Origin of the sequence: Sneathiella sp. (assembly GCF_036844445.1) — a bacterium.
Taxonomy (GTDB): Bacteria; Pseudomonadota; Alphaproteobacteria; order Sneathiellales; family Sneathiellaceae; genus Sneathiella.
On the sequence record NZ_DAIUFV010000002.1, the window covers coordinates 111339 to 335790 of the forward strand.

Below are 224452 nucleotides of genomic sequence, written 5' to 3' on the forward strand. Positions count from 1 at the left end.
GCATCGGCGAGCGGCAGGACGCTGATCGCGTAGAACCAGCTCACCATCGAGAAAAAGCCGACGAAGCTGCGCAGGCAATAGGCGCCGATCCGCTTGGTTTTCAGAACGCCAAGGCCGTTGCGGAAGAACCACGGCAGGAAATAGAGCAGCCCCGCGAGGTTGCGCAGGAACACGATCTCGAAGGTATGCATTCCCGTATCGGCCATGAAGCGAATCAGCCCCGCCATGGCCGACAGCACAAGACAGGCGATGATCATCAGGATCGCGGCCTGCAACACCGTGGAAATCTTGTAAAAGGGGCTTATCAGGAAACGAATAAAAGCCATGGCACCAACAACAACTATCCGGCTATCGAAAGCGGGAAACTGATTAATGAAAAATGCCGGATGTCGGCCCCCGTATCAGAATTTCCTAAGCCATAGAAGATTGAGTCCGTTCAGCATTTTATAGACAGGCGCGAAACGGGCGCGAAAATTCGGCCAGCTCAAAGAGAATGCCGTCTGAATGTCGCGTAAACGGCGGGTCCCGTCAAGCTGCCTGACGAAATCGGCGCTGCCCTCGGGCACCGCGATCTCGATCGGCTGGCCGTCGAACGGCACGGTGAGCGTCTCCCGCCCGGCAAGCGCGGCCGCGAGCGGCGCGGGATTGCCATCGCGAAGGAAGGGGATCATGTCGGGATCAAACGCGGCCACCCCCGGCGCGGAGCCGCCTATCTTGCGGGTATAGAAGCTGTGCGTCTTGAGCGTGCCGGCGAGATTTTCGGCCAAAGCGGCCCGCGCCTCGGGCGAGAGATTGCGGGCGCGTTTGCGAAGTTCCGGCTCTTTCAGATAAAGCTCCGGCTCATAGCGGACCGGCTCGATAAAGCCGAGCAGCTCCATCTCGGCGGTCGCCAGCAGGTCGAACAACTCCCCGACCAGGTAGCTGCGATCGCGCGGATGCAGCAGCAGGTCATAGAGCGCGGCGTCATCGTCCAGTTTATGATCGCCGAGGACGGGATTGCGTTTCAGCCAGTGGCCGGGCGAAAGATCGCGCAAAAGATGCTTGGCGACCTTCACCTGCTCGCCCGTCGGCGCGTCCCCGGCAAGCATTTTCAGCGCCTCCTGCACCGGGTAGACGCCGGTCCGGCCAAGCGTCGCATAGACCATCAGCCCCATGCCGCCGCCATCCTGAAGCACCGCGGCGAGTGCCGCCAGCCCCGCCTCGGGCTCTTCCAGATGATGCAGCACGCCGCAGCAATCGATATAGTCAAACGGCCCGATGCCCATGCTCGGCAAATCAAGCAGCGAGCCGGACAGAAAGGTGATGTTTTTAAGGCCCCGCGCTTCGGCGCGCGCTTCGGCGATGCGCCGGCTCGCGGCCGAGAGATCGAGATAGGTGACCTGCCCCGCAAGGCCGCGATCGGCGAGCTGCTGCGCCAGCATGATGGCGGCATCGCCCGTGCCGCCGCCCGCAACGAGCGCGGAAAAGGGCGCGGAAAAATCCCGCGCCCCGGCGAAAATATAGTGGTTCAGCTCATCCAGATGGCTCGGGCTGCCGGTGATGAGACGCTTCTTCTCATCCAGGGGATTGCGCGGGGGATAGGGAAAATCCTCATACTGACGCTTGACCAGCCGGTCGCGCCCCCCGCGCCCTCCTTTCATTGCCGGTCAGTCCTTGACCGTGATGATGATCTTGCCCGTGCTCTTGCGCGAAAGCAGCGCCTTCATCGCGTCGGCGCCTTTCTCGAGCGGGAAATGCATCGAGACATGCGGCTTCAGCTTGCCGTCCTTCACCATATCCAGCATCGTCTTGAAGTTGGCGCGGTTCTTTTCGGGGAAGCGGCGGGCGAATTCACCCCAGAAGACGCCGATGACCGAACAGCCCTTGAGCAGCACGAGGTTGGTCTTGAGCTCGGCAATCCGTCCCGAGGCGAAGCCGATCACCAGCAGCCGGCCGTCCCAGTTGATGCAGCGCATCGACTGATCGAAGGCATCGCCGCCAACGGCGTCATAAATGACATCGGCGCCCTTGTCTCCGGTCAGCTCCTTCACGCGGTCGCGGATATTCTCGCGCGAATAGTTGATGACATGATCGGCGCCATATTTGCGCACGATGTCCATTTTCTCGTCCGAGCCGACCGTCCCGATGACGGTGGCGCCCAGCGCCTTGCCAAGCTCGACGGCATTCAGCCCGACCCCGCCCGCGGCGCCATGCACCAGCAGAACCTCGCCCGGCTGCAGCCGGCCGCGGTCGACCAGCGCGTGGTAGGTGGTGCCGTAGGTCACCGGGAAGCCCGCCGCCTCGTCATAGGGCATGTTGTCGGGGATCTTGTAGGTGCCGGCGGCCGGCGCGATGACATATTCGGCAAAACCGCCGACGCCATGGTTGGCCATGACCCGATCGCCAACGGCGAGACCGGTCACCCCTTCGCCGACCTCGGTGATGATGCCGGAACATTCCATGCCCGGCGAGAAGGGAAACGGCGGCTTGAACTGATATTTCCCGGCCACCATCAGCGTATCAGGAAAGTTGAGGCCGACCGAGTGGACCTCGATCTTCACCGTGCCTTTCGTCACCCGAGGCTCAGGCACATCCTCCATCACGAGAACATCCGGATCACCAAATTCTTTACATACCAGTGCTTTCATCATTTTTATCCTGTGATTATTCTTTTTATGCGGGGTGCGCCCGCCCCAACCTACCTTCGATCGAAAGCCGGGGTCAACTCTCCGTTCGCGGCGGCAGCACGGCGTGGAGCTCGCCAACCCGCATATTGTTGCGATTGCGAAGTTCCGGCTGCACAAAGCGATCGATCGCGTTGTGCATGTCCGCATCGAGCGCGCCAAATTCATCAAGGAGGGCGCCAAGCGCCACCTCGGCGGCCCGCGTCGTCCCGTCGAGCGCCTTCAAGGCAATGCCGATCCCGGCCTCCGGCAGCGCGGCGAGATAGACGGCCTCCGCCCCCACCTTGGCGATCACCCGCCCCTTTGCGGCGCGGTTGAGCGCGGTGCAGAGCCGCTCCGATCCGGCAATCATCTCAGGGTAGGCGGCAATCGCCTTTTGCAGGCGATGGCAGGCGGCGGCGCGCTCCGTCGGCAGTTTCGACGGATCGGCGAAGCGCGCGATCGCCGTCGCCGCGCGATCGAGCGGAATGGCAATGGTCGGGATCGAGCAGCCGTCGGTGCCGACAGGCGCTTTTGCAAGATCGAGCCCGGTGAAATCTTCCAACACGCGGACAATCCGCTGCTGCACCGGGTGATCGAGCCCGATATAGCCCTTTAACGGCTCCTTCATATGCCGGGCGGTGCAGAGAAAGCCCGTGTGCTTGCCCGAGCAGTTGTTATGTGCCGCCGTCGGCGTCTCGCCTCTCGCCGCGAGGGCCCGCGCGGCGACGTCATAGGATGGCCAGTGGCTGCCGCATTCGAGCGCCTCGATGCCAAGGCCGAGCCGATTGAGCCACTCTGTCACCGCCTCGACATGGATCGGCTCGCCCGTGTGGGAGGCACAGGCAAGCGAGAGTTCTTTTTCGGTGACGTTAAAGGCATCCGCCGCCCCCGTCTCGATCAGCGGCAGCGCCTGCAGCGGCTTGATGGCGGAGCGGAGATAGACGGGCGTATCGACGGGCCCGAAGGCGCGCAGCAGGCGGCCATCGGCGTCCGCGATGGCGGCGATAACCTGGTGCCTGCTTTCAACGATCGGCCCGCGCGTCACTTCGACCGTCAACGGAGACCTTGCGATATCGGGGCTGGATTGGCTATTCATAACACCGGATCAGTTCGCTGTTGAAACCATGAGGATTGTTTACCAGCAATCCGCCGAGGAGAGTAGAGCAAATGACAATTGCCCGTGGATATTTCGGCGTCGGCGTTGAAGCCATCAGCAAACCGATGAACGCCGGCAATCTTTTTCGCACCGCCCATGCATTCGGCGCGAGCTTCCTGTTCACGATCAATGCGGAGCCTGCCGTGCGCCGGGTCCGCTCCGACACATCCGCCGCATACAAGAATATTCCCTGGTACGAATTCGAGTCGGTCGGCGGCATGCTGCTGCCGAAGGACTGCCGAATCGTCGGTGTCGAGCTGCTCGACGAGGCGACGGACCTGCCGAGCTTCTACCATCCGCTGAACGCCGCCTATGTGCTCGGGCGCGAACGCGGCTCGCTGTCGCCCGAGATGCAGGAAAGGTGTGATTACTTCATCAAAATTCCGACAAAATTCTGTCTGAATGTTGCAACGGCAGGGGCAATCGTTATGTATGACAGGATCATCTCTCACGGTCGCTTTGCCCGCCGCCCGACGAGCGAACTCGGCGAGCCGATCCCGCTGAAACGTCACGTTCAGGGAGCACCCAAAAAGCGCCGGGCCGAGCGGGAAATGGAAGGTTAAGTCGCGTTACCAACAGCAGGCAGAGTAAATGTTCCCGATTAAACAAAATTTGAAGACGGCCGGGGTGGAAAAACCGCTCCGGCAAGGTTATGCTTTGTCCATGAGTAAAGTCGCATCCTTTTTTATTCTTATCTTTTCCCTCACCCTCGCGCTCGCAGGGCCGCTTCAGGCACAGCAGGCGGAGCCGCGCGCGCTCGGAAGTTTTGATGACTGGCTTGCCTACAGCTGGATCGAAAATGGCAACAAGGTCTGCTACATGCTGTCCCGGCCGCTGAAATCGACGCCGCAGAATGTCCGCCGGGGCGACATCTATGTGATGGTGACCTACCGGCCGAAATCCGTCTCGAAAGAAGAGGTGAGCCATGTTGCGGGCTACCCCTTCAAAGACCGCTCCACCGTGGAGGCGTCCATCGGCAGCAACAAATTTCTGCTGGCGACCAATGGCGAGGTTGCCTGGGTGCCGGAAGGGGAGAGCGATGCGAAGCTGATTGCCGCGATGCGCGGCGGCGCAACCATGGTCGTTCGCGGCACATCCAGCCGCGATACGCTGACCGTGGATACCTATTCGCTGAAGGGCTTCACGGCCGCCTATCAGCAGATTAGAAAAAGCTGTACTTGAGCGGCCATAGAAGAGTATAAGCCGCTTTTTAACCCGAAGTGAATGTCATGACCCCACTCATTCCCGATGTCGATGCCATCGACCGTCAGCCGGAGTTGCTGGCCATCCGCAAGAGCCTGATCGGTCTTGATCGGGAGGATATTGCCGCGGCGCTGACGGAGATCGGCGTCGAGGCGAAGGCCGCCCGCATGCGCGCCCGGCAGCTGTTTCACTGGCTCTATTATCGCGGCGCCAGCAGCTTTGACGACATGACATCCATCTCAAAGGAGATGCGCGCCCTGCTCGCCGAGCATTTCACTGCGGCGCGGCCGGAGATTTCGTCGCTTCTCACCTCCACCGACGGGACGCGCAAGTGGCTGGTGAAATTCCCCGACGGGCAGGAAGTCGAATCCGTGCATATCCCCGAAGAAGACCGCGGCGCGCTCTGCGTCTCCAGCCAGGTCGGCTGCACCCTGACCTGCAGCTTCTGCCATACCGGCACGATGAAGCTGGTGCGCAACCTGACGGCCGGCGAGATTATCGCGCAGATGCTGGTCGCGCGCGATACCATCAACGAATGGCCAAGCCCGAAGGGCGAGCGGATGATCTCCAACATCGTCATGATGGGCATGGGCGAGCCGCTGCTGAATTATGACAATGTGTCGAAGGCGCTCCGCATCATCATGGACGGGGAAGGCATTTCCCTCTCCAAGCGGCGGATCACCCTCTCGACCTCCGGAGTCGTGCCGAAGATCCGCCAGTGCGGCGAGGAGCTGGGCGTCAATCTCGCCATCTCGCTCCATGCGGTAACGGACGAGGTGCGCGATATTCTCGTGCCGATCAACAAGCGCTACCCCATCAAGGAGCTGCTGCAGGCCTGCCGGGAATATCCGGGCGCCAACAATGCGCGGCGCATCACCTTCGAATATGTCATGCTGGACGGCGTCAACGACAGCCCGGCGGAAGCGCGCGAACTGGTCCGGCTTTTGAAGGACATTCCGGCCAAGGTCAACCTCATCCCCTTCAACCCGTGGCCCGGCACGAATTACCAGTGCAGCAGCAACAATGCCATGCACCGCTTCGTCAAGATCATCAATGATGCGGGCTATTCCTCGCCCATCCGCGTGCCGCGCGGGCGCGACATCATGGCGGCCTGCGGCCAGCTTAAATCGGCGAGCACGAAGGCCCGCGCGTCCGAACGGCGCGCCGGCGCAGAAGGCGCAGGCGCCGCGCTTTAGGCCGCGCGCTTCAGAGATCGAGCGTCATAACGATGGCGGTCGGGCGCGTATAGCCTGCGTGGGTCGTCCGCCCCGTCTCGCGAAAGCCGTGGCGGCGAAAGAAATCATGCACCTCGGTAAGCTCGATGCGCGATTCAAGCTCGATCCGCCGCTTGCCCGCCTCGCGACAATAATCCACCGCCCGCTTGACAAGCGCCCGGCCCGCACCCGATCCCTGCACCGCGGGATCGACGGCGAGCTTGCCCATATACATCGCCTCCCCCATATCGCGGAGAAAGACGCAGCCGACCAGCTTCTCCCCGTCGCGGGCGAGCAGCAGCGTCTCGGCCTCCGCCTTCTCGGCGATCGACTGTTCGGTCAAAAGCCGCATTGAGGACGGCGGATCGATGCGCGGCGCCATATAGGCGAAGGCGCGACGGATCAGATCGAGAAGCGCCGGCCAGTCGGTAAAGTTTTCATCGCGGAGCGAAACCTCAAGCATTGCTCCCTCCCCTCACTTCGCGAGCGCGGGCGCGGGCCGCCGGCGCAGCAGATAGACGATCATGCCGATCACCAGCCCCCAGAAAGGCGCGCCGATGGAGAGCAGCGTCACGCCGGAGGCGGTGACGATAAAGGTGAAAATAGCGGCATCACGCTCGGCCTCGCTCCGAAGTGCCGTCTCAAGGCTGTTCGCAATGGTGGAGAGCAGCGCGAGCCCCGCAATGGCGAGGATGAGCGAGGTTGGAAAGGCGATGAAAAGCGCCGTCAGCGTCGCCCCGAAGAGGCCGGCAAGGCAGTAGAAAAGCGCCGCCCAGTAGACGGCAAAATGCCGCTTCTTCGGGTCGGGATGCACCTCCGGGCTCATGCAAAGCGCGGCGGTGATGGCCGCCAAATTGAAGGCGAAGCCGCCAAAAGGCGCGAGGATCAGCCCGGTGACGCCCGACCAGCCGATCAGCGGGGAGGCCGGCACGTCATAGCCGTGGGTGCGCAGCGCCGCGATCCCCGGCACATTCTGCGACGCCATGGTGACGATAAAAAGCGGAATGCCAACACCAATCAGCGTGGGCAGCGAAAAGCTCGGCATGGTGAAAACGGGCATCGTCAGGGCGAAATCCGCCGGGATGCTCCCCATCTCGCCCATGAGAAACGCGACCACAATGCCGGCGAGGAAGGTGAGCGGGATGACATAGCGCGGAGAATAGAGCTTCGCCGCGAGATAGACGGCGACCATCACGCCAACCAGCAGCACATTGTCCTCCATCGCCGCGAAGGCATCGAGCCCGAAGCGGAGCAGCACCGCCGCGAGCAGCGCCGCCGCCAGCGACTGCGGCACGAAATCCATGATCTTCTGAAACAGCCCCGTGACGCCCGCGAGCGTGAGAAGCGCCGAGCAGAAGAGAAAGGCGCCGATCGCCTCGCCCATCGGCACGCCCGGCAGGCTGGTCACAAGCAGCGCCGCGCCGGGCGTCGACCAGGCGATCAGGATGGGCTGCTTATAGCGGAGCGTGAGCAGGAAGCTGCTGACCCCCATGCCAAGGCCGAGCGCCCAGAGCCAGGAGCTGATCTCCGCCGGGCTCGCGCCCGCCGCATTCGCCGCCTGAAAGATGATCGCGCCCGCGCCCGCGTAGCCGACGAGCACCGCGACGAAGCCGGCCGAAATATAGCTGGGTGAGAAAAAACGTCGCATTGCCTTGCTCCTTCCGCCAAGATATACGTTATAACGCACATGGGTGGCGCAGCCTAGCAGATGTACGTTATAGCGCACAAGCGAAAACGGAGTGAAAATGCAGGACCGCAAGGATCATTTGGTCGAGACCCTGAAAGGCTTGCGCAAGGAGCGCGGCTGGAGCCTTGATGCCGCCGCCGCGGCAACCGGCGTCAGCAAGGCCATGCTCGGCCAGATCGAGCGCGGGGAATCAAGCCCCACCACCGCCGTCCTCTGGAAGCTGGCAACCGGTTTTCATGTCTCTGTCTCCGCGCTGATGGAGCCGCTGCCGGAGCTTGCGGCCGAAACCCTCATCCGCGATGCCGACGTGATCCGCTCGACGCCCGGCGATAGTGGCATGGCGGTCGCGCCCCTTTTCCCCTTCGAGGCGCGCTTCGGTTTTGACCTGATGGAGTTGACCTTCCTGCCGGGCTATGAGCGGCTTTCCGAGCCGCATGAGGCGGGCGTCATCGAACATGTAACGATTATCGAGGGCCGCATGGAAATCCTGACAGAGGGGAAATGGCACGCGCTCAAAGCCGGCCAGACCATCCGCTTTCGCGGCGACCGGCCGCATGGCTATCGCAACCGGACATCCGAAAAAGCCGTCACGCTGTCGGTCATTCATTATCCCTACCGGGCCTGAGCGCGCCGAAAAGGGCGCTTGCGAAGCGGCCGCATTTCGCCTAGTTTGCGCTGCAAATTCACCCGAACTACAGATTCCTTCATCGAGGTTGCCTGTCATGTCCCAACAAATCAAAAAAGTCGTGCTCGCCTATTCCGGCGGACTTGATACCTCCGTTATCCTGAAGTGGCTGCAGACCACCTATAATTGCGAGGTTGTGACCTTCACGGCCGATCTCGGGCAGGGGGAGGAGCTGGAGCCGGCCCGCGCCAAGGCCGAGATGCTGGGCATCAAAGAAATCTATATCGAGGATCTGCGCGAGGAATTCGTCCGCGACTTCGTCTTTCCGATGTTCCGCGCCAATGCGGTCTATGAGGGACAGTATCTGCTCGGCACCTCCATCGCCCGGCCGCTAATCGCCAAGCGCCAGATCGAGATTGCTCGCGAGGTTGGCGCCGATGCGGTGGCGCATGGCGCGACCGGCAAGGGCAATGACCAGGTCCGCTTCGAGCTGGGCTACTATGCGCTCAACCCCGATATCAAGGTGATTGCGCCGTGGCGCGAATGGGATCTCAACTCGCGCACCAAGCTGATCGAGTTTGCCGAGAAGAACCAGATCCCGATCCCGAAAGACAAGCGCGGCGAAGCTCCCTTCTCGGTCGATGCGAACCTTCTGCATATCTCGGCCGAGGGCAAGGCGCTCGAAGATCCGTGGCAGGAAGCGGGCGAATATGTCTATTCGCGCACCGTCGCGCCGGAGGATGCGCCCGACAAGCCGACCTATATCGAGATCGACTATGAGCGGGGCGATCCCGTCGCCATCAACGGCAAGCGGATGAGCCCGGCGGAGCTGCTGACCGCGCTCAACAAGGTTGCGGGCGAGAATGGCATTGGCCGGCTCGACCTCGTCGAAGGCCGCTTCGTCGGCATGAAGTCGCGCGGCATTTACGAGACGCCGGGCGGCACGATCATGCTGGAGGCACATCGCGGCATCGAGCAGATCACCCTCGATCGCGGCGCCATGCATCTCAAGGACGATCTGATGCCGCGCTATGCGGAGCTGATCTATAACGGCCTCTGGTTCTCGCCGGAGCGCGAGATGCTGCAGGCCCTCATCGACAAGAGCCAGGAGAAGGTGACCGGCACGGTCCGCCTCAAGCTCTACAAGGGCCGCGTCAGCGTCGTCGGGCGCAAGAGCCCCTATTCGCTCTATTCGATGGAGCATGTCACCTTTGAGGAAGACACCGTCTATGACCAGCGCGACGCCGAAGGCTTCATCAAGCTGAACGCGCTGCGCCTGCGTCTCCTGCACCGCCAGAAGAACTGATCGCGCTCAATGAAGACGATAGCCCGGCGGCGGGCCATCGTCATCATCGTCATCGAAGAAATCGTCGAAGCGGTCCTTCTCGAAATCGGGGACGTCCTCGACGTAGGGCACATAGCGGTCCTTGATGAAAAGGAACGCGGAGAACAGCGCGCCGGCAATCGCCCCGAAGGCGAGGATTGTCGGCGCGGTCGGCACCCAGGGAAGCGATATCCCCAAATCGAGCGCGGCGACAAGAAACAGCAGCCCGGCGAGCGGCAGGGCGAGAAAAATCACGCTGAAGACGATCCCGACGAGCGCGCCGATGACGACAAATTTTACAAATCGGGCGAGAAGATCGGGAGAAAAGCGCACGGGGCTTCGTTACACCTCCGGCACTTCAATCCCCATCTGACGGCAGGCCGCCGTCACGGTGTTGGCGAGCAGGCAGGCAACCGTCATCAGCCCGACGCCGCCCGGCACCGGCGTAATCGCGCCGGCAACCTCCACCGCCTCGGCAAAGCAGACATCACCGACGAGACGCGTCTTGCCATCCTCTTTCGGGATGCGGTTGATGCCGACGTCGATGACCGTCGCGCCCGGCTTGATCCAGTCACCGCGGATCATTTCCGGGCGACCAACGGCGGCAACGAGAATATCGGCGCCGCGGCAGACGGCCGGCAGGTCGCGGGTGCGCGAATGGGCGATGGTGACGGTGCAGTTCTCAGAGAGCAGCAGGCTCGCCATCGGCTTGCCGACGATGTTGGAGCGGCCGACGACAACGGCGTTAAGGCCCGAAAGATCGCCGAGCACCTCTTTCAGCATGATAATGCAGCCAAGCGGTGTGCAGGGCACCATGGCGGGCAGCCCGACCGCCTGACGCCCGGTGTTGATGACGTGAAAGCCGTCGACATCCTTGGCGGGGTCGATGGCATCCAGCACCGCCATCTCATTGACCTGCGGCGGCAGGGGGAGCTGCACCAGAATGCCGTGGATGGAGGGATCGGCATTGAGCCGGCGCACGACGGCAAGTACTTCCTCCTCGCTCGCCTCGGCGCTCAGGCGGATTTCCTCGGACTTCATGCCCGCTTCCGTCGTCGCCTTGCCCTTGTTGCGGACATAGACCTGGCTTGCCGGATCCTCGCCCACCAGCACCACCGCGAGCCCCGGCGTCAGCCCGTGCCGCGCCTTCAGCGCCGCGACCTGCCGTCCCGCATTCTCGCGGACACGCGCCGAAAATATCTTGCCATCAATGATTGTTGCGCTCATCCGGTCCCCTCTTCCGGCTTCTCTTTCATGATCGCGCGAAGCCAGCGCGTTAGTTCCAATTCCGTCTCCGCCGCATCGCCCTGCAGCAGGATGCTCTTGTTGCGATCGAGCTGACCTGCGACTACCTCAAAGCGCCCCTTGCCGCATTTCAGCGACTTGGCGAGCAGCTTCAGCAGCGCCGCATTCGCCTTGCCCTTTTCGGGGACTGTCGTGACCCTGATTTTCAGCCGCGGCCGGCCCTCGCCATCGATAAAAATCCCGTCGATCCGGTTCGCCGCCGCGCCGGGCGAAAGGCGGACATCAAGCAGGGCGCCCGCCGCGCTTTGTCGGAGAGGCAACCTCACATCATGCGCGGGGCGTATTCAAACATCAGGTTGCGCAGGAAAATCAGCACGAGGATCAGCACGACCGGCGAGATATCAAGCCCGCCCATGGTCGGGATCACCTTGCGGATCGGCCGAAGCGGCGGTTCCGTCACCCGGTAGAGGAAGGTTCCCACCGTGTTGACGAACTGGTTGCTCGTATTCACCACATTGAAGGCGACGAGCCAGCTCAGGATCGCATTGGCAATCAACAGCCAGATAAAAATTTCAATCAGAGTGCTGATCAGAATGAGAACGGATGCCATGTATATACCTGCTTGATTCAACCCCCTTACATTTAGGCTGCCCGCGAAAAAAAGGCAACTCTCGAGGAACGCCGCGGCGCGCAAATATTCCCCGCGCCGCCGCCTCAGAAGGAGAGAGCGGCCTTGGTCGCCTGATTGACCGTCTCGTTCAGCAGCGCGGCGACGAAATCCGCCTGGCTCATGCCCTCGCCGCCCGCCCCCATATCGCGCATCACGATATCCGGAACCGTGGTCGAGACTTTCGTGGAAAAGGGATAGAGCGTCGCGCTGAGACGCCCGCCGGTGATTGTCAGATCGTCAATGCGGAGCTTTTCCCCCTCATCGGCGCTGCTCGCGAGCGCATAGGCCGCCGCCGCGGCAAGGATAAGCGTGAGGTTGGAGCCCGACGCATTGGTCTCAAGATCGATGGCCGGACCCCTGATCTCGATCGATTTGATATGCAGCGGCCCGCCGAGGAGGCTCCACGGCACGATGGAGAGCGAGACGCTGTCGAGCACGAAGCTGTAAGGCGCCTTGCCCGCAGCGGAATTGGGAACCCGCAAATTCGTGAGCGTCCCCCGCCCGGAGAGAAGGCTGACCTCGAGGCCGTCCAGCGTGACTTTTTCGCCGGTCGCCGCGCTGCCGACGGTGACGATCGCGCTCGCCCCCGCCGAGTTGATATGGGATTCCGCCGCGCGGAAGGCGGCAATAGCGGCGATTGCGGCCGCGACAACCACACCGCCTGTGACAAAGAGAGTTGTAATCTTCATGCATTACCTCCGGTTTCCGAGAGTTAAATCAGAAACCGGAGATAATCATCAGTTGTATTTATTCAATCAGAAAAACACGTGATACGTGCATTTTCTGTAGCCGGATTACTTGAATTCCGGCTCTTCCCACCACGGGTAGAAATCCGGCATTTCCGTCGCCGGGCTCATGGTGAAGTTCGCCGGGCGCTTCTCGAGGAAGGACGAGACGCCTTCGGCAACGTCGCGCGTCTGCCCCATCGTGGCGATACCGCGGCTGTCGACGCGGTGCGCCTTCATCGGGTGATCCTCGCCGAGCATCCGCCACATCATCTGGCGGCAGAGCGCGACGGAGACGGGCGCCGATTCCGCGATCAGCTCCTGCGCGAGCGCGCGCGCCGCCGGAAGCAGCTCGTCGGCTGCATAGACTTCCTTCACCAGACCGCCGGACTTTGCTTCGTCGGCGCCGAAGATGCGGCCCGAATAGACCCATTCGGCGGCCTGCGAGATGCCGACGAGGCGCGGCAGGAACCAGCTGCTGCAGGCTTCCATGACGATCCCGCGGCGCGAAAAGACAAAACCGATCCGCGCCTTGTCGGAGGCAAGGCGGATATCCATCGGCAGCGTCATCGTCGCGCCGATACCGACGGCCGGGCCGTTGATCGCGCCAATGATCGGCTTCTTCGACTGATACATGCGCAGCGTCACCTGTCCGCCGCCGTCGCGGTGCAGCGCGCCGACTTCCTGCTCGCCCTTGGCGACATAGTTGAAGGTCTTGGCGCCGCCGCTGAGGTCGGCCCCGGCGCAGAAGGCGCGCCCTGCGCCCGTCACGATGATGGCGCGCACATTGTCATCGGCGTCGGCCTTGTCATAGGCATCGATCAGCTCTTCGCGCATGATGGACGTAAAGGCGTTGAGCTTGTCGGGGCGGTTCAGGGTGATGGTCAGGATCCGGTCGGAAACCTCGTAGAGTATATGCTGATAGGACACGTGCTACCTCTTGTTATTTATGTTTTTGTTGCCCCTGTCACAGGCGGTGACAAAGCGCTGTTATGGGCCTATCTTTACTGACATCACCCGATTATCGCCAGTTAATTTTGAGGGATGAGTGAGATGCCGGTAGAGGCAAAAGACACGATCAGGGGCTATCACGCCCACATATACTACCGCCCCGAGACGAAGGGCGCGGCCGCCGCCGTGCGCGAGCAGCTGGGCGCGCGCTTTCCTGTCCGGCTCGGGCGCTGGCATGACCAGCCCGTCGGGCCGCATCCCTCGTCAATGTATCAGGTGGTCTTTGAGGCGGCGACTTTCGCGGAGATTGTGCCCTGGCTGATGCTCAACCGCCAGGGGCTCGATATTCTCATCCATCCCGAGACGGGCGATGACCTCAAAGATCATCGCGACAATGCGCTCTGGCTCGGCGACAAGCTGCCGCTGAAATTCGAGATTTTTGAAGGCGGAGCGGCCTAGCTGCCGTCCTTGTTCTGATAGGCCATATTGCAGTGCTTCAGGCAATAGGGCTTGTTCGGCACCGCCTCATCGCCGCAGAAGTGGAAGTTCTCCTCCCCCGGGTGGCCGATCGGCCACTGGCAGGCGCGGTGCGCGGGGATGACTTTTTTCCGCGGCTTGGCGGCGGCCGGCGCCGATTTCGTCGACAGGCCGAGCCGGTTGGCCTTGCCGATCACCGCATTGCGGGTGACATCGCCAAGCTCGTCGGCAATTTCGGCGGCCGTCTTCCCCGATCCCCACAGTTTCTTGAGCTTTTCAATCCGTTCTTCGGTCCAACTCATGCCACGATCTCTTGTTGCGTCTGATATCGGTTAATGCTGCGTTTCTGTACGCGACAGCAAAAGCCGGGCGTAAAGCCCCTCTGATATATCCTTGCTCCGCCGCAGAGTCTATAGGCGATGCAGGCTGGCCCCGCTCCTACTCGCCGTAGGAGATGCGCCAGACCGTCTGGCTGACGGCATCGGCGATCAGCAGGCTGCCATCGGCGGCGACCGCAAGCCCGATCGGGCGGCCCCAGACATGCGCGGCGCCCGGCTGCCCCGTTTCAATGCGGAAACCCGTCGCGAAATTCTCATAATAGTCAAGCGGGCGGCCGTTTTCAAATGGCACCCGGACGATCTTGTAGCCGGTCGGCACCGACGCGTTCCACGATCCCTGGAAAGAGACGAAGGCATCGCCCCGATATTCTTCCGGGAACTGCGTGCCCGTATAGAAGGCAAGGCCGAGCGAGGCCGAATGCGACTGGAAGAGGACATCGGGCAGGATTGATTTCGCCACCATCTCGGGCGCCTCCGCGCCATAGTCGGGGTCCGGTATCTGCCCCGAATAGGCGTAAGGCCAGCCGTAGAAGCCGCCTTCCTTCACTTCGGTGAGATAGTCGGGCACCAGCCCGTCGCCATAGCCATCGCGCTCATTCACCACCGTGTAGAGCGCGCCGGTCTCGGGGTTGAAGTCCATCCCGACGGGGTTGCGAAGGCCGGAGGCGAAGGTCTCCATGCGGTTTTCACCCAGGTAATATTTCTGGATGGTCGCCCGCGGCAGCGCCTCGACGCCGATGTTGGACCGGCTGCCGATGGCGATATAGAGCACGTTTTCCGCCGGATCATGCAGCAGGATGCGCGTTGAATGCCCTGCTCCGTCGCCAAACGAGCCGATTTCCGTCACCTCCTCGACCTCGCCCGTCACCTCAAGATCGCCGACGCCGAAGGGCACGCGACTGAGCTGCATCCGCTCGCCGATATAGAGCCACTCGCCGATGATCGCCATGCCGTGCGGCGTATCAAGGCCGGTCACCAGCGCCCGCTCGGTCTCCGCCTCCCCGTCGCCGTCCGCATCGCGCAGCAGCGTGATCTTGCTCCCCCTCGGCTCGGCGAGCAACACATCGCCATTGGGAAGGGCATGGAGCCAGCGGGCATGGGTCAGGTCTTTGCGAAAGGCCTGCACGCGAAAGCCGGGCGGCAGGGTGAGCTCGCCCTCCTTATTCGTGCTGACACGGCGGGGGCTGAGCGCCTCAACCGGCGTCGCGTATGGCGCCGGCAGATCCTCGGCGCGGATGGTGATGCGGGCGCCGATCTCGTCGGTATCGGTGGCGGCAGCGGGAGAAACGGGCAGCAGCGCCAGCAGCAGGAGCAGGAGGCCACCCGGGAAAGCTTGATTGAGCCATCGCATATGCTTATCTGTCCATTGTAACAATTTGCCAATATTTCTCGTCTATTATCCGGATATGGTCTTGTCACCCGCACAAGGAAAGCTAAACTGTGCGCAGGAGCGGGCCAGTCGGGTAATCAGCTACGTCAAAATCGGAAAATGCCACAAAAAGTTCTTCTCGTCATGCATCAGCCCACCTCGGACCCGGGGCGCGTCGGCGAAGCGATCCGCACCCGCGGGTTTGATCTCGACATGCGGGTTCCCGCCATTGGCGATCCGCTGCCCGAGGTGATGGACGAACATGCCGCGGCGGTGATTTTCGGCGGCCCGATGAGCGTCAATGACGATCACCCGTTCCTCCGCGCGGAATTGAAACTGATTGAGCGGCTGCTGGACGCGGGGACGCCCTATCTCGGCATCTGTCTCGGCGCGCAACTGATGGCGCGCGCGCTGGGCACCCGGGTGTGTGAGCATCCCGAAGGATTGCGCGAGATCGGCTATTATAAAATCACCCCGGCGCAGGAGGACTGCCCGCTCTTCGCCGCCCCGATGATGGTCTATCAGTGGCACCGCGAGGGGTTTGACCTGCCGACCGGCTCGACGCTGCTCGCGACCGGCGATTATTTCGAGAACCAGGCCTTTCGCGTCGGCAAAAATGCCTATGGCATCCAGTTCCACCCCGAAGTGACGGAGGCGATGAACCGCCGCTGGACCCAGAAGGCGGCGCATATGCTATCGGATCCCGGCGCCCAGTCACGCGCCGAGCAGCTTGAAGGCCGCCGCCGCTATGACGACGGCCTGCGCGCCTGGCTCGATAATTTCCTCGATCACTGGCTGCCGGGCGGGGCCGTGGAGACCCGCGCCCCGGCCGCGCTCAGACAACCCGCTTTTTCCTGAGTTCCTCGATCTCCGCGGCGCTGTAGCCGAGGCTCTGCATCACCTCGTCGGTATGCTCGCCAAGCGTCGGGGCGCGGCGCTTCATGCGGGTATCGGTTTTTGACATCTTGATCGGCATCTCGACAACGGGCACCTCCTTGTCAAACCCCGGATAGCGCGTCATCGTCAGCATCTCCATCGCCGCGAAATGCGGATCCTCCAGCACCTGCTGCGGCGAAAGCACGGGGCCGCACGGCAGGCGGATGGCCTCCATTTCGGCAAGCGCCTCCTCGGTGGTCCGCTCGATGCACCATTTCGCCATCCGCTCCGAGAGAAGGTGGTTGTTGTCGCCGCGCAGCTGATCGGTCGCGAAGCGCGGATCGCTGAGCCAGTGGTCCTCGCCCATCAGTTCCGCCCAGCGTTCGAACAGCGGCCCGCCCAGCGCCTGCACCAGCACCCAGCCGTCCTTGGTCTGGAAGGTATCGCTCGGCCCCGCGTTCTGGCCGCGGTTGCCGGTGCCGACGCGGTTGATGCCGAGCATCGCCTGCTCGATCAGCGCGACCGCCGAAATCAGCAGCGAGGAGCCGAAGAGCGAGGTGGTGACAAGCTGCCCCTCGCCCGTCTGGTCGCGGTGACGGAGCGCCGCCATGGCGCCGAGCGCACTCAGCAGCGCCGTTGAATAATCGACCCACGGGCCGAACAGCTTTCGCGGGCCGTTCTCGTCGCCCGACAGATACATCGCCCCCGACATCGCCTGCCCGAGCCCGTCGAAGCCGACGCGGTTCTTGTAGGGTCCGACATCACCGAAGGCGGAACCGTGCACCAGAATGACATCCTGCTTCATCGCTTTCAGGCTGTCATAGTCGAGCCCCATCGCCTGCAGCGTCTCGACCGGCAGGTTGGCGACCACGATATCGGCGGTTTTCACCAGCCGTTCCACGACCTCGCGCCCTTCCGGCTTCATCGGGTTGAGGGTGATGCCCTTCTTGTTCTGGGACATCTGCATGAAGATGCCGCCGTCGCCCGACTGGTCTTCGGTGAGCGGCGTGATGAAGCGGTCCTCGCTGCCGTTCAGCTTTTCGATCCGGATCACTTCGGCGCCGAAATTCGCCAAAATCGTCGCCGCGTAAGGTCCGGCGATATAGCGGCCGAAATCTAGTACCCGAATTCCAGAAAGGATATTTGTCATTATTCCGTCTCCTGACGCATCTTCTTCTTTATTTTCTCAGGGTCCACCCGAAAGCAGGGCAAGAGTGCCCGCTATCGCCGGGAATGGCAAACGTTTTTAGGGAAGAAGCGGCAGGGAGCGGTCAGCTCGTCTCGGGCAGGAGCTCCAGCCCCTCGGCGGTTGGCCCCTTTTCATTATCAAGGACTTTCAACCGCACGCGCTGCCCCTCGCGGAGCGCGCCGAGCCCGGATTTTTCGAGCGCCTTCATATGCACGAACACATCGGCGCCGCCGTCATCGGGCGTTGCGAAGCCGAAGCCCTTGCGGTGGTTGAAAAACTTGACGGTGCCAAGAACGAAATGACAGGCCGCATTGTCATTCTCCAGCACCGGCGCAGGGCCGAGATTGACGATCCGCGTTACCTGAAGGCCGCGCTCACCGATATCGAGATCGCAGATAACCTCCGCCCCTTCGGGCAGGCCTTGCAGGTTATGCGGCATCAGCACGGAAATATGAACGAAAGCGTCCTCCCCGCTTCCGTACGGCGCCACGAAGCCGAAGCCTTTTGTCGTATTGAACCATTTGACCCGGCATTTCACGTCCTTTTGCGCTGCCGGGGCAAGCGCCTGCTTTCTATCCATACTATGCATCAAATACCTCCACCCGCGCCCAGTCTTTCCTCGCCGGAAGGCAATAGATCGCCTCTTCCATGCGACGAGGATTCGCCTTGAAGCCACCCATTATTCCGCGATCACTACGCCCCAACATTGATCTGCGTCAAATTTGTCCCGGAAAATGGAACTATTTTTTTCTAAAGAACGCCCGGGGTGCGATTTTGGGAAATTTTATGCCGCGGGGCCGGTAAATTTACTGAAGCCGGCGGCCAGGCGGGCTACTCGACGACGATATCGGTGACCTGCCAGATGGCGCGGGCATAGAATTTGCGATCGGCGAGTTCCTTATGCGCATCAAAGGGATAAATGACCCAGAACGGCGCGTAAACGCCCCGCTCCAGCCATTCGCCGTTCATCTTGTAGGCAAGGATCACGTCATATTTCTCGGCGTCCGCGACCGGGATCTCGACGGTAAAGCCGTCCGAGGCGGAGACTTTAAGCAGCTTGCCGCTCGCCCCGACGTCTTTCAGAATATCGCGCAGCAGCGCGCCGCGAAAGACCGTCTTTCCGGTGGTCCAGGGCGTTGAGGTGACGATTTCGGTCCCGGGCGTTGCCGCCATATCGCCGGCCGTATAGAAGATCGAGCCCGATTCCGACCTGATCTTGCCGCTGATGGTCAGCCATTTGAAGTCGGCCGCCTGCGCGGAAACGGCAAGTAACACCGCACCCGCCAGCATAAGCGGCAGCAGGAAGTGAACGGGCTTTCCCAAAATGCGCATCCGCTGCCCGGCAATCCTCGTCAAATTTCCGCCCTCCCGGAGCGTCTACTGGTTCATTCCCGCACCTTGCGCGCCGGATCGACGCATTAATGATGGAGGCCCGGGGAATAATCGTATATGTAGCCGATAGTGAGGTTTTCGTTCAAAGGTTTTTTCATGAAGCGGACGCTCTTCGTCGCCTCGAACCGGCTGGGGGATGCCGTGCTGACCACCGGCGTTCTGCATTATCTGCTGGAGACCGAGCCGGAGGCGGCCGTGACCGTCGTCTGCGGCACTATCCCGAAAAGCCTGTTTGAGGATATCCCGGGCGTCGAGCGGGTGATCGGCGTTGAAAAGCGCCGCTTCAGCCTGCACTGGCCGGAGGTGGCGCTTTCCCTTGGCCCGGTTTTCTGGCACCGCATCGTTGATTTTCGCGCCTCGCTCCTCGGCTATCTGCCGGCCCGCCACCGGCATATCTGGCGCGGCGGCCGCGATGATGTGCACAAGGCCGTTGCCAACGCCGCGCTGATCGGTGTCGACCGGCCGCTGCCGCCCCGCATCATCCCGAGTGCGGCGGCGCTTGGACGGACGGAAAACTGGCTGGCGGGGGCGAAGGCGGGCCGGCCGATCCTCGCCCTCGCGCCAACGGCTAATTTCTACCAGAAACAATGGCACCATGAGAATTATCTCGCCCTTGCGCGGCGGTTGACGAAGCCGGGCGGCATTTTGCCGGGCGCGCGCATCGCCGTTTTCGGCGCCCCCGGCGAGGAGGCGCAGGCGATGCCCGTGGTCGAGGGGCTGCCGGGCGCGGATGTTATCAATCTCGTCGGCCGGACGACGCCCATAGACGCAGCCGCCGTGCTCTCCCGCTGCGCGCTCTTCATTGGCAATGATTCCGGCCTGATGCATACGGCGGTTGCTGTCGGCATCCCGACGGTTGCTCTTTTCGGCATCGGCAAGCCCGCCGTCTATCGCCCGTGGGGGGAGAAATCGCTCTGTCTTGAAAGCGAGCCCAGGGGCGTTCCGATCATTCGCGGCGGCAATCCCGCCGACCCGGACGGGGATCCACTGCCGCTTGATCGTGTCGCGGCCGAGTGTGAGGCGTTCTATCGGCGGATCACCGCCGGCGACGCGTAACCGGCCTACGGCTTCACTTCCCGAAGCGGCGCAAAGCTGCCCTCAAGGGCGAACTGGTGGCGATTGAGATCGGCGTAAATGCCGTTCATGGCGAGCAGCTCCTCATGGGTGCCGGCTTCGATAATCTCGCCCGCGACCACGACATTGATCAGGTCGGCATCCAGAATGGTCGACAGCCGATGCGCAATGACGAGCGAGGTCCGCCCCTTCATGAGCTGATTGAGGGCGACCTGGATCTTGCGCTCCGACTCGGTATCGAGCGCCGAGGTCGCCTCATCGAGCAGCAGGATCGGCGCGTCTTTCAGCATCGCCCGCGCGATCGCGATGCGCTGTTTCTGCCCGCCAGAGAGGCGGACGCCGAAGCTGCCGACGATGGTGTCATAGCCATCCGGCAGGGTGACGACAAACTCATGCACGGCCGCGGATTCGGCGGCGGCGATGATCTCCGCATCCGTCGCATCCTCACGCCCGTAGGCGATGTTGGCGCGGATGGTGTCATCGAAAAGAAAGGTGTCCTGGCTGACCAGCGATATTTTCTGGCGGAGCGAGGCGAGCGTCACATCGCGGACATTCTGCCCGTCGACGAGGATTTCGCCTTCATCCACATCATAAAAGCGCGGGATCAGGTTGAGGATGGTCGATTTACCGCTCCCCGAAGGGCCGACCAGCGCGACGCGCTTGCCAGCCTGCATCTTCAGCGAGATGTTTTTCAGCACCGTCTCCTCCGCCTTGTAGGAAAAGGTGACAGCGCGGAACTCGACATCGCCGCGGCGGAATTCGAGCGGCTTGGCGTCCGGCTTGTCGACAATCTCATGCTCGAGATCGAGGAGATTGAAAATCCGCTGCGCGGCGGCGAGGCCCGTCTGCATGCGCGGAAACAGCTTCGCGACGCTCTTGATCGGCTGGTAGGCGAGCATGATCGCGGTGATGAAGGCGAAAAAGGTGCCGGGCGTTGTCGTCCCCTCGATCACGTTGCTCGCGCCGTAAAAAATCACGCCGGCAATCAGGAAGCCCGACAGCGTTTCGACAATCGGGCTGCTCGACGCCTCGATCCGCAGCGCCTTGAACTGCAGGCGGAAGCGATCCTCGATCACCTGCCCGGCATGTTCGACCGCCGTCTTCTCGCGATCATAGGCTTTCACCATGCGGATGCCCTGGAAATTCTCCTCAACGAAGGCACTGAGATCGGCGGTCTGTTCGAGGACGCGGTTCGAGGCCTTGCGCGATCGCTTGCCAAGCTGGCGGATGGCGAGGATCCCGGGCGGCAGCGCCACCAGCGTCACCAGCGCCATTTTCCAGTCGTAATAAAACAACGACGCAATCAGAAAAATCGCCGTCAGGCAATCCTTCGTCAGCACGACCAGCGTCTGCGTCGCGATGGTTTTCAGATAATTCGCATCGAAAACCACGCGCGAAATCAGATGGCCGGTCGAATGGTCGTGAAACCACGCAAGATCGGCATAGACGAGCTTGCGAAAGAGATCCTTCTGGATATCGGAAATCACCCGCGTCCCGACCCAGTCCATGACAATCGTCTGGCCATAGGTCGCAAAGCCGCGGGCGGCAAAAATCGCCACCACCGCCAGCGTCGTATAGATCACGAACGCCGGGTTCTGGTCAAAAAACACCTCATCCACGATCGGCTTCATCACGAACGCCGTCGCAGTGGCTGTCAGCGCGCTGATGATCATGAAAAAGATCGCCAGGAACAGACGCCATTTGTAACGCGAAACATACTCCCGCACGAGACGGCCATAAACCGCCATCGTCGCGGTATCCGCCACATTATCTGGATTGGAATAGGTCAATTTCTGTCCGGTACCCGTTCAAATTGACCAACTGGTATCATAGGGCCTTTCTGTGGAATAGGAAAAAAGCTCTCCGCTGGCGCCGATCCCGGCCCATTGAGGACAGAGATACAACAGTCATCGCCCGATCTCCTCCGGGGGCGGTCATTGGATATTTGCGGCATATGATGGAAATTAAGGGAAATATTATATAGCATCTGTGAATTTAATGCAATAGAATTCAACTGCGCCGCATGGGTCTGGCGGATCACGGCGCAGCAGCGCCCGCCTGCCGCGACAGGGGTGAGATATCTCCGATTTTTCGCGCCGGCGCAACTCCCGGGGAGAGAATTTCACTTCCACAGACTGTAAAACTACTGATATGATAACGTCATGAAAACGGGATCCGAAAAGGGGAAATACGACCGGAAAGAGGAACTTCCCTCTTCCGATTTCCGAATCATTAACTGGATCAGCACGATAAGCCAGCTCAGCGATACCACGATGCGGCAGATCCTCGATGGCACCGATGTCCCGCCGCCGCAGTTTTTCATTCTCAACCATTTCATCCATCAGCCGGACGCGCACAAGACCGTCTCCAGCGTCGCCTGGGCGATGCAGCAGCCGCAGCCGGGCATCACGAAAACCATCGCCAAGCTGCTCGCCAAGGGCTTTCTCCGCGCCGAGGACAATCCGGCCGATGGCCGCTCCAAATTCCTTTACGTCACCGAGAGCGGCATCAAGGCGCATGCCGAGGCGCGCGAGCGGCTGGAAGCGGCCTTCAACGCGACCTTCGAGGGGTGGCGGGAATGGGAGAAGAAGGACCTCTTCGCCTTCCTCGACCGGCTGAAGACCTATCTTGAGGAAAATCGCTAGGGCGTCTCGCTTCGCGACTTCGCCGGCGCGGGCGGTGCGCTCCGCAGGTTGATGATGGCGACGCCGAGCAGCGTGATCGTCCCGCCGATGATGAAGCGAAGCGTCAGCGGCTCCGAAAACAGCACCACCCCGAACACCACGCCGAACACCGGCGCGAGCAGGCCGAGCGGCGTCAGCACGGCGATCGGATAGCGCTGCAACAGGTAATACCAGCCGCCGTGGCCGATCACGGTGGTCGCCACGACGACGAAGGCGAGCGCGCCGAAGTCGATCGGCCCGGCGGTCTTCAGCGCCTCGATCTGGCCGCTTTCAAAGCTGAGCGAGAGAAGCAGCATCGGTGCCGCCGAAATCGCCCCGATCCACGCCTGCATCGACATCGTTGCGACATTCTTCACCTGCCGCATCAGGATCAGCCCGACCGACATGAAGAGCGCGGCGACAGTGACCAGCGCGACGCCCTCAAGCTGATCGAAGATGACCGGATCAAAACCGAGGAACATAACGCCGCCGAACGCCATGAGGATGCCAAGGCCGCGCCGCCAGCCGACTTTCTCCTTCAGCACGATCACCGCGAGCAGCACCGAGAAGGGCGCAATCAGCTGGCTGGTGATCGCAACGGCCGTGACCCCGCCCGCCGCATAGATGCCAAGATAGAGAAAGGAGAAGTGAAAGACGCCAACCGTGAGCGCGATCCACATCACCGTCCTCATCTGCCCCTTGACGATGCGGAGAAAGGGCGAGAGCAGCAGACCGACGAGCAGAAAGCGCAGCGCCGTGAAAAAGAGCGGCGGAAAATGATCGAGCCCGACTTTCGAAGCAACGAAGGAAAAGCCCCAGATGGCGCTGACGGCAAGGGCGATGAGAAGATGCGGCAGGGGCATTCAACAACCTTTTTCAAATCCTGCACACGGGATGCAAGCCACCGAAGGCGCAAATACGATGGACAAGAGCGGCCGCGACGTTATTTATGGTGTCTGGCATTCAGATGTCGCGACGGATGTGCAGGCGCCAATATTCCAGCTTCATCCGGACAATGCAATTGGAAGTTCGGCCGCGGGCGACGAATTCTCGCGGCGGGGTGCGCGGAGCAGTCGATGGATTCAGTCACACAATTTCTGTTGGGGGCGAGCATTTCGGGCGCGCTGCTCGGACCGCGCATTGGCGCGAAATCGCTCCTGATCGGCGGGCTGGTCGCGACGCTGCCCGATCTTGACGCCTTTATCCCCTATGACGATCCCATCGACCGGATGACGCATCATCGCGGTTTTTCCCATTCCCTGATTGTCCAGACAATGGTGACGCCCGTGATCACGCTGGCGGTTGCCAAAATCGTCCCGGCGGCGCGCGCGCATCTTAAAACCCTGCTCGCGACAATCTGGCTCGTGCTGGTCACGCACAGCCTGCTCGATGCCCTCACAACCTATGGAACGCAGCTTTTCTGGCCGTTGCAGGTCGGCCCGCCCGTCGCCTTCCCGGCCATCTTTATCATTGATCCGATCTACAGCCTGCTGCTGCTTGCGGGCGTGCTCACGATGCTTTTTGCACGCCGGAAACCGGGCGGCGGCCTTCGCGCAAACCGCCTCCTTTTAGGCATCGCGACGCTTTATCTTGCGCTTGGCGCGGGCGGCCATCTCCTGATCAAGGAGCGGGCGGCGGCGGATTCGCGCCTGCATGGCATGCGCCTCCATGTCCAGCCGGCGGCCTTCAACCTGCTGATCTGGCAGGTGACGGGCATTTCGGAGGAGCGGCTGGTCACCGGCATGATGAGCCTTGCGGGCGACTGTTCGCTTCGCCATGTGGTGACGGCGGAGCGCCACGCGCGCCCCGTCGGGCTCACTGAGGTCGGCCCCTCCGTCCGCCGCCTTGAATGGTTCACGGACGGGTTTTACAGCTATGGCATGACGGGCGGTGCGGCGACGATTACCGATCTGCGCATGGGGTTTTATCCCGATTACGCCTTTACCTTCAAAATCGGCGAGACTGCGGCGAACGGGACCTATGCCGCCATCGCGCCCGAGCGGCTCCGCCGCGGCTATGACGAGCGGGCGGGCGAGATGGTCGCGCTGATCCGGGATATGGCGCTCGACTGCGAGGCGGGCAGCGATGTTGCGAGCGCCCGCGCCGCGAAGTGAAATTAACGCTGGCGGCAACGCCGGCCCCGGACTAGGCTTGGGGAAAGAAGAAAAGACGGCAGGGGGCGACAATCGAACGCGTTGCAGCAAGGAGCGCCGGCAGAGGGCGACGAGGCGGGAGAGCGCGGGTTTCCGCGCCGGATATCGCATGAGCGCACCGCTTGACGGAGAGGCCGGCGGGCAACCGGCGGCGGTATCGCGGCTGAGGCTGCTTCTGCCGCATCTCTCCCTGCTCCTCTCGGTCGCGCTGCTCGGCTTCTCCTTTGTCGGCATCCGCACGATCATGAGCGGGCATGACGCGCCCGCCTCCCTCGGCTTCCTCCGCTATGGCCTCGCGACGCTCTTCCTCCTGCCGTTCGTGGCGCTGCGCCCCGTAAGGCTGCCGCCACCCGGCGTCCTGCTGACGGTGCTGCTGCTTGGCGCCATCCAGTTCGGTGTCTTTCACCTGCTCGTCAATACGGCGCTGCAAGACATTCCGGCCTCGCGCGGGGCGGTGATTTTCTCGCTGATCCCGATCCTGACGATGCTGATTGCAACGCTTTCGGGGCGCGATACGCTGAACGGGATCCGTCTCCTCGCGGCGCTGCTCTCGGTGCTCGGCGTCTCGCTCGCCATCGGGGAGAAGGCCTTTGCCGATGCGGCGGGCGGTGGCGGCTGGAGGGGAGAGCTGCTGTTCTTTATCGCCGTGTTCTGCGGCGCGACCTATAACGCCTTCTCCAGCCGGCTGATGCAGAACCGCTCGGTCGTGCTGCTCACCGTGATCGGGATGGGCGCGGGCACCCTTACCATTTTCCCCTTCGCCTATGCCGAGGGGCTGCCGGCAGTCACGGCGGGCTATTCGCTTGAGAACTGGCTCTGGATCCTCTTCCTTGCGATCCCGGCGGCCGCCGTCAGCCTGCTCCTCTTCAACTGGGGCCTCCAGCAGCTCTCCCCCTCGAAAGCAGCGATCTACGTGCCGATCGCGCCGATCATCGCGGCGGCCTCAGGCGCGCTCATTCTGGGCGAGCATCTCTCCAGCCTCTTCCTGATCGGCCTTGCCTGCGCGGTTCTCGGGCCGCTCCTCGTCAACTGGCGGCGCTGAGGCCGGCGCTCAGGCGTCCCCTGCGGCGAGCAGGCGCGTGTTGCCGCCCGATGCCGTCGTATCGATGCAGATCGCCCGCTCGGCCACAAACGGCTCCCACTCCCCGGCGCCCGTGATAAGCGGGACGATCGGCCCCTGCCGCGCCGCCAGCGCTTCGCGAAACGCCGCGAGGTCATACTGCCCGGGCGAGAGCGCCAGGGCGTCCAGATGCGGGGTCTGGCGGACGAGCTGCGGCGACATCGGGGCGCGGAGCAGCGCGAGCAGCCCGGCAAGATCCGCCTCATTTCGCATTGCCCGGGCGAGCGCATCGAGCGCGGGCGGCGCATCGAGCAGCAGCACGGCATTCCCCGTCAGCAGCGCGAGCGCGGCAATCTCCGCCGCCGCCTCTCCCGCCGCCAGCACAATCCCGCGGCCATGCAGGCTGAGGCGGTTGCTCTCCCCCGTCGGGCCGGCAAGATCCTGGGCGCGCGGGCTGTAGTCGGACGCGCGCTCAAGCGCGGCGCGAAAATCCGTGGCGACCTCCCCGTCGAGATCGTTGATCACCTTCTCCAGCAGCTCGCGGCGATCCTCCCGCCGGTCCCATTTTCCCTGCGCCGCGCGCGCTGCCGCCACCACGGCGGGCGGCACGGTGGTTTTCACGACCTCCGCCTCAGTCGCGCCGGCGGGCGATCCTTTTCGCCGATCCGCGCGCCGGCGCAGCGGTTTCGCCGTCATGAAGCGGCGGAGATAGAGCGGCCCGCCGGCCTTCGGCCCGGTGCCCGAGAGCCCCTCCCCGCCGAAGGGCTGCACGCCGACGACCGCGCCAATCTGGTTGCGGTTGACATAGAGATTGCCGACATGGGCAAGATCGCACACCTCCTGCACACGCGTATCGACGCGGGTATGCAGCCCCATGGTGAGGCCGTAACCGGTCGCGTTGATACGGCGGACGACCGCGCCAAGTTCCTCGGCGCGGAAGGTTGCGATATGCAGGATCGGGCCGAAGATTTCCTTCTCCAGCGCCTCGATCCCGTCAAGGTGGAAGGCGGCGGGCGCAACGAAACAGCCGTGGCGCGCAGCGGCAGGAAGGGCCAAGCGGCGGATCAGGCGGCCGTCGGCCTCGAGGCGTTCGACATGCGCCTCGATCGCCTCTTTCGCCTCCAGATCGATGACCGGCCCGACATCGACCGAGACATCCCACGGATTGCCAATTTTAAGCTCATGCATCGCGCCTTCAAGCATGCGGATCACTTTTTCGGCGACATCTTCCTGCACATAGAGCATGCGAAGGGCGGAGCAGCGCTGCCCGGCCGACTGGAAGGCGGAGGCGACGATATCGCGGACCGCCTGTTCGGGGAGCGCGCTCGAATCAACGATCATCGCATTGAGCCCGCCCGTCTCGGCAATGAGCGGCGCACCCGGATCGGCATTGGCCGCCATCGCCCGGTGGATCAGCTGCGCCGTCTCGGTCGAGCCGGTGAAGCAGACCCCGGCAATATCGGGATGGGAGGTGAGCGCGGCGCCGACGCTCGCCCCGTCGCCCGGGAGGAGATGCAGCACATCGCCTGGAATGCCCGCCGTATGCATCAGCGCGACGGCGCGCGCGGCGATGAGCGGCGTCTGCTCTGCGGGCTTGGCGATAACCGCATTGCCGCCCAGCAGCGCCGCCGCGATCTGCCCGGTGAAAATGGCGAGCGGGAAGTTCCAGGGCGAGATACAGATGAAAATGCCGCGCCCGTCGCGGTCCGCGAGCGCCGGATCGCTGCGCAGGCGATGCGCATAATAGCGGCAGAAATCGGCCGCCTCCCGCACCTCCGACATGCCGTCCAGCAGCGATTTCCCGGCTTCGCGCGCCAGCAGCGCCATCAGCTCGGCGCGGTTCTCCTCATAAAGGTCGGCGACGCGCTCCAGCAGCGCCGCGCGCGCATCGCGGGATTTCCGCCGCCATGACGCGGCGGCGCCTTGCGCGATCCGCATTGCCTCCGCCACCTCGTCCGGCCCCGCCTCAATCACATGGCCGACGACATCGCGCCGGTCGGCCGGGTTTCGCACCTCCCGCGCGCTGCCCGCCACCGTGCGCCCGCCAATCACGGGCGCGGCCTGCCAGACGGATTTGGCGAAGGGCGCCCGCGTTGTCTCGAACGCCTCCAGCACGGCCGGGTTCGGGAAGTTGAGGCCGGCGGAGTTGCGCCGGCTCTCGCCATAGAGATCGGCGGGGAGCGGGATGCGCGCATTGGCAATCGTCGGATAGCCGAGGATCGTCGCCACGGGATCGCGCACCACCTGCTCGGGCGGCACCTTTTCATCCAGCACCTGGTTGACGAAGGAGCTGTTGGCGCCGTTTTCCAGAAGCCGGCGGACGAGATAGGCGAGCAGATCCTCATGCACCCCGACGGGGGCGTAGATGCGGCAGCGGTTGCCGACCTTCGCCTTCACAAGGTCATGCAGCCCCTCCCCCATGCCGTGCAGCCGCTGGAACTCGAAATTGTCCTCACCCCCCGCCATATGCAGGACCGCGGCGATGGTATGGGCATTATGGGTCGCGAACTGCGGATAGATGTGATCGGTCATGGTGAGGAGTTTCCGCGCGCAGGCGAGATAGCTCACGTCGGTCGCCGCCTTTCGCGTGAAGACCGGATAGCCGTCATAGCCCATGACCTGCGCCAGCTTGATCTCTGTATCCCAATAGGCGCCCTTGACCAGCCGCACCATGATTTTCCGATCAAGCCGGCGGGCCAGCGCATAGAGCCAGTCGAGCACATATGGCGCGCGCGGGCCATAGGCCTGCACCACGACGCCGAAACCGTCCCAGCCCTTGAGATCGGGATTGGCGAGCACGGCCTCAACAAGATCGAGCGAGAGATCGAGCCGATCCGCCTCCTCGGCGTCGATGTTGAAGCCCATATTGGCATTTTTCGCCTGAAAGACGAGCGAGGAGAGACGCGGCACAAGCTCATCGAGAACGCGCTCGCGCTGGCTGTATTCATAGCGCGGATGCAGCGCCGACAGCTTGACGGAGATGCCGGGATTGGTCCGGACATCGCTGCCGTGGCTCCGCTCCGAGATGCGGGAAATGGCCTTCGAATAGGCCATGAAATAGCGCTTTGCATCAGCGCCGGTGCGCGCCGCTTCCCCCAGCATATCGTAGGAATAGCTGTAGCCCTTCGCCTCCATCCCGCGGGCGCGCTCCATCGCTTCATCGATATTGCGGCCGAGCACAAACTGGTGGCCGAGGATCTTCATGGCGCGGGCAACGGCCGTGCGGATCACCGGCTCGCCGACGCGCCGGACCAGCCGGCGCAGCTGCCCGACGACATCGAGCCCTTCATCGCCCAGCGGGTGGATCACCTTGCCCGTCAGCATCAGCCCCCAGGTCGAGGCGTTGACGAGGGGCGAGGCGGATTTGCCAAGATGCCGGCTCCAGTCCGCCGGCGCGATCTTGTCGCTGATCAGCGCGTCCACGGTGGTATCGTCGGGAACGCGAAGCAGCGCCTCGGCAAGGCACATCAGCGCGACGCCCTCATCGGTGGAGAGGCCGTATTCGCTGAGAAAGGTTTCCATGACGCCCGGGCTGTCGGCGCGGCGCAGCTCGCGGACAAGCCCTGCGGCGGTGGCGGAGATGTCCGCCCGCGCCTCGTCGGGAAGGTCGAGACTGTTGATGAGCCGCTTTACGGCGTCAGCCTCGTCGGTGATGTAATGGTGGCGGATTTCCTGGCGCAGACTGTGCAGCGATTTGACGGCCATGGCGGCGAATGTTCCCTGACTGAAGCAAGATGGACCTTGCCCATCTTACCCGCAATCAGGGAGACGTTGTGACTAAATTAGCATCTTCTTACGCGCCAAAGTCGCGCATCAGGCCGTATTTACAGTCCGGATGCGCTTTTCTGCCTGCGAACGGCAGGCGATGTGACCTGCGCTGCTTTATGGGCGGACGCCGAAGCGCGGCTCTCCCACCTCGCGGAGCGGCGCGGCCATATCCGCAAAGTCGCAGAGCAGGCGGCGCGTATCGCGCGGATCGATGATCTCCTCGACCATGAAACGCTCGGCTGTGCGGAAGGGGGAGCGAAGGCGGTTGAGCCGCGCCTCGATCTCCTCGAGCTTGGCCTTGGGATCCTCCGCGGCCTCGATCTCCGCCTTGTAGGCGGCTTCAAGGCCGCCGGCGATCGGCAGCGAGCCCCAGTCGCCCGACGGCCAGGCGTAGCGGACGTTGAAGCGGCCGGCATTCTGATGCGCCGCGCCGGCAACGCCGTAAATCTTGCGCATCACGATGGAGCACCACGGCACCGTCGCCTGCGCCACCGCCGCGAAGGCGCGCACGCCGTGGCGGATGGTCGCCTGCTCCTCCGCCTGCCGGCCGATGAGGAAGCCCGGCACATCGACAAGATGCACGACTGGCAGATGGAAAGTCTGGGCGAGATCGACGAAGCGGATAACTTTCTGCGCGGTATCCGCTGTCCAGGCGCCGCCGAACTGGTAGGGATCGCTCGCCATCAGGGCGACCGGCCAGCCATCCAGCCGGGCAAAGCCGGTGATGCAGGAGCGGCCCCATTTGCGGCCGATCTCGAAGAAGCTGTCCTTGTCGACGAGGGCATCGATGATCTTGCGGGTCTTGTAGACTTTGCGGGGATCGCGTGGGATCGCCTCGATCAGCCATTCGTCGCGGCGCGCCGGATCATCGCCGGTCGAGGCCCGCTCGGGCAGCTCATAGACCGACTGCGGCAGGTAGGAGAGGAAGCGCCGCGCCATCTCGAAGGCTTCTTCTTCCGAATTCGCCTCATCATCAACCGCGCCGTTGCGGGTGTGGATATGCGAGCCGCCGAGCTCGTTCTTGGAGAGGTCCTGCCCGGTGCGCGCAACCACGGGCGGGCCGGCGACAAACATCTGCGAGGTTTCCTTGACCATCACCGAATAGTGGCTGGCGGCAACGCGCGCCGCGCCGAGACCGGCCGTGGAGCCAAGCGCGAGGGCGACAACGGGAATGCGCGAGAGATTCTCGGTGACGAGATCCCAGCCGCGCACCGCCGGGATATAGGTGCGCCCGTCATCTTCGATATTCTTGACCGAACCGCCGCCGCCCGTGCCATCGACGAGGCGGATCATCGGCAGGCGGAGCGCATGGGCCATGCTTTCGACATGGACCAGCTTCTCGCGGATGCCCGCATCATTGGCGCCGCCGCGCACCGTGAAATCATCGCCCGCAATCACGACCCGGCGTCCGTTGACACGGCCGCGCCCGGTGACGAGGTTGGCGGGCTGCATGCTGACGATATTGCCGTCCGCGTCATATTCAACCTTGCCGGTGACCGAGCCGACTTCCTCGAACGTGCCGGCATCGAGCATCTTGTCGATCCGGTCGCGCACGGTCAGCTTGCCGGCGCCCACATGCCGGGCGACCTTCTCCGGCCCGCCCATTTCAAGGGCCAGCTGCTTGCGCTTTTTAAGTTCTTCGACTTCTTTTTCCCAACTCATAATCGGCCTCCTTGTTATTGTTGTTATCGGACGGCTGACGGATCACAACGCGGCATGGCGGCAACTGAACAGCCCGCGGATATCAAACCGCCCGATATGCGCGCTGTCAACTCTTTCGATGGGGATTCAATCCTGGCGATCAGCCGGGGAGCGGCACGAAGCTCTCCTCCCCCGGCACCCTGGGGAAGCGTTGCGCCTGCCAGTCCTCCTTCGCCTGTTCGATCCGCTCCCGCGTCGTGGAGACGAAGTTCCAGTACATATGGCGCCGCTCCGGCAGGGGGTCCCCGCCGAGCAGGGCGATCACCGACTCTTTACAGGCGGTCACGGTAACGGCGGGATTGCTTTCGAGGACGGCGAAGCTGCCCGCCTCAACGCGCTCCCCGTCGATCTCGATCTCTCCCTCGGCGACATAGATCGCGGCCTCCTCGTAATCGGGGGCGAACTGGATGCAGGCCCCCGTCTCGCAGCGGAGATCCGCGAAGAAATAGGGGCTCAATGTCCTGACGGGCGAGGTTGCGCCGAACAGCGATCCGGTAATCAGCCGCCCGGTCCAGCCGTCGCCGGAAAGCTCGGGCAGATCCGATTTCGCGGTATGGCTGAAGGTGGGGGCCATCTCCTCATGCTCTTTCGGAAGCGCGACCCAGAGCTGCAACCCGTTGAGGCGGCGGCGGGTCCGGCGGCTCTCCGCGCTGCTCCGCTCCGAATGGACGATGCCACGGCCTGCCGTCATCAGATTGACGTCACCGGGATAAATCTCCTGCACCGAGCCAAGGCTGTCGCGATGCAGGATGGAGCCTTCAAAGAGATAGGTCACGGTGGCGAGGCCGATATGCGGATGCGGCAGGACATCCAGCCCCTGCCCCGCCTCGAGGACGGCCGGGCCCATGTGATCGAGAAAGACGAAGGAGCCGACCGAGCGGCGCGCGGCAACGGGGATCAGCCGCCGGACGGTAAACCCGCCGATATCCTCCGTCCGGCCGACCAGCCGAAGCGCAATACTGCTTTGCTGCCCCATATCCACCTCACCTGCCCTGTTTCGATGTCAACTCTACTGCGCCGTCCAGCCGCCGTCGATGCTGTGCGTCGCGCCCGTGATATTTTCGGCCGCGTCGCTGCACAGGAACACCGCAAAGGCGGCAAGCTGCTCGATTGTCGTGAATTTCTTCGTCGCCGCGGTGGCCAGCATGATGTCGTTGATGACCTGCTCCTCGGTCATGTTGCGGGTCCGCGCGGTATCGGGGATCTGCCCCTCGACCAGCGTCGTCCAGACATAGCCCGGGCAGATCGCATTGACGGTGATATTGTCGCGCGCAACCTCGAGCGCGGCGGTCTTGGTGAGCCCGGCGATGCCGTGCTTGGCGGCAACATAGGCCGCCTTGTTCGGCGAGGCGACGAGTGCATGGGCGGAGGCGGTGTTGATGATCCGGCCCCAGCCGCGCGCCGTCATCAGCGGGATGGCATGGCGCATGGTGTGAAAGGCGGAGGAGAGATTGATGGCGATGATCGCATCCCATTTCTCGACGGGAAATTCGGCAATCGGCGCGACATGCTGGATCCCCGCATTATTGATGAGGATATCAAGGCCGCCGAACGCATCGACGGTCATTTTGAACATATCGGCGATCTCGTCCGGCTTCGTCATGTCGGCGGGGCTGTAGAGGCAGCGGATCGCATATTCAGTCTCGAGCGAGCGGCGCAGCATCTCGATTTCCTCCGCATCGCCAAAGCCGTTCAGCACGATGTTGCATTTCTCGCGGGCCAGCGCGCGCGCATAGCCCTCGCCGATGCCGGAGGTTGACCCGGTGATGACCGCCACCTTATCTGCTAACATATCGCGCCTTCCCTATATTGCGTTACGTGATGTCCGTCCCGGACGGCAACATGACTACAGCGGCCAGAAAAATAGAATGGCCGGAATGGAAACTGCAATGATGAGTATTTCCAGCGGCAGGCCCATTCGCCAGTAATCTCCGAATTTATAGCCGCCGGGCCCCATAATCAACGTGTTATTCTTATGTCCGATCGGCGTCAGAAAGGCGCAAGAGGCGGCCACGGCGACAATCATCAGAAAGGCATCCGGGTTGGCGTCGAGCCGATTGGCGATATCGACGGCGATCGGGGCGCTGACAACCGCCGTCGCCGTATTGTTCAGAACATCCGAAAGCGTCATGACGATAACCATAAGGACTGTCATCACGATCACAATCGGCAACCCCTCGGTCAGATCGACGATACTTCCGGCAATGAGGGCCGTTCCCCCTGTCGTCTCAAGGGCGGTGCCGAGCGGGATCATGGATCCCAGCAGAACGATAACCGGCCATTCGATATGGCTGTAGACTTCCTGTACCGGCACGATATCGAGCACAACATAGGCAATCACGACCGCCGCAAGCGCAACCGCCAGATAGAGCCAGCCAAAGCTGGCTATCGCAACGGCCGCGGCGAAGATACCGGCGGCCAGTCCGGCGCGGCGATACTGGGTCACCGACAGCCCGCGCTCGGCGAGCGGCAGGACACCGAGCCACTGCGCCACCTCCGGCACCCGGTCGACCGGGCCGAGCAGCAGCAGGATATCCCCCGCCTCGATAGTCAGCTTGCGGACACGGTCCCGGAATTTCTTCCCCTGGCGCGAGACCCCGAGAAGGGTTACGCCGTGACGGGTCATCAGGCGCAGCGACATGGCCGAGCGGCCTTCGATGCTGGCCAGGCGCGGCACGACGAACTCCATCAGAACCATACCGCCGGCGGCCGCTTTCTCATGCCGCTTCTCACCATCGAATTCCAGTTTCATGGCGCCGCGGAACTGATCAATGCCCTTCGCGCCAGCATCGACGACCAGCAGATCCCCCTCGCGGATTTCCACATTGCGCGCCATTCCGGCGAGCCGCGTGTTGTTCCGGACAAGACCAACGATCGTCGCATCGCTGTCATCGGCCGCCGGATCGAGCTCGCGCACCATCTTGCCGATGGCGGGCGACCCTTCGGGCACCAGAAGTTCGGCGAGATAGCCTTCCTGATCCAGCAGATCGACAGACGGCGCCGCGCTGTCTTGCGAGCCGGGGATCAGCCGCCAGCCGATGAACATTATAAAGAGAATGCCGACCACCGCACAGATGAGCCCGACGGGCGCAAAATCGAACATGCCGAAGGGCACACCAAGCGCATTTTCGCGGTAGGCGGCGATAATGATATTTGGCGGTGTCCCGATCAGGGTGATCAATCCGCCGAGGATCGTCGCGAAGGCGAGCGGCATCAGCGACAGCCGCGGCGAGCGCTTGGCTTTCGCGGCGGCGTGCAGATCCACCGGCATCAGCATGGCGAGCGCGGCCACATTGTTCATAAAGGCCGAGAAAACCGCGCCGAGGCCGCCCATCGTCGCGATATGCGAGGGCAGATTGAGGTCCATCGAGGTGAGCTTGCGAGTGATGAGGTCGACCGCGCCGGAATTCATGAGCCCGCGCGAAACGACCAGCACCAGCGCGACAATCACCGTTGCCGGATGGCCGAAACCGGAAAAGGCCTGCTCCGTCGGCACCAGACCGAGGATGAGCGCCACCACCAGCGCCGCAAACGCCACCATATCATAGCGCCAGCGCCCCCAGATCAGCAGAATGAACACAATGACAAACAGGCCGAACAGCAGAATTTGATCCGTGGTCATGTTTTCCCCTTCGCTACCAGTACGCTAACCGGGGCCGCTCCCTGTCAGCTTTGTTTCATCAGCATCGTCGCCATCTTCTGATGGACCATGTCGATCGCCTTCAAGGGGCGGATCATGACTTTAAAATCGGTAATCCGTCCCGTTTCGTCCCAACGAATGAGATCGACGCCGTTGATCTGGATGCCATCAAGCGTAGTCGTGAACTCGAGAACCGCATCTTGGTCGCCGACAATCTCGCGGACGTACGTAAAATTATCGCCGTTCAGCACCTTGAAGGCGGCCATCAGATACATCTGCGTAAGGTCGCGGCCCCGCTGCGGCGTATGGACCACGGGGCTGTGAAAGACCGCCTCCGGATGCAGCAGCGCGTGCAGCTTGCCCGCGTCCTTGGCCTGCAAACATTCGTGCCACGCGGCAATTGTATTCTCGATCATTCTCCCTCCCCTTCCTGTCAAAGGATGCCGTTCCCGGCGTTCAGGGTAATCTGCCTGCGGCAGAATTGATACAGCAATCCGTGAAATATCGCGCGCGCCCTGCGACACTAAAAAATTGATGCGCGACACCCTGCTATATGTGATAAGACTGTTTCAAAGAAAACAATAACCTCACGTAGCGGGAAAGGGCGAATTCTTGTCCGCGTTTCATTCTCCTGGCGACCCCCAATCATCCTATTTAGACAGTCGTTATTCGTGGTTCCGTCTCTTCATTTCCGTGCTGATCGGTATCGTCGGCAGCGCCGGCATGTGGTCGGTCGTGGTGGTTCTGCCGACCGTGCAGATCGATTTCGGTATCGCCCGCTCCGAAGCCTCCATTCCCTACACCGCGACGATGATCGGCTTTGCCCTTGGCAACCTTATTTACGGGCGGGTGATTGATCGACACGGGATCGTCTATCCGCTGCTTTCCGCCGCGATCCTCCAGACATCGGGCTTTGCGCTCGGGGCGATGACCGGCAACGTCTGGACGCTCGCCATCGTGCAGGGACTGCTGATCGGCGTCGGCGCAGCGATCTCCTTCGGGCCGCTGATCGCCGATGTATCGCACTGGTTCTCGCGCCACCGCGGCATCGCCGTCGGCGCGGCGGCGAGCGGCAACTATCTTGCCGGCGTCTTCTGGCCGCTGCTGCTGAAAGAGGTTATGGAGGTCGGCGACTGGCGCGACGCCTATCTCGTGGTTGCCGCAATCTCCCTCGTCACGCTGGTTCCGCTCGCTTTCCTGCTGAAGCGCCGCCTGCCGTCGCATGTGTTTGACGCGGCCTCAAGCGCCGGCGGCGGGTCGGGCCTTTTGCAGATTGATATCTCGCCGCGCCTGCTGCTGATCCTTCTCTCGATCGCCGGGGTGAGCTGCTGCGTCGCCATGTCGATGCCGCAGGTGCATATCGTCGCCTATTGCGCCGATCTCGGGTTTGGCGTCGCGACGGGGGCGGAGATGCTCGCGCTGATGGTCGGCGGCGGCGTTGTCAGCCGGCTGGCGTCGGGCTTTCTTGCCGATTATATCGGCGGCGTGCGCACGCTGCTGCTCGGCTCCTTTTTGCAGTGTCTCGCGCTCTTTCTCTATATCCCCTTCAACGGGCTTGCCTCGCTCTATATCGTCTCGCTGATCTTCGGCCTGTCGCAGGGCGGGATCGTGCCGGCTTACGCCATTATCATCCGCGAGTATCTGCCGGCGCGCGTCGCCGGCGAGCGGGTCGGGCTGGTCATTATGATGACGGTGATCGGCATGGCCCTCGGCGGCTGGATATCGGGGCTGATCTACGACCTGACCGGTTCCTACCAGGCGGCGTTCATCAACGGCATCGCGTGGAACATGCTCAATATCGGGATTATGGCGCTGGTTCTGTGGCGGACGAGGGAGCCGTCACGCCGGCCTGCGTGAGGCGGAATATTCGCGGAAAATGATCCGCGAATTTGCTCTTGCTAATTCTCGCTCCTGCTGTTTATAAGGCTGCGCCAAACGCGTTATCGTTTTGACAGCGCAGGGCTAAGCAATTAATCTTGCCAGTCCGAATCGCACTCGATCAAAGGGGGGGTATCGAGGTGAAACCACGTCTGACCGTCGCTGCCGTTCTGCTTGTCCTCGGAACGTGGGCCTGTCCTGCCGTTGCCGAGGACGCACCGCTTCTGACCCTCGAAGAAGCGCTGCATCTTGCGCGCGCGCAGAACTACCAGATGAAGAACGCCGGCCTGCAGATCGACGTGGTGGAGGAGCAGAAAAAGGCGGTCGCCGCGAAACGCTATCCGCAGCTCAGCGCCGAGATTCGCGGCGTTCGCAATTTCGTCGACAGCGAATACACCTTCGAGGAAGGCTCGCTCGGCACCGTCGCCGGCAGCCCCGTTCCCTCCAGCGATGTGTCGATCGACACGGCGAAGGGCTTCACCACGCATTATTCCCTGACCGCGACGCAGCCGCTCCTGCAGCTTTACGAGATTAATCTCAACGTCGACAAGCTGGAGACAGAGAAGGAAATCGCCCGCCAGCAGTCGCGCCAGACGGAGCAGTCCCTCGCCTTGCAGGTGAAGCAGCTTTACTATCACATCCTCAGCAGCGAAAGCGCCATCGAGGCGGCAAAAGCCTCCGTGCAGTTCAATGAGGAGCTGGTCAAGATCCTCCGCGACAATGTCGCCGCAAAGACCGAGCTTGAATATCAGCTTTTAAACGGCGAAGCGCAGCTCGCCTCGGCGCGCCACACGCTGATGTCGGACAGCAATGATCTTCTGACCGCCAAGCAGCAGCTTAACATCCTTCTCGGGCGCGATATCTCGACGCCGTTCCGCGTCTCCTCAACCGGGGCCGCACCGCAGCTTGTCTATGATCCGTCCGTCGCCGCCGATCTCGCCGTCGCCAACCGTCCCGAGACAGAGGCGGCGCGGCTGCAGGTCAAGGCGGCGGAAACGGATCTTGAAATTCAGAAAACCGGCTACCTGCCGGATGTCAACCTGGTCGCAAGCTACGGGCGCACGGAACAGACGCGGCTGATCCCCGATGAAAGCCTTTATGTCGGCATCTTTGCGAAGTGGGATTTCTTCACCTGGGGCGCCAATGAAAGCAAGGTGTCCGGCTCGCGCCTCGCGCTCTCGCAGGCGCAGAATTCGCTCCGCGGCAACGAGGATCAGGTGCGCGCCGAAGTCAGCCAGAATATTCGCAATCTCGAGCTTGCCCGCGCCCTTGTTCCGGTCACCGAAATGGCCAAGAAGGCGGCGGAGGAAGCGCTCCGCGTCAGCTTCAACCAGTATAAGGAGCGCGCCATCCTGCTCAGCGATCTGCTGAATGCGCAGGCCGAGCTGGAGGAAGCGAACGATAACTATCATCAGGCGCTCCTCGGCGTGTGGAACGCCAGCGCCGCCCTTGAACAAAGCCTTGGAGCAGAATGAACATGAACCGGTTTGCCGCCGCCGCGTGCACCCTGATTGCCCTTGCCGTCCTCGGGGCCTGCGATTCCGAGAGCGAGAAAGAGGCCGCGCCGCTACAGCCGGTCCGGGCTGAACCGCTGTCGGCCGACGCCGGCTTTACCGATATCCGTTACACCGCCAATATCGAGGCGAACACGCAGGTCAACGTTACCTTCAAAGTGACCGGCTATGTCACCTCGCTGTTGCAGGTGACGGAAGCCGGCGGCACTGCCCGCGCCGTGCAGGCGGGCGATCTGGTAGCACAGGGAGCGGTTCTTGCAACTGTCGACAACAAGGATGTCCGCAACAGCCTGACGCAGGCGCAGAGCCAGGTGTTTTCGGCGCGCGCCAATCTCACCAAGGCCAAGCAGGACTTCGACCGGGCGAAGTCGCTCTATAACTCCGGCAGCATGACGGCGCCGAATTATGACGCCGCGCGGCAGGAATATGAGAATGCCGAGGCGCAGCTTGAGAACGCCCTCGCCGCCGAAAAGACCGCCCGCAACAATATGGCCGACTTCGACCTCATCGCGCCGCTCGGCGGTGTCGTCCTGCAACGCAATGTCGATATCGGCACCCTCGCCTCGCCGCAGGCGGTCGCCTTCGTGATTGCCGATACCAGTACGGTCAAAGCGGTGTTCGGCGTACCCGACAGCACCGTGCAGTCGCTTAAAATCGGCGATCAGATCACGCTCACCACACAGTCGCTGCCGGATCAATCACTGCGCGGGCAGATTTCCGAGATCGCCCCCGCCGCCGATACCAGCAGCCGCGTCTTCAACGTCAAGGTGACGCTGGATAACAGCGACAATCTGCTGAAAGTCGGGATGATTGCCTCTCTTCGCCTGCCTAGAGACGCCGGGGCGGCGCGCGAGGGTCCGCTGATCCCGCTCTCCGCCGTCGTGCGCTCGGCAGGCAATCCGGACGGATATGCGGTATTCGTGCTGGAAAGCGAGGCGGAGACCACCACCGTCCGGCTCACCGACGTGCATCTTGGCGATGTCCATGGTAACCGGATTGCGGTGCTCGGCGGCCTTGATGAAAAGGCGCGCGTCGTCGTGAGCGGCGCCTCATTCCTCCGTGATGGCCAGCAGGTCGCAGTCATCCCCTGATCAACCCTAGACGTTTGAGGAAGAGGCCTGCCGGTGAAAGACATAACGGAAACCCATAACACGGCCCGCTATTTCACAGAGCACAGGAACATCGCCTGGGTGCTGCTGATTGCCGTCCTCTGCTGGGGGCTGTATGGCTATCTCGCCATGCCGAAGGCCAAGGATCCGGCGATCGAGGTGCGCGTCGCCTCCATCATCACGAGCTGGCCGGGCGCCGATGCGACGAAGATCGAGCAGCTCGTGACCCGTCCGATCGAGCGGCAGATCGCGCTCAGCTCGACCCTGCATCCGGTGACGCCAACGAAATTCGCCATCAAATCCATGACGCTGCCGAGCCTTTCCATCGTGCAGATCCAGCTCGATGAGGATATCAGCGACACCAAATCGGCCTTCAACGAGATCAACCTCAACCTGCAGGCGCTGCAGCTTCCGGCCGGCGCGGGGCCGATCCAGTTCAATGACGGCTTCGGCGATACCGCCGCCATCCTGCTGACCATCGCGAGCCCGACGGAGAGCCCGGTTGAAATCTCGCTCCGCGCCCGCGATATCGAGCGCGGGATCGAGGCGGCGCGGGCAAATAACGGCAACAACAACGCGGACCGGCGCTCGCTCGTTGTCGTGCTGCCGCGCGATATCGCCCTCTCCCCGCTGCTTCGCAATATGGATCTGTTCAAGAATTACCTGCTCGATGCCGAGGCGATTTCCGATCCTGTCAGCCTGAATGGCGCGGGCTTTATCGGCCTTGATTTCACGGCAAAGCAGACGGATGCGGAGATCCTCGCGCTGCTCGATCAGTTTCTGCGATCGAAACTCTCGCAGGTGAGTTTCCACGAGGACGCCTGGCCGGCGCTCATTATTGACAATCCCGCCCAGACCGAGGCGAACCTTCTCAAGTCGCCCGGCGGCAAATACAGCTATCGCGAACTGGATAACTTCAGCAACCTGATCATCCGCAACCTTCAGACGGTGCCGCTGGTGACCGTGATCAACACCTCCGGCACGGTCGATGAGCGGATTTATCTTGAATATTCGCAGGACCTGCTCGCCTCCTACGGCCTGACGCCGGGGGATGTGAATAACGCCATCGCGGCGCGCAATAGCGACATCTCCGGCGGCGAGATGCATGTCGGCGGCATTAACGTGCAAATCGAGCCGACCGGCAAATATGAAAGCTGGGAGGAGATCGGCGATACCACCTTCACGAAATCGCCGACCGGCGCGCCGGTCTATCTTCGCGATATCGGCGAGGTCGTGCCGGGATATGTGTCACCGCCGACCTTCCTCAACTATTACAACTGGCGGGATGAGGACGGCAACTGGCAGCGCGGCAAGGCCATCTCGCTTGCCATCCAGATGCGCGACGGCGGGCAGATCGGCAAGTTCGGCGAGGCGGTCGAGGCGGTGCTGAGCGAAGTCCGCCCGCACCTGCCCGATGATCTTGTGATCGAGCGGATCTCCGATCAGCCCTCGCAGGTGGCGGAGAATATCGACCTCTTCATGACCGCGCTGAACGAGGCGATCATCCTCGTCGTCGTGATTTCCTTCCTCGGCTTCTGGGAATGGCGCTCGGCGGTGCTGATGATGCTCTCGATCCCCATCACTCTCGCCATGACCTTCGGCATTATCGACGTGCTCGGGATCGAGTTGCAGCAGGTCTCCATTGCAACGCTGATCATCGCGCTCGGGCTGTTGGTCGATGATCCGGTGGTGGCGGGCGATGCGATAAAACGCGGCCTTGCCGAGGGACAGCCGCGCACGCTCGCCTCCTGGCTCGGCCCGACCAAGCTCGCCCACGCGATCATGTTCGCGACCATCACCAATGTCGTTGCCTATCTGCCCTTCCTGATGCTGTCGGGGAATACGGGGGAATTTCTCTACAGCCTGCCGATCGTCATGACGACGGCGCTGGTCAGCTCGCGGATTGTCTCGATGACCTTCCTGCCGATGCTCGGCTATTATCTCCTCCGCCCGCACAAGCGGGAGGAGCGGACGATCGAGGAGCGGCGGAGCCGCGGCTTCACCGGCTATTACTACAAGGTCGGCAGCTTCCTGATCAATCATCGCAAGAAGGCGCTGCTTGTCTCGCTGCTTTTCATCGCGCTCGCCATTCCGCTCGGCAAAACGCTGAAATCGTCCTTCTTCCCCGATGACGTGCAGTATATCTTCTATGCTGACGTCTCGCTCCGCAACAACGCGACGATCTATGAGACGCGCAAGGTGACCGAGCAGGCCGTCGCGATCGTGCAGGAGGTGGCGCGCGATTTCGGCGAACGGTTCAATGCCGAGCGCGGCGGCGATCCGCTGCAATCCATCGCCAGCTTCATCGGCGGCGGCGCGCCGCGCTTCTGGTTCTCCGTCACGCCGCAGCTGCATCAGCGCAACTATGCCCAGCTTGTCATGCAGGTGAATAACAAGGAAGTAACCGGCGAGATCATTCCGCATATCCAGCGCGCGCTGAGCCGCGGCATCCCGGACGCTATCATCGATGTGCGCCAGCTCCAGACCAACCCCGTCCCCTACCCCGTCGAGATCCGCCTCTCGGCGCGCTCGGCGGTGGAATCGGAGGGGCCGGAATCGGAGGCGGAGATCGCGACGCTTCGGCGCCTGTCGGCTGAACTCATCGAGCTGCTCGCCAAAAGTCCGCTCGCCGCGCGGCCGCGCGACGACTGGGGCGGGGAATCGCTCCGTCTCAAAATCGAGATCGATGCCGACCGGGCGTTTCTTGCCGGCGTCAGCAACCAGAATATCGCCGCCTCCTCCTCGGCCGGGATCAACGGCAATGAAGTGACGACCTTTCAGCGGGGCGACAAGAATATTCCGGTCGTCACCATCCTGACCCCGCGCGAGCGGGCGCAGCTTTCGGATCTCGATAATCTCTATGTCTTCCCCGCCGTCGGCACGACGATGGTTCCGCTCGGCCAGATCGCGACGGTGAAATATCAGCTGCATACCGAGCGGATCCTGCGCGAGGAGCATTTCCGCACCGCCAATATCCGCACCTTCCCGCTGGCGGGAGTTCTGCCGTCCGAGGTGATGAACGAGATAAGAAGCGATCTTGAGGCTTTTGCAAAGCGCCTGCCACCCGGATTTTCGCTGGAGATCACCGGCGAGGAAGCCAATGCGAAGAACGGCTTCCAGCAGCTTGTCATGGTGCTCGGCGTCTCGGTTGCGCTGATCTTCATCGCACTCGTGTTCCAGTTCAAGAGTACGGTGAAACCGTTCATCGTCCTTGCCGCGGTCCCGTATGGCGTGATCGGCGCGCTGATCGCGCTTGCGATAACCGGCAGTCCGTTTGGCTTTATGGCCTTCCTCGGAATTGTCGCGCTGATCGGCGTGATTGTGAGCCATATCATTGTCCTGTTCGACTTTATCGAGGAGATGCACCATAAGGGCGAGCCGCTCCGCGAGGCGCTGCTCGATGCCGGCATCGTGCGGCTTCGCCCCGTTCTGATCACGGTGGGAGCGACAATCTTCGGGCTGATCCCGCTCGCCGTGCATGGCGGCCCGCTTTGGCAGCCGCTCTGCTATGCGCAGATCGGCGGCCTCGCCATCGCCACCTTCACGACGCTGCTGCTGGTCCCCGTTATTTATTCGATCTTCGTGCTGGATCTTCGGATTGTGCGCTGGGAGGAAAATGAATCGGGCCTTGTGCAAGCGAACGCGTGACAAATCGGCAAAATTTTACGATAGTATTCAATAATAAACTTCCATCCACCTAAAGAAGCAGAGTAAAAACGCGACGTGTCATGGGAATATTCAAGCTGAAGTATTTGTCCGCCATTCTGCTTGCCCTCGCTTTCGCCTCCGTTAGTAACGCGACAGCCGTGACTCTCGGAGCGAAATCCATGCGCTGCAGCCATCAGCTGCCGCCCGATAATCATATCGCCAAGGTGATCGACCAGTGGGCCGCGGAAATCGAAATGCTCACCAACAATCGCATCGACGTGCAGATCAATGGCGCCAACAGCCTGGTCGATGCGCCGCGCAACGCGATGGCGGTGCGGGCCGGTGAAATCGAATGCGCCTTTTCCATCAACAGCCAGTGGGCGGACAGCCTGCCGCTGATGGCGGTGACGCTGGAGCCGTTCGCGCTGCATAATGTCGATACGCTGAAGCGCTGGGACGGATCGCCGGCGGCCGAGCTGCTCAATGACGAGATCGCCGAGCTTGGCATCACCAATCTGGTCTGGCTGTTCACCACCTGGCAGACGGCGATCACGTCGAAAGGCGACTTTCTGATCGCGCCCGAGGATTTCAAGGGCGTGCGGATCCAGGGCCTCGGACCGCATTCCAATGCGGCCTTCGAGGCGCTCGGCGCGATCCCGGTCGACATGAGCGACGCGGACGCCGTGAAAGCGCTGAAGGCGGGGGATCTGGACGCGGGACTGACCAACATCTCCTCGGCGCTCTCGTCGAACTTCTACGCGGTGCAGGATCACATCACCATTCTGCCGCTGTTCGCCGTCTATTATAACGGCTACATCAATTCGGAATGGCTGGCGACGCTGCCGAGCGAATATCAGAAGGCAATCGAGGAAGCGAGCCGGAAAGCGACGCTCTGGGCGATCGAGGCGAGTGAGATAGCCGCCGCCGCCGTCCCGCGGCTTCTCAAAGAGGAAGGGGTAAATATCCATCTTGCGACGGCAAAGGAGATTGCGGCGCTGCAGGATATCATGCGGCCCGCCTTCAACCAGGTGTTTCTCGACAGAACCGGCGACAAAGGCAAGACGCTGCTCCAGCTCATGAACGACTTGGAACTGGAGATGCCATAATATCGCCTTTTAGAAAAATTATCCCTGTTTTTGTAATTCCTTAACCTGCAACGGCGTAGCCTTTGCCGGATGAATTGACGCGATAAGCAGAACAGGAGAGACGGCATGCGCGAAGATATTTGGTCGTCCCTGGCCGAATATTACGAAAAGATCCGGAATGTCCCTCTTGTCGCGTTGTTTGAGCGCGATCCCCGCCGCTTCGACGATTTTTCCATCGCCCTCGATGACATGCTGCTGGATTATTCCAAGACCGCGCTTGACGTCGAGGCGCGGCGCCTTTTGGTCCGCCTTGCCGAGACGGCGGATGTCGCGGGCCGGCGCGATGCGATGCTCGGCGGCGAGATCGTCAACCGGACAGAGGGGCGCGCCGCCCTCCATACCGCGCTTCGCAACCGCTCGGGCAATCCCGTCATCGTCGCGGGCGAGGACGTCATGCCGGGAATCAACGCAACGCTTGACGCGATGCGGGATTTCGCCGACGGCATCCGCAGCGGCAGGATCACCGCGAGCGATGGCGGCGGGTTCACCGATGTGGTCAATATCGGCATTGGCGGCTCCGATCTTGGGCCCGCCATGGCGACCCGCGCCCTCGCGCCCTATCATGACGGCCCGCGGCTGCATTTCGTCTCCAATATCGACGGGGCGGAGATTGCCGATCTCTTGAAAACGCTCGAACCGGAGCGCACTCTTTTCATCATCGCCTCCAAGACCTTTACCACCATCGAGACCATGACCAATGCGGAAACGGCGAAGCGCTGGATGCAGCGCGCGCTCGGCGCCCGCGCGAGCGAGCATTTCGCAGCGGTCTCGACAGCGCGGGAGAAAACCGCGGCCTTCGGCATCGACCCTGCGCGCGTATTCGGCTTTGCCGACTGGGTGGGCGGGCGTTACTCCGTCTGGGGGCCGATCGGCCTGCCGCTGATGATCGCCATCGGGCCCGACCGCTTCATGGAGTTTCTTGGCGGCGCGCATGAGATGGATCGGCATTTCGCGGCGGCGCCGATCGAGCGAAACATGCCGTTCATGCTGGCGCTTGTCGGGATCTGGCACAATAATATCTGCGGTTATGCGAGCCGCGCGGTTCTTCCTTACGATCAGCGCCTTGCCCGCCTGCCGGCCTATCTCCAGCAGCTTGATATGGAAAGCAACGGCAAGCGGATCACCGACGCCGGTGAGGTGATCGCCCGCGACAGCGGCCCCATCGTCTGGGGCGAGGTCGGCACCAACGGCCAGCATGCCTTCTACCAGCTTCTGCATCAGGGCAGCCGCGTCGTGCCGTGCGAATTTCTGGTCGCCGCAGAGGGGCATGAAGCGGACCTTGCACATCATCACGCGCTGCTGCTCGCCAACTGCCTCGCCCAGTCCGAAGCGCTGATGACGGGGCGAAGCTATGAAGAGGCGGCGGCACGGCTGACGCCCGGGGAGATGGCAAGAGACGATCTTGACCTCGCAAGGCACAAGACTTTTCCCGGCAACCGCCCCTCCACAACGCTCCTCTATCGCAGGCTTGATCCGCGCAACCTCGGGCGCATTCTTGCCCTTTATGAGCACCGCGTCTTCGTGGAAGGCGCGATCTGGAACATCAACTGTTTCGACCAGTGGGGCGTCGAGCTTGGCAAGGAGCTCGCCGCAAGCCTGCAGCCGATGATCGGCAACGCCGGCGCGGCGCGAGACAAGGACGGCTCCACCCGCGGCCTGCTCGCGGCGATTGCGCGCCTTCGCTGCGGCTGACCCGGCGCGCACGCCGCTCCCCTTTTCAAGAAATTCCGTGTCACGGCTTGCGGGCGCAGGCGAGGCTGCTATTCTGGCCGCCGGAGACATCTCTTGTTTCCCTGATCTTTTTCCCGATATCTAGTATGCTTCCCGGACCGGACCTGGTCGCGCGGCGCGAAGAGCGGTGGCAGAAAGTAAGTAAGATGACAGAGGCTGATTTGGAAACCAGGATTGATCCTGTATGCGGAATGACCGTCAAGCTCGGCATTGGCAAGCCGACCCATGCGTATAACGGGGAAGACCATCATTTCTGCGGGCAGAAGTGCCACGACCGCTTCGCCGCCGATCCTTACTTTTATCTCAGCGGCAACCACAGGAAGCGGCAGAAATCGGCGCCGAAAGCGGCGCAATATACCTGCCCGATGCACCCCGAAGTCATTTCCGACACATTCGGCGACTGCCCCAAATGCGGCATGGCGCTCGAACCCGTCGGCGCGCCGACGGATGACGGTCCTAACCCGGAGCTGAAGGACTTCACCCGCCGCTTCTGGGTCAGCCTGCTACTCGCGGTGCCGCTGATGGTGATCAGCATGGGCGAGATGGTCGGCCTGCCGGTGCATCACTGGATGTCGCCACAAGCTTCAAACTGGCTGCAGTTTGCGCTCGCGACCCCGGTCGTACTTTGGGCGGCGCTTCCCTTCTTCCGGCGCGGCGTCGCGTCAATTGTCAATAGAAGTCCGAACATGTGGACGCTGATTATGCTGGGCGTCGCGGCGGCCTATGGCTTCAGCGTTGTTGCGACGCTGTTCCCGGATAGCTTCCCCGCCTCCTTCCATATGGTCCCGGGCGTCATGCCCGTCTATTTCGAGGCGGCGGCCGTGATCATCGCGCTTGTGTTCCTCGGGCAGGTGCTGGAGCTTCGCGCCCGCGAGCAGACCGGATCGGCGATCCGCGCGCTGCTCGGCCTTGCGCCCAAGACCGCGCGGCGGATCAATGCCGATGGCAGCGAATATGATGCGCCGCTTGAAAACATTCTTGTCGGCGACATGATCCGCGTCCGTCCCGGTGAAAGCATTCCCGTCGACGGGGTGGTGACCGACGGCTATTCGGCAGTCGATGAAAGCATGCTGACGGGCGAGCCGGTCGCGGTCGAAAAGATTGCCGGCGACAAGCTCACAGGGGGGACGCTCAATGGCACCGGCGCGCTCGTGATGCGGGCCGAACTGGTCGGCGCCGATACCATGCTGTCGAGAATTGTCGATATGGTGGCAAGCGCGCAGCGCTCCCGCGCGCCCATTCAGGGATTGGCGGACCGGGTTGCCGCGTGGTTCGTGCCGGCCGTTGTCCTCGTCGCGATTGTCGCCTTTGTCGTCTGGAGCCTTGTCGGGCCGGCGCCCGCGCTTATTCACGCGCTTGTCGCCGCTGTCTCCGTTCTTATCATCGCCTGCCCCTGCGCGCTTGGCCTTGCGACGCCGATGTCGATCATGACGGCGACCGGGCGCGGCGCGCGCGCCGGCGTGCTGATCCGCGATGCCGAGGCGCTTGAGCGCTTCGCGGGCGTCGATACGCTTGTCGTCGACAAGACCGGCACGCTGACCGAAGGGCGGCCGCGCCTCACCGATGTTGTCGCCGCCACAGCGGGCGGCGAGAGGGAGCTTCTCACCCTCGCCGCGGCCCTTGAAAAAGGATCGGAGCATCCGCTCGCCGAAGCGATTGTCGCCGGCGCGACGGAGCAGGGCCTTCGCCTCCCCGATGCGCGCGATTTCAACGCCGTTGTCGGCATGGGCGTCGAGGGACGCATCGACGGCCGGCAGGTCGCGCTCGGCAACAAGGCGATGATGGACCGGCTCAATATCCCGCTCGGTGACATGGAAGCAAAAGCGATCGCGCTGCAGCAGGAGGGCAAGACGGCAATGTATGTCGCGAGTGACACCGCAATCCTCGGCCTTGTCGCCGTCGCCGACCCGATCAAGGCAACGACGGAAGAGGCAATCCGCAAGCTGCATGACCTCGGCCTCACCATCATCATGGCGACCGGCGATAACGAACGCACGGCACGGGCGGTCGCGGCGCGGCTGAATATTGACGACGTCCGCGCCGATGTGCTGCCGGCGGGCAAGCAGGCGCTGATCAATGAGCTGCGGGCGAAGGGCGCACGGATCGCGATGGCAGGCGACGGCGTCAACGACGCCCCGGCGCTTGCCGCCGCCGATGTCGGCATCGCCATGGGCACCGGCGCCGATGTGGCGATGGAGAGCGCCGGCATCACACTGGTGAAGGGGGATCTGACGGGTATCGTCCGGGCGCGGAAACTCGCCATTTCAACGCTTCGCAATATCCGGCAGAATCTTTTCTTCGCATTCGTCTACAACGCCGCGGGTGTTCCGATTGCCGCCGGTATTCTTTATCCCGTCACCGGAATGCTGCTCTCGCCCATGATTGCGGCGGCGGCGATGAGCTTCTCGTCGGTGTCGGTGATCGCCAACGCGTTGCGGCTGCGCGGCATCAAACTGGACTGACGCGTATTTCTCGGAAATTTTTCGCTTCTTGTTTGCCCGCTTCCCGATTTATAATATGTGACACCATCGGTTATTCGGGGAGCGCGCCATGAGTGAAATTACTCCGCCCGGTCTGGACGATCTGAGACAGAAGATCGCCGCCGAACTGTCCAATCATTGGAAGCTGATCCTGTTTCAGGGCATCCTGCTTGCCATTCTCGGCATCGGGGCCATCCTGCTGCCGCAGATCGCGACGCTCGCGGTCAATATTTTCATCGGCTGGCTGCTTGTCATCGGCGGAATTTTCCGCGCCATCACCCTCTTTCAATCGCCGCGGCTTCCCGGTACCGGCTGGTCGATCCTCGCGACGCTTCTGGCCATCGTTGTCGGTGTCCTGCTTCTCGCCAAGCCGTTTGAAGGCATATTGACGCTGACCATGGTGATGATCGCCTTCTTCATCATTCAGGGCATTCTGTCGATCATGATGTCGCTGCATTATCGCAAAATCGTCCGCAGCTGGGGCTGGACACTGCTGAGCGGCATCGTCGATCTTATCCTTGCCTATCTGATCTGGCAGGGCTGGCCCGACACCGCGACCTGGGCGATCGGCCTTCTGTTCGGGATCAATATGCTGTTCGCCGGCGTGGCGCTGATCATGGCGGCCCTCGGCCTTCGCACGCACGCACAACTCTAGCGCCGCGCCCATCACGGACGGGCGCCGACGGCCTCGCCGGGCGCCCGTAATCGCGCGGAATTTTCGGGCCCGCCAATGGCGTCACGTCGCGAGGGCTTTACTCGCCTGCCCCTCCGCCCTTACACTCACATAAAACAATAAGGGGGGAGAAGATGGCGGATCTCGATTTTTCAGGGAAAACGGCGCTCGTTGTTGGCGGATCGAGCGGGATCGGCAACGGGATTGCGCAGGCGCTTCGCGCCCGAGGCGCGGCGGTGCATGTCTGGGGAACGCGCGCGAACGCCGCAGACTATGCCGGCGACGAAGGCTCCGATCTCGACGGGCTGCATTATGCGCAGATGGATGTCGCCGATTTCGATGCGATCGAGGCCTACAGCCCGCCCTTCAAATCGCTCGATATCCTCGTCCTCTCCCAGGGCACGGTCGTCTATAGCCGCGGCGAATTCAAAATGCCGGGCTGGCTCAAGGTCATGGATATCAATCTCAACAGCCTGATGGCCTGCGCCGCCCGCTTCGATGCGATGCTGGAAAAGGCGAAGGGATCGCTCATTATCATCAGTTCGACCGCCGGCTATCATGCGACCAAGGGCAACCCCGCATATAACGCCTCGAAAACCGGGGCGATCGGCCTTGTCCGCACGCTCGGGCAGGCCTGGGCGCCGCGCGGCATCCGCGTCAACGGCGTGGCGCCGGGGCTTGTCGATACGAAGCTCACCAAGGTGACCACCGGCAATCCGAAACGGCGCGAGGCGGCGATTGCCGGGATACCGCAAGGACGCCTCGGCACGCCCGAGGATATCGCGGGCGCAGTCCTCTATCTCGCCTCCCCGCTCGCCAGCTACGTCTGCGGGCAGACACTTGTGGTCGACGGCGGACTTATTCTGTAACCTGTTGAAAATAAAACCAATAAAAAGGAAACAACACCATGGCAAGACTTTCGAAACTGAGCCGGTCCATCGCGGGCAAGACAGCCCTGGTCACCGGCGCAGCGAGCGGTATGGGCCGCGCCACCGCCTATCTTTTCGCCGATGAAGGAGCCAATGTCGCGGTCACCGACGTCAATGCGGAGGGCGCCGAGAAAGTCGCGGCGGAAATCCGCGCCGCTGGCGGCAAGGCCGAGGCATGGGCGCTGAACGTCGCAAGCAAGGAAGATATCGAACGGGTGACGAACGCCGCCGCGGAAAAATTCGGCGGCCTCGATATCCTCATCAACAATGCGGGGTTTTCCGATCACATCATGGTCGAGGACGATGGCTTTGAAGAGAACTGGGCGCGGCATATTGGCGTGCTCCTGACCGGGCATGTCCGCATGGTCCGCGCCGCGCTGCCCTATCTTAAAAAATCGGACGGCGGGCGCATCGTCAATATCTCGTCAACCGAGGGGCTCGGCGCAACGCCCGGCATCGCGCCCTACACCTCGGCAAAGCATGGGGTGATCGGCCTCACCCGCTCGCTCGCCGTAGAGCTTGCGAAATACGGGATTACGGTCAACTGCATCTGCCCGGGCGCGGTCCATACCGGCATCACGTCACGCTACAAGGATGAGCATAAGGAGATTTATGCCCGCCGCCGCATCCCGCTGAAGCGCTACGGGGAGCCCGAGGAAGTGGCGCATGCGACGCTCAGCCTGGTCCTGCCCGCGGCGTCCTATATCAACGGCGTCGCGCTTCCCGTCGATGCCGGGATGACGATCAAAAACGCATGAGGAGAGGGCGCCCGGACGCGGGCACCCCTGATGCTCAACTGCCGTTCCGGCACTTTACGAGGCGGAGCGGCGTATATTCGATCACCGTCTGGCCACGCTGATTAACGATGCGGTTGCGGGTCCGAACAAGCCCGCGACCGCGCTTCGAGGTAAGACGCGCCTCAACCACCTCGCATTCCACATGAATGGTATCGCCGGCGATCACCGGCCCTGCGACATTCAGTTCCATGCCGAGAAAGGCGACGCCGGTATGCTGCAGGCTGGCCGATAGGACGAGACCTTCGGCGATGGAATAGACAAGCGCGCCCGGCGCGACGCGTCCGCCCTTGATATCGGAATGGTGGGCGAGATATTCGAGATCCGTGAACAGGACTTCCGTCATGCCGGTTGCGCCGACGAAGTTGACGATATCCGCCTCGGTTATCGTACGGGCAATGGTCCGAAAGCTCCGCCCGATCGGCAGATCCTCATAATGCAGTCCCAGTCCGAGTGTTTCCATAAAGCCTTTCCTTCACTTGTTATTGCTTGCTGCTGATATCGTGGTTTTATATCAGTTTACGAGTCTCTTTTGGGACTCGCGCTCATCAGCCAGAGGCCAGCCGCCGCGACGATGACCGCGCAGAGGCCATAGGCCTGCCAGTATTCGCCCGTCTCCCCGATGATGAAGCCGAATACGGTCGGCATGAGCAGGACGCCGAGCGCCATCACGCTCGCGCCGAGCGCGGTTGCCTCCGTCCGGTAGGCGCCGCCATGCTCGGCAAAGGCGGCATAGATCAGCCCGCTGAAGCCGCTCGCGGTGGCTCCTGCAACCGCAGCGACCGCAAAGAGGGCTGAAAGCGGCCAGCTTTCGGAAATCTGCCCGGCGGCCAGCGCCGAGACGGCGATCAGCAGCCCCATCATGCCGATCAGGCGAATGGAGGAGATGAATCTGTCCGCAATCCAGCCCCAGACCGGACGGGTGGCGACGCCGAGGATCTGATAGACGGCGAGCACCTGCCCCGCGGTGACGAGATCAAGCGCCGCGCGCTCGGTCAGCTGCAGGACGAGAAAGCCGATAAAGCAGAGCTGGATCCCGGCATAGAAGAAGCTGCTGAGCGACAGGCGCCGCATCAGCTTGTCATCGCGCAGCAGCAGGAACGGGCGCCAGAATTCGGTTTTAAAAAGCTGGTGGGCGGGCTTTCGCCCCTGATCCCAGTCCTTGCGATAGAACTGCAAAATCACCAGCACGACGAGAAGCGGCACGATCTGCAGCCAGAACGCCCCCCGCCAGCCGACATATTGGGACACCCACGGCAGGATCAGCGCGGCCAGCACGCCGCCAAGCGGGACGCCGATCTGGCGGATCGAGAAAACGAGATTGAGCGTCTTCGGATCGGTGCGCGGCATGAGAAGATGCGTCGAGGCCGGCGCGGCCGCACCATAGCCGCAGGCGATCACCACGGCGCAGATCGCCATCGCGAGGACACTGCCGAGCCCGCCAATCACCAGCATGAGAATGGCACAGACGAGAATGAACTGACCGACGCGCACGGCGCCGAATTTCTGAATGAAGTCGGGCGAGAATAGCGCGGAAAAAACGCTGAGCCCATAAAGGGTCGCAACAAAATAGCCGATCAGATGACCGTCGACGCCGAGATCGCGGGCGATATCGGGCGCGAGCGTCGGCGCGGAGAACGCCGCCATCGTGGCGAGCGTCTGCATCGCCATTGTCAGGATAAGCGGGGCGAGGGGAAATCGGCTCATCGGCGGTGAACTGCCGTCGCTGCCAGGCACAGGATTACTTTCGGACATCTGTCAGGATCCGTCTCTCCAGGATCCCTTCTCCCGCGCGAGATAGCGCCCCGTCGCCGGTTCCGCGATCAGCAGTTTCGCCCATTTCGCGCAGACTTTCGCGAGCCGCTCCGGCGCGATGCCGAGCTGCGCCATGGCAACGCCGCCATTGACGGATTCCCGGTAATCAGAAATCAGCCCGTCCCGCAGCTCAAAGCGGCTGATCCCGTCGATAACGACCCGTTTCCCCGCAAATTCGGGCACGGTCGATGTGAAGCTCGAAAGGGACGAGGCGTAGGCGAGATTACCCTTGCAGACGGGATCGAACATCTCCCATCGATAATCATCGCCCGCATCGCGGTGGAACAGCGCCGACATCATATGCGCAATATCGGCGCGGCCCTTGTGATCGCCATAGATATAGTCGTGATAGACCGCATCTTCGGTGAAGCAGGCGGCGAAGGCGTCTCCGTCGCCTGCTTCCGCCGCGGCGGAGAAGCGCGCGAGAAGCTGTCTGAACTCTTCCGTCTCCATGACGATCCTTTCAGGCGCACGTGTCAGGCGGCAACCATCTTTGCGAGACGCTTTGTGATGATCTCTTCCGCATCGCCCATGATACGGTCGATCAGCTCCTTGCAGGTCGGGATGTCGTGGATCAGGCCCGCGACCATGCCGCAGCTCCAGGCCCCGGCTTCAACGTCGCCCTGTTGCATGACGCGCGGGTAAACGCCGCCGACGAGATCGACGATATCCTCAATCCTGGTGTTGGCGCCCTTTTCGCGCTCGATCTCGATCACTTTCTCAACCGCGCTGTTGTTCAGCACGCGCTCGGTGTTGCGCAAGGGGCGCATGATAAGGCGGGTGTCAAGCTCGCTCGCGGCAACGATTGTTTCCTTCACATTCTGATGGATCGGCGCTTCCTTGGTGACCATGAAGCGCGTGCCCATATTGATGCCGTCCGCGCCGAGCGCGAGAGCCGCTGCAAGCTGCTGGCCATTGCCGATACCGCCCGAGGCAACGAAGGGCACTGTCAGCTCCTCAGCCGCGCGCGGCAGCAGGATCATGTTCGGAATGTCGTCTTCGCCCGGATGACCGCCGCATTCAAAACCATCGACGCTGACCGCGTCGCAACCGATCTTTTCGGCTTTCAGCGAATGGCGAACGGAGGTGCATTTGTGGATGACCTTGATGCCGGCATCTTTAAGCTGCGGCATGTAGGCTTCAGGGCTGCGGCCGGCCGTCTCAACGATCTTCACGCCGCCCTTGATGATGGCGTCGATATATTCCGGATAGGGCGGCGCCTTGAATGTCGGCAGGAAGGTGAGGTTGACGCCAAAGGGCTTGTCCGTCATATCCTTGCAACGCGCGATCTCGTTGGCGAGATCTTTCGGCGTCGGCTGCGTCAGTGCGGTCAGGATGCCGAGCCCACCGGCATTCGAGACGGCGGATGCCAGCTCCGCAAGCCCGACGAAATGCATTCCCCCTTGAATGATCGGATGTTCGATACCAAAAAGTTCGGTGATTCTAGTTTTCATGGATGTCTCCAATTGTTGTCGTTGTTGTTCTTTATAGAAAGGGATCACCCGTATCGCAATCTCCGTCGCAGGGGGAACCATCAGGATGTTATTTTTATTCAGAATGGTGGGCTGCTTTCGACTTGTCCTCCGCTGGCTGGTTACAGAGCCGCTCCCGCCCGGCTCAGAATAGTAGTGAAATCCGTGCCTTCGGCAAGTGTTCCGTACGCGCCGGACCAGTAATCGCCAAAGCGGGACGCGCAGAAGGCCTCCGCGACGGCATCCGGGGCATGCCGGACGAGCAGCGCCCCTTGCCAGGCGAGCGCCATCATTTCCGTAATGCGGCGCGCTGTCGTCTCAAGGCCGCCGCTGTCGCGGATCATGGCCTGCAGTCTTTGCAGATGGGCATCCAGAAGATGGTTTCCGCCGCGCGCCTTGTCGACTTCCGCAAGGAACGCGTCCAGCGCCCCGGCATCCTTATAGAGCGCGCGCAGCACATCGAGGCAGATCACATTGCCCGATCCCTCCCAAATGCTGTTGACCGGCGCCTCGCGGTAAAGCCGCGGCAGGATGCTCTCCTCGATATAGCCGGGGCCGCCGTGACACTCCATCGCCTCATAGACGAAGTTGGGGGTACGCTTGCAGATCCAGTATTTGCCGACCGCCGTGCCGATGCGGGCGAGCGCCGCCTCCGCCGGATCCTTCTCCGCCGCGCTGATGGCGCGGCCAAGGCGGAGAAAGAGCGTCGTCGCCGCCTCCGATTCCAGCGCAAGATCGGCCAGAACATTCTGCATCAGCGGCTGCTGGATCAGTTTCTTCTGGAAGGCCGAGCGATGCGAGGCATGATGCAGCGCCTGCGTCAGCGCCTGACGCATCAGCGAGGCCGAGCCAATGGCGCAATAGTAGCGGGTGCCCTGCACCATCTCGATGATGGTGCGCACGCCCCGCCCCTCCTCGCCGAGCATCACGCCCCAGCAATCGACGAATTCCGTCTCGGCGGAGGCGTTGGACTTGTTGCCGAGCTTGTCCTTCAGCCGCTGCAGATAAAGGCCGTTGCGTGTCCCGTCCGGGCGAAAGCGCGGCAGCAGGAAGCAGCTGAGGCCATTCTCCGTATAGGCGAGGGAGAGAAAAGCGTCCGACATGGGGGCGGAGCAGAAGAATTTATGTCCGGTCAGCAGATAAGGCGCCCCTTCCCCGGTAGCGGTGCCTTCCGGCCGCGCTTTCGTCGAGTTGGCGCGCACGTCCGAGCCGCCCTGCTTCTCGGTCATGAACATGCCCATGGTGATGCTTTTCTTCTCCGCCGCCGGGATATCGCGGGGATCATATTCCGTGCGCAGGAGACGGGGGATCCACTCATCAGCGATAGCGGGCGTCGCTTTCAGGGCCGGCACGACCGCATAGGTCATGGCCATCGGGCAGAGGACGCCGCCCTCGATCTGGTTGAGGAGATAGGAGAGCGCGCCATGCGCCACATGATTGCCGGGGCGCGGATTGTTCCACGCGAAAGTCGGCACGTCATTGCCGATGGCAAGCGCCATCAGGTTGTGGTAGGCGGGATGAAAAGTCACCTGATTGATGCGCCGCCCGTTTCGATCGAACGCCTTCAGCTCCGGCGGATAGCGGTTGGCCTGATTGGCCCATTCCAGCACCTCCTCCGTGCCGACCTTGGCGGCGAAGTCGCTGACCGTCGCCTCCGCCCAGGCCGCATCCTCGCGCCTCAACCCTTCCTGCAGCGGCCGGTCGATGCCGAAAAGATCCTGCCTCTCCAGCGGCGGCGGGACGTTCGTCACCTCATGCGTCGGCAGCTGCGTGATCGGGCTTCGGATAGTCATATCGCTCTCCCTGAGAATTGCGCGTCCCCTCTTATATACAGCCAGCCGCTCACCCCGGCCAGACGACTTCATGACGGAGCGTGTAGGAACCAAGCTTCTCGGCGATCAGGGGCGCAAGCGTCTCCCGCTCGCCGCCACGCACCGTCACCGTCGCAACGGTGCCATGGACGGGGTGATTATCCACCGTCACCGCAATATCGGTACCGTTCTGACAAAGCGGCGCAAGTTCGGAGGTGAACACTTTTACCGCGGCATCATAGCGGAGGCTCGGCTTGAAGATCTTACCGACGCCGGTAAGCGGCATGGCATCGAGGATGGTGAGATCGGCGGGATTGGCGGCCCGCTCCGGGATGCGCTCCCGGGCGAACTCGCGAAGTTCCTCCGCTGACACCTTGGCGCCGGGCTTCAGCTGCACATAGGCGACGGGCATTTCGCCGGCGTATGAATCGGGCCGGCCGACGGCGGCGGCAAGCTCGACCGCGGGATGCGCATGCAGCGCTTCTTCGATGATCAGCGGGTCGATATTGTGGCCGCTGCGAATAATGATGTCCTTCGCCCGGCCGGTCAGCCAGATATAGCCGTCCTTGTCAATACGGCCAAGGTCGCCCGAGCGAAGCCAGCCGTCCCGCGTGAAGGTCGAGCGATTATGCTCCGTCTGCACATAGGTAGTGACGATATAGACGCCCTTCATGATAATTTCGGCGATCTCATCCGCTTCCGCGAAGCGTTCGATATTGCCGTCAGCATCAATATGGGCGGAGGCAATCTCGACATAGGGAAAACGCACACCGACAGAGCCGAAGCGGGCCTCGCCATTCTGCGGCTGCATCGTAGTGAAGCATGTCGTCTCGGTCATGCCGTAACCTTCGAGGATCGGGGCTTTGGCGTAAGCGCTCAGCGCCTTCAGCACCTCGACGGGCGCGGCTGAGCCACCCGTCAGCCCGGCGCGGAGCGAACTGATATCGCAATCGCCGATAGGAACGCTGAGGAGCGCCGAGAGCATGGTCGGCACGCCGCCCAGCACCGTGATGCCGTATTTCTCCACCAGCCGCCAGTAATTGCCGACCACCAGCGGATCGCGAAACCCCTGCGGGCTTGCGATGACCAGCGTGATACCGTTCATGATGGGGACAATGCCGACAACGATGGAGCCGCTGATATGAAACATCGGCAGGCCGGCAAGCAGGCAATCCTTATCCGAATAGCCGAGCCCGAAACCGCTGACGGCGATCTGCGAGAGCTGCATGCGGTTGGTATGGGGGACGAGCTTCGGAACGCCTGTGGTCCCGCCCGTGTGGTAATAGCCGACGACATCGTCGGGATCGTCATTTGTCGGCCCGTTGATGCGGCGCGCATCCTGTTTGGCGATCATCTCATCGAAGGGGAAAATCTTCTTCCCGTCGCATTCCGAGCTGCCGCCGAGCACGTAAACCGCTTTGAGGTTCGGCATCTTCTCGATCACATAGGCGGCCTTGTTCCAAAGCTCCTCACTGAGCGCGCGCCCCGTCGCGATCAGGATCGTCGCGTTGGCGGCCTTGGCGATGCCGAGGATATGCTCAGGCTCGAGCAGCGGGTTGACGGCATTCACGGTGCCCACCGCTTCCGCGCCGAACATGGTGAAATAGGCCTGCGGACAAAGCGGGATGAGATAGGTCACCGTCTCGCCTTTTTTAAGGCCCGCCGAGAGGAAGAGATTGGCCGTCTGGTTGACCTTCTCAAGCAGCATGGAATAGCTGATGACCTTCGGCTCGCCGAGCGGATCTCCAAGCGGCAGCGCGATCAGCGACGGCTTGTCGCCATACTGTTCGACCACCTTGCAAAGCGCCTCATAGACGCTTCGATACGGCACCCATTCTTCGAGCGGCCGCTGCTCGAACGCCTCGACATCCTTGAGGCTGACGAAGGACGTATTGAATTTTGTGAAGGCTTGTGCCATCGCGTTTTCTCCCTGTTCCCTGGCGAAGATGGTTCACCATCTTTCGTTGATCATCATGATGCCAGATACGAGACGGGATACAACCGAAAATTATATAATCTTACCCGCATTGACGCGGGCGCCACGCCTCTGGCGCCCGCCGGATTGCCGCGGCGCTACTGCCGGGCCCTGAAAATCTGCGGGCTGAAGGAAAAGGCGTATCCGAGGAATGCCAGCATCCAGAAAACCGCCGAGCTGTAGAGCAGAATCGTATAAAATTCGGGGATAAACTCCGAGATGATGCGCGTCACCCCGGCGAGCACTACGCAGAGGAAAACGAGGCTGCCGCGCACGCCCGCAATAAGGGGAGAGCCGGAGTGGCCGAGCGTCGCCCGAACCATCACCGAGAGCGTCATAACGCCGATCGCGCCTACGCCGAGCGCGTGGATGCCGGCGAGCGCCGGGAAGCTGTAGGGGAAAAAGCCGGCAAGGGCGAGTAGCAGAAAGCCGACCGGAATGAACAGATAGCCGACATGCAGGACCAGCACCAGCGGATCACTGAACGTGCGCACGCCCTGCCAGCGCGCGAGCCGCAGGAACTGCAGCACGGCCGCCGGGAAAAACAGCGTTGCGGCGATCATTCCGGTGTCGAATATGATCCACATGATGAGCGCCAGAACCGAAATGCCGATCGCCATCCCGTCGAAGCGGTTGAAGGCGACGGGCAGCCGCCCCGGCGCCTGCCGCATGAGCCAGTTGCGGGTAAACGCCGGGATGATCCGCCCGCCGATCAGCATGATGAGGATGATCGCCGCCATCATCGCGAGCCGGCGGCTGTAATAGCTGCTTGCCTCGAAATGCGCCTCCAGATGGAAGCAGATGTTCGCCAGCAGCAGCAATGAAAAGGGCACGACGACCATCAGGTTGCGCCAGTTTTTCCCCGCAATGATCTCGTTGGTGATGATTGCCAGAATGGCGGCGAGAAACAAGAGATCGACCACCATGGTCGCCACCCAGCCGAGCGAAGCGGAAAAGACAATCGCAAGGCGGCCGGCGAACCACAGAAGCGCAAGCAGCAGGAGCGGCACCCCGCGCACCGGCGGACGCCCCGTCCAGTTCGGAATGGCCGTGAACAGAAATCCCGTCACGATCGCGGCGAGATAGCCGAAGTAGATCTCGTGAGTATGCCAGTCGGCCGGAGCGAAATCGGAATGGAGCGAGAGATGGCCGAAGAAGAGCGGCACCCAGACGAGGATCGACAGCCCCGCAAAGAGCGCGCCCAGGAAAAAGAATGTCCGATAGCCATAGCTCAGGAAGGCCGGCCCTGTGTATTCTCTTACTCGCGGAATTGCCATCGTCATGTCCTGTTTCTCCGGAAGCGGAAGAGTTAAATCGCCCGCCCTTCTCAAAGGTGAAGGGCCTGTCCGGCTCCGGCCATTGCGACCGTCGCGCGGTCGATCAATCCGATCCTACCGCCGAGACAGAGGGAGAGGCAACCAAAGACCCTGAAATAATGCTATCGGATGAACGCCGCGCGCTCTTTGTGATATAACAAACAGCATGAACAAATTTCACGCCCGCCTCGACCTCTCGCTGATCTCCGATCTGCCGCCGTTTCGTGACCTCGCGGGCAAGGATCTGGCCGCGCTCGTCGCCATGGCGATGCCGCGACACTATAGCGAAGGCGCATCGGTCTTCCGTCAGGGCGAGGCGGCGCATTCCTTCTTCCTGCTGCTCGACGGGGTTATCCGTGTCGTGAAAATCACGCCCGCCGGCGAGCAGGTCATCGCGCGCTATATCCCGAGCGGACAGCTTTTTGGCATCGCGCAGGCGCTTCGCCTTGACGCCTACCCCGCAAACGCCATTGCCGCGATCGACTGCCTCGCGCTTGCCTGGCCGGGATCGGCGTGGACGGCGATCGTCGAGCGCTTCCCGCCGTTCGCCGCCAGCACCTATCAGACGGTCGGCCTTCGCCTTCAGGAAACGCAGGATCAGCTTGTGGAGCTCGCGACCAAGCGGGTCGGACAGCGCGTCGCGGGTGCGCTTCTCCGGCTGGGTAACGATACTGGCAGACGCACCCCCGACGGCATTCAGATCACCGTCCCCCTCTCGCGCCAGGACGTCGCCGAAATGGCCGGCACGACGCTCCACACCGTCTCCCGCCTGCTGAGCCGATGGGAAGAGAACGGCATCGTCAGAAGCAGCCGGTTGAGCGTCGTGATTAAAGATGCGTCCGCGCTTGCAAAAATCGCCGACGCCGAGCGCGAAATCTAACTGCCGCGGGAAAATATTCTCAAGCTAAGAAGGGATGAGAGGGGATACCACTCATTCACTACGCTCCGCCCGCCAGGACTACCTTGAGCGTCTTGTCATCACGCGACCTTCGCCAGCTTTGGGGGCCACTGCAATTGCCATCCTTGACGATACCCCCGGCCTGACTGGAACTGTTGAATTCGTGATCGCGCGAAAAACGATACAAGCCCGGGTCAGCGTCCGGAACAAGAACACCCAGACGAACCAGACGGTCACGCTCCTCGCGGTCGCGCTTCACAAGAGGGGATCCTTCCCGCATCGCCGTCGAGCCTTCGCGGACAAGGAAGCCGCTCGCCACGGGGCGGCCATAGGCTCTGGCCTTCTGCGGACACATTTCAAACCACTCAGTCATGTATTTCCTCCCTCCGTACTTGCGACACCCGCACCCCGAGAAAATCACCTCGACAGAGCGCAACTTGATGAATAGCTTATAATGGTGGCGATTTCCAGCAAAGAGGTCAAATGTCTTTCTCCAAGGCTCAGTATCTGCTTCGTCGCGCCGGGACGGCCACTTCGCAGCGTAGAGGCAGCCTTGAGGGCATCTGCGCCAAGTTGCTTTGATGGAGTTGTCAGAGGGGGATTGGGAGTGAAGGATATTCTCGACCACACGGCGTTGAAAGCCAAGCAGCGCGCCATTCGCGGCGACTTTCCTGAAACCATGGGTTTGCGTGTGCATCGTGCCATCAGCTGGATTGGACGCGCCGAGAAGTGCTGCGACGATGATGACGCCCGCTTCATCTTTCTCTGGATCGCGTTCAATGCCGCCTACGCAGATGAGCGGGAGTTCCAGTCGCTGACGCCCAGTGAACGTGCCACTTTTCTCGGCTATTTCGACAGGCTGGTGGCGCGCGACGAAGGTCGCCGGATCTACAACGCGTTGTGGCAGCGCTTCTCGGGACCGGTGCGAATGCTGATGGATAATCGCTACGTCTTCAATCCGTTCTGGCAACACCATAACGGGATCGCGGGCTTCGAGGACTGGGAGGAGAAGCACAGGGCATCGTCACGGAGCTTCGCGCAGGCATTCCAGGCGGGCGACAGCGTCCGCGTTCTAAGTTTTGTTTTTGACAGGCTTTATGTGCTGCGCAACCAGATCGTCCACGGCGGGTCAACCTGGAACAGCGGGGTCAACCGGGCGCAGGTGCGCGACGGTGCTTCAATTTTGTCCGTCCTGATGCCGGTTTTCGTGGACTTGATGATGGACAATCCAACGGACGATTGGGGACGGCCGTTCTACCCGGTGATTGAGTAAGAGCAGCAGTCGATCTATGCCGCGCGTTATCTCCGCGGCAACGTCGCGCCGGTAGCGGAGTATGGTTGATGATATTGGATTTGGGGAAATGAGGTTCTGGCTGGGGTGGCAGGATTCGAACCTGCGCATGACGGGATCAAAACCCGTTGCCTTACCGCTTGGCGACACCCCAAAGAGGAGCCTCTTTCTATCGAAAGGGCCCGTCAATCTCAAGCCAAATTTTGTAAAAATGCCGCCGGCTGAAGGCGGGGTCACGCGCCGCCTTGAAGCCGTGTGGCCCGGGTCCACCAGCCGGGATGGCGGGCGGTGAGCGTCACGGCTGCATCGCGCGCCGCCCCGGCCGTCGCGAACAGGCCGAAAACAGTGGCGCCGCTGCCGCTCATCCGGGCAAGGCGACAGCCCGCGAGGGCGGAAACCGCCGCGATCGCATCGGCAATCATGGGCTCGATTTCCATTGCTGGCCGCTCGAGATCATTGCGCGTCGCACCGAGAAAAGCGGCAAGATCAACCCCGCCGGCCATGTCGCTGGAACGCACGGCAGGGCGGGCTTCGATGCGCGGGAGACGGCGAAACACCTCCGCCGTCGAAACCTTTATATTGCAATTAACCAGTATAATGTGATTTAATTCGAAACCCGGGATTTCCTCGAGTTGCTCGCCTATTCCCCGCATCATCGCGGGCTTGCCAAGCAGGCAAACCGGAACATCTGCGCCGACCGAGAGCCCGATTTCGGCGAGCCGCTCCGGCGCGAGTTTGAGGTTCCAGGCGCGGTTCAGCAGCTTCAGTGTCGTCGCCGCATCGGACGAGCCGCCGCCGATACCCGAAGCGACCGGCAGGTTTTTCACAAGATGAATATGCGCGCCGTGACGGACCCCCGCCGCGCGGCGAAGCTGCTCCGCCGCCTTCCAGACCAGATTATCGGGCCCGGTATCGGTCTCGGACGCGAAGGGGCCGGACATTTCGAGGGTAAGATTATCGGCAGGGGCGACGGAAATCCTGTCCCCGTAGGCCGCAAAGGCAACAAGGCTTTCAAGCAGATGATAGCCATCCGCACGTTTCCCCGTGACATGCAGGAAGAGATTGATTTTCGCGGGCGCGAGGGCGTCGATCATGCGCGGCCGACCCGGTTACTTCTCGGCCTTCGGCGCATCCCGCAGGCCATGTTTCAGCTTGTCCTCAATCACCGGGATCTGGTCTGCGGTCGGCTCAAGCCAGAGCGCCCGCTGCCACTGATAGCGCGCCTCCTCCCGCCGCCCGACGCGCCAGTAGGCATCGGCGAGATGATCGGTGATGGTCGGATCCGCCGCCTCGAGCGAGACCGCCTTCTCAAGCTGGATCACCGCATTGTCATATTCGCCAAGCCGGTAATAGAGCCAACCGAGGCTGTCGACAATATACCCGTCCCGTGGCCGCAGTGAGACGGCTTTGATCAGCATCTCCCGCGCCCGGTCGAGATTTTCATTCCTGTCAACCCACGAATAGGCGAGATAATTGAGAACCTGCGGATGATCGGGACGCAGTTCGAGCGAGCGGATCAGATCCTTCTCGGCGAGCGGCCACTGACGCGACTGTTCATAGGCGACGCCCCGCGCATAAAAGAGCGACCAGTGGCGCGGCTCGAGAACGTCGATACGGTCGATGGCCCGGCCGTATTCGTCGGCTGCCTGCGCCCAGGCCTTGCTGTCGCGGCTGACATCGGCAAGCACCACCAGCGCCTCAATATTATCGGGGTCGGCCGCGGCGACCGCCTCAAGACGCGCGCGCGCTTCCTCCTCGCGCCCGAGTTTGTAGGCGGCCCAGGCGGCGCGGATTTCCGCATTGCGGCCATAGGGCGACTCAGGGTGCACGCTGCTGTAGAGATCAAAGGCTTCCTGCCAGTTGCCGCGATCCTCCGCCGTCTCCGCGAGCAGCATCCGCGCCATCGGAAGGCCCGGCTCAAGCCGAAGAGCGAAATGAATATAGGTGGCGGCAACGCCGATTGCCCGCTCCTGCCCGATGATCGACGCGGCGCTGTAAAGCGCTTCGGCCGCGCCCGAGCGGGCATCAGTCACCACCGGATCGAGCGGCTGTCCGGCGGCAAGCTTGTCATGCTCGGCTTGGATGATCGGGCTCATGGGAGACTGATCGAGATAGGCATCAAAGAGCGGGCCAATCATGTCCCGCCGCCCGGTTCTGTCGAGAAAAGCGCCATAGGACTGGACGAGCCGCGCAGTCCGCCCCGACGGTCCGGCGAGCGCCTCGGAATATTTCTGATCGGCAAGCACTGTGTTTCCGGAGACGTCGGCCAGCAGCGCCGACTGATATTCCTTGAGCGCCTCGAAACCATTGTAGCGATCGAGCGCATCGAGCTCGTCAAAGGCGGCATCGGCGCCTTCAAGAGCGAGCCGCACCCAGGACATGAGCAGTGGTTTCAGAAGCACGTTGAAGCCGTTGTCCCCCGTCTGCGCAAGATAGTCACCGGCGACGGTGAAGTCATCCCGGGCAAGCGCATCAATCGCAAGGACAAGCGAGGCCGCAGAATTCTCCTCATTGCCGGCAAGGGCCTGCGGGGCAAGCGCGACCGCACGGTCGATATCGCCCTTGGCAAGCGCCGCCTGCAAGGCCATGCCGACCAGAACGGCATCGGTGCTGCCCTTTTCGAGCGCATCTTCGAAATAGTCGAGAGCGACGGATGCTTCCTGCTCGCGCAGCGCCTCGCGGCCGGCCAGATACTCACCGAACGTGGAGGATGGAAGGACGTCGACCTTGCCGCCTGCATCCTGGAAAATATCCGGCAGATTGCCCTGCCCGTTCGACGCGCCGTTCGCCGCGCAGGCGCCAAGCAGGACGGTCAAAATAACACCACTGACAACAGTTTTATACTTTTTCACGCCTGCACCCGTCATTCCTGCGCACTCATCCGCCCCATGGCCCACCCTAACGGTCGACCGGGGGACGCCCATCTCTCCAATGTAGGGCGGCCCCGGACGGCATGAAACAATTTATCTGCGCTTGGGAACGATTTTCTACATATTGGGATAATTCGGCCCGCCGCCGCCTTCGGGGACGACCCAGTTGATATTCTGCGTCGGGTCCTTGATATCGCATGTCTTGCAATGGACGCAGTTCTGGGCATTGATCTGCAGACGCGGGTTGGAGCCGTCATCATCGGTCAGGAACTCATAGACGCCGGCCGGGCAGAAGCGCTGCTCGGGCCCGGCATATTCATTATAGTTGACCGTCACGGGAACACTGTCGTTCTTCAGCGTCAGATGAACGGGCTGATCCTCTTCATGGTTGGTGTTGGAGAGGAAGACAGAGGACAGTTTATCGAACGTATAAACACCGTCATACTTCGGATATTCGATCTTCTTGCAATCCTTGGCCTTTTTCAGTTGGTCATGATCGGAGTGGTTCTTCAGTGTCCAGGGAGCCTTGCCGCGGAAGATCTTGAGATCGAGCCCGGTATAAAGCGTGCCGCCGAGCAGGCCCCAGCGGAAGGACGGACGGCTGTTGCGTACGCGGTAAAGCTCATCATAGACCCAGGAATTGCGGTAGCGCTCAGGATAGCCCTCCAGCACTTTCGCGGGCGCCTCGGCATTTTCTTTCAGCTGATCGATGATCGCTTCGGCGGCCATCATGCCCGATTTCATGGCGGTGTGGCTGCCTTTGATCTTCGGCACGTTCAGGAAACCGGCGGTACAGCCGATCAGCGCGCCGCCCGGGAAGACCAATTCCGGCACCGACTGGAAGCCGCCTTCGTTGATGGCGCGCGCGCCGTAGGAGATGCGCTTGCCGCCGGCCAGCATGTCCTTCATCATCGGATGCGTCTTGAAGCGCTGGAATTCATCATAGGGCGACAGATACGGGTTCTTGTAGTCAAGCGCGACGACGAAGCCGACATAGGCCTGGTTGTTCTCGATGTGATAGACGAAGGAGCCGCCATAGGTGTTGCTGTCGAGCGGCCAGCCGAAGCTGTGGAAGATCTGCCCTTCATGATGCTTTGCGGGATCGAGCTCCCACAGTTCCTTGATGCCGATACCGAACGTCTGCGGATCGCAATTTTCACGGAGGCCAAATTTTTCAAACAGGCCCTTGGTCAGCGAGCCGCGTACCCCTTCTGCGAAGAGCGTGTATTTTGCATGCAGTTCCATGCCCGGCTGGTAGGAACTTTTCTTCTCGCCGTCCCGGCCGACGCCCATGTCGCCGGTCGCAACGCCCTTAACGCTGCCGTCCTCGTTATAGAGGACTTCGGCACCCGCGAAGCCGGGATAGACCTCAACGCCGAGGGCCTCCGCCTGCTCGGCCAGCCAGCGGCAAAGGTTGCCAAGGCTGATGATGTAGTTGCCGTGGTTATGGAGCTGCTTGGGGAGCAGGAAATTCGGGAAGCGAAGCTCGTTCGATTCCGTCATGAAGAAGAATTTTTCCGTCTTCACCGGCACGTTGAGAGGAGCGCCCTTCTCTTTCCAGTCGGGGATCAGCTCATCGAGCGCCCGGGTCTCAAAGACGTTTCCGGAAAGGATGTGTGCGCCGATCTCGGAGCCTTTTTCAATGACGCAGACCGAGACATCGAGCCCCGCCTCTTCGCTGAGCTGGCGCAGTTTTATTGCTGCCGACAAGCCTGCGGGACCGCCGCCGACGATGACGACATCAAACTCCATAGATTCGCGTTCCATCACAACCTCTCTCACTCTTCCGGCCGATTTGTTGCCGTTGTTTATTCTGGACCGGCTATTCCGCGAACGCGGCGCCTGTCGTAATGTCCGGGTTTCTCAAGCTCTTTTATTGTGCATCATTTCCGATTGCAAAGGATTTTGCCCGATTTACGCCCTTCAGACAGTGGAAATGGCCATCCGAGACGACGGCATCGCATCAATTTCCGGTGAAACTAACATATCAGATTAGAAAAGTTCCAGAAATTCTCATCGCCGGACGCTTCTCGAAACGCAGATGATGCTGTTATGATACGGTATGAATATGGATATCGACAGAGAAAGCCTGCTCCGCTTCTACCTCGAAGCGGGGGTTGACGAAGCGATCGGCGATACACCGGTCAATCGCCTCGCGCCGCCCGCAGCGCCGGAAGCCACTAACGCACGCGCAGGTGAAACGCGGCACAAACCAGTGGCGCCTTCGCCCTTGCGCGCACCGCGCCGCGCGCCCGCCGATGCGGCTCGCCCGCTGCATATCCCGCCGCTGCTTGATGCGGTCGAGGCGGCGCGGAAAGCAGCAAGTGCCTGCACGACGCCCGAGGAGCTGCGCGCCGCGCTTGAGGCGTTCGACTATTGCGCGCTCAAAAAATCGGCGCATCACACGGTTTTCGCCAAAGGAGATCCCGCCGCGCCCGTGATGATTATCGATCGCCAGCCGTCGGATGCGGAGGACAGAAGCGGCATGCCCTTTGCCGGCGCGGCGGGAGAATTGCTCGAGAATATGCTCGCTGCCATAAATCTCGCGCCCACGGACGCGTATCTCGCGAGTGCGATTCCCTGGCGTCCCCCCGGAATGCGTGAACTGACGCATGAGGAAAAAGCGCTCTGCCTTCCCTTCATTCAGCGCCATATCGAGATCGTCAAGCCAAGGCATATCCTTGCCTGCGGCGAAGCGGCGGGCTATCTGCTTGGTGTCAGGACCGGCATCAACAAGTTGCGCGGGGAATGGAAAGATTTGCAAATCGGGGAAGTTCAGGCAAGAATACTGCCTGTGTTTCATCCTGCCTTTCTGATCACTCAGCCGGCGTTGAAGAAGTTTGCCTGGGCGGATCTGCTGAAATTGAAGGCGGCGCTGGAGGACGAGTAACCTGTTTTCATGCAGATTAGCCATCCTCGGCAATCTCTCATCTAACGTATGGCGTCCGGTAATGACTGACCGTTTCAGAATTTCCATCATTCTGGCGATCCTGGCCTCTGTTATGCTGGGTTCCTTGCAGCTCGCCATTGCGGACAGGATCCCCGCCGTCCTCTCGGCCGCCGATGTCGCGCGCTACCGGTCGATTTTTGATCATCAGTCGCGCGGCGAATGGGCAAGGGCCGACAAGCTGATCGCCGCTCTGCAGGACGATATTCTTCTCGGGCACGTCAAGTTCCAGCGCTATATGCATCCGACCGCCTACACCGCGCGATATGAAGAACTCCATCTCTGGATGAAGGCCTATGCCGACCATCCGGATGCCGAGCGTCTCTACAAGCTCGCCGAAAGCCGCCGCGAACGGGGCTGGAAACCTCTGCCAGAGCCGGTTCACGGGCAATATCTCGGCGGCAGCGGCTCGGGCCAGCCGGCCTATATCTCCCGCCCCTATAAGAGTGAGAGAAAGCGCAGCCCCAAGGAGAGTAACGACGTCGAGCATGTCAGGCGCGTCATCAACCGCTTTATCCAGAACGACCAGCCGACGAAGGCCGCCGAGTATCTCGCGCAAGACAAAATCGTCCGGCTTCTCGACCAGGTTGAAATTGACCAGCTTCGGGAAAAAATCGCCCAGAGCTACTTCCTGAATGCCCGCGATGACAAGGCCATCGAATTTGCCGAGGCGGCGCTTCGCAAATCGCGCGACTATGTTCCGCTCGCGGACTGGACGGCCGGGCTCGCTGCGTGGCGAAGCGGCGACATCGCACGGGCCGCGAGGCATTTCGTCGCGCTCAGCGAGGCGACGCCCCTTTCCGACTGGAATTTCACGGCCGCAAGCTGGTGGGCCTCACGCGCCTATCTCAAGCTCGGCGCGCCCGACAAGGCGCAATATTATCTCGAACGCACGGCGACCCATCCCCGGACATTCTACGGCCTGCTCGCCCTGCGCCAGCTTGGCATTGAAAATCCCTTCAATTGGGACCTGCCGGAGCTGAAAGCGACCGAAGTTGCTTTCCTGATGAAAATTCCGGCGGTCAAGCGGGCCGTCGCGCTTTCCGAGGTTGGCGAATATGATCTCGCCTCCACCGAGCTTCGCAGCATCTTCCTGAACGCTGATGAAGATCTCGCGCCGCAACTCGTCACGCTGTCGGAACGGATCGGCGCCCCGTCCGTCGCCATGCGGATGGGCCTGCATCTGTGGGACACCGAAGACGTCAAGCTGGACGCCGCAATCTATCCGGTGCCGAAATGGAAACCTGAGGAAGGCTTCAAGGTCGACCGGGCGCTGCTTTATGCCTTTATGCGCCAGGAATCGGGCTTCCTCGCGAACGCCCGCAGCGAGGCCGGCGCCTCCGGTCTCATGCAGATCATGCCGGTGACGGCGAGCTATATCTCGGGCGACAAGTCCCTCCGCAACGGCAGGAGCGACAAGCTGCTCGATCCCGCCTTCAACCTCGAGCTCGGCCAGCAATATCTCGCCTATCTGATGAACAACAAGGAAGTCGAGCGCAATCTGTTTCACCTCGCCGCAGCCTATAACGGCGGGCCGGGGAACTTGAAAAAGTGGAAGGCGGCAACGGAGTATGGCGACGACCCGCTTTTCTTTATCGAAGCCTTGCCAAGCCGGGAGACACGCATTTTTATCAAGCGCGTGCTGACGAACTTCTGGATTTACCGCCACCGCATGGAGCAGGATCTGCCGGGCCTCGACCAGATCGCGCGCGGCGAGTGGCCTGAATATCAACCCTTGGATCAACGCGAAAACGAGGTTGCAGACAATGCCGGGAATTGATGCCTCACGCCCCTTTATTCCTGTCCGGATCGCCGTCCTTACGGTCTCCGACACCCGCACGCTTGCCGAGGATACGTCCGGCCAGGCGCTGGTCAACCGGCTTGAAGCCGCCGGACACATCCTTGCCGCGCGCGAGATCGTGCAGGACAGCCTCAGCGCTATTCAGCAGATTGTCGCCGGCTGGCTGATCGATCCCGAAGTCGATGTCGTGATTGCGACGGGCGGCACCGGCGTCACGGGGCGCGATGTTACGCCCGAGGCGTTCGCCGGCCTTTACGAGAAGGAAATTCCGGGCTTCGGTGAGCTGTTCCGGATGCTGAGCTACCAGAAGATCGGCACCTCGACCATCCAGTCACGGGCGAGTGCCGGCGTTGCCCGCGGCACCTATCTTTTCGCCCTCCCCGGCTCCACCGGCGCGGTCAAGGATGCGTGGGATGATATCCTCGTCCATCAGCTCGACTATCGCTACATGCCCTGCAACTTTGTCGAGCTGTTCGACCGTCTCCAGGAACACCAGAGAAGAAGCAAGGGATGACCGGCCCGCGCCGCTCATCCCCCGCTACGTCGCAAGTCTGCCAAACCGCCGCCGCTAGATCGGAATCCAGTATCCGTGCGGATCGAGACAGGAAATCTCGACACGGCTTACCGTGCGGCCGGGCTCGCTCAGCGTCTGGCGATATTCCCGGCAGAGACTGCCGTAGGAGTTGACGCCCTCGCGCAGCACCACGACGCTGCCCGACATGGGCCCGTCATGCCAGCGGCTTACATGCCCGACTGAGGCATCCAACGCAATGTAGATCGCCTGATGGTGATGCTCGATCTGGCGCGCCGACAGGGGCAGCACGATGTTCACGTTAAGAAACGGCCAGTAAAATCCGCGGTAGAGATGCCGGCCCCAGTATCTCGGCGTATGAACATGCTTCACATAGACATATTTCGGCCCGTGATGACGATGGGCGTGCGGCTTCGGCTTCGGGTGATGCTTGTGCGCGCCCCATTTTACCGGCGGCGGCGCATAGCGGTCGCGCCGGTCATGCTTTCCGTGCCATTTATCGGGGGTCTTATGCCTGTTGTGATACACGTCCCGCCGATCGTGATGTTTTCCGTGCGCGTTGCTTTGCTTTCCATATTTAAGATGCTGCCCCACATTCGGGGCATCGCGCCGCCTGTCATCGGCGTTCCCGAGCGAGGGGCCGACGAGGAAGCAGCCAATAAGGGCGATCACAAACGCGAGCTGACCTGTTTTTCTCATTTTTCTTCTCCCCTTTCACATGGAGATATGTATTCAACGCCAAGCCCCGGCAAATCCGTCGATAAACAATCCCCTAAAATTTGTTCTTGATTTGTTCTTATTTTGTGATAGGCTCGCAAGATGCCCGATGATATCGTCCCCATCCGCAAAAATCAGCGTCGCGGCCGCGGAGCGACAAGGAACCCGGATGGGCGGTTCGAGCCGGCATCGAGAGAGCGCATCGACGACGGATGGCAGACGGAACCGGAAGACGGGGAACCTGGGCTTTCAACCACGGTCACCATCGAGCATCCGAAAAGCATCATAAGCCGGAATACCTCCCCCGACCTGCCGTTCGATCGCTCCATCAATCCCTATCGCGGCTGTGAACATGGCTGCATCTACTGCTATGCGCGCCCGACCCATGCCTATATGAATCTCTCGGCCGGACTCGACTTCGAGAGCAGGCTATTCGCCAAGCCGGACGCGGCGGCACTGCTGGAAAAGGAACTGGCGCGCCCCGGGTACCGCTGCGCGCCGATGGCGCTTGGCACCAATACCGATCCCTACCAGCCGATCGAGCGCCGCCTCAGGATTACGCGCGAGGTGATCGGACTGCTCGGCCGCGCCCGCCACCCGTTCACGATCACAACGAAGTCCGACCTTGTGCTGCGTGATATCGATATTCTCGCTCCGCTCGCGAAAGACAATCTCGTCGCCGTCGGCATTTCGGTAACCAGCCTTGACCGCCGCCTTGCCCGGCTGATGGAGCCTCGGGCAAGCGCCCCCTACAAACGTCTCGCCGCGATCGAGGCGCTCGCCGCGGCCGGGATCCGCACCTTCGTGCAGGCCTCTCCCATGATCCCCGGCCTCAATGATCCGGAGCTTGAGGATATTCTGGCCGCCGCGCGGCAGAAGGGGGCCGCGAGCGCGACCTGCATCATCCTTCGCCTGCCGGGCGACGTCGCGGAATTGTTCGAAAGCTGGCTTCACGAGAATTTTCCCGCCCGCGCAGCCAAGGTCATGAGCCTCGTGCGCTCGACGCGCGAGGGGAAAAATTATGATCCGAGGTTCGGCACGCGGATGACCGGAAACGGTCCGTATGCGGAACTCATCCGCAATCGCTTTCGCCTTGCCTGCCAGCGCCTCGGGTTCGAGCGCGAGGGGAAATATAACCTTCGCTCCGATCTTTTCACCCCGCCCCGGCAGTCGACGCGACAATTGGATTTATTTTAACGGCGGCACCTGCTAATCAGAGGGAATGAGTGACGTCATTCCCTTGCTGCCTGACCTTTCTTTTGAAGATGCGGAAACGGGCCTGATCGCGGGTGTCGATGAGGCCGGGCGCGGCCCGTTCGCTGGCCCGGTTGTCGCCGCCGCCGTCATCCTCGACCGGCGCAACATTCCCACCGGGATCGCGGACAGCAAGAAAATCCCGCGCGCGAAAAGGGAAATTCTGTTCACGCAGATTATCGAGACGTGCCATGTCGGCACCGGTGAAGCCTCTGTCGAGGAGATCGATCAGCTCAACATTCTGCAGGCGAGCCTGCTCGCCATGCGCCGCGCCGTCGACGCCCTGCCCGGCCGCCCCGATGTCGCGCTGATCGACGGCAATCGCGACCCGAAACTGGGCGTTGCGAGCCGCCTGATCGTCGGCGGGGACGCCCGCTGCCTCTCGATTGCCGCCGCCTCGATAGTTGCAAAAGTGACACGCGATCGGAAAATGTGCGAGCTCGCAGCCGAGTTTCCGCACTATGGATGGGATAAAAACGCTGGCTACGGAACGGCCGAGCACCGCAAGGGCTTGCGACTCTTCGGCGTCACACCACAACATAGACGAAGTTTCGCGCCGATCCGGGCGCTCCTCGATGCAGATCAGGAAGAAGTTCAGGAATCCTCCATAACTTACTGATTCAACAAATATATTGACGTAACGAATCGCGCGAATCACTATAACGGCCTTGGCTAACCAGTGTCGTTTGAGAGATGAAGAACCAGAAACTCCCGCTTGACCGGATCCTGAAAGGCGACTGCATCGAGCTGATGAATTCGCTGCCGGAAAAATCCGTCGATATGATTTTCGCCGACCCGCCCTACAATATGCAGCTCTCCGGAGAGCTGCGCCGCCCCGATGACAGCTTCGTCGACGCGGTCACCGATGACTGGGACCAGTTCGAAAGTTTCGAGGCCTATGATGAGTTTACGCGCAACTGGCTGAACGCTGCGCGTCGTGTCCTGAAGGATAACGGTACTCTCTGGGTTATCGGCTCCTATCACAATATTTTCCGTGTCGGCGCAACCTTGCAGGACCTCGGCTTCTGGATCCTGAACGACGTCATCTGGCGCAAGACGAACCCGATGCCAAACTTTCGCGGCACCCGTTTCACCAATGCGCATGAGACGCTGATCTGGTGCTCGAAAGGACCGGACGCCCGCAACATCACTTTTAACTATGATGCGCTCAAAGTCATGAATGACGATGTGCAAATGCGTTCCGACTGGCATCTGCCGATCTGCAGCGGCGGCGAGCGGCTGAAGGTGGAAGGCGAAAAGGCGCATACAACGCAGAAGCCCGAAGCGCTGCTCTATCGCATCTTGACGGCGGCATCCAACCCGGGCGATGTGGTGCTTGATCCCTTCTTCGGCACCGGGACCACGGGCGCGGTTGCGCGCAAACTCGGCCGCCATTTCATCGGTCTGGAGCGCGAAGAAAAATATATCGCCGTCGCCCTTGACCGGCTGCGTAAGGTTCGCCAGATGTCGGAAAAGGATCTGGAGATCACCCGCGGAAAGCGGCAGGAGCCGCGTATCCCCTTCGGTTCGGTTGTCGAACGCGGCCTTTTGTCGGCAGGTCAGGTGCTGTTTGATGCGCGCAAGCGCTACCGCGCACGGGTGCGGGCCGATGGCAGCCTCGTCGCCTCCGATGTCTCCGGCTCCATCCACAAGGTCGGCGCCCAGCTGCAGGGCGCCAGCAGCTGCAACGGCTGGACCTTCTGGCATTTCGATGTGGAGGGCAAGGCCGTCTCCATCGATGTGCTGCGCCAGCAGGTGCGCGCCGAAATGAACTAGGAGCCTGTCGCTCCGCCATTTGAAAAGGGGGATGTGATGAAGAAAATTATCATGATGCTACTCGCCGGCAGTGGTCTGATGCTCGCCGCGAGCCAGCCTGCCCACTCCTTCGCCGAGGGCCGCTTTCTCGGCATTGACCGCGACGCCGATAACCTCATTTCAATGGAGGAGCTGGTCGCCTACCGCGAACGGCTGTTCAAGGAGTATGACCAGAATGGCGACGGGCAGGTGGAGTTCGAGGAATATGTGCAGGCTCGGCAGCTTCGCTCCGTCACTGCGCCGCCCTATTCCAAGGTGGAAGTGCCCGACGAGTATCGCGAGATGGATGCGAATGGCGATACCATCCTGACGCTCGAAGAAGTCACTGCCGTCGGCGTCACGCGCTTTGAGAAGCTCGACACGAACGGCGATGGCAAAATCTCCAAGGACGAGTTTGTCAGCCCGGGTCTTTAAGGGGCGCCCGCCTCTCGCTCAAGTACGGCGCGCGCGACTTTCCGCATCAGCGTCGGCAACGCATAATCGGCGAATTCACCCGGATGGAGCCATACCCCTTCGCCGTCTGAAAGCGTCTGAGGCCACCGCCCGCCGTGCAGGATGATGGGCTGCAAGAGCAGGTGAAAATGCGTGAAGGTATGTCGCACCGGGGCGGCGAGCCTCAGTACGGGAGAAATATTCCCCTCATTGCCAAGAAAGCCGCGCACCGCCGCCTCCGGCGAAATCGCCGCCTCCTGCCAGTCGCTTGAGGGAAATTCCATCATCCCGCCGAGCAGTCCCGTCTCGGCCCGGCGGCGCAGGAAGACGCGCCCGTCCTCCCGCTGCATCCAGAACACCACCGCCTGACGCGTCGGTTTTTCCTTCCGCGGCGCCTTGACCGGGTAGGCCTCCATATCGCCCGCCCGATATGCGGCGCATAAATCCCGCACCGGGCAAAGGCAGCAGGCCGGATTGCGGGGGGTGCAGATCATCGCGCCGAGATCCATCAGGGCCTGCGCATAATCACCAGCTCGCCGCGTTGGCGTCAGAAAGCCGGCTTCGCGGGTAATTTCCTTTTTTGCGGCCGGCAGCGCCGTCGCGATGCGGAAAAGCCGGCTTATGACCCGCTCGATATTCCCATCGACCACCGTCTCGGGCCGATCGAAGGCAATCGCCGCGATCGCTGCGGCGGTGTATGGCCCGATGCCGGGAAGCGTGAGAAGCGTCGCGTGATCGTCGGGAAACCGGCCATCATGGCGCACGCTCACTTCAATCGCGCATTTATGCAGATTGCGCGCCCGGGCGTAATAGCCAAGCCCGGCCCAGTTGGTCAGAATGTCATCAAGCGGCGCGGCCGCCATATCCTGTACGCGCGGCCAGTTTTTCAGGAATTTCTGAAAATACGGTCCCACTGTCGCGACGGTCGTCTGCTGCAGCATGATCTCGCTCAGCCAGACATGATACGGGTCCGGCGTCACGCCCGGCGGGCTTCGCCACGGCAGCGTACGGGCATGGCGATCATACCAGGCGAGGATCAGGTCGGAAAAAGGCTTTCGATCGGGTAAAGTATTTATCATATTGACTGCCAGTTATGATCAATTACGGTCCATCGGGTCAATGAGAGTTTCACCAGCAGGGGATCACGATGAGACAGGCACGCACGCCGGGACCGAAAGCCATCGCCGCGCTGGTCGGGAAAGCCTCCCGCGCCGCCCTGGTAAAGCGCGGCTTCGCCGAGGCGGACATTCTCAATCACTGGCGCGCGATCGTCGGCCCCAATCTTGCCGACGCCTCGAGCCCGGAACGGCTCGGCTTCTTGCGCCAGAGCAACCGCGAGGCAACGCTTCGCATTCGCGTCGCCCCGGGCTGGGCGCCCGAGTTTCAGCATTTCGAGCCCTTGATCATCGAGCGGGTGAACAGCTACTTCGGCTACCGCGCGGTTGCGCGCCTTCAGCTTATCCAGGCGCCGATCAGCAAGAAGCCGCCGCGCAAGCGCCCGCCGCCTGCCCCGCTCAATACAGCGGAAAAGGAATGGCTTGATGCGAGCCTCGCCGATATTACGGATGCGGAGCTCCGGGCCCGCCTTGCGGCGGTGGGCACCGCTCTCCTGCAGGCAAAGCGGCCAGACAAAATCCCGTGAGAGCCATCGCTTCCCCTTTGTCTGCGGCGGGCAAATAGCGTATTTCCGGGTTGTCCCACCAGATGCAGGAATCATTTGAGGATTGACCAATGAGCGGTTATACTGACACCATATGTAGTATGAAAGATAAAGAATTGACTATTTCCAGGCGACATTTTGTAGCAGCAGGGAGCGCCCTGCCCATCGCAACCCTTGCCGGCGGCCTGCTGAGCCCGCGCACTGCCGCCGCGGCGAAACCGCAAATTCTGCAAAGCGATCATATCCTTGGCCTGCCAACGGCGCCGATAACCATTATTGAATATGCGTCGCTGACCTGCGGTCATTGCGGCAATTTTCACAAGCATACCTTCGGCGAACTGAAGAAGAATTACGTCGACACGGGCAGGGCGAAATTCGTGTATCGCCATTTTCCGCTCGACCGCTATGCGTTCATCGCGGCGATTCTCGCCGAATGCGCCGGCAAGAAGGACAATTTCTTCGGCATGATCGACAGTATTTTTCATCAGCAGGAAGTCTGGGCGCGTCAGCCCGATCCCGCTGTCGCGCTCGTCGAACTCGGCCAGCAGAACGGCGTGACGGTTGAAGAATTCGCGCACTGCCTGACCGATACGGAACTGGTCGACGCCATCGCCTCGGAAAGCCTGATCGGATCGTCACAATTTGACGTGACATCGACGCCGACGATTTTCATTCAGGGCGAAAAATACGAAGGTAACCGGAGCTTCGAGGTAATGGATGAGCTTCTGAAAACTCTCAATTAGCGTGCGTAGTATGGTGAGGCGGTGAAATTTTCCCATTTGCGACTGTCGGGCTTCAAGTCATTTGTTGAACCGACGGAACTGCTGATCAAGGACGGGCTGACGGGCATCGTCGGCCCCAACGGATGCGGCAAATCGAACCTTGTGGAAGCCCTCACCTGGGTCATGGGGGAAACTTCGGCCCGCAACATGCGCGGCGGCGCGATGGATGACGTGATCTTCGCCGGTACTGTCTCCCGCCCCGCCCGCAATGCCGCCGAAGTGACGCTCGGCCTTGATAACCGCAACCGAAAAGCCCCGCCCGCCTATAACGATTCGCCCGAACTCGACATTACGCGCCGGATCCGGCGCGACATCGGCTCCGATTACCGGATCAACGGCAAGGTCGTGCGCGCCCGCGATGTCCAGCTTCTCTTTGCCGATCTCGCCACCGGCGCGCATTCGACGGCCATCGTCAGCCAGGGCCGTGTCGGTGCGCTGATCAATGCAAAGCCGAAGGAGCGGCGCCATCTCCTCGAAGAAGCCGCCGGCATTTCCGGCCTGCATTCACGGCGCCATGAAGCGGAACTCCGGCTCAACTCCGCCGAAGCCAATCTTGAGCGCGTTGACGATGTTATAGAACAGCTTGAAGCGCAACTCGGCAACCTCAAGCGGCAGGCGAGGCAGGCCAATCGCTATCGCAATATCTCCGGCCATATCCGCAAGACCGAGGCGATGCTGCTCTATCGCAAATATGAGCAGGCGCAAGCCAAGGCCGCCGAGGCGCGCGAGAAATATGAGCAGGCTGTCCTCGCCGTCAATGAACTGACGCGTCAGACGGCGGCTGCGGAATCGGCGAGCCTTCGCGCCAATGAGGCCCTGAAGCCGCTTCGCGAGGCCGAGGCCGCCGCCGCGGCCGCAGCGCAGCGGCTGACGCTTGCCCGCGAAAATCTCGATGCTGAAGAAGAACGGGCCAAGCGCATCAAATCGCAGCTTGAAGATCGCCGCCGCCAGATTGCCGGCGACATGCTCCGCGAAAAGGATCTTGAGAAGGATGCTGCGGAGGCGATCGAACGGTTGGAGGCGGAAAAGACCGCCCTTGCCGAAGCGGAAGAGGCAGCCGGGCCGCGCGCCCTCGCCCTGCAAGGCGAGGTAAATGAGAAAGCCGCGGCGCTGAAAGAGCTACAGGCGGCCTTTGATTTGAAAACCGAAAGCGTTGCCACGGAAACCGCCGGGCGCAACAGCCTCACCCAGCAGATCGAGACGGCGACGCAGCAGCTCGACCGGCTGGCCGCGCGGCTTGCCGATGTGGAGCGGGAGAAGGCGGCGCTTGAGGAGAAAATTGGCACGGACGGATCGGAATCTGCCTCGGCCGAAGCGTTAAAGGCCGCCATTGCCGCCTTTGCCGCGCTCAACGCGGCCTGCGATGAAGCCGAGTTTCTCCGCCAGTCAGCCGACGGCGCGGAGCGGGAGGCGCGGGAAAAAGTAAAACTCGCCGAGCGGGATGTAACGGCCCTCGAGGCGGAAGCCCGGACATTGTCGAGCCTTCTCGCAAGCGCGAACCAGGGCGACTGGCCCGGCGTTATCGAGGAGTTGAAGGTCAAAAAAGGCTATGAAATCGCGCTTGGCGCGGCGCTCGGCGATGATCTGGAAGCCCCGGCGAATGAAAGCGCCCCCGCCTCATGGCCGGCAACGCCTGCGGCGATCCCTGCGCAAGGGTTCGCGGACGGGCTTGCAACGCTCGATCAGTTCGTCACCGGCCATGAGGCGCTTAAAGGCCGGCTCAGCCAGATCGCAATCGTCGATGTGACAGATGGCCCCCGGCTTCAGGCGAGCCTGAAACCCGGGCAGCGTCTTGTCAGCCGCACCGGCGATCTCTGGCGCTGGGACGGGTTTGTCTGCCGCGCGGGCGCCAAAACGGCCGCTGCAGCGCGACTTGAGAGCCGCAACCGGCTCGCCGAAGTGACGGCTGAACTCGCCACGAAGCAAAGCCGCCTCGCCAATGTCACGGAAGATCTGAAAGGCTGCTCAAAGCGTCTCACGGAGGCGACGGAAAAGCTGAAGGAGCTGCGCCGCCAGCAGCGCGAACAGGAGCAGGGTCTCAGCAAGCTGCGCGCGGCCAATGCGGAGGAGATCCGCGAGAATGCGGCGCGCCAGTCACGCCTCACCTCGCTCAGCGAGACGGCGGAGGAAATCCGGCGCGAGAGAAGCGAGCTTGCCGCCGAACATGCGGCAAAGCAGAAAATGCTCGCAGAAATGCCGGATCTCAGCGCGCGCCGTGCCGAAATTGACCTGCTGCGAGCAGAGCTGCAGGAAAAGCGGGACGAGCTGGCGGTGCTGCGAAGCGATTCGGACCGCCTGACGCGCGAGGCCGCGAGCCGCCGCGATCGCAAAGCCGCCATCGAGAAGGAAGTTGCCGGCTGGATCGAGCGTAGCCGGAACATGGCCGAGCATTTCGTCCAGCTTGAAATGCGCTTCAAGGATACCGCGGCGGAGCTTGCCGAGATCGACGGCAAGCCCGAGGAAATTGCCACCAGGCGCAACAACCTGATGGACGAGATCGCGCTTGCGGAAGGCCGGCGAAGCAACGCGCGGGACAGGCTTCTGGAGGCCGAATCGGTCCTTGCCGAATGCGACGCCGCGCTCAGGAAATGCCAGGATTCGCTCGCCATCTGCCGCGAGGAACGGGTGCGGCACCAGTCCGACGTCGAGCATATGACGGAAGTCCTGAAGGGGCTTGCCGAGCAGGTTCGCGAGAAGCTGCAATGCGCGCCCGAGCAGATCAAGTCGGCGGGCGGCATCGAGGAAGGCGAGGAAATCCCCTCCACGGAGGACAGCGAGCGGCGGCTAGAACGGCTGAAACGCGAACGCGACAGCATGGGCCCGGTAAACCTGCGCGCCGAAATCGAGGCGGAGGAAGTGCAGGAGCAGCTCACGACGCTGACCAATGAGCGCGAAGACCTGCAGGCGGCCATCGCCCGGTTGCGGCAGGGGATTTCTGCCCTCAACCGTGAGGGGCGGGAGCGCCTGCTGGCCGCTTTTACGAAGGTTGACTCGCATTTCCAGCAGCTCTTCCGCCAGATTTTCGGCGGCGGCCAGGCGCATCTCACCCTTACGGAATCTGACGATCCGCTGTCGGCAGGGCTGGAAATCATGGCAAGCCCGCCCGGCAAGCGGCTGCAACTGATGTCACTGCTGTCGGGCGGGGAGCAGGCGCTGACGGCGGTCGCGCTGTTGTTTGCGGTGTTCCTCACCAACCCCGCCCCCATCTGCGTGCTCGACGAAGTTGATGCGCCGCTCGATGACGTGAACGTCGAGCGCCTCTGCCATCTGCTCGACAGTATCGCCCGCAGCTCCGACACCCGCTTCCTTGTCATCACCCATCATCCGATCACCATGGCGCGCATGGATCGGCTGTTCGGCGTGACCATGGCGGAACGCGGTGTTTCGCAGCTTGTTTCGGTCGATCTCGCAAAAGCGAAAGAGATTACGGAGAGCGCCGCATAAACCCTATTTGCAGCGCAATAACGAATTGTGAACGGCAATATCAGATGTGGCGAAAAAGCGGCGCGTAAGGGCTTGACACCTAGGGGGGCAACCCGTATGTTTCCCGCGCTTTCAATGGGGTGAACAGGCAGGCACAATTTCTGTCGAAGGACGACAATGGGCGCATCTGAACCTCCCTCGAAAGAAGATTTCAAGGCTCGGCTTGAAAAAGCGCGGCAAAAGCAGGAGCAGGCCTCCTGGAGCCGCAGCGAATTGAAGCTTGAGCAATCCGGCGCAGCCGGCAAGGCATGGCGACTATCGGTTGAGATGGTGTCAGCTTTGGCTGTTTGCGGCGGATTTGGCTGGTTGCTCGACAAGTGGTTGGACACAAAGCCATGGTGGATGCTGGTGTTTTTGCTGATTGGCGGCGTCGTGGGCATATATAATGTGTTCAAAGTGGCCAAGCGCATGAACGACAGCGAGAGTGGGAACGGGCAATAGTCTTTGGATTTGTTGCCTGGCGCGGATTAGACAGGTAAAGACAGGAATAGCATCGTGGCGGCAGATCATAGCCCTCTTGCACAATTCGAAATCAAGCGTCTGGTTCCGATGGAAGTAGGCGGGCTTGATGTTTCTTTCACCAACTCTTCGCTGTTCATGGTGCTGGCAATTGCCGTTATCACCCTGTTCCTGACCTGGGCCATGCGGAGCCGGTCTCTGGTTCCGGGGCGGATGCAGTCGATCGCCGAGCTGAGCTACGAGTTCATCGCCGGCATGCTGAAAGACAACGTGGGATCGGAAGGGCGGAAATATTTCCCCTTTATCTTCTCGATCTTCATGTTCGTTCTGCTGTGCAACCTGCTGGGCATGATTCCCTACAGCTTCACCGTCACCAGCCATATCATCGTCACCTTTGCGCTTGCGCTGGTCGTTTTTGTAGCCGTTACCGTCATTGCATTCATTCGACACGGCTTCAAGTTTCTGGGATTTTTCGTGCCCACAGGCGTGCCTGCCATCCTGCTGGTCCTGCTGATCCCGATCGAAATTATCTCGTACTTCGTACGCCCCATCAGCCTCTCGGTCCGACTGTTCGCCAACATGCTCGCCGGTCATACGCTGATGAAAGTTTTTGGCGGGTTCGTGATTTCCCTCGGGATTTTCCTCGGCTGGGTACCGCTCGCCTTTATCGTCGCTCTGACGGGTCTTGAATTTCTGGTCGCATTCCTGCAGGCCTATGTCTTCGCGATCCTGTCGTGCCTCTACCTTAACGATGCAATTCACCTGCATCATTGAGTTGTAACCTCGACTTCAACATTGGTTGTTCTTGATTTAGAAGGAAGAATATTATGGAAGCAGAAGCCGCTAAGTACATCGGTGCAGGCCTTGCAACTATCGCTCTGACGGGTGTGGGTCTTGGTATCGGAAATATCTTCGGTTCCTACATTTCCGGTTCCCTGCGTAACCCGGCAGCCGCTCCGAAAGTTTTCGCAAACGTGCTGCTCGGCTTCGCGTTGACGGAAGCTGTTGCTCTGTTCGCACTGGTTATCGCTTTCCTGATCCTGTTCGGTTAATCAGAAATTTCTCGTTTCTGGGAAAACTGAATCTATAGGATCTAAGGAGCCGGTATGCCGCAATTAAATTTTGCAGACTTCCCGCCGCAGCTCGTATGGCTCGCGATTACTTTCGTCATCCTCTATTTTCTCATGGCGAAAGTCGTAGCACCCGGCATTTCAGAGGTTCTCGAAAGCCGGCAGAACCGTATTACGTCGGATCTGGAAGAGGCAAGGCGGCTGAGCGAGGAAGCGGAACAGGCAAAGGCCGACTATGAAGAGGCCCTTGCCAAAGCCCGCAACGAAGCCCATGGCATCGTTTCCGAACTGAAAGCCGAGGTGGCGAAGGAACAGGAAGCGAGCAAGGCGGAGCTTGATGCAGTTCTTGCGCAGAAAACCAAAGCCGCAGAATCCAGCATCCGCGAAGCCAAGGAAACCGCGCTCGGCCATGTACGCGAAATTGCGGCTGAGGCCGCGAAATCGGCTGTGGCCCGGCTCGTTCCTCTCGATGTCTCGGACAAGGATGTTGATGCGGCTGTCGCTGCCAGCATGAAAGGAGACGCCTGATGTTTCAGGACCCGACATTCTGGGTAGCCATCGCCTTCATCGGCTTTTTCGCGGTGCTCATCTACTACAAGGTCCCGCCGCTGATCGCGAAGCAGCTGGACGCCCGGGCGGAGAAGATCCGCGCCGAACTTGACGAAGCCAAGCGCCTGCGCGAGGAAGCTCAAGTCCTCTATGCCGATTTCCAGCGCCGTCAGCATGAAGCCATGCAAACGGCGGAGGATATTGTCGCCAAGGCCAAGGAAGATGCGGAAATCCTTCGCGCGCAAGGCGTCAAGGAGCTTGAGGCAACGCTGGCACGCCGTCAGGAGCTGGCCGAGCTCAAAATCAGGCAGGCCGAGGAAAAGGCGCTCGCTGAGGTTCAGGCCGTTGCTGTTGATGTGGCAGTTGCCGCTGCTGCGAAGTTGATGCAGGATGGGCTCAAGGGCGACAAGGCCAACGCGCTTATCGACCAGTCCATCGACGACCTGCGCAAGCATCTGAACTGACCTGCGCGTAAGAAAAAGAAAAGCCCCGGTTTCCGGGGCTTTTTTTATTACCCTCTCGCGGGCGGAAAAGAAAAACCCCGCCCGAAGGCGGGGGGGTTGGGTTTGATGATCGCGCGCTCCCGGCGCACTTCCCGTTCAGGACGCGGGGCTTTCCTCTGCTGCCTCCGGGGGCATGTAGCGGAGGATCGGGTTGCGGGCCGCGCCCGTCTCATCAAGACGCCGCCGCGGCGCGAAATAGGGCGCGCCCTGGAAATACTCGACATCTCCCGCTTGCGCCCGTTCCAGCAGGTGACGCATCGCCCCGATGAACTGATCGAGTGTCTCGCGGCTCTCGCTTTCCGTGGGCTCGATCAGCATTGCGCCATGAACGACCAGCGGGAAATACATGGTCATCGGATGATAGCCCTGATCGATCATCGCCTTGGCGAGATCGAGCGTCGTGACACCGGTGCCCTTCAGCGTCGTATCATCGAACAGGGCCTCGTGCATGCAGATACCGTCAAACGGCGCATGCAGCTTGTCGTTCAGCCCGACGCGGATGTAGTTGGCGTTCAGCACCGCATCCTCGGCGATCTGGCGCAGCCCGTCGGCGCCGTGGCTCTGCATATAGGCAAGCGCGCGGATGAACATGCCCATCTGGCCGTGGAAGCCCTTCATGCGGCCGAAACTTGCCGCTGCCAACCCCTCGCGGCTCTCCTGGAGCGCAAAGCCTGCTTCGCCGTGCACGACGTAAGGCACAGGCGCAAAGGGCGCGAGCGCCTCGGAAAGGACGACAGGCCCCGCCCCCGGACCGCCGCCGCCATGCGGCGTTGAGAAGGTCTTGTGCAGGTTGATATGCATCGCATCGACGCCGAGATCGCCAGGCCGCACCCGCCCCAGAATCGCGTTGAGGTTGGCGCCGTCGCAATAGAAATAGCCGCCGACCTCATGGATCATATCGGCAATCTTCTTCACGTCATTCTCAAAGAGACCGCAGGTGTTGGGGTTGGTCAGCATGACACCCGCAACGTCCGGGCCGAGCTTGGCGGCAAAGGCGTCCAGATCCATCCGCCCATCCTTTCGCGCCGGCACGGCATCAACCTTGTAGCCGCAGAGCGCCGCGGTCGCGGGGTTCGTCCCATGCGCCGATTCCGGCACCAGAATACGAAGCCGCGTCTCGCCGTTCGCCTCATGCGCCGCGCGGATCGCCATAACGCCGCAAAGCTCGCCATGCGCCCCTGCTGCCGGCGACATGGCAACCGCCGGCATGCCGGTGATCACCTTCAGCCAGTGCGCAAGGCTGTCGATAAGCTCAAGCGCGCCCTGCACGGTGCTCACAGGCTGCAGCGGATGCAGGTCGCCGAGGCCGGGGAGGCGCGCCACCTTCTCGTTGATGCGCGGATTGTGCTTCATCGTGCAGGAGCCGAGCGGATAGAAGCCGGCGTCAATCGAATAATTCTGCCGGCTGAGGCGCACGAAATGGCGCAGCACCTGCGGCTCGGATAGATCAGGAAGGCCGATCGCCCCGTCCCGCGCGACGTTGCCGAGCCGGCTCCTGACGGGCGCAGGGTCGGCAAGATCAACGCCGACGCGCCCCGGTACGCCCTGCTCGAAAATCAGCGGCGTTTCAAGCTCCAGCGCCCGGTTGCCGGTAAAGGTGTCGGTGACATTCGCCTCGTTATCGGCCGCGACGGGCTGCGTCGGGCGCCCCACTTTATTCAGCATCAGATCGCCTCCTTCAGGGCGTTCACAAAAGCATCCATATCCTCTTCGCTTGCCGTTTCGGTCGCGGCAACCAGCAGAAGATTGGCAAAGGCCGGGTCACCCGGGATCAGGCGCGAAACCGGAACACCGCCGAGGATCCGTTTCTCCGCCAGCGTTTCGACGACGCCCGCCGCGTCCGTCGGCAGGCGCAGCGTAAATTCATTGAAGAAGCTGTCATTGACGATGCTGACGCCCGAAATTCCGTCCAGCTTCTCGGCAAGCGTCACCGCCTTCGCGTGATTGAGCGCCGCGAGGCGGGTAAAGCCCGTTTCACCGAGCAGGCTCATATGAATGGTGAAGGCAAGCGAGCAGAGCCCGGCGTTGGTGCAAATGTTACTGGTCGCCTTCTCACGGCGGATATGCTGCTCGCGCGTCGACAGGGTCAGCACGAAGCCGCGCTTGCCATTCTGGTCAACCGTTTCGCCGCAGAGCCGACCCGGCATCTGCCGCACGTATTTCTGGCGCGTCGCCAAAAGCCCGACATAGGGCCCGCCGAATGAGAGCGGCACGCCGATCGACTGCCCCTCCCCGGCGACGATATCGGCGCCCATCTCCCCCGGAGACTTGACCGCACCAAGCGACACCACCTCATTGACAACGACGACGAGCAGCGCGCCCGCCGCATGGCACTTTTCAGCAAGCGCCGTGAAATCCTCAAGCCGACCGAAAAAGTCGGGATTTTGCACGACAACGCAGGCGACCTCCGGGCCGATATGCGCGGCAAGGTCTTCCGCCCCTGCGGGATTCGCCGGCAGTTCCTCGGCCGCGAATTCGGTGAACTGGAGCGTTGTGCGGGTCACATCGCGGTACTGCGGATGCAGGTTGCCGGAAAGGACCGCCTTTTTCCGCCGCGTCACCCGGCAGGCCATCAGCACGGCCTCCGCGCAGGAGGTTGCACCGTCATACATGGAGGCATTGGCCACCTCCATGCCCGTGATCAGCGCAACCTGCGTCTGAAACTCGAACAGCGCCTGCAGCGTACCCTGGCTGATTTCCGGCTGATAGGGGGTGTAGGAGGTGAGAAACTCCGAGCGCTGGATCAGATGATCGACGACTGCGGGGATATGGTGCTGATAGGCGCCTGCCCCCAGAAAACAGGGAACCTCGCCGGGCGACAGGTTCTTCGCGGCCAGCGCCCGGAAGTTCTTTTCAACCACCATCTCGCTGGCGTGCAGCGGAAGATCAAGCAGGCCGTCAAGGCGCGCTTCCAGAGGGATATCGGTAAACAGATCGTCCACGGAGCTGACGCCAATTTTCGCCAGCATCTCTTTCCGCTCGCCGGCGGTATGGGGCATATATCTCATTCGTCGAGACCTTCAACAAAACTCTTGTAGGCGGCCGCATCCATAAGTTCATCAACCTCCGTTGCGTCACTGATCCTGATTTTGACAAACCAACCGGCGTCCATGGCATCTTCATTGACGAGCGTGGGCGCGCCTTCGAGTTCATCATTGACCTCGATGATCTCGCCGGTGACCGGGGAATAGACTTCCGACGCTGCCTTCACGCTCTCGACCACCGCCAGTTCGTCGCCCTTGGTCACCGTCGTTCCCAGCGAAGGGAGTTCGACATAGACGACGTCACCGAGCTGCCCCTGGGCGTAATCGCTGATCCCGATCGTCGCGATATTGTCTTCCAACAGCACCCACTCATGCTCTTCTGAAAATTTATAGGACATTCACACCCTCCACTGCTGATTTAACCCCGATAATAGCGATGCTCGACAAAGGGCATCTTCGCGACGACCGCCGGCCGAGGCTTCCCCCTGACGAGAAGATTTATTTTCTTCTCGACTTCGGAAAATGCAAGCGGGACATAGCCCATCGCGATCGGTATTTCGAGGCTCGGCGAAAAACCGCCCGAGGTGACCGTCCCGATGATGTTGCCATCCAGGTCGGCAATCTCCGTATGTTCGCGCGCTGGCGCCCGACCCTCGGGCAGGATGCCGACCCGCTTCATTCGGGGCTTGCTCGCGATTTCGGCCTGTATGACCGCGGCCCCCGGAAAGCCGCCTTCGGTGCGACGGTGTTTGGCAATAGCCCAGAGCAGCCCGGCGGATACGGGCGTTGTCTCCGGCGTAAGATCGTGGCCGTAAAGGCAGAGTCCTGCCTCGAGACGGAGCGAATCGCGCGCGCCGAGGCCGATGGGGCGAACCTCCGCCTCGGCGAGCAATTTGCGGCAGAACGCTTCGGCATGCGTGTTCGGAATGGAGATCTCAAACCCGTCCTCGCCCGTGTAGCCCGACCGGGTGACGAAGCACAGAACGCCGTCGATCAGGACTTCGCGATAGGTCATAAAGGGGAGAGTCGCAATGTCGCGGGCGAATCGGCTGAACACCTCCGCCGCCTTCGGCCCCTGCAACGCGACAAGGGCGCGGTCGGTGAGCTCCGTCACCTCGGCGATGCCCGCGAGGCCCTCGCCGAGCAGCGCAAGATCCTGCTCCTTGCAGGCCGCATTGACGACGACGAAAAGGTCTTTCTCGCGGCGGGTCACGATCAGATCGTCAAGGATCCCGCCCGTGTCATTGGTGAGGAACGTGTAACGCATCTGCCCGGGTTTCAGTGAGCGGATATCGCCCGGCACAAGCCGCTCGATCGCAGCGGCAGGATCGGCGCCGGAAATAACGAGCTGACCCATATGGGAAACATCAAAGAGGCCGGCGGCGCTGCGGGTATGAAGATGTTCTTTAAGAACGCCGTCGGGAAACTGCACCGGCATGTCATAGCCCGCGAACGGGACCATTTTGGCGCCCTGTTCGATGTGCAAATCGAAGAGAACAGTCTTTTTGGCAGGCGAATTTTCAGTCATGGATCGATCCCGGATCAGAACAAAGGACAAGCAACCCCAACACGCGCTGTTGTGGCTTACCCCCTCTGTCCATTAACCTGAGAGATTTGACGATGCGGGTTACCGCGTGCGGCGCGCCTCATCGCTTACCCCTTCGGTGAAATTACTCGCGTAATTTACTTTCCAGAGATTCATCCCCCTGCGGTCCGTTTGCCTGAGAGTTTCCGGGGTGGTTGCTCCTTCGGCGACAGCCCCTTACGGCCGTCTCTCCCGCCGGGATCGACTGAATTGCCGGGCATAATATAGGCGAAAGCGGAATAGTCAAACGGTGAATGAGCAAAAGATGAACTTTAGTCGTCAAGCCCCATCTGCTCTTTCGTCAGCTGAAATCCGACGAGGATGACATAATCATAGCCGGTGGTGATGCCGGTCAGCGGAATTTCCTGCTCAATCTCTTCCTGGACGGCGCCGCGGCGGCGGCCATCCGGAAACTCGACGGGGCTATGAAAAATCTCTTTCGCGAGAATTCGGCCATCGCGCCTTGCAATGGCGACAAAGAAGGGGAAGTCCTCGCTCTGGCCCGTCGCGGCGGGTCCTTTCGTCGCATCGATGCGCAGGATCAGGTTCGCCACGATCGCGCTGTCGTCATCGACATAGACGCATTCACCGCCGACCGGCGTGATGACGCCTTCATAGCGCACATCGACAAGATCGCGCCCCTGCCCTTCGCGGTACAGGGTAATGGTATCCGCGCCCGGCAGTACTTCCACTTGCGGGCACGGCCACGGGGTCTTGGAGCGGAACATGCCGAACACATCCGTTTCGAAACTCCCGCTGCAGGCGGAAAGCGCAACGAGCGACCCGGTAAGGGCCATCGCACGCGAGAGATTTTTGAAGCGATCAAGGGAAAACATCATTTACCGGCGCCAGGATAGTTCAAACGATTGCGGGCCGCGCAGGGCGAGGCTCCGTCAGGGGTTTTGCCATGAAATCCTTCGCCGCGCCACGTGAAATCGACAAAAGCACTGACAATGCCGGCGGATCGCCCGCCCGCGCCGGTAAATCCCGGCATTTTCCCTGCCCCTGCCATATTTACGTTGCCTTGAACTGGCATTACCCTTGAAACTGTTGTATGAGTTTCGCAAATCTATGATGGACTGCCGATATTGGCAAGTTTCAGACCTCGGGCAGCGACGCCCGGGCCGGGAATGAAATGATGAAAAGAGAGAAACGGACATTGCGGCTGGCGGCGCCGCGCGGCTTCTGCGCCGGTGTCGACCGGGCGATCCAGATCGTCGAACGGGCTCTCGAAAAATATGGCGCGCCGGTCTATGTGCGCCACGAAATCGTCCACAACCGCTTTGTTGTCGAGAACCTCGAGAAAAAGGGCGCGGTCTTCGTCGATGAGCTGACCGATATCCCGAAAGGCTATCCCGTCATCTTTTCAGCGCACGGCGTTCCCAAATCCGTGCCCGCCGAAGCGGAAAGCCGGCAGATGTTCTATATCGACGCCACCTGCCCGCTGGTCAGCAAGGTCCACCGGGAAGCGGAGCGCCATCAGCGCGACAATCACGAGATCGTCCTGATCGGGCACCGCGGCCATCCGGAGGTCATCGGCACCATGGGCCAACTCGCCGAGGGGGAAATCACCCTGATCGAGACGGCGGAGGAGGCGCGTGCTTTCCAGCAGAAGCAGCCCGGCAAAACCCTCGCCTATCTGACCCAGACGACGCTCTCTGTCGATGAGACGCGCGATATCGTCAATATCCTGCGCGAACGCTTTCCCGGCATCGGCGCGCCGAAGAAGGAAGATATCTGCTACGCGACGACGAACCGTCAGGCGGCGGTCAAGATCCTTGCCGGCCGCTGCGACGGCATGCTGGTGATCGGCGCGCCAAACTCCTCCAATTCCATGCGGCTTGTCGAAGTTGCGGAAAAATCCGGCTGCCGCGACGTTGCGCTGGTCCAGCGGGCAAGCGATATCCCGTGGGATTGCCTGAAGTCGGCCAAAATCATCGGCATTACCGCCGGCGCATCAGCGCCCGAGACGCTGGTCGAAGAGGTTGTCGCCGCCTTTGCCGAGCGCTTCGACGTGACGGTTGAGGAAATCGTCACGAATGAGGAGCAGGTCGTCTTCAAGATGCCGAAAATCCTCGCGCCGGAAGCCGCAGGCTGATCCATGGCGGTCTATACCGAGGTATCGGAGGATGAACTCGATGTCTTCCTCGAACAGTATGATCTTGGACAGGCGCTCTCCTGCAAAGGCATTGCGGAGGGGGTGGAGAATTCCAACTATCTTCTGCACACCGAAAGCGGCTACTTTATCCTGACGCTGTATGAGAAGCGCGTGAACGCCGAGGACCTGCCTTTTTTCCTCGGCCTGATGGAGCATCTCGCGGCGGGCGGCTTCATGTCGCCGCGCCCCATCACTGCCCGCGACGGCGAAAAGCTGAAGGAAATTGCCGGGCGGCCGGCCGCGATTATCGAGTTTCTCGACGGGCGCTCGATCCGGCGGATCACGCCGATGCATTGCGCACTCCTCGGACAGACGCTCGCGCAGCTTCACACCATCGGCAGCAGCTTTACGTTAAAGCGCCCGAACACCCTCTCGCTCTCGAGCTGGCGGCCCCTCTATGAAGCCTGCCTGGAGAGCGACGGCACCGCGCTCGGGCCCGACCTGCTGCCCGAGATCGAGGCGGAAATCACCTATCTTGAGGATCACTGGCCCGAAGGGCTGCCGGCCGGCGTGATCCATGCCGACCTGTTCCCGGACAATATCTTCTTCCTGAAGGATGAGGTGAGCGGCGTTATCGACTATTATTTCGCCTGCAACGACTTCTTCGCCTACGACCTCGCCATCTGCCTGAATGCGTGGTGCTTTGAAAGCGATGGCAGCTTCAATATCACCAAGGCGCGCAAGCTGTTGAACGGCTACCGGGAGGTGCGGCCCTTCTCGCAGAAGGAGCTGGAATTTCTCCCCCTGCTCTGCCGCGGCGCGGCGATCCGATTCCTCCTGACGCGTCTTTACGACTGGCTCAACCAGATCGAAGGCGCGCTGGTCAAACCGAAGGATCCGATCGAATATTACCGGAAACTCCGCTTCCATCAGGCGGTGACAAATGTCGCCGCCTACGGGCTGGACTGACGCGGCGCGTCAGTCGAACAGGGAGTCGATTTCGTCCTGGGAAATCTCATGCCCTTCGGGGCGGGGGCCGCTCAGTTCCACATCCTCATCAAACTGCGGCACGAATTCAACGACCTCAAGATCCTGCAGTTCGTCTTCGCCGCCCAGAATGTCGATCATCCGGGTGATGCGCTCATCGACGAACCCGAGCGTCTCGACAACCTTCGAGATGCGCTGTCCCGTCACATCCTGAAAATTGCAGGCTTCATAGATCCGCATGACGGACTGGCTGATCGCCTCAACGCATTCGGTATCTTCGGGCGTGCTCACATGGCGCTCAAGGCTTTCGTTCTTGTTTTCGATTATCTCGACCGCTTCGAGGATGATGTTGGTCGCAGCTTCGGTATCGCTGACCACAGCGCCGAGCTGATCGGCGACAGAATCGAGTTTCTGGCCATTTCTCGATGAGCTGAGCGAGGCGATCTCCCGGCGGGTCTCGTGGATAACATCGGAGAGTGACTGAAGTTCCTGTCGCAACATGGCAAGCTCGGCAACGGCCTTTGATTCTGCGACCTCGCCGCCGTTGGCCGTGCCCGCGCCATTCGCAATGCCGAGATGCGCCTCGATGCGCGCAAGCGAGCTGATGAGCTCCCCATACTGCCCCGCGCCATTAACGGGGTCCTTGTGGATTTCCGCGATCTCGGGACTTGCACCAAACTGCCGAATTTCCGCCGTGTATAATTTCTTCCGCACCATATACTCCATTCCTATTGCGGGAAAGAAGACGGCCCCCCGCAACACCTTCGCGCCAGAGCCTAGGCGAAAGCTGCTAATATTGCGTTAAAGAGACGGCGGAGCGAACTTTACCTCGGTCCGCCAACCATGCTAAAGCCGGTCGGCGGAACATTTAGGTCCCGCCACTTGGGGGTAATGCGTGTCGGAAAATACTGTTGTAGTCTATACGGATGGCGCCTGTTCGGGCAATCCGGGACCGGGGGGCTGGGGCGCTCTGCTGCAATATAAGGGGCAGGTCAAGGAGCTTTGCGGCGGCGAGTTGGAGACGACCAACAACCGCATGGAAATGACCGCCGCGATCGAGGCGATCCGGGCGCTGAAACGCCGCTCCGTCGTCGAGCTGCATACGGACAGCAACTATCTGAAAGACGGCATCACCAAGTGGCTGGACGGTTGGAAGCGGAACGGCTGGAAAACCGCGGCGCGCCAGCCGGTGAAAAACCAGGACCTCTGGCTTGCCCTCGACGAGGCGGTGTCGCGCCACGAGATCCACTGGAAATGGGTCCGCGGGCACGCGGGCGACCCGGGCAATGAGCGGGCCGACAAACTCGCCAACAAGGGGATGGAAGAATTCAAGAAAAGGGCGCGCGCGGGCGCAAAATAAAAAAAGGGAAAGCGAGGCTTTCCCTTTGTGTGCCTGAACGCCTGAGGCGTTTGCGTCAGAGCTGGCCGAGCAGCGTGCCGGCGTCGGAGACTTCGTAGCCGCCGGTTTCTTCGAGGTTGAGCTGCTTTACCACGCCGTCATCGACGAGCATCGAATAGCGGCGCGAGCGAATACCGAGCCCTGCGCCGGAGGCGTCAAATTCCACGCCGAGCGCCTTCGTGAAGGAGGCATCCGAATCGGCAACCATTTTGATATTGCCAGCGTTATGCTCCTTGCCCCAGGCGGCCATGACGAAGGGATCGTTGACCGACAGGCAGACGATCTCGTTCACGCCCTTTTCCGCAAGCTTCGACGAGTTGTCGATAAAGCTCGGCAGATGCTTGGCCGAGCAGGTCGGGGTATAGGCGCCGGGAACCGCAAACAACGCAACTTTCTTGCCACCGAAGAGATCCGACGTGGACACCTTCGTCGGCCCTTTCTCGGTCATCATCATCAGTTCAGCATTCGGAATCTTATCACCAACTTTAATTGTCATCGTCTTTTCCCATTTCGAAGTTGCAGTATTTGGCTCGAGATCATCTTAACATATATCAGCCGGTGAAAACGAAAAGCTTTTGATGATTTCTCCGCCTACCTGATGCGCAGTTTCTTCTCCGCGGCGCGGTCTCCGTCGATCACGGTCACCGTAATATCCTGACCGGTCAGGCGGTCGGATTTCGAAGGAAGATCCGCGGTAACGTGAAAGCGCCGCTCGGTGTCCGATGCGGCCGTTTCGGAGACAATCTCGAAATAGCTGCCGTTTTTGCCCTCGATGATGACCTCGGGCGCGCGCAGCGCCGAGCGACTTGTGACGGTGAGGGTAAATTCACGCCCGCCGGTTGTCGCGGCGCTGATCGCCTCGGCAAGCGCCGCTTCCCCTCCCGCCTCACGCGGGATGCGGCGCGCATAGGCATCGATAAGCCCAGCTTCCGGCGTCACCACTGCGGCGGTCGGGGCGAGAGAGAGTGAAAGCTCATGCTCGAACGGGATGCAGATATCCTTGCAGAGACCGAGCTGAAGGCGAAGCTGGATGTCAAGCGGCGCGCCCGGCGTCGCAAGCTCGACATCGATGGGGAAAAGAACCTCCCCGTGATATCCCCAGCTGCCCATACCGAAGGATTCGAAATAGCTCGGGCGCGGCCAGTGAATGATTGCCTGGGCAAGATTGCGCGAGCCGCTCCAGTCGAAACTTGGCGGGATCCCGGCCTCCCCGGGGTTCCGCCAGTAGGTTTTCCATCCCGGCGCGAGCGCGATATGAAGCCCGATCCGAATAGCTTCCTGCCCGTCTGTTCCGGCGACGCGTGAGACGAGCCGAAGGCGCGCCGGTTCGGCATCAGATAGCTCTCCGCCTCCCGCTGCCGGCAGGCCGCCGCCAAGCGATCCGAGCAGGAGCGTTAGAAAGAGACCGATTTTGATGGATTGAGGAATTTTCATCTCGCGCGAATTTCAGCCTTACAATGGCATCTCAGCCGATTATATAAAACATTATTAAGGGTTGCTGTGTCACAATCGCGTCAATGAATATCAAAGGCGCTCTGGGTTATTTAATTACAGAACATATATTCATATTATGACGATCAATAAAATTGATAGTGGATATCTCGACGGGAAGCTGCTGGTGGCAATGCCGAATATGGGCGACCCGCGGTTTCAGAAAGCCGTCATTCTGATCTGCGCCCATTCCGACAGCGGCGCCATGGGTATTCTGCTCAACCGCTCTCTCGATGCACTCAGCTTCGATGACCTGCTGGAACAGCTCGATATTCCGAAAACGGATAAAGACAGCCATATCAATATTCATTTTGGCGGCCCGGTCGATACCGAGCGCGGCTTTGTGGTCCATTCAACCGATATCCTTTACGAGACAACCCTTGTCATCGGCGAGGAGATGGCGCTGACCGCGACCGTCGACATGCTGAAAACCATCGCCGGCGGCAGCGGCCCGACAAGCCGCTTTCTCGCGCTTGGATATTCCGGCTGGGGGCCGGGACAGCTTGAGCGGGAAATACAGGAGAACGGCTGGCTTGTCGTCGAGCCGGACGCCGACATCGTCTTCGGGCCTGAGCTCGAGACGAAATGGGAAGGCGCCATTCACAAGCTCGGCATCGATCCTCGCCTGCTCTCCGGCGATATGGGGCACGCTTAGGCTACGGCTTTATCGAGGCGCCGCCGATCGGATCCTTGTCCAGCAGCGCATAGAGCAGGTGATCGTGCCAGACGCCGTTAATGCAGAGATATTCCCGCGCCAGCCCCTCGCGGGTAAACCCCACCTTTTCAAGCAGACGCGCGCTCGGGATGTTGGCAGGCAGGCAGGCCGCCTCGACCCGGCGCAGGCCGAATTCCGTGAACAGGCACGGCATCAGACCGCAGAGCGCCTCGAACATGTATCCTTTGCGCGCATGCGGCGCACCGGCCCAGTAGCCGATGGTGCCGGTCTGGGCCACGCCGCGGCGGATATTGCCAAGGGTTATGCCGCCGACGAGATCGCCGCTGTCACGGCGGAAAAGGAAGAAGCTTTGCCCCTGATCGTCGCGCACATCGCGGGCGATGCGCCGGAGCCGGACCCGGAAGCTTGCTTTCGAGAGCGCATTAGGCCCCCACGAGGGCTCCCACGGCACCAAGAAGCTGCGGCTTTCCTCACGCAGTTCCGCCCACTGGCTCCAGTCGGACATTTTGGGAGGACGCAGGATGAGACGCTCTGTCATCACACGCGGCCCGTTTCCCAGTCGTGACAGTTTTTCAAGCATCCACGCGGCTTCCCTATGTCACCCGGATCTAGTTGAAGCGGGCCGCGATCCGCTCGAAAGGAGCCAGATTTCTAACCGGTCCGAGCGCTGCGATGGTGGGTGTCACGCCGAAGAAGAGCCGCCCGGCGAGATTTTTTACATCCTGAAGGCCGATCGCGTCGATGCTCTCACTTATCTCCGCCGGCGGTAAGATACGGCCGTAGATCTGGAGTTGACGCGCATGCACCTCAGCGCGCGCCGCCGGCCCTTCCATGCCCATCAGGAGCGAGGCTTTAAGCTGCGCCTTCGTGCGCGCAATCTCCGCCCCGTCAAGATCCTCGCTGACGCGGAGAAGCTCATCGGTCAGAACCTCGCTGAGTTCCCTGATCTGCTCTTCGCCCGTTCCGGCATAGACGGAAAAGGTGCCCGAATCCATGAAGGAGGAGGCGAAGGTAAAGACCGAGTAGCAGAGCCCGCGCCGCTCCCGGATCTCCTGGAAGAGCCGCGAGGACATGCCGCCGCCGAGCAGGCCGACAAGGATCTGCATCGCATAGTAATCATCATCGAGATAGGAAACGCCGGGCACCGAGAGCGCATAATGCACCTGCTCCAGCGCGCGCTCCTCGCGGTAATCGCCGCCGTGATAGATACCCGGCTCCATCGCCACATCGCCCTCGCGCGCAAGGCCGCTGAATGCGTCCTCGGCAAGGCGGACGAGGGCTTCGTGATCAACAGCCCCCGATGCGCTCAGCACCATGCGCGGGGCGAGATAATGACGCTTCATATAGCCCGCGATCATCGCCCGGTCGAAGCCGCGCACCTGCGCGACCGTTCCGAGGATCGATCGCCCAAGCGGCTGGTCGGGATAGGAAGTCTCCTGCAGATAGTCGAAGATGATGTCATCGGGGGTATCGAACGTCTGGCCGATCTCCTGAACGATCACTTCCTTCTCGCGCGCGATCTCCTGTTCGTCGAAAATCGAGTTCTGCAGAATATCGCTGAGGATATCGACGGCGAGCGGCACATCATCCTGCAGCACCCGCGCATAGTAGGCGGTCTGGTCGCGGCTGGTATAGGCGTTGAGGTGGCCGCCGACAGATTCAATCACTTCGGCGATCTGCAATGCGGACCGGCGCTCGGTCCCCTTGAAGGCCATATGCTCAAGGACATGTGAGATCCCGTGCTCCGCTGCCGTCTCATGGCGCGCGCCCGTATCAACCCAGACGCCGACCGCCGACGTACCGAGCCCCGGCATCGGATCGGTGATCACCCGCATGCCATTTTTCAGCGTCGTGACTTTTACGTCGGTCAATTCATCCCCTTTACTGCTGCGCCAGAATGCGCGCCCGTTCCCTGATATAGGACTTTACCGTCTCAATGTCATTTGGCAACTGGGCCAGCCGTTCTTCGCGCGTGAAAAGATCGGCCATATGTTTTGGCAATTCGGGGCACTCGCCCGTCGCCTGCTCCACCGCATCGGGGAATTTCGCGGGATGCGCCGTCGACAGGGTGACGAGCGGGATAGTTCTGTCTTTACGGCATTTCTCACCAACGAACAGCCCAACGGCGGTATGCGGATCAACGAGCGTACCGGTTTCCCGGAAGGTCCGCCGGATTGTCTCCAGCGTCTCCGCCTCATCCGAGCGGCCGGCCGCAAAGATACTTTCATTGACGCGGGCGCGATCGACGCTGAAGCCGCCGTCGCTGTCAAGTTTCGCCATCAACTCGCTCACCGCCGCGCCGTCGCGATTGTAAAGATCGGCAAGGAAGCGCTCGAAATTGCTGGAAACCTGGATATCCATGCTCGGGCTGATGGTCGGATCGACACCGGCCTTGCGATACTCCCCGCTGTTGAAGAAGCGCGCGAGGATGTCGTTGCGGTTGGTGGCAACGATAAGCTCGGCAATCGGCAGGCCCATCCGGCTCGCCGCGTAGCCCGCATAAACATCGCCGAAATTGCCGCTCGGCACCGAGAAGGAGATCTTCCGTGCGGGCGCGCCAAGACTGACGCCGACCGTGAAATAATAGACGATCTGCGCCATCACCCGCGCCCAGTTGATGGAGTTGACGGCGGAAACCGCGAGGGCGTCGCGGAAGTCGTGATCGTTGAACATGGCTTTCACCATGGCCTGACAATCATCAAAGTCGCCTTCGATCGCAATATTGTGGACGTTGGCGTCCGCAACCGTCGTCATCTGCCGGCGCTGCACCTCGGAGACACGCCCTTTCGGGTGCAGAATGAAGATATCAACGGCGTCGCGCCCGCGGCAGGCCTCGATGGCGGCCGAGCCGGTATCGCCGGAGGTCGCGCCGATGATCGTCACCCGCTTGCCCCGGCGCGCCAGCAGATGATCGTAGAGGAGACCGAGTAGCTGCAGCGCAACGTCCTTAAAGGCGAGCGTCGGGCCGTGATAAAGCTCCATGAGGAAATCATTCCCGGCCATCTGGCGGATCGGCACGACGGCTTTGTGGGAGAAGGCGGCATAGGCCTTTTCCGTCATGGCGCGGAAGTCGGCCGGGGCAATGCAGTCGCCAAGGAAGGGCTGCAACAGGAACGCAGCCGCTTCGGCATAGCTTTTGCCGGCGAGCGAGCGGATGTCATCTTCCGAGAATTGCGGCCAGCTTTCGGGAAGATAGAGGCCGCCATCGCGCGCAAGACCCGTCAAAACAACTTCTTCAAAATTCAGTACCGGCGCTTTGCCGCGCGTGCTGATATAGCGCAACGTCTCACTCCTTCCACGGACCAAAAGGCGGCTGAGGTAACCACATGCCGCCGCGTCACGCAAGGGGGGAATCTGGCAAAGGAGGTTATCCCATTGCCGGAGTCAAAGATAGCGCGCCCGAAGATGCGCCTTGAAGGCGGCGACACCGAGCGGGGCGCCCGTCGCGGCGTGCAGAATCTCGTCCGTTGAGCGGCAACTGCCATGCGCATGGATATTCTCGCGAAGCCATGCAAGAAGTGGGGCAAACTCTCCCCGTCGCACCTGCGCGGGAAGATCAACCAACGCCCGCCCTGCCGCTGCAAAAATCTGGGCGGCGGCAAGCGCGCCCAGAGTGTAGGTCGGAAAATAGCCGATCGCGCCGCCCGGCCAGTGGATATCCTGCAGACAGCCGAGCCGGTCGCTCGGCGGCGTCAGCCCAAGCGCCTGACGCATCCCGCTGTTCCATGCCGCCGGCAGATCCGCGACGGGCAGATCGCCGCTCAGCATCGCCGTCTCCAGCCGGTAGCGGAGGATGACGTGCAGGGGATAGGTCACCTCATCCGCATCAACGCGAATGAAGCCGGGCTCCACCTTCTGATAGAGCCGGAGAATATTGTCGGTCTCCCACGCCGGTCCCGATCCGCCGAACGCAGCCCTGATTTTCGGCAGCGCGAAGCTGAGGAAGTCCGCGCTCCGGGAGAGCTGCATCTCGATGAGCAGCGACTGACTTTCATGCAGCGCCATGCCGCGGGCGAGGCCGACCGGCTGCGATCGCCAGCGTTTGGGCAGCCCCTGCTCATAAAGCGCATGGCCGGTCTCGTGCAGCGTGCCCATCAGGCTCTGCGTAAAGTCATCGCTCTCGTAGCGGGTGGTAAGGCGGACGTCATCGGGAATGCCGCCGGTAAAGGGATGATGGCTGACGTCAAGCCGGCCGTGCTCGAAATCAAAACCGAGCGCCGTCATGAATGTGAGGCCAAGATCCTTCTGCACCAGGAGATCGAAGGGCCCTTCGGGACGGAGCACGGGCGGAGCCGCTTTCTGGCGCTCGAGCGCCGCCTGCAGGAAATCAGGCAGAAAGCCTTCAAGCTCGGTGAACAGCGGATCGATGACGCTCGTCCTGCATCCCGGCTCATATTCGTCAAGCAGGGCATCATAGGGCGCAATGCCGAACGCCGCGGACTTTGCCGCCGCAATCTCGCGCGTCAGGGTGACGACATCCTCGAGCGACGGGCGAAGTGCTGCGAAATCATTCTCAAGGCGCGCCGTGCGCCAGATCATTTCACAGCGCGAGGTTGCCCGCGAATGCGCGGCGACAAGGTCCGGAGACACGGCCGTCGCGTGGCGCCAGCGGTTCCGCATTTCGCGAAGGTTGGCGCGTTGCCAGCTATCCAGCGTATCGCCCCGCGCCTCCGCCTCATCCAGCAAGGCGCCCATCTCGGGGCGCGTCAGTATTTCATGAGAGATGACGCCAAGGGTTGCAAGCTGTTCAGCGCGCGCCTCATTGCCGCCTTGCGGCATTATGACGGCGCTGTCCCAGTGCAGCGTCGCGACGGCCCCCGAAATGGCCGAAAGGCGCGCGCAATTCTCTTCAAGCTGCAGGTAGGCGGATGCCGGTTCAGCCATTGCTATCATACTGTCCCCGGCCCCGCTTCAGGCCATAGAGGATGTAGATAATCACCAGCGCGCCGGCGAGGCCGAACCAGGTGAAGGCATATTCGATATGATTATTGGAGAGAGTCACCCGCGTCTGTCCGCCGATCGGAAGGCCGCCCGGAACCTCCGCTTTCTCAAGCTCAACGAATACCGGCGCGACGGGAATCCCGAGATGCTGCGCCATCATTTCGAGATCGCCATAGAGCCAGACATTGTCGGCCGCGTTATTGTCGGGCATGAAGGACCATGACTTGTGCCAGGGCTGACGGACTATGCCCGTCACCGTCACTTCGCCATTAATCTGACCTTGCGGACGCGCATCGGCTTCCTTGAAGCGCTCCGGCACCCAGCCGCGATTGACCAGCACGATGTCGCCTTCACTGCTCCGGCGAAACGGCGTGATGATCTGAAAGCCCGCCCGGCCCTGCTCGGCATGGGCGAAGAGATGAATTTCATGCGCGTGATCGAATTCTCCGGTCAGGCTGACGCGGCGGTACCGCCACTCATCCGGATCGATCGCGCCACTCGGCAGCGCCACAGGTGGCGCGGAGAGCTGCGTGTTGATCGTCTCGATCAGATCGGTCTTCCAGCCGTAGCGGTTGATCTGCCAGACGGTGAGCGCCAGCAGGATCACTACGCAGGGAATTGTCACCAATGTCGGCAGGAGACCGGGAGAGAAGTTTTTCATAATCAGTAATGCTCAATCTCCGAGCCGGCCTGATGCTTGAACTGCAGGGCGATCAGGAGTGCCTTGCAGGGTCGCAACAGAGCGATGCACAGAATAAGGATTGTCGGCAGCCAGATCGTCAGCTGCAGCCAGTAGGGCGGATGAAAGATCAGTTCGGTCAGGACGGCAAGGCCGCCAACCAGAAATCCGACAATGAGGATGATAAAGACGGCCGGTCCGTCGCCGCTGTTCACGGCGCTGAAATCCTGCCCGCAGACCTCGCACTTGTCCACGATATCGAGAAAGCCGTTAAAAAATTTCCCCTTTCCGCAGGCCGGGCACTTGCAGGTAAGCCCGGCGCGCAAAGGGGAAACTGGCATGCCGTAAGAATATGCCATTGCTTAAGAGGTTAACTCCATTCCGGGCCTGCACCCCACCAGTAAACGGCAAAGAAGAGGAACAGCCAGACGACGTCAACGAAGTGCCAGTACCAGGCGGCCGCTTCGAAGCCGAAATGATGCGTCGGGGTGAAATGGCCCTTCATTGCGCGGATCAGGCAGACCAGCAGGAAAACCGTTCCGATGAACACATGTACGCCGTGGAAACCGGTCGCCATGTAGAAGGTCGACGGATAAATGCCGTCGGAGAAGGCGAACTGGGCGTGGCTGTATTCATAAAGCTGCACGCAGGTGAAGGCGACGCCGAGCAGCACCGTCAGCAGCAGCCCCTGCACCAGACCCTTGCGATCGCCATGCTGCAGCGCGTGATGCGCCCAGGTGACCGTCGTCCCCGAGAGCAGCAGGATGATGGTGTTGATCAGCGGAATATGCCACGGATCGAAAGTCTGAATGCCTTCCGGCGGCCAGACGCCCCCGGTTGCCTCTGTCGGGAAGAAGCCGGCGTTGAAATAGGCCCAGAACCAGGCGACGAAGAACATCACTTCCGAGGCGATGAAAAGGATCATCCCGTAGCGCAGGCCAATCTGCACGACCGGCGTGTGGTGCCCCTCATGTTCCCCTTCGCGGACGACATCCCGCCACCAGGAGAAGGCCGAATAGAGGACGACGATTGCGCCCACCGCGAAAACGGCAAAGCCCATACCGTGCATCCACATGACCAGGCCGGTGGCAGTCACGAACAAGGCTATGGAGGTCAACGCGGGCCACGGACTCGGATCCACCAAGTGGTAATCATGTTGTTTGGCGTGAGAATCTGCCATTCTAAACTCCTGCAATTCGTCCGGATGTTATCCGGTTCTACTGATTTTCAATATTTCCCCGTGGTCAATTTACATCAACCGATTTCTGATCGGCCCGTGCCGATACATCTGTCTCCTCCTCGTCGGTAACGAAGAAGGTGTATGATAGCGTAATAACTTTGACTTCCCGCGCGTTCGGATCCTCGTCGATGGCCGGGTCAACGAAGAAGGTGACCGGCATTTCGACGCGCTCGCCCGGCTTCAGCACCTGCTCGGTAAAGCAGAAGCACTCGATCTTGCTAAAATACTGCCCGACCTTGACCGGCGTCACGTTGAAGGTTGCCGTACCGGCAATGGTCTTGTCGGACGGATTGTAGGCCTCGTAGAAAGCAAGCGCCGACTGCCCGACCTGAAGCTCCATCCGATGCTGCGCCGGCTTGAATTTCCACGGCATGTCGCGGGCGGTGTTGGCATCGAACTCAATGATAATTTTGCGGTCGATAACGGTGTCGGGCGCGGCGCTGGCTTCCTGCGTCGTCCCGCCGTATCCGGTGACGCGGCAGAAGAGGTCATAAAGGGGCACGGCCGCATAGGCGGCGCCGACCATGGCGAACACCACTGCCACCAGCACAAGCGCAAGGCGCTTCGATTTATTCTCTGACGTCTGCATCAGCCCGCCTCTCCGCCGGACATTTTGACGATGGTAATCAGGTAGAAAAGGATCACCAAGGCCGCAAGCACCCCGCCGACGACGAGATTGCGTACCCGGCGACGCTTCGCAATATCATCATCATCCTTCTTCGCCATATCAGATTACCGTCCGCACAAGGCTTTCGCCGAGCAGAATGGCGAACAGCAGGAAAAGATAAAGGAGCGAGAAAGCAAAAAGCTGCTTTGCGCTTTTCTCATCCTTCTGCCGCCAGACCTTGATGGACAGCAACAGAAAGAGCGCACTCAGAACCGTGGAGCCGATACCGTAAGAGAGGCCGGCATAGCCCATGAAATAGGGCATGACGGCGATCGGGAAGAGCAGGGCGCTGTAAAGAACGACATGCCGGCGGGTGACGTCGCGCCCGGCGACGACCGGCAGCATCGGCACGCCGGCATTGGCGTAGTCAATATCGCGCCACAGCGACAGCGCCCAGAAATGCGGCGGCGTCCACATGAAAATAATGGCAAAAAGAACGAGCGATTCAAGGCTCACATCGCCCGTAACGGCGGCCCATCCGATCATCGGAGGGAACGCGCCGGCTGCGCCGCCGATGACAATATTCTGCGGCGTGCGGCGCTTCAGCCAGATCGTATAGATAAATACGTAAAAGGCGATCGTGATCGCAAGCAGGGCGGCGGCAACATAGTTGATTGCAAGCCCCATCAGCACGACGGAGGCGACCGAGAGAACCGTGCCGAACGCAAGCGCTTCTTTCGCGCTCACCCGGCCGGCCGGAATGGGCCGGCTCTTCGTCCGCTCCATAATCACGTCGATGTCGGCGTCGTACCACATATTGATGGCGCCGGACGCCCCGGCTCCGACCGCAATGCAGAGCAAAGCCGTAAAGGCGAGCACCGGATGCAGGCTGCCGGGCGCAACCGCGAGGCCGACCAGACCGGTAAAGACAACAAGCGACATTACCCTGGGTTTCAGCAGAGCGAAATAATCGCTGACCCGCGTCAGGTCAGTATTGACGCGGGTCTCGATGGTTTCTTTTATAACGCTTGTGTCAGACACAAGAGACTCCTATCGCCTTACTTGATTACCGGCAGTTCGTTGAACTGATGGAACGGCGGCGGGGAGGACAGCGTCCATTCGAGGGTCGTTGCCCCTTCACCCCACGGATTGTCAGCTACCCGCTCCTTGCGGATAAAGGCAAGGGCAACCGTGATCAGGAAGATCCCCACGCCGGCAGCCGAGATGTAGGAGCCGATGGAGGCAATCTGGTTATAGGCTGCGAAGGCATCCGGATAGTCCGGAATACGCCGCGGCATACCGGCAAGCCCGAGGAAGTGCATCGGGAAGAACACCATGTTCACGCCGATGAACGTCACCCAGAAGTGCAGATGGGCGAGCTTCTCCGAATATTTGTAGCCGGTCATCTTGCCGAACCAGTAGTAGAAGCCCGCGAAGATCGCAAACACCGCGCCGAGGCTGAGGACGTAGTGGAAGTGGGCAACCACATAGTAGGTGTCATGCAGCGCGACATCGAGGCCGGCGTTGGCCAGAACGACACCCGTGACGCCACCGATGGTGAACAGGAAGATGAAGCCGAGCGCCCAGACGAGCGGCGGCCGGAAGTCAAGCGAACCGCCCCACATCGTGGCGATCCACGAGAAGATCTTGATACCCGTCGGAACCGCGATAACCAGCGTCGCAACGAGGAAGTAGGCGCGCGAGTCGACATTCATGCCGACCGTATACATGTGATGCGCCCAGACGATAAAGCCGATACCGCCGATCGCCACCATAGCATAGGCCATGCCGAGATAGCCGAACACGGGCTTGCGCGAGAAGGTCGCAACGATCTGGCTGATCATACCGAAGCCCGGCAGGATCATGATGTAAACTTCCGGATGACCGAAGAACCAGAAAAGATGCTGATAGAGGATCGGATCACCACCACCCTGCGGCTCAAAGAAGCTGGAGCCAAAGTTGCGGTCGGTCAGCATCATGGTGATACCGCCTGCGAGAACCGGCAGGGACAGCAGCAGCAGGAATGCCGTGACCAGGATCGACCAGGCGAACAGCGGCATCTTGTGCATCGTCATGCCAGGCGCACGCATGTTGAAGATGGTCGTGATGAAGTTGATGGCGCCGAGGATCGAGGAGATACCCGCAATGTGAAGGCTGAAAATTGCGAAGTCGACCGACATCCCGGGATGCCCGATGGACGACGATAGCGGCGGATACATGGTCCAGCCGCCCCCCGCGCCGATGGATCCGGCCGGGCCTTCCACGAAGAAGGAAACAATCAGCAGACCGAAAGCCGCCGGCAGCAGCCAGAAGGAGATATTGTTCATCCGCGGGAACGCCATGTCCGGCGCGCCGATCATCAGCGGAATGATCCAGTTGCCGAAACCGCCGATCATGGCCGGCATCACCATGAAGAAGATCATGATAAGACCGTGGCCGGTAACCAGCGTGTTGAACAGATGGTAATTCCCGTTCAGGAACTGATCACCGGGCAAGTGCAGCTCAGCCCGGATTGCGACCGATAGAGCGCCGCCGACGATACCCGCGCAGATCGCGAAGATAAGGTACATCGTGCCGATGTCTTTGTGATTGGTCGAGTAGACCCACCGCTTCCAGCCCTTCGGGGTATGATCGTCGTGAGCGGCTGCTGTTGCATTAGCCATTTTGTCTGCCTCTTTCTAACCTGTTATTGTGCGCGTGTCGCGGAGACCTCAGCGAATTTCATCGCCGGTGCGCTGTTACTTGCAAACTGTTCTTTCGCCTGGACGAGCCAGTCTGCATATTCTTCCTTGCTGACAGCCTTGACCATGATCGGCATGAAACCATGCAGGGCGCCGCAGAGCTCCGAGCACTGGCCGTAATACATGCCTTCTTTCTCAAACCGCATCCAGGTCTCGTTGAGACGGCCCGGGACAGCGTCCATCTTCACCCCGACAGACGGCATCGCCCAGGAGTGAATGACGTCTTCCGCGGTGACGAGGAGGCGAATGTTGGTCTGAACCGGGAGGACAACCGCATTATCGGTCGTCAGCAGGCGCAGCTGGCCGGGCTCCAGAGCATCGTCCGGGACCATCACGGCCTCAAAGGCAAGCCCGTCCTCATCCATATATTCATAGCCCCAGAACCACTGGTAGCCGATTGCCTTGAGCGTCATGTCCGGCTCTTCGACCCGGTCGGCGAAATACAGCAGTTTCAGCGAGGGGATCATGATAACGATCAGCAGCATGATCGGGATCACCGTCCAGGTAACCTCGATCAGCGTATTGTGCGACGTCTTCGAGGGTACCGGGTTGGCCCGCTTGTTAAAGCGGATAATGACAAAAATGAGCAGCGCAAGGACCAGCAGGCAGATCGCACCGATGATCCACAGCAGAAGGTTGTGAAGCATATGCTGCTGCTCCGCGACCGGAGAAAGCGCATCCTGAAGCAGCATCTGCCAGGGGCGCGGCACCCCGACGTCCGCCATCGCATTTCCTGCTGCCAATCCAGTGACTGATGCTGCGGTCATGAATGCGACAAGATTTCTAACCATACTCATCTTTGTTTCCCGTCTGTGTAACGTGACAATTTCTTATGGCCGATTTGTACAACCAGTATACGCCGGCCCGGCCTTTTTTGGATAGTTTTATGATTTCACTCGCGTCTTAGCGACAAATCAAAAAACAGTCCACCCGATTGCGCCGGAAACTACACCACCGTTATGCCCCATAACAAGCCTGAGGTTGCATTTAATCCATAATCGGTCTGAAATTTTTTCAGAGACTCACTGGAGAAAATGCAATAATCTGTTATTTTTCAATGTGTTGGCGTGTGCCCGCCAGATCTCCATCGCCAAGCCTACACCCGTCGGATTTCAAAGGAATTGTGACATTTTGTCACACCATCTTGAACAAAATCCGCCGGCTCGATTTAGAATCTTTCAAATCACTTTCCATGGGTGCCTCGACAATGGCGCGCGAAAGACACATATTCATTCTGGACAGCATGACAGACGACAAGACCGGAGCCATTTGATGACTGATGTAACGACCGCCAACAATCTCTTTTTCACGCCGACGGGAATGGACCGGGGAAAGGTGGAAAAGGAGGTGCGGAGCGCCCTCGCGAACGCGGATGATGGCGAGCTCTATCTCGAATATCGTCAGTCGGAAGGCTTCTCCTTCGATGACGGGCGGCTGAAGAGCGCGAGTTTCGATACGATGCAGGGCTTCGGCCTTCGCGCCGTCGTCGGCGAGGCGACGGGCTTTGCCCATGCGTCCGAGCTTAGCGAACGGGCGATCCGCAACGCCGCCGAAACCGTCAAGGCGGTGCAGAGCGGCAAGAGCGGCGTCATGTCGCTGCCGGCCGCCCGCGCCAACCGGCCACTTTATGGCGATGAAAACCCGCTGAGCGAAATTCCGTTTGATGTCAAAGTCAAAACGCTTGCCGAGATAGATGCCTATGCCCGCGCGCGCGACAGCCGCGTCGTTCAGGTCTCTGCCTCCCTCGCCGGCTCGTGGCAGGCTATCGAGATTATCCGCGCGGGCGGCGAGCGGACCGGCGATATCCGCCCCCTCGTCCGCCTTAACGTCTCGGTTGTCGTTGAGCAGAACGGACGGCGCGAGTCGGGCTCCTACGGCACCGGCGGGCGCACGGGCTACACCTTCTATCTTGAGGAAGCGACCTGGAAGGCGGCCGTTGACGAGGCGACACGCCAGGCGATTGTCAATCTCGACTCCGTCGATGCACCGGCCGGCGAGATGGATGTCGTTCTCGGCCCCGGCTGGCCGGGCATCATCCTGCATGAAGCGGTCGGGCACGGCCTCGAAGGCGATTTCAACCGCAAGAAAACCTCCGTCTTCTCGAACCTGATGGGCGAGCGGGTGGCCGCCCCCGGTGTCACGATCGTCGATGACGGGACGATCCCGGATCGGCGCGGCTCGCTCAGCATTGATGATGAGGGGACCGCGACAAGCTGCACGACGCTGATCGAGGACGGCATCCTTGTCGGCTATATGCAGGATCGCCAGAACGCCCGCCTGATGGGCGTGGAACCCACCGGCAATGGCCGGCGCGAAAGCTATGCGCATCTGCCCATGCCGCGCATGACGAACACCTATATGCTGGGCGGCGACCGCGATCCGGAGGAAATTGTCAAATCCGTGAAGAAGGGTCTTTACACCATCAATTTCGGCGGCGGACAGGTCGATATCACGTCGGGCAAGTTCGTCTTCAGCTGCACGGAGGCCTATCTCATCGAGGATGGCAAGCTGACGGCGCCGGTCAAGGGCGCAACGCTGATCGGCACGGGTAGCGAGGCGCTTAAAAAGGTGCGCGCGATCGGCAATGACATGGCGCTCGATTCCGGTATCGGCACCTGCGGCAAGGCCGGTCAGAGCGTCCCCGTCGGCGTCGGGCAGCCGACCATGCTGATCGAGGGCCTGACCGTTGGCGGGACCGCATAGGGAAAGCTTCGCGCAGATGTTACGGCGGCGATCCGCACTGCCGCCGTTCCTTCTCGCACTGCTTCTTGTCACCGTCCCCGCGCCCGCCGGGACGGCGGAACAGAACTGGCTGCCGCCCGGCAGCGCCATCGGCGTGACGGGCGCGCCGCCGGCCGAGCTGATCCGCGCCGGGACCATACGCGACGAAAGATGGCTCTATGGCCGGCTGCTGTTTCACAGCCCCGCGCTGCTTGGCGAGCGCGCGGTCCGGATCGGCCTTTCCTGTAACGGCTGCCACACGAACGGTCATCGCAACAGCAGCTTCTTCATAGAAGGATTGTCCGACCGGCCGGGCCGGATCGATGTCACCCACCGCTTCTGGAAGGCGGGATCCGATGACGGGCTCGACAACCCGATCGATATCCCCTCGCTCCGCGGCGTCCGGGATGGGGGACCTTACGGGACAACCCTCCAGTTGCCGGATCTCGCCGCTTTCACCCGGCATGTGATCGTTACCGAGTTCGCCGGCCCTCCGCCGGACGACGCGGACATAGAAGCGCTTCTCGCCTATATAAATTCGCTGGCCGGGCCGGAAGCGGCGGGCGGCGTAGAAAACTCCCCGCCGCTTGACGGCATTTCATATCTCCCGCTTCTTGCCGCCCCGATTGCGGCGGAAGACTTTCACGCCATTGACCGCCGATATGATCTCATCCTCAGCGACTACGGCCGCCACGCGGCGGCCGGCGATATCGCGCCTTCGGATATTGAGCGCGATCTTGCAAGGCTTGCCGCCCTTTATGAAAAAGCCGCCGCGGGGAACTTCGCGGCGGCCTCTCTTATCCATCAGTCACTAAGCGGCGGTCAGTAGGCATATTCCCTAAAGACCGGATCGACACTTCCCTTCCATTCTCCGTGGAATCGCTCGAGCAGTTCCTCCGCCGGCGTGCGGCCCTGGCGTATGATGGTGCGAAGTGCGTTCAGGAAGTGGCTTTCATCCTCGCCGAAGCTGTCGAGCCGCTTGCGCGCTTTAAGGCCCGCCGTCGCGATATCGAGGATATCGGAAGAAAATTCCAGCATGGTGCGGCCATCCGGCACCTCGGTCTTCAGAGCCTTCGTATATACTTCATCACGCATCCGCTGGCGATCTTCCGCGGTCCAGTTCTTGACAAGGTCCCAGGCGGCGTCCAGCGCATCGTCATCATAAAGCAGCCCGACCCAGAAGGCCGGCAGGGCGCAGAGCCGCCGCCACGGTCCGCCGTCCGCGCCGCGCATTTCAAGGAAGCGCTTCATCCGAACTTCCGGGAAGAGCGTCGTCAGGTGATTGTCCCAGTCCACAAGGGTCGGCTTTTCGCCCGGCAGCCCCGGCAGCTTTCCGGCAATAAAATCGCGGAACGACTGACCCGAGACATCGATGTAGGTGCCGTCGCGATAGACGAAATACATCGGCACATCGAGGGCGTAGTCGACATAGCGCTCGAACGAGAAACCCTCTTCAAAGACAAACGGGATCATGCCGGTGCGATCGGGATCGGTATCGGTCCAGATAAAGCTGCGGTGGCTGAGATGCCCGTTGGGCTTGCCCTCGGTAAAGGGCGAGTTGGCGAAGAGCGCGGTTGCAAGCGGCTGCAGGGCGAGGCTGGTGCGGAACTTCTTCACCATGTCCGCTTCCGAGCCATAGTCGAGATTGACCTGCACCGTGCAGGAGCGGAACATCATATCGAGCCCGTGCTTGCCGCGCGTCGGCATGTATTTGCGCATGATGTTATAGCGCCCCTTCGGCATCACCGGCGTCTCGTCCAGCGTCCATTTGGGGCTAAAGCCAAGGCCAAGGAAGCCAACGCCCATCTCGTCGCCAACCTCGCGGACCTGGGCGAGATGCGTATGCACTTCGGCGCAGGTTTCATGCAGCGTTTCGACGGCCGCGCCCGAGAGTTCAAGCTGCCCGCCCGGCTCGAGGCTGACCGAGCAGCCTTCCTTGGAGAGAGCGATGACATTCTCCCCCTCATAGTCGGGTGTCCAGTCGAAGCGCTGCAACCCCTCCAGCATGGCGCGGATGCCTTTCGGCCCCTCATAGGTCAGGGGCTCCAGCGTATCGAGAGTGAAACCGAATTTCTCATGCTCGGTGCCGATGCGCCATTTATCGCGCGGTTTGCACCCGCTTGCCGCAAATTCGACGAGTTGCGCCTTATCGGCTATTTCAACCGCCTCACCTTTGGAAGGTCCGGACATGTGATCCTCTTTGTTATTCTCGTGGCCGGGCACTGCGCCCCGTCGTCCGGCCTTGTCCCTCGAATAATGAATTGCGCAGATCGCAGCAAGTCAAAACTGCATATTTTGTAGAAACATAGCACTTATAGGCCGATCTATTGTCAAGATATCCAGTCACCATGGAACGCCTGAAGCAATGAAAGGGCCGCGATAACCGCCGTCTCCGCCCGCAGGATCCGCGGGCCGAGGGAAATGGCATAGGTGTTTTCTCGCGCGCTTATAAAGGCGATCTCCTCATCCGTGAAGCCACCTTCCGGCCCGGTAACGATGGCCCATTTCCCGGCACGCGGGAGCGACGGGATGACTTCGCCTGCGCTGTTGCCGCTCAGGCGCTCGTTGCAAAAGAGCAGCACCCGCTCCGGCTCCAGCGCCGCAAGCGCCGCACGAAGCGGCAGCAGTTCACCGACGACCGGAATGTTGAGCCGCTCGCATTGTTCTGCCGCCTCAAATGCCTGCAGGGTCATTTTGTCTTCGCGCAAGCGATCCGCATTGGTGCGCGCCGTCTGCACCGGCTGTAACGCGGCAACCCCAAGCTCCGTCGCTTTCTGCACGATGAGCGCGGTCTGCACTTTCTTCACCGGCGCGAAGAGGAGCGTGATGTCAGGCTCGGCAAGCTGCGGGCGGAGCTGCTCGGTGACATGCACGAGGCAATGGTTCTTGTGCGCCTCCTGAAGGACGCCGAGCCATTCGCCGTCGCGGCCGTTGAAAAGCGCGATCTTCTCCCCCGCCGCCTTGCGCATGACATTGGCGACATAATGCGACTGCGGCTTGTCGAGCACAACGCCGAGATCCTTGCCCAGATCACTTGGAACAAACAGGCGAAGCGAATATGGTTTTGGAAACATGGGGCCTTCTAACCTGCCGGCTGGATTGACGGTTAATTCTGCGATACATAGCAATGAATGTCTCCGACGTCATCTGTTGAAAGAACGGGAAAGAATGGAAATGCGCCGACCCGACCGGATCATTGCCGACGCAAGCAAGCAGAACTGGGTGGATCTTTACGCCCCGGAGGGCGTGCAGCCCTATATGAAGCTGTCGCGTCTCGACCGGCCCATTGGCACCTGGCTGCTGCTGCTGCCCTGCCTCTGGTCGATCGCGCTCGCCGCGCCGGCGCGGGAATTGCCGGATCTCTGGCTTTTTATTCTGTTCGCAATTGGCGCGCTTGTCATGCGGGGCGCCGGCTGCACGCTGAATGATATCGCGGATCGTAATTTCGACGGCAAGGTGGAACGGACCCGCAAGCGTCCCATCCCGAGCGGGCAGGTCACGCTCCTTCAGGCATTTATCTGGCTGATCATCCAGTGCCTTATCGGGCTTCTGGTTCTCCTCCAGTTTAACTTTTTTGCCATCGCGCTTGGCGCAGCCAGCCTCATTCTGGTCGCCATCTACCCCTTCGCGAAGCGCTTCACCTACTGGCCGCAATTCTTCCTCGGCCTTGCATTTAACTATGGCGCGCTGCTTGGCTGGGCGGCGGTGACGGGGGAACTCTCGCTCGCCCCCGTCGTCATGTATCTCGGGGGCATCGCCTGGACGCTCGGCTATGACACCATCTATGCGCATCAGGACAAGGAAGACGATATCCTGATCGGCGTCAAATCGACGGCGCTGAAATTCGGCGCGAAAACGCGGCCGTGGCTTGCGGGCTTCTACGTCGTGATTTTCGCCTGCCTGCTCGTCTCGGGCTCTCTCGCGGGCCTTACCCTGCCCTTTTATATCGTGATGGCCGGCGCCGGCGCGCACCTTCTTTGGCAGATCAAGACGCTCGATATCGACGATCCGGATCTCTGCCTGCTGCTCTTCAAATCCAACAAGGTGTTCGGGCTGATCGTGCTTGTCGCCATCATGGCCGGCAAGTTTCCCGTGCCGTCCCTCTAGCCGCTTTCGCTTTACGGGCGGCGGCTCTCTCGGGCATAGTCACGAAGAAAGACGAGTTGAGGATAAGAATATGGCGTACGGATCATTGCGGGATTTCATGGCCCGGCTCGAGAAGGAAGGCAAGCTCGTGCGTGTCAAGGAGCCCGTCTCGACCGATCTTGAAATGACCGAAATCCAGACGCGGCTTCTCGCCGAGGGCGGACCAGCTGTTCTTTTTGAGAATCCGGTGAATGAGAGGGGCGAGAGAAGCGAGATGCCTGTTCTCGTCAATCTCTTTGGCACTGTCGATCGCGTTGCCATGGGCATGAACCGCAAGCCCGAAGAGCTTCGCGAGGTGGGCGAGACGCTCGCATTTCTCCGTCAGCCCGAGCCACCAGAAGGCATTCGCGAAGCCATGGGAATGCTGCCGGTTCTCAAAACCGTCATGAACATGCGGCCGAAGACAGTGAAATCCGCCCCTTGTCAGGAAGTGGTGCTGACGGGCGATGCCATTGACCTCGATCGCCTCCCCATCCAGACCTGCTGGCCGGGGGAGCCGGCACCGCTCATCACCTGGCCGCTCGTCGTGACAAAAGGTCCCGGCACGGACAAGACCGACGATTTCAATCTCGGCATCTACCGGATGCAGAAGCTCGGGAAGAACAAGACGCTGATGCGCTGGCTGAAGCATCGCGGCGGCGCCCAGCATCACGCGCGCTGGGGCAAGGAGAAGCGTGAACCGCTGCCGGTCGCCGTCGTGATCGGAGCCGATCCCGGCACCATCCTTGCCGCCGTCACGCCGATCCCCGACACGCTTTCGGAATATCAGTTCGCCGGCCTTCTCCGCGGGCAGAAGCTGGAGCTGGTGGATTGCACGACGGTTCCCTTGAAAGTGCCGGCGAGCGCGGAGATCATTCTGGAAGGGCACGTCTCGCTTGATGACTATGGCGATGAAGGGCCCTATGGCGATCATACCGGCTATTATAACTCGGTGGAAAGCTTCCCCGTTTTCACGATTTCCGCCATCACGATGCGCGAGAAGCCGATCTATCTCTCGACCTTTACCGGCCGCCCGCCGGATGAGCCTAGCGTGCTGGGCGAGGCACTCAACGAGCTTTTTATCCCGCTGATCCAGCAGCAGTTTCCAGAGATCACCGATTTCTGGCTGCCGCCGGAAGGGTGCAGCTATCGCATCGCCGTCATCTCCATGAAGAAGGCCTATCCCGGTCATGCCAAGCGGGTGATGATGGGCGCCTGGTCCTATCTTCGCCAGTTCATGTACACGAAATTCCTCATCATTGTGGATGATGACATCAATGTGCGCGATTGGAAGGATGTGATGTGGGCAGTCTCGACGCGGATGGATCCGGTGCGCGACATCACGACGATCGAGAATACGCCGATCGACTATCTCGACTTCGCCTCTCCGGAATCGGGGCTCGGCGGCAAGCTCTGCCTTGATGCCACCAACAAAATGCCGCCCGAAACCCACCGTGAATGGGGCCAGCAGATCCGCATGGATCAGGCGGTCGTCGAAAAGATCGACGGCCTTTGGGAGACGCTCGGCCTGCCGGGCAGCGGGAAACCGATCTGGAAATAGGCATATCAGATATCCGGAGCGGTTCCGATCCTGACACCGAATGCCGCGGGAAGGCCTTATGACGATCATCACGGACCCACAGTTCTACTTGCTCGCCGTTCCGGTGGTCCTGATGATCGGCATCTCCAAAGGCGGGTTTTCCGGCGCGCTCGGGATCGTTGCCGTGCCGCTCCTCACGCTGATCCTGTCCCCGATACAGGCCGCGGCGATCATCCTGCCCATTCTCTGCGTTATGGATATTTTGGGGCTGATCGCCTATCGGAGGACCTGCGACTGGCGCAATCTCACCTATCTGCTGCCGGGCGCGATTGTCGGCATCACCGCCGGCTATTTCCTCTTCAACTATTTGAGCGCCGATATCATCAAGCTTATCCTCGGCCTCCTCTGCGTTGCCTTCACCCTCAATCACTATATCCGCAAAGTACCAGAGGGTAGGGTGACGAAGGCGAGCCTTCAAAAAGGCAGTTTCTGGGGCTCGATTGCCGGCTTCACCAGTTTTGTCGCCCATGCGGGCGGGCCGCCGCTGCAGTTCTACATGCTGCCGCAGAAGCTCGACAAGACGCTCTATGTCGGCACATCCGTGTGGTTCTTTTTCGCCGTCAACTATGTAAAACTTGTTCCCTACGCCCTCCTCGGCCAGTTCTCGAGCGAGAACCTCGGCACCTCACTGATCCTGCTGCCGCTCGCGCCCGTCGGCATCTGGCTCGGCGTCAGGGCGCATAAACTGATCCCGGAGGCGATTTTCTACCGCATCGCCTATATGCTCGTGCTGCTGACAGGCGCGAAACTGCTGTGGGACGGGATTAACGGCCTCGGCCTGCTTTTCTGATTCACTTTTCGCTCCACACTGCCTATGTATGAAGAGTTGTGTTAACGATCCGGATTGCCATGTCTGAACAAACCGCAGAGCTCGACAAGTCGCTCGACATCCTGACCGATCTGATTGCGATCGCCCGCCGCAAGGGCGCCGAGGCGGCCGATGCCGTGCGCCTGCAGGGCTCCTCTCTCCAGGTCTCGATCCGCCAGGGCGAAACCGAAGAGATTGAACGCTCCGAAGCGCATGATCTCGGCCTTCGCGTGCTGATCGGCAAGAAGCAGGCGTTTGTCTCCTCCAACGACACACGCCCGGAGCTTCTCGAAGAACTTGCCGACCGCGCCATCGCGATGGCCCGCAATATGCCGGATGACAAATTCTGCGGTCTCGCCGATCCGGACCTGCTCGCGCGGGAGATCCCCGATCTTGATCTTTTCGATCAGACGACGCTGGCGGCCGATGAGCTTGTGCAGGCCGCCAAAGCGACGGAGAACGCGGCGCTCGCCGTCAGGGGCGTCACCAATTCGGAAGGCGCGAGCGCTTCTTCGGGGCGCATGTCCATCGCACTTGCGACCTCGGACGGCTTCAGCCATGCCTACAGGACGAGTAACTTTTCGCTCAGCGCCTCCGTCATTGCCGGGGAGAATCTCGGCATGGAACGCGATTACGAGTTTGACAGCCGCCATTTCCACGTCGATATGATGACGCCCGAGGAAATCGGCCGCACGGCGGGCGAGCGCGCGGTCGCACGGCTCAACCCCCGCAAGATGCAAAGCGGCAAATATCCGATCGTCTTCAGCACGCGGGTATCGGCGAGTATTCTCGGCCATCTCGCCGGCGCCGTTTCCGGATCCGCCATCGCCCGCGGCGCCAGCTTCCTGCAGGACGCCATGGAAACGCGGATTTTTAAAGACGGCATTCGGGTCGTTGACGATCCCCACCGCCTGCGCGGGGCCGGCTCCAAACCGTTCGACGGCGAAGGGGTCGCCAATCCGCGCCTTGATCTCGTGGAGGACGGGATCCTGCGAAGCTGGATCCTGAACAGCGCGACCGCAAAACAACTCGGACTTATAACAAACGGCCGGGCAACGCGCGGCACCGCCTCTCCGCCCGGCGTCGGCACGACCAATCTTTATATGGAAGCCGGATTACTCTCCTTTCGGGATTTGATCAGCGATATCAAATCCGGGTTTTATGTCACCAGCCTGATCGGCTTCGGCGTCAACCAGATCACCGGCGACTACAGCCGCGGCGCCTCCGGCTTCTGGATCGAGAATGGCGAAATCGCCTACCCCGTGTCGGAGCTGACGGTCGCCGGGAACCTGCGCGATATGTTCCTCGAACTGACGCCGGCCGATGATCTGGAATTTCGCCGCGCCACCAATGCGCCCAGCCTGCGCATCGACGGGATGACGGTCGCCGGGACATGACAACTCCGTTTGCAAGCGATTTTGCCCTGCTCGATCACGCCATGCGGGAGGCCGGCGACATTGCCAGGCGTTATTTCCGCAGGAATGTGAAAAACTGGGAGAAGAAGCCCGGTGACCCGGTGAGCGAAGCGGATCTCGCGCTCGATACGCATTTTCGCGAGAAGCTGACCGCCGCCCGGCCGGACTATGGCTGGCTCTCGGAGGAGACGGCCGATGATCTCTCACGGCTCGAGAAATCGCGGGTCTGGGTTGTGGATCCGATTGACGGCACGCGCTCCTTCATCGCCGGAAAGCCGGAATTTACCATCGCCGCCGCGCTTGTTGAGCACGGCCGGCCGGTGATCGGCATTGTCTACAACCCGATCTTGGAAGAATATTACACGGCTATCAAAGGCGAGGGCGCAGAGCTTAATGGCGAGCCGATAACCTGCGGGTTGAAAAGCGATCTGAAAAACACTCGCCTGATCGCGAGCCGCAAGGCCTTCGGCTGGCACGGCTGGCTGGAGGAAGTGGAAGGCGCCAATTTCAGCCATGTCAATTCCATCGCCTATCGCATTGTCAAGGTCGCTTCATGCCAGGCGGATGCGTCTCTCTCGCTGACTGAAAAAAGTGACTGGGATGTGGCGGCGGCCGATCTTATCCTTGCGGAAGCCGGCGGCATTACGACAACCACGAGCGGCGACCTTCTTATATATAACAGAAAATCCGTCAATCAGAAGAACGTCATCTCCACGACCGCGGCGCTCTATCCGCAGCTGATGGAAATGCTGCAGAGTTTCGGCCGGCCTGCGTGAGGGGCTGTCCAATCCCTTCATTTCCTTACAAAATAACGGTTGTAAATGGCGCGTCTATTGCCTAAATTTTCTGCCGTAATTAACGAAGCGGAGGGCGCCAGAATGAAGTCATTTTCCAAAGCGATCGTCACGGCAACTTTGCTGTCCTTTGCGTTGCTGGCTGCCGGATGCGGCAACACCTGGCAGGGCGTGAAGCAGGATACCAGTCGTAATCTGGACAAGGCCGGCGACACCGTCGTTAAGGCCGGTGAAAAAATGAAATCCGACTAAGCGGAGCGCGCGGCGACCTTCATCGCTCGCGCCTGCCAATACGATCCCCCCGATCAGAACGCCGGGAAGCGCCGTCTTTCCGGCGTTCTGCGTTTTCTTCATGATCGCAGGCACGACCATGATTCGCCGCGACGAAGCTTCTTTAACGAAGCCGACTAAAAAATTAACCATTGCGCCACGAGAATTAACCTATTCCCCCGCCCTGTTCCCCTGATGCCTGTCCTCATTGTGCAGATATTTTCCGTGCAGACGGCAGCTTTCTCGGCACCCCGTGGTGCCCGCAAGACCATGAGTTATATAAATATTTCCAATAATTTTCTGGAATGGGCAGGGCGCGATGATGTGCACCGGCGCAGGCGCGGCGAGTTGACGGCCCGCCCCCGGCTCCCGTAAAATTACAGAGACGTAACCGGCCAAGACGCAGTCGTTTCAGAACGTATTTTAGGCATTCTGGAACACACAGTTTCCCCAAGCGGAGGCTTCATGAAATCCTGGTACGCAATTTGCGGCCTGACATTGACACTCTTCTGCCTGAATGTGCAGGCGGCGCCGGTGCATGAAACCGCGCGCCTCACACAGGACTTTGTCAATGGCGGGTGGGTCGACGAATTGTACGAGGGCCCGGGCGATTTCTCCGTTGCGCCGCTTGCGCGCGAAGAGTTCAGGACCATACCACAAGCCCAGACCATCTCGCTTCACTTCGGCGATCCAAATCGCGACCTGTTTGCGGAGCTGATCACCAATCGTGAGGCCGCTCCGATCCAGTTTTTTTATGACTGGGTCGGCTATCTGTTCGGGCTTCGAACATGGGACATTGGCGACGATCCGAACTTATATGCGCGCTCGGGTCACGCACGGCCGTTTATCCCGGTACCCCTAGAGCTACCCATGTTCTTTACCCTGCTCGCCCTCGCCTGCATGGCGCTCATCCTGTTCAGATGGCGCAAACGCCGCTAGCCTTCCGGCAGGTTTTCGACAAGGAGCTGCGGGTCAAGCCGCACCTCGAACCAGTTGAGCCGCCAGTCGAGATGCGCACCGGTTGACCGGCCCGTCGATCCCACCTCGCCTATCTTGTCCCCCTGGCGCACGAGTTCGCCGACTTTGGCGGTCACCGCACTCAAATGCGAATAGACAGATATCAGCCCATAGCCATGATCAATCATGACCGTGCCGCCGGTGTAGTAGAGGTCGGGTTCGGCAAGTCGGATCACGCCGTCGGTTGAGGCGCGCACCGGGTCGCCCTCGGGCGCTGCGATATCGACGCCGAAATGTGGCCGCTTCGGAATGCCATTCAAGATGCGCTGACTGCCGTAGACGCCACTTACGCGTCCCTCGGCCGGCCACCGCCAGCCGGAAAGATACCATTCCTCTGCCGTCTTTATTGTCCTGATGCGGGCGATTTGCGCATTCTCAGCGGCAATGCGCTCATGCAGCGCAGGATCCGGCGTCACCTTCGCGGGCGGAAGGCCGTCGATCCGCTGGGTCTCATAGGCGCGTTGCGACACCTCAAGCAGCCGTTCTTCCACTCCGCCGTCCGGATAGCTAATTTTCAAGACCGCTGTCGGCGACGCATCGCGGCCAAAACCGAAGAGAAAGCGACCGGACGGCGCGACGTCGAGCGGCCGCTCATCGAGGGTGAGCGTGGCTCCAGGCTCCGTCATCCCGGTAACGAGCCCGCCCTGCGTCATGTTGCCTGCGAGAGTGGTCCGCTCCGCCATTGCCGGCGTTGCGAGAGAAAAAACGAATAAAAGAACAAGAAATCGCACTAAAAAAGGCTCTCCTGCTTTGGTTTTGGTTTGGGTTTCTGCGTCGCCGTCGTCTCGCCCTGCTTGCCGGACGGCGGGGCCGCGGCGGCGCGCTTCGGCGCCGCGCCATCGAACGTCGCCGCTGCGCGCCCATCGGAAAACTCGATCTCGACCCGCCGTCCGGCGGCCGCGCCGCCCACCGAGGATATCGGCCTGCCCGCCTCGTCCCAGACAATGCTGTATCCCCGTTTCAACACCCGCCGGAACGACAGGCTCTCGAGCAGCCGCGCGGATGCCGTGAGGCGATCCGCCGCCCGCTCGCGCCGGATAAGGATGCTCCGCGTCATCTGCCTCTCCGCCTGGCGTAAGGCATCGCCATACTGGCCAAGAGTTCGGTGCAGCAACTGCGGCCGGAGGTTTGCCGCCGCGCCCATATATTGATGACGCTTGACGTTGAGATTACCGACAACCGACTGCCGCAGCCGGCTGTCGAGATGGTCGAGATGCTGGGTTTTCTCGGCGATCAGGGAAGCCGGATCGCGAAGGCCGCGGGCAAGCCCGGCGAGCCGGTCGCGCCGGTCGCTGATGGCGCGGCTAAGGCTGCGCCGGATACGCCGGTCCTGATCTTCGACATAGGCGAGCAGCTCGCTTCTGACCGGCACGGCGATTTCCGCGGCGGCAGTCGGGGTCGGCGCGCGCCGGTCCGAGGCATAGTCGATCAGCGTCGTATCGGTTTCATGGCCGACGGCGGAGATAAGCGGGATCCGGCTTTCCGCTGCGGCGCGGACCACGTCCTCCTCGTTAAAGGCCCAGAGATCTTCAAGGCTGCCCCCGCCGCGCGCAACAATCAGCAGATCAGGACGCGGAATGGCGCCGCCCCCCTCCAGCGCATTGAAACCGCGAATGGCCTCGGCGATCTGCGCGGCGGCGGTATCGCCCTGTACCAGCACCGGCCAGAGCAGAACATGGGTCGGGAAGCGATCGCGAAGGCGATGCAGGATATCGCGGATGACAGCGCCCGTCGGCGAGGTAACGACGCCGATTACCTGCGGCAGGTAAGGCAGCGGTCTTTTGCGCGCGGGATCAAAAAGGCCTTCCGCGGCAAGCTTCTTTTTGCGCTCCTCCAGCAGCGCCATCAGCGCGCCGACGCCCGCCGGCTCCATCGCCTCGATCACGATCTGGTATTTCGAGCGGCCGGGGTAGGTCGTGAGTTTGCCCGTGCAGACGACCTCCAGCCCATCCTCCGGCCGGAAGCTCAGGCGATCGGCCGTCCCGCGCCACATGACCCCATCGATCACCGCGCGGTCATCCTTCAGCGTCAGATAGACATGCCCCGACGCTGCGCGCTTGAGGCCGGAAATCTCGGCACGCACCCGGACGTGGCCGAAGATATCCTCAACCGTCCGTTTCAGAGCGCCGCTCAGCTCCGAGACGGTATATTCGTGAATATTCGAAGAACCGGAATTGTAACTTTCTGACACGTTTTTCCTTCACATGTTTGGCCTGTCGCCACAGTATGCTACAAGACCTGCACTGTCCTTCAAGGGAAATAAAATTAGGCTATGAATATACTTGTAATTGGCTCCGGCGGCCGGGAACACGCGCTCTGCTGGATGCTGAAGAAATCTCCCCTTTTGACACGGCTGTTCTGCGCACCGGGCAACGGCGGCATCTCCGAAATCGCGGATTGCGTCCCGATCAACGCGACGGATATCGAGGCGATTATCGATTTCTGCAAAAAGGAAGCCATCGACTTTGTCGTCGTCGGCCCCGAGGTTCCGCTGGTGATCGGCCTGGTCGACGACCTTGAAGCAGCCGGGATCAAAAGCTTCGGACCGCGCGCCGCCGCCGCCGCGCTTGAAGGGTCAAAGGGCTTTATGAAGGATCTTTGCCGCGAGCACGGCATCCCGACCGCCGCCTATCGCCGGTTCGCCAATGCCGCCGAGGCGAAAGCCTACGCGGCGACTCAAGAGCTGCCGATCGTCGTGAAGGCGGACGGCCTTGCCGCCGGCAAGGGCGTGATCATCGTACAGACGCGCGAGGAGGCAAATGAGGTCATCGACGATATTTTCGATGGCATGTTCGGCGGCGCCGGCGCGGAAATCGTGATCGAGGAGTTCCTGACCGGCGAGGAAGCGAGCTTCTTCGTGCTGACGGACGGCGAGAATATTCTGCCGCTTGCGACCGCACAGGATCACAAGGCCGTCGGCGAAGGCGACCGCGGGCCGAACACGGGCGGTATGGGCGCCTATTCCCCGGCGCCGGTCATGACGGACGAGATGATCGACGCAACGCTCGAGCGGATCATCAGGCCAACTGTCAAGGCGATGAAGGAACGCGGCACGCCGTTCACCGGCGTTCTCTATGCCGGCTTGATGATCACCGACGAGGGGCCGAAGCTGATTGAATATAACGCCCGCTTTGGTGACCCGGAATGCCAGGTTCTCTGCGCCCGGATGGCGAGCGACCTGCTCCCCGCCCTGATCGCCACGGCCGAGGGCACCCTCGCCGGCATTACCCTTGACTGGCGGGAGGAAAGTGCGCTTGTCGTCGTGATGGCCGCGAAGGGATATCCGGGCGATTATGAAAAGAACACGGTCATCGGCAGCCTTGACGCCGCCGAAAAAATTGACGATGTGATCGTCTTTCACGCCGGAACGCAGCAAAAGGATGGCAAACTGCTTGCGACCGGCGGGCGAGTGCTCGGCATTACCGGTATCGGAAAAACTGTTAAACAAGCACAGGAAAAAGCGTATAGTGGCGTCCACGCGATCGACTGGCCGGACGGATTCTGCCGCTCCGATATTGGCTGGCGCGCCGTACGTCGCGAAAATGAAAAATAAACAGTAGATGTAAATAGATAACAAAAAAAAGGGGCATCCATGTCCGACGAATCAGAACAGTTTTCGGGAACGATGGAGGTTCGCGAGCGTCACCGTTTCGATGTGGCCGCACTAGAAAAATATCTCAAACAGCACGTTGCTGATTTCAACGGACCGCTGGAAGTTTCGCAGTTCAAGGGCGGGCAGTCGAACCCGAGCTACCTGCTGACGACACCCGGCAGGCAATATGTCCTTCGCCGCAAACCGCCCGGAAAGCTGCTTCCCTCCGCGCATGCGGTGGACCGCGAATATCGCGTCATGACAGCCCTCGCGAACACCCCGGTCCCGGTCCCCAAGACCTACTGCCTCTGCGAAGATGACGACATCATCGGCACGGCGTTTTATGTCATGGAGTTTATGGACGGGGTGATCGAATGGGATCCGTCCCTGCCCGGCTATTCAAAGGCCAACCGCGTCGCTGTTTTCGACAGCATGAACGCGTCGCTCGCCGCGTTGCATATGGTCGATTACAAGGCCGTGGGCCTTGAGGATTTCGGCAAGCCGACCGACTATATCGCGCGGCAGGTGAACCGCTGGACGAAGCAGTACCGGGCCTCCGAGACGGAGACGATCGAGGCGATGGAAGACCTCATCAAGTGGCTGCCGGACAACATCCCCGCGTCGGACGAAACGTCGATCGTGCATGGCGACTACCGCCTCTATAACACGGTGCTGAACAAGGAGACGCACCGCGTCATGGCGGTTCTCGACTGGGAGCTCGCAACGCTTGGCCATCCGCTTGCGGATTTCTCCTATCATTGCATGACGTGGCGGCTGGAGCCGCAGCTTTTCCGCGGCCTCAAGGACCTCGACCTGCCGGCGCTCGGCATTCCGACGGAAGAGCAGTATGTCAGGATGTATTGCGAACGAACCGGGCGCGACGGCATCGAGAACTGGGATTTCTATTTCGCCTACAATATGTTCCGCCTTGCGGCAATCCTTCAGGGGATCGTCGGCCGCGTAAAGGCGGGAACCGCATCGAACAAGAATGCGGCGGATGTGGAAGCGCGCGTCCGGCCTCTTGCAATGCGGGGCTGGGAACAGGCGGAGAAAGTGATTAAAGGGATCTGATCCCGATACCTCCCGATAAAAGCAAAAAAAGAGAAGAAGGGAATATATTCATGTCAGACACGACCGTCATCATCCCGGTCCGGGAGATGCACCAGTTCGACGAAGGCGCCTTGCACGACTATCTGAAAGCGCATGTGGAGGACTTCAAGGGCCCGCTTACGGTCAAGCAGTTTCAGGGCGGGCAGTCTAATCCGACCTTTCTTCTTGAGACCCCGGCGCGCGACTATGTCATGCGCAAAAAGCCCCCGGGAACGCTGCTGCCGTCCGCGCATGCCGTGGACCGGGAATATCGCGTGATCTCCGCGCTGCGCGACACCAACGTGCCGGTGCCGAAGACTTACTGCCTCTGCGAGGATCCGGATGTCATCGGCACGGCATTCTATGTGATGGAGAAGATCGACGGGCGCGTTCTCACCGATCCTGCGCTAGCGGGCCTCACGCCAGCGGACCGGAGCGCCATCTATGATTCCATGAATGACGCGCTCGCCAAGATGCACAACGTCGATGTTGATGCGGTGGGTCTTGAAGATTTCGGCCGCAAGGGCGGCTATCTCGCCCGCCAGGTGAGCCGCTGGACGAAGCAGTATCGCGCCTCCCAGACGCATGAGCTGGAGGGGATGGAGAATCTGATCAAGTGGCTGCCTGACAACCTGCCGGGCAATGATGAGAGCACCATCGTGCATGGCGACTTCCGCCTCGGCAATCTGATCCTGCACCCGACCGAGCCGCGGGTTCTCGCCATTCTCGACTGGGAGCTTGCGACCATCGGCCACCCGCTCTCGGATCTTGCCTACAACTGCATGGCCTATCATTACATGCACCCGGTCAACGGCGGGCTGGTCGGCCGCAATCTTGAAGAGCTCGGCATCCCGTCAGAGCAGACCTATATCGACGCTTACTGCAAGCGCACCGGGCGTGACGGGATCGACAACTGGGGATTTTATATCGCCTTCTCCCTGTTCCGCGTCACCGCCATCGTTCAGGGCGTATACAAGCGTGGCCTTGACGGCAACGCAAGTTCGGTTGTCGGCGAAGAATATGTGAAATACGCCAAGATGGTCGCTGATCTTGGCTGGAGCTACGCCGAGAAGCAGCGCTAAAGCATTCCAAAAGGTGGATTTGGGCCGGGGCGGTGAGTTGATCAGGCCGTCCCGCGTGCCCTCACCGCTCCGCGCTCTCGATGCGGAGCTTAGCCCAGCGCTCGACGCATTCCATCGGCTCCATCACGAAGCCGGCAGCATCGCCAAGCCCCCGGACGGGTTGCAATCCGGCACTGACGGCCAGATCCTGCGTCAGCCACTCACACGGATCGAGGCTTTCGTATCGGTATAAAAAACCCGCGACGATGACAATCACACCCAGCATTGTCCAGCCCAGAAATTTGATCATTTCCCCAATCCGTCTAGCCGTGAATACGGAAACACGCGCCTGTATATAGGCAATCCAGGGCGCCATGCTAATAAAAAATCGGCGCCGGAAAAAGAAAAGCCCCTCTTTCGAAGGGCTTTTCCATTTTATTCAGCGAATTTCGTCAGTCGTATTTTTTAAGCTCAAGACGACCGATCTGGTTGCGATGCACCTCATCCGGACCATCCGCAAGGCGCAAGGTGCGCGAGCGGGCATAGGCGTAGGCGAGGAAGAAGTCCTGGCTGACACCGCCTGCGCCATGCGCCTGGATCGCCCAGTCGATGATCTTGCCGGTCATCGTCGGTGCAATCACCTTGATCATCGCAATTTCAGCGCGCGCTGCCTTGTTGCCGACCGTATCCATCATATAGGCCGCCTTCAGCGTCAGCAGACGGGCCTGTTCGATCATGCCGCGGGCTTCCGCGATACGCTCGAGCGTGACGGTCTGCGAGCCGATGGTCTTGCCAAAGGCGACGCGGTTCTTGACGCGCCGGCACATTGCTTCCAGCGCCCGTTCCGCCACGCCGATCTGACGCATGCAATGGTGGATACGACCGGGGCCAAGCCGTCCTTGCGCGATCTCGAAGCCGCGGCCTTCGCCGAGCAGGATATGATCCGCCGGAACGCGTACGTCCTTGAACTCGACTTCGGCATGGCCATGCGGCGCATCGTCATAGCCGAAGACGCTGAGGGAGCGCTTCACATTGATGCCGGGCGTATCCATCGGCACGACGATCATCGACTGCTGGTTGTAGAGCGGTGCGGTCTTGTCGGTTTTACCCATGAAGATCAGGACTTTACACCGCGGGTCATTGGCGCCCGAGGTCCACCACTTGGTCCCGTTGATGACATATTCGTCACCGTCGCGAACGATCTCCGATTCGATATTTGTCGCGTCGGAAGAGGCAACAGCCGGCTCCGTCATCGCGAAAGCGGAGCGGATTTCGCCTTCCAGAAGCGGCTTCAGCCAGCGCTCTTTCAGCTCCGGGCTCGCATAGCGCTCGAACACTTCCATGTTGCCGGTGTCGGGAGCGGAGCAGTTGAACACTTCGGGTGCAAAGCTGACCCGGCCCATGATTTCGCAAAGCGGTGCGTATTCGAGGTTGGTCAGGCCGGCCCCGAGATCGCTTTCCGGCAGGAACAGGTTCCAAAGGCCGGCGGCCTTCGCTTTCGCCTTGAGCTCCTCCATGATCGGCGTCGGCTGCCAGCGGTCGCCGGAGTCGAGCTGTTCATGGTAAACATGCTCATTCGGATAGACATGTTCGTCCATGAAGGCCTGCAGCCTCGCTTGCAGCTCCTTCACCTTGTCAGAATATTCGAAAATCATCCACAGTTCCTTTTATCACTTATTATTTTTGGATTGCGCCGGCATCATTCATTATTTACCGACGCTTTTCAAAGAAATTCTTCAGCAGCTCCCCTGATTTGCTTTCATGCAGGCCGCCGTAAATCTCCGGGCGATGATGGCAGCTCGACTGATCGAAGATACGCGCCCCAAACTCGACCCCTCCTCCTTTGGGGTCATACGCCCCGAAGTAGAGGCGGCGGATGCGCGCCAGAGAAATTGCTGCGGCACACATCGGACAGGGCTCAAGTGTTACATACAGATCGCAATCGACGAGCCGCTGACTGCCCAGCATACTGCCTGCAGCGCGGATTGCCAGCATTTCCGCATGCGCCGTTGGATCATTGCGGCTGATTGTCTGATTGCTGCAGTTGGCCACGACGCGGCCCGTGCGCGTATCGACGATGACGGCTCCGACCGGCACCTCGCCGCGATGCGCCGCAATCTCGGCGCTGGCCAGCGCCATTTCCATATAATCTACAATTTCATTGTCCATAGCGCACAGTCGCAAGCGTCCTTCGTTCCGTCAAGAGTGAGAAATATCGGAAATCTGCTTATGCCACGAAACGGCCGGTTGAGTTCCGCTCCGGAGCAGACTAAAAGAAGCTATGAAAACTCCTGTTATTGGCATAACGCTTGATTCGGAAGAGGCGGGCGGTTACTCGAAATTGCCGTGGTATGCGCTGCGGCAAAATTACGCCGAGGTGGTCACCGCGAGCGGGGGCCTGCCCCTTGCCCTGCCGCACGAACCGGATCTCGTCGCCCAATATGCGACGATGCTCGACGGGCTGATGGTAACCGGCGGTGCCTTTGACGTGGACCCCGGCATGTTTGGCGCGACGACGCGTCACGACACCGTCATCACCAAAGACCGCCGCACCCTCTTTGAGAAGACGATGACCGAAGCGATGCTGGCAGCCGACAAGCCGGTCCTCGGTATCTGCGGCGGGCAACAGCTTCTCCATGTCATCCTCGGCGGCACGCTAATCCAGCATATCCCCGACGAGGTGGAAAATCCGCTCGCCCATGAACAGTCCAACCCGCGCACCGAGCCCGGCCATGACGTGAAGATTATTCCGGGGACGCTGCTGCACCGGATCGTTGGCACCGACCGGCTCCCCGTCAACAGCGCGCACCACCAGGCGGCAAAGGACATCAGCGACACGATTACCGTCAATGCCATCGCGGAGGATGGCGTGATTGAGGGGATCGAGGACAGCCGTTACCGCTTCTGCCTTGGCGTGCAGTGGCATCCGGAATACATGATTTCCGACGGGGATCGGCTGATCCTCGATGCCTTTATCCGCGCCGCGAAGGAAGGCCCGAAATGACGGGTGACAAGGAACCCGCAGAACGGATCGCCAAGCGGCTCGCCCGGGCCGGCCTCTGCTCCCGCCGTGAGGCGGAACGCTGGATCGAAGCTGGGCGCGTCAGCGTGAACGGGGCAACGCTGCAAAGCGCCGCTGTCAATGTCGGGCCGGGCGATAAAATCACGGTGGACGGCAAGGAGATCCCGACGATCGAAAGGCCACGGCTCTGGCGCTATCACAAGCCCGCCGGCCTTGTGACCACCCACCGCGACGAGAAAGGCCGCGAGACGGTCTTCGAAAAGCTGCCTGAGGATCTGCCGCGGGTCATTTCCGTTGGCCGGCTCGATCTGAACTCCGAAGGGCTGCTGCTGCTCACCAATGACGGTGAGCTTGCGCGCCGGCTGGAGCTGCCGGCGACCGGATGGAAACGGAAATACCGCGTGCGCGTCCATGGCCACCCGAACGACGCAGACATGCAGAAGCTTGCAAAGGGACTGACGATCGACGGCGTGAAATATGGCTCGATCGAAGGGACAATTGACAGCACCAAGGGCGCAAACAGCTGGCTCACCCTATCCCTCCGAGAGGGCAAAAATCGCGAAGTGCGAAAGGTGCTCGAACATCTCGGCTACCCGGTAAGCCGCCTGATCCGCATCTCCTATGGCCCCCTGCAACTCAGCGATCTTCCCGTCGGCGCGGTCGAGGAGGTGAAAGCCAAGATCCTCCGAGATCAGATGGGTGTCGCCAAATTCGAGGAAGAAGAACCGGCCGAGCCACGCGGCAAAGGCCAGCGCCCGCAGAGAAAGGGCGCCGCGCCGCGCACGACAGGAGATAAAAGAGGACCAGTCACGGCGTCAAAGGCGCCCGCGAAAGGCGGCGGGGGTACGGCCGCCAAACGGCCAACCTTGCGCGCGAAGCCGGCCGCGGTACGGAGCCGCAAAAGCTGATGCGCATCGTTGGCGGCCGCTATCGGGGCCGGAAGCTTCTGCTGCCCGAGGATAAACGGATACGCCCGACCGCGGATCGGACGCGGGAGGCGCTCTTTAACATCCTCGCCCATGACCGCGACATGCAAAGCGAGCATGGCCAGTTGCCGCGCGATGCGCGCGTGCTGGATGTCTTCGCGGGCACCGGCGCGCTTGGGCTTGAAGCGCTCTCGCGCGGCGCAGGCCATGCGACCTTTATGGACAACCACCCCGGCAGCCTAAAAATCATTCGCGCCAATATCCAGGCAATGAACTTCCTGCGCGAAAGCGATACGCTCAATCGCGATGCGCAGCGGCCCGGGAAGACGGCGGAGGCCTATGATCTTGTCCTGATGGATCCGCCTTACGGGGAAGATATCGCCGGCGCGGCGCTGTTTGCGCTTCGGGATAATGGCTGGCTGAAGCCGCGCGCCATCGTTGTTGTCGAACTTCCGAAGAATGCCACATTCCCTGCGCCCGAAGGCTTTGAGATCCTGAAAGACCGCCACTACGGCGCGGCGCGACTTATTTTCCTGCGGCACGCGCCGGATCAATGTGACGGTACTTCGCAAACTGCGCCTGAATAAGGCGTTGCCGGAGATCGAAGGAGGGAAGTGCCCGCGGATCGATGAGAGGTTTCGCCAGCGGATCAAACGCCCTGTTTTGAAACTCAAACGACAGGCTGAGGCGCGGGTTCTGTGCGCGCGCCGTGAAGGCGCCGCCCCGGTGCAGCAGATCCTGCCGCCAGCCGAGCACGCTCCCCGCCTTGGCGGGCAATGGCGTCTCCTGCATCTCTTCGCCCGCCCCCTCGCCGGACGCCAACGGCACAACATACATGCAGCCGTTTCGCTCATCCGCATCGGTCAGCGGCAGCCAGAGCGAAAGGCTCATCAGGACCCGTTCGTCTCGCTCGCCGAACACCGTCACCGCGTCACAATCGCGGTGCAGCGGCCAGCCCGTCTCCCCCTCCTCCGCAAGGTGCCATGCCCAGAGATTGGGCAAAATTCCATAGTCGCCGAGAAAATGGCGGACAAGCGCGCCGAGCTTTGCGGCCATGAGCCACGGCTCATCGAAGAGGTAAATATAGACGGGCGGGAGCGCAGCTCTTTTAAGCCGCTCCATCCCCGCCCGAACGGGAAGATAGTCGGCCGGGCGGAAGAGCGGCGGGAGCGCGATATATCCCTCCTTCCAGAACGCGGCAGAAAGACTTGAGAGCGCACCGCTATCGAAGTCGATCTCACGCCCCGGCGTCTTCTGCTCGATGCCAAGCTCGGGCACGAGCCGCTGCCAATCCTCCAGGCTCCGCCGCTCAGGCATATTGTCCCGCCACATAGCCTGACGACCACGCCCATTGGAAGTTATAGCCACCGAGGAAGCCGGTCACATCCACCGCCTCGCCAATCACGAACAGACCCGGCACGTCGCGGCATGCCATCGTCTTGGAATCAAGCGCCGCCGTGCTCACGCCGCCAACGGTGACTTCGGCCTTGGCATAGCCTTCCGTTCCGGTCGGAAAAACCTTGACCAGTTTGATGCCATTCACAATATCGGCGATCAACCTGTCCGAGCAGTTGCCAAGCTCCGGCAATTCGCCGAACGGCTGCAGCAGCGCATCAACAAGGCGGTTGGCAAGATGCTCACGCAGAAGCGTTGCAATTTTCATTTTCGGCGCAACCTTCCGCTGTTCCTTGAGCCGCGATGCGAGATCAAGATCGGGAAGGAAGTCAATTTCAACGGGCTTTCCCGCTTCCCAGAAGGACGATATCTGCAGGATTGCAGGGCCGCTAAGGCCGCGATGGGTAAAGAGTAAATTCTCCCGGAACCGCGCCTTGGCGAAGCGTATCTCGACATCGGCGGAAACCCCGGAAAGATTGGCAAAGCGCGCCTTGTCTCCTGTGCCGAATGTCAGCGGCACAAGGCCCGGACGCGGCGTCGCCATCGGAAGGCCGAAATCCTTCGCGGCCCTGTATGCGAAATCAGTGGCGCCAAGCTTCGGGATCGAGAGGCCGCCGGTCGCAATCACCACGCTTTCAGCGCCGATCTGCCGTCCGCCCGCCTTGACGGTAAAGCGCCCGTCCTCCCGGCGGATGTTCTCCGCCCCGGCGCCGCGCCAGATCGTGACATTGGCTGCCGCGCATTCGTGTTCCAACATCGCGACGATTTCCTCCGCGCTTCGGTCGCAAAACAGCTGCCCGAGCTTTTTTTCATGCCAGGCGATGCCGTGCCTCTCAACGAGGGCAAGGAAGTCACTTTGCGTATATTGCCGGAGCGCCGATTTGCAGTAATGCGGATTGTCGGAAATAAAGCGATCCGGTGCGGCGAAATGATTGGTGAAATTGCAGCGCCCGCCGCCGGAGATAAGGATTTTCTTTCCGCATTTCTCCGCTTTTTCAAGGACGAGCACGCGACGTCCGCGCCGGCCCGCTTCGATCGCGCACATCAGGCCCGCTGCACCGCCGCCGATAATCACCACGTCAAACTGTTGCGCGTCCCGCGGTTTCATTGCGTCCTCTGGCTGGAAAATTGTTGCGGCAATGTTTAGCGGCGTCCAAACAGCTTTTCAATATCGCTAAGCTGCAGTTCGACATAGGTCGGGCGGCCATGGTTGCACTGACCGCTGTGCGGGGTCGCCTCCATCTCGCGAAGGAGGGCGTTCATCTCTTCGATGCTGAGCCGGCGGCCGGCGCGGACGGAGCCATGGCATGCCATGGTGGCGCAGACATGATCGAGCCGGTCTTTCAGCGACAGGGCGGTATCAAGCTCCGCCAGATCATCGGCGAGATCCTGCAGCAAGCTCTTCACATTGCAGGTGCCAAGAACGGCCGGCGTCTCGCGCACGACGATGGCGCCGGCCCCGAAGGCTTCCAGCACCAGTCCCATTTCAGCGAGCTCGTCGGCCCGCTCGGCAAGGCGGCTTGCGGCGATCTCGTCCATCTCGACCACTTCGGGAAGGAGCAGCATCTGACGCGCAACGCCGCTTTCGGCAAGCTGCTTCTTCATCCGTTCCATCACCAGCCGCTCATGCGCGGCATGCTGATCGACGAGGACCATGCCCCGCTCCGTCTGCGCGACGATATAGGTCTCATGCAGCTGGCTGCGCGCCGCGCCAAGCGGATATTGTTCAGGCGCCGGCGGCGCATCGGTCCTCGGCTGTTCACCCGGCACCTCAAAGCTTCGCGCCATGGGCTCATGCGAGGCGGTGAGCGGCGCCTGAAAGCCGGCGGCCGCCTCCGCAAGGCCGGGTGCCGGCGGGCGGGTTCCCCCCTCCGGCCAGCGGTTCCATCCGCCAGAGCGACGGCTCTCCCATTGCAGGGGCAGCGCGGTCGTCTCGGCGCGAAAGGCGCCAAGCGCCTGCCCGGAGATGGTCGAGGCGGCGCGGTGACCATGTTCGGCGAGAGCGCTCCGCAGCGCGCCGACAATCAGCCCGCGAACGCCACCGCTGTCGCGAAAGCGCACTTCAGCCTTCGCCGGATGGACATTTACATCCACCTGATCGGGCGGCACTTCAAGAAACAGCGCAAGCAGCGGATGGCGATTTCGCGCAAGCAGATCCATATAGGCGCCGCGCACGGCCCCGGTGAACAGCTTGTCACGCACGGGACGGCCGTTCACAAACATGAACTGCATTTCCGCATTGCCGCGGTTGAATGTTGGAACGCCTGCAAAGCCGGCAAGCTTCACGCCGTCGCGTTCGGCCTCTATCCGCATCGCATTCTCCGCGAACTCCCGCCCCATGATCGCGGCGAGGCGGCTCAGCCAACTGTCGAAGAGATCGCCCTCCGCCCCGTTTACCCGAAGCGCCACGCGGCTCTCATCGGCGAGGGTGAAAGAGATCGCCGGGAATGCCATCGCGAGCCGCCGCATCACGTCGAGCGCCGCCCCAAATTCAGAGCGTTCGGTTTTCAGGAATTTGAGACGGGCGGGTGTTGCGAAGAAAATGTCGCGAACCTCAACCCGCGTTCCCCGCGCCCCGCTGTCCGGCTCCACCTCCCCTTTCCTGCCGCCTTCAACGGCAAGAGACCAGGCGCTGTCATCTTCAGCGCGCCGGGTCGTGATGCGCATCCGGCTGACCGACGCGATGGACGGGATCGCCTCGCCGCGAAAGCCGAGATTGCGAATGAAAACGAGATCATCATCGGGAAGTTTCGAGGTGGCGTGCCGCTCGAAGCATAGCTCGAGCTCGGCCCGGCTCATCCCGACCCCGTTATCCGTCACCGTGATCAGCGAGCGGCCGCCTTCGCGCATCACCACATCGATCCGGCTCGCCCCGGCGTCGATGGCGTTTTCCACCAGTTCCTTGACGGCGGAGGCGGGCCGCTCGACGACCTCTCCCGCGGCAATCTGGTTGACGATATTTTCTGGCAGGCGACGTAAATGCATGAGGATCCGATGACTTGGTTCGCGGCGAAGCTTAGCAAAAAGACCCGCCCGGGCCTAGTCGCGCCGTCAATTCTTTTCCGGGGCCGTCGACGCAGGCTCGAGATTCTCCGGTCTTCCCGCAACGACGACGATGAGCTTCTCGGGATCGAGCAGTCGCGCCGCGACGCGCCTGATATCCTCCCCTGTCACGGCGTTGATAAGCGCCGCCCGCTCGTCGAGATAGCTGATCGGCAGGTTGCTGTACTGCATGGAGACCAGGATCCCTGCAATACGGTCGTTTGTCGCGAGGCCGAGCGGGAAGGAGCCGTTGATATAGGTCTTGGCCGCTTCAAGCTCTTCCTCGGTCACGCCGTCGCGGCGCAGCTCCTCGATCACCTCGGTGACCAGACCAAGCGCCTCGGCGACAGAGGCATTGCCAGTGGCGAGCCCGCCCATCATGAGCCCTGCAGACTGGAGCGGATAGAGATAGCTGTAGACGCTGTAGACGAGGCCGCGCTTTTCGCGGATCTCCTCTGTCAGGCGGGAGGAAAATGTTCCGCCGCCGAGGATATAATTGAAGACATAGGCCGCATAGTAATCGGGATCATCGCGCGTCACGCCCTCGCCGCCGAACACAACGACGCTTTGCGGAATATCCCAGTCGATCACTTCAAGCGCGGCTTCATCGCGCGGCGAGGTCGGCGGCACCGCGCGCGCGTCAGCCTGCAACGGCAGCTTGCCGAACGTCCTGTCAAGCAGCGGCGCAAGCTGCTCCGCCGTAATGTCGCCAACGACGCCGATCAGCATGTTGTCGCGGCCAAGACGCGTCCCGGCAAAGCCCTGCAGATCATCGCGGGAAATCCCGGACATCGTCTCGATCGTTCCCTCCACCGGGCGGCTGTAGGGATGATCGCCGAAGGCGAGGCGGAACCAGGCGCGGCTCGCAAGGCTGCCGGGATCGGATAGTTTCCGGTTGAGGGACGCGAGGATCTGACCGCGGATGCGCTCGACCGGCTCTGGATCAAACCGCGGCGCGGTGATGGCGAGGGAAAACAGGCGAAACGCCTCCTCGGTATTCTCACTCAGCGTTTTGAGATCGCCCGAGAAGCTGTCGCGATTCGCATCGAAGCCGAGCTGGATCGCTGAATCGGAGAGCCGGGCCTGAAATGCCTTGCCTTCAAGATCGCCCGCGCCTTCATCCATGGTGGCGGAGGCAAGATAGGCGAGGCCTTCCTTGCCCGCGGGGTCGAGGCTCGCGCCGCCGCGCCAGACGACATTCATACTCACGATGGGGATTGATGGCTCCTCTACCAGCCAGGCGGTGATGCCGCCGGGGCTCGTCACCTCCTTGATTTCGAGTGCGCGCACCGGCAGCGCGGCAAGCAGGACGAGCAGCGAGACGCAAAGGGCGAGAACGGAACGGGTGACATTCTGCATGATCTGCTTCCTTACTCGTTCGGTGCGGCCGGCGTCGCCGCGGGCTCCGGCGTCAGCCGGCCAACGACAGAGCGCCGCTCGTCAAATATCATTTTTGAGGCCTCTTGCACCTCGGCGGCGGTGACCTCGGAGATCTGCCGCGGCCAGGTGACAATATCCTCGATACTCTGTCCCGCCGCCAGCGCCGCGCCAAATATATTGGCCGCGCCCTGCATATTGTCGCGCGCATAGATGGCATCGGCGAGCATTTGCCTTTGCGCACGGCGAAGCTCCGCCTCCGTCACGCCATTTTCAATCACGTCGCGAATGATCGCCTGCACGGCAGCCTCGATATCGTCAAGACTGTGATCTGCTGTCGGGCTCGCGTAGAGGGTGAAGCCCGTGTAGTCATAGGCGCCGGAATCAAAATACGCGCCGGCGTTGGTCGCAATCATCCGATCCACCACAAGCTGGTCATAGAGCCGGCTGGTCACGCCGCCTCCAAGGATGCGCCCGAGCACCTCGAGGGCGCGAAGCTGCTTCGGCGGGGCCTCCCGGCTGATCGGGCCAAGATAGCTCTGCTGCCAGCTTGGCTCGCGCACCCGCCTGTCGGACATTTCAACGGTGCGTTTGGCAAGCTGCGGTGGCTCCGCCACACGCTGTCGCACCGGGATTTCCTTGGCCGGAATGGGACCGTAATATTCCTCGGCGAGGGCAAAAACGTCCGCCGCCTTCACATCGCCGGCGACGATAAGGATGGCGTTGTTCGGCGCATAATATCTGTTGTACCAGTTGATGGCGTCCTGAGTGGTGAGCGTCTCAAGTTCATGCCGCCAGCCGATCACGGGCGTGCCATAAGGGTGCGCGAGATATTGCGCCGCGCGAAACTGTTCGGAGAACAGCCCGCCGGGCCGGTTGTCGGTTCGCTGCGAGCGCTCTTCGAGTACGACCTTTAGCTCGGGCGCGACAATCTCGTCGGTGAGCTGCAGATTTTGCATCCGGTCCGCTTCCATCTTCATGAAAAGCGGCAGCTTGTCCACGCTGACATTCTGATAGTAGGCGGTGTAATCATAGGAGGTGAAGGCATTCTCCTGCCCGCCGTTCCTGGCGACGATGGCCGAGAATTCTCCGGGCGCCAGTGTTGTCGTGCCCTTGAACATCAAATGTTCGAGAAAATGCGCGATGCCGGATTTGAGCGGCGCTTCATCCGCCGATCCGACGCGGTACCAGACCATATGCGTGACGATCGGCGCGCGATGATCTTCGAGCACGACGACCTGCAGGCCGTTATCGAGCGTCGCGGTTTTCGGATCAAACAGTGTCGGGATATCTTCGGCGGCCGGCAGCGCGGCGGCGCGCCCGACGACGGCAAGGCAAACGACCAGCGCCAGGAAAAATGATGATCGCAACGGGCCCATCGGCAACCTCCGGTCCTACTCAACGAATGCAGTTAATCAAGGGCGGATCGCGGCGCATGACAAGACCGCCGGAAGACAAAGTTACGACCTGCCGGACATGGCCCATCGCAACCTGCCGCAATGTCAGTTAAACAGCCCTTCCAGAAGAGCACGTTTCTTCCGCTTGATGACGGGGGTGTCGCCGCCGGCCGCCGCATTCTCCCCAAGCGCCGCATTTTCCTGCAGCCGCTTCTTTTCCTCTATCGGATTGACGACCGTGCCATAGGGCGGCTGATCCTGCCAGAACATGATTTTCTCAAGGAACGTCTCGTCATTCGCAGCGAGGGTGGCGGTTTCCGTATCGACGATCTCGCGGATGTTGGGATCAATATTCTCCGCCCCGGCCTGCCGCAGCAGCGCCAGCTCGCCCGTCGAGAGACCCGCGGCGACCGCCTCGGAATGGGTGACAGGACGGGTATCGCGTCCCCGCCCGAGAAGCGCCGTCTTCGCGCTGTTTTCCGCCATGATATCCTGCAGCCCCTTCTGGCCGGGCGCCGGCGGGCGGAGCGAGAAATCGGGCGGGATGATCAGCGGGGCCTTGGTGATAACGGTGAATTCGTCGGGCCCGCTCTTGTTGCCGATGCCAAGCGCCTGCTTCGTTCCTTCGCATCCTGTCAGTGCGAAAGCTGATAGCAGTATGAAGCCGGTAAGCAGGCGACCGTAACGCATTTTCCTCAAGCCTTCCCTCATGACGATATTTTATCGGACTTTCGTCCATGAAACAAGTTTTCCAGCAACAACAGCGCAACCCCGACAACGATCGCCATATCGGCGACATTAAAGGCCGGCCAGCGCATGAAAATCAGGTCAAAATCAAAGAAATCGGCAACCGCGCCAAGCCGGATGCGATCGATGATATTGCCGATCGCGCCGCCGAGCACAAGACCGAGACTGATAGCCAACAGCCGGTTTGTGGCTTTTCTAAGCCAGAGAAAAATAAAGATGGAAATCAATGCCGTAACGCCGACCAGTATCCAGCGCATACCGTCGCCCGCGAACATTCCGAAACTGACGCCCCGGTTCCAGACCATCACGATATTGAAGAAGGACGTCACCTCGATCCCGCCGGGATAGCGCTCCATCAGGTCGATAAGGTAAAGCTTGCTCAACTGATCGACCGCGAGGATGAGGGCCGCGATGGCGAGGCCGAGGCGAAGCAGCATATCAGGCCCCGGCCTCAACCGTCATGTCGCCCACCACATCGGCGCAGCGGTGACAAAGATCGTTATAGGTCTCGTGGCTCCCCACCTCGTCCAGAACCTTCCAGCAGCGCTGGCATTTCTCGCCCTCGGCAAGGGCGGGCACCACCGCGACGCCTTTGACATCCTCAAGCCGGAAGGCATCATCGGGTGCGGTCTCCGTCGAGAGGCGGACGCCCGATGTGATGCAGATATCGGCAAGATCGAGCCCGTCCAGAACCGGTTTGTAATCGTCGGTGATATAGACGACCGGCGCGGCCTGCAGGCTGGAGCCGATGCGCTTTTCGCGCCGTTCGATTTCGAGCGCGCCGGTGACGACGCGGCGGAAGCTGCGGATCTTCGACCAGCGCGCGTGCAAATCCGGGTTGCGCCAGTTCGCGGGGATTTCCGGGAAAAGACGCAGATGCACGCTGCTCTCCTCGCCCGGGAAGCGGGTCAGCCAGGTCTCCTCCGCGGTGAAGGCGAGCATCGGAGCGAGCCACGCCGTCAGGCAGTGGAACAGATGATCGAGCACGGTGCGGGCCGAGCGCCGGCGCGTGTCCATCGCCCCGTCGCAATAAAGCACGTCTTTTCGGATATCGAAATAGAAGGCCGAAAGCTCCAGCGTGCAGAAGTTATGCAGCGCCGTGAAGACGCGGCTGAATTCGAAGCGATTGCAGTTCTCGCGGATCAGGACGTCGAGTTCGGCAAGGCGATGCAACACCCAGCGCTCCAGCTCCGGCATCTCGTCAACCGCGATCCGCTCCGCCTCCTCCCAGCCGTCAAGATTGCCGAGGATGAAACGCAGCGTGTTGCGAAGGCGGCGGTAGCTGTCCACCTGCCCCTTCACGATCTCATCACCAATGCGCATGTCGTCGGAATAGTCCGACGAGACGACCCAGAGACGGAGGATATCGGCGCCATGATCCTTGATGACCTGCTGCGGCGCAACGACGTTGCCGAGGGATTTCGACATCTTGCGGCCCTGCCCGTCCATGACGAAGCCGTGCGTCAGCACCGCTTCATAGGGCGCGCGGCCGCGCGTGCCGCAGGATTCGAGAAGCGAGGAGTGGAACCAGCCGCGATGCTGATCAGTGCCCTCAAGATAGAGCGATGCCGGCCATTTCAGTTCGGGGCGTTTTTCCAGCGTGAAGGCGTGCGTGCTGCCGGAATCGAACCAGACGTCGAGAATGTCCATCGCCATGTCGTAATCATCGGGATTGTATTTGTCGCCAAGGAAACGAGAGGCCGGTGACTGAAACCAGGCGTCAGAGCCTTCAACCTCAAAAATATCGGCAATGCGCGTATTCACTTCCTCATCGCGGAGGAGCTCGCCCGTCTCCTTATGGGTGAAAACGGTGATCGGCACGCCCCACGCCCGCTGGCGCGACAGCACCCAGTCGGGGCGGTTCGAGATCATCGCATGGATGCGGTTGCGACCCGATGCCGGATACCATTTGGTCTCGTCGATGGCTTTAAGCGCCTTCTTGCGCAAATCGTTCACTTCCATCGAGATGAACCACTGGCTGGTATTGCGGAAGATCAGCGGCGCTTTCGAGCGCCAGGAATGCGGATAGGAATGCACCAGCTTGCCGCGTTTAAGGAGCGCGCCGACCTTTTCCAGCTCATCGGCGACGCCTTCATTGCATTTATAGACATGCTGCCCGGCGAACATCGGCACATGCGCATAGAAGGTGCCGTCCTCATCGACCGTCTGGGGGATTTCAAGTTTATGAGCAAGGCTCGCCTCGTAGTCCTCCTGACCGTGACCGGGGGCCGTGTGGACGAAGCCGGTTCCCGCATCGACCGTGACATGCGCGCCGTCAATGAGCGGCACGTCGAAATCATAGCCCTTGCCATGGAACGGATGCAGGCAGACAACGCCTTTTACATCATCGCCCTTGCCGCGCCAGACAATTTCGGCATCGATGATGCCGGCTTCCTTTTTCACCTCATCCAGAAGCTCCACTGCAACGAACAGTGTCTCGCCGACAACGGCGAGAGATTTCTCCGTCACCGCTTTCACCTTGAAACCGACATAGTCGATATCCCGGCCATAGGCGATGGCGCGGTTGCCCGGCATCGTCCAGGGGGTGGTTGTCCAGATGACGATGGAAGCGCCCATAAACTCGGCCGGACCCGATTTCACGGGGAAGCGGACGTGGATGGTGGTCGAGGTGTGATCGTGATATTCAAGCTCCGCCTCCGCGAGCGCGGTCTTCTCGACCGGAGACCACATGACCGGCTTCGAGCCGCGATAGAGCCCACCGTTCATCAGGAACTTCATCAGCTCACGGGCAATCTGCGCTTCCGCATCGAAGCTCATCGTCGAATAGGGGCGCTCCCAGTCGCCGATCACGCCAAGGCGCTTGAACTCTTCCTTCTGCACCTCGACCCAATGAGCGGCAAACTCGCGGCATTCACGGCGGAATTCGGCGATTGGCACATCGTCCTTGTTCTTGCCGGCGTCGCGGTACTTCTCCTCGATCTTCCATTCGATCGGCAGCCCGTGACAGTCCCAGCCGGGGACATAATGCGCGTTCTTGCCCATCATCTGCTGCGAGCGGCTGATGACGTCCTTCAGGATCTTGTTGATGGCATGGCCTATATGCAGGTTGCCATTGGCGTAAGGAGGGCCGTCGTGGAGAATGAATTTCTCACGATCCACCGACTGCTCACGCTGCAGGCGGAACAAATCCATCTTCTCCCAGCGTTCCAGCAGCCCCGGCTCTTTCGCTGGCAGACCCGCTTTCATGGGATAATCGGTACGGGGCAGAAAAATCGTCGATTTATAGTCAGTGCTCATCGCAGCGAACTGATCCTAACAGTAACTTTATTTGAGATGAATAACCGGCGGGATAACGCCATTCTTGCAGAGCTTTTCCCTGAACATCAGGTACTGACCTCTCACACCCGGCCTTAACGAGACAAGGCCGGGCCGCTAATTCGACCGCCAACGGTGAAGCACCCCGGGAACCCGGTTTTGCAAATCCAGTATTTATTCATGGCTGGTGTTTTACCAACTCCCCAAACCTCTGTCGAGAAATCATCCGCGAAAATTCGCAAAAAACTGCCTATCCCAGACCTTTCTTGTCCGCATAGCGCGTTTGTGCGTTGTCGGGATCGGAAAGAATCTCCCGCGCCCTTTCCGCATCTTTCGCGATCTGTTGCGTGAGTTCCTCGATCCCGCTGAATTTCATCTCGGGGCGAATGAAGTCGACGAACGCGACACGCAGGCTCTGCCCGTAGAGATCGCCCGTCCAGTCCAGCAGATGCACCTCCAGCAGCACATCTTTCTTGTCGAACGTCGGGCGCATCCCGAAATTGGCGACACCGTCGATCCAGTCGATATGCGAGCCACGATGCAAGCCGACCCGGACCGCGTAAACGCCGCGTTTCGGATGGTGATAGCCGACGAGCGGTATGTTTGCCGTCGGAAAGCCGATGGTGCGCCCGCGCTGATCGCCGCCGGCGACCGGTCCCTCGACCTCCCACCAGTGGCCAAGCAGGGCTGCCGCCTGCTTGGGATCGCCCTCCTTCAGGCGCTCGCGGATCGCGGTTGAGGAGAAAATGACCGTCTCCTCTCCGACAGGGGCGATTTCGGTCACACCGAAGCCGTATTTCTTTCCGAGTTCATTCAAGATCGCCGTCGTGCCCTGTCGCTTGTGGCCGAAGATAAAATCATAGCCGACGACGACATGCGCGACCTCAAATCCCGTGACCAGCACATCGCGCACGAATTCCTCTGCGGTTTTCTGCGAGAAGGCGAGATCGAAGGTCAGCGTCACCATCACATCGACACCGAGCCATTTCAGATGCGCAGCCTTGGTTTCCATCGTCGAGAGACGAAAGGGCGGCGCGCCGGGCGCAAAAAACTCGCGCGAATGCGGCTCAAATGTCATCACGCCCGCCGGAACCCCGCGCTCAGCGGCAATTCTCTGCGCTTCGCGGATCACCGCCTGATGGCCCCGGTGGACGCCGTCAAAATTGCCGATCGCCAGCACCAGCCCGCGGCACTCCGTCGGCACATTCTGATAATCACGTAAAATCTTCATCCGGTAAAATCCGTTCCTGCAGCCGCGCTCACGGGCGACGGACAACCATCAGCGTCGCCTCGCCGTCGAGGACAACCGTCTCGCCAATCGTGCAGGCACAGTCAAATTTCACGCGTCTGCCGTTGATTTCCTTCACCGTCACGCGGGCGACGACGGTATCGCCGATGCAGACCGGCGCCTTGAAATTGAGGCTCTGGTTGACATAGACCGCGCCGGGCCCCGGAAGCTTCGTACCAAAAACGGTGGAGATCAGACCCGCTGACAGCATGCCATGGGCGATGCGTTCCTTGAACATCGTCTTTTCGGCAAATTCTGCATTGAGATGCAACGGATTGGTATCACCTGAGACCCCCGCATAGAGGAGAATATCCGCTTCCGTAATGGTCTTGCCGTAGACCGCCGTCATGCCGATCTTCAGGTCGTCGAGAAAATAGCCGTGCAATTCTTCATATACAGACATGATTATCCGTTCTCACTATCGGGGATTCGCCGGTTTATATAGAAGCAAAACCGCCATGACTGCAAGGGACGACTGCAATTCCGGCACCGCGGCGCGGCCTTTCATCGCCCCGCGTCCGGAAGCGTGCCCGAATTAACCATTTTTTCAACTTCGCCCCCTACTTTGTAAATTCGTTTTCATCACTGGCTCCGCCTCAGCGGGCATTTAATAAATATGGCAAGAGGGTAATCCATGGCTGTTGATATGAACATGTCAATTCTGATCGTCGACGACTATAAAACAATGTTGAGGATCATTCGTAATCTTCTCAAGCAGCTCGGTTTCAACATGGTTGATGAAGCCTCCGACGGGTCTGCCGCGCTTTCGAAGATGCGAACCAAAAACTACGGACTTGTCATCTCCGACTGGAATATGGAGCCGATGACCGGCTACCAGCTTCTCAAGGAAGTGCGCGCCGACGAGACGCTGAAGAGCACGCCCTTCATCATGATCACGGCCGAATCCAAGACGGAAAACGTGATCGCCGCGAAAAAAGCGGGCGTAAACAACTACATCGTAAAGCCCTTCAACGCGGCAACGCTGAAAGCAAAGATTACCTCGGTTCTGGGAGAGTTCTGATGTCCGACGCGGAGGAAATCCTTCGTTTGCGGCGGCAGATCGCGTCCCTGCATCAGGATTGCCAGGATCTTGCGAGCTTTATCATGGCGGCGCGCTCGGAAATCGCCCAGATCAGACCGAATGATCTGAAGCGCGAGAAACTTCCGCGCGCCGGCAAGGAGCTCGACGCGATTGTCGAGGCGACGGAAGCGGCCACCAACCAGATCATGGGCGCGGCCGAGACCATCATGTCGGCACGCGTCACCGAGCCCGACGTCGTCAATGATGCCTGCATGGCGATATTTGAAGCCTGCTCGTTCCAGGATATTACCGGCCAGCGGATCAGCAAGGTCGTCTCGACCCTCAACTATATCGAGGAGTATCTGGCGCGCCTTACCAAAGCGTGGGGGCATCAGATCGACAGCATCGCGGCAAATGACGCGGCGGCGACGCCCGGCGGTGATGCCGATCTCCTGAACGGCCCCGCGCTCGACGGCGAGGGGGTGGACCAGCAGGAAATCGACAGTCTTTTCGATGCCGGAGCGCCGAAAGCCGCCTCTGCTGACGCTGCGTCAAACCCGGCGCCCTCCAGCGAGCACAGCAAGGCGCAGGATGAAATCGACGCGCTTTTTGACTGAGCAGCGCGTCCCCCGTCCTACCAGACCATATGGCCGGTGACATAACGGGGCGAGAACGCATATTCGCGCACCACGGCCTCGACCTGCGCATCGCTCGGCAGCGCGCCTGCCGACAGGCCCCAATCCTCCGCATGGATGCCGCCGCTGATCAGTACGCTGTCAATGCCGGCGGTCGTCGCGCCCTTGATATCCGTCCGCATGCTGTCGCCAAGAGCGAGGATGCGCGCGGGGTCGGTGATGGAAAGCGCGGCCATGGCCTGGCGGTAGACTTCCGGGTAAGGCTTGCCAAACAGCGCGACACGTCCGCCCATCTCGGCATAGAGTGCCGCAATCGATCCGGCGCAATAGATCATCTCATGGCCCCGCATGACGGTCAGATCCGGATTGGCGCAGAACATCGGCAGATCCCGCGATAGCGCTTCACCCAGCAGCGGGCGGTAGTCGTCGGGCGTCTCGATCTCATCGTTAACGAATCCCGTGCAGATAATGAAATCGGCGTCCGCCAATGTGGCAACGCGGCGATAGTCGAGCCCATCCTCAAGCCCCTTATCGCGGGTCGCGCCGATCTGGTAAAAGGCGTTCCCCCGCTCTTTCAGCAGCGGATGAGTGCGATGCGTCAGCGCTTCGCGCGTCAGGTCGCCCGAGGTCAGGATATGGTCGTAGCAGTTACGGGCGACGCCCAGCCCCTCAAGGAAGCTGATGACAAAATTGTTGGTGCGGGGCGCGTTGGAGACGAGAATGATCGGCCGGCCGCCTTGGCGCAGCTTCGCCATGCAGTCAAGCGCGCCCGGATACGGCTCGCGGCCGTTATGCACCACGCCCCACAAATCCAGAATGAAGGCGTCATAATCCGACGCGATCCCGGCGAGACCGGGAATGATTTTAAAAGTCATCTGAAAACCCTGCTAATTGACGGATTGCGGTGGCCGCGGAACTCCGAAAAGAAAGCCCTGACCGAAACCGACCTCCACATCCAGAAGGCCGATGACGGTGTCTTCATCCTCCACCATGCTGGCAATCAGCTCGATATTCTCGCGCAGCAGTGCTTCGCGCAAATCCTCTGGCTCCATATACATGGTGTCGTCCGATCGGCCGGGCAGCAAATCCGCGGCGGCCACCTTGAGGAAGCGGAAATTCCGTTTGCCAAGAGCGGCAAAATCGAAATCCAGTCGCTTCACATGATCGACAGAGAAGGTAAAGCCTATCCGCGCGAGCGCGTCAAGCCCCGCCTCTACAGCCTCTGAGGCATTGTCGATGTCATCTTGCGCAAATTCGAGGATCAGGCTTCTGCCGAGATCCCGGTTCGCGTCGAGAAATTCAATAAACTGCTGGAAAAAAGCGGTGTCGTTGAGGGTATGCGCCGAGATGTTGACAAAGAAGCCGATATCAACATTCCGCTGCCGCACGCGCCGGATAAGCTGCACACAGCGGATTAGCAGAAGATTGTCGATGGTCCCGATCAGCCCCTCCCTTTCCGCCACCTTCAGATACTGCCCGGGCGTAATCACCTCGCCGCGCGGGCCGCGGATGCGGGAAAAGGCTTCGTAGAACTGCGTCCGCCGCTGCGGCAGGCGGACAATCGGCTGCAGATAGAGATCGACCTTGTTCTCCTGCAAACCGGCACGGACAATTTCAAGGATCTCATTCTCGAGCCGGTCGCCGTCATCATAGCTGCCGCTGCAGGGCGCGTCCGCCGGAGCAGGCTCAGGGTCGATTTCGGCATCGCTCGAGAGAATAATTTCGTCTTCCTCATCCTCCGCCGGAGGCGCCGCCGCGGAGGAAGCATTGGTGGCCGGTTCCTGATTGGAAAGCTGCCGCAGGAGACGGCGGAGAATATGCATCTCGGCTGCAAAGCTATCGATATTGCCGTCCTTCCCGGCAAGTTTGCCGAGAATGCTGTCAAACCGGTCAAGGCCCGTTTCCGCCATGTCGAGATCACTTCGGATCTTCATCAATTCGCGCTGGAAGCGGGCCCGTTCGACATGCCGCATAACGAAATCATGCACCAGCGCGCACAACAGGAAAAAAGTGCCGCCCGCCCAGTAGCCAATGACCGGATCGAGCCCCGGCACATATGACGGCGCCTGAATCGCAATAACCGCAGCCGTCAGCGCATAGGCAAGAATAATGATGCCGTGATAGAGCACGTGAACTTCCCCCTTCGTCAAGCGTCAGTTTAATTATTTTTTTCGATCAGGGAAGCTATTCCGGTGACGGATTTAACAACAACCTGATTTCATCACCGCGATCCATACTTGGCGGTAATAGTGAAAAAAAGCTAAACGGGCCGCTTTTTAAGGGTGGAAAAGGGGAGATTGAGGGCCGCGATCAGCCTTCTTCCAGTCGTCCGATGGCAAGGAATTTGCGCCGCCGCTCTTCCCGCAATTCGCCCGGTTCCTTTTTCGAGAGGCTGACAAGTTCCTCTTCGATCGCATCGCCAAGCGCGTTGATTGCCGCGGGCACATCCCGCTGCGCACCGCCGACCGGCTCATCCACAATGCGGTCGATAACGTTGAGCTTCAAGAGATCCTGCGCCGTGATGCGCATGGCGGTCGCCGCCTCCTGCGCCTTGTCGCGGGTCTTCCAAAGAATGGCCGCGCAGCCCTCCGGCGAAATCACCGAATAGACCGCATGGGCGAACATCAGAACGCGGTTGGCGCTTGCCAGCGCGACGGCGCCGCCCGATCCGCCTTCGCCGACAATGGAGGCGATCATCGGAACGCGGACATCAAGGCAGACTTCAATCGAGCGGGCGATGGCCTCGGCCTGGCCGCGTTCCTCCGCGCCGATACCGGGATAGGCGCCGGAGGTGTCGATAAAGGTCAGAATGGGAATTCCGAAATGATCGGCGAGCCGCATCAGCCGCTGCGCCTTGCGGTATCCTTCCGGGCGGGCCATACCGAAATTATGCCGGATGCGGGTTTCCGTATCCTTGCCTTTTTCCGTCCCGATCACGACGACGCTGCGGCCGCGGAACCGGCCGAGGCCGCCGATAATCGCCTTGTCATCGGCAAAAGCGCGATCACCGGCAAGCGGCATGAAATCCTCGATCAGCCGGGCGGTGATATCGCTGAGTTTGGGACGATCGACATGGCGGGCGACCTGCGTTTTCTGCCACGGCGTCAGCTTCGCATAGGTTTGCTCAAGCTGCTGCATCGCCTTCTGGCGCAGCTTCGCGATATCTTCCTTGATCTCGATATCGCTGGCGTCCTCAAGCCCTTCGAGCTCGCGGATTTTGCCTTCGAGATCAGCGATCGGCTTCTCAAAATCAAGGAAATTATTCATAAATCGTCCAGACCCCACAGAAAACTGACGGACTGATTAATAAATTGACGGAACGGTTCCGTCAATGAACCGTTCCGTCATTACTTAATATTATGGCATCCGTGTGAACGGGTTATTTTTTAGCCCGTGCCGCAATGATATCGGCCTGTTTGACCAGCGCTTCGGCCTGCTTGATGGATGCGATATCGATCAGCCCGCCGTCGAGCGCAATTGCGCCGGCGCCTTCGGCCTGCGCCTTCTCCATGGCTTCGAGAATACGGCGCGCCTTGGCGACTTCCTTCTCCGGCGGCGTAAAGATGTCATTGGCGAGCGGGATCTGCTTCGGATGGATCGCCCATTTGCCTTCGCAGCCGAGGATGGCCGCGCGGTTGCCATGCGCGATATAGCCGTCGGGATCGGAGAAATCGCCGAACGGACCGTCGATGGCGCGAAGGCCATTGGCGCGCGCGGCGACAACCATGCGGGCAATCGCATAATGCCACATGTCGCCCCAGTGGAAATCACGCGAGCCATCCTCGGCCGGATCGGTCAGAACGCCATAGAGCGGGTTCGGGCCGCCGATGGAGGTGGTGCGCGCCTTGGTCGAGGCGGCAAAGTCGGCAACGCCGAAATGCAGGCTCTCGTTGCGCTTGCTTGCGGCGGCGATCTCATGGATGTTCTGCATGCCGAGCGCGGTTTCGATGATCAGCTCGAAGCCAATCTTCTTCTTGCGGCCGATGGAGGTTTCGATCTGCGTCACCAGCATGTCGAGCGCGTAGACGTCGGCCGCGGTCCCGACCTTCGGGATCATGATCAGATCAAGACGCTCGCCGCCCTTTTCAACAAGATCGACGACGTCGCGGTACATGTAGTGCGTGTCCAGACCATTGATGCGGACAGAAATGACCTTATCGCCCCAGTCAACGTCATGCAGCGCCGCGATGATGTTCTCACGTGCCTTCGGCTTGTCGTTCGGCGCCACCGCGTCCTCAAGGTCGAGGAAGATGACGTCGGCGTCGGTCTTGGCCGCCTTCTCAAACATGTGGGGGCTCGAGCCGGGCACGGCGAGTTCACAACGGTTCAGGCGCGAAACGCAAGGTTCCGGAACAGTAAAGCTCATGGCGATCACTCTTTCTTGATATGTATGTTCGGGTTGAGGGGAAATTGCGGCAGGCGGATGAGAGAGTCAAGCATTCCGCTGATAATTTTCACTATGCGAGCGGATGATGGGTTGCGACGATCTCCATCAGCCGCTTTTGCAGCACGTGGGTGTAGATTTGCGTCGTCGAGATATCGGCATGGCCCAGCATTTTCTGAAGCGAGCGCAAATCCGCGCCGTTGGCGAGCAGGTGGCTCGCGAAGGCATGGCGCAGCACATGCGGCGAGACTTTCGCCGGATCGATCCCGCTTCGGATTGCGAGGTCTTTCAGGAGTTGCCCGAGCCGCTGCCGCGTCAGATGTCCCTCTTCGCTTCGTGACGGAAACAGCCATTTCGAATGCGCGCCGTCCGGACAGAAGCTGCTGCGGAGGGCAAGATACTCGTCGAGCGCCTGCTTCGAGGTCCGGTTGACCGGGACCAGCCGCTCTTTGCCTCCCTTGCCGCGCACCAGCAGAAACCGGTCCTCATCGCGGAGCGCCGGATAGGGCAGCGTGACAAGTTCGGAGACGCGAAGGCCGGTCGCGTATAGCAGCTGCAGCAGCGCATGGAGGCGCTTCTCCTCCGCGCTTTCGCCTTCTGCGGCGGCAAGCAGGCAATCGACCTCCGCCTCGCTCAAGTATTTCGGCAGTCGCCGTCCGGCGCGCGGGCTGTCGATGTTGAGCGAGGGATCGTCGCGGCGAATATCCTCAGTGAGCAAATAGGAAAAGAGCTGGCGCAGCGCGCTGAGACGCCGCGCCTGCGTCGTCGCCTTGAGCCCGAGATCGTCCATGAATTTGAGATATGCCTGGATATCCGCGGATGATGCGTTCTTGAGGCTCACGCCGCGGCGCGCGATAAAATCGGCAAAGTCCGCAAGATCGCGGCGATAGGCGGCAAGCGTATTCGCCGCCGCCCCGCGTTCCGTCAGGAGCATCTCCAGAAAAGCCTCAAGATAAGGCGCGGACATCTCAGAGATTCCGGGCGACCGCTGCCTCAAGCGCGAGCTTTCGTGCCGATGCCTCCAGCCCGACGGACGTGAGCGCCTTCAGCACGGTATAAAGCGTTGGCGTCGAGGCCATTCCCGGCCCCTCCTCGCCAAGGGCGGCAAGCGACAGCGCCACCGTCTCCCCAAGGCGCCCTGCTTCCGCGGCGGCGACAAGGTTCTTCTCGATCACCATATTGGCGTTCCCCGTCCGCGGCGGCTGGCCGATGGCCAGGGCGTCCGTCCAGAGCGATGCCGGCACCGTCTCTCCGAGGGCTTCGAGAATGGCGAGATAAAGCCCGGCGTTATCATTTTGCACCGCGCTTTCGGACTGGCCGAAATCCGTCACATCAAACGTCTCCGCATTCCACCGGGCAATTCCGGGAACGCCCGAGATCAGCATATAGGCAGCGGAGCGGGCAATCAGCCTGCGGGATGTCTCCCGCGCGGCAAAATCGCCTTTCAGGGCGCCGCGCCGGATCATCCGCTCCCACGCGACGGCGTTCTGGACTTCCCCGGTGATGAGCGAGACACGCAGCGCGTTGAGCGCGAAGGCTGCGTCCTCGTCCGAGGGGGAGACCATCAGCATCGGCGGCACCGCAAGGGCCGCCGCCGTCAGGTAACTACTGTCGCGATCACCCGCAGCCCAGATATCGCTGACGATCCGCCGCCGTTCCGCTTCCGGCGTCGTGCTCGTCATCTCGCGGTAAAGCGCGGCGATATTGCCAAGCTCACCCGCCGCATCGCCGCCGCTTTTGAAGGCGCCGTCCCGGATCAGGCCGCGCGGCAGCTCCGGCGCGACACTGCCGACGCCGAGCGAGCGGTAAGCCGCAACAAACCGCTCATCGAGCGGGGCGCCTTCATCATTGGCAAGCGCCCAGAGAAAGGCATAGCCGGCGTTTTCGATGGCCGAAAGCGGCACATCGAGATCTGCCTTTCGCATCATCGCAATGTGCAGGAATGTGAGCGGCTGGTCATTTTCCGGGAGTTTCGCCTTCCCACCTGCGAGACGGTCAAAGAGTGCGACGAACATCGGATCATCCTGCGCCGCCTCACCAAGCAGCGTGAGATTGAGGTCGGCCCGCGCGATATTGCCCGCGGCAAGGCTGCAGAAGATATCGGTCTTGGCCCAGAAATTGTCCGCGGTCTCGACCTGCCGGCTGCTGATTCGCTGGCACGCCGTCTCATCGGCGCCGCGCAGGAGATCAAGCTCGATGGCGGTCCGCTCGAGCGACGGGGTCATGTCCGCGGCCGGGAGACGCGCAAGCAGCTCCGCCGCGTCGGTGACGAGACCCGCTTCCACCAGCCTGTCTAGCCGGAGCGCCAGCAAGGCCGCCGGATCCTGCAACCCGTCGGGCATGATTGCCGCGCTCAGCAGCAGGCGGCGGTAAAGCTGCTGCATTTCTGGGGAGGCGACCGGGATCGGAAGCTGACGGATCAACGACGTAATGCGCGTTGGCGCTGTGCCGCGCCACATCAGGCTGTCGAAACCGCCATCGGCCTCGGAGAGCGTGCCGACTGTCGCCGGGCCGATATTGCGAAGCGACTGGATCACGACCGCGCCCGTGACGCCCGGCCCTTCCAGCACGTTTTTCGCGGGCGCTCTCTCGGCCGGGACGCTCGGGGCGGCGCTGCCGGTTGCGGCGCGCTCTTCGGTCGTTTGACCGAGCGGCGGCGGCACGAGGCTGAGCGGCTTGCCCTGCGCCGCGGCGAACGGCGTCGGCAGCGCAAGACCGAGGAACAGCGGCAGCGTCAGAAGCAGTCCGGCCTTATTTCGGGAACTGGTCATTGGGAATAACCTTCTCGACCTGAGCCGACGGCGCCGGAATGTCCCAGGCGGACAGAAATACGCCACCGCCGATGACCACCGCGGCAACCAGAAAAAGCAGAAAAAGAGCAAACTTCGACATGGCAGATCACTGTATCCGGATACGCGTCACCAAAAGTTGGTGATAGTTGGTAAAACTGTTGCTATTAAATGCGTTCAGTTGTGACTATGTTAAAAATCAGATTTTATTGATTACCACGGTTCGGCAAATTACATCAATAACCTTCCGGGAAAGTTATTGTGATCCGGCTCCGACCCGGGATCATTTGTCAGATCGTTGAAAAGTGGCGGAATGAATAGAAAAGCAGAAACCGGCGGTGGCGATGCCGCGACGGTTGTTGAGACGGAAAACCGGACCATCGTGCTGGTCGGATTGATGGGGGCCGGAAAAAGCTCGATCGGCCGGCGTCTTGCCGCCGCGCTCGATCTGCCGTTTCGCGATGCCGATACGGAAATCGAGACGGCCTCGAACATGTCCATCCCGGAGTTCTTTGAGACCCACGGCGAGGCCGCCTTTCGCGAGGGCGAACGCAAAGTGATCGCCCGCCTGCTGGATGAGCCGCGTCACGTGCTGGCGACGGGCGGCGGGGCGTTCATGGCCCCTGATACGCGCCGGGTGATCGCCGAGAAAGGCCGCTCGATCTGGCTTCGCGCGGATCTCGATGTCATTTACAAGCGCTGCATGAAGCGAAACAACAGGCCGCTGCTCAAGACCGGCGATCCGAAGAAGACCCTGCAAAGGCTGATGGACGAACGTTACCCTGTCTATGCGGAGGCCGACATCACCATCGACAGCGGCGATGGCCCGCATGAAATCGTTGTCGACAAGATCATCGCAGCGCTTGCGGCGTGCGAATCGAACAGCCACATCCCAGATAATACCGGAAAAAGATGACCCCCTCTTCCCCTGACCCCGACCCTCTGTCCGCGCGCGTTTCTGTCTCTCTCGGCGCGCGCTCCTATGATATCGTGATCGACGGCGGCCTGCTTGATCGGGCCGACGGCCATATCAGAAAGGTGCTGCGCAATCCGCGCGTTGCAATCGTGACCGATGAAACGGTGGCGGAGCTGCATCTGCAAACGCTCAAGAATGCCCTCGACCGCGCCGGCGTCGACAGCCGAAGCTTTGTCTTTCCCCCCGGAGAAGGCAGCAAAAACATCGCGACCTACGCCGAACTGATGGACGATCTGCTCGACGCCCGCCTGCAGCGCGATGAAGCGCTGATTGCGCTTGGCGGCGGGGTGATCGGGGATCTTACGGGCTTCGCGGCCGCAACCCTGCGCCGCGGCGTTGATTTTATCCAGATCCCGACGACGCTTCTGTCGCAGGTCGACAGCTCTGTCGGCGGCAAGACCGGCATCAACGCGCCGCAGGGCAAAAACCTGATCGGTGCGTTCTACCAGCCGCGCCTGGTTCTTGCCGATATTTCGCTCCTCGACACCCTGCCGCCGCGCGAGCTGCTCGCCGGATACGCTGAAGTCGTGAAATACGGCCTGCTTGGCGATTACGCGTTTTTCGAATGGCTGGAAGTGAACGGGCGGAAGGTCATCGAAGGCGATACGGCCGCGCGCATCCATGCCGTCGAACAAAGCGTCAGGGCCAAGGCCCGCATTGTCGCCGAGGATGAACGGGAAGGCGGCGTCCGGGCGCTGCTCAACCTTGGGCATACCTTCGGCCATGCGCTGGAAGCCGAAAGCCGCTACGGGCCGCATCTCAACCATGGGGAAGCCGTTGCGATCGGCATGATCATGGCGGCGGATCTGTCGGTAAAACTCAACCTGATGAAGCCGCAGGAAAGTCAGCGCATCCGCGCGCATTTTGAGGCTGTCGGCCTCCCAACCACCGTGCCGGCCATTGCGGGCGTCAACTGGACAGCCGAAGCGCTTCTCGGTCACATGCGCCAGGACAAGAAGATCAGCGGCGGCAAGATCACCCTTATTCTGATGAAAGGTATCGGCGCGGCCTTCAGCTCCCATGATGTGGCGGATGCGGATATTCTCGCCGTGCTGGAACAGGCGTTGATACGCTAACCGATGCAGTCCCGAATGGAGGCGCAGGAACTACGGAAATGAATATTGCTCTCATTCTTTCGTCGATCGCGATTTTTGTTCTGTTGGCGCTATCGGCTTTTTTCTCGGCATCGGAAACCGCGCTTACGGCGGCATCGCGCGCCCGCCTGCATCAGATGGCGCAGGCCGGCAACAAACGGGCGACGATCGTTAACCGGCTGCGCGATCACAGCGCCCGGCTGATCAGCGCCCTCCTTCTTGGCAACAACCTCGTCAATATTCTCGCCTCTGCGCTCGCGACCAGCATCTTCATCACGCTGTTCGGTGACATTGGCGTTGCCTACGCAACGGCGATCATGACCGCTCTCATCGTCGTCTTCTCGGAAGTGATGCCGAAAACCATTGCGCTGCGGCGCGCCGTGCCGGTATCGCTTTTTGTCGGTCCGCTACTGCCGCCTATCGTTGCCCTGTTCGCGCCCGCCGTCGCGATCGTCAATTTCATCGTCGGTTCGACGTTGAAACTTCTCGGCATGGGCCGCGAGGAGGCGGATGCGGCTCGCGTTAGCGATGCGGCGCAGGACGAACTGCGCGGCGCAATCGAGCTGCATTCGGAAGACGCCGGCATCATCCGGCATGAGCGGCAGATGCTCGACACCATCATGGATATGGACGAGGTTGAGCTCGGCGATATCATGATTCACCGCAAGAATATGGAAATGGTCGATTGCTCGAAACCGATGCGCGAGATTATCGATCAGGTACTTGGCAGCCCCTATACGCGGCTGCCGCTCTGGAAGGAAAACACCGAAAATATCATCGGCATCATTCACGCAAAGGATCTGCTGCGCGCCCTCATTCCGCTGAACGGCGAATATGAGAAGGTCGATATCGAGGCACTTGCCGCTGAACCCTGGTTCGTGCCCGAAACGACGACGCTGCGCAACCAGCTGAATGCCTTTCTCACCCGCAAGACCCATTTTGCCCTTGTCGTTGATGAATATGGCGCGCTGATGGGGCTGGTGACGCTTGAGGATATTCTCGAGGAAATCGTCGGCAGCATCGAAGATGAGCATGACCTCGCGGCAATCGATGTGCGCAGCGGCAAGGACGGAAGTATCATTACCCGCGGCGAGGTGACAATCCGCGACCTGAACCGTCACTTCAACTGGTCGCTTCCCGATGAAGAGGCGGCCACGATCGCCGGGCTGATTATTCACGAAGCGCAGATCATTCCGGATGTCGGGCAGGCCTTCATCTTCTACGGCCACCGCTTCGAGATCACAAAAAAGGAACATAACCAGATTACCGAACTCAAGATCACGCCCGTTGAACATTAGGGGTCTGACGGGATCTGCCCGACGGGGACGCAGGGGCCATGTATGAAATTCTCCTGAACATCATCGCCCCGGTCGTCGGGACGGCGGGGCTCGGCTATTTCTGGGCAAGAACGGGACGCGTCTTTCACACCGAGACGGTCACCGCCATCGTGACCAATATCGGTGCCCCAATGCTGATTTTCTCGACGCTGGCCGGGCTTGAGATGGCGCTCGGGAGCTTCCTTGAGTTTGCCTTTCTCGCGTTTCTCGCGGCCGTCCTCTTCGGCGCCGTGGGCCTGCTTGTCCTCTGGCTCTGCCGCCTCGATATCCGCGACTACCTGCCCGGCATCATGTTTCCGAATGTTGGCAACATGGGCCTGCCGCTTTGCATGTTCGCGTTTGGCGAAGCTGGGCTTGCGCTTGGCATCGCTTTTTTTACCGTCTTCTCGACGCTGCAGTTCACGGTCGGCATCTGGCTCTCATCGGGGACGACATCGCTTGCGCAACTCCTCCGCACGCCGCTGATCTACGCGGTTGTTATCGGCCTTGGTGTCAAGGCGCTCGGCATTTCGATTCCCCTTTCGATCATGAATACCACGTCCCTGATCGGGAGCCTGACCATCCCCCTGATGCTGTTTGCGCTGGGTGTCAGCCTTGCCGGGCTGTCGCTCCGTCATATCCCGCTTGCGACGGGTCTTTCGCTGCTTCGCCTGATGCTCGGCTTTGCCGTCGGATATGCGCTTGCCACGCTGTTCGCACTCGACGGCATTGCCCGCGGGGTGTTTATTCTCGAATGCTGCATGCCGGTCGCGGTTTTCAACTATCTCTTCTCGCTTCGCTATCACCGGGCGCACAGCCATGTGGCGGGGATGGTGCTGATTTCGACGCTCCTCTCCTTCGCTACCCTCCCCGTCCTGCTGCTCTACCTGCTGTGAAGATCAGGCATCCGGCCGCTGGTCGCGATCGAGATAGTGGCTGAGGATCGCGGAGCGGATACGCGAGGTGCGCGAGTGCTCGCGGCGGTTTGCATCCCTGTCGGCGCGGCAACAGAATTCGTTGATCGAAATACTTTCCCGCGCGCAGATATTTTTAAGGGCGGCCCATTCGATCTGTTCCAGCCGGATGCTGGTGCGATGGGGCTGCCCCGAGCTCGGGTCGATGATGGAAATATTCCGGTTTACAAGGGTTTGGCTTTCCTGCGGCATGACGCCCTCCTGCTATGCTCTTATAAGTTGCCGTTAGCAATATTGTACTATCGAAAAGAGCATATAGGCGCGCAGATAATCAGTTCAACAACCCATGGTTAAATTTTTTTTGAAAACGACAACCTATCTAGTCGCGCACTGTCAGAACAAGCGCATGCACCCTGTTCTCGAGATCCTCGGCAAGAACACTGTAGACAGCCCGCTGGCGGGCAACGCGGGACATTCCGGCAAAGGCATCGGCGGCGATATTGACCCGGAAGTGACTTTCCCCCTCCGGATGCGAACCCGCGTGACCGATATGCAGATGCGATTCGTCGACGATTTCCAGCTCGCGGGGCGAAAAGGCTTCGGTCAGCTTGCGCTCGATGGTCTTGGCAACGGACATTCCGGAAAATCCCTCCTGAGATTGCTTGATCAGTGATAGGGCGATCCTGCCATAAAGTTTCATGGCTGCCCAGATCTCCCTCCCCTTCACCGCGATTAATATAGCGCCGGCGGCGACGCTTTTCCTTTCTGATGCGGCATTGACACCCGAAATTGTCAAAAAGATGCGGTTTTTCGCTTCCAGCCTTGCTACCGTCCTGCCGGATATCCATAATATGATTATGTCCAGAACGCGGAAGAGATCCCTCGACGATATATTCGCCGGGAAGACGCAGAAGCAATGCGCGCATGCCGACTGTAGCGAAGCCGGGGAATTCCGCGCGCCCAAAACCCGGATGCTCGACCGCGGCGGACCGGAGGATTACCAGTGGTTCTGCCTTGTCCATATTCGCGAATTCAACAAGGCGTGGAACTTCTTTGCCGGGATGTCGGATGAGGAGATCCTCCGCTACCGCACGCAGGATATCACCGGGCACCGGCCGACCTGGAAACTCGGATCCCGAACGGCGACGTTGCGCGCCGATCACAGCTATCACGATCCGTTCAATCTTCGCGAGGAGATGGCGGGAGTTCGGACGGAGAACGGGAGTGCGGAGACGAAATCACGGGTCTCGCTCGATCCCAAAGCGCGCGCAGCACTTGCCACACTCAACCTCGAACCGGGCAGCAGCCTTGAGCAGATAAAGCGGCGGCACAAGGAGCTGGCAAAGAAATATCATCCCGATATACGCGGCGGCGATAAAAAGGCCGAAGAAATTCTAAAAAACATCAATCAGGCCTATACACACCTGCGAAGTTGCGCTAACTCGTAAGGTTCGCCCGTAAAAGAAATACCACAATTTGTGATACGGAATTGTACTTATGAAGTCCTTAGAACTTGCCGGCGATACCCCGGAATTGAAAATTGATATGCCCGACATTACGGTATCGGTGCGGGAAGTCTTCAAGATCGACAGCGATATGCAGGTCCCTGCGTTCAGCGTCCGCACCGATCGCGTGCCGGATCTGGATCCGACCTATGTCTTCGATCACAACACAACCCTCGCCATCCTTGCGGGCTTCGCGTTCAACCGGCGCGTTATGGTGCAGGGTTATCACGGGACGGGCAAGTCAACGCATATCGAACAGGTCGCGGCGCGTCTTAACTGGCCCTGCGTCCGCATCAACCTCGACAGCCACATCTCGCGTATCGATCTTGTCGGCAAGGACGCCATCGTGCTGCGCGACGGCAAGCAGGTAACGGAATTCCGCGAAGGCATCCTCCCCTGGGCGCTGCAGTCGCCGGTTGCCATCGTCTTTGACGAGTATGACGCCGGCCGCCCCGATGTGATGTTCGTGATCCAGCGCGTGCTGGAAGTCGAAGGCAAGCTCACGCTGCTCGACCAGAACCGCGTCATTCGCCCGCATCCGGCATTCCGCATGTTCGCAACCACGAATACCGTCGGCCTCGGTGACACGACGGGTCTTTATCACGGCACGCAGCAGCTCAACCAGGGCCAGATGGACCGCTGGAATATCGTGACCACGCTCAACTATCTGCCGGAAGATGTGGAGAATGAGATCGTGCTCGCCAAAGTCCCGAGCTATGACACTGAAAAGGGACGCAAGATCATTCGGTCCATGATCGCCTGCGCGGAACTCAGCCGCGCCGGTTTCATCGCCGGCGATATCTCCACCGTGATGAGCCCGCGAACGGTGATTACCTGGGCGCAGAATGCCGAGATTTTTGGCGATATCGGCTTTGCCTTCCGCGTGACGTTCCTGAACAAATGCGACGAGATGGAGCGACCGCTCGTTGCGGAATATTACCAGCGCAGCTTCGGCGAGGAATTGCCTGAGTCGGCTGTCAACATCGTCGCCTAAGCAACGCCGTGGCCTTTATCAAAAATAAGGAATCGGCGGCCGAGCCTTTCAAGCGCGCCGTCACTGCAACGATGCGGGCGATGGCGCAGGAGAAAGAGTTACAGGTAACCTACGGTAACGATGCGCCGGGGCTAACCGGCGACCGCGCCCGTCTGCCCAACCCGGCGAGAGACCTGCCGATCGAGGATGTCCGGCTGGTGCGCGGCATTGCCGACAGCCTCGCGCTCAGCAAGCGCTACCACGATAAAAGCCTCCATACCCGCTACGCCCCGGAAGGGGGCGAGGCCCGTGCGGTCTTTGACGCCATCGAGCAGGCGCGCGTCGAAGCCATTGGCGCCGCGCGGATGAAAGGCGTTGCCGATAACCTGTTCAACCGGCTGGACAGTCACTGCCGGGAAAGCGGTTTTGCTCATGTCAGCGACAAAGCCGATGCCCCGATCGCCGAGGTGATGGGGCTGCTCGCCCGCGAAAAAATCGCCGGGATCCCCATCCCCGAGAGCGCGAAGGCGATGGTTGATCTGTGGCGTGCCGAGATCGAAGAGAAAAGCGGCGATGATTTCACCGAGCTGCTGGATGCCATTCGCGATCAGAAAGAATTTGCGAGCGCGGCCCGCAAGCTGCTGCGCGATCTTGACCTGATCGACGATGCCGAAGGCGAATTTTCGGACAGCGACGATAACGCCGACGGGGATCAGGGCGAGCAACAGCCGGAAGCCGAAAGCGGCAGCGGCGAAGGCGAGGACGAATCCCAGGACGCAAGCGCCGCGGAGGACGCCAGCTCCCAGGAAGGGGCGGGCGAGGACGGCACCGATACCGACGCCGGCGAAAGCGCCGATATGGAGGCGACGAGCACCGGCGATGAGGCCGGTCGCGACCGCCGCCCCGTCTATCCGGACGATTTCCGCAATGCGCCACAGGCCGCCGCGTATAAATCCTATACCACCGAGTTCGACGAGGTTGTCCAGGCGGGCGATCTGTGCGAGCCGGCGGAGCTTGCGCGCCTGCGTCATCAGCTCGATCAGCAGATGACCAATCTGCACAGCCTGATCAGCAAGCTTGCCAACCGGTTGCAGCGCAAGCTGCAGGCACAGCAGAACCGCGCCTGGGAATTTGACCTCGATGAAGGCATTCTTGATGCGGCCCGGCTCTCACGCGTCGTGATCGACCCGCAGTTGCCGCTTTCCTTCAAGATCGAGAAGGACACGGATTTCCGCGACACCGTCGTCACCTTGCTGATCGACAATTCCGGCTCGATGCGCGGGCGGCCCATTTCGGTTGCCGCGATGTGCGCCGATGTTCTCGCCCGCACGCTTGAGCGCTGTTCGGTCAAGGTCGAGATCCTCGGCTTCACGACCCGCGCCTGGAAAGGCGGACAATCGCGCGAGAAATGGCTGGAAGAGGGCAAGATGGCGAACCCCGGCCGCCTCAATGACCTTCGCCATATCGTCTATAAATCTGCCGATTATCCCTATCGCCGCGCCCGCCAGTCGCTCGGCCTGATGCTGCGCGAGGGGCTGCTGAAGGAGAATATCGACGGCGAAGGCCTGCTCTGGGCGCACAATCGCCTGCTCGGCCGGCCCGAGCTGCGGCGCATCCTGATGGTGATTTCAGACGGCGCGCCAGTCGATGACAGTACCCTTTCCGTCAACCCCGGCAACTATCTCGACAAGCACTTGCGCGATGTGATCCAGTGGATCGAGACGCGCTCTTCCGTCGAACTGATCGCCATCGGCATCGGCCATGACGTGACCCGCTACTATCAGCAGGCCGTCACCATCATCGACGCCGAGCAGCTTGGCGGCGTGATGATGGAACAGCTTGCGGATCTGTTTGACGAGAATAAGCCCTCGCAGCGCGCGCGTGGCGATCGCTGGTAGGATCAGGCCGTCAGGTTCTTCTGTAGAAATGCGAGGCTGCGCGACCAGGCAAGTTGCGCGTCCTCCCTGTCATAGCGCCCGCCGGACGGGTTGGCGAAGGCGTGATCGGCATCATACCAATAGACTTCCGGCGCGGGCTGTCCGGCAAGCTTCATCTGCTCAATGAAGCCATCGACCATTTCCTTGTTGATCCATTTATCCTGCTCCGCGAAATGACCCAGGACCGGGCCTTTCAGGGCCTTCAACGCCTCCGCGTCGCGGGCAACGCTGCCATAGTAGACAATCGTCGCCTCAACCGGCGTTGCGATGGCCGCATTCAATGCCCAACCGCCGCCAAAGCACCAGCCGACCGTGCCGACATAATCCGTTGTCCGCTCATTCTCGCGCAGCCAGGAAACCCATGTCTGCAGGGTCTCCGTCGCGACTTCGGGCTTGACCGCCTTCATATACTGCCCCGCGTCATCGGGCGTCGAGGCGACGTTGCCGCCATAAAGATCAACGGCAAGCGCAACATAGCCCTCCCGCGCAAGCTCGACCGCAACGGACTTGATCTGGTCATTCAGTCCCCACCATTCATGGACAAGCAGAACGGCCGGCGCTGATTTTGCTTCCGGGTAGGCGACGGCGGCGCCGACGGTCGATCCGTCTTTGAGCGTCGTGGTGACGTTTTCCGTCGTGGCCGCCGCAGCGCGCGCAAGGAGTGGATCGGCCAGAATTGCCGCGAGCGGCAGCGTCGCCGCGCCCTTTACGATTTCACGTCGTGCATACATTTTTCCCTCCTGTCAGACTGTTGCTAACGCAGTGGGATAAAAATAGAACGCAGTGGGTCGCGAGGCAAACAGGAGAATAAAAAAACGGACGGGAATATCTCCCATCCGTTCTTGAAAAAAGTGATCCGGAGGCCGGCTTTATGCAGCGGCAGCCGCCTTTTTGACTTCGCGCTTCACCCGCTGCGCCTGCGTCGAGAGATTCTCATCGCGGGCCTTCAGCAGAAACTTGTCGAGACCGCCGTTGTGCTCAACAGAGCGGAGCGCTGCTGCCGAAACTTTCAGGCTGAAGGAGCGGCCGAGCGACTCGGACATCAGACGGACTTCTTGCACATTCGGCAAAAACCGGCGACGGGACTTGTTGTTGGCATGGCTGACATTATTGCCTGCCTGAACACCCTTACCTGTCAATTCGCAACGACGTGCCATAGTGAACCTCTTTAACCAAATAAATCGATATGCCGGCGCAAGACGCCGAACGCAAGCCCGCTATTTAAGGAAACCGAGCGGCGGCGTCAAGCATGAAAGGCAGACGCCCGCGCTATTTTCCCAAAAAGATCTTTAGGAGCTCCTCTGCGGCGACCCCCGGCGGGATCCGGGCGGCGCGAACGTCCGCTTCCATGGACTCAAGCCGCGCCGCAACCCCTTTATGCGCCCGAAAGCGCGCCATCAGAGAATCACGAAGCTCCGACCACATCCAGGCGACCGATTGCTCGCGCCGCTGCTCGGCAAGCTCCCCCGCCGCCTCCCGCGCCGTCCGGTAGCTGCCGATAGCTTCCCACAGCTTGTCGATCCCGATACTGTTGATCGCGGAGATCATCAGCACTTTCGGTTTCCAGTGCTTGCTTTTCGGCCGCATCAGTCGGAGGGCGCCCTTATATTCGCCCGCTGCCCGCGCCGCGGCCGGTTTCAGATCGCCGTCCGCCTTGTTGATGACAACGATATCGGCAAGTTCCATAACGCCGCGCTTGATGCCCTGCAACTCATCGCCGCCGCCCGGCGCGAGCAGCAGCAAAAAGATATCCGACATTTCAGCAACCGTCGTCTCTGACTGGCCGACGCCGACCGTTTCGATCAGAACGACGTCGAATCCTGCCGCCTCGGTCAGCAGCATGGCTTCGCGCGTCCGCCGCGCGACGCCGCCGAGCGAGCCGCCGGAAGGTGATGGCCGGATAAAGGCGTTGGGATCGCGCACCAGTTCCTCCATGCGCGTCTTGTCGCCGAGGATCGAGCCGCCGCTCCGCCGCGAGGAGGGATCGATAGGGAGCACCGCGACCTTATGCCCTTCGCCCGTCAACAGCTTGCCGAAACTCTCGATGAAAGTGGATTTGCCAACGCCCGGCGTTCCGGAGATGCCGATGCGGATGGATTTGCCGGTATGCGGCAGGCAGCGATCGAGCAGCGCCTGCGCCATCTTGCGATGATCGGCGCGGATCGATTCCACCAGCGTGATCCCGCGGGCAAGCGCCCGGCGATCTCCCTTCAGCAGCTTCGTGGCAAGATCATCGACATATTCGGCGGATTGTTTTGTCATATCATTCATAGCCTTGGATATCGGAAAATCCCGCGCCTTCGTCAAGCGAATTGAAAGCCCTACCAGATTTTACCGATCCGTCTTATCCTGTTCAGGAAACGAACCGGGAGGACATGATGATCAGCGCTATCCAGACGGTCGACATGCACACAGGCGGTGAACCCTTGCGCATCGTAACGGACGGCGTGCCGGTGCCGGAGGGGGTGACCCTGCTCGAGAAACGTGCGTATTTGCGCGACTCTGCCGATCATTTCCGGAAGTTCCTGATGCTGGAACCACGCGGGCATAAAGACATGTATGGCGCGCTGCTGGTGCCGCCGGATCATCCGGACGCCGATCTCGCCGTCATCTTCATGCATAACGAGGGCTACAGCACCATGTGCGGCCATGCGATCATCGCACTCGGGCGGTATGCGCTCGACTATGGGCTGAAGGTCAAGGAACTGCACGAGACGCCGCTCAATATCCAATGCCCCGCAGGCCTCGTCCGCGCCGTGGTCGAGACACATGAAGGCGTCACCGGCGCCGTCCGCTTCGAGAGCGTACCCGCCTTTGCCTACAAGCTCGGCCAGTTCATCGAGACGCGCGAGTACGGCCCGGTCGAGATTGATATAGGCTATGGCGGCGCCTTTTACGCCATCCTGAATGCGGCAACCCTCGGCCTCGATGTGAAACGCTCCTCGGTCGATGACCTGACGGCGGCGGCCACAATCGTCACGGAAGCCGCCAAGGCGCAAATTCCGATCACGCACCCGGACGCTGCGGATCTCGGCTTTCTCTACGGCACGATCCTGACGGACGGCAAAAGCGGGAAAGAAACCCAGAGCGCCAATGTCTGCGTCTTCGCCGACCGGCAGGTGGATCGAAGCCCCACGGGCTCCGGCATCACGGCGCGCCTTGCCGTCTCCGCTGCCCGCAAGGAAATAGAGCCGGGCGATGTCTGCCAGTTCGAAAGCATTACAGGCGCCATTTTTGACGGCAGGCTTCTGACCGCCACAAAGGTCGGCCCGCATGCCGCCGTCACCGTCGAGGTAAAGGGTCATGCCTATTATTCGGGTACGGCGGAATTCACCTATGAAGATGGTGATCCGCTCGCGGGCGGATTTCTCCTCCGGTGACGATCATGCAAAGAGACGCGCTTAAAAACGCAGCGGAAAAAGCCTTGCTGGCGGCCTACGCCCCTTACTCCGGCTTCAGGGTCGGCGCGGCGGTCCTGACGGCGAGCGGCCGCGTCTACAGCGGCTGCAATGTGGAAAATGCGTCCTACGGCCTCTCCCTCTGCGCCGAGCGGAACGCGATCGCAAACGCCGTCGCGGCGGAAGGCGCAGCGATGACGCTCCGCGCGGTCTATATCACGAACCGGAATGCGGCGGGCGAGGCGGCCCCCTGTTCGCCCTGCGGCGCCTGTCGGCAGGTGATTGCCGAATTTGCCGCCCCCGACGTCCCCGTTCACTATGAGGGGGAGGCGGGCCCCGTCACAAAGACGATCGGCGAGCTATTGCCGGAGAGCTTCAGGCTTTAGCGGGCGCCGCGCGCCTTCTCGAACCCGCCGAGGAAGCTGGCGATATTGGCGCCGAGATAATCGCGGTTATAGCCCCCCTCCTGCACGAGAACGGTCGGGAGGCCAAGGCGGGCGATGGCCGCGGCGATGCGCGAGAAACCCTCCGTGCTGATGGAGAGGCCGATGAGTGGGTCCTTCTCGAAGGCATCGAGCCCGAGCGCGACAAAGATCACATCCGGCGCATAGGCACGAAGCGCGGCGAGCGCATCTTCCAGATACTCAAGATAGGCGTCATCCGCCGTCAGGGGCGGAAGCGGCAGGTTGAGATTGTACCCCTCCCCCGCCCCGCGTCCGCGCTCATGGGCATAGCCTGAGAAGAAGGGATAAAAATCGCTCGGATCGCAGTGAAGCGAGATGGTGAAGACATCGGCTCGCTCGTAGAAAATACCTTGCGTGCCGTTGCCGTGATGCACATCGACGTCGAGAATGGCGACGCGGGAGACCTCGCGCCGTGCATAGTCGGCGGCGATGGCAATGTTATTGAGGAAACAGAAGCCGCCAGCCTGATCCTTGAACGCATGATGCCCGGGCGGGCGGCAGAGCGCGTAAGAGGCACGCGCCTCCCCGGGCAGCCCGTCCAGCACATGGCGCGTTGCCGTCACCGCGACATTGCTTGCCGCAACCGCCGCCTCCCATGTCCGGGGGCCGACGGGGGCGGAAAGATCGGTGGTGTAGTGGCCGACCTCGCCGACGATGCCGCTCGGCATCGAGGTCATATGCCTGCCGGGGTGAATGTTGGGGAGCACTTCCTCCCCGCCGAGGCCGCCGGCGATCCAGCGCGCATGGATGGTTTCAAGAAAACGGAGATAGCCGGGCGTATGGACGGCTGCGCGCGGGCCAGGCCCGAAATCCGAGGGCGGGATGATCTCATGCCCCGCCGCGCGAAGGCCGTCTAGTAAGGCCTCGGCGCGCATCGGCACTTCCTGCGGCGCGTGAAAGGTGCCGCCCTTGAAATAGGTTTTCGGATCATGCCAGGCATGATCCGGGCTGTAGATGATTTTCACGGCTCCCTCCCCGCCAGTTCAATCGCTGCTGGTGATCATACAGCGACAGGCGGGGCGTTGGTCAAGCCGCCTTGCGCCGTTTGCGGATCAGATCGAGGACTTTCGCCGCCGCCTCGGGGATATTGCTGCCCGGCCCGAAGATGGCGGCAACACCCGCATCATAGAGCGTCTGATAGTCCTGCGCCGGGATAACGCCGCCGCAGACAACCAGAATGTCCTCGGCGCCCTGCTTTTTCAGCTCGGCGATAATCTGTGGGACCAGGGTCTTGTGACCGGCCGCGAGAGAGGAAATGCCGATGACATGAACGTCATTCTCGATCGCGTCCTGCGCCGCTTCCGCCGGCGTCTGGAAGAGCGGCCCGACATCGACGTCAAAGCCGATATCGGCGAAGGCGGTCGCGACCACCTTGGCGCCGCGGTCATGGCCGTCCTGCCCGACTTTGACGACCAGCATGCGGGGACGGCGTCCCTCTTCAGCCGTGAAGGCCTCGATATCCGCAGCAATCTTCATGAACCCCTGATCTCCTTCGTAAGCGGCGCCGTAGACACCGGAAATCGAGCGGATTTCCGCCCGGTGACGGGTAAAGACCTTTTCCATCGCATCGGAAATCTCGCCAACCGTCGCCCGCGCCCGCGCCGCATTGACGCTGAGCTCCAGCAGGTTAGCGTTGCCTTCGGCGCCTTTGGTGAGGGCATCGAGCGCCGCCTGACAGGCCGCCTCATCGCGGTTTGCGCGGACTTTCTCAAGACGGGCGACCTGCTGGCGCAGCACTTCGGTGTTATCAACGTCGAGAATTTCGATATTGGTGTCGTCCTTCTCAAGCCGGTATTTGTTGACGCCGACGATGACTTCCTCGCCGCGGTCGATGCGGGCCTGACGGCGCGCTGCCGATTCCTCAATACGGAGCTTCGGCATGCCACTTTCGACCGCCTTGGTCATGCCGCCCATTTCCTCGACCTCCTCGATCAGCTTCCAAGCCTCTTCAACCAGTGAATTGGTCAGGCTTTCGACATAATAGCTGCCGCCGAGCGGATCGATAACGTGGGGGACGCCGGTTTCCTCGGCAAGGATGAGCTGGGTGTTGCGGGCAATGCGGGCCGAGAAATCGGTCGGCAGCGCAATCGCTTCATCGAGTGCGTTGGTATGCAGGCTCTGCGTCCCGCCAAGAACAGCGGCCATCGCCTCATAGGCCGTGCGGATCACGTTGTTATAGGGATCCTGCTCGGTCAGGCTGACGCCCGAGGTCTGACAGTGGGTGCGCAGCATGAGTGAGGCTTCGTTCTTCGGCTCGAACTCCTTGATCATGCGGGCCCAGAGGATACGGGCGGCGCGCAGCTTCGCAATTTCCATGAAGAAATTCATGCCGATGGCAAAAAAGAAACTGAGACGCGGCGCGAAATCATCGATCTTGAGGCCGCTCGCCATCGCCGCGCGGGCATATTCCAGACCGTCGGCAAGGGTGAAGGCGAGCTCCTGCACCTGCGTCGCGCCGGCTTCCTGCATGTGATAGCCGGAGATGGAGATGGAGTTGAAGCGCGGCATCTTGGCGGAGGTGTAGCCAATGATATCGCCAATAATCCGCATGCTGGGGGCCGGCGGATAGATATAGGTGTTGCGGACCATGAACTCCTTCAGAATGTCGTTCTGAATGGTCCCGGCGAGCTTGTCGGGTGTGACCCCCTGCTCTTCGGCGGCGACGATATAGTTCGCCATGATCGGCAGTACCGCGCCGTTCATCGTCATGGAAACAGACATCTGGTCGAGCGGAATACCGTCAAAGAGGATTTTCATATCCTCGACGCTGTCGATGGCGACGCCCGCCTTCCCGACGTCGCCGACAACACGCGGATGATCCGAATCATAGCCGCGGTGGGTAGCAAGATCAAAGGCGACCGAAAGACCCTTCTGGCCGGCGGCAAGGTTGCGCCGGTAAAAAGCGTTCGATTCCTCGGCGGTCGAGAAACCGGCATACTGGCGAATCGTCCATGGGCGGTTGGCATACATGGTGGCGCGTACGCCGCGCTTGAACGGCGCAACGCCCGGCAGATCGTCCGCAAGATCGAGATCCGCGACGTCGGCAGGGGTATAAAGCGGCTTGACCGTGATTCCTTCGGGCGTTTCCCAGTTCAGCTCGTCAACCTTGCGGCCACGCAGCTCCTTCTCTGCCAGCTTTTCCCAATCCTGCAAAGTCTGCTTCGGAAATTCGCTCATTCTTCTCTTCCACCTTTTTATTCTTCCGCCGCTCTATTGCTGCAAATCGGCGCAACCGCCCGGCCGGATCGGTTTAAATGTAACATAGCGCGGGAGCTATATCATAAAATTTCTCAAAAACCAAACGAGCGTTAGCTTGAGAAATCGCCCGTCGTCCGCCCTTTTTCTCCGCAATTTTCTGGACATTTGCCACAACAATATTGAACATTGCGAGCGCGTGCTCCGGATATTTTCAATTTTTTGTCCGGCGGGCGCGATATTTTCGTCATAATCTCCATATAGGGGACAGGATCAGCGCCGAAATACGCCGCATTTTCCGGTATGGCTGAATTCAGACGAGATGCTAGTTGAGGCGACGCCTCCACTAACGGAGTTGATAAGGAATGCACCCCGGCAACATATCTCCTCGATCATTCAAGGCCAGTCCCGTCACCGCCATCCTCGGACCGACCAATACCGGCAAGACCCATCTCGCGGTCGAGCGGATGATGGGGCATCGCGACGGCGTGATCGGCCTGCCGCTCCGCCTGCTCGCCCGTGAGGTCTATGAGCGGGTCGTCGCGGTGAAGGGCGCGGCCAATGTCGCGCTGGTGACGGGGGAGGAGAAGATCATCCCCTCGCAGGCCGCTTACTTTATCTGCACGGTCGAGGCGATGCCGCTCGATCGCGGCTTTGAGTTTCTCGCAGTCGATGAAATCCAGCTCGCCGAGGATCCGGAGCGCGGCCACATCTTTACCGACCGCCTGTTATACGCGCGCGGACGGGAAGAGACGCTGTTCCTGGGCGCGGAAACCATTCGCCCGTGGATCAAGCGGCTGATCCCGGATGCGTCCTTCATCACCCGCCCGCGCTTTTCCAAGCTGACTTACCGGGGGCCCAAGAAAATCTCCCGCCTCAAGCCGCGCACGGCCATCGTCGCCTTCTCGGCGAGCGATGTCTATGCGATCGCCGAGCTGGTGCGGCGCTATCGCGGCGGCGCCGCCATCGTGATGGGTAATCTCTCGCCGCGCACGCGGAATGCGCAAGTGGCCCTCTACCAGTCGGGCGATGTGGATTACCTCGTCGCGACGGACGCCATCGGCATGGGGCTCAATATGGATATCGAGCATGTCGCCTTTGCCGGCACGGTGAAATATGACGGCGCCCTGTCGCGGCGGCTTTATCCGGCGGAATTCGCGCAGATTGCCGGCCGGGCCGGGCGTCACATGAACAACGGCAGCTTCGGCACCACGGCGAATGTGGAACCGTTGGAAGCGGAGCTGATCGAAAAAATCGAGAATCACGAGTTCGATCCGGTCCGCAATATCCGCTGGCGCAACCACGCGCTCGATTTCGCGACGACGCGCGATCTCCTCCGCTCGCTCGAGAAACTGCCCACGGTTGACGGCATGATCTCGCCGCGCGATCCCGATGACTATAACGCGTTCAAATCCCTGATCCGGGACGAGGAAGTCAGCCGCCATTCACAATCCCTCCGCCAGGTGCGTCAGCTCTGGCAGGTCTGCCAGGTGCCGGATTTCAGAAAAACCATGCATGACGTGCATGTCCGGCTGCTTCGGGAGATATTCCTTCATCTACAGGGAAAACGCGGAAAACTGCCGACTGACTGGGTTGCCGGGCATCTTAAAAGCCTCGATAAAATTGATGGGGATATCGACACCCTCGCAACCCGTATTGCTCATACGCGGACTTGGACGTATATTTCCCACGTTTCGGAATGGATTGACGATTGCCGGTACTGGCAGGATGCGGCCCGTGCCATCGAAGATAAACTTTCAGACGCTCTGCATGAGCGGCTGACCCAGAGATTTGTAGATCGCCGCACTGCGATGCTGGTGCGTAAACTGAAAGACAGAAGTCACTTGGAAGCACAGATTAACGAAGCCGGAGAGGTCCATGTTGAAGGACATTATCTGGGCACCCTGAAAGGGCTGCGATTCACTGCCGACACCAGCCTCAATAACACGGAAGCAAGAACCCTCCGAAATGCCGGAAACAAGGCGGTCGCCGCCGAGATCGCGGCGCGCGCGGCCCGTCTCGCCGGGGCGGAGGATGCGGAACTCTCTCTCGATCCCGAAGGAAAGATCGTCTGGCAGGAGACACCGGTTGCAAGCCTCGCCAAGGGCGACAGCATCCTGAAGCCGAAGATTGTCCTGCTCGCCAGTGAGCAGTTGAACGGCCCGGCGCAGGAAGCGGTGATGCGGCGCCTGAATGAATGGCTCGCAAAGACGATCGAGACCCGGCTGAAGCCGCTGGTGCAGCTCGAATCCCTGCCGCTGCCGGCGCCGGCGCGCGGAATCGCCTTCCAGCTCAGTGAAAATCTCGGCGCCATCCAGCGCTACAAGCTCAACGACCAGATTCGCCTGCTCGATAAAAAGGATTACGGGCGGCTCAAATTCGGCGGCATTCGCGTCGGCTATGAGCATGTCTTTATGCCGATCCTGCTGAAGCCCGATCCGACGGCGCTCCGCTGCCTGTTGTGGGCGATCTATCACGAGCGGCGCGAAATACCGCCGGCACCGCCCGCCGGCCGCGTCTCGTTCGAGATCGACGGCAAGCTGCCCTGGACCTTCTATATGACGGCGGGATACGCGGTATTTGACAAGCTCGCCGTCCGTCTCGATATGCTGGACCGGCTCGCCAATCTTCTTCGCCGCGCATCAAGGGGACTGCTGGAAACGCCGGCCTCTCCGGCTCCCGCAGGTGCAGCGCCGGACGTTGCCTCCGCGGACAGTCCCACTCCCGCAGCGCAAAGCGCTAATGAGGAAACCGCCGCCTCCGCCGACGCGACTGCGCCGGACACGCCCCCTTCGCCCGATGTTGCTGCCGAGCCTGCGCTGGAGGTATCGCTGGAAACGGCGGCCCCTGCAGCGGAGGATATAACGCCCCCGGCCGAAGAAGCGTCCGGCGCCCCGCTTGACGCGATAGAGGCAGAGACGGAAATCTCAGCCGGCGAGATTGATGGCGCGGCTGACGCCACGGGCGAGCGCGAAGAGGCGGCAGCTACGGCGGCTTCGGAGACTAGCGACAGGAAAAAAGACCTGCCGCGCAATCTTCCCTTCCGGCCGACCCATGAAATGCTCTCGCTCGTCGGCACCACGCGTGAGCAGTTCGCGCTTATTCTCGACAAGCTCGGATATGTCGCGGAGGGCGAGGGCGATGACATCACCTATCGCAAGAAATCCTTCCGCAAGAAGGCGCGCGGACCGAAGCCGCAGGCAGAGCGCACGCAGAAAGCTGCGGCGCCCGACATCAAGAAAGCCAAAGGAAAGCGCCCTGAACCGAAGCGCCCGCAAGTGAAGGAAAAGGAAATCGATCCCGATTCGCCCTTTGCGATCCTGAAGACGCTCGGCAAAAAATAATCAATGACCAGCGATACCGGCACGGAATCTTCGGACAGCATTCGCGTCGATAAATGGCTCTGGTATGCGCGGTTCTTTAAAAGCCGCTCCCTTGCGGCAAAGGTCGTGCAGTCGCGCAAGCTTCGCATCAACAGCGTCATCGTGACGAAGGCGAGCGCGGTGGTCAAGGCGGCGGATGTGCTGACCTTCGCGCAAGGAAAACATATCCGCGTCGTCCGCCTGCTGGATATCGGAACCCGCCGCGGCCCGGCGACGGAAGCCCGCACGCTCTATGAAGACCTCGCGCCGATCGAGCGAAAGGAGGCAGACCCTGCCGCGCCTGCCCCCGTTGCAGTGCGCGATGCCGGCGCAGGGCGGCCGACAAAATCTGATCGCCGCGCCCTTGACAAATTGCGCCCGACAATCGACGAATAGAAAACTTACTCCCCATACAGGATATTCAGGTGAAAAGCCAAAACCGCTTCGACAAATTCTTTTCCGCATGGGACGCCGACGGCATCGGCTATTTCAAAGTCGCGCGGGTCTTTTTCTCCGAGACGAAGGACGCCAAGAATCTCGAGGTCATCGCCAAGCGGGCAGCACGGGATATCACCGCGGAAGTCTTCTATGCGTGGAATCTCGACAAGCCGAAAAGCGATGCCTGGTGGCTCGGCTGGGGCGGGTATGATCTTGAGGAGGATATTCCTTTCTTCGCAGCCATGGCGCGACCGGAGGTCGCCGAAAAGCTGGCCGCCTTCGACCCCCGCGATAACGAGTTTGAATGCGCAACGCTCGAAGAATACAAGGAAATACTGTTCAACGCCTATGACGAAGAACTGACCGCCGCGGACCTTCGCCGCGGGTTTCACGATTGGGTTCGCTCCCTCAACAAGACCGCGCAGGAAACGCTCTTGAAGGATCTTCAGAGCTGGCAGAACAACGCTGAAAACCCGTAACCCGCAAGAGGATCTCCCATGCGCTATATCTTTGACCCGCCGCCGCAGACCTCTCTGCCCATTGAGGGGAGCGACGCGCGCTTTCCCGTCCGGCGAATTTTCTGCGTCGGGCGGAACTACGCCGATCACGCCCGGGAGATGGGAAGCGATCCGGATCGCGAACCGCCGTTTTTCTTTACCAAGCCCGCCGACGCCATTCTGGAGAGCGGCGCGCGCATGAGCTATCCGAAGCTGACGCGCAATCTGCATCATGAGCTTGAACTTGTCATCGCGCTCGGCAGGGGCGGTGAGAATATCTCTGCGAGCCGGGCGAGCGCGCATATTTTCGGCTATGCGATCGGTCTCGACATGACCCGCCGCGATCTGCAGGAGGAAGCCAAACAGACACGCCGACCCTGGGACAGCGGTAAAGCGTTCGACCAGTCAGCGCCGTGCGGCGCGCTCACGCCGGCCGATCGTGTCGCCCGCCCCGGCGCGCTGGCGATCAGCCTTCGCATCAATGGCGATGTTCGCCAGTCCGGATCAACCACCGATCTCATCTGGTCGATCGAGGAGGTGATTGCGCATCTTTCCCGCTCTTTCACTCTCGCCCCCGGGGATCTGATCTATAGCGGAACGCCGGCAGGGGTTGGGCCCGTTCTACGTGGCGATCATCTGATTGCCGAGGGAGAGGGGCTGACGCCCCTTGAAATCACGATCGCGAGCTGATCCTCGCCGGGGGCAGCGCATGTGAATTGAATTTCCCCCGCGAGAGAGCTAAATTATCCCGACAGGCGGAAAGTATCCCTGACCGCCGCTTCTTTGGCGAATGTTTATCCGGTAGGAACCATGCGAACCATAACCAGACTGAGCCTTTGCGGACTGCTTTTCGCGTCCCTTGCCTCCTGCGCCGGCAATTCGGACTACCTGCCGAGCCAGATTACCGCCTACGAGCCGGAAGACTGCAAACCGGTCGTCGAGCAGGATCTCGACCGGACCCATATTGACCGGAGCAAGATCTCGGAAATCGTCTATCTGACGCATCATTATGCCGGCGGGGAGATGGGAGACGATTACCGCTACCAGGCGTGGTTGAGCTTCAACAGCTGCACCGGCCATTACGTTCTGGATATGAATAAATACTGCCAGATCGAAAGGCGCTTCACGACGGCGTCCTGCAGAACCGAGGATATCATCGCGGCGAGCAAGTAAGGTCGCCGCATGGCCTCCGCCGGATTCCGGAAATATTAACCATAAGCCGATGACATACTGTGAGATTTTTGCGAAATTTCCCTGCGGGCGCAGTGGACAAGCGTTAATTTTCGCCGCTATTCGGCCCGTTTTACGCCCATTAGAAGAAATTGTATCAATTTTTATTGAAATTAACCATAAAACTTAGATTTTCAGTAGTTTTAGCCATTTTTTCCCGTTAAAATACGCCTCGCAACATAAGCCGCATTTTACGGCGCAAGAACGATTGCTCCCAATCACATTAAGGATGGAACGGGGAAGAGCGCAACAAATGAGCTTTGCTCGACAGAATCCTGGAAAACCTCTCTTCAGTCAGGCCCAAATCGTTTCCGCGCGGGAACGGGTGCTGCTGGCCGAGAACCAGAATTTGCGCAAACGCAACAAGCGGCTGAAGGAAGCGATGCTGACGCTGGTCGAGCGGATCGAGATGCAGTTGCCGCACCTCAAGGATGCCGAAGCCTCGGCCGCCCGCCAGAAGCAGGACCAGTCACGGGAGCGCGCCCGCGACGAAGCGTTCCGCGCCCGCTCGCGCCGCTATCGCACGTCGCCTCCGAAGATGGAAATATTTGAAACCTTCGAGGAGCCGATCGCCTTTGCCGATCCGGCGCCGGAAATGCGCCTTGGCGAGGCTGCCGGCGCGCAGCAATGCCGGGCGAAACAAAGCGCCTCGTCGGCCGGCGCCGCGTCTGCGTCCACGCCAGGGCGGGATTTTCATATCTCGCCCGACCTCGCGCCTGAGGAAATTGACATCCTGAAATCACCAACCCGGGAGCGGATGCGAAGCCGCCCGCTCTATCGCGAGACGGTGGAGGTCGTCGATCTGCACCTTGCGCGGAACGCCGGTCCGGGGGCAACGGAACATTACGAAGCGGGTGAGGCCGCCGCCTCGGACATCCCGGCCTTCGACTTTACCGAAGAGCCGGTGGTTGATATCGATTTTGAACGCAAAGAGTCGCTCCGGGCGGCCATGCGCCGCCGAGCAAACCGCCTGCGCTGGTAATTAGCGGCTGTATCCGCTAGGCTGGGGCGATCGGCGCAAGCGCGCCTGCATCGACGCATCAATCCGATATGACAACAGCCGCGACCTTTTCCGAACAGACTACCCGTCCCGTCCTCTACAGCTTCCGCCGCTGCCCCTATGCCATGCGCGCGCGCCTTGCGATTTATTACTCGGGCCGGACCGTCGAGCTTCGCAATATCCTGCTGAAAGACAAGCCCGCCTCGATGCTGGCGGCAAGCCCGAAAGGAACGGTGCCGGTGCTTGTACACCCGGGCGGCCGCGTGGTTGACGAGAGCCTCGACATCATGCTCTGGGCACTGCGCGGGCATGATCCGCATCGGATGATACCGGAAACGGCGGCGACGCTTGACGCCGCGCGTGAGCTGATCGGTCAGAATGATGGGCCGTTCAAGTCGAGCCTTGATCGCTATAAATATCATGTGCGCTTCCCGGATCATCCGCAGCGCACTTACCGGCGCGAGGGCGAGACATTTCTCGAAACGCTCGAAGCAAGGCTCGCCGCCCCCTATCTGCATGGCGAGACGCACGGTCTCGCGGATATCGCAATTTTCCCTTTCATCCGGCAGTTCGCCAATGTCGATCCGGACTGGTTCAAAGCCGCGCCCTATCCGAAACTGCGGGCATGGCTCAACGGGTTGGTCGGCAGCCGGGCGTTTACCGAGATTATGAAAAAGCGCCCGATCTGGCGCCCCGGAACGACCGGGGAGAGCTTCGGAAGTTCAGATGCAGATTGACTATTTTCGCGATAGCGGCGCCGTGTTCAGCCCATGCAATGCCTATCGCTATCACCTCTGGCGGCGTTGGGAGACGGGGCCGCGCGTCGCCTTTATCATGCTCAACCCCTCCACCGCCGATGCGACGCGCAACGATCCAACGATCGAGCGCTGCCACCGCCGGGCGATCCGTATGGGATTCAAGGCACTGGATGTCGTCAATCTCTTCGCCTATCGTGCGACCGACCCCCGCAATCTCAAGGCATCGGCCGACCCTGTCGGCCCCGATAATGATGCGGTGCTGATCGAGACCGCTAAATCCGCTGATATGGTGATCTGCGCCTGGGGCACGCACGGCACGCACCACAACCGCCATCAGGCGGTGAAATCACTGCTGCGCCGGCATGACATTCGCCCGCATGTCCTCGCCCTGACAAAGCAGGGCCTGCCGAAGCATCCGCTCTATCTGCCCTATGAACAAGAGCCCGTCGCCTGGGACGAATTCTGAATCTCTGCGCGCAGAAAATAAAAAACCGGAGAGGCGGAACCTCTCCGGTCTTTGGTCTTGATGAGGCGTGACCTCAGGCCATCGCGGCGTAGCGCTTGAAGTGATAGTCCGTGTTGCCGAACAGCATTTCAATCGTCATCAGGCGCTTGAAATAATGGCCGATGGAATATTCATCGGTCATCCCCATCCCGCCATGCAGCTGGATCGACTGTTCACCGACGAACTTGGCGCCCTGGCCGATTTTCGCCTTGGCGGCGGCGATGGACTTGCGGCAGTCCTCGACATCGTCCAGCTCCAGCTTCATCGCGACCATGTCCGACATGGATTTGGCCTGCTCGGCCTCCATATGCATATCGACCATGCGGTGCTGCAGAACCTGGAACTTGCCGATGGGCGTTCCGAACTGCTTGCGCTCCTTGATGTAGCCGTTGGTGATGTCGATTGCCGCCTGCATCACGCCAACCGCCTCCGCACAGAGCGCGGCGGTTGTTCGGTCGGCGATCTTCTCGATGACGGGATAGGCCTTGCCTTCCGCGCCGAGCAGGGCATCAGCCCCGACCTTGACATTGTTGAACAGGATATCGGCGGCGCGCTGGCCATCCACGGTGCGATAATCGCGCCGGCTGAGCCCGGCCACGTTGTTATCGACGATGAAGAGCGAAATCCCGTCTTTATCGCGGGCGTTGCCGCTGGTCCGCGCGGATACAATGATCTTGTCCGCCGTGGTGCCGTGATAGACAACCGACTTATGCCCGTTCAGGATATAGCCATCGCCCGACTTCGTTGCCGTCGTCTCGACGTCATGAAGATCAAAACGCGACTGCGGCTCCGCATAGGCAAAAGCGAGCAGCATATTCCCCTCAATCACTTCGGGAATAATCGCCTCGATCTGCGCTTCACTGCCCGCCTCGGCGACGAGGCCGCCGCCCATGACGACGGTCGTCAGGAAAGGCTCGAGCACGAGCCCGCGGCCCATGCTTTCCATCATGATCATGGTCTCGATGGCGGTGCCCCCGAAACCGCCAACGGACTCAGAAAACGGCAGGCCGAGCCAGCCCAGCTCCGCCATCTTCTTCCAATGGTCCCGGCTGAAACCAGAATCTGTTTCAACGAGCTTGGCGCGCGCTTCTGCCGAATAGTTGTCTTTGACAAATCGCTCGACACTGTCTTTGAGCAGGTTCTGCTCGTCGGAAAGTTCAAAGTCCATTTTTTATTTTCCTTATAATCCCAGAACCATTTTGGAGATGATGTTGCGCTGAATTTCGTTACTGCCGCCATAGATGGTCGCGGCCCGAAGATAAAGATGCTCGGCCATCGGTCCGAATGCATAGTCCGGCCCGACACGTGCTTCGTTGCGCCCTTCAAAGTTCTTCTCGGCTTCGTAAGGCGCGCCGTACATGCCGAGGGTCTCCACCAGCAGGCTGGTCAGCCGCTGCTGTACCTCGGTTCCCTTGATCTTGAGGACGGAAGGCTCCGCCGTCAGATTCTTGCCGTGCGAGAGCATCGAAATATAGCGGAGCTCAGTATATTCGAGCGCCATCAGGTCAACTTCGATGCGGGTCAGCTTGTTGATGAAATCCGGATCTTCGGCGAGCGGGCGACCGCCGCTGCGTTCCGTTTGCGCAAAGGCGCGGAGCCGCTCGACCTGGCGTTTGGAACGGGCGACACGGGCAATGTTATTGCGCTCATGACCGAGCAGGAACTTGGCGTAGGTCCAGCCCTTGTTCTCTTCGCCGATGCGGTTCTTGACCGGAACGCGGACATCTTCGAAGAAGACTTCGTTGAGGCTGTGCTCCTTGTCGATACCGATGATCGGCTTGACGGTAATGCCGGGCGTCTTCATATCGATGAGGAGGAAGCTGATCCCCTCCTGCTGCTTGGCGGAGCTGTCGGTCCGCACAAGGCAGAAGATCATGTCGGCATGCTGCGCGAAGGTGGTCCAGATTTTCTGGCCGTTGACGATATAATGATCGCCGTCGCGGACCGCTTTCGTCTGCAGGCTGGCAAGGTCGGAACCCGATCCCGGCTCGGAATAGCCCTGGCACCACCAGTCGTCGGAATTCAGGATGCGCGGCAGGTAATATTCCTTCTGCTCGGGCGTGCCGAAGGTATAGATAACCGGGCCGACCATGCTGACGCCAAAGGACATCGGCGGCGGCGCTGAGGCGTGGCCAAACTCGTGGGCCGCGATATATTTCTGGGTGATTGTCCAGCCGGTCCCGCCATACTCCTTCGGCCAGTTCGGAGCCATCCACCCTTTTTCATTGAGGATTTTCTGCCAGCGGATCTGCCCTTCCCGGGTGGGATGCAGTCCCCTGTCAAAGCGCTCCTTCACATCGGCGGGAAGAGAAGTCCTTAAAAACTCCCGCACCTCGTCGCGGAACGCCAAATCGTCTTTACTAAATGATAAATCCATCCGGTTTTCTCCATTATTCTCATGGGGTTCTTCGGGGCCCATTTAAACCCATGCTAGGCTGGCTTTTCCTTCATTGCAAGCATGGCTTTCGTTCTATCCGCCTCAAAGTAGCAACGCGAAATTTCGTCGCATTGCGCGCGACAATATCATCACTCGCCCGCTTTTGCTCCTTTAAAATCTGCGAAATTGCATCACGCCGTCACGCGCCAGCTGCCGCGGCAGACCAATCTCCCATGCGAGATATTCCTCCATCCGCCGGCGTACGGTCTCGGCCGCCTCGTAATCGTAGGGCTTGTACCAGACATCGTCCGCCCGGCTCAGCATCTGCGTCTCCCCGGCCTCAAGCGGAAGGCCCGTCTTTTGCCATGCGCGCGTACCGCCGCCCAGCACCCGCACAATGGTTCGGGGCAGCAGGCGCGCGACCTCCGCCGCGGCAAGATGCGCAAGCTCGCCGTCCGGCGACGTGAGGACGAGTAGCCCGACCGGCGCCATAAAAATATGATCTTTGGCAAAGCGGGAGCGGATCGCCCAGAAAGCGCCGGGAATATGGCCTCTGCGATAGTCGCGCGACGGGGCCAGGTCGACGACTGCGACCGCTTCGCCCGAGGCAAGCACGGCATCAAGCTCATAGGGGGTGATGGTCTCGGCCTTTTTAATCTCCGCCCCCGGCGGCGGACCGCTTTCGGTGAAGGCGTCCGGCCCCGCGGTCAGGACATAAACATCGGGCCAGTTCATCTGCACCAGCCAGGATGCCGTCATAACGCCGCGGACCGCGCAATCATCAATCAGGACAATGCGCGCATTGCGAACCCCTATATATTCATCGCTCGCCTGCACAAGCTGCCCGCCCGGCGCGTGCCGGGCGCCCGGCAGATGGGCGGCGAGATATTCCTCTTCGGTCCGGACGTCGAAGAGGAAAAGCGAGCGCTCCGCTGCCTCCGACTGCAATTTCGCGAGCGTTTCAAGATCAATGGATTTGACGCCGAAATTCACGGCAACCTGCCGCGCCCGGGCGCGGCTTTTTTCAAGCGCCGCGGCGCCGGGTGCGGGCGCAACCAGTTCCGCCCCGCGGGCAAGCTCGAAGCCGGCAAGATGCCAGCCCATCGTGCCGTCTTTCAGCGCAGCGACCGGGTTTTTAATACCGGCATTGATCAGCGATTGCGCGCCGATAATGCTGCGGGTCCGTCCGGCGCAATTGACAATGATCGGCGTTGTCTCATCGCTGATGGTTTCATGCAGCCTGTAGAGCAGTTCCGCCCCCGGCATATTGAGGCCGCCCGGGATCGACATGCGATGGAACTCCGCAAAGGGGCGGCTGTCGAGAATGAGAAGTCTCTCCCCCGCCGCCTGCCGTCCTGCCAGCTCTTTCGCGGTAACGGACGGGGTGCCGTAGGTCGCTTCGACGAATTCCCCGAACGCCTTGCTCGGCACATTGACGCCGGTGAAAAGCTCGAACCCCGCGTCATGCCAGCCGACAACCCCCTCCTCCACAAGGGAAAGATTATCATAGCCCAGCGACTGCAGCACTTCAGCCGCCCGCTCCGCAAGCGGCAAGTCCGGCCCCTGATCGAGAAGGTAAATGGTAACGGATTTTCGCGGCATCAGAAGGGGCGCCAGAAGCTCGATCTGGCTGAGCGGCAGGGAGACGGCGAGGAGCGGATGCCCCTCCGCATGTACGCCCTGCTCGCGCACATCGATAACGGCGTATTCCTCCACGCTCTCCTGCATCAGGCGGCGAAGCGTCTGCTCGGTAATCATCGAAATGGCCACAGTTTCAGTCCTCGCGACTATAGATGCGCCTTGCGCCCGTTGCGTGCCAGCGCAGCTTTTTTCGTTGCCTTTACATGTAGCATCCTGCACCGTGCAAGGAAAGCAGGGGCGGACAAAATGTCAGCCGGACGGGGGATTGACCATGCTGAGGAAATTCTTTCTTCTGATCGCTATCGCTGTTCTCGCGCTTGTCGTCGTCATGGCGGCAAAGACGATTATGAATACGCCCGGGAATGTCACCGTCACAGCCATTGACCCACCTGCCATCGATGCGGCTGCGGCGGCCGAGCGGCTTGCCGCCGCCGTCCGGATCCGGACCATCTCGACCGGCCGGAACGATCCGCCCGCAAGCGCCGAGTTCGAGCGGTTGCACCAGCTTATCGACGCATCCTTCCCGCTCGTTACCGCGACCTTGGGACGCGAAGTCGTTGGCGGCCACAGCCTTCTTTATACGTGGGAGGGGAGAAACCCCGCGCTGCGGCCTATCCTGCTGATGGGGCATATGGATGTCGTGCCTATCGAGCCCGGAACCGAGGCAAGCTGGCAGGAGGATGCGTTTTCCGGCGCAATTCAGGATGGCATGATCTGGGGACGCGGCACGCTCGATGACAAGGTCTCCGTCTTCGCCATTCTGGAAGCGGCGGAGCACCTGCTCGCCGGCGGATTTACGCCGGAGCGGACGATCTACTTCGCATTCGGCCACGATGAGGAGATCGGCGGCGAGGAAGGCGCCGCCAAAATCGCCGCCCTTTTCAAGGAGCGAGGCGTGATGCTCGATTTCACCCTTGATGAGGGCATGGTGATCGTCAGCGATATGATGCCGGGCATCGATGAGCCAATTGCCTTCATCGCGCTCGCGGAGAAGGGCTATCTCACGCTCCATCTCACGGCGAGCGCGGAGGGAGGCCATTCCTCCATTCCGCCCCGCACGACCGCCATCGGCAAGCTCGCCCGGGCCATCTCCCGGCTTGAGGATAATCCGCTGCCGGCGGTCCTGAAAAGCCCGGCCTCGGATATGTTCGACACGCTCTCGCCGTATATGTCGCTGCCGTTGAAAGCAGTCATCTCCAACCGCTGGCTGCTCGATCCACTGCTGGTGCACGAGCTTGGCAAGGGGGGCGCCACCAATGCCATGGTGCGGACGACAACCGCCGTGACCATTGCCGAAGGCGGGACGAAAGACAATGTCCTCCCCTCGACCGCGACGGCGAGCGTTAATTTCCGCCTGCTTCCGGGGACGACGACCAACGATGTCGTCGATCATGTAAGGCGCGTGATTGATGATCCGGATGTCACTATCGAGATCCGGCAGGCGAACGCGCCGTCCCGTGTCTCAAGCCGGGAAAGCGCGGGCTATCAATTGATCGAGCGGACCATCCGGGAGATTTTTCCGGGCGTGCTGGTCTCTCCCGGCCTGATGCTGGCAGGATCCGATAGCAAGCATTACGAGGAGGTCGCGGAGAACAACTATCGATTTCTTCCCTTGCGCTTTGGCCCCGAGGATCTCGCCCGCGTTCACGGCACGGATGAGCGAATCCTGATCGACAATTACGCCGAGATCATCCGCTTCTATCGCCGCCTGATGGAGAATAGCGGCAGCTAGACGTCAGTGCCGCCGCGCCTGGACGATTACCGCGTCGATGCGGGCATCGCCAAGGGCGCGTTTCGCCTCCAGCCGGTGCTGTCCGCTGACCAGCACATAGCGTCCCTCTCCCATGCGAACCTGAACGGGTGTTTTCTGGCCATTTTCAAGAATATCCGCGGCCAGCTCGTCGACACGGTCAGGTTTCAGCTCCTTGCGCATCTTCGTCGGGACATAGATTTTCTCGATCTCGATTTCGACGGTTCTCATCGCTTCCCTGCTCCCCTGTTGTCCAGCGCACTGCAGAATGGCCGGCTCTCGCCCCCGTCTTTCCGATCACAAAACGCGCCGCTCCCGCGTCTCATTCCGCAGCCAGACATTGGAGTTCAAAATGACAGACAAAGGGCACGCTGATAAGTGGGAATTTTACCAGGACCACAACGCAAAACATCATAAATGGCGCTGGCGACGCACCGCGTCCAACGGCCGGATCGTCGGCGCCTCGACGCAAGGCTATGCGGAGAAGCATGAGTGCATCGAAAACGCCATCCGCAACGGTTACGTGAAAGAGGCGGACTGACGAACATCCTCTTGCACCGGAAATCATTATGGTCATACTGGGCCAAAATAATAATTCAGGTACCAGTATGACACTTTCCTCCATTCCGGAAGGCTTTCGTCCCTTCACCTCGCGCGGGCGTTATACGGAAAAGATCGGTCCCCTCTACTACAAGGACGATGGCGAGAATTTAACTTACGGCTTTCTCGCCGAGGAGGGCCATGCCAACGGCAATGGCATCATCCATGGCGGCATGCTGCTCAGCTTTCTTGATGAGGCGCTCGGCCAGATCATCTGGCGCTCGATTGATCGGCAGAAATGCGCGACCATTTCCCTCAATTGCGATTTTCTTTCCGCGGCAAAACCGGGCGACTGGATTGAGGTGCGCGCAACCATCAACAAACGCGGCCTCGCCGTCGTCTTTATCCATGGCGAGTTGGTTGTCGGCGAGCGAACCATTGCGGTCGCCGATGGCATCTGGAAAATTCTCGGCAAATAATTCACCGGAAATCTGGATGAAAGTTTCACCAGACGGCGATCAGGATCGCCTGATTGCACTCGCGCGGGCATGCAGCACATAGTTTAGTTGACCCGTCTCCCCTTCGCGGCATACCTTGGCAGAGACAGGCCAACCGTTTCGTGCTGGGGGATATCATGACGAATTTTCTTTGGGAGAAATCATACCCGAAAGGGGTTTCTTGGAATATCACGATCGAGGACAAGCCGGTTTACGCCTTGCTCGATGAAGCGGTCCGCAAATGGCCGAATAATTACGTCATTGATTTTATGGGCAAGCGCTACACCTACGCGGAGCTGGATGCGCTGGTAAACCGGGCGGCAAAGGGATTTCGCGCGCTCGGCGTGAAGGAAGGCGTCCATGTCGGGCTGTATCTTCCCAATACTCCGCATTACATGGTGTGCTTCTTCGGCATTCTGAAAGCGGGCGGAACGGTGGTCAACTATTCCCCCCTCGATGCCGAACGGGAGCTCCGCCACAAGATCGAGGATAGTCACACCGACTTCATGGTGACGCTCGATCTCGAGGTCTTGTACCCGAAAATCGCCGGCATGCTGAACCAGACGCGGCTGAAGAAGATTATCTCGGGCTGCCTGAAGGAAGTGCTGCCGTTCCCCAAAAATTTCCTCTATCCGCTGGTCAAGTCGAAAGAGATCGCCCGCGTTCCGGTCAATGATCAGAACATGACCTTCCGCGAGCTGATCGATAACGACGGCAAGATCGAGCCGAGCCCGGTCCCGGATCCCGGCGAACGGGTCGCTGTTTTGCAGTATACCGGCGGCACGACAGGCCTTCCCAAAGGGGCCATGCTGACGCATCGCAATCTGATCGCGGCCTGCCAGCAGTACCGGTCAATGATACAGGGGGATGACAATGTCCTCATCGACGGGCAGGAAAAGGTGCTGGCCGTCCTGCCGCTCTTTCATATCTACGCCCTTACCGTGATCATGAATTTCGGCATTGCCGGGGGCTATGAGATCATCCTGCATCCGAAGTTCGAGCTCGATGCGGTCATGAAGGATCTCGACAAGAAGAAGCCGACGGTTTTCCCGGGCGTTCCGACGATGTATATGGCCATCGCCAACCATCCGAAGATCAAGGAATATGACCTCTCCTGCCTCAAATTCTGTGCGTCCGGCGGCGCTCCGCTGCCGGTCGAAGTGCAGGATCAGTTCCAGCGCGTTACCGGCTGCAAACTTCTGGAGGGCTGGGGCATGACCGAAACCTCGCCGTCGGGGACAAGCACGCCGATGACGGGCAAGCGCGTCCCGGGCGCGGCTGGTATTCCGTTGCCGGGGATCGAGATCCGCATCTTCGATGTCGACGATAAGAGCAAGGTCATGCCGACGGGCGAGATCGGCGAGATTGCCCTTCGCGGTCCCAACGTCATGAAGGGTTACTGGAACAAGCCCGAAGCCACAGCCGAATCCTTTATTGGCGACTTCTTCCTGACGGGCGATACCGGCTATCTCGACGAAGACGGCTACATGCATATCGTCGATCGCACCAAGGATATGATCACGTCGGGCGGCTTCAACGTCTATCCGCGGATTATTGAGGAAGCAATTTTCGAGCATCCCTCGGTTGCCGAAGTGACGGTCGTCGGCATTCCCGATGATTATCGCGGCGAAGCGGCGAAAGCCTTTATCAAGCTCGCGCCGGGGGCGAAGGAGTTCACCATCGAGGAGCTCCGCACCTTCCTCAAAGACAAGCTCGGCAAGCACGAATTGCCGGCCGCCGTGGAGTTCCGGCCGGAACTGCCGAAAACCCTTGTCGGCAAGCTCTCGAAGAAGGAGCTGGTCGAGGAGGAAAAACAGAAATATGAAGCGCGAAAGAAAGCCGAAGCCGGCGCCTGACGGGCGATTGTCGCCCGCCTCCCCGCGCCGCGGCGGGGTATGAGGAATGTATGAGTAGTTTTCTTGCGATTGATTTCGAGACCGCCAATTACCAGCCCGACAGCGCCTGCGCCGTCGGGCTGGTCCGCGCGGAAAATGGCCGCATTGTCGCCGAGGCGTCGTTCCTGATCCGTCCGCCAACGCCCGATTTCTTTTTCACCCATATTCACGGCATCACCTGGGCGCATGTCGAGGCGTCACCCGACTTCGGCGCGCTGTGGCCGGAGATGGCGCCCTATTTTGACGGCATCGATTTTCTCGCCGCGCACAATGCGGGGTTTGACGCCAAGGTTCTGCGTAGCTGCTGCGCCCGCTTTTCGCTTCCCGCTCCGCTGCAGGAGTTTACCTGCACCGTAAAGCTTGCCCGCGGCATGTGGGAAATCCGCCCGACGAAACTGCCGAATGTCGCGCATTTTCTGGGTCTTGAGCTCAATCATCACGATGCGCTCTCGGACAGCCGGGCCTGCGCCAACATCGTGCTGGCGGCGGAGCGCGACGGCTGGTCGTTCGCAACCGGCTATGACAATGTCGGCGAGCGTTACGTCGCCATCGACCAGCTGTAGCCGAATTTATTGCGAGCGGTTCTTAAATACTATTGACGCCCGCGCCTCGCTATAATTTAATAATGATAATCATTAGCATAATCGGAGGAGCAATGATTCTCATTAGATACCTCGCCCCCGGCGCGCTCGGATCGCTTCTGGTGAAGACGGCGGAAGAGCAGACGGCGGCGCGTTCCAGCCAGCTCGCGACGACACGCGGCGGCGATGCGGAGATTCTTTACCTGTGGAATGAGCAAAAAGAAGGGCGGTCCCGCTGAGGGGAACCGCCCGCATCTTTTCCGGTCGATCGCGGCTCAGGCGGCCTGCGGTGCGTCGTGCTGAATCTTCTTTGCGTGGCGACGCGCCGAATGCCGGCCCTGTATCCGCATCGTCAGCCTGCGTGCGGCGCGCTGCAATTTGGAGCGGCTGCTTTTCGTCAGGCCGTTGCCGTTGCCGCCGCCACCACGTTTGCGGCCTTTGCCGCCCTGGTTGCGCCCATGTCGTGCTGATCTCGCTGTCATATGACTAGCCCCATTTGCTGTGCAAAAAAATTTGAGGGGCTTTTCATAAAGGCTCGCCGAAAAAAAATACAGAAAAAATTTGCCGTTGCCGTGATTTTTTTATCCGAAGATTTTCTGCAGCCGCATGGCGATCCCCATGCTGCCCGAAATCTTCAGCTTGCCCATCATGAACGCGGTTGTCGGATCAAGGTCCCCCTTGGCGAGCGCTTCGAAATTATCCTTTGAGATGGTAATCGTGCAATCGGCGTCCTTGTCCTCGTTCGAGACCGTATTCGGAACCGACGCGCCGTCCACATAGACAATGCCGTCGTCCTTGAAGTCGAATTTCAGCGTCGCATCCAGCCCACTGTCATCGCCGACCCGTTGCCGCAGACCTTCGGTGATTTCTTCCAGCGTCGCCATATTTCTTTTCCTTTCAGGATTGTATCAAAACCGTCTATAAATTGAGTTCGGGGCGGCTGTTTTCGCCCCGGGAACAGCTTGACGTTAACGTAAAGGTCAAGCTTTAATCTGTCAATTCCTGATCGCCGCCCCTTCGGCATCAGGACCGCGAAAAGCAAGAATAACAAACGTGGGAGTTTTATGATGAATTATCGTTCCATTTTCCGGCCCGGGCTTTTTGATGGGCAGTCCATCATCATCACCGGCGGGGGCAGCGGCATCGGACGCTGCACGGCGCATGAGCTGATCGCGCTCGGTGCGCGAGTGGCGCTGGTCGGCCGCTCGATGGAGAAGCTGGAGAATGTCCAGAAGGAAATCGCCCGTGAAGGCGGCGTGGCAACCATCCACAGCTGCGATATCCGCGATGAGGACGCCGTCCGCGCGACCGTTTCGGACATTATCCGCGATCATGGCGCCATCCACGGCCTTGTCAATAATGCGGGCGGCCAGTTTCCGTCGCTCCTCGAGAATATCAGCTTCAAGGGCTGGGAAGCGGTCGTTCGCAATAACCTCACCGGCGGCTTTCTGTTCAGCCGGGAAGTCTACACCCAGTGGATGCGCGACAATGGTGGCGGCAGTATCGTCAACATCATTGCCGACATGTGGAACTCGATGCCCGGTATGGGTCATTCGGGCGCAGCGCGGAAGGGCATGCTGAGCTTTACCGAAACCGCAGCACTCGAATGGGCGCCCGCGGGCGTGCGGGTCAATGCGGTCGCGCCCGGCCTGATCATCTCATCGGGGATGTATAATTATCCCGAATCATGGATCTCCCGCGTCCGGGCCCGCATTGCGTCGCATCCGGTGAAGCGCCTCGGCACGGAATCGGAGATTTCCGCCGGCATCGTCTTTATGCTGTCGGAGGCTGCGGCCTTTATCACCGGAAGCTGCCTGCGCATCGATGGCGGCGCACCCAACATCCGCATGAACTGGGATATTCCCGACCACAAGAACAACAAGCCCTACAACGGGTTTCATCTGGCCGAGGTGCCGGAATTCTTACGCGAGGAGGAATGAATGATATACGGGGCCGAGCATAAGGAGCTGATCCGCTCCCTCACCAGGTTTATCGACCAGGAGATCAACCCTTACGTCGATGAATGGGAGGCGGCGGGGGAATTCCCAACGCATGATCTCTTCAAAAAGCTCGGCGCAGCAGGATTTCTCGGCGTCTCCAAGCCGGAAGCCTTCGGCGGGCTTGGCCTCGACTACTCCTACAGCCTCGCCGTTGCCGAGACGCTCGGGCAGATCCATTGCGGCGGCGTGCCCATGGCGATCGGCGTGCAGACGGATATGGCAACCCCTGCCCTCGCCCGCTTCGGCTCCGACTATGTGCGCGAAACCTATCTCCGCCCCGCGATTTCCGGCGAGTTTGTCGCCTGCATCGGCGTCTCTGAGCCGGGCGCGGGATCGGATGTTGCGAATATCAAGAGCCATGCCCGCAAAGACGGTGACGACTATGTCATCAACGGGCAGAAAATGTGGATCACCAACGGCACCAAGGCCGATTTCATGACCATGCTGGTCAACACCGGCGACGGCCCGATGCATCAGAGCAAGTCGCTCATCATCGTGCCGATGGAGAGCCCGGGGATCACCGTCGCGCGCAAGCTCGACAAGATGGGGATGCGCTCCTCTGACACGGCGCAGCTTTATTTCGAGGACGTTCGCGTGCCCGCCCGCAACCTCATCGGCGAGGAAGGCAAGGGCTTCACCTATCAGATGCTGCAGTTTCAGGAGGAGCGGCTGTGGGCGGCGGGCGCAGGGCTGAAGCCACTCGAGAAGGCAATTGCGGACGTGATCGACTACACCCGAACCCGCGAAGCCTTCGGCAAGCCGCTGCTCGACAACCAGTATATCCACTTCCGCCTTGCCGAGCTGATGACGGAGGTGGAGGAACTCCGCTCCCTCACCTATCGCGCGGTCTATGACTATGTGCGCGACAAGGATGTGACCATGCTCGCCTCCATGGCGAAGCTGAAGGTCGGCCGCCTCAGCCGCGAGGTCGCCGACGCCTGCCTGCAATATTATGGCGGCATGGGCTTCATGAACGAGACGCCGATCACCCGCTTCTATCGCGACAGCCGCCTCACCTCCATCGGCGGCGGCGCGGACGAGGTAATGCTCGGCATTATCTGCAAATATATGGATATCCTGCCCAAAGAGCGGCGCGGCTGAGCGTCATTCAATCGCGCCGGGAGCAAGTTCCGCTCAGAAAAAAGGGTCCGCTCTGCCGGGGGTGGCAGATGCGGACCCCGTCGGGTGCGCAAAACTGACACCGCGCCCGTTAGTTGTCTTTCATCTTCTTCATGCCCCGCTTCATGGTGGCAAGCTCGGCGGCGGACAGGACCCCGTCGCCATCCTTGTCGGCAGCCGCAAAGCGCATTGAAGAGGCGGCCACGAACTCCTCCTTGGAGACCGCGCCATCACCATCGGCATCGAGGATCTTCAGCATCCGGTCGCCGTGGCGCGCTTTATGAGCGTCGCGCTTTGCCTGATGAAATGCCTTCGCTTCATCCCGGCTGATGGCCGCGTTGCCGTCGGTGTCCATCTTCTCGAACATCTCTTTGACGCGCACCGTCATTTCCTCGATCGTAACAGTGCCGGTTTTATCACTATCCAGCTTTTCGAACCGGGCAGTGACCCGCGCCGTCATCTCATCGAGCGTAATCTCGCCGTCCTTGTTGCTGTCGAGGCGTTCAAACATATCGCCCTTATGAAAGCGTTTGCCCTGCTCACCCTCGACGGCCGCAAAAGCCATAACCGGGACGGCCAGCGCCGCAATCAAAGAGCCTACGATCATTTTGCGCTTCATACTCAAGTCTCCTCATCTGATTGACTTAACCATTCAACGCGGGGCGAAAATCATTCCGTCGAAAATAATCAAAAATAATTTCCGGCCGCCCTTCGAGGATATTATTGAACAATGTTCATTTTTTTATATACTGTTCACGAAAGGAAAGGATATGGCGGCGGCAGGCAACAGAAACGCGCGCGGCGAAAGCCTCAAAACATTCAAGCGGCGGCATATCCTTGACGCGGCGCGGCGGCTCTTTGATGCGCGCGGGATGGAGGGGCTGAATATGCGCGCGATCGCAGAGGAAGCCGGCTACTCGCTTGGCGCGGCCTATGCCTATTTCCGCACAAAAGAGGAAATCCAGATCGAATTGCTGGCGGCGACCTTTGCCGAGCTTGCACGCCGGATCCGCGCCGCGGCGCTGCGGGACGGGAGTTCCCCGCTCGCAGGCTTTCATCTTTTCATGCGCTATTTTCGCGACCGGCCGGCGGAGCGGGCGCTATTGCTTGCGACGCTGCCGGAGATCGACAAGCCGGCGATGCGCGCCGCCCGCAAGGAGTTCGACAGCCGGCTTTTTGCGCTTCTTGGCCTGCTTGCAAATGCGCTCCACCACCTGGGCGGCGCGACGCCGTCGCAGGCGCAGGAGGAGACGATGGACTTCTTCACCTATCTGCTCGGCCTTCTCATGCTGCAGAGCGGCGGAAGCCTGTCGCGCCTCGGTCAGCCGGCGCAAGAAATGGTCGACCGATACGGAGAACAGATGCTATTAAGAATAACACGATAAGAAAAACAACAAGGACGTGGAAACATGAGTGACCCTTCCATAAGCGGCTATCAAGAAAGCTATCGCGGTCAGGTTCTTGCCCGCGAATGCGACGGGATGGGGCATATGAACATCCAGTTCTATATTGCCCGTCTCAATGGCGCGATGCACAACACCTTTCCCCGCACCGGGGTCGATCTCGCGGATTATCTTGATCGCAGGGTCGGCTTCGCGGCCGTGCAGCAGGACAACCGGTTCATTTCCGAGCTTTATGCCGGCGACCTTATCCATATGGAAAGCGCCATCCTCGGGGCGAGCAACAAGGCCGTCCATTTTTCACACCGTCTCTACAACAGCACGGACGGACGGCTCTGCTTCACCAGCCGGATGACATCGGTCTATCTCGACCTTGTCAGCCGCAAAGCCATCCCGCTGACCGAGGCGATGCGCCGCCAGATTGAGGCAATCAGGGTTGACGGGGAGGAAGCGGTATGAGCAGCAAACTGATCCCGGCCTATCGCGGCGGCGTCGACCAGTGGGAATGCGACCAGATGAACCATATGAACGTGCAGTTCTATATGGCAAAGGCGTCGGATGCCTTCGGTCATCTGCAAAACGCCCTTGGGCTTACCCCTGCGGTCATTCGGGAGACCCGCAAGGGCCTTCGCTTCCGGACGATGCGCACGCAATATAAATCGGAAGTGAGGTCGGGAACGCCGATTTACGGCGTTGCGGGCATCTTTGGCGTCCATGGCGACGAGATCGAGGGCTTCATTCATTTCTTCAATGATCGTGAGCAGAAGCTCTCCGCCGTCTATGAATTTACGGCCCATTTTGTGGATTTCGATGCCGATACGATCCTGCCGCTGCCCGAGCCGGTCCGCCGCGCGGCGTTGAACCTCCTCGATGCGCATGACGGCGTTTACCGCGCTGGCCCCTTCTCCGGCCCCGTTATGCCGAAAACGCCGCTCGATCACCTGTTCGACAGTGCGCGCGGCTCCGTCGATGTATGGGAGAGCGACGCCTTCGGTCATATCGAGATGCGCCATATCGTCGCCTATTTCTCGAACGCGGCAACGCATATCATCAACAACGTCGGGCTGACGCGGGCGACCATCCGTGAGCGCAATCTCGGCTCGGCCGCCCTCGATTATTACTCGGAGTTTCATGCCCCGCTTCGCAAGACCGCGGCGGTGCTGCTGCGCTCCGGACTGATCGGCGCGTCGGGAAAAATTTTCCGCTTCGGCCACCAGCTGATCGATCTCGACAAGGAGTGCGTCGCCGTCACCACCACCGTCGTTGGCTGCTACTTCGATATGACGACGCGCAAGTCCGTCGCGCTGCCCGAAGAATTCACACGCTATCCGAAAGAGAAGCTGCTGATCGCACAGCTTTCGGCGCCGGCCTAATCGCCGCGCGGCGTGAACAGCAGCTTGATGTAGGAGCGCAGGAGCATAATTTGCGACGCGAGCTTCATCGGCTCGCGCGCGGCCTTTGACATGATGATGCCGCCCTCCACGATCGTCGAGACGAGGTCGGCCACCTCAACCAGGTCGACATCGTCGTTCGGCGGATATTTTTCGGCAATCTCCGTCAGGATTTTAAGAAATCTCGCCCGCCAGTTGAGAACCCCGCTCCGCGTCAGCTCGTGGATATCGCGATCAAACAGGCGTTCCTGATAGCAGATCGTCGCAACAAGACACCCCGGATGCCCCTCCGGCAGATCCATCATCATTTCGGAGAATAATTTGAGGCCGATCAGAAAAGCGTGCAGTGGATCCTCATTCAACTCTCGCGCGCGGTTGAACAACCCGTCGAGCACGATTTCATCCTCCTGAAGGTAGCGAAGCACCAGCGCCCGGGCGAGCTCGGTCTTATCCTTGAAATGATAAAAAAAGCCGCTTTTCGTTATTTCCGCTTCCGCAATGACCTCCTCGATAGACGTCGCGCTGAAGCCCTTTGCCAGTATCGCCGTTTCGGCGATCGCCAATAGCCGTTCCCGTGTTGCAGTTCCTCCTTTTCTCATGACCATCCCCATTTTCTGTACCAAAGGTACTGTACCCGCGGTGCGGTTTTTCATTTGAGCCGGGCATTCTACCACTGTTTGCACGGAGTAAAAACATTACAGATAGTTGATATTCAAACAGAATTTGGAAAAGTGGTAAAACTGTACCGCAAACCCGCTGGTTTGGCCTCTCCCCGCGGCATATTTTCCCTTCACCACTAATGGAGGGAACCAAAATGATGCACGCAAAATACCGTACTCAACTGCCCCAGAATGTCGACAATGTCTTCCTGACGGATGGCGGGCTGGAAACCACCCTTTTGTTTCATGAAGGCTTTGAGCTGCCCTGCTTTGCCGCCTTCGATCTGATGCGCGATCTCAAAGGACGGCAGGCGATCGAGGCCTATCTCGTGAAATATATCACTATCGCGAAGGATAATCGCACCGGGATCATCCTCGATACCCCGACCTGGCGGGCAAGCCACGACTGGGGCGCCAAGCTTGGCTACAGCGCGGCAGCGCTTGAGATGGTCAACCGCGAATCCGTCGAAATGCTGCACAGGATCCGCGAGGTTCATGAGACGGAAACGACGCCCTGCGTCATTAACGGCGCAATCGGCCCGCGCGGCGACGGCTACAACCCCGCCTTCCTGATGAGCGTTGAAGAAGCCTATGACTATCATAAGGCGCAGGTTGAGGCCTTCACCGATGCGGGCGTTGACATGATCTCGGCCATCACGATGGCCTATGCGGAGGAAGCGATTGCCATTGCCAGCCTCTGCCGGGCGGCAAAGGTCCCCTCGGTCATCGCCTTCACGGTGGAGACCGACGGCCGGCTGCCGACCGGCGAGACGCTGCAAAGCGCCATCGAGCGGACGGATGCCGCAAGCGATAACGGCCCGGCCTACTACATGATCAACTGCGCCCATCCGACGCATTTTGAGAAGATCCTGAAGGAGGGCGGAAGCTGGCGGAACCGCATCGGCGGCCTGCGCGCCAACGCCTCGCGCCTCAGCCATGCCGAGCTCGACGAGGCGGAGGAGCTGGATGATGGCAATCCCTCCGAGTTCGCGGCCGAGCATGTTGCGCTCGCGCAGTATCTGCCCAATCTCGCCGTGATCGGTGGCTGCTGCGGCACCGATCATCGCCATGTCAGTGCCGTGCACCGACACTTTCACTGAGAACGACACCGGGGGTCTTTTGAGGAAGGCCCCCGGCTATCCGAAGGAGGTCATGTGATGCAATTCAGATACGACTGGGCAGAGCTGCCCGTTTCACATGAAACATTGAAAATGCCGCCTGATTTATATCGGAAACGACCCCAAAGCGCCGCCCTCACGGGCGGCGACTGGGTCTACCGGATCGCGATCATCCTCGCGGTGTTCATAGCTGCCGGGCAATCAGCTCTTTCATGATCTCGTTGGTGCCGCCGTAGATCCGCTGGACGCGGGCATCGGCGTAGGCGCGGGCGACCCGGTATTCCCACATGAAGCCATATCCGCCATGCAGCTGCAGGCACTCGTCAATGACGCGGTTTTCGATGTCAGAGCACCAGTATTTCGCCATCGCCGCCGTATCGACCGCGAGCGTGCCCTTGATCACCTCTTCGATGCATTTGTCGACGAAAACGCGGGCAATCTGGACCTGCGTTTTCAGTTCCGCCAGCTTGAAGCGGGTGTTCTGGAACTTGATGATGTTCTGGCCGAAGGCGGTGCGGCCCTTGGTGTATTCGATCGTCTCCTCGAGAACCGCTTCCATCGTCGCCGTGGCCGAGATGGCGATCTGCAGCCGCTCCCACGCCAGCTCTTTCATCAGGCAGAAGAAGCCCTGCCCCTCGCCGCCGAGGATGTTGCTCGCCGGGACGCGCACATCGTCGAAGAAGAGTTCCGAGGTATCCTGCGCCTTCATGCCGAGCTTCTCGAGATTGCGGCCCTTGTCGAAGCCGGGCGTTCCGGCCTCGACGAGGAACAGCGTCGTTCCCTTCGCGCCCGCTTCCGGATCGGTCTTCGTCACGACGATCACCACATCCGACATAAAGCCGTTGGTGATGAAGGTTTTCGAGCCGTTGATGACATAGTGATCGCCATCCTTCACGGCGCGCGTCTTGACGCCCTGAAGGTCCGACCCTGCGCCCGGTTCCGTCATGGCAATGGCGCCGATAAGCTCACCCTTCGCCATTTTCGGCAGGTAGCGCTTCTTCTGCTCATCCGTGCCGTAGTTCAGGATGTAGGGCCCGACGATTTCGGAATGCAGGCCAAAGCCCGGGCCGCTTGTCCCGGCGCGCGCCTGCTCTTCCATCATGATGATGCTGTAGAGCTTGTCCGCACCTGCCCCGCCGTACTCTTCGGGTATCGACATGCAGAGCAGGCCCTGCCGCCCGGCCTCGCGCCAGGCGTCGCGGCTGATCTTGCCGTCCTTTTCCCACTGGGCGTGATAGGGGATAATATGCTCCTCATAGAAGCGGCGAACCGATTCCCGGAAAATATTATGCTCTTCGCTGAATATTGTTCTTTCGATCATCTCAAAACCTTTATTGTTATACTGCCCGCAACCTTCCCTGTTAACGGGTGAGAGGGTATCATCCGCCGCCATTCTAGACAGGTGCGCCGCTCCTTGTCAGCAAAAAGCATCGCGCCGGCAATGGGCGGCGGGAAAAAGAAAAGCGGCGCCGGAACGCCGCTTTAAATTCCTTAGAATGCTTCTGCTTCCAGCGTCATCATTGTCCGCGCGCCGGCGCTCATCTTGACAAGAAGCGAGGAGACATCGGGGATCATCCGCTCAAAGAAGAACCGCGCCGTGACAAGCTTGGTCTTGTAAAATTCGGGATCATCCGTTCCCTCGTTCAGTCTGGTCTTGGCGATTTTCGCCATCTGCGCCCACATAAAGCCGAGAGCGACAAGTCCGAACATGCGGAGATATTCCGTGGAGGCCGCGCCCGCCTCATCGGGATTCTTCATGCCCTTCTCGGCAATCAGCGCGGTCGCCTGCTGCAGTTTGGCGAAAGCCTTGGCGAGCGGCAGGACATAGTCCTTCATCTCCGGATCCATCATATTCTCCTGGATGAAGGCATCGACGGGGTGGAAGAACTGGCGCAGGTTCCGCCCCATATTCTGCGGCAGCTTGCGGCCCACGAGATCGAGCGCCTGAATGCCGTTTGCGCCTTCATAGATCTGCGTGATCCGGGCGTCGCGGACGAACTGCTCCATCCCCCATTCATGGATATAGCCATGCCCGCCGTAGCATTGCATCGCCGTTGCCGCCATCTCGAAGCCCATATCGGTGAAATAGGCCTTGATGACCGGGGTGAGCAGCGACAGCCCTTCATCGGCGGCGCGCCGCGCCTCCTCATCGGGGTGCTTGGCGACCATATCGACCTGCAACCCGGCCCAGAGGCCGAGCGCCCGCGCCCCTTCCGTAAAGGCGCGGATCATCATCAGGTTGCGGCGGATATCGGGATGCACGATGATCGGATCAGCGGGCTTGTCAGGCGCCTTGACGCCGGAAAGCGCGCGGCCCTGCAGGCGGTCTTTCGCGTAGATCACCGCGTTCTGATAGGCAACCTCCGCCTGGCTCAGGCCCTGAATACCTACACCGAGCCGCGCCGCGTTCATCATGGTGAACATGGCGCGCATGCCCTTATGCTCCTCGCCGAGCAGCCAGCCCGTCGCCTCGTCATAATTCATGACGCAGGTGGAGTTGCCGTGAATACCCATCTTATGCTCGATGGAGCCGCAGGCGACGCCGTTCCGCGTCGCCGGATTGCCGTTTTCATCGAGCAGGAACTTCGGCACGATGAAGAGCGAAACGCCCTTGATGCCCTCGGGCCCGCCCGGGATTTTGGCAAGCACGAGGTGAACGATATTCTCCGCCATATCATGTTCCCCGGCGGAAATGAAAATCTTGGTGCCGGAGATTTTATAGCTGCCATCGTCCTGTGGCACCGCTTTCGTGCGCATCAGGCCAAGATCGGTGCCGCAATGGGGCTCCGTCAGGTTCATGGTGCCGGTCCAGTCGCCGGCGACCATTTTCGGCAGCCAGGTTTTCTTCTGCTCCTCCGTGCCATGGGCGAGAATGGCCGCATAGGCGCCGTGGGTGAGGCCGGGATACATCCCGAACGCCATGTTGGCGGAGCTCATCATCTCGGCAAAGGCGATGCCAAGAACATGCGGCAGCCCCTGCCCGCCATATTCGGGATCGGCATCAAGCCCCATCCAGCCGGCGGCGCGATATTCATCATAAGCTTCCTTGAAGCCCCGCGGAGTTGTCACCTCGCCGTCTTTCCAGACGCAGCCCTCCTTGTCGCCGACCTGGTTGAGCGGCTGGATCACCTCGCTCATCAGCTTCGCGCCTTCTTCCAGAATGGCGTCGATCATATCGCTCGTCGCCTCTTCGAAGCCCGGCATGTTGGTCATCTTGTCGATGCCGAGCAGCTCGGTCAGAACAAAGCGGAAGTCTTTGACCGGTGCGTTATAAACAGGCATTTCGATACTCCTCCTAATTCCTGAGCGGCTTGCCGGTGGTCAGCATATGCTCGATCCGGTCGAGCGTTTTATAGTTGCGGATGAGCTTCATAAAGCCCTCCCGCTCCAGCTCGAGCAGCTTTTTCTCCGTGACCGGCTGCGTGATATCCGTATCCCCGCCGGAGAGAACCCGGCCAACCTCGGCGCTCACCACAGCGTCATAGGCGGTTGCCTTGCCCATGGTGACGAAGCCGGAGACCGCCATATCGAACGCCGCCGCGGCGGTCGGCCCCGGCAGGTTGATCTCGACCGGCTCCGGCGCCTTGTAGCCCTTAACGAGGGCCAGCGCGCGTCTTTTCGCATCGGGCAGGACGCGTTTGCGGTTCATCGTGATCTGGTCACCTTCGCGCAGGATCAGCATATCACGGGCTTCCGCCGCGCTTGTCGCAACCTTGGCCGTCGAGATCGCTTCAAAAACGGCGGCAAGCGCCGGCATCGGGCCGCCCGGGCGCTTCTTGTTCAGGATCGCCCGCATCACCAGCTCCTTGCAGCCGCCGAAGCCCGGGATGACGCCAACGCCAACCTCGACAAGGCCCATATAGCTTTCCGCATGGGCCTGCACGGCATCCGCGGCGAGAACAATCTCGCAGCCGCCGCCAAGCGCCATGCCGGCGGGCGCGGCAACCACCGGGAAGGGCGCGTATTTCAGCTTCATCAGGGCGTTCTGCCCCTCGGTGATGGAGTTTTCGATCACCGGCCACATGGCGGCATTGGCGGCAAAGAGCGCGAGGCCGACATTGGCGCCGACCGAGAAATTGTCCGCATCATTGCCGATGACGAGCGCCTTGAAGCCTTTGCGGTCGATCTTGCCCGCCTCCTGCAGCATGGCGACGACATCCTGATCGATGGAGTTCATCTTGGTATGGATCTCGAGGCAGGCGACGCCATCGCCAAGATCCCAGAGGCTGGCTCCCTTGTTGGAGAGGATCGGCTCCCGCCCGCGCTTGATATCGGCGAGCATCCAGGCATCCTCCGCGACCGGGATGGGGGCATAGTCACCCGTCACCGTCATGAAGTAGGCGGTCGTCCCCTCTTCCTTGTAGAGCGGGCGATCGCCGACGGTTTTCAGGAGTTCCGGCACCGGCAGGCCTTCAGCCGCCAGCCGGTCGATGAAATATTTGTTGCCGAGCTGATCGAGCTGCTCGAACGGGCCGTATTTCCAGGCGTAGCCCGTCTTCATTGCGGTATCGATGGCGATGATGTCATCGGCAATCTCGCCGACCAGCGAGGCGGCGTAGGAAATGGTCCGCGCGAGGATCTCCCAGGCGTATTTGCCGCCCTTGTCATCAAATTCGACAAGCGCGCGAAGGCCTTTTTTTGCCGCCTTGACGGAGGCAAGGTCGGGCTTGGCCGCCTTCGCATATTCGCCGGTTTTAAGGTTGCGGGCTTCCTTGACCTTCTTCCCGCCCGCGTTGTTCATGCGGTAGAAACCGCCTTTGCCTTTGCGGCCCGTGTAGCCTTCCGCGATCATCGTCTCGATAGTTTTGACGAGCGGGTGGTTCGGATCATATTCCTTCGCGAAAGTATCGCTCGCCGGCAGCTCCTTCAGCATGGAGGCGATGACTTTCGGCCCCAAATCGATGCCGGTCAGATCGCCAAGGCCGAAGATGCCGGTCGAGGGAATGCCCATCGGCTTGCCGCAGACCGCGTCCGCCTCCTCGACCGTGAGGCCGAGATCATAGGCGCTCCGCGTCGCGACGTTCGACCAGTAGATGCCGATCCGGTTGCCGACGAAACCCGGCGTGTCATAGGCATCCACCACTTCCTTGCCAAGCTTGATATCGGCAAAGCGGCGAAGCGCCTCCAGCGCGTCTTTCCGTGTCTTTTCCCCGCCCACCAGTTCAAAGAGGCGCATATAGCGCGGCGGGTTGAAGAAATGGGTGATGGCGAAATCCTTCTGCAGGCTCTCCGGCATCCCCGCCATCAGGCTTTTCAGCGGAATGGTCGAGGTGTTGGAGGTGACAATCGAGCCTGCTTTCCGCACACCATCGAGGCGCTTGTAGAGATCCTGCTTGATCGCCGGATTTTCGACGATCGCCTCGCAGATCCAGTCGCAATCGGCAAGGAGATCCAAATTGTCCTCAAGATTGCCGGGGGTGATGAGCCGCGCGTTCTTCTTGTGCATGAAGGGCGCAGGATTCGTCTTCAGCATCGCGGCAATCGCGCCTTCGGCCAGCGTGTTGCGGTTTTTCGCATCCTTCGGCACGATGTCGAGCAGCACCACGGGAACGCCCGCATTGGCGACATGGGCGGCAATCGCCGCGCCCATGACGCCCGCGCCGATGACGGCGACTCTTTCAATGGTCATCTCAGCAGGCCTCCAGAACCGTGGCGATCCCCTGCCCGCCGCCGATGCACTGCGTTGCAAGGCCGAGCGCCTTGCCTTCGCGCTGCAGCAGGCTCGCGACCTTGCCGGTGATCCGCGCGCCGGTCGCGCCAAGCGGATGGCCAAGCGCGATGGCGCCGCCATCGAGATTGGTTTTCGCGAAATCAATGCCCGTCTCATGAATAACGGCGAGCGCCTGGGCGGCGAAGGCTTCGTTCAGCTCGACGATATCAATATCCTTGATGGTGAGGCCGGCGCGCTTCAGCGCTTTCTCGGTCGCCGGGACGGGGCCGATCCCCATGATCTCCGGCGCACAGCCCGCGACTGCGATGGAGCGAATGCGCGCGAGTTTCTTGAGGCCATGCGCATCGGCATAGTCTTCCGAGCAGACAAGCGTTGCCGCCGCGCCGTCGGTAAGCGGAGACGAGGTCGCCGCCGTTACCGTGCCCGTTTCATCGAAGGCGGGCTTCAGGCCGGCCAGCATCTCAAGCGTCGTCTCGGGGCGGATGCAGCCATCCTGCTCGACGCGCGTATTGCCATCAACGATGGGGATAATCTCATCGGTGAATTTTCCCCCCCCGCGCGCGGCCGTCGCCCGCGCATGGCTCTCGACCGCCAGCTCTTCCTGTTGCTTGCGGGAGATATTGTATTTCTTCGAGAGATTTTCCGCCGTGATCCCCATCGAAACATAGGCTTCAGGGTAATTTTTATAAAGGCCGGGATGCGGCGCCGGGTTGAAGCCGCCCATCGGGATGCGCGTCATGCTCTCGATCCCGCCGCAGATGAAGACCTCGCCCGCGCCCATCTGGATGGCGCCGGCCGCCATATGGATCGATTGCATGGACGAACCGCAGAAGCGGTTCACCGTCGTTCCGGCGGCGCCGATCGGAATACCGGCGAGAAAGCTGATGAGGCGCGCGACGTTAAGGCCCTGCTCGGCCTCCGGAAAGGCGCAGCCGATGATCACATCCTCGATATCCTTCGCATCGACACCGGTTTTCTCGAGCAGGCCCTTGACCACCTGCGCGGCCATTTCATCGGGACGAACCTTGATAAGCTCTCCCTTGTTGGCGAGAGTGAAGGGAGAACGCGCATAGCCCGCGATTACAACATTTTTCATTGTCTCGACTTCCTTTCAAGTCACATGAACCGGCAATTCCCGGCTGCTCCTGGTTCCAGCCCGCCCCGGGCTGTCGACTGATCAAATGATAAAAGCCGGTCCCAAAGGGAGACCGGTTACGCGATGGTTTTTCTCGCGCCTTTCGACGGATCGCCGCCGGCCGCGAGATAATCTTTCAACTGGCGAATGCCATCCTCGATCTCTTCGATCGCCTCGTTGATATCGGCCCGCTGCGCCTTCAGCTTTTCAAGCTGCTCCTCACATTTCGTCAGGGTGAAGGTGAGCTGCGCCCGGCTGCCGCTTTCGGGGGAGTACATGTCCAGCATCTTCTTGATATCCTGCAGGCTGAAGCCGAGCCGGCGCCCGCGCAGGATTATCTTGAGACGCCCGCGATCCTTGCGTGAATAGATCCGCGTTGTCCCCTCGCGGGCCGGATTGATCAGCCCCTTATCCTCGTAAAACCGGATGGTGCGGGATGTCACGCCGAATTCTTCGGCAAGCTCCGTAATGGAGAAGCTGGTCCGTTCGTCCGCGTCTATCTGCATTCTGGCATTCATTGATTGTTCCGATGTTTTCCCTGCCCATGAATATAGTTGACGTTTACGTAAACGTCAACCTTTCGCAGGACAACTGTCATTGGATTAATTTGCGATTTTTCTGATATAGTAGCAGAAAATCCGCGCGATGAATACGCGGGACGGAGGTGAAATATGTCGGAAAAGATAACCAGCTATGACGCGTTCTGGCCCTATTACCTGCGCGAGCATTCAAAGCCCGCGTGCCGGCAACTGCACTATGTCGGCACCAGCCTCGCTCTCCTTGCACTCATCTCCGCGATCTGGCTGAAATCGCCCGCCCTTCTCCTGCTCGCGCTCGTCGCAGGATACGGCCCGGCGTGGATCGCGCATTTCTTTATCGAAAAGAACCGCCCGGCTACATTCAAATATCCGTTCTGGTCGCTCTATAGCGATTTTCGCATGTATTTCTATTGGCTCAGCGGACGACTTCCGGCGGAATTGCAGAAGGCGGGGATTTTTACTGCCGCACAGTCCAGATATTAAAACTGAAGCCCGCGGTATTATGAATGGAATGCGACTTTGCGCCACTTCCTTCTATCCGGCCGGCGGCAGCATTTTGCAAGCTATCGGGGCAGGGAGCATTGACGCGCCTCTTCGCAGGTTCGCCGCGCGGCGCGCCCCTCGCTTCCGCCTGGAGATCGCGCGAAGTTTCCCGCCCCTCCCCTTCCCTTTATCAGCCTTTTCATGTATAGGCAGAAACATCAGTGCTGCACCTCCCGCTCATGGCTGAAAAAAGAAGGCAAATGCTCAACAAATGACGATTTACCTGCCCATTGCCGAGATTTCAGTCAATCTCTTCGTGGTCTTGGGCATGGGCGGCGCAATCGGTCTTCTTTCGGGCATGTTCGGCGTTGGCGGCGGGTTTCTGATGACGCCGCTGCTGATTTTTATCGGCATTCCCCCCGCCGTCGCCGTGGCGACCGTCACCAACCAGATCACGGCGGCCAGCGTCTCGGGCGTGCTTGCGCACTGGCGGCGCGGCAACGTCGATTTCAAGATGGGGTTCGTGCTGCTGGTTGGCGGTATCGTCGGCTCGGTCATCGGAGCCTGGATCTTCGCCTTGCTGAAATCCATCGGCCAGATCGATTTGATGATCTCGCTCTCCTACGTGCTTTTCCTCGGCACCATCGGCATCCTGATGATGATCGAGAGCATCAATACGATGCTGAAATCGCGCAAAGGTGCGCCGAAGCGCAAGAAGCTGCATCAGCATTACTGGATCCACGGCCTGCCCTTCAAGATGCGGTTTCGCAAATCCAAGCTTTACATCAGCGCGCTGATGCCACTCGGGATCGGCGCGATGGTTGGCATCCTCTCCGCGATCATGGGCGTCGGCGGCGGGTTCGTGATGGTGCCGGCGATGATCTACCTCCTCGGCATGCCGACCAGCGTGGTCATCGGCACCTCGCTCTTCCAGATCATTTTCGTTACCGCCAACATCACCTTCCTCCATGCCGTCAGCACGCAGACCGTCGACGCCGTTCTCGCGCTCCTGCTGGTTGCAAGTTCGGTAATCGGGGCGCAGGTCGGCACCCGTGTCGGCAGCAAGCTCCGCGGGGAACAGCTTCGCGTGCTTCTCGCCATTATGGTTTTTGCGGTCTGCCTGAAGCTCGCATTCGACATGGTGGCGACGCCCGCTGATCTCTACTCACTCGCCGAGGGGGGATGAGCATGGGCGCGATCCTGCAGCAGACCTCTCGGCTCCCGCGCGTTATCACGGCGCTTGCGCTTTGCGTCGGCCTTTCGATCGGCGCGAAAGGTGCAGCGGCGCAATCATCGCTGATCACCGATATCTCCTCGCATCTGATTTCAGTGACCTCCGACTTTACGGGCACGGAACTGCTGCTGTTCGGCGCGATCGAGCTTGACAGCGAGGAAGTCGGCCCCGGCACCGGCGACGTGCTGGTGACCGTCCGGGGGCCGGAACGCAAGGTCGTTGTCCGGCGCAAGGAGCGTGTTGCGGGAATCTGGATCAATACGGAGTCCGTCGAATTTCTCAAGGTTCCGAGCTTTTACGCCATCGCGAGCAGTCGCCCCGTCGAAGAAATTGCATCGCCGGAGATGCTGCAACGCCTCCGGATCGGGCCGGAGCGTCTGCGGTTTCAGCCGGACAGGCTTGGCGAGGCAAGTGAGGATTTCGAAGCGGCGCTGATCCGGCGAAAATCGCAGGAGCGTCTCTATTCCGATCAGGATGCGGCTGTCTATTTCCTCGGCAACAAGCTGTTCCGGGCGACGATCGACATTCCCGCCAACGTGCCCGTCGGCGACTATATTGCGGAGTTTTACCTGTTCAAGGACGGCGAACTGCTGAGCGCGACCTCATCGCCGCTGTTCATCAAGAAATCGGGCTTTGGCCGGATGATTTATGAAGTGGCGCATGAACATCCGGCGATCTACGGAATGACGGCCATTCTGATCGCGCTGTTCGCCGGCTGGCTCGCCTCGGCCATATTCCGTAAAGAATAACGGGCGGCGAAAGAAAGAGCATTCAAATTTGCTTCGGGGTGGACTAGGATCAGGTCAAAATGATTTCATGCCTGATTTTTCTCCCGGCAATAACAATAAGAACGGAGCGGGGTTTTTGACCGATTCCAAGCAAACCGAGTTCGTGCCGCTGGCCATAGGCGTTATGGCGCTTTCCTTTATGATGGGGATGGTCGGCCGCCTCGCATTCGAGAATTTTCCCAATCTGGTCATCCCGCTCGGCACCGAGTTTGACTGGTCCCGAAGCACCGTCGCCTCCATCTATTCCATGGGCGGGCTGGTAACCGGGCTGACGGGGCCGCTGGTCGGCACCATGTTCGACAGGCTCGGTCCGCGCAATGTCTATGGCATTGCCGTTCTCGCCGCCGGTCTCGGGCTGCTGATCTCCGGCATCGCAACGAACATCTGGCATTTCTATTTCAGCATCAGCCTGCTGATCGGTTTCGGGGTCGCCTGCAGCGGCAACGTCCCGAACTCGGCGCTCGCCAGCCGCTGGTTCCGCAAGCAGATTCCGCTCGCCCTCGCCATCATCTATTCCTCGCTCGGTGCGGGAACGCTGCTCGGCCTTTCCATCTCGCAGGTGCTGATCGAGCATTACGGCTGGCGGAATGCGCAGTTCAGTCTCGGCCTTGGGGTGCTGGCGATCCTCATCATTCTCGTCTTTCTGCCGTGGAAGCGGATATCCGCCGGGCGCAATGATCTGGAGGCACCAAAGACCAGCACGATCAGCACGCCGACGGTGAACTGGACCGTCACGAAAGCCCTGAAGACGACCTATTTCTGGGGCCTCGCCTCCGTCTTTTTCTTCACCGGCAGCGGCATGTTCTCGGTCATCATCCAGGCGGTGACCTATATGATCGAGACCGGCTTCCCGCCCATTGAAGCGTCGGTCAAGCTCGGCCTTATTGGCATTTTCATCCCGATCGGCATGCTCGGCGCCGGCTATCTCGCGCTCAAGATCGGTCTTTTCTGGACCGCCATGCTGACCTACGTCTTTACGATTGCCTCGGTCATCTGCCTCTGGCTGCTGAGCGAGGTCGATTCCGTGCTGCCGCTCTGGGGTTTCATTGTCCTCTTTGGCCTCTCCATGGGCTCGCGCGGACCGATGATCGGCTCCATCGCGGCGCGCATTTTCCATGGACCGACCTTCGGGTCAATCTATGGCAGCGTCGCCGTTGGCGGCGGCCTCGGCATGGCGAACGGTTCCTACTTCTCGGGCGTCATCTATGACATCACCCAGAACTATCACGCCGTTTTCACCTTCTCGATTATTTGCCTTGTGATCGGGGCATCGCCCTTTATCCTCAACAAGACGATCCGCGCCCAGACATGATATCAAGTTGCGGGAGGTAACATTTCAATGCCTGACATTCTGTCCCTGGACGATTTCGCAAAAGCCATTCCTGACGGCGCGAAAGTCGCCATTCCGGCGGATTACGCCGGTGTTTCCATGGCGGCGACCCGCGCGCTCATCCGCCGGCGGGCAAAAGGGCTGCATCTTATCGGCGTCCCCACCAGCGGTCTGCAGGCGGAGCTGCTGATCGGCGCCGGCTGTGTGGAGACGCTGGAGAGCTCCGCCCTCACGCTTGGCGAGTACGGCCCCGCGCCCCGCTTTACAAAGGCCGTGCGGGAGGGTTCGATCCGCCTTATCGACGCGACCTGCCCGGCCATCCACGCGGCGCTGCAGGCCTCTCAGAAAGGCATTCCCTTCATGCCGCTTCGCGGCATTATCGGCAGCGATGTTCTGAAAAACCATCCCCACTGGAAGGTCATCCAGAACCCGTTCGCGGAAGTGGAGGATCCCATCGTCGCCATCCCGGCGATCCGGCCCGATGTTGCGCTGTTCCACGCGCCGCTTGCCGATCGCGAGGGGAACGTCTGGCTCGGCCGCAAGCGCGAGCTTGTCAATATGTCGCATGCCTCGCAGGCGGCGTTCGTCACCGTCGATGCGATCAGCGAGACGAGCCTTTTCGAAAGCGAGGAAATGGCCGCAGGCGTCCTGCCCGCGCTTTATGTCGGCGCCATAAGCGTAGCAAAAAACGGCAGCTGGCCGCTTCCCTTCTGGAACGGCCCGAAGGGCGACAGCGCCCATATGCGCGAATATATGCGCCTTGCCGCGACCGATGAGGGCTTTGCAGACTATATCGCCCGGTATGTTGATCAGGAGCTTGTCGGCCTATGACGACGGATGGGGATGCGAAGAAAGCGCTTGTCTGCCTGATCGCGGGACTGCTGCGCGATTGCAACCATGTGGCGGTCGGTGCCGCCTCGCCCATTCCGGGGGCCGCGGCGCTGCTTGCCAAGGCGGCGTGGGGATCGCCGCGATATGTCAATATCCTGGGCTCCGTCGCCAACAACTTCTTCACCGGCGGCGGCGGGGAGCTTTTCGACTGCGCGGCGCAAGGGCGGATCGATGCCTTCTTCCTTGGCGGCGGGCAGATCGACGGCAAGGCCAATATTAACCTGATGGGCCGCGGCGACTATCCGACGCAGAACCCGCGCTGGCCCGGCACCTTTGGTTCGGCCTATCTTTATTTCCTGGTGCCGAAAGTCATCCTCTTTCGCGATGAACACAGCCGCCGCACGCTGGTCGACAAAGTCGATTTCATCAGCGCGCCCGGCACCTCGGATGCGAAAACCTACCGCAAGGGCGGGCCTTACGGGCTTGTCACGAACAAGGCCTTTTTCCGCTTCGACAAGGAGAAGGAGCGATTCCGCCTTGTCTCCGTGCACCCGGGAAGCTCACTCGAGGATGTATTGGAGAATACCGGCTTCAGCTTCGACTATGCAGCGGAGACGCCCTATACCTCCTCGCCCGATCCCGAACTTCTCGCCCTGCTCGAGCGGGATGTCCGCGACAAGATCGCCGAGGTCTATCCGCATTTCGCGCAGACGATATTTCCGGTGACTTCCAGCGCCTGATGGATAAAGATAGCGGGCAACAGGGAAACATAACGGCAGAAGAGGCAATATGGCAGGTAAGGGAGCCCTCGCGGGCCTGAAAGTGGTGGATCTCTCCCGCGTACTCGGCGGGCCGTTCTGCACGCAGATGCTCGGCGATCACGGCGCGGAGATCATCAAGGTGGAGCCGCCGCAGGGCGATGAAACGCGCGGCTGGGGTCCACCCTACAACGACAAGGGCCTCGCCGCCTATTTCTGCGGCACCAACCGCAACAAGCGCTCCATCGCGCTTGATATTCGCGCTGGCAAGGGGCAGGAAATTCTGTTCCGGCTGCTGGAGGATGCGGATATCCTGGTCGAGAATTTCAAGACCGGCAGTATGGAGAAATGGGGCCTCGGCTATGAAGAGGTCCTGTCGAAAAAATTCCCGCGCCTCATCCATTGCCGCGTGACGGGTTTCGGGGCGGACGGCCCCTTCGGCGGCTTCCCGGGCTATGATGCGGTCATTCAGGCCTGGGCGGGGCTGATCAGCATCAACGGCGCGCCGGACTCAGGCCAGCTCCGGCTCGGCATCCCGCTCGTCGATCTGGGCACCGGCATGAACGCGGTGATCGGCATCCTGATGGCGGTGAACGAGCGCCACCGCTCAGGCAAAGGCCAGCTTGTCGAGGCCTCGCTTTACGATACGGGCATCCAGCTGCAGCATCCCCATGCCGCGAACTATCTGATGTCGGGGAAGGCGCCGAAGCTCACCGGCAATTCCCACCCCAACATCGCGCCCTATGATCTCTATCCGACGAAAACGACGCCCGTCTTTCTGGGTGTCGGCAACAACGGGCAGTTCGCGAAGCTCTGCGCGACGCTTGGTGAGCCGGAACTCGCGAGCGATCCGCGCTTTGCTGACAATTCGCTTCGCGTCGCCAACAGGGACGTGCTCAATGACGCACTCACCCGCCTGTTTGCGGATAAGGACGGCGTCGCGGTAGCAACCGAACTGATGGCGGCCGGCGTTCCTGCCGGCGCGGCCATGTCCGTTCCCGAAGCGATGTCGCATCCGCACACGCGCCACCGCGAGATGGTGATCGAGATGGACGGCTATTCGGGCACGGGCGTTGCCGTAAAGCTCAGCCGCACACCCGGCGCGCCACAATTGCCGCCGCCCCTTTTCGGCGGGGCGGGCCGCGATATTCTGAAAGAGCTTGGATATGGCGATAGTGAAATCGATGGCCTGATCGCGAACGGGGTCCTGTTCGAGACGCCGAGCTGAACTTGCGGCGCTGCAGAAAAATAATCGCCCGCCTTGAAAGCGCCCTGTCTGCGTGGATAAGATAAGGCAGGAGCGCGCCGAGGGATGCGGCGTTCGCCAAAGGAACGGGGAGGAACCATGGTAAAATTCGGTGTCAACCAGTCGGTCGAGCGTAAAGAGGATTTTCGCCTGATCACCGGCACGGGTCAGTATACGGATGATATCACCCTGGAGGGGCAGCTTTACGGCTATATGCTGCGCTCTCCCGTCGCCCATGCGCGCCTTCTCTCCATCGATGTCGAAACCGCGAGGCAGGCGCCCGGCGTTGTCGATATCATTCTCGGCCGCGAGCTGGAAGCCAATGACGCCAACCAGCTCCCCTGCATGATCCCGCTCAAGAACCGCGACGGGAGCAACCGGGCCGATCCGGGCCATCCCGTTCTCGCGACGGAAAAGGTATGCCATGTTGGCGACAATATCGCCTTTATCATCGCCGAAAGCCTCGCTCAGGCCAAGGACGCAGCCGAACTTGTCGAAATTGATTTCGACGAGCTTGACGCCGTCGTTGATACCGCTACGGCGAACAATGGCAGCCAGCCGCTCGTTCACGATGATGTTCCGAACAATGTCGCCTTCGACTGGGCGCAAGGAAATGCGGACGCGGTCCGCGATGCCTTTGCAAAAGCCGCCCACGTCACCGAGATCGAGCTTGTCAACAACCGCGTCGTCGTCAATTCGATGGAGCCGCGCGGCCTGATCGCCGATTGGGATGCAGAGGCAGGCAAAATGACCGTCCGCATGGGAACGCAGGGCGGCTGGGTGCTCCGCTCCCTGCTCGCAAATGCAGTCCTGCATATCCCGGAAGAGAAAATCCGTGTCATCACCCCCGATGTCGGCGGGGCCTTCGGCATGAAGCTCTTTTTCTATTCCGAATGCGCGGTCGCCGTCTGGGCGTCGCGCAAGCTCGGCCGCCCAATCAAGTGGATCGGCGAGCGGAGCGATGCTTTCCTTTCCGACACGCAAGGGCGCGATCACGTCACGCGGGCGGCTATTGCGCTGGACGCTGACCACAAGGTTATCGCGCTAAAAGTCGAGACGAATGCCAATATCGGCGCCTATCATTCCACCTTTGGCCCGATGATCCCGACCATGGCCGCCGTCAAGGTTATGCCGGGTGTCTACGATATTCCGAATTTCCACTATCACTGCATCGGCGTCTTTACCAATACGGTGCCGGTTGATGCCTATCGCGGCGCAGGGCGGCCGGAAGCGATCTATATTATCGAACGGCTGATGGACAAGGCGGCGCGCGAGCTTGGCCTCACGCAGGCCGAAATCCGGCGGCGGAATTTTATCCCTGTGAGCGCGATCCCGTATAAAACGGCGACGGGCTGCCTTTATGACAGCGGCGAGTTTGAACGCCTGATGGACCGCGCGCTCGAAGTCTCGGACTGGAACGGCTTTGCCGCCCGCAAAGAACAATCGGCAACGCGCGGCAGGCGGCGCGGCATCGGCATGTGCTATTATATCGAGGCAACGGCCGGCAACCCGACCGAGACCGCGACGATCCGCTTCACCGAAGATGATCGCGTCACCGTCGCCGTCGGCACGCAGTCGAGCGGACAGGGTCACTCAACGGCCTATGCGCAGATCGTTGCCGAACGCCTTGGCGTGCCGTTCGAGAAGATCGAGATTATCCAGGGCGATACGGATAAAATCCGCACCGGCGGCGGCACCGGCGGCTCGCGCTCGCTCACCGCACAAGGCCCCGCGATCCATGCCGCGAGCGACGAAGTGATCCGCAAAGGAAAGGAACTCGCCGGACATTTTCTCGAAGCGGCAACGGTCGACATCGAATTTTCTGCCGATGCGGGTGACTTCTCCATCGCCGGAACCGACCGCCGGATCGGCATTATGGAGCTTGCGCATCGCGCCAGGGGCCTCGGGGAGCTGCCGGAGAACCTTGCGGAGGGGCTGGACACCGAAGCGAGCTTCACGGTCGATGCTTTCACCTATCCCAACGGCTGCCATATCGCCGAAATCGAGGTCGACGACCTCACCGGCCAGACCGAGGTGGTGCGTTATGTTATCGTCGACGACTTCGGAACCATCGTCAATCCGGCGCTGGTGCGCAACCAGGTCATTGGCGGCGTTGGGCAAGGCATCGGCCAGGCGCTCACCGAACATACCGTGTATGGCGACAACGGGCAGCTGCTCACCGGCTCCTTCATGGATTACGGCATTCCGCGCGCCGACAATATTCCGCTCGATCTGCATTATGAGACCATCGAGGTGCCCTGCACCATGAATCCGATGGGCGTCAAAGGCTGCGGCGAGGCGGGCTGCATCGGCGCACCGCCGGCGATCATGAACGCCCTCATCGATGCGCTCAGCGATCTCGGCGTACCGCATCTCGATATGCCCGCGACACCGGGGCGGGTGTGGGAAGCAATCCGCGAGGCGAGTGCGAGAGCGTCTTGACGCGCATTTTCATTGATGCCGATGCCTGCCCGGTCAAGGATGAAGTCTACCGCGTCGCCGGCCGGCATCGGCTGATGACATATGTCGTCAGCAACAGCTGGATGCGCATTCCCGCAAGCCCGCTGATCGAGCAGGTGATTGTCGATGACGGCTTCGATGCCGCCGATAACTGGATCGCCGACAATGTGACGGCCGGCGATATTGTGATTACATCGGACATCCCGCTTGCCGATCGCGCGCTGCAAAAATCCGCCATTGTGCTTGGCCCGACGGGCAAGCCGTTCACCCAGCAATCCATCGGCATGGCGCTGGCGATGCGAAGCCTCAACAGCCATCTTCGCGAGACCGGCGAGATCGCGGGATATAACGCTGCGTTCAGCAAAAAGGACCGCAGCCGGTTTCTGAATGAGCTCGAAAACACGCTTCAAAAACTCCGCAAAAAATAGCCGTTTCCTGCCGCTTTTCCGCCGCATTATTTCCGCTTGTAAATTGCCCCAATAAAGCTACTTAATTTGTTTGCCGGCGAAACGTTCGCCGCGCGGGGCTGCCGTCCCCATTTCCGGTCTGGAGACCAAATCACATGATGTTAGTTCGCACGTTTGTCGCGCCAAGCGTCGTTGAAGGTGTAGGTGTATTTGCAGCGGAACCCATCAGGAAAGGCACACGTATCTGGCTGTACACGCCCGACTTTGACCGCCTGGTACCACTCGAGTGGATGACCACGAGCTCGCCTGTCATGCAGGAGTTCCTCAGAAAGTATGCCTACCCCGCACCGGGAGACCCGGACATGCTGGTGATCGAGCTCGACAATGGCCGAATGATGAACCATTCGGAAGAACCGAATACCGACTTCACCATGATCACCGAAGGCTTTGCGCGCCGCGACATTGCCGAAGGCGAGGAACTGCTCTGTGATTATCGTGAATTCGACCCGGAGTTCGAATTGCTCCCCTCTCTCCTCTCCGAGTTTGCCGCGCGGCGCTCGGGAAAGCAGACGGGCAACGGCGCCTACTGATCGCCCGGTCGGTACAAAAATTATTGCATAGCCGTCGGGGCCTCCGTCCCGGCGGTTTTATTTTGTCCCCCGCCGTTGTCACGCCGGGTAAATGACGGTGCCATCCCCGCGAAGGCATGCGGCTTCTGTCGGTCTCGCCATCTCGACGCGGCCGGGCGCCATCAGGTGACGCACCTCATGGCCATGCAACAGCAGATAATCCGTGATGATACGCCGGTGACAGCGCCACCAGACGGCCTCCGCGCACATGATGGCAAGAGGTCGCGCCCCGCCAATCTTGAGAAGATCGCCGAAGGCCTCCTGAAACGGGGCTTTTAGTGCATAGTCCGCGTAGTTGTGAAAGCCATGCACCTTCCAGTAGCCGTTCAGCCGCTCGTCGATATCCGGCTGCTTCGCCCGGCGTCCGCCGAGCGCCCGCATATGCCGATAACCGATCTGATGGTCGGCCAGCATCGCCGCAAACGGATCTTCGTTAAACGCGGGATTGCTGCGCGATTTCGGAAAGGCGCGAACATCGACAAGCAACTGCACGCCGGCATCCTTCAGCATGCCGATGATCGTCTCCGGCGCACGGTTTGAGTGGCCGATCGTGGAAAAGCTGCATTTCATGACCCGAGCCTGGTCAGCGCGCCCTCCTTGTGAGCGGCGATATGATCTGTCTTGTCGCTCTTTATCTCATATTGCGGCGCCTCGGCCGCGGCGCGGCGACGATGCCCCTTGTAGTCGAAATCCGCCTCGTGAATTTTGATGATATGGCCGCTCACCCGCCCGGCCTCGGAATTCCAGCTGACATGATCCCCCACCTTGTATTTCGCCACGGCGCTCTCTCCATTCCATTCAGATATTCTGATATTTGAAATGTTCCACCGCGCCGCGTTGTCAACCGGAAGATGCAGGAATCATCGCCTATACGGCACCCGGAAAGAAACCAAGCACTGTCCCGCCCAAGGCCACGAGCAGCACAACAATCCACGGCGGCGCTTTCCATCGAGTGAGCAAGATAAATCCGGCCAAGGCCAGCGCGAAGTCGTGAGAGTTCTGGATCGCGCTTGTCCAGACGGGGCTGTAGAGCGCCGCGCCGAGGATGCCGACAACGGCGGCATTGGCGCCGCGCATCGCCGCTTGCGCGACGGGGCGGGATCGGAACATATCCCAGAAAGGGAGCGCGCCGACCAGCAGAAGGAAGCCCGGCAGGAATATCGCGGCAAGGCCGATCGCGGCCCCGGCAATTCCGTTTGGCTCCACCCCCATGACGGCGCCGAGATAGGCCGCGAAGGTAAAGAGTGGCCCCGGCACGGCCTGCGCGGCGCCGTAACCGGCGAGAAACGCATCCTGGTTCACCCAGCCCGGCGCGACAACTTCGGCCTGGAGGAGTGGCAGCACGACATGTCCCCCGCCAAAGACGAGCGCGCCCGCGCGATAGAAGGCATCGAAAAGAGCGAGCCCTTGCGCGGTGCCCGCCGCGAGGGGCAACAGGAACAATAGGAAAAAGAATAGAAAGAGAGATATCATGCCGGCCCATCTCGGCACAGCAAAGGTCAAGTGCCCTGCGTTCGCCTCGGGGCCGTTACGACATAGCCATAACCCGGCAAGGCCGCCAATAACGATGGCCGTAATCTGCCCGGCCGAGCCGGCGACAAAGATCACGATCAAAACGGCGGCAAGCGCGATGCCGGCGCGTGCCCGGTCCGGCGTAAGCGCCCGCGCCATGCCCCATACGGCTTGCGCCACCACGGCAACGGCGACGACCTTCAGGCCGTGAATGAGGCCCGCTCCCCATGCCCCCTCGAACGCGGCAGCGCCCATTGCGAAGAGGACAAGCAATAGCGCGGAGGGCAGTGTGAAGGCCGCCCAGGCGGCCAGCGCTCCAAGCGGGCCGCCGCGCAGCAGGCCGAGGGCGAAACCGACCTGGCTGCTCGCTGGACCGGGTAGAAACTGGCAGAGCGCGACCAGATCGGCATATCCGGCCTCATTGATCCATTTCCGGCGTATGACCAGTTCATCGCGGAAATAGCCAAGATGGGCGACAGGACCGCCAAAGGACGTCAGGCCAAGTTTCAGGAAGGCGGCGAACACTTCGCCCGCAGAACCTCCCGGCACGGCGCGGCCTGCCCTGCTCTTATCCTCCGGCGACGTCATGCACCCGCTCCCGGAGTATCTCCTGCGCGCCGGTGAGTGCTTTCATACTTCAAGGCCTTGCAAGATAGATGCAGTGACGGGATGGGCGAGCCGGTCCGGCGCGGGTTGGGAGAGCGTCGGCTTTCAGGACAGGTCGCCCGATTAACCCCGAAAGCAGCTCTCGGTGCTCCATATCTCAACTGCCCCAACGCGCCCTCACAACCGGTTTTCGATATCGAGAGCCGATTGTATGGACCCACCGGCACTCCCGCAAGAGCCGTCAGACACCACTTGTAAGACGACACTTAGAACTAACCGGGAGGGATAGGTGGGATATTGCGGGATATATCGGGACGTATCGGGATGCTGACAAAAAAAACGGCGCTTTCCTGCGGTGTTGAAGGTCACGTTAATGCAGGTTTAACACAGATTTATACCTAGTCAAAAATTCGGCGCTGCGACACTTAGAACGCCGTCGCGACACATGGTCTTACCCGAGGCCAAAAAATCGGCGCCGCCATCACTCCGCACTCCAGTAATAGCAAAAAGCCGTTTAATCCAATGGCTTAGTGTTATTAAGGAGCACTTAATCACGACGATATTGCCATGATTGGCGCCATATAATCGCGGTGCAAACATGCAATTCGTGTTGCATGCTTTTTCTTTTGTTGCATGTTCTCCTAAGCAATTGAAATATATGGAATAATGACTGTTTCTGAAATCAATCAGGTGTGAACAACATGCAACTTTATTTTTGCTCACCTCGCCGTTAGAACCTAGAAAAAGATAAAAATAATACAATTACATGGAGCGTTGTTTATACTAGGCGGAAAAAGGAGGGGCGATGATCAAGTTTCTGGAGATCATATGGGTGGCATCTGAGGTGATGCTTAAAATTGCCGGTATAATATTCTGTACCGTCCTGTTAGGCATACTCGTGTGGTTCATGGTTTTACTCGGGCGCGATGACGAGGATGCGGCGGTTGTCGAAAAGCCGCCGAAGACGAATTTTGTGCTGTCAGCCTTTACCGTGCCGGTGGACCTCGAAGATGTCCGGCGGGCAGTCAAGGAATTCTTTCAGGCATGTCCTGGTGCGTCCGATCATTGGGGGGATGTGCAAGATGCCTCAATCTCTCTCATCCGTGATGCGGACGACAAAGCGTGGTACGCCCCCGATCCCACTCCCGGGGTCGCTTATGGCTGGACGTATTTTTTTGACATAACACTCTGGATTTCGTTTGAACCCGCGTTTTTCCCGCCAGAGGCCTCAGGCGGGTCGCTGATATATATGATCGGCTGGGAGGGTAGCCCCGGAATGGTCGCCAACATCCATGACGAGGCGGGTTTCGGAACATCTTTTTGCGGATTGCCACCTGTTGAGACCGATGGTGAGGTCTTCGTGCCGTGGAATTTTACCCCGGTGCAGGAGCTGCCTGCGCCCTCAGAGCGCCCTTAATCCCGCTAGGACCCGCCCCAAAACCGCGAAATCAACCGTATCATCTGGCCCTATCTCATAGGGCTCAAAATGCTTGTTATCGCTGGAGACCCTGATTACGCCGCCGGGCATTGACTGGAGGCGCTTGACGGCGATTGTGTCATCCAGCCGCACAATATAGATGCCATCGCCGGGCCGACCGGAGAGGTCAATCTTTTCAATCAGCACCAGCTCGCCGCTCCGGATTGTCGGCTCCATCGAATCTCCCTTTACCGGCAGGATCGTGACACTTTGCGGCGTGACATGGAAGGTGCTGCGCAGCCATGCTTCATTCAGATGCATCACATCCGCGACCCTTTCCCTTTCAACCAGCGATCCATTCCCGGCGCTTACCGAAAAATCCATCACCGGTATCGCGATGAAGCCTTGTTCTTCCTCGCCCCCAATACTCCCCGTAATCAGCCATGAAAATGATTTGTCTGCCGCACTTAGAAGTTTGCGCAGATCCTCAAAGTAGAGATTTTTAAGTCCCTCACTTTTGTATCTCTCGATAGACTTTTCCGACTTACCAATTAGTTCAGCAGCTTTTTTGTTGCCGCCGACGATGCTGATAAGCTCTTGAAATCTCTTGTCAATATACTTGCCGCCCGTCATCCCGTCCCCGAGATAGACAAATAATAGGGGTTATCCTTAATTTTGTCTTGATTAACCCTAATATTTGTCTATCATTCCTTTAGAAATCCAAAACACCAACCCAAAAAAAGAGAGGCGGCCAGGCCAATCTTTTTTGAGCAACCTACGAGGGGCATGTGACCAGCACAAAAACCCGTAAATGGAACCGGCATTTAATCCTCGCGGAAATCAAAAGCCGGTTTGGAACGCTCAATGAATTCGCGGATACCACGCCGTTGAAACCGTCGCATTTTTCCGTTGCACTGGCGCGTCCCTATCCCAAAGCCGAGGCACTGATTGCCCATGGTTTGGGTATCGATGCAAAAGAGCTTTGGCCGGACAGATACCGCCATAGCGAGAATCCATCCGACACGCACAAACCTACCCCACAAAATTCGGGTAGTCACCGTCAAAAAGGAGCTGCGGCATGAACAGTCAAAATGACCGCGCTCCATCATTCATCAACGGCCTCCCGGGCGACGGACCTGCCACCGTTCTCGCCTGGCTGCCGGGGGTGGGGCGGATACCTCCCACCGTTTCCCACCCCCTATCCACTTTCCAAACGCAGGTTTGATCATGAGTTTTGTCGAGTTGCAGGTTAGTAAAATTTTGGCTGCAGATCGCCTGCGGCAAGCCGATCCGGATTATATCGCACTGCTCGCCCAGTCCATGAGCGAGCGTGGTTTGATGAGCCCGATTATCGTGGGCGAAGTGTCTCACAAAGCATCCAGCAGAGGGATGTATCCATTGCTCGCCGGGATGCACCGGCTGGAGGCCGCAAAGTCCCTCGGGTGGGAGACGATCCCCGCCTTGATCTCTCCGGAGGCGGACTTTCTGCAGCGCCGCTTGATCGAGATCGACGAGAATCTGTTCCGGCGCGAACTCTCTGCTTTGGATCGCGCCGTCTTCCTACAGCAGCGTCAGGAAATCTATGAAGTTCTTTTTCCCGAAACCCGCGCCGGTGTGGCCGGAGGCCTTGGTTTTCGCGGCTTAACAAACGAAAAAATTTCGTTTGCTCAAAATACGGCTGAAAGAATAGGGCTCACACCCCGTTCAATTCAGATGTATGTCCGCCGGGCCAAGCGGATCAGTCCCGATGTCCGCGAGAAAATCGCCACAAGCTGGATCGCCGACAGCGGCAAGGAGCTGGATGCCCTCGCCAAGCTGGAACCGTCCGAGCAAATGGCAGTCGTTACGGCGATGCTGGGAGAAGAAAATCCGCCCAAATCCGTCAAGGCCGCCCTGCAGATCATTCGCGGGGAGGAGCCGGAAACCCTCTCCCCTGAAGAACAGCAAATGGCAAACCTGCAAAAGGCATGGGTGAAGGCCAGCGGCAAGGTGCAGCGGCAATTTATTGCCATGCTGCGCGAGCTGGAGGTCATCTGATGGCGGTCGTTCGGGGGGATAAGGCAACGGGTGATTTGTTGAGCTGGGAGCCACCACAGCCGCGCCAGTCCTTTACGGAAGATCAGGTCCGCGCCGTCTCCCTCTCCGCCCGCTTCGCCAAGGCGATTGCGCTGGCGCTGAAAGAATGCCCACTCGACCGGGCGGAAATTGCCGCCCGGATGTCAGACTACCTCGGCGTTAACATTTCAGAGGCAATGCTAAATGCCTACGCGAGCGAGGCGCGGACGGATCACAATATCAGCCTGCACCGCTTTGCCGCCCTCGTCCATGCAACGGGCGACTGGCGGCTGCTTTCCACTCTCGTTGACCTGTTCCCTGTCGCGGTGGTTGATCGCAAATATCTCGATGTGATCCACCTCGCCCAGATTTCCGAGAAGAAACGGGAGCTGGAGGCCGCCGAAAACCAGTTGCGTCGCGCCGCGAAGTCGGAGGGGCTAATATGATTGCCGCCTGGTACACCGCCGCGGAAATCGCTGACCTGAACATTCCCGGCTTGCCGACAACCCGGCAGGGCGTTATGCGACTTGTCGAGGTTGAGCAGTGGCAAGCGGAACGGACGCGTTGCCGTCCTCGCGCGGGTCAAGGGGGAGGTGTCGAATACCACATCAGCCTCCTTCCTGCCGCAGCGCAATCGCTCCTCGCCCTCCGTTCTCTTAAAGCCGGCATGTCGCCCGTGCCACTGCCTGAAGCCCCGCCAGTAACGACGGAACTGCCTCGGCGCGCCTGCGTGAAGCGGGATGCAAAAATGGCGGTGCTGGCGCTCTATGATGCCTATGCGGCGGAGAGCCGGGACACTGTCGAGATGACCCGCTACGCCTTCACTATACTTTACAATGATCGCAACATCCCGGCCGTGCAAAAGTGGGTTTATGAGGCCATTAAGCGGGTCTCAATCAGCAGTTTAAAAAACTGGCTACGCCTGCGCGATGCGGGAAAGATCAGCGCGCTCGGCGGGCAGTACGGCAACCGTCGCGGGACGAGCTTGTTCGACACCGCTTTCGACGGCGCGGTCGCGAAATTTATTGCCGCCCATATCATCCATCAGCCGCACCTGACGGCCGCGCATATCCGCGACTTGCTTCGGGACGAGTTCGGCGAGATGTGGTCCGTTGGCGACGACCTGCGGTCCATCCCGAACATCCGTTCTTTGCAGCGGTGGATGGGGCAGTGGAAAAAGGAAAATGCCGAGATATTGATGAAGATCACAGATCCGGATCGCTGGAAGAACAAATATCTCGCCGCACCTGGCACGGCAAACGCTTGGGTCAATGCGCCAAACCAGCTCTGGGAGATCGACGCTTCCCCGGCCGATGCCCTTTGCCTGGATGGTCGGCAGAACATTTACTGCGTGATCGACGTCTATACGCGGCGGATGAAGGTGCTGGTCAGCCGCACACCAGCGACCGTTTCGTCTCTCCTCCTGATCCGCCAGGCGATCATGGACTGGGGCGTCCCTGAAATCATCCGGACAGACAATGGATCTGATTTTACCAGCCATGCCTTCGTGCGCGCATTGACGTCGCTTGGCATCCGTCAGGATGTTGCCGCGCCCTTCACGCCAGAGCACAAGGGCACCGTCGAGCGCGCCATCGGAACGCTGCAGCGCGGCTGCATGCCGCTCCTGCCCGGCTTTATCGGCCATAACGTGACTGACCGAAAAGCCATTGAAGCGCGACGGGCTTTCGCGCAGCGGCTCGGAGAAAAGGACGCCAAGGCGTTTACAATCGAGCTGACCGCCGATCAGCTGCAGGACCGGATTAATCAGTGGGTTGAGAATAAATATCATCACAACCCTCACAAAGGCCTGTCCGGCGACACGCCCTGGGCCAAATACAACGCCTGGCATGGATCGGTTAAGCGCATCGAGAATGAGGATATCTTGCACATCCTGCTCGCCGAGGTGCCCGGCGTGAGCGGGATCCGCACAGTCGGCAAAAAAGGCGTCTCGGTCGAAAATAACTTCTACTGGTCGAACCTGCTGCAGGTTGGTCAGAAGGTACATGTTCGCTTCGACCCGACCGATCTGGGCCGCATCTACTGCTTCACGGAAGATCAATCGGAATTCATTTGCGCCGCGACTAATGCGGAACTGATGGGCATCGACCCGATAGCAGCCGCCGCCACCGCCAAGGCGGCACAGAAAGATTTCATCCGGCGCGGTACGGCGGAGCTGCGCAAAGAGGCTAGTAAAATTAAGCCCGCCTCCGTCGCCGATGCGGTCCTGCGACAAGCAGAGCGTGACGCTGAGGCTGCGATGGAAGGCGCAAAGCTCCTCGCGTTTCCAAAGGCACCGGCCGTCCACAATACGGCCTTCACGGAGGCAGCTGCCGACGCGCTGTTTAGCCGGACACCGGATCTGCCAAGCGGTCCTGCCAACGAGGCCGAACGGTATGAGGAGGCCCTGATCCGGCAAGAGAAACTGGCCCGCAACCGCGCCTCAATCAGCGTCGTGGACGAGGCTAACAGCAGGTACGTCAAAGCCAAGAATTTGCAAAAACGCATTGCGGCCGGCGCCGATGTCGATGCCGCCGACGAGAGCTGGCTCTTGCGGTACATCGACAGCGCCGAATACCGCACGCGCCGCAAGATGGAAGAGGATTTTGGAGAAAACTTCTTTCAGGGATGAGTGGCCCGGAGGCACCCGGACCACTCAATAAGTAACCGAATTAGTTCGATTAAACAGAGGTTTCATTATGACAGAAATACCAACGATTGCACCCCTAAAAAATGTCATGCTTTTTTCCGAGATGGTAGAGCGGACAATGGCGCGTCCGGCGCACCTGCCGGGCATGGCAACCTTTCATGGGCCGAGCGGCTTTGGAAAGACCTTCGCCGCAACATACGCCGCCCATATCCACCGCGCTTATTACCTTGAAGTCGGGGCATTCTGGACTGTCAAAAGCTTCTGCGATGCCCTGCTGGAAGAGACAGGACCATTGGTCCGGGGGACCATTTCCGAGAAAATGAAGATCATTATCGAGCGTCTGCACGGCTCGCGCCGCCCTCTCATCATCGATGAATTCGACCACATGGTCACGGACAAGAAGATTGACCTTGTCCGCGAAATTCATGACGCCACCAACATCGCGATCATTCTGATAGGCGAGGAAATGTTACCGCAAAAACTCGGCCGCTGGGAGCGGGTGCACAATCGGATATCTCAATGGGTAGGGGCCGAGCCCGCAACGATCTCTGACGCAGCTCACCTCGCCAGGCATTACTGCAGGGAGATTGAAATATCGGAAGATGTGATCAAGGCAATTGCCGTTGCCTCGGAATTCCGCCCGCGCCGCATCTGCGTCAATCTAGAGCAGATCCGGCAAGCGGCCATCGCCAAAGGCTTGACGGCGATAGGCATGAGCGACCTTGACTTTAAGTGGTACACAGGGACGGCCCCGAAAGGCCGCGCCTTTGACGCGGCTCTAAAGCGGGGGCGCGGCTGATGTCTATGAAACCCGTTCATAAGCGCGGGAAAAGAAATCGCGATGAAATGTGGCGCGTTATGCTGGAACTCGGCACCTTTACCAGAAAGGATATCAGCCACCTCTCAGCTATCAATGTTGGCACCGTCGGTGATTATTTGATCGGCCTTGAAAAGGCCGGATATGTCTACGTCGAGCGGAAGCGCATCCAGAAGAACGTGACACATAACACTTACACGGTCATCCGCCGAGAGCCGGAAACGCCGCGTATCCGCAAGGATGGATCCCTCGTCACACAAGGTCTCGGCAATGAACAGATGTGGCGGGCGATCCGGATGCTCAAAATGTTTACATATGAAGATCTTGCGCTGCATGCGAGCACGGAAGAAATCCAAGTAAAGCCCGGCTCCGCCAGAAAATATATCTCTCACCTTTATCGTGCGGGATACATCACCTTGATTGAACCCTCATCTCCCGGCGGCAAACTCGCTGTCTATTCTGGTAATCCCGCGCGATGCAAAGGTCACCTTCCTCCCAAAATCCAGCGGGGCAGGCAGATCTTTGATCCCAATCTGAACAAGGTCGTCTGGACGAAGGAGGATGACAATGGCTGATGTCAGAACATCACATGACCGCATGAGTGCCGCCTGGGGGGACAGTGCCCCGGACTGGGTCCTCGCTATGGCTAAGCGCTGCGATGAGCTTAAAAGCCAGCGCAAGGTAGCGGATATGATCGGCTATTCGACGACGGCGGTCAGCATGGTTCTCGCAAAAAATTACGCGGGCGACATTGCAGCAATTGAAGAAGCCGTGCGCGGCGCATTGATGAAAAAAACAGTGCAATGCCCGGTGCTCGGCGACCTGCCCTCGAACGAATGTTTAGCTCATCAAAAGCGCCCGTTTTCGACTGCCAACAGGCTGCGTATCCGCCTCTATGAAGCCTGCCGTTCCGGCTGCCCTCACTCCCGTCTCATTCAGAAGGAGACCAATGATGCTGTCTAGAAACATGCAAAACACCGCCAAGTATATCCGCTGCCTTCATCACGCGGCGAAGAGCGGCCAAGAGATCATCTTTTCACCCGTCGCCCTGCGCCAACTCTCTGAAATTCTCGAGCAGGCGGCCCGCGATGCCGCCGCGCTTGAGCGGAATATTGTACACCAGCCCATGCTGGTCGCGGGTGCAGACACAACCAACGTCATCCATTTTCCCGAACGAGGAGACATCTCATGCTGAATAAATTCTTTGCTCGACCGGCCCTCGTCTCGGTGACGTTTATGCTCATCGGCTTTCTGCATCGCGAGCTCGGCGCGCTCTTTTTCGACATCCTCAACGGCATGTTCTTCAGCCTGTCGGTTCTCGCCGTGCTGATGGGAGGTGGCGCATGACATCCCAGGACGTCATTCGCCTGGTCGCCGCGCGCTTCGGGGTCAGCCGCGCGGAAATCCTTGGTTTCAATCGATCCAGAAACCTCGTCCGAGCCCGCTTCACCGCCATCTGGATACTGCGCCGCGCCTTCAGGAAAAGTTCTCTCCAGGTCGCCCGCACCTTCAGCCGGCGCGATCATTCGTCAATCTTAAATGCAGAGCGGCGCGCCGAGCTGTTCTTTTTCGGCGACCTCGAGCTTCGGGCAATCCGAGATGAATTGATGCATGTAATTAAAGAACGGCTCCAGAACGAGGAGCGAACTCGCGTCATCGCCAAAGTCAAATACACGATCCCCTCAAATATTGCGAAGGAGTATCTCCATGACAGATCAAAACATTCCTGACGGCTTCTTGATGGACCCGCAAGGTCGCCTCTGCCGGATTGAAAACATCCGCCCGCAGGACCTGCTCGTCGATCAGACCGTCACCAAGATCCGGGATTACGCGCTGGATCTGTCCGCGCAGATCACGCGCTTCAAGCAGCATACTTATGAGGATGTTGCAACGACACTCGACATCCTGCGAGAGAAGTACGGATCGAACCGGGGCGGCGCGAAGGGCAACATTACGCTGGTCAGCTTCGACGGCCTCTCAAAGGTAGAGGTCCAAGTACAGCAACATATCGACTTTGGGCCGGAGCTGCGTATCGCCAAGGAGCTGGTCGATGAATGCATTCTGGATTGGTCGTCAGAGAGCAAGGCGCATGTGCAGAGTCTGCTCAATCACGCTTTCTCGGTCGATAAAGGCCGCGTTAATCGCGAGGCGCTGTTTAGTTTGAAACGCGTCGAAATTGATGACGAGCGCTGGCGCCAGGCAGTGCGCGCGATCAATGACAGCATCCGCGTCACCGGCAGCAAAAGCTATGTGCGGTTCTACCAGCGGGAGACGGCAGAAAGCCCATGGGAGGCTATTTCCATCAACATCGCCAACGCGTGATCGTCGATGGATCAGGCCGACATGCTTATCGCGATCACGGCACTGGAGATTGCCGATGAGCATGTCCGCTGGGCGCTGGGTCAAGGATGCTGTCTGGAAGAAATCCTGATATCCGTTGACCCTTATTTCATGCCGGTGCACCTCAATGCCAGCATCGTCCGATCTGTGATCGCATCGCGCTGGTTGGATCTTCAAAAGGAGGTTGAGAATGAACGCGATATTGTCATCATCTGAAATCAAGACTGATCTTACATCGGCTGCCCTCCGCGCGCTTTGGCACTCGGGCGGTGAATGCTCCCCTCACGACCTGATCGCCGCCGGTCATTGCGAGAGCACTGTCGCAAAATATGGAAGTGAAGCCATCGCCGCGGCCTTCGATCTCTATCGGAAGGCGAGGGCAAGCTGATGGCCCGCCGCGATCAGATGACGCTGGCCTGCCTGGAGCTCTCCATGCGGGCGAGCGCCTACGGGCGGGCGCGCGGCAGTGAAAACCGCGACCGACTGGTGACCGCTATGCTGGACGTGCATTTCAAGTTGCCGCTCGATGCCGATCATTCCGCTCTCAACATTGCGGACGCACAGCGGATTGTCCGTTCCGCGCTCCGGCTGGGGCGCTCCTATGGTATGGCCGGCCCTGACTTCCGGGTGATCTTCAACGAGGTGGTGGAAGAGGCTCCGCGTGGCCGCCACAAAGTGCTGGCCGAGCTATGCAGCGCGCTGAAAGGAAAGGTGCTGTCATGAGCCGGAACGCACTGATCGCCCTTGTTCACATCGGCAAAAAGGAACTGGGTCTCGATGACGCCACCTATCGCGATATGCTTCGCGGCATCACCGGCAAGGAGAGCGCCTCAAAGATGAGCGCGGCGGAGCTGAACCAGATTGCCGATGAGATGAAGCGGCAAGGCTTTAAAGCGAAGCATCGCCGCGCCGGCAAACGCAAGATGGCGACCCATCCGGAGGCGCGCAAGATGCGGGCGCTCTGGATGGCGCTCTACGATCTCGGCATTGTCGCGGATCCGCGCGAGAGTGCGCTGGCGAACCATGCCCGGAAGGTGACCGGCGGGAGAAGTCGCGGCGTTGAGGATATTCACTGGATCAAAGGCCAGAACGCCTACAAGGTTATCGAAAGCCTGAAAGCCTGGGCGGCGCGGGAGGGCGATGTCGACTGGTCATCAGTCTCCGAGTTGCGCGGCCGTGACGTTGTTATCATCCAGCGGCCGCAGCAGCGTGTGATTGAAGCGCAATGGGAAATTTATGCACGGCTAAAAGACAACTTGCCTGCCCTGCCGGCAATCGCCGCCGGCGTCTCCACGAAGGCATGGCCGGATGAATTTGACGAGCACGATTTCCTTCGCTTGCAAACCGCGCTCGGCGCGAGCATCCGCGCGGCCAAAGCCAATCACAAAGAGGCCGCCAATGGATGATATGCCCCGCATTGGTCGATCTATGGTCTTTTCGCCGGCCTGCCGCCTGCTCGAGTTTTATCCCGATCTCGCGGCGCATGATCGGCACATGACCGAGGCCGGCTTCGCGCTTGCCCCTCGCGCGCGGTTGTGGCGACGTTCTGCATGTCAGCTCGCCCTGCGGCTGGTCTGGCGTAACCGCCAGACGGGGGCCTCCGTTGTTCTGTTTGCCGTTCACGCTGTCAATTGAGGAGGGAACCATGATCCCCGAAAGTCTCCGACAAATCGCTGCAGTGATCGGGACCGGCCCCGCAATTATCCTTTGCGCCGAGTTCGGCGGCACCGAGGAATACATCCCTAAAAAAATTACGGATGATCACAAGATCGCGCAGCTGATCGGCCTGCCCGCCGCGCTCAAACTCGCAAAGGAGTTCGGCGGCGAGCGGCTCGACATCCCGCGCGCGGTTGCCGTTCATCGCGGGAAGCGTGATTTCAAGATCCGGGCGGCCGTCGCGGCAGGCGCATCGAAGCGAAAACTTGCCCGTGAGTTCGAGCTGACCGAGCGGCGGATCCGCCAGATCACGAATAGTGGCGATGAGGATCCAAATCAGGGCAACCTGTTCTAGCGTCGCCGGCAAAAATCAGATACGGTATTGCGTTATCCCCTCGCCTGCCCGGAAGCTCTTCCGGGCATTTTTTTTGTCCGCAACCCCCTAGCGTAAAAGCCTCTTTAACAGGCCTTTTACGGGGGCTTTTTGATGGATAAGCGTGCGCGGGCTATCGCCTATGTGCGGGCGAACGAGGGCGGATTTTCCGACCATCCGGACGATCCGGGCGGGGCCACCAATCATGGCATCAGTCTGCGTCACGCCCGCGCCGTCGGTGATATTGACGGCGACGGTTTTGCCGAATTTGATCTGGATCGCGACGGGCGGGTGACGGCGGAGGATATCCGCGCGATGCCGATGAGCACGGCTATCGGATATTACGAACTGCTCTACGACAAGTGGCGGATCGGCGAAATCGAAGAGCCCGCTATCGCCATCAAGATTTTCGATCTCTGCTTTCCGATGGGCTTCGGCGGCGCGAGCCGCGTTGTTCAGCGGGCGTTGCGCGCCTGCGGTAATCCGGTGCTCGAGGATGGCGTGATGGGTAGCAAGACAATTGCAGCCATCAACGGTATGGGGCAACCGGCCTATCTGATGATCGCCCTCAACTGTGAAGCGGCCGGCTATTTCCGCTGCCTCAAGTCCAAGAGCTTTGAGGCCGGCTGGCTTACCCGCGCCTACAGGCTTCCCTTCCAGGAGAAAATATATGATTAAATTTGCCGCCCTTCTGGCCGCGCTAATGCTGTCGGCCTGCGCCGGTGTAACCGCCAACAATCCACAAGGTTTCGCCGGGATCAATAAGGCCGAAATCAGCTTTAATCCGGATGGCAGTCCGGCTCATGCGCTGATCCTCGGCGGCAAGGAACAGGAAGAGATCCTGCTCACCGTGGAAACCCCCGCTGGCCTCAAGGTCGATTATGCAGCAACCGGCATCAAATCCTTTGACGGGCAGATGATCCGCGCCGCCGTCGAGCAGGCGGTCAGTGCCGATGTCAGGGAAGCGATCCCCGGCATCGTCGATGGCCTGACCAGCGCCCTCACACGGGTGCTGCTGCTGCGATGATACCGCCCGCTCTTAAAAATGGTTTTGGCCAGTTTGATCTGACCATCGCGCATTTTATGGCAGTGCTCTCGCGGCTCGCCTATGCCGAGCACGATGCCATCGTCAAATGGATTGCGGCCAATCAGTACGACTGCCGATATCTGATGATATCCGTGCAAAATCATCAGGCGGTAATCTTCTTTTTTGACCGGCTGACAGTGGTGGCTTTCCGTGGGACCGAGTTCGATTATGAGGACATTCTGACAGATTTAAAAATCACCAGGGACCGGCTGGAACGGTGCAGTCTCGGCAGCGTGCATAGCGGGTTTAACGCCGGCGCGATTGCTCTGGCGGATCCGATCCGCAATGCCCTGGAGAAGTATCGTCATCGGGGGCCGCTTTATTTCACCGGGCACAGCCTTGGCGGCGCGCTGGCCCAACTGGTGCAATGGCGACTGTCGCATGAGGATGACATTGCAACCTACAGCTTCGGCTCGCCGCGCGTCGGCGACGGTTTGTATGCGCTGAACTACGGCAGTCGATATCAGCATTTTCGCATCGTCAATGCCTCCGACATTGTCCCGAATGTGCCGCCCTCGACGCTGGGGTATGAACACGGAGGGTCGTGGTATTACATCACGTCGGGCGGCGAGATGATTACCTGGCCCAATTTTTTTCGTCAGCTGGCCGACCAATGGTGGGATGTCGCCAAGGGGCTCGCCGATGGGCTGACCGGCGGCATTCCCGTCCGTCGTTTTACCCGCCACCGGATCAACGAGTATGTCGACCGGCTCGCGGCGCTGGCGGTGGCAAATGGCTGACGCGGTCGATCACGCGCAAGAGCTCTCGGAGCTGCAGCTGCGCCTCGCGATTACCGGCCGCCGCCGGCAGATCAGCGCTGAGGCGCGCGACGTTTGCGATTGCGGTCGCGATATTCCGGCCGCCCGCCGCGCGGCGGTGCCGAATGTGCAGCGCTGTGTGTTTTGTCAGGAAAAGATCGAGAGGGACTTCGCGTGAAATTACCGGAGATGAATTTGACCGAGTTATTGCTGCTGATCAACACGCTCTGGATGCTCGTGATGTCGGCCATCGGCTGGAGCGTGTCCCGGTCCAAAGCGAACCGCGCGCACATTGAGGATCTTCGCGCAAGCCACGGCAAACGGCTCGATACCCATGCGGATCGGATCACAAGACTGGAGGCCAAGCAAAGTGATATTCCATCAAAAGACGACGTCACAAAGCTGGCGCTAGAAATCAAGCAGCTCGAGGGATCATTGCAGCGCTTCGGGGCCGAACTCAAGGGCATGGAAAATATCAGCAAGATCCTGAAAAAGCAGATCGACATGATGGACGGTTTTTTGAGGACGACGAAATGACCGATTACAATGAGTTTCTCCGCCGCCATCGCCGTCTGACGATCCTGCGCATTCTCGACGAGGCTCCGGGCTATAGCGCGAATGAAAGCCTGCTACATCAGGTGGTGGTGAGCTTCGGCGACAAGGCATCGCGCGATCAGATCCGCACGGAAATTGTCTGGCTGGAGGAACAGGGGTTGCTCCGGACCAAGCGTATCGCCGATCTCTATGTCGCCGAGATCGTCAAGCGCGGAAGCGAAGTCGCAAAGGGATTGGCGGTGGTGCCAGGCGTCCAGCAACCCTCGCCGGAGGATTGACCATGGGCCGCAAATCGAGCGTGACAGCGTTGCCGCCGGCGATCCTGAAACAGGTCCAGTTGCTCATCCAGCAAGGCCGGACAATTGACGATATCACTGCACATTTGAACGAGCTGGATCAGGATGTTTCCCGCTCGGCCGTCGGCCGATATGCCAGGGATTTTTCCGCGTCGCTCAAAAAATATCAGGACGCTCAGCAGGTCGCCGGGCTATGGCTGAAGCAACTCGCCGCCGATCCTTCGAGCGACGTCGGCATGCTGCTCGGCGAGATGCTGAAAACCCTCGCCTTCCAGACGCTGGCCGACATGGGCGAGGGTGACAGCGCCGATCCCAAAGATATTATGTTCCTGGCAAAATCCATCAAGGATATTGAAGGCGCGAACAAGCTCTCTATCGAACGCGAGCAGCGCATCCGCGAGCGGGTCGCCAAGGAGGTGGCAAGCGCCGCCGCAGACGCGGTTGACGCAGCCGCCCGCGAAGCCGGGCTCTCCGCCGCCACGGCTGCCGCCATCCGGAGCAGTATTCTCGGGCTCAGAAAATGACGATCAGCGCGGAAGAGTGGACAGAGCTCCGCCGGCAAAGCACGCATCGGCTTCCGGATGCGCTCACGGCCATGCCGGTCGAAGACGTCCTGCTGCGCTATCAACGGGAGTTGCTGGAGACGACCAGTTTCTCGCCGGTTGTCATCGTCGAAAAGTCCCGGCGTATCGGCGCGACATGGGGCATTGCCGCCGAGGCGGTGCTGACGGCCGCGAGTGGTCGTACAGCAAAGGGGATGGACGTCTTTTATCTCGGCTACAACATGGAGATGACGCGTGAGTTCATTGACACCTGCGCGATGTGGGCACGCGAATATCTGACTGCCGCGCTTGAGGTCGAGGAATTTCTTTTCAAGGATCAAGGCGAGAGAGAAAAAGACAGCAAAGACATCCTCGCCTTCCGGATCAAATTCGCATCCGGCTTTGAGATCGTCGCGCTTACCTCCCGGCCGCGTTCACTGCGAGGCCGACAGGGCTGGGTCATCATCGACGAGGCCGCTTTCCACGACGAGCTCGAGGAGCTCCTGAAGGCGGCCCTCGCGCTGCTGATGTGGGGCGGCCGGGTGATGATTATCTCGACGCATGATGGCGTGGAGAACCCCTTCAACAAGCTGATCGAAGAAGTCAAGGCCGGGCGCAAACCCTATGAGCATCTTAAAATCACCTTTGATGATGCGTTAAAAGACGGCTTATACGAGCGGATATGCCTGGTTTCCGGAAGGGAATGGACGCCCGAGGGCGAAGCCAAGTGGCGCGACGATATCCGCGCCTTCTATGGCGACGCTGCGGCGGAGGAGCTGGACTGCATCCCGACCCGCTCGGGCGGTGTCTGGCTGCCGCGCGCACTCCTCGAAAACTGCGCCGAGCCGGATGTGCCGGTGGTCAGCTATCGCGCCGCGGACGGCTTTGTTGATCTGCCGGAACCGATCCGCCGCGCCGAAATCAACGACTGGTGCGAGCAGACGCTCCTGCCGCTGCTTGCCGGCGTGCCGCCCCACCTCGCCTCGTTCCTCGGTCTCGATTTTGCCCGCGTGAAAGACAAGACGGTGCTCTGGCCGCTGCAAATTGACACCGGCCTAGTTCGCCGGACGCCGTTCCTTGTCGAGCTCACCAATGTTCCGTTCGAGCAGCAATGGCAAATCTTTAAATATGTCGTCGACCGCCTGCCGCGTTTTTCCGGCGGCAAGCTGGACGCAACCGGCAACGGCGCGTTCCTCGCCGAGCGTGCCCGACAGGAGTATGGCGTGCAGCTGATCGAAGAGGTGAAGCTCTCAGTCAAATGGTATGAGGAAAACACTGCCCCGTTTAAAGCCGCGTTTGAAGATCAGACGATCAGCATCCCGGCCCATGAAGATGTGATCACGGACTTGCGGGGTTTCCGGCGGATCGACGGCGTGCCCCGCATGCCGAAGGATTACCGCCAGCGCGGGACGGACGGGACCGAGCGGCACGGCGATAGCGGCATTGCCGCCCTGCTTGCCTATGCAGCGAGCCTGCAGGACGCGCCGGAATATGACGTCATGCCGGTCGGCCGTGCCGCCCGGCGGACGGTCGACGAGATGAGCGACGATGATTTTTCGCCAGGCGTTGGCACAAAATTTAAAGTTTCAAAAGGAGGTTGGTGATGGCGGTGATCCTTAATTCTGACGGCACGCCAATGCGTAAAGAGGTCCTTCTCGAAGAGGTCGCCGCGCCGACAATGACCGGTGTGCGCTCGGTTCTCGCAGGCCATCCGGCGCAAGGACTGACGCCGCCGCGGCTTGCCAGCCTGCTCCGCGCGGCCGAGCAAGGGGATCCGCTATCCTACTTTGAGCTCGCGGAAGAGCTCGAGGAAAAAGACCTGCATTATCTCGGCGTCATCGGGACGCGGAAGCGCTCGGTTTCGGGGCTGGAGCTGGTCGTCGAAGCTGCCGATAACTCTAAGGCGGCACAGCTGCATGCCGACTTCGTCCGCGATGTTCTTAACCGCGATACGATCCAGGAGGAGCTGTTCGATGTTCTGGATGCGACCGGCAAGGGCGTCAGCTTCGTCGAGATTATGTGGGAAAAATCCG

The 224452-nt window shown here is 60.5% G+C and carries 230 protein-coding genes, 1 tRNA gene and 2 riboswitches (2 of these 233 only partly in view); of the genes, 124 read left to right on the top strand and 107 right to left on the bottom strand.

The features are described from left to right. The 4 genes from V7Z56_RS03865 to V7Z56_RS03880 form a co-directional block, all read right to left on the bottom strand. Nucleotides 1–326 carry the beginning of a DMT family transporter gene (locus V7Z56_RS03865; protein WP_334128038.1) on the bottom strand. The gene continues 625 nt to the left of window position 1, outside the view, so the window shows 326 of its 951 coding nt (coding positions 1–326); it begins with the start codon at nucleotides 324–326; the stop codon falls past the left edge of the window. Nucleotides 327–401: 75 nt separating this feature from the next. Continuing rightward, nucleotides 402–1640 (bottom strand): class I SAM-dependent methyltransferase, encoded by a 1239-nt coding sequence (locus tag V7Z56_RS03870; RefSeq protein ID WP_334128039.1) that lies wholly within the window; start codon nucleotides 1638–1640, stop codon nucleotides 402–404. Nucleotides 1641–1646: 6 nt separating this feature from the next. Then, on the bottom strand, nucleotides 1647–2627 hold the full coding sequence (locus V7Z56_RS03875; RefSeq protein ID WP_334128040.1) for an NADPH:quinone oxidoreductase family protein: 981 nt from the start codon (nucleotides 2625–2627) through the stop codon (nucleotides 1647–1649). A gap of 73 nt (nucleotides 2628–2700) precedes the next feature. Next, nucleotides 2701–3741 carry an asparaginase gene (locus tag V7Z56_RS03880; RefSeq protein ID WP_334128041.1) on the bottom strand — a complete coding sequence of 347 codons (1041 nt, stop codon included), beginning with the start codon at nucleotides 3739–3741 and terminating at the stop codon, nucleotides 2701–2703. A gap of 71 nt (nucleotides 3742–3812) precedes the next feature. On the opposite strand from V7Z56_RS03880, the gene V7Z56_RS03885 reads away from it, so the two are divergent. From V7Z56_RS03885 to rlmN, 3 genes are all read left to right on the top strand, one after another. After that, nucleotides 3813–4364: an RNA methyltransferase gene (locus tag V7Z56_RS03885; protein WP_334128042.1), complete on the top strand. Its 552-nt coding sequence runs from the start codon at nucleotides 3813–3815 to the stop codon at nucleotides 4362–4364. 100 nt (nucleotides 4365–4464) lie between these two features. Further along, entirely contained in the window at nucleotides 4465–4983 is a 519-nt protein-coding gene (locus tag V7Z56_RS03890) for an invasion associated locus B family protein (protein ID WP_334128043.1), read from the top strand. 47 nt (nucleotides 4984–5030) lie between these two features. Then, the gene (gene rlmN / locus V7Z56_RS03895; RefSeq protein WP_334128044.1) at nucleotides 5031–6200 is read left to right on the top strand and encodes a 23S rRNA (adenine(2503)-C(2))-methyltransferase RlmN; all 1170 of its coding nucleotides are present in this window, start codon (nucleotides 5031–5033) and stop codon (nucleotides 6198–6200) included. Nucleotides 6201–6210: 10 nt separating this feature from the next. Here the strand turns inward: rlmN and V7Z56_RS03900 are convergent, their stop codons facing one another. Both V7Z56_RS03900 and V7Z56_RS03905 read right to left on the bottom strand, forming a co-directional pair. Further along, on the bottom strand, nucleotides 6211–6681 hold the full coding sequence (locus V7Z56_RS03900; protein ID WP_334128045.1) for a GNAT family N-acetyltransferase: 471 nt from the start codon (nucleotides 6679–6681) through the stop codon (nucleotides 6211–6213). Nucleotides 6682–6693: 12 nt separating this feature from the next. Continuing rightward, entirely contained in the window at nucleotides 6694–7866 is a 1173-nt protein-coding gene (locus tag V7Z56_RS03905; RefSeq protein ID WP_334128046.1) for a benzoate/H(+) symporter BenE family transporter, read from the bottom strand. 97 nt (nucleotides 7867–7963) lie between these two features. On the opposite strand from V7Z56_RS03905, the gene V7Z56_RS03910 reads away from it, so the two are divergent. Further along, nucleotides 7964–8530, top strand: coding sequence for a helix-turn-helix domain-containing protein (locus V7Z56_RS03910; protein ID WP_334128047.1), 567 nt, complete (start codon nucleotides 7964–7966; stop codon nucleotides 8528–8530). Nucleotides 8531–8627: 97 nt separating this feature from the next. Continuing rightward, complete coding sequence (locus V7Z56_RS03915) at nucleotides 8628–9836, top strand: argininosuccinate synthase (RefSeq protein WP_334128048.1); 1209 nt, start codon at nucleotides 8628–8630, stop codon at nucleotides 9834–9836. 6 nt (nucleotides 9837–9842) lie between these two features. Here V7Z56_RS03915 and V7Z56_RS03920 read toward each other — a convergent pair whose 3' ends face one another. The 6 genes from V7Z56_RS03920 to V7Z56_RS03945 all read right to left on the bottom strand — a co-directional run bounded on the left by V7Z56_RS03920 (nucleotide 9843) and on the right by V7Z56_RS03945 (nucleotide 13424). Then, on the bottom strand, nucleotides 9843–10187 hold the full coding sequence (locus tag V7Z56_RS03920) for a hypothetical protein (protein ID WP_334128049.1): 345 nt from the start codon (nucleotides 10185–10187) through the stop codon (nucleotides 9843–9845). A gap of 9 nt (nucleotides 10188–10196) precedes the next feature. Continuing rightward, complete coding sequence (folD, locus tag V7Z56_RS03925; RefSeq protein WP_334128050.1) at nucleotides 10197–11081, bottom strand: bifunctional methylenetetrahydrofolate dehydrogenase/methenyltetrahydrofolate cyclohydrolase FolD; 885 nt, start codon at nucleotides 11079–11081, stop codon at nucleotides 10197–10199. Next, entirely contained in the window at nucleotides 11078–11419 is a 342-nt protein-coding gene (locus V7Z56_RS03930) for a DUF167 family protein (protein ID WP_334128051.1), read from the bottom strand. The genes folD and V7Z56_RS03930 overlap by 4 nt, the downstream gene beginning before the upstream one ends. 2 nt (nucleotides 11420–11421) lie before the next feature. After that, nucleotides 11422–11709: a YggT family protein gene (locus V7Z56_RS03935; RefSeq protein WP_334128052.1), complete on the bottom strand. Its 288-nt coding sequence runs from the start codon at nucleotides 11707–11709 to the stop codon at nucleotides 11422–11424. Between the two features lie 104 nt (nucleotides 11710–11813). After that, nucleotides 11814–12458 (bottom strand): hypothetical protein, encoded by a 645-nt coding sequence (locus tag V7Z56_RS03940; RefSeq protein WP_334128053.1) that lies wholly within the window; start codon nucleotides 12456–12458, stop codon nucleotides 11814–11816. A gap of 105 nt (nucleotides 12459–12563) precedes the next feature. Further along, nucleotides 12564–13424 (bottom strand): crotonase/enoyl-CoA hydratase family protein, encoded by an 861-nt coding sequence (locus V7Z56_RS03945; protein WP_334128054.1) that lies wholly within the window; start codon nucleotides 13422–13424, stop codon nucleotides 12564–12566. A gap of 114 nt (nucleotides 13425–13538) precedes the next feature. On the opposite strand from V7Z56_RS03945, the gene V7Z56_RS03950 reads away from it, so the two are divergent. Then, a complete protein-coding gene (locus V7Z56_RS03950; RefSeq protein WP_443023743.1) occupies nucleotides 13539–13904 on the top strand; it encodes a DOPA 4,5-dioxygenase family protein in 366 nt (121 codons plus the stop codon). Here the strand turns inward: V7Z56_RS03950 and V7Z56_RS03955 are convergent. Further along, the gene (locus tag V7Z56_RS03955; protein ID WP_334128056.1) at nucleotides 13901–14224 is read right to left on the bottom strand and encodes a GcrA family cell cycle regulator; all 324 of its coding nucleotides are present in this window, start codon (nucleotides 14222–14224) and stop codon (nucleotides 13901–13903) included. The two genes, V7Z56_RS03950 and V7Z56_RS03955, sit on opposite strands and share 4 nt — an antisense overlap. Before the next feature lie 136 nt (nucleotides 14225–14360). Further along, nucleotides 14361–15611 (bottom strand): PQQ-dependent sugar dehydrogenase, encoded by a 1251-nt coding sequence (locus V7Z56_RS03960; RefSeq protein ID WP_334128057.1) that lies wholly within the window; start codon nucleotides 15609–15611, stop codon nucleotides 14361–14363. A gap of 138 nt (nucleotides 15612–15749) precedes the next feature. On the opposite strand from V7Z56_RS03960, the gene V7Z56_RS03965 reads away from it, so the two are divergent. Further along, nucleotides 15750–16487, top strand: coding sequence for a glutamine amidotransferase-related protein (locus V7Z56_RS03965; protein WP_334128058.1), 738 nt, complete (start codon nucleotides 15750–15752; stop codon nucleotides 16485–16487). Here V7Z56_RS03965 and V7Z56_RS03970 read toward each other — a convergent pair. From V7Z56_RS03970 to V7Z56_RS03985, 3 genes are all read right to left on the bottom strand, one after another. Beyond that, nucleotides 16465–17655, bottom strand: coding sequence for a CaiB/BaiF CoA transferase family protein (locus tag V7Z56_RS03970; RefSeq protein ID WP_334128059.1), 1191 nt, complete (start codon nucleotides 17653–17655; stop codon nucleotides 16465–16467). The genes V7Z56_RS03965 and V7Z56_RS03970 overlap by 23 nt on opposite strands. A gap of 121 nt (nucleotides 17656–17776) precedes the next feature. Further along, on the bottom strand, nucleotides 17777–18283 hold the full coding sequence (locus V7Z56_RS15665; RefSeq protein WP_443023744.1) for a cold-shock protein: 507 nt from the start codon (nucleotides 18281–18283) through the stop codon (nucleotides 17777–17779). Between the two features lie 242 nt (nucleotides 18284–18525). Continuing rightward, nucleotides 18526–19050 (bottom strand): molybdopterin-dependent oxidoreductase, encoded by a 525-nt coding sequence (locus V7Z56_RS03985; protein WP_334128060.1) that lies wholly within the window; start codon nucleotides 19048–19050, stop codon nucleotides 18526–18528. 132 nt (nucleotides 19051–19182) lie between these two features. On the opposite strand from V7Z56_RS03985, the gene V7Z56_RS03990 reads away from it, so the two are divergent. After that, nucleotides 19183–20142, top strand: a complete 960-nt coding sequence (locus V7Z56_RS03990) for a glycosyltransferase family 9 protein (RefSeq protein WP_334128061.1) — start codon at nucleotides 19183–19185, stop codon at nucleotides 20140–20142. Between the two features lie 5 nt (nucleotides 20143–20147). On the opposite strand, the gene V7Z56_RS03995 is transcribed toward V7Z56_RS03990, so the two are convergent. Continuing rightward, a complete protein-coding gene (locus V7Z56_RS03995) occupies nucleotides 20148–21950 on the bottom strand; it encodes an ABC transporter ATP-binding protein (RefSeq protein WP_334128062.1) in 1803 nt (600 codons plus the stop codon). 372 nt (nucleotides 21951–22322) lie between these two features. Here V7Z56_RS03995 and V7Z56_RS04000 point away from each other — a divergent pair, with 372 nt between their 5' ends. Then, entirely contained in the window at nucleotides 22323–22805 is a 483-nt protein-coding gene (locus V7Z56_RS04000; protein WP_334128063.1) for a MarR family winged helix-turn-helix transcriptional regulator, read from the top strand. Here V7Z56_RS04000 and V7Z56_RS04005 read toward each other — a convergent pair. Continuing rightward, the gene (locus V7Z56_RS04005) at nucleotides 22802–23686 is read right to left on the bottom strand and encodes a DMT family transporter (RefSeq protein ID WP_334128064.1); all 885 of its coding nucleotides are present in this window, start codon (nucleotides 23684–23686) and stop codon (nucleotides 22802–22804) included. The genes V7Z56_RS04000 and V7Z56_RS04005 overlap by 4 nt on opposite strands. A 213-nt stretch (nucleotides 23687–23899) precedes the next feature. On the opposite strand from V7Z56_RS04005, the gene V7Z56_RS04010 reads away from it, so the two are divergent. Continuing rightward, nucleotides 23900–24937 carry a metal-dependent hydrolase gene (locus V7Z56_RS04010; RefSeq protein WP_334128065.1) on the top strand — a complete coding sequence of 346 codons (1038 nt, stop codon included), beginning with the start codon at nucleotides 23900–23902 and terminating at the stop codon, nucleotides 24935–24937. A 148-nt stretch (nucleotides 24938–25085) separates the two neighbouring features. Beyond that, entirely contained in the window at nucleotides 25086–26018 is a 933-nt protein-coding gene (locus tag V7Z56_RS04015) for a DMT family transporter (RefSeq protein WP_334128066.1), read from the top strand. A gap of 9 nt (nucleotides 26019–26027) precedes the next feature. Here the strand turns inward: V7Z56_RS04015 and putA are convergent, their stop codons facing one another. The 6 genes from putA to V7Z56_RS04045 form a co-directional block, all read right to left on the bottom strand. After that, a complete protein-coding gene (gene putA, locus V7Z56_RS04020) occupies nucleotides 26028–29741 on the bottom strand; it encodes a bifunctional proline dehydrogenase/L-glutamate gamma-semialdehyde dehydrogenase PutA (RefSeq protein ID WP_334128067.1) in 3714 nt (1237 codons plus the stop codon). 177 nt (nucleotides 29742–29918) lie between these two features. After that, nucleotides 29919–31466: an acyl-CoA carboxylase subunit beta gene (locus V7Z56_RS04025; RefSeq protein ID WP_334128069.1), complete on the bottom strand. Its 1548-nt coding sequence runs from the start codon at nucleotides 31464–31466 to the stop codon at nucleotides 29919–29921. A 139-nt stretch (nucleotides 31467–31605) separates the two neighbouring features. Beyond that, complete coding sequence (locus V7Z56_RS04030; RefSeq protein WP_334128070.1) at nucleotides 31606–32481, bottom strand: pirin family protein; 876 nt, start codon at nucleotides 32479–32481, stop codon at nucleotides 31606–31608. A gap of 33 nt (nucleotides 32482–32514) precedes the next feature. After that, a complete protein-coding gene (locus V7Z56_RS04035; RefSeq protein ID WP_334128071.1) occupies nucleotides 32515–33297 on the bottom strand; it encodes a 3-hydroxybutyrate dehydrogenase in 783 nt (260 codons plus the stop codon). 54 nt (nucleotides 33298–33351) lie between these two features. Next, complete coding sequence (locus tag V7Z56_RS04040) at nucleotides 33352–35127, bottom strand: SLC13 family permease (RefSeq protein WP_334128072.1); 1776 nt, start codon at nucleotides 35125–35127, stop codon at nucleotides 33352–33354. Nucleotides 35128–35171: 44 nt separating this feature from the next. Next, complete coding sequence (locus V7Z56_RS04045; RefSeq protein WP_334128073.1) at nucleotides 35172–35561, bottom strand: nuclear transport factor 2 family protein; 390 nt, start codon at nucleotides 35559–35561, stop codon at nucleotides 35172–35174. Nucleotides 35562–35838: 277 nt separating this feature from the next. On the opposite strand from V7Z56_RS04045, the gene V7Z56_RS04050 reads away from it, so the two are divergent. From V7Z56_RS04050 to V7Z56_RS04095, 10 genes are all read left to right on the top strand, one after another. Beyond that, nucleotides 35839–37002 carry an MFS transporter gene (locus V7Z56_RS04050; RefSeq protein WP_334128074.1) on the top strand — a complete coding sequence of 388 codons (1164 nt, stop codon included), beginning with the start codon at nucleotides 35839–35841 and terminating at the stop codon, nucleotides 37000–37002. A 161-nt stretch (nucleotides 37003–37163) separates the two neighbouring features. Next, the gene (locus V7Z56_RS04055) at nucleotides 37164–38498 is read left to right on the top strand and encodes a TolC family protein (protein WP_334128075.1); all 1335 of its coding nucleotides are present in this window, start codon (nucleotides 37164–37166) and stop codon (nucleotides 38496–38498) included. Between the two features lie 2 nt (nucleotides 38499–38500). Continuing rightward, a complete protein-coding gene (locus V7Z56_RS04060; protein ID WP_334128076.1) occupies nucleotides 38501–39628 on the top strand; it encodes an efflux RND transporter periplasmic adaptor subunit in 1128 nt (375 codons plus the stop codon). Between the two features lie 33 nt (nucleotides 39629–39661). Further along, on the top strand, nucleotides 39662–43294 hold the full coding sequence (locus tag V7Z56_RS04065; RefSeq protein WP_334128077.1) for an efflux RND transporter permease subunit: 3633 nt from the start codon (nucleotides 39662–39664) through the stop codon (nucleotides 43292–43294). 80 nt (nucleotides 43295–43374) lie between these two features. Then, on the top strand, nucleotides 43375–44400 hold the full coding sequence (gene dctP, locus V7Z56_RS04070; RefSeq protein ID WP_334128078.1) for a TRAP transporter substrate-binding protein DctP: 1026 nt from the start codon (nucleotides 43375–43377) through the stop codon (nucleotides 44398–44400). A gap of 105 nt (nucleotides 44401–44505) precedes the next feature. Further along, nucleotides 44506–46131 (top strand): glucose-6-phosphate isomerase, encoded by a 1626-nt coding sequence (pgi, locus tag V7Z56_RS04075; RefSeq protein ID WP_334128079.1) that lies wholly within the window; start codon nucleotides 44506–44508, stop codon nucleotides 46129–46131. A 230-nt stretch (nucleotides 46132–46361) separates the two neighbouring features. Continuing rightward, entirely contained in the window at nucleotides 46362–48632 is a 2271-nt protein-coding gene (locus V7Z56_RS04080) for a heavy metal translocating P-type ATPase (protein ID WP_334128080.1), read from the top strand. A gap of 88 nt (nucleotides 48633–48720) precedes the next feature. Next, nucleotides 48721–49305 carry an HdeD family acid-resistance protein gene (locus V7Z56_RS04085; RefSeq protein WP_334128081.1) on the top strand — a complete coding sequence of 195 codons (585 nt, stop codon included), beginning with the start codon at nucleotides 48721–48723 and terminating at the stop codon, nucleotides 49303–49305. 152 nt (nucleotides 49306–49457) lie between these two features. Then, nucleotides 49458–50192, top strand: a complete 735-nt coding sequence (locus V7Z56_RS04090; protein WP_334128082.1) for an SDR family NAD(P)-dependent oxidoreductase — start codon at nucleotides 49458–49460, stop codon at nucleotides 50190–50192. Nucleotides 50193–50230: 38 nt separating this feature from the next. Then, a complete protein-coding gene (locus tag V7Z56_RS04095; RefSeq protein ID WP_334128083.1) occupies nucleotides 50231–51010 on the top strand; it encodes an SDR family NAD(P)-dependent oxidoreductase in 780 nt (259 codons plus the stop codon). Nucleotides 51011–51044: 34 nt separating this feature from the next. Here the strand turns inward: V7Z56_RS04095 and V7Z56_RS04100 are convergent, their stop codons facing one another. The 7 genes from V7Z56_RS04100 to V7Z56_RS04130 all read right to left on the bottom strand — a co-directional run bounded on the left by V7Z56_RS04100 (nucleotide 51045) and on the right by V7Z56_RS04130 (nucleotide 59402). Continuing rightward, entirely contained in the window at nucleotides 51045–51509 is a 465-nt protein-coding gene (locus V7Z56_RS04100; RefSeq protein ID WP_334128084.1) for a MaoC/PaaZ C-terminal domain-containing protein, read from the bottom strand. Between the two features lie 56 nt (nucleotides 51510–51565). Further along, a complete protein-coding gene (locus V7Z56_RS04105) occupies nucleotides 51566–52753 on the bottom strand; it encodes an MFS transporter (RefSeq protein WP_334128085.1) in 1188 nt (395 codons plus the stop codon). A gap of 51 nt (nucleotides 52754–52804) precedes the next feature. Beyond that, the gene (locus V7Z56_RS04110) at nucleotides 52805–53314 is read right to left on the bottom strand and encodes a nuclear transport factor 2 family protein (protein ID WP_334128086.1); all 510 of its coding nucleotides are present in this window, start codon (nucleotides 53312–53314) and stop codon (nucleotides 52805–52807) included. A gap of 23 nt (nucleotides 53315–53337) precedes the next feature. Next, nucleotides 53338–54315, bottom strand: coding sequence for an NAD(P)H-dependent flavin oxidoreductase (locus V7Z56_RS04115; RefSeq protein ID WP_334128087.1), 978 nt, complete (start codon nucleotides 54313–54315; stop codon nucleotides 53338–53340). Between the two features lie 140 nt (nucleotides 54316–54455). Continuing rightward, nucleotides 54456–56126, bottom strand: a complete 1671-nt coding sequence (locus tag V7Z56_RS04120; protein WP_334128088.1) for an acyl-CoA dehydrogenase family protein — start codon at nucleotides 56124–56126, stop codon at nucleotides 54456–54458. Between the two features lie 49 nt (nucleotides 56127–56175). Continuing rightward, on the bottom strand, nucleotides 56176–58062 hold the full coding sequence (locus V7Z56_RS04125; protein WP_334128089.1) for an acyl-CoA synthetase: 1887 nt from the start codon (nucleotides 58060–58062) through the stop codon (nucleotides 56176–56178). Nucleotides 58063–58217: 155 nt separating this feature from the next. Continuing rightward, nucleotides 58218–59402, bottom strand: coding sequence for an NnrS family protein (locus V7Z56_RS04130; protein WP_334128090.1), 1185 nt, complete (start codon nucleotides 59400–59402; stop codon nucleotides 58218–58220). A 199-nt stretch (nucleotides 59403–59601) separates the two neighbouring features. Between V7Z56_RS04130 and V7Z56_RS04135 the strand changes: the two genes are divergently transcribed. Continuing rightward, nucleotides 59602–60315, top strand: coding sequence for a Crp/Fnr family transcriptional regulator (locus tag V7Z56_RS04135; RefSeq protein ID WP_334128091.1), 714 nt, complete (start codon nucleotides 59602–59604; stop codon nucleotides 60313–60315). A 58-nt stretch (nucleotides 60316–60373) separates the two neighbouring features. Here V7Z56_RS04135 and V7Z56_RS04140 read toward each other — a convergent pair whose 3' ends face one another. After that, entirely contained in the window at nucleotides 60374–60706 is a 333-nt protein-coding gene (locus tag V7Z56_RS04140) for a DUF4357 domain-containing protein (RefSeq protein WP_334128092.1), read from the bottom strand. A gap of 234 nt (nucleotides 60707–60940) precedes the next feature. Here V7Z56_RS04140 and V7Z56_RS04145 point away from each other — a divergent pair, with 234 nt between their 5' ends. After that, nucleotides 60941–61606 (top strand): hypothetical protein, encoded by a 666-nt coding sequence (locus V7Z56_RS04145; protein ID WP_334128093.1) that lies wholly within the window; start codon nucleotides 60941–60943, stop codon nucleotides 61604–61606. Nucleotides 61607–61703: 97 nt separating this feature from the next. On the opposite strand, the gene V7Z56_RS04150 is transcribed toward V7Z56_RS04145, so the two are convergent. The 4 genes from V7Z56_RS04150 to V7Z56_RS04165 form a co-directional block, all read right to left on the bottom strand. After that, nucleotides 61704–61778: transfer RNA gene (locus V7Z56_RS04150), tRNA-Gln, on the bottom strand. A 79-nt stretch (nucleotides 61779–61857) separates the two neighbouring features. Further along, nucleotides 61858–62718 (bottom strand): 4-(cytidine 5'-diphospho)-2-C-methyl-D-erythritol kinase, encoded by an 861-nt coding sequence (locus V7Z56_RS04155; RefSeq protein ID WP_334128094.1) that lies wholly within the window; start codon nucleotides 62716–62718, stop codon nucleotides 61858–61860. Nucleotides 62719–62733: 15 nt separating this feature from the next. Then, nucleotides 62734–64476 carry a tetratricopeptide repeat protein gene (locus V7Z56_RS04160; protein WP_334128095.1) on the bottom strand — a complete coding sequence of 581 codons (1743 nt, stop codon included), beginning with the start codon at nucleotides 64474–64476 and terminating at the stop codon, nucleotides 62734–62736. Nucleotides 64477–64611: 135 nt separating this feature from the next. Then, nucleotides 64612–66261, bottom strand: a complete 1650-nt coding sequence (locus tag V7Z56_RS04165; RefSeq protein ID WP_334128096.1) for an electron transfer flavoprotein-ubiquinone oxidoreductase — start codon at nucleotides 66259–66261, stop codon at nucleotides 64612–64614. Nucleotides 66262–66562: 301 nt separating this feature from the next. Here V7Z56_RS04165 and V7Z56_RS04170 point away from each other — a divergent pair, with 301 nt between their 5' ends. The 3 genes from V7Z56_RS04170 to moaB all read left to right on the top strand — a co-directional run bounded on the left by V7Z56_RS04170 (nucleotide 66563) and on the right by moaB (nucleotide 69756). Continuing rightward, nucleotides 66563–67384, top strand: a complete 822-nt coding sequence (locus tag V7Z56_RS04170; protein ID WP_334128097.1) for a uracil-DNA glycosylase — start codon at nucleotides 66563–66565, stop codon at nucleotides 67382–67384. Between the two features lie 61 nt (nucleotides 67385–67445). Further along, entirely contained in the window at nucleotides 67446–69221 is a 1776-nt protein-coding gene (locus V7Z56_RS04175) for a lytic transglycosylase domain-containing protein (RefSeq protein ID WP_334128098.1), read from the top strand. After that, complete coding sequence (gene moaB / locus V7Z56_RS04180; RefSeq protein WP_334128099.1) at nucleotides 69208–69756, top strand: molybdenum cofactor biosynthesis protein B; 549 nt, start codon at nucleotides 69208–69210, stop codon at nucleotides 69754–69756. The genes V7Z56_RS04175 and moaB overlap by 14 nt, the downstream gene beginning before the upstream one ends. A 54-nt stretch (nucleotides 69757–69810) precedes the next feature. Here the strand turns inward: moaB and V7Z56_RS04185 are convergent, their stop codons facing one another. Next, the gene (locus V7Z56_RS04185; protein ID WP_334128100.1) at nucleotides 69811–70473 is read right to left on the bottom strand and encodes a hypothetical protein; all 663 of its coding nucleotides are present in this window, start codon (nucleotides 70471–70473) and stop codon (nucleotides 69811–69813) included. Between the two features lie 120 nt (nucleotides 70474–70593). On the opposite strand from V7Z56_RS04185, the gene V7Z56_RS04190 reads away from it, so the two are divergent. From V7Z56_RS04190 to V7Z56_RS04205, 4 genes are all read left to right on the top strand, one after another. Further along, nucleotides 70594–71688, top strand: coding sequence for a PA0069 family radical SAM protein (locus V7Z56_RS04190; protein WP_334128101.1), 1095 nt, complete (start codon nucleotides 70594–70596; stop codon nucleotides 71686–71688). Between the two features lie 25 nt (nucleotides 71689–71713). Further along, a complete protein-coding gene (locus V7Z56_RS04195; RefSeq protein WP_334128102.1) occupies nucleotides 71714–72364 on the top strand; it encodes a ribonuclease HII in 651 nt (216 codons plus the stop codon). Between the two features lie 74 nt (nucleotides 72365–72438). Further along, nucleotides 72439–73521, top strand: coding sequence for a site-specific DNA-methyltransferase (locus tag V7Z56_RS04200; protein ID WP_334128103.1), 1083 nt, complete (start codon nucleotides 72439–72441; stop codon nucleotides 73519–73521). 36 nt (nucleotides 73522–73557) lie between these two features. Further along, complete coding sequence (locus V7Z56_RS04205) at nucleotides 73558–73974, top strand: EF-hand domain-containing protein (protein WP_334128104.1); 417 nt, start codon at nucleotides 73558–73560, stop codon at nucleotides 73972–73974. Here the strand turns inward: V7Z56_RS04205 and mutY are convergent. Beyond that, entirely contained in the window at nucleotides 73971–75071 is a 1101-nt protein-coding gene (gene mutY, locus V7Z56_RS04210; protein ID WP_334128105.1) for an A/G-specific adenine glycosylase, read from the bottom strand. The two genes, V7Z56_RS04205 and mutY, sit on opposite strands and share 4 nt — an antisense overlap. A gap of 68 nt (nucleotides 75072–75139) precedes the next feature. On the opposite strand from mutY, the gene V7Z56_RS04215 reads away from it, so the two are divergent. The 8 genes from V7Z56_RS04215 to V7Z56_RS04250 all read left to right on the top strand — a co-directional run bounded on the left by V7Z56_RS04215 (nucleotide 75140) and on the right by V7Z56_RS04250 (nucleotide 82459). Further along, nucleotides 75140–75634, top strand: coding sequence for a DUF721 domain-containing protein (locus tag V7Z56_RS04215; protein ID WP_334128106.1), 495 nt, complete (start codon nucleotides 75140–75142; stop codon nucleotides 75632–75634). A gap of 134 nt (nucleotides 75635–75768) precedes the next feature. Beyond that, nucleotides 75769–76395: a DsbA family protein gene (locus V7Z56_RS04220; protein ID WP_334128107.1), complete on the top strand. Its 627-nt coding sequence runs from the start codon at nucleotides 75769–75771 to the stop codon at nucleotides 76393–76395. A 21-nt stretch (nucleotides 76396–76416) separates the two neighbouring features. Then, nucleotides 76417–79878: a chromosome segregation protein SMC gene (smc, locus tag V7Z56_RS04225; protein WP_334128108.1), complete on the top strand. Its 3462-nt coding sequence runs from the start codon at nucleotides 76417–76419 to the stop codon at nucleotides 79876–79878. A gap of 156 nt (nucleotides 79879–80034) precedes the next feature. After that, nucleotides 80035–80358: an AtpZ/AtpI family protein gene (locus tag V7Z56_RS04230; protein ID WP_334128109.1), complete on the top strand. Its 324-nt coding sequence runs from the start codon at nucleotides 80035–80037 to the stop codon at nucleotides 80356–80358. A 54-nt stretch (nucleotides 80359–80412) separates the two neighbouring features. Beyond that, nucleotides 80413–81150 (top strand): F0F1 ATP synthase subunit A, encoded by a 738-nt coding sequence (locus V7Z56_RS04235; protein WP_334128110.1) that lies wholly within the window; start codon nucleotides 80413–80415, stop codon nucleotides 81148–81150. A 53-nt stretch (nucleotides 81151–81203) separates the two neighbouring features. Then, the gene (locus V7Z56_RS04240; protein ID WP_334128111.1) at nucleotides 81204–81428 is read left to right on the top strand and encodes a F0F1 ATP synthase subunit C; all 225 of its coding nucleotides are present in this window, start codon (nucleotides 81204–81206) and stop codon (nucleotides 81426–81428) included. A gap of 54 nt (nucleotides 81429–81482) precedes the next feature. Next, a complete protein-coding gene (locus V7Z56_RS04245) occupies nucleotides 81483–81974 on the top strand; it encodes a F0F1 ATP synthase subunit B family protein (protein ID WP_334128112.1) in 492 nt (163 codons plus the stop codon). Then, nucleotides 81974–82459, top strand: coding sequence for a F0F1 ATP synthase subunit B family protein (locus V7Z56_RS04250; protein ID WP_334128113.1), 486 nt, complete (start codon nucleotides 81974–81976; stop codon nucleotides 82457–82459). Before V7Z56_RS04245 ends, V7Z56_RS04250 begins: the two co-directional genes overlap by 1 nt. Nucleotides 82460–82594: 135 nt before the next feature. On the opposite strand, the gene gcvPB is transcribed toward V7Z56_RS04250, so the two are convergent. The 5 genes from gcvPB to V7Z56_RS04275 all read right to left on the bottom strand — a co-directional run bounded on the left by gcvPB (nucleotide 82595) and on the right by V7Z56_RS04275 (nucleotide 87906). After that, nucleotides 82595–84163, bottom strand: a complete 1569-nt coding sequence (gene gcvPB / locus V7Z56_RS04255) for an aminomethyl-transferring glycine dehydrogenase subunit GcvPB (protein WP_334128114.1) — start codon at nucleotides 84161–84163, stop codon at nucleotides 82595–82597. Continuing rightward, the gene (gene gcvPA / locus V7Z56_RS04260) at nucleotides 84163–85506 is read right to left on the bottom strand and encodes an aminomethyl-transferring glycine dehydrogenase subunit GcvPA (protein WP_443023745.1); all 1344 of its coding nucleotides are present in this window, start codon (nucleotides 85504–85506) and stop codon (nucleotides 84163–84165) included. The genes gcvPB and gcvPA overlap by 1 nt, the downstream gene beginning before the upstream one ends. After that, nucleotides 85503–85880: a glycine cleavage system protein GcvH gene (gene gcvH / locus V7Z56_RS04265; RefSeq protein WP_334128116.1), complete on the bottom strand. Its 378-nt coding sequence runs from the start codon at nucleotides 85878–85880 to the stop codon at nucleotides 85503–85505. Before gcvH ends, gcvPA begins: the two co-directional genes overlap by 4 nt. Nucleotides 85881–85900: 20 nt before the next feature. Next, nucleotides 85901–87010 (bottom strand): glycine cleavage system aminomethyltransferase GcvT, encoded by a 1110-nt coding sequence (gene gcvT, locus V7Z56_RS04270; protein WP_334128117.1) that lies wholly within the window; start codon nucleotides 87008–87010, stop codon nucleotides 85901–85903. Between the two features lie 55 nt (nucleotides 87011–87065). Further along, nucleotides 87066–87181, bottom strand: a riboswitch (glycine riboswitch). After that, nucleotides 87182–87272, bottom strand: a riboswitch (glycine riboswitch). A gap of 67 nt (nucleotides 87273–87339) precedes the next feature. After that, complete coding sequence (locus tag V7Z56_RS04275) at nucleotides 87340–87906, bottom strand: hypothetical protein (RefSeq protein ID WP_334128118.1); 567 nt, start codon at nucleotides 87904–87906, stop codon at nucleotides 87340–87342. Nucleotides 87907–88205: 299 nt separating this feature from the next. Between V7Z56_RS04275 and ispH the strand changes: the two genes are divergently transcribed. Both ispH and V7Z56_RS04285 read left to right on the top strand, forming a co-directional pair. Beyond that, complete coding sequence (gene ispH, locus V7Z56_RS04280) at nucleotides 88206–89165, top strand: 4-hydroxy-3-methylbut-2-enyl diphosphate reductase (protein WP_334128119.1); 960 nt, start codon at nucleotides 88206–88208, stop codon at nucleotides 89163–89165. 3 nt (nucleotides 89166–89168) lie between these two features. Then, on the top strand, nucleotides 89169–90134 hold the full coding sequence (locus V7Z56_RS04285; RefSeq protein WP_334128120.1) for a homoserine kinase: 966 nt from the start codon (nucleotides 89169–89171) through the stop codon (nucleotides 90132–90134). Nucleotides 90135–90143: 9 nt separating this feature from the next. Here the strand turns inward: V7Z56_RS04285 and V7Z56_RS04290 are convergent, their stop codons facing one another. Further along, on the bottom strand, nucleotides 90144–90869 hold the full coding sequence (locus V7Z56_RS04290) for a hypothetical protein (protein WP_334128121.1): 726 nt from the start codon (nucleotides 90867–90869) through the stop codon (nucleotides 90144–90146). 178 nt (nucleotides 90870–91047) lie between these two features. On the opposite strand from V7Z56_RS04290, the gene rnhA reads away from it, so the two are divergent. After that, nucleotides 91048–91512, top strand: coding sequence for a ribonuclease HI (gene rnhA, locus V7Z56_RS04295; protein WP_334128122.1), 465 nt, complete (start codon nucleotides 91048–91050; stop codon nucleotides 91510–91512). 55 nt (nucleotides 91513–91567) lie between these two features. Here rnhA and V7Z56_RS04300 read toward each other — a convergent pair whose 3' ends face one another. Continuing rightward, nucleotides 91568–92047, bottom strand: a complete 480-nt coding sequence (locus V7Z56_RS04300) for a peroxiredoxin (RefSeq protein WP_334128123.1) — start codon at nucleotides 92045–92047, stop codon at nucleotides 91568–91570. 95 nt (nucleotides 92048–92142) lie between these two features. Beyond that, complete coding sequence (locus tag V7Z56_RS04305; RefSeq protein ID WP_334128124.1) at nucleotides 92143–92985, bottom strand: protein-disulfide reductase DsbD domain-containing protein; 843 nt, start codon at nucleotides 92983–92985, stop codon at nucleotides 92143–92145. Nucleotides 92986–93121: 136 nt separating this feature from the next. Here V7Z56_RS04305 and V7Z56_RS04310 point away from each other — a divergent pair, with 136 nt between their 5' ends. Beyond that, on the top strand, nucleotides 93122–93697 hold the full coding sequence (locus V7Z56_RS04310) for a YqgE/AlgH family protein (protein WP_334128125.1): 576 nt from the start codon (nucleotides 93122–93124) through the stop codon (nucleotides 93695–93697). Between the two features lies 1 nt (nucleotide 93698). Here the strand turns inward: V7Z56_RS04310 and V7Z56_RS04315 are convergent, their stop codons facing one another. From V7Z56_RS04315 to coxB, 12 genes are all read right to left on the bottom strand, one after another. Then, the gene (locus V7Z56_RS04315) at nucleotides 93699–94256 is read right to left on the bottom strand and encodes a GNAT family N-acetyltransferase (protein WP_334128126.1); all 558 of its coding nucleotides are present in this window, start codon (nucleotides 94254–94256) and stop codon (nucleotides 93699–93701) included. Nucleotides 94257–94326: 70 nt separating this feature from the next. Beyond that, on the bottom strand, nucleotides 94327–95589 hold the full coding sequence (locus V7Z56_RS04320) for a M16 family metallopeptidase (RefSeq protein ID WP_334128127.1): 1263 nt from the start codon (nucleotides 95587–95589) through the stop codon (nucleotides 94327–94329). Nucleotides 95590–95599: 10 nt separating this feature from the next. After that, on the bottom strand, nucleotides 95600–97000 hold the full coding sequence (thrC, locus tag V7Z56_RS04325; RefSeq protein WP_334128128.1) for a threonine synthase: 1401 nt from the start codon (nucleotides 96998–97000) through the stop codon (nucleotides 95600–95602). A 102-nt stretch (nucleotides 97001–97102) separates the two neighbouring features. Next, nucleotides 97103–98602 (bottom strand): carboxypeptidase M32, encoded by a 1500-nt coding sequence (locus tag V7Z56_RS04330; RefSeq protein WP_334128129.1) that lies wholly within the window; start codon nucleotides 98600–98602, stop codon nucleotides 97103–97105. Continuing rightward, complete coding sequence (locus V7Z56_RS04335) at nucleotides 98595–99320, bottom strand: SURF1 family protein (protein WP_334128130.1); 726 nt, start codon at nucleotides 99318–99320, stop codon at nucleotides 98595–98597. The genes V7Z56_RS04330 and V7Z56_RS04335 overlap by 8 nt, the downstream gene beginning before the upstream one ends. 2 nt (nucleotides 99321–99322) lie before the next feature. After that, nucleotides 99323–99679, bottom strand: a complete 357-nt coding sequence (locus V7Z56_RS04340; protein ID WP_334128131.1) for a DUF983 domain-containing protein — start codon at nucleotides 99677–99679, stop codon at nucleotides 99323–99325. Between the two features lie 29 nt (nucleotides 99680–99708). Then, nucleotides 99709–100518, bottom strand: a complete 810-nt coding sequence (locus V7Z56_RS04345) for a cytochrome c oxidase subunit 3 (protein ID WP_334128132.1) — start codon at nucleotides 100516–100518, stop codon at nucleotides 99709–99711. 64 nt (nucleotides 100519–100582) lie between these two features. Beyond that, nucleotides 100583–101167, bottom strand: a complete 585-nt coding sequence (locus V7Z56_RS04350; protein WP_334128134.1) for a cytochrome c oxidase assembly protein — start codon at nucleotides 101165–101167, stop codon at nucleotides 100583–100585. Then, a complete protein-coding gene (locus tag V7Z56_RS04355) occupies nucleotides 101167–101304 on the bottom strand; it encodes a hypothetical protein (RefSeq protein WP_334128135.1) in 138 nt (45 codons plus the stop codon). The genes V7Z56_RS04350 and V7Z56_RS04355 overlap by 1 nt, the downstream gene beginning before the upstream one ends. A 1-nt stretch (nucleotide 101305) precedes the next feature. Next, a complete protein-coding gene (cyoE, locus tag V7Z56_RS04360) occupies nucleotides 101306–102226 on the bottom strand; it encodes a heme o synthase (protein ID WP_334128136.1) in 921 nt (306 codons plus the stop codon). A 17-nt stretch (nucleotides 102227–102243) separates the two neighbouring features. Then, nucleotides 102244–103848, bottom strand: coding sequence for a cytochrome c oxidase subunit I (ctaD, locus tag V7Z56_RS04365; RefSeq protein WP_334128137.1), 1605 nt, complete (start codon nucleotides 103846–103848; stop codon nucleotides 102244–102246). A 23-nt stretch (nucleotides 103849–103871) separates the two neighbouring features. Further along, nucleotides 103872–104723 (bottom strand): cytochrome c oxidase subunit II, encoded by an 852-nt coding sequence (coxB, locus tag V7Z56_RS04370; protein ID WP_443023746.1) that lies wholly within the window; start codon nucleotides 104721–104723, stop codon nucleotides 103872–103874. Nucleotides 104724–105198: 475 nt separating this feature from the next. On the opposite strand from coxB, the gene tldD reads away from it, so the two are divergent. Continuing rightward, nucleotides 105199–106629 carry a metalloprotease TldD gene (tldD, locus tag V7Z56_RS04375; protein ID WP_334128139.1) on the top strand — a complete coding sequence of 477 codons (1431 nt, stop codon included), beginning with the start codon at nucleotides 105199–105201 and terminating at the stop codon, nucleotides 106627–106629. Between the two features lie 16 nt (nucleotides 106630–106645). After that, the gene (locus V7Z56_RS04380; protein ID WP_334128140.1) at nucleotides 106646–107476 is read left to right on the top strand and encodes a hypothetical protein; all 831 of its coding nucleotides are present in this window, start codon (nucleotides 106646–106648) and stop codon (nucleotides 107474–107476) included. On the opposite strand, the gene V7Z56_RS04385 is transcribed toward V7Z56_RS04380, so the two are convergent. Both V7Z56_RS04385 and V7Z56_RS04390 read right to left on the bottom strand, forming a co-directional pair. Next, complete coding sequence (locus V7Z56_RS04385) at nucleotides 107470–108837, bottom strand: glutamate--cysteine ligase (RefSeq protein ID WP_334128141.1); 1368 nt, start codon at nucleotides 108835–108837, stop codon at nucleotides 107470–107472. The two genes, V7Z56_RS04380 and V7Z56_RS04385, sit on opposite strands and share 7 nt — an antisense overlap. Nucleotides 108838–108977: 140 nt before the next feature. Continuing rightward, complete coding sequence (locus V7Z56_RS04390) at nucleotides 108978–109721, bottom strand: 16S rRNA (uracil(1498)-N(3))-methyltransferase (RefSeq protein WP_334128142.1); 744 nt, start codon at nucleotides 109719–109721, stop codon at nucleotides 108978–108980. A 100-nt stretch (nucleotides 109722–109821) separates the two neighbouring features. Here V7Z56_RS04390 and ubiA point away from each other — a divergent pair, with 100 nt between their 5' ends. The 7 genes from ubiA (at nucleotide 109822) to V7Z56_RS04425 (ending at nucleotide 116598) form a co-directional block, all read left to right on the top strand. Continuing rightward, a complete protein-coding gene (gene ubiA / locus V7Z56_RS04395) occupies nucleotides 109822–110754 on the top strand; it encodes a 4-hydroxybenzoate octaprenyltransferase (protein ID WP_443023755.1) in 933 nt (310 codons plus the stop codon). A gap of 70 nt (nucleotides 110755–110824) precedes the next feature. Further along, nucleotides 110825–112333, top strand: coding sequence for a UbiD family decarboxylase (locus V7Z56_RS04400; RefSeq protein ID WP_334128144.1), 1509 nt, complete (start codon nucleotides 110825–110827; stop codon nucleotides 112331–112333). A gap of 58 nt (nucleotides 112334–112391) precedes the next feature. After that, nucleotides 112392–113162, top strand: coding sequence for a sulfite exporter TauE/SafE family protein (locus tag V7Z56_RS04405; RefSeq protein ID WP_334128145.1), 771 nt, complete (start codon nucleotides 112392–112394; stop codon nucleotides 113160–113162). Between the two features lie 59 nt (nucleotides 113163–113221). After that, nucleotides 113222–114577, top strand: a complete 1356-nt coding sequence (locus tag V7Z56_RS04410; protein ID WP_334128146.1) for a TldD/PmbA family protein — start codon at nucleotides 113222–113224, stop codon at nucleotides 114575–114577. After that, nucleotides 114574–115371, top strand: a complete 798-nt coding sequence (locus V7Z56_RS04415) for a 3'(2'),5'-bisphosphate nucleotidase CysQ (RefSeq protein WP_334128147.1) — start codon at nucleotides 114574–114576, stop codon at nucleotides 115369–115371. Before V7Z56_RS04410 ends, V7Z56_RS04415 begins: the two co-directional genes overlap by 4 nt. Nucleotides 115372–115473: 102 nt before the next feature. Beyond that, nucleotides 115474–115641, top strand: a complete 168-nt coding sequence (locus tag V7Z56_RS04420) for a hypothetical protein (RefSeq protein ID WP_334128148.1) — start codon at nucleotides 115474–115476, stop codon at nucleotides 115639–115641. A gap of 483 nt (nucleotides 115642–116124) precedes the next feature. After that, complete coding sequence (locus tag V7Z56_RS04425) at nucleotides 116125–116598, top strand: hypothetical protein (RefSeq protein WP_334128149.1); 474 nt, start codon at nucleotides 116125–116127, stop codon at nucleotides 116596–116598. Here V7Z56_RS04425 and V7Z56_RS04430 read toward each other — a convergent pair. Beyond that, a complete protein-coding gene (locus V7Z56_RS04430) occupies nucleotides 116595–117407 on the bottom strand; it encodes a M23 family metallopeptidase (protein WP_334128150.1) in 813 nt (270 codons plus the stop codon). The genes V7Z56_RS04425 and V7Z56_RS04430 overlap by 4 nt on opposite strands. Continuing rightward, a complete protein-coding gene (gene xseA, locus V7Z56_RS04435; protein WP_334128151.1) occupies nucleotides 117407–118867 on the bottom strand; it encodes an exodeoxyribonuclease VII large subunit in 1461 nt (486 codons plus the stop codon). The genes V7Z56_RS04430 and xseA overlap by 1 nt, the downstream gene beginning before the upstream one ends. An 81-nt stretch (nucleotides 118868–118948) precedes the next feature. On the opposite strand from xseA, the gene purD reads away from it, so the two are divergent. From purD to V7Z56_RS04450, 3 genes are read left to right on the top strand one after another with little or no spacing between them, the layout of a single operon-like run. Then, nucleotides 118949–120229, top strand: coding sequence for a phosphoribosylamine--glycine ligase (purD, locus tag V7Z56_RS04440; protein WP_334128152.1), 1281 nt, complete (start codon nucleotides 118949–118951; stop codon nucleotides 120227–120229). 39 nt (nucleotides 120230–120268) lie between these two features. Beyond that, a complete protein-coding gene (locus V7Z56_RS04445; protein ID WP_334128153.1) occupies nucleotides 120269–121339 on the top strand; it encodes a phosphotransferase family protein in 1071 nt (356 codons plus the stop codon). 50 nt (nucleotides 121340–121389) lie between these two features. Beyond that, nucleotides 121390–122439 (top strand): phosphotransferase, encoded by a 1050-nt coding sequence (locus V7Z56_RS04450; protein WP_334128154.1) that lies wholly within the window; start codon nucleotides 121390–121392, stop codon nucleotides 122437–122439. A 61-nt stretch (nucleotides 122440–122500) separates the two neighbouring features. Here V7Z56_RS04450 and V7Z56_RS04455 read toward each other — a convergent pair whose 3' ends face one another. The 3 genes from V7Z56_RS04455 to V7Z56_RS04465 all read right to left on the bottom strand — a co-directional run bounded on the left by V7Z56_RS04455 (nucleotide 122501) and on the right by V7Z56_RS04465 (nucleotide 124563). Then, nucleotides 122501–122728, bottom strand: coding sequence for a hypothetical protein (locus V7Z56_RS04455; RefSeq protein WP_334128155.1), 228 nt, complete (start codon nucleotides 122726–122728; stop codon nucleotides 122501–122503). A gap of 142 nt (nucleotides 122729–122870) precedes the next feature. Beyond that, on the bottom strand, nucleotides 122871–124073 hold the full coding sequence (locus tag V7Z56_RS04460; RefSeq protein WP_334128156.1) for an acyl-CoA dehydrogenase family protein: 1203 nt from the start codon (nucleotides 124071–124073) through the stop codon (nucleotides 122871–122873). 55 nt (nucleotides 124074–124128) lie between these two features. Then, nucleotides 124129–124563: a nucleoside deaminase gene (locus tag V7Z56_RS04465; protein ID WP_334128157.1), complete on the bottom strand. Its 435-nt coding sequence runs from the start codon at nucleotides 124561–124563 to the stop codon at nucleotides 124129–124131. Nucleotides 124564–124699: 136 nt separating this feature from the next. Between V7Z56_RS04465 and V7Z56_RS04470 the strand changes: the two genes are divergently transcribed. Genes V7Z56_RS04470 through rsmD form a run of 3 tightly spaced genes read left to right on the top strand, consistent with a single transcriptional unit; the run spans nucleotide 124700 to nucleotide 126953 of the window. Then, entirely contained in the window at nucleotides 124700–125422 is a 723-nt protein-coding gene (locus tag V7Z56_RS04470; RefSeq protein WP_334128158.1) for a gamma-glutamyl-gamma-aminobutyrate hydrolase family protein, read from the top strand. Beyond that, nucleotides 125419–126348, top strand: a complete 930-nt coding sequence (locus V7Z56_RS04475; protein ID WP_334128159.1) for a pseudouridine synthase — start codon at nucleotides 125419–125421, stop codon at nucleotides 126346–126348. Before V7Z56_RS04470 ends, V7Z56_RS04475 begins: the two co-directional genes overlap by 4 nt. Next, nucleotides 126348–126953: a 16S rRNA (guanine(966)-N(2))-methyltransferase RsmD gene (gene rsmD / locus V7Z56_RS04480; protein ID WP_334128160.1), complete on the top strand. Its 606-nt coding sequence runs from the start codon at nucleotides 126348–126350 to the stop codon at nucleotides 126951–126953. The genes V7Z56_RS04475 and rsmD overlap by 1 nt, the downstream gene beginning before the upstream one ends. Here the strand turns inward: rsmD and V7Z56_RS04485 are convergent. The 10 genes from V7Z56_RS04485 to V7Z56_RS04530 all read right to left on the bottom strand — a co-directional run bounded on the left by V7Z56_RS04485 (nucleotide 126892) and on the right by V7Z56_RS04530 (nucleotide 139291). Then, on the bottom strand, nucleotides 126892–127683 hold the full coding sequence (locus V7Z56_RS04485; protein ID WP_334128161.1) for a phytanoyl-CoA dioxygenase family protein: 792 nt from the start codon (nucleotides 127681–127683) through the stop codon (nucleotides 126892–126894). The two genes, rsmD and V7Z56_RS04485, sit on opposite strands and share 62 nt — an antisense overlap. After that, a complete protein-coding gene (locus tag V7Z56_RS04490; RefSeq protein ID WP_334128162.1) occupies nucleotides 127676–128869 on the bottom strand; it encodes an NAD(P)/FAD-dependent oxidoreductase in 1194 nt (397 codons plus the stop codon). Before V7Z56_RS04490 ends, V7Z56_RS04485 begins: the two co-directional genes overlap by 8 nt. Nucleotides 128870–128904: 35 nt before the next feature. Next, nucleotides 128905–130746: a DNA mismatch repair endonuclease MutL gene (gene mutL, locus V7Z56_RS04495; protein WP_334128163.1), complete on the bottom strand. Its 1842-nt coding sequence runs from the start codon at nucleotides 130744–130746 to the stop codon at nucleotides 128905–128907. A 66-nt stretch (nucleotides 130747–130812) separates the two neighbouring features. Beyond that, nucleotides 130813–132162, bottom strand: coding sequence for a M16 family metallopeptidase (locus V7Z56_RS04500; protein WP_334128164.1), 1350 nt, complete (start codon nucleotides 132160–132162; stop codon nucleotides 130813–130815). An 11-nt stretch (nucleotides 132163–132173) separates the two neighbouring features. Continuing rightward, on the bottom strand, nucleotides 132174–133559 hold the full coding sequence (locus V7Z56_RS04505; RefSeq protein ID WP_334128165.1) for a M16 family metallopeptidase: 1386 nt from the start codon (nucleotides 133557–133559) through the stop codon (nucleotides 132174–132176). A 123-nt stretch (nucleotides 133560–133682) separates the two neighbouring features. After that, the gene (locus V7Z56_RS04510; RefSeq protein WP_334128166.1) at nucleotides 133683–134267 is read right to left on the bottom strand and encodes a DUF3035 domain-containing protein; all 585 of its coding nucleotides are present in this window, start codon (nucleotides 134265–134267) and stop codon (nucleotides 133683–133685) included. A 17-nt stretch (nucleotides 134268–134284) separates the two neighbouring features. After that, a complete protein-coding gene (gene lspA / locus V7Z56_RS04515; protein WP_334128167.1) occupies nucleotides 134285–134761 on the bottom strand; it encodes a signal peptidase II in 477 nt (158 codons plus the stop codon). A gap of 1 nt (nucleotide 134762) precedes the next feature. Next, nucleotides 134763–137582, bottom strand: coding sequence for an isoleucine--tRNA ligase (gene ileS / locus V7Z56_RS04520; protein WP_334128168.1), 2820 nt, complete (start codon nucleotides 137580–137582; stop codon nucleotides 134763–134765). A 268-nt stretch (nucleotides 137583–137850) separates the two neighbouring features. Then, nucleotides 137851–138831 (bottom strand): bifunctional riboflavin kinase/FAD synthetase, encoded by a 981-nt coding sequence (locus V7Z56_RS04525; RefSeq protein WP_334128169.1) that lies wholly within the window; start codon nucleotides 138829–138831, stop codon nucleotides 137851–137853. Between the two features lie 28 nt (nucleotides 138832–138859). After that, nucleotides 138860–139291, bottom strand: a complete 432-nt coding sequence (locus V7Z56_RS04530; RefSeq protein WP_334128170.1) for a MaoC family dehydratase — start codon at nucleotides 139289–139291, stop codon at nucleotides 138860–138862. Between the two features lie 231 nt (nucleotides 139292–139522). On the opposite strand from V7Z56_RS04530, the gene V7Z56_RS04535 reads away from it, so the two are divergent. Together V7Z56_RS04535 and V7Z56_RS04540 are read left to right on the top strand one after the other, a co-directional pair. Further along, a complete protein-coding gene (locus tag V7Z56_RS04535; RefSeq protein WP_334128171.1) occupies nucleotides 139523–139909 on the top strand; it encodes a response regulator in 387 nt (128 codons plus the stop codon). After that, complete coding sequence (locus tag V7Z56_RS04540; protein WP_334128172.1) at nucleotides 139909–140526, top strand: protein phosphatase CheZ; 618 nt, start codon at nucleotides 139909–139911, stop codon at nucleotides 140524–140526. Before V7Z56_RS04535 ends, V7Z56_RS04540 begins: the two co-directional genes overlap by 1 nt. A gap of 17 nt (nucleotides 140527–140543) precedes the next feature. On the opposite strand, the gene V7Z56_RS04545 is transcribed toward V7Z56_RS04540, so the two are convergent. The 7 genes from V7Z56_RS04545 to V7Z56_RS04575 all read right to left on the bottom strand — a co-directional run bounded on the left by V7Z56_RS04545 (nucleotide 140544) and on the right by V7Z56_RS04575 (nucleotide 147820). Beyond that, nucleotides 140544–141419 (bottom strand): TIGR01459 family HAD-type hydrolase, encoded by an 876-nt coding sequence (locus V7Z56_RS04545; RefSeq protein WP_334128173.1) that lies wholly within the window; start codon nucleotides 141417–141419, stop codon nucleotides 140544–140546. A 12-nt stretch (nucleotides 141420–141431) separates the two neighbouring features. After that, nucleotides 141432–142694: an EAL domain-containing protein gene (locus V7Z56_RS04550; RefSeq protein ID WP_334128174.1), complete on the bottom strand. Its 1263-nt coding sequence runs from the start codon at nucleotides 142692–142694 to the stop codon at nucleotides 141432–141434. Between the two features lie 160 nt (nucleotides 142695–142854). Further along, on the bottom strand, nucleotides 142855–143811 hold the full coding sequence (locus tag V7Z56_RS04555) for an acetyl-CoA carboxylase carboxyltransferase subunit alpha (RefSeq protein ID WP_334128175.1): 957 nt from the start codon (nucleotides 143809–143811) through the stop codon (nucleotides 142855–142857). A 112-nt stretch (nucleotides 143812–143923) separates the two neighbouring features. Continuing rightward, nucleotides 143924–144910 (bottom strand): HpcH/HpaI aldolase/citrate lyase family protein, encoded by a 987-nt coding sequence (locus V7Z56_RS04560; protein WP_334128176.1) that lies wholly within the window; start codon nucleotides 144908–144910, stop codon nucleotides 143924–143926. A gap of 91 nt (nucleotides 144911–145001) precedes the next feature. After that, the gene (gene xerD, locus V7Z56_RS04565; protein ID WP_334128177.1) at nucleotides 145002–145895 is read right to left on the bottom strand and encodes a site-specific tyrosine recombinase XerD; all 894 of its coding nucleotides are present in this window, start codon (nucleotides 145893–145895) and stop codon (nucleotides 145002–145004) included. Nucleotide 145896: 1 nt separating this feature from the next. Continuing rightward, a complete protein-coding gene (locus V7Z56_RS04570; RefSeq protein WP_334128178.1) occupies nucleotides 145897–147699 on the bottom strand; it encodes a hypothetical protein in 1803 nt (600 codons plus the stop codon). Further along, the gene (locus tag V7Z56_RS04575; protein ID WP_334128179.1) at nucleotides 147680–147820 is read right to left on the bottom strand and encodes a hypothetical protein; all 141 of its coding nucleotides are present in this window, start codon (nucleotides 147818–147820) and stop codon (nucleotides 147680–147682) included. The genes V7Z56_RS04570 and V7Z56_RS04575 overlap by 20 nt, the downstream gene beginning before the upstream one ends. 210 nt (nucleotides 147821–148030) lie before the next feature. Here V7Z56_RS04575 and V7Z56_RS04580 point away from each other — a divergent pair, with 210 nt between their 5' ends. Genes V7Z56_RS04580 through V7Z56_RS04595 form a run of 4 tightly spaced genes read left to right on the top strand, consistent with a single transcriptional unit; the run spans nucleotide 148031 to nucleotide 151999 of the window. Beyond that, nucleotides 148031–148633, top strand: a complete 603-nt coding sequence (locus V7Z56_RS04580; RefSeq protein ID WP_334128180.1) for a shikimate kinase — start codon at nucleotides 148031–148033, stop codon at nucleotides 148631–148633. After that, nucleotides 148630–149769 (top strand): 3-dehydroquinate synthase, encoded by a 1140-nt coding sequence (gene aroB / locus V7Z56_RS04585; protein ID WP_334128181.1) that lies wholly within the window; start codon nucleotides 148630–148632, stop codon nucleotides 149767–149769. Before V7Z56_RS04580 ends, aroB begins: the two co-directional genes overlap by 4 nt. Nucleotides 149770–149807: 38 nt before the next feature. Then, on the top strand, nucleotides 149808–151085 hold the full coding sequence (locus tag V7Z56_RS04590) for an HlyC/CorC family transporter (protein ID WP_334128182.1): 1278 nt from the start codon (nucleotides 149808–149810) through the stop codon (nucleotides 151083–151085). 38 nt (nucleotides 151086–151123) lie between these two features. After that, nucleotides 151124–151999, top strand: a complete 876-nt coding sequence (locus V7Z56_RS04595; RefSeq protein ID WP_334128183.1) for an AEC family transporter — start codon at nucleotides 151124–151126, stop codon at nucleotides 151997–151999. A 3-nt stretch (nucleotides 152000–152002) separates the two neighbouring features. Here V7Z56_RS04595 and V7Z56_RS04600 read toward each other — a convergent pair whose 3' ends face one another. Further along, a complete protein-coding gene (locus V7Z56_RS04600) occupies nucleotides 152003–152269 on the bottom strand; it encodes a ribbon-helix-helix domain-containing protein (protein WP_334128184.1) in 267 nt (88 codons plus the stop codon). 127 nt (nucleotides 152270–152396) lie between these two features. Beyond that, nucleotides 152397–152654: a BolA family protein gene (locus V7Z56_RS04605; protein ID WP_334128185.1), complete on the bottom strand. Its 258-nt coding sequence runs from the start codon at nucleotides 152652–152654 to the stop codon at nucleotides 152397–152399. Between the two features lie 220 nt (nucleotides 152655–152874). On the opposite strand from V7Z56_RS04605, the gene V7Z56_RS04610 reads away from it, so the two are divergent. Genes V7Z56_RS04610 through cobT form a run of 3 tightly spaced genes read left to right on the top strand, consistent with a single transcriptional unit; the run spans nucleotide 152875 to nucleotide 156393 of the window. Then, on the top strand, nucleotides 152875–153465 hold the full coding sequence (locus V7Z56_RS04610; protein ID WP_334128186.1) for a J domain-containing protein: 591 nt from the start codon (nucleotides 152875–152877) through the stop codon (nucleotides 153463–153465). Between the two features lie 49 nt (nucleotides 153466–153514). Beyond that, nucleotides 153515–154516 (top strand): cobaltochelatase subunit CobS, encoded by a 1002-nt coding sequence (gene cobS / locus V7Z56_RS04615; protein WP_334128187.1) that lies wholly within the window; start codon nucleotides 153515–153517, stop codon nucleotides 154514–154516. Between the two features lie 8 nt (nucleotides 154517–154524). After that, nucleotides 154525–156393 carry a cobaltochelatase subunit CobT gene (gene cobT, locus V7Z56_RS04620; RefSeq protein ID WP_334128188.1) on the top strand — a complete coding sequence of 623 codons (1869 nt, stop codon included), beginning with the start codon at nucleotides 154525–154527 and terminating at the stop codon, nucleotides 156391–156393. 2 nt (nucleotides 156394–156395) lie between these two features. On the opposite strand, the gene V7Z56_RS04625 is transcribed toward cobT, so the two are convergent. The 3 genes from V7Z56_RS04625 to meaB form a co-directional block, all read right to left on the bottom strand. Beyond that, the gene (locus V7Z56_RS04625; RefSeq protein ID WP_334128189.1) at nucleotides 156396–157163 is read right to left on the bottom strand and encodes a dienelactone hydrolase family protein; all 768 of its coding nucleotides are present in this window, start codon (nucleotides 157161–157163) and stop codon (nucleotides 156396–156398) included. 138 nt (nucleotides 157164–157301) lie between these two features. Then, the gene (gene rpmB, locus V7Z56_RS04630; RefSeq protein ID WP_334128190.1) at nucleotides 157302–157589 is read right to left on the bottom strand and encodes a 50S ribosomal protein L28; all 288 of its coding nucleotides are present in this window, start codon (nucleotides 157587–157589) and stop codon (nucleotides 157302–157304) included. Between the two features lie 112 nt (nucleotides 157590–157701). Then, complete coding sequence (gene meaB, locus V7Z56_RS04635; RefSeq protein ID WP_334128191.1) at nucleotides 157702–158694, bottom strand: methylmalonyl Co-A mutase-associated GTPase MeaB; 993 nt, start codon at nucleotides 158692–158694, stop codon at nucleotides 157702–157704. Nucleotides 158695–158810: 116 nt separating this feature from the next. Between meaB and V7Z56_RS04640 the strand changes: the two genes are divergently transcribed. Both V7Z56_RS04640 and cdd read left to right on the top strand, forming a co-directional pair. Beyond that, entirely contained in the window at nucleotides 158811–159812 is a 1002-nt protein-coding gene (locus V7Z56_RS04640) for a proline racemase family protein (RefSeq protein WP_443023756.1), read from the top strand. Nucleotides 159813–159817: 5 nt separating this feature from the next. Next, nucleotides 159818–160216 (top strand): cytidine deaminase, encoded by a 399-nt coding sequence (cdd, locus tag V7Z56_RS04645; protein WP_334128193.1) that lies wholly within the window; start codon nucleotides 159818–159820, stop codon nucleotides 160214–160216. Here the strand turns inward: cdd and V7Z56_RS04650 are convergent. Both V7Z56_RS04650 and scpA read right to left on the bottom strand, forming a co-directional pair. Beyond that, nucleotides 160213–161259 (bottom strand): histone deacetylase family protein, encoded by a 1047-nt coding sequence (locus V7Z56_RS04650; protein WP_334128194.1) that lies wholly within the window; start codon nucleotides 161257–161259, stop codon nucleotides 160213–160215. The two genes, cdd and V7Z56_RS04650, sit on opposite strands and share 4 nt — an antisense overlap. A 61-nt stretch (nucleotides 161260–161320) precedes the next feature. Continuing rightward, the gene (gene scpA / locus V7Z56_RS04655) at nucleotides 161321–163471 is read right to left on the bottom strand and encodes a methylmalonyl-CoA mutase (RefSeq protein WP_334128195.1); all 2151 of its coding nucleotides are present in this window, start codon (nucleotides 163469–163471) and stop codon (nucleotides 161321–161323) included. A gap of 383 nt (nucleotides 163472–163854) precedes the next feature. Here scpA and V7Z56_RS04660 point away from each other — a divergent pair, with 383 nt between their 5' ends. The 8 genes from V7Z56_RS04660 (at nucleotide 163855) to V7Z56_RS04695 (ending at nucleotide 171240) form a co-directional block, all read left to right on the top strand. After that, nucleotides 163855–166833, top strand: coding sequence for a helicase-related protein (locus V7Z56_RS04660; RefSeq protein ID WP_334128196.1), 2979 nt, complete (start codon nucleotides 163855–163857; stop codon nucleotides 166831–166833). Nucleotides 166834–166836: 3 nt separating this feature from the next. Beyond that, on the top strand, nucleotides 166837–167247 hold the full coding sequence (locus V7Z56_RS04665; protein ID WP_334128197.1) for an RNA-binding S4 domain-containing protein: 411 nt from the start codon (nucleotides 166837–166839) through the stop codon (nucleotides 167245–167247). Nucleotides 167248–167276: 29 nt separating this feature from the next. Beyond that, nucleotides 167277–167768: a hypothetical protein gene (locus tag V7Z56_RS04670; RefSeq protein WP_334128198.1), complete on the top strand. Its 492-nt coding sequence runs from the start codon at nucleotides 167277–167279 to the stop codon at nucleotides 167766–167768. An 18-nt stretch (nucleotides 167769–167786) separates the two neighbouring features. Then, the gene (locus V7Z56_RS04675; RefSeq protein ID WP_334128199.1) at nucleotides 167787–168476 is read left to right on the top strand and encodes a fumarylacetoacetate hydrolase family protein; all 690 of its coding nucleotides are present in this window, start codon (nucleotides 167787–167789) and stop codon (nucleotides 168474–168476) included. Between the two features lie 120 nt (nucleotides 168477–168596). Beyond that, complete coding sequence (locus V7Z56_RS04680) at nucleotides 168597–168959, top strand: hypothetical protein (protein ID WP_334128200.1); 363 nt, start codon at nucleotides 168597–168599, stop codon at nucleotides 168957–168959. Between the two features lie 382 nt (nucleotides 168960–169341). Beyond that, entirely contained in the window at nucleotides 169342–169998 is a 657-nt protein-coding gene (locus V7Z56_RS04685; protein WP_334128201.1) for a hypothetical protein, read from the top strand. 68 nt (nucleotides 169999–170066) lie between these two features. Continuing rightward, nucleotides 170067–170753: a glutathione S-transferase gene (locus V7Z56_RS04690; protein WP_334128202.1), complete on the top strand. Its 687-nt coding sequence runs from the start codon at nucleotides 170067–170069 to the stop codon at nucleotides 170751–170753. Continuing rightward, a complete protein-coding gene (locus V7Z56_RS04695) occupies nucleotides 170743–171240 on the top strand; it encodes a DUF1643 domain-containing protein (protein ID WP_334128203.1) in 498 nt (165 codons plus the stop codon). Before V7Z56_RS04690 ends, V7Z56_RS04695 begins: the two co-directional genes overlap by 11 nt. 73 nt (nucleotides 171241–171313) lie before the next feature. Here the strand turns inward: V7Z56_RS04695 and V7Z56_RS04700 are convergent, their stop codons facing one another. The 3 genes from V7Z56_RS04700 to V7Z56_RS04710 form a co-directional block, all read right to left on the bottom strand. Beyond that, nucleotides 171314–172447, bottom strand: a complete 1134-nt coding sequence (locus V7Z56_RS04700) for an acyl-CoA dehydrogenase family protein (RefSeq protein WP_334128204.1) — start codon at nucleotides 172445–172447, stop codon at nucleotides 171314–171316. Between the two features lie 12 nt (nucleotides 172448–172459). Beyond that, a complete protein-coding gene (locus V7Z56_RS04705; RefSeq protein WP_334128205.1) occupies nucleotides 172460–173656 on the bottom strand; it encodes an acyl-CoA dehydrogenase family protein in 1197 nt (398 codons plus the stop codon). 171 nt (nucleotides 173657–173827) lie between these two features. Beyond that, nucleotides 173828–175426: a rhodanese-like domain-containing protein gene (locus tag V7Z56_RS04710; RefSeq protein ID WP_334128206.1), complete on the bottom strand. Its 1599-nt coding sequence runs from the start codon at nucleotides 175424–175426 to the stop codon at nucleotides 173828–173830. Between the two features lie 142 nt (nucleotides 175427–175568). Here V7Z56_RS04710 and V7Z56_RS04715 point away from each other — a divergent pair, with 142 nt between their 5' ends. Further along, on the top strand, nucleotides 175569–177029 hold the full coding sequence (locus V7Z56_RS04715; protein ID WP_334128207.1) for a M20 family peptidase: 1461 nt from the start codon (nucleotides 175569–175571) through the stop codon (nucleotides 177027–177029). 3 nt (nucleotides 177030–177032) lie between these two features. Here the strand turns inward: V7Z56_RS04715 and V7Z56_RS04720 are convergent, their stop codons facing one another. Then, nucleotides 177033–177278 (bottom strand): ParB N-terminal domain-containing protein, encoded by a 246-nt coding sequence (locus tag V7Z56_RS04720; RefSeq protein WP_334128208.1) that lies wholly within the window; start codon nucleotides 177276–177278, stop codon nucleotides 177033–177035. A gap of 121 nt (nucleotides 177279–177399) precedes the next feature. Between V7Z56_RS04720 and V7Z56_RS04725 the strand changes: the two genes are divergently transcribed. The 5 genes from V7Z56_RS04725 (at nucleotide 177400) to V7Z56_RS04745 (ending at nucleotide 180799) form a co-directional block, all read left to right on the top strand. Then, the gene (locus tag V7Z56_RS04725; RefSeq protein ID WP_334128209.1) at nucleotides 177400–177588 is read left to right on the top strand and encodes a YegP family protein; all 189 of its coding nucleotides are present in this window, start codon (nucleotides 177400–177402) and stop codon (nucleotides 177586–177588) included. A 67-nt stretch (nucleotides 177589–177655) separates the two neighbouring features. Beyond that, complete coding sequence (locus V7Z56_RS04730; RefSeq protein WP_334128210.1) at nucleotides 177656–178066, top strand: PaaI family thioesterase; 411 nt, start codon at nucleotides 177656–177658, stop codon at nucleotides 178064–178066. Between the two features lie 155 nt (nucleotides 178067–178221). Continuing rightward, nucleotides 178222–179940 carry a long-chain-fatty-acid--CoA ligase gene (locus tag V7Z56_RS04735; protein ID WP_334128211.1) on the top strand — a complete coding sequence of 573 codons (1719 nt, stop codon included), beginning with the start codon at nucleotides 178222–178224 and terminating at the stop codon, nucleotides 179938–179940. 50 nt (nucleotides 179941–179990) lie between these two features. Beyond that, nucleotides 179991–180542, top strand: coding sequence for a 3'-5' exonuclease (locus tag V7Z56_RS04740; RefSeq protein ID WP_334128212.1), 552 nt, complete (start codon nucleotides 179991–179993; stop codon nucleotides 180540–180542). Between the two features lie 92 nt (nucleotides 180543–180634). Beyond that, nucleotides 180635–180799: a hypothetical protein gene (locus tag V7Z56_RS04745; protein ID WP_334128213.1), complete on the top strand. Its 165-nt coding sequence runs from the start codon at nucleotides 180635–180637 to the stop codon at nucleotides 180797–180799. 36 nt (nucleotides 180800–180835) lie between these two features. Here the strand turns inward: V7Z56_RS04745 and V7Z56_RS04750 are convergent, their stop codons facing one another. After that, nucleotides 180836–181042, bottom strand: coding sequence for a hypothetical protein (locus tag V7Z56_RS04750; protein WP_334128214.1), 207 nt, complete (start codon nucleotides 181040–181042; stop codon nucleotides 180836–180838). Nucleotides 181043–181141: 99 nt separating this feature from the next. Next, nucleotides 181142–181444 carry an SCP2 sterol-binding domain-containing protein gene (locus V7Z56_RS04755; RefSeq protein ID WP_334128215.1) on the bottom strand — a complete coding sequence of 101 codons (303 nt, stop codon included), beginning with the start codon at nucleotides 181442–181444 and terminating at the stop codon, nucleotides 181142–181144. 183 nt (nucleotides 181445–181627) lie between these two features. On the opposite strand from V7Z56_RS04755, the gene V7Z56_RS04760 reads away from it, so the two are divergent. Together V7Z56_RS04760 and V7Z56_RS04765 are read left to right on the top strand one after the other, a co-directional pair. After that, nucleotides 181628–182500, top strand: a complete 873-nt coding sequence (locus V7Z56_RS04760; RefSeq protein WP_443023757.1) for an SDR family oxidoreductase — start codon at nucleotides 181628–181630, stop codon at nucleotides 182498–182500. Continuing rightward, entirely contained in the window at nucleotides 182501–183661 is a 1161-nt protein-coding gene (locus tag V7Z56_RS04765; protein WP_334128217.1) for an acyl-CoA dehydrogenase family protein, read from the top strand. 109 nt (nucleotides 183662–183770) lie between these two features. On the opposite strand, the gene V7Z56_RS04770 is transcribed toward V7Z56_RS04765, so the two are convergent. Beyond that, entirely contained in the window at nucleotides 183771–184286 is a 516-nt protein-coding gene (locus tag V7Z56_RS04770) for an EF-hand domain-containing protein (protein ID WP_334128218.1), read from the bottom strand. 163 nt (nucleotides 184287–184449) lie between these two features. Between V7Z56_RS04770 and V7Z56_RS04775 the strand changes: the two genes are divergently transcribed. From V7Z56_RS04775 to V7Z56_RS04785, 3 genes are read left to right on the top strand one after another with little or no spacing between them, the layout of a single operon-like run. Further along, a complete protein-coding gene (locus V7Z56_RS04775) occupies nucleotides 184450–185064 on the top strand; it encodes a TetR/AcrR family transcriptional regulator (RefSeq protein WP_334128219.1) in 615 nt (204 codons plus the stop codon). A gap of 24 nt (nucleotides 185065–185088) precedes the next feature. After that, nucleotides 185089–185538, top strand: a complete 450-nt coding sequence (locus tag V7Z56_RS04780) for an acyl-CoA thioesterase (protein ID WP_334128220.1) — start codon at nucleotides 185089–185091, stop codon at nucleotides 185536–185538. Next, complete coding sequence (locus tag V7Z56_RS04785; protein WP_334128221.1) at nucleotides 185535–186452, top strand: thioesterase family protein; 918 nt, start codon at nucleotides 185535–185537, stop codon at nucleotides 186450–186452. The genes V7Z56_RS04780 and V7Z56_RS04785 overlap by 4 nt, the downstream gene beginning before the upstream one ends. Here V7Z56_RS04785 and V7Z56_RS04790 read toward each other — a convergent pair. Next, nucleotides 186449–187069: a TetR/AcrR family transcriptional regulator gene (locus V7Z56_RS04790; protein ID WP_443023747.1), complete on the bottom strand. Its 621-nt coding sequence runs from the start codon at nucleotides 187067–187069 to the stop codon at nucleotides 186449–186451. The two genes, V7Z56_RS04785 and V7Z56_RS04790, sit on opposite strands and share 4 nt — an antisense overlap. Before the next feature lie 215 nt (nucleotides 187070–187284). Between V7Z56_RS04790 and V7Z56_RS04795 the strand changes: the two genes are divergently transcribed. Then, nucleotides 187285–188229 carry a homocysteine S-methyltransferase family protein gene (locus V7Z56_RS04795; protein ID WP_334128223.1) on the top strand — a complete coding sequence of 315 codons (945 nt, stop codon included), beginning with the start codon at nucleotides 187285–187287 and terminating at the stop codon, nucleotides 188227–188229. 202 nt (nucleotides 188230–188431) lie between these two features. On the opposite strand, the gene V7Z56_RS04800 is transcribed toward V7Z56_RS04795, so the two are convergent. From V7Z56_RS04800 to V7Z56_RS04820, 5 genes are all read right to left on the bottom strand, one after another. After that, the gene (locus V7Z56_RS04800) at nucleotides 188432–189568 is read right to left on the bottom strand and encodes an acyl-CoA dehydrogenase family protein (RefSeq protein ID WP_334128225.1); all 1137 of its coding nucleotides are present in this window, start codon (nucleotides 189566–189568) and stop codon (nucleotides 188432–188434) included. Between the two features lie 170 nt (nucleotides 189569–189738). After that, entirely contained in the window at nucleotides 189739–191529 is a 1791-nt protein-coding gene (locus V7Z56_RS04805; RefSeq protein WP_334128226.1) for an acyl-CoA dehydrogenase C-terminal domain-containing protein, read from the bottom strand. A 13-nt stretch (nucleotides 191530–191542) separates the two neighbouring features. After that, nucleotides 191543–193876 (bottom strand): 3-hydroxyacyl-CoA dehydrogenase/enoyl-CoA hydratase family protein, encoded by a 2334-nt coding sequence (locus tag V7Z56_RS04810; protein ID WP_334128228.1) that lies wholly within the window; start codon nucleotides 193874–193876, stop codon nucleotides 191543–191545. Between the two features lies 1 nt (nucleotide 193877). Beyond that, entirely contained in the window at nucleotides 193878–195014 is a 1137-nt protein-coding gene (locus V7Z56_RS04815; protein WP_334128229.1) for a thiolase family protein, read from the bottom strand. 116 nt (nucleotides 195015–195130) lie between these two features. Further along, a complete protein-coding gene (locus V7Z56_RS04820) occupies nucleotides 195131–195559 on the bottom strand; it encodes a MerR family transcriptional regulator (protein ID WP_334128230.1) in 429 nt (142 codons plus the stop codon). 165 nt (nucleotides 195560–195724) lie between these two features. Here V7Z56_RS04820 and V7Z56_RS04825 point away from each other — a divergent pair, with 165 nt between their 5' ends. From V7Z56_RS04825 to V7Z56_RS04870, 10 genes are all read left to right on the top strand, one after another. Then, nucleotides 195725–196075 (top strand): DUF962 domain-containing protein, encoded by a 351-nt coding sequence (locus V7Z56_RS04825; protein ID WP_334128231.1) that lies wholly within the window; start codon nucleotides 195725–195727, stop codon nucleotides 196073–196075. 271 nt (nucleotides 196076–196346) lie between these two features. Continuing rightward, nucleotides 196347–197261 (top strand): sulfite exporter TauE/SafE family protein, encoded by a 915-nt coding sequence (locus V7Z56_RS04830; RefSeq protein WP_334128232.1) that lies wholly within the window; start codon nucleotides 196347–196349, stop codon nucleotides 197259–197261. A 2-nt stretch (nucleotides 197262–197263) separates the two neighbouring features. Continuing rightward, nucleotides 197264–198058: a TIGR02186 family protein gene (locus tag V7Z56_RS04835; protein ID WP_334128233.1), complete on the top strand. Its 795-nt coding sequence runs from the start codon at nucleotides 197264–197266 to the stop codon at nucleotides 198056–198058. 115 nt (nucleotides 198059–198173) lie between these two features. Then, complete coding sequence (locus V7Z56_RS04840) at nucleotides 198174–199409, top strand: MFS transporter (protein WP_334128234.1); 1236 nt, start codon at nucleotides 198174–198176, stop codon at nucleotides 199407–199409. Between the two features lie 27 nt (nucleotides 199410–199436). Further along, entirely contained in the window at nucleotides 199437–200258 is an 822-nt protein-coding gene (locus tag V7Z56_RS04845) for a CoA transferase subunit A (protein WP_334128235.1), read from the top strand. Then, entirely contained in the window at nucleotides 200255–200998 is a 744-nt protein-coding gene (locus V7Z56_RS04850) for a CoA-transferase (protein ID WP_334128236.1), read from the top strand. Before V7Z56_RS04845 ends, V7Z56_RS04850 begins: the two co-directional genes overlap by 4 nt. 49 nt (nucleotides 200999–201047) lie before the next feature. Continuing rightward, nucleotides 201048–202244 (top strand): CaiB/BaiF CoA transferase family protein, encoded by a 1197-nt coding sequence (locus tag V7Z56_RS04855; RefSeq protein WP_334128237.1) that lies wholly within the window; start codon nucleotides 201048–201050, stop codon nucleotides 202242–202244. Between the two features lie 117 nt (nucleotides 202245–202361). Continuing rightward, on the top strand, nucleotides 202362–204704 hold the full coding sequence (locus V7Z56_RS04860) for a xanthine dehydrogenase family protein molybdopterin-binding subunit (RefSeq protein WP_334128238.1): 2343 nt from the start codon (nucleotides 202362–202364) through the stop codon (nucleotides 204702–204704). Next, entirely contained in the window at nucleotides 204701–205150 is a 450-nt protein-coding gene (locus V7Z56_RS04865) for a YaiI/YqxD family protein (protein WP_334128239.1), read from the top strand. Before V7Z56_RS04860 ends, V7Z56_RS04865 begins: the two co-directional genes overlap by 4 nt. A gap of 137 nt (nucleotides 205151–205287) precedes the next feature. Continuing rightward, nucleotides 205288–205719 (top strand): SET domain-containing protein, encoded by a 432-nt coding sequence (locus V7Z56_RS04870; RefSeq protein WP_334128593.1) that lies wholly within the window; start codon nucleotides 205288–205290, stop codon nucleotides 205717–205719. Nucleotides 205720–205797: 78 nt separating this feature from the next. Here V7Z56_RS04870 and V7Z56_RS04875 read toward each other — a convergent pair whose 3' ends face one another. The 3 genes from V7Z56_RS04875 to chrA all read right to left on the bottom strand — a co-directional run bounded on the left by V7Z56_RS04875 (nucleotide 205798) and on the right by chrA (nucleotide 207858). Beyond that, a complete protein-coding gene (locus V7Z56_RS04875; protein WP_334128240.1) occupies nucleotides 205798–206328 on the bottom strand; it encodes a DUF488 domain-containing protein in 531 nt (176 codons plus the stop codon). Then, on the bottom strand, nucleotides 206325–206537 hold the full coding sequence (locus V7Z56_RS04880) for a DUF2945 domain-containing protein (RefSeq protein ID WP_334128241.1): 213 nt from the start codon (nucleotides 206535–206537) through the stop codon (nucleotides 206325–206327). Before V7Z56_RS04880 ends, V7Z56_RS04875 begins: the two co-directional genes overlap by 4 nt. Nucleotides 206538–206625: 88 nt before the next feature. Continuing rightward, complete coding sequence (gene chrA / locus V7Z56_RS04885; protein WP_334128242.1) at nucleotides 206626–207858, bottom strand: chromate efflux transporter; 1233 nt, start codon at nucleotides 207856–207858, stop codon at nucleotides 206626–206628. A gap of 823 nt (nucleotides 207859–208681) precedes the next feature. Here chrA and V7Z56_RS04890 point away from each other — a divergent pair. After that, nucleotides 208682–209293 (top strand): hypothetical protein, encoded by a 612-nt coding sequence (locus V7Z56_RS04890; RefSeq protein WP_334128243.1) that lies wholly within the window; start codon nucleotides 208682–208684, stop codon nucleotides 209291–209293. Here the strand turns inward: V7Z56_RS04890 and V7Z56_RS04895 are convergent. Then, nucleotides 209279–209926, bottom strand: coding sequence for a S24 family peptidase (locus V7Z56_RS04895; protein ID WP_334128244.1), 648 nt, complete (start codon nucleotides 209924–209926; stop codon nucleotides 209279–209281). The genes V7Z56_RS04890 and V7Z56_RS04895 overlap by 15 nt on opposite strands. Nucleotides 209927–210081: 155 nt before the next feature. Here V7Z56_RS04895 and V7Z56_RS04900 point away from each other — a divergent pair, with 155 nt between their 5' ends. The 25 genes from V7Z56_RS04900 to V7Z56_RS05020 form a co-directional block, all read left to right on the top strand. Continuing rightward, nucleotides 210082–210375, top strand: a complete 294-nt coding sequence (locus tag V7Z56_RS04900) for a helix-turn-helix domain-containing protein (protein ID WP_334128245.1) — start codon at nucleotides 210082–210084, stop codon at nucleotides 210373–210375. Nucleotides 210376–210520: 145 nt separating this feature from the next. Further along, nucleotides 210521–211330 carry a ParB N-terminal domain-containing protein gene (locus tag V7Z56_RS04905; protein ID WP_334128246.1) on the top strand — a complete coding sequence of 270 codons (810 nt, stop codon included), beginning with the start codon at nucleotides 210521–210523 and terminating at the stop codon, nucleotides 211328–211330. Then, on the top strand, nucleotides 211330–211794 hold the full coding sequence (locus V7Z56_RS04910) for a hypothetical protein (RefSeq protein WP_334128247.1): 465 nt from the start codon (nucleotides 211330–211332) through the stop codon (nucleotides 211792–211794). Before V7Z56_RS04905 ends, V7Z56_RS04910 begins: the two co-directional genes overlap by 1 nt. Beyond that, nucleotides 211791–213977 (top strand): Mu transposase C-terminal domain-containing protein, encoded by a 2187-nt coding sequence (locus tag V7Z56_RS04915; RefSeq protein WP_334128248.1) that lies wholly within the window; start codon nucleotides 211791–211793, stop codon nucleotides 213975–213977. The genes V7Z56_RS04910 and V7Z56_RS04915 overlap by 4 nt, the downstream gene beginning before the upstream one ends. 106 nt (nucleotides 213978–214083) lie before the next feature. Beyond that, nucleotides 214084–214794, top strand: a complete 711-nt coding sequence (locus tag V7Z56_RS04920) for an AAA family ATPase (protein ID WP_334128249.1) — start codon at nucleotides 214084–214086, stop codon at nucleotides 214792–214794. Between the two features lie 59 nt (nucleotides 214795–214853). Continuing rightward, complete coding sequence (locus tag V7Z56_RS04925) at nucleotides 214854–215387, top strand: hypothetical protein (RefSeq protein ID WP_334128250.1); 534 nt, start codon at nucleotides 214854–214856, stop codon at nucleotides 215385–215387. Further along, a complete protein-coding gene (locus V7Z56_RS04930; protein WP_334128251.1) occupies nucleotides 215380–215775 on the top strand; it encodes a hypothetical protein in 396 nt (131 codons plus the stop codon). The genes V7Z56_RS04925 and V7Z56_RS04930 overlap by 8 nt, the downstream gene beginning before the upstream one ends. Beyond that, nucleotides 215762–216007 (top strand): hypothetical protein, encoded by a 246-nt coding sequence (locus V7Z56_RS04935; RefSeq protein ID WP_334128252.1) that lies wholly within the window; start codon nucleotides 215762–215764, stop codon nucleotides 216005–216007. The genes V7Z56_RS04930 and V7Z56_RS04935 overlap by 14 nt, the downstream gene beginning before the upstream one ends. After that, nucleotides 216001–216159, top strand: coding sequence for a hypothetical protein (locus tag V7Z56_RS04940; RefSeq protein WP_334128253.1), 159 nt, complete (start codon nucleotides 216001–216003; stop codon nucleotides 216157–216159). The genes V7Z56_RS04935 and V7Z56_RS04940 overlap by 7 nt, the downstream gene beginning before the upstream one ends. After that, nucleotides 216156–216542 (top strand): helix-turn-helix domain-containing protein, encoded by a 387-nt coding sequence (locus V7Z56_RS04945; protein ID WP_334128255.1) that lies wholly within the window; start codon nucleotides 216156–216158, stop codon nucleotides 216540–216542. Before V7Z56_RS04940 ends, V7Z56_RS04945 begins: the two co-directional genes overlap by 4 nt. Beyond that, nucleotides 216520–217134 carry a DUF3164 family protein gene (locus tag V7Z56_RS04950; RefSeq protein ID WP_334128256.1) on the top strand — a complete coding sequence of 205 codons (615 nt, stop codon included), beginning with the start codon at nucleotides 216520–216522 and terminating at the stop codon, nucleotides 217132–217134. Before V7Z56_RS04945 ends, V7Z56_RS04950 begins: the two co-directional genes overlap by 23 nt. Nucleotides 217135–217140: 6 nt before the next feature. Continuing rightward, nucleotides 217141–217368 (top strand): hypothetical protein, encoded by a 228-nt coding sequence (locus V7Z56_RS04955; RefSeq protein ID WP_334128257.1) that lies wholly within the window; start codon nucleotides 217141–217143, stop codon nucleotides 217366–217368. A gap of 189 nt (nucleotides 217369–217557) precedes the next feature. Next, nucleotides 217558–217875, top strand: coding sequence for a hypothetical protein (locus tag V7Z56_RS04960; protein WP_334128258.1), 318 nt, complete (start codon nucleotides 217558–217560; stop codon nucleotides 217873–217875). After that, nucleotides 217872–218558, top strand: a complete 687-nt coding sequence (locus tag V7Z56_RS04965) for a gp16 family protein (RefSeq protein WP_334128259.1) — start codon at nucleotides 217872–217874, stop codon at nucleotides 218556–218558. The genes V7Z56_RS04960 and V7Z56_RS04965 overlap by 4 nt, the downstream gene beginning before the upstream one ends. Further along, nucleotides 218551–218787, top strand: a complete 237-nt coding sequence (locus tag V7Z56_RS04970; RefSeq protein WP_334128260.1) for a hypothetical protein — start codon at nucleotides 218551–218553, stop codon at nucleotides 218785–218787. The genes V7Z56_RS04965 and V7Z56_RS04970 overlap by 8 nt, the downstream gene beginning before the upstream one ends. A 10-nt stretch (nucleotides 218788–218797) precedes the next feature. Beyond that, complete coding sequence (locus V7Z56_RS04975; protein WP_334128261.1) at nucleotides 218798–219163, top strand: Mor transcription activator family protein; 366 nt, start codon at nucleotides 218798–218800, stop codon at nucleotides 219161–219163. Between the two features lie 132 nt (nucleotides 219164–219295). Next, nucleotides 219296–219859 (top strand): glycoside hydrolase family 108 protein, encoded by a 564-nt coding sequence (locus V7Z56_RS04980; protein WP_334128262.1) that lies wholly within the window; start codon nucleotides 219296–219298, stop codon nucleotides 219857–219859. After that, on the top strand, nucleotides 219852–220208 hold the full coding sequence (locus V7Z56_RS04985; protein WP_334128263.1) for a hypothetical protein: 357 nt from the start codon (nucleotides 219852–219854) through the stop codon (nucleotides 220206–220208). Before V7Z56_RS04980 ends, V7Z56_RS04985 begins: the two co-directional genes overlap by 8 nt. A 56-nt stretch (nucleotides 220209–220264) precedes the next feature. Further along, nucleotides 220265–221008, top strand: coding sequence for a lipase family protein (locus tag V7Z56_RS04990; RefSeq protein WP_334128264.1), 744 nt, complete (start codon nucleotides 220265–220267; stop codon nucleotides 221006–221008). Further along, nucleotides 221001–221204, top strand: coding sequence for a TraR/DksA C4-type zinc finger protein (locus V7Z56_RS04995; RefSeq protein WP_334128265.1), 204 nt, complete (start codon nucleotides 221001–221003; stop codon nucleotides 221202–221204). The genes V7Z56_RS04990 and V7Z56_RS04995 overlap by 8 nt, the downstream gene beginning before the upstream one ends. 11 nt (nucleotides 221205–221215) lie before the next feature. Next, nucleotides 221216–221563, top strand: a complete 348-nt coding sequence (locus tag V7Z56_RS05000; protein ID WP_334128266.1) for a DUF2730 family protein — start codon at nucleotides 221216–221218, stop codon at nucleotides 221561–221563. Continuing rightward, entirely contained in the window at nucleotides 221560–221859 is a 300-nt protein-coding gene (locus V7Z56_RS05005) for a VpaChn25_0724 family phage protein (protein WP_334128267.1), read from the top strand. Before V7Z56_RS05000 ends, V7Z56_RS05005 begins: the two co-directional genes overlap by 4 nt. A gap of 2 nt (nucleotides 221860–221861) precedes the next feature. After that, nucleotides 221862–222401 (top strand): phage protein Gp27 family protein, encoded by a 540-nt coding sequence (locus tag V7Z56_RS05010; RefSeq protein WP_334128268.1) that lies wholly within the window; start codon nucleotides 221862–221864, stop codon nucleotides 222399–222401. Next, nucleotides 222398–224023 carry a terminase large subunit domain-containing protein gene (locus V7Z56_RS05015; RefSeq protein WP_334128269.1) on the top strand — a complete coding sequence of 542 codons (1626 nt, stop codon included), beginning with the start codon at nucleotides 222398–222400 and terminating at the stop codon, nucleotides 224021–224023. Before V7Z56_RS05010 ends, V7Z56_RS05015 begins: the two co-directional genes overlap by 4 nt. Then, nucleotides 224023–224452 carry the beginning of a DUF935 domain-containing protein gene (locus V7Z56_RS05020; RefSeq protein WP_334128270.1) on the top strand. 1148 nt of this gene lie beyond the right edge of the window, so only the first 430 of its 1578 coding nucleotides appear in the window; its start codon is at nucleotides 224023–224025; its stop codon lies beyond the right edge, outside the window. The genes V7Z56_RS05015 and V7Z56_RS05020 overlap by 1 nt, the downstream gene beginning before the upstream one ends.

Excerpts from the sequence above, each read along its gene's own strand:
- V7Z56_RS05000 (WP_334128266.1), top strand. The coding sequence starts at position 221,216 with ATGAATTTGACCGAGTTATTGCTGCTGATCAACACGCTCTGGATGCTC.
- V7Z56_RS04720 (WP_334128208.1), bottom strand. The coding sequence starts at position 177,278 with ATGAGAACCGTCGAAATCGAGATCGAGAAAATCTATGTCCCGACGAAG.
- dctP (WP_334128078.1), top strand. The coding sequence starts at position 43,375 with ATGGGAATATTCAAGCTGAAGTATTTGTCCGCCATTCTGCTTGCCCTC.
- putA (WP_334128067.1), bottom strand. The coding sequence starts at position 29,741 with ATGGCCGTCAAATCGCTGCACAGTCTGCGCCAGGAAATCCGCCACCAT.
- V7Z56_RS04380 (WP_334128140.1), top strand. The coding sequence starts at position 106,646 with ATGTTACGGCGGCGATCCGCACTGCCGCCGTTCCTTCTCGCACTGCTT.
- V7Z56_RS15665 (WP_443023744.1), bottom strand. The coding sequence starts at position 18,283 with ATGCATAGTATGGATAGAAAGCAGGCGCTTGCCCCGGCAGCGCAAAAG.
- V7Z56_RS04800 (WP_334128225.1), bottom strand. The coding sequence starts at position 189,568 with ATGATCGAAAGAACAATATTCAGCGAAGAGCATAATATTTTCCGGGAA.
- V7Z56_RS04965 (WP_334128259.1), top strand. The coding sequence starts at position 217,872 with ATGAGCCGGAACGCACTGATCGCCCTTGTTCACATCGGCAAAAAGGAA.
- V7Z56_RS04580 (WP_334128180.1), top strand. The coding sequence starts at position 148,031 with ATGAATAGAAAAGCAGAAACCGGCGGTGGCGATGCCGCGACGGTTGTT.
- V7Z56_RS04090 (WP_334128082.1), top strand. The coding sequence starts at position 49,458 with ATGGCGGATCTCGATTTTTCAGGGAAAACGGCGCTCGTTGTTGGCGGA.
- V7Z56_RS04595 (WP_334128183.1), top strand. The coding sequence starts at position 151,124 with ATGTATGAAATTCTCCTGAACATCATCGCCCCGGTCGTCGGGACGGCG.
- V7Z56_RS04350 (WP_334128134.1), bottom strand. The coding sequence starts at position 101,167 with ATGCAGACGTCAGAGAATAAATCGAAGCGCCTTGCGCTTGTGCTGGTG.
- V7Z56_RS04245 (WP_334128112.1), top strand. The coding sequence starts at position 81,483 with ATGCCGCAATTAAATTTTGCAGACTTCCCGCCGCAGCTCGTATGGCTC.
- V7Z56_RS03950 (WP_443023743.1), top strand. The coding sequence starts at position 13,539 with ATGAGTGAGATGCCGGTAGAGGCAAAAGACACGATCAGGGGCTATCAC.
- V7Z56_RS04910 (WP_334128247.1), top strand. The coding sequence starts at position 211,330 with ATGGCGGTCGTTCGGGGGGATAAGGCAACGGGTGATTTGTTGAGCTGG.
- V7Z56_RS04445 (WP_334128153.1), top strand. The coding sequence starts at position 120,269 with ATGTCCGACGAATCAGAACAGTTTTCGGGAACGATGGAGGTTCGCGAG.
- V7Z56_RS04165 (WP_334128096.1), bottom strand. The coding sequence starts at position 66,261 with ATGGAACGCGAATCTATGGAGTTTGATGTCGTCATCGTCGGCGGCGGT.
- V7Z56_RS04425 (WP_334128149.1), top strand. The coding sequence starts at position 116,125 with ATGAAATCCTGGTACGCAATTTGCGGCCTGACATTGACACTCTTCTGC.
- V7Z56_RS04590 (WP_334128182.1), top strand. The coding sequence starts at position 149,808 with ATGAATATTGCTCTCATTCTTTCGTCGATCGCGATTTTTGTTCTGTTG.
- V7Z56_RS04045 (WP_334128073.1), bottom strand. The coding sequence starts at position 35,561 with ATGATCGAGAATACAATTGCCGCGTGGCACGAATGTTTGCAGGCCAAG.
- V7Z56_RS04870 (WP_334128593.1), top strand. The coding sequence starts at position 205,288 with ATGTTAGTTCGCACGTTTGTCGCGCCAAGCGTCGTTGAAGGTGTAGGT.
- V7Z56_RS04790 (WP_443023747.1), bottom strand. The coding sequence starts at position 187,069 with ATGAGAAAAGGAGGAACTGCAACACGGGAACGGCTATTGGCGATCGCC.
- gcvPA (WP_443023745.1), bottom strand. The coding sequence starts at position 85,506 with ATGAGATATATGCCCCATACCGCCGGCGAGCGGAAAGAGATGCTGGCG.
- V7Z56_RS04990 (WP_334128264.1), top strand. The coding sequence starts at position 220,265 with ATGGCAGTGCTCTCGCGGCTCGCCTATGCCGAGCACGATGCCATCGTC.
- V7Z56_RS04330 (WP_334128129.1), bottom strand. The coding sequence starts at position 98,602 with ATGGCTGAACCGGCATCCGCCTACCTGCAGCTTGAAGAGAATTGCGCG.
- V7Z56_RS04420 (WP_334128148.1), top strand. The coding sequence starts at position 115,474 with ATGAAGTCATTTTCCAAAGCGATCGTCACGGCAACTTTGCTGTCCTTT.
- V7Z56_RS04040 (WP_334128072.1), bottom strand. The coding sequence starts at position 35,127 with ATGACCACGGATCAAATTCTGCTGTTCGGCCTGTTTGTCATTGTGTTC.
- V7Z56_RS04200 (WP_334128103.1), top strand. The coding sequence starts at position 72,439 with ATGAAGAACCAGAAACTCCCGCTTGACCGGATCCTGAAAGGCGACTGC.
- V7Z56_RS04485 (WP_334128161.1), bottom strand. The coding sequence starts at position 127,683 with ATGCCTGAGCGGCGGAGCCTGGAGGATTGGCAGCGGCTCGTGCCCGAG.
- V7Z56_RS04135 (WP_334128091.1), top strand. The coding sequence starts at position 59,602 with ATGAACAAATTTCACGCCCGCCTCGACCTCTCGCTGATCTCCGATCTG.
- V7Z56_RS04385 (WP_334128141.1), bottom strand. The coding sequence starts at position 108,837 with ATGTCCGGACCTTCCAAAGGTGAGGCGGTTGAAATAGCCGATAAGGCG.
- V7Z56_RS04780 (WP_334128220.1), top strand. The coding sequence starts at position 185,089 with ATGAGTGACCCTTCCATAAGCGGCTATCAAGAAAGCTATCGCGGTCAG.
- V7Z56_RS04605 (WP_334128185.1), bottom strand. The coding sequence starts at position 152,654 with ATGTCCGTTGCCAAGACCATCGAGCGCAAGCTGACCGAAGCCTTTTCG.
- V7Z56_RS04945 (WP_334128255.1), top strand. The coding sequence starts at position 216,156 with ATGACATCCCAGGACGTCATTCGCCTGGTCGCCGCGCGCTTCGGGGTC.
- V7Z56_RS04215 (WP_334128106.1), top strand. The coding sequence starts at position 75,140 with ATGAGACAGGCACGCACGCCGGGACCGAAAGCCATCGCCGCGCTGGTC.
- V7Z56_RS03875 (WP_334128040.1), bottom strand. The coding sequence starts at position 2,627 with ATGAAAGCACTGGTATGTAAAGAATTTGGTGATCCGGATGTTCTCGTG.
- V7Z56_RS04765 (WP_334128217.1), top strand. The coding sequence starts at position 182,501 with ATGATATACGGGGCCGAGCATAAGGAGCTGATCCGCTCCCTCACCAGG.
- V7Z56_RS04140 (WP_334128092.1), bottom strand. The coding sequence starts at position 60,706 with ATGACTGAGTGGTTTGAAATGTGTCCGCAGAAGGCCAGAGCCTATGGC.
- V7Z56_RS04745 (WP_334128213.1), top strand. The coding sequence starts at position 180,635 with ATGATTCTCATTAGATACCTCGCCCCCGGCGCGCTCGGATCGCTTCTG.
- V7Z56_RS04785 (WP_334128221.1), top strand. The coding sequence starts at position 185,535 with ATGAGCAGCAAACTGATCCCGGCCTATCGCGGCGGCGTCGACCAGTGG.
- V7Z56_RS04170 (WP_334128097.1), top strand. The coding sequence starts at position 66,563 with ATGGATATCGACAGAGAAAGCCTGCTCCGCTTCTACCTCGAAGCGGGG.
- V7Z56_RS03970 (WP_334128059.1), bottom strand. The coding sequence starts at position 17,655 with ATGACAAATATCCTTTCTGGAATTCGGGTACTAGATTTCGGCCGCTAT.
- V7Z56_RS04080 (WP_334128080.1), top strand. The coding sequence starts at position 46,362 with ATGACCGTCAAGCTCGGCATTGGCAAGCCGACCCATGCGTATAACGGG.
- V7Z56_RS04530 (WP_334128170.1), bottom strand. The coding sequence starts at position 139,291 with ATGTCTGTATATGAAGAATTGCACGGCTATTTTCTCGACGACCTGAAG.
- V7Z56_RS05005 (WP_334128267.1), top strand. The coding sequence starts at position 221,560 with ATGACCGATTACAATGAGTTTCTCCGCCGCCATCGCCGTCTGACGATC.
- V7Z56_RS04680 (WP_334128200.1), top strand. The coding sequence starts at position 168,597 with ATGCGAACCATAACCAGACTGAGCCTTTGCGGACTGCTTTTCGCGTCC.
- V7Z56_RS04105 (WP_334128085.1), bottom strand. The coding sequence starts at position 52,753 with ATGAGCCGATTTCCCCTCGCCCCGCTTATCCTGACAATGGCGATGCAG.
- V7Z56_RS03885 (WP_334128042.1), top strand. The coding sequence starts at position 3,813 with ATGACAATTGCCCGTGGATATTTCGGCGTCGGCGTTGAAGCCATCAGC.
- V7Z56_RS03940 (WP_334128053.1), bottom strand. The coding sequence starts at position 12,458 with ATGAAGATTACAACTCTCTTTGTCACAGGCGGTGTGGTTGTCGCGGCC.
- V7Z56_RS04455 (WP_334128155.1), bottom strand. The coding sequence starts at position 122,728 with ATGATCAAATTTCTGGGCTGGACAATGCTGGGTGTGATTGTCATCGTC.
- V7Z56_RS03905 (WP_334128046.1), bottom strand. The coding sequence starts at position 7,866 with ATGCGACGTTTTTTCTCACCCAGCTATATTTCGGCCGGCTTCGTCGCG.
- V7Z56_RS03915 (WP_334128048.1), top strand. The coding sequence starts at position 8,628 with ATGTCCCAACAAATCAAAAAAGTCGTGCTCGCCTATTCCGGCGGACTT.
- ctaD (WP_334128137.1), bottom strand. The coding sequence starts at position 103,848 with ATGGCTAATGCAACAGCAGCCGCTCACGACGATCATACCCCGAAGGGC.
- V7Z56_RS04835 (WP_334128233.1), top strand. The coding sequence starts at position 197,264 with ATGGGCGCGATCCTGCAGCAGACCTCTCGGCTCCCGCGCGTTATCACG.
- V7Z56_RS04830 (WP_334128232.1), top strand. The coding sequence starts at position 196,347 with ATGACGATTTACCTGCCCATTGCCGAGATTTCAGTCAATCTCTTCGTG.
- V7Z56_RS04060 (WP_334128076.1), top strand. The coding sequence starts at position 38,501 with ATGAACCGGTTTGCCGCCGCCGCGTGCACCCTGATTGCCCTTGCCGTC.
- gcvPB (WP_334128114.1), bottom strand. The coding sequence starts at position 84,163 with ATGCTGAATAAAGTGGGGCGCCCGACGCAGCCCGTCGCGGCCGATAAC.
- V7Z56_RS04400 (WP_334128144.1), top strand. The coding sequence starts at position 110,825 with ATGGCGTACGGATCATTGCGGGATTTCATGGCCCGGCTCGAGAAGGAA.
- chrA (WP_334128242.1), bottom strand. The coding sequence starts at position 207,858 with ATGACGTCGCCGGAGGATAAGAGCAGGGCAGGCCGCGCCGTGCCGGGA.
- V7Z56_RS04120 (WP_334128088.1), bottom strand. The coding sequence starts at position 56,126 with ATGACTATCCGAAGCCCGATCACGCAGCTGCCGACGCATGAGGTGACG.
- V7Z56_RS04410 (WP_334128146.1), top strand. The coding sequence starts at position 113,222 with ATGTCTGAACAAACCGCAGAGCTCGACAAGTCGCTCGACATCCTGACC.
- V7Z56_RS04770 (WP_334128218.1), bottom strand. The coding sequence starts at position 184,286 with ATGATCGTAGGCTCTTTGATTGCGGCGCTGGCCGTCCCGGTTATGGCT.
- rpmB (WP_334128190.1), bottom strand. The coding sequence starts at position 157,589 with ATGGCACGTCGTTGCGAATTGACAGGTAAGGGTGTTCAGGCAGGCAAT.
- V7Z56_RS04980 (WP_334128262.1), top strand. The coding sequence starts at position 219,296 with ATGGATAAGCGTGCGCGGGCTATCGCCTATGTGCGGGCGAACGAGGGC.
- V7Z56_RS04675 (WP_334128199.1), top strand. The coding sequence starts at position 167,787 with ATGCGCTATATCTTTGACCCGCCGCCGCAGACCTCTCTGCCCATTGAG.
- V7Z56_RS04960 (WP_334128258.1), top strand. The coding sequence starts at position 217,558 with ATGACGCTGGCCTGCCTGGAGCTCTCCATGCGGGCGAGCGCCTACGGG.
- V7Z56_RS04230 (WP_334128109.1), top strand. The coding sequence starts at position 80,035 with ATGGGCGCATCTGAACCTCCCTCGAAAGAAGATTTCAAGGCTCGGCTT.
- V7Z56_RS03965 (WP_334128058.1), top strand. The coding sequence starts at position 15,750 with ATGCCACAAAAAGTTCTTCTCGTCATGCATCAGCCCACCTCGGACCCG.
- V7Z56_RS04540 (WP_334128172.1), top strand. The coding sequence starts at position 139,909 with ATGTCCGACGCGGAGGAAATCCTTCGTTTGCGGCGGCAGATCGCGTCC.
- V7Z56_RS04755 (WP_334128215.1), bottom strand. The coding sequence starts at position 181,444 with ATGGCGACGCTGGAAGAAATCACCGAAGGTCTGCGGCAACGGGTCGGC.
- V7Z56_RS04715 (WP_334128207.1), top strand. The coding sequence starts at position 175,569 with ATGCTGAGGAAATTCTTTCTTCTGATCGCTATCGCTGTTCTCGCGCTT.
- V7Z56_RS03870 (WP_334128039.1), bottom strand. The coding sequence starts at position 1,640 with ATGAAAGGAGGGCGCGGGGGGCGCGACCGGCTGGTCAAGCGTCAGTAT.
- V7Z56_RS04355 (WP_334128135.1), bottom strand. The coding sequence starts at position 101,304 with ATGGCGAAGAAGGATGATGATGATATTGCGAAGCGTCGCCGGGTACGC.
- V7Z56_RS04465 (WP_334128157.1), bottom strand. The coding sequence starts at position 124,563 with ATGGAAATGGCGCTGGCCAGCGCCGAGATTGCGGCGCATCGCGGCGAG.
- V7Z56_RS04940 (WP_334128253.1), top strand. The coding sequence starts at position 216,001 with ATGCTGAATAAATTCTTTGCTCGACCGGCCCTCGTCTCGGTGACGTTT.
- V7Z56_RS04195 (WP_334128102.1), top strand. The coding sequence starts at position 71,714 with ATGAGTGACGTCATTCCCTTGCTGCCTGACCTTTCTTTTGAAGATGCG.
- V7Z56_RS04825 (WP_334128231.1), top strand. The coding sequence starts at position 195,725 with ATGTCGGAAAAGATAACCAGCTATGACGCGTTCTGGCCCTATTACCTG.
- V7Z56_RS04905 (WP_334128246.1), top strand. The coding sequence starts at position 210,521 with ATGAGTTTTGTCGAGTTGCAGGTTAGTAAAATTTTGGCTGCAGATCGC.
- V7Z56_RS04575 (WP_334128179.1), bottom strand. The coding sequence starts at position 147,820 with ATGTCGAAGTTTGCTCTTTTTCTGCTTTTTCTGGTTGCCGCGGTGGTC.
- V7Z56_RS04625 (WP_334128189.1), bottom strand. The coding sequence starts at position 157,163 with ATGTATGCACGACGTGAAATCGTAAAGGGCGCGGCGACGCTGCCGCTC.
- V7Z56_RS04300 (WP_334128123.1), bottom strand. The coding sequence starts at position 92,047 with ATGACAATTAAAGTTGGTGATAAGATTCCGAATGCTGAACTGATGATG.
- V7Z56_RS04820 (WP_334128230.1), bottom strand. The coding sequence starts at position 195,559 with ATGCAGATAGACGCGGACGAACGGACCAGCTTCTCCATTACGGAGCTT.
- V7Z56_RS04175 (WP_334128098.1), top strand. The coding sequence starts at position 67,446 with ATGACTGACCGTTTCAGAATTTCCATCATTCTGGCGATCCTGGCCTCT.
- V7Z56_RS04930 (WP_334128251.1), top strand. The coding sequence starts at position 215,380 with ATGGCTGATGTCAGAACATCACATGACCGCATGAGTGCCGCCTGGGGG.
- V7Z56_RS03880 (WP_334128041.1), bottom strand. The coding sequence starts at position 3,741 with ATGAATAGCCAATCCAGCCCCGATATCGCAAGGTCTCCGTTGACGGTC.
- V7Z56_RS04460 (WP_334128156.1), bottom strand. The coding sequence starts at position 124,073 with ATGATTTTCGAATATTCTGACAAGGTGAAGGAGCTGCAAGCGAGGCTG.
- V7Z56_RS04505 (WP_334128165.1), bottom strand. The coding sequence starts at position 133,559 with ATGGGCCCGTTGCGATCATCATTTTTCCTGGCGCTGGTCGTTTGCCTT.
- V7Z56_RS03890 (WP_334128043.1), top strand. The coding sequence starts at position 4,465 with ATGAGTAAAGTCGCATCCTTTTTTATTCTTATCTTTTCCCTCACCCTC.
- V7Z56_RS04810 (WP_334128228.1), bottom strand. The coding sequence starts at position 193,876 with ATGACCATTGAAAGAGTCGCCGTCATCGGCGCGGGCGTCATGGGCGCG.
- V7Z56_RS03990 (WP_334128061.1), top strand. The coding sequence starts at position 19,183 with ATGAAGCGGACGCTCTTCGTCGCCTCGAACCGGCTGGGGGATGCCGTG.
- V7Z56_RS04155 (WP_334128094.1), bottom strand. The coding sequence starts at position 62,718 with ATGATCGACGCCCTCGCGCCCGCGAAAATCAATCTCTTCCTGCATGTC.
- V7Z56_RS03900 (WP_334128045.1), bottom strand. The coding sequence starts at position 6,681 with ATGCTTGAGGTTTCGCTCCGCGATGAAAACTTTACCGACTGGCCGGCG.
- V7Z56_RS04545 (WP_334128173.1), bottom strand. The coding sequence starts at position 141,419 with ATGACTTTTAAAATCATTCCCGGTCTCGCCGGGATCGCGTCGGATTAT.
- V7Z56_RS04730 (WP_334128210.1), top strand. The coding sequence starts at position 177,656 with ATGACACTTTCCTCCATTCCGGAAGGCTTTCGTCCCTTCACCTCGCGC.
- rsmD (WP_334128160.1), top strand. The coding sequence starts at position 126,348 with ATGCGCATCGTTGGCGGCCGCTATCGGGGCCGGAAGCTTCTGCTGCCC.
- V7Z56_RS04850 (WP_334128236.1), top strand. The coding sequence starts at position 200,255 with ATGACGACGGATGGGGATGCGAAGAAAGCGCTTGTCTGCCTGATCGCG.
- V7Z56_RS04805 (WP_334128226.1), bottom strand. The coding sequence starts at position 191,529 with ATGCCTGTTTATAACGCACCGGTCAAAGACTTCCGCTTTGTTCTGACC.
- V7Z56_RS04920 (WP_334128249.1), top strand. The coding sequence starts at position 214,084 with ATGCTTTTTTCCGAGATGGTAGAGCGGACAATGGCGCGTCCGGCGCAC.
- V7Z56_RS04695 (WP_334128203.1), top strand. The coding sequence starts at position 170,743 with ATGCAGATTGACTATTTTCGCGATAGCGGCGCCGTGTTCAGCCCATGC.
- V7Z56_RS04600 (WP_334128184.1), bottom strand. The coding sequence starts at position 152,269 with ATGCCGCAGGAAAGCCAAACCCTTGTAAACCGGAATATTTCCATCATC.
- V7Z56_RS04030 (WP_334128070.1), bottom strand. The coding sequence starts at position 32,481 with ATGGGGCAGCAAAGCAGTATTGCGCTTCGGCTGGTCGGCCGGACGGAG.
- V7Z56_RS04025 (WP_334128069.1), bottom strand. The coding sequence starts at position 31,466 with ATGAGTTGGGAAAAAGAAGTCGAAGAACTTAAAAAGCGCAAGCAGCTG.
- V7Z56_RS03935 (WP_334128052.1), bottom strand. The coding sequence starts at position 11,709 with ATGGCATCCGTTCTCATTCTGATCAGCACTCTGATTGAAATTTTTATC.
- lspA (WP_334128167.1), bottom strand. The coding sequence starts at position 134,761 with ATGCTGCTTCGCCTCGGCCTCGCCATCGCGGCCCTCATCCTCGCGGTC.
- V7Z56_RS04005 (WP_334128064.1), bottom strand. The coding sequence starts at position 23,686 with ATGCCCCTGCCGCATCTTCTCATCGCCCTTGCCGTCAGCGCCATCTGG.
- V7Z56_RS04995 (WP_334128265.1), top strand. The coding sequence starts at position 221,001 with ATGGCTGACGCGGTCGATCACGCGCAAGAGCTCTCGGAGCTGCAGCTG.
- V7Z56_RS04285 (WP_334128120.1), top strand. The coding sequence starts at position 89,169 with ATGGCGGTCTATACCGAGGTATCGGAGGATGAACTCGATGTCTTCCTC.
- gcvT (WP_334128117.1), bottom strand. The coding sequence starts at position 87,010 with ATGACTGAAAATTCGCCTGCCAAAAAGACTGTTCTCTTCGATTTGCAC.
- V7Z56_RS04130 (WP_334128090.1), bottom strand. The coding sequence starts at position 59,402 with ATGACGATGGCAATTCCGCGAGTAAGAGAATACACAGGGCCGGCCTTC.
- V7Z56_RS04895 (WP_334128244.1), bottom strand. The coding sequence starts at position 209,926 with ATGACGGGCGGCAAGTATATTGACAAGAGATTTCAAGAGCTTATCAGC.
- V7Z56_RS03960 (WP_334128057.1), bottom strand. The coding sequence starts at position 15,611 with ATGCGATGGCTCAATCAAGCTTTCCCGGGTGGCCTCCTGCTCCTGCTG.
- V7Z56_RS04475 (WP_334128159.1), top strand. The coding sequence starts at position 125,419 with ATGACGGGTGACAAGGAACCCGCAGAACGGATCGCCAAGCGGCTCGCC.
- V7Z56_RS04660 (WP_334128196.1), top strand. The coding sequence starts at position 163,855 with ATGCACCCCGGCAACATATCTCCTCGATCATTCAAGGCCAGTCCCGTC.
- ispH (WP_334128119.1), top strand. The coding sequence starts at position 88,206 with ATGAAAAGAGAGAAACGGACATTGCGGCTGGCGGCGCCGCGCGGCTTC.
- V7Z56_RS04310 (WP_334128125.1), top strand. The coding sequence starts at position 93,122 with ATGACGATCAATAAAATTGATAGTGGATATCTCGACGGGAAGCTGCTG.
- V7Z56_RS04985 (WP_334128263.1), top strand. The coding sequence starts at position 219,852 with ATGATTAAATTTGCCGCCCTTCTGGCCGCGCTAATGCTGTCGGCCTGC.
- V7Z56_RS04760 (WP_443023757.1), top strand. The coding sequence starts at position 181,628 with ATGAATTATCGTTCCATTTTCCGGCCCGGGCTTTTTGATGGGCAGTCC.
- V7Z56_RS04010 (WP_334128065.1), top strand. The coding sequence starts at position 23,900 with ATGGATTCAGTCACACAATTTCTGTTGGGGGCGAGCATTTCGGGCGCG.
- V7Z56_RS04955 (WP_334128257.1), top strand. The coding sequence starts at position 217,141 with ATGGATCAGGCCGACATGCTTATCGCGATCACGGCACTGGAGATTGCC.
- V7Z56_RS04705 (WP_334128205.1), bottom strand. The coding sequence starts at position 173,656 with ATGGATTTATCATTTAGTAAAGACGATTTGGCGTTCCGCGACGAGGTG.
- meaB (WP_334128191.1), bottom strand. The coding sequence starts at position 158,694 with ATGACAAAACAATCCGCCGAATATGTCGATGATCTTGCCACGAAGCTG.
- V7Z56_RS04470 (WP_334128158.1), top strand. The coding sequence starts at position 124,700 with ATGAAAACTCCTGTTATTGGCATAACGCTTGATTCGGAAGAGGCGGGC.
- V7Z56_RS04970 (WP_334128260.1), top strand. The coding sequence starts at position 218,551 with ATGGATGATATGCCCCGCATTGGTCGATCTATGGTCTTTTCGCCGGCC.
- V7Z56_RS04875 (WP_334128240.1), bottom strand. The coding sequence starts at position 206,328 with ATGAAATGCAGCTTTTCCACGATCGGCCACTCAAACCGTGCGCCGGAG.
- V7Z56_RS05015 (WP_334128269.1), top strand. The coding sequence starts at position 222,398 with ATGACGATCAGCGCGGAAGAGTGGACAGAGCTCCGCCGGCAAAGCACG.
- V7Z56_RS04415 (WP_334128147.1), top strand. The coding sequence starts at position 114,574 with ATGACAACTCCGTTTGCAAGCGATTTTGCCCTGCTCGATCACGCCATG.
- V7Z56_RS04510 (WP_334128166.1), bottom strand. The coding sequence starts at position 134,267 with ATGCGTTACGGTCGCCTGCTTACCGGCTTCATACTGCTATCAGCTTTC.
- purD (WP_334128152.1), top strand. The coding sequence starts at position 118,949 with ATGAATATACTTGTAATTGGCTCCGGCGGCCGGGAACACGCGCTCTGC.
- V7Z56_RS04560 (WP_334128176.1), bottom strand. The coding sequence starts at position 144,910 with ATGAGCTTTACTGTTCCGGAACCTTGCGTTTCGCGCCTGAACCGTTGT.
- V7Z56_RS04915 (WP_334128248.1), top strand. The coding sequence starts at position 211,791 with ATGATTGCCGCCTGGTACACCGCCGCGGAAATCGCTGACCTGAACATT.
- V7Z56_RS04555 (WP_334128175.1), bottom strand. The coding sequence starts at position 143,811 with ATGAATAATTTCCTTGATTTTGAGAAGCCGATCGCTGATCTCGAAGGC.
- V7Z56_RS04015 (WP_334128066.1), top strand. The coding sequence starts at position 25,086 with ATGAGCGCACCGCTTGACGGAGAGGCCGGCGGGCAACCGGCGGCGGTA.
- V7Z56_RS04000 (WP_334128063.1), top strand. The coding sequence starts at position 22,323 with ATGAAAACGGGATCCGAAAAGGGGAAATACGACCGGAAAGAGGAACTT.
- V7Z56_RS04925 (WP_334128250.1), top strand. The coding sequence starts at position 214,854 with ATGCTGGAACTCGGCACCTTTACCAGAAAGGATATCAGCCACCTCTCA.
- V7Z56_RS04665 (WP_334128197.1), top strand. The coding sequence starts at position 166,837 with ATGACCAGCGATACCGGCACGGAATCTTCGGACAGCATTCGCGTCGAT.
- V7Z56_RS04890 (WP_334128243.1), top strand. The coding sequence starts at position 208,682 with ATGATCAAGTTTCTGGAGATCATATGGGTGGCATCTGAGGTGATGCTT.
- V7Z56_RS04690 (WP_334128202.1), top strand. The coding sequence starts at position 170,067 with ATGACAACAGCCGCGACCTTTTCCGAACAGACTACCCGTCCCGTCCTC.
- V7Z56_RS04275 (WP_334128118.1), bottom strand. The coding sequence starts at position 87,906 with ATGATGTTTTCCCTTGATCGCTTCAAAAATCTCTCGCGTGCGATGGCC.
- mutL (WP_334128163.1), bottom strand. The coding sequence starts at position 130,746 with ATGCATTTACGTCGCCTGCCAGAAAATATCGTCAACCAGATTGCCGCG.
- V7Z56_RS04950 (WP_334128256.1), top strand. The coding sequence starts at position 216,520 with ATGACAGATCAAAACATTCCTGACGGCTTCTTGATGGACCCGCAAGGT.
- V7Z56_RS04190 (WP_334128101.1), top strand. The coding sequence starts at position 70,594 with ATGCCCGATGATATCGTCCCCATCCGCAAAAATCAGCGTCGCGGCCGC.
- V7Z56_RS04935 (WP_334128252.1), top strand. The coding sequence starts at position 215,762 with ATGATGCTGTCTAGAAACATGCAAAACACCGCCAAGTATATCCGCTGC.
- aroB (WP_334128181.1), top strand. The coding sequence starts at position 148,630 with ATGACCCCCTCTTCCCCTGACCCCGACCCTCTGTCCGCGCGCGTTTCT.
- V7Z56_RS03910 (WP_334128047.1), top strand. The coding sequence starts at position 7,964 with ATGCAGGACCGCAAGGATCATTTGGTCGAGACCCTGAAAGGCTTGCGC.
- V7Z56_RS04735 (WP_334128211.1), top strand. The coding sequence starts at position 178,222 with ATGACGAATTTTCTTTGGGAGAAATCATACCCGAAAGGGGTTTCTTGG.
- ubiA (WP_443023755.1), top strand. The coding sequence starts at position 109,822 with ATGCGCCGACCCGACCGGATCATTGCCGACGCAAGCAAGCAGAACTGG.
- V7Z56_RS04115 (WP_334128087.1), bottom strand. The coding sequence starts at position 54,315 with ATGAAAACTAGAATCACCGAACTTTTTGGTATCGAACATCCGATCATT.
- V7Z56_RS04085 (WP_334128081.1), top strand. The coding sequence starts at position 48,721 with ATGAGTGAAATTACTCCGCCCGGTCTGGACGATCTGAGACAGAAGATC.
- V7Z56_RS04240 (WP_334128111.1), top strand. The coding sequence starts at position 81,204 with ATGGAAGCAGAAGCCGCTAAGTACATCGGTGCAGGCCTTGCAACTATC.
- V7Z56_RS04095 (WP_334128083.1), top strand. The coding sequence starts at position 50,231 with ATGGCAAGACTTTCGAAACTGAGCCGGTCCATCGCGGGCAAGACAGCC.
- rlmN (WP_334128044.1), top strand. The coding sequence starts at position 5,031 with ATGACCCCACTCATTCCCGATGTCGATGCCATCGACCGTCAGCCGGAG.
- V7Z56_RS04725 (WP_334128209.1), top strand. The coding sequence starts at position 177,400 with ATGACAGACAAAGGGCACGCTGATAAGTGGGAATTTTACCAGGACCAC.
- coxB (WP_443023746.1), bottom strand. The coding sequence starts at position 104,723 with ATGAGTATGGTTAGAAATCTTGTCGCATTCATGACCGCAGCATCAGTC.
- V7Z56_RS04570 (WP_334128178.1), bottom strand. The coding sequence starts at position 147,699 with ATGACCAGTTCCCGAAATAAGGCCGGACTGCTTCTGACGCTGCCGCTG.
- V7Z56_RS04525 (WP_334128169.1), bottom strand. The coding sequence starts at position 138,831 with ATGAAGATTTTACGTGATTATCAGAATGTGCCGACGGAGTGCCGCGGG.
- V7Z56_RS04205 (WP_334128104.1), top strand. The coding sequence starts at position 73,558 with ATGAAGAAAATTATCATGATGCTACTCGCCGGCAGTGGTCTGATGCTC.
- scpA (WP_334128195.1), bottom strand. The coding sequence starts at position 163,471 with ATGAGCGAATTTCCGAAGCAGACTTTGCAGGATTGGGAAAAGCTGGCA.
- xerD (WP_334128177.1), bottom strand. The coding sequence starts at position 145,895 with ATGTCCGCGCCTTATCTTGAGGCTTTTCTGGAGATGCTCCTGACGGAA.
- tldD (WP_334128139.1), top strand. The coding sequence starts at position 105,199 with ATGACTGATGTAACGACCGCCAACAATCTCTTTTTCACGCCGACGGGA.
- V7Z56_RS04500 (WP_334128164.1), bottom strand. The coding sequence starts at position 132,162 with ATGCAGAATGTCACCCGTTCCGTTCTCGCCCTTTGCGTCTCGCTGCTC.
- V7Z56_RS04975 (WP_334128261.1), top strand. The coding sequence starts at position 218,798 with ATGATCCCCGAAAGTCTCCGACAAATCGCTGCAGTGATCGGGACCGGC.
- V7Z56_RS04815 (WP_334128229.1), bottom strand. The coding sequence starts at position 195,014 with ATGAAAAATGTTGTAATCGCGGGCTATGCGCGTTCTCCCTTCACTCTC.
- cdd (WP_334128193.1), top strand. The coding sequence starts at position 159,818 with ATGCAAAGAGACGCGCTTAAAAACGCAGCGGAAAAAGCCTTGCTGGCG.
- V7Z56_RS04290 (WP_334128121.1), bottom strand. The coding sequence starts at position 90,869 with ATGGTGCGGAAGAAATTATACACGGCGGAAATTCGGCAGTTTGGTGCA.
- V7Z56_RS04340 (WP_334128131.1), bottom strand. The coding sequence starts at position 99,679 with ATGCCAGTTTCCCCTTTGCGCGCCGGGCTTACCTGCAAGTGCCCGGCC.
- V7Z56_RS04390 (WP_334128142.1), bottom strand. The coding sequence starts at position 109,721 with ATGTTTCCAAAACCATATTCGCTTCGCCTGTTTGTTCCAAGTGATCTG.
- V7Z56_RS04610 (WP_334128186.1), top strand. The coding sequence starts at position 152,875 with ATGTCCAGAACGCGGAAGAGATCCCTCGACGATATATTCGCCGGGAAG.
- cobS (WP_334128187.1), top strand. The coding sequence starts at position 153,515 with ATGAAGTCCTTAGAACTTGCCGGCGATACCCCGGAATTGAAAATTGAT.
- mutY (WP_334128105.1), bottom strand. The coding sequence starts at position 75,071 with ATGATAAATACTTTACCCGATCGAAAGCCTTTTTCCGACCTGATCCTC.
- V7Z56_RS04345 (WP_334128132.1), bottom strand. The coding sequence starts at position 100,518 with ATGGCAGATTCTCACGCCAAACAACATGATTACCACTTGGTGGATCCG.
- V7Z56_RS04305 (WP_334128124.1), bottom strand. The coding sequence starts at position 92,985 with ATGAAAATTCCTCAATCCATCAAAATCGGTCTCTTTCTAACGCTCCTG.
- V7Z56_RS04100 (WP_334128084.1), bottom strand. The coding sequence starts at position 51,509 with ATGGAAACACTCGGACTGGGACTGCATTATGAGGATCTGCCGATCGGG.
- V7Z56_RS04740 (WP_334128212.1), top strand. The coding sequence starts at position 179,991 with ATGAGTAGTTTTCTTGCGATTGATTTCGAGACCGCCAATTACCAGCCC.
- V7Z56_RS04855 (WP_334128237.1), top strand. The coding sequence starts at position 201,048 with ATGGCAGGTAAGGGAGCCCTCGCGGGCCTGAAAGTGGTGGATCTCTCC.
- folD (WP_334128050.1), bottom strand. The coding sequence starts at position 11,081 with ATGAGCGCAACAATCATTGATGGCAAGATATTTTCGGCGCGTGTCCGC.
- V7Z56_RS04750 (WP_334128214.1), bottom strand. The coding sequence starts at position 181,042 with ATGACAGCGAGATCAGCACGACATGGGCGCAACCAGGGCGGCAAAGGC.
- V7Z56_RS04315 (WP_334128126.1), bottom strand. The coding sequence starts at position 94,256 with ATGACAGAGCGTCTCATCCTGCGTCCTCCCAAAATGTCCGACTGGAGC.
- V7Z56_RS04405 (WP_334128145.1), top strand. The coding sequence starts at position 112,392 with ATGACGATCATCACGGACCCACAGTTCTACTTGCTCGCCGTTCCGGTG.
- V7Z56_RS04490 (WP_334128162.1), bottom strand. The coding sequence starts at position 128,869 with ATGAAACCGCGGGACGCGCAACAGTTTGACGTGGTGATTATCGGCGGC.
- V7Z56_RS04450 (WP_334128154.1), top strand. The coding sequence starts at position 121,390 with ATGTCAGACACGACCGTCATCATCCCGGTCCGGGAGATGCACCAGTTC.
- V7Z56_RS03955 (WP_334128056.1), bottom strand. The coding sequence starts at position 14,224 with ATGAGTTGGACCGAAGAACGGATTGAAAAGCTCAAGAAACTGTGGGGA.
- V7Z56_RS05010 (WP_334128268.1), top strand. The coding sequence starts at position 221,862 with ATGGGCCGCAAATCGAGCGTGACAGCGTTGCCGCCGGCGATCCTGAAA.
- V7Z56_RS04860 (WP_334128238.1), top strand. The coding sequence starts at position 202,362 with ATGGTAAAATTCGGTGTCAACCAGTCGGTCGAGCGTAAAGAGGATTTT.
- pgi (WP_334128079.1), top strand. The coding sequence starts at position 44,506 with ATGCGCGAAGATATTTGGTCGTCCCTGGCCGAATATTACGAAAAGATC.
- gcvH (WP_334128116.1), bottom strand. The coding sequence starts at position 85,880 with ATGTCCTATAAATTTTCAGAAGAGCATGAGTGGGTGCTGTTGGAAGAC.
- V7Z56_RS04185 (WP_334128100.1), bottom strand. The coding sequence starts at position 70,473 with ATGAGAAAAACAGGTCAGCTCGCGTTTGTGATCGCCCTTATTGGCTGC.
- V7Z56_RS04335 (WP_334128130.1), bottom strand. The coding sequence starts at position 99,320 with ATGAAAAACTTCTCTCCCGGTCTCCTGCCGACATTGGTGACAATTCCC.
- V7Z56_RS04535 (WP_334128171.1), top strand. The coding sequence starts at position 139,523 with ATGGCTGTTGATATGAACATGTCAATTCTGATCGTCGACGACTATAAA.
- V7Z56_RS04125 (WP_334128089.1), bottom strand. The coding sequence starts at position 58,062 with ATGGCACAAGCCTTCACAAAATTCAATACGTCCTTCGTCAGCCTCAAG.
- V7Z56_RS04250 (WP_334128113.1), top strand. The coding sequence starts at position 81,974 with ATGTTTCAGGACCCGACATTCTGGGTAGCCATCGCCTTCATCGGCTTT.
- V7Z56_RS04035 (WP_334128071.1), bottom strand. The coding sequence starts at position 33,297 with ATGTTAGCAGATAAGGTGGCGGTCATCACCGGGTCAACCTCCGGCATC.
- V7Z56_RS04640 (WP_443023756.1), top strand. The coding sequence starts at position 158,811 with ATGATCAGCGCTATCCAGACGGTCGACATGCACACAGGCGGTGAACCC.
- moaB (WP_334128099.1), top strand. The coding sequence starts at position 69,208 with ATGCCGGGAATTGATGCCTCACGCCCCTTTATTCCTGTCCGGATCGCC.
- V7Z56_RS04775 (WP_334128219.1), top strand. The coding sequence starts at position 184,450 with ATGGCGGCGGCAGGCAACAGAAACGCGCGCGGCGAAAGCCTCAAAACA.
- V7Z56_RS04110 (WP_334128086.1), bottom strand. The coding sequence starts at position 53,314 with ATGGAGACGGAAGAGTTCAGACAGCTTCTCGCGCGCTTCTCCGCCGCG.
- V7Z56_RS04700 (WP_334128204.1), bottom strand. The coding sequence starts at position 172,447 with ATGGACTTTGAACTTTCCGACGAGCAGAACCTGCTCAAAGACAGTGTC.
- ileS (WP_334128168.1), bottom strand. The coding sequence starts at position 137,582 with ATGAGCACTGACTATAAATCGACGATTTTTCTGCCCCGTACCGATTAT.
- V7Z56_RS04845 (WP_334128235.1), top strand. The coding sequence starts at position 199,437 with ATGCCTGACATTCTGTCCCTGGACGATTTCGCAAAAGCCATTCCTGAC.
- V7Z56_RS04795 (WP_334128223.1), top strand. The coding sequence starts at position 187,285 with ATGATGCACGCAAAATACCGTACTCAACTGCCCCAGAATGTCGACAAT.